This window comes from Novosphingobium guangzhouense, from assembly GCF_002896965.1.
Lineage (GTDB): Bacteria > Pseudomonadota > Alphaproteobacteria > Sphingomonadales > Sphingomonadaceae > Novosphingobium > Novosphingobium guangzhouense.
This window is the reverse complement of sequence record NZ_LYMM01000073.1, coordinates 1-218254: the sequence shown is the minus strand read 5'-3', so window position 1 is coordinate 218254 and position 218254 is coordinate 1. Positions and strand designations below refer to the sequence as shown.

The following is a 218254-nucleotide window of genomic DNA, read 5'->3' as shown; positions in this document are numbered from 1 at the left end:
TTGAACTTGGCGAATTGCTGCTGGATCTGCCCGAAACGCCGACGGCGATCTTTGCCTGCAATGACGACATGGCGCTTGGCGCCCTGATCACGGCCATGAAAAGGGGCGTTGCAGTGCCCGATGCCTTGTCCATCTGCGGGTTCGACGATGTGGCTTCGTCGCGCGCAGCCTGGCCGCAGATCACCACGATCCGTCAGCCGAACGCGGAAATGGCTGCCGCTGCGGTGGATATCCTTGTCGATCCGGCGTTCCGCAAGGACTGCGCAGATCCTGCATTCCGGCTCATGCTGGCGCACGCCATGATTTTGCGGGGCAGTACTGGCCCTGCTTGAGCGGATCGACGCCGAAGCGTTTCAGGGCGCGATCAGTTTACCCGACGACGATGCTTGCCGCCGTAGGTCTTGCCGCAATAGTCGTCCAGTTCGCGCATTTCGGTTGCTGCCGCTGCGGCAAGGGCCGCGGTGCAGGGCAGGTTCTTTTCGGTTGCGGCGATTCGGGCCTCCACGCGGTCGCGCAGTTCCTCGATGTCGGCGCGCGACAGCACATTCTTTTCACGCAGGTAGCAAATCAGGCTCTGAAGCAGGATCATCGCCTTTTCGCCGGAATCGACTTCACTGTTCTCGATCATCATCCAGTCCTCTCGAGCGGCCATTCGGCCGGCGTTGAAGGGCAGGATGATACAACCGTGAAACAATGTCCAGTGTGCCAAAAGAACAGTGTTCTCTTGTCGTAAACCTTTGTGCGGCGCAACAATTGCAAAGGTGTGATCTATGCCTCCAGTGCGATGACCTCCTGCCGCAGCAACTGGGCCAGGCGTGAATGAAGCGTCTCGTGATCACTGCCCGGAGACAGTTCGCGCAGCGCGACCATTCCCCAGGACATGGCGATGATGAAGTCCGCGACTGTGGAGTGGCGCTGCGCGGCGGCCGACGGCGCCAGCGAGCCAAGGGCTGCGCCAAGGCTTTCGCGCAGGCGGGAATCAACCTTCACATGCATCTGGTTGATCGCAGGATTGCGCCCCGCTTCCGCCAGCAGTTCGCACATCAGGCGACGATCCTCGCAGTCCGGCTCTTCAAGGCCGACGCGCTCGATCCAGGCCAGAATGGCGTCGCGGTCATTGGCGGCCACGGCAGCACCCAGCGTTTCCTCGTCCAGCCAGGCCGTGATTTCCGATTCGCAGATGGCCGCGATAATCGCTTCCTTGTTTGCGAAGTCGCGATAGATCTGGCCCACGGCGATCCCGGAGGCCGCAGCAATTTGCGCCATTCCGGTCTGATGGAACCCGCGCTCGACAAAAAGGTTACGCGCGGTGTCGAGAAGATGTTTTCGACGTGCTGCAGACTTCGCGGCCCGGGGGCGATCCAATGTATTCTCGTTTGTCATGTCCCTGTCCGGCTTGCATTTCATGCTGCGACGCAATAACAGACGCGCGAATCATGAGTGAACGCTCACTCACGCTTTAACCCTCTTGGCGGATTAACTCCATGAAAAAGATCGCTCCAGCCCTAGTGCTGATTCTCTCCGCCTGTGGAGGAGCACAGGAGCAGCCTCAGGCGGGACCGCCCCAGGTGGGCGTCGTCGCGGTGCGTGAGCAGTCGGTCACGCTCAGCAATGAGCTGCCGGGGCGCACCAGCGCATACGAAAGTTCGGACGTGCGCCCGCAGGTGAATGGTTTGATCGTGGCGCGTCTTTTCACAGAGGGCGATCAGGTTCGCGCTGGCCAGCCGCTTTATCGCACCGATCCTGCACCTTACGAGGCCGCAGTGGCGAATGCGCGCGCGGCCCTTGCCCGTTCGCGCGCGGCAATCGCATCAAGCGATGCGCTGGCGCGTCGTTACGGCGAACTCGTCAAGATCAACGCGATTTCGCGGCAGGATTACGAAAACGCGGTGACCAGCGCCCAGCAGGCGCGGGCGGACGTTTCCGCGCAGGAGGCGCTGCTGCGCACGGCCCAGATCGATCTTGCGCGCACGACCATCCGCGCGCCGATCTCCGGCCGGATCGGGCGTTCGACGTATACTACCGGCGCGCTCGTTTCCGCTTCGCAGACCGATGCGCTGACGACCATCCAGCGCCTTGACCCGATCTTCGTCGATATCCAGCAGTCCAGCGCCGACGTGCTGCGGCTGCGTCAGCAGCTGCTTGCGGGCGATGTCAGCGCCAGCGGAAACGTTGCGGTGAAGCTCAAGCTGGAGGACGGCAGCACTTATCCGCAGGAAGGCGTGCTCAAGTTCACCGACGTGACCGTCGATCCCACCACCGGCAGCCAGATCATCCGCGCCCAGTTCCCCAATCCGAGCGGCCTGCTGCTGCCCGGAATGTACGTGCGCGCCGAGTTCGCACAGGCGACCAAGGCCAACGGGCTGCTGGTCCCGCAGGCCGCCGTTTCGCGCGACGAAAAGGGCAATCCGACCGTCCTTGTCGTCGGGGCGCAGAACAAGCTTGAGATGCGTCCGATCACCGCCCCCCGCACGGTCGGTCAGGACTGGCTGGTGACCGGCGGGCTCAAGGCGGGCGACAAGGTCGTCGTCGACGGTGCGCAGATGCTGCGTCCCGGCATGCCGGTGAAGCCGGTTGCACCGCAGGGTCAAGCTCAGGCTCAGGGCCAGGCTCAGGGGGCCAAGCCCGCTGCCGGCGCTCCCGCGAACAAGGGTCAGTAATCGGCCATGTCACGCTATTTCATCGACCGGCCCATCTTTGCGTGGGTCATCGCCATCGTTCTGATGATGGCGGGCATTATCGCCATCCGCAGCCTGCCGATCGCCCAGTTCCCCGAGATTGCGCCGCCTACGGTGTCGATCGCGGCTACCTATCCGGGCGCGGACGCCGAAACGCTTGAGCGCACGACGACGCAGATCATCGAGCAGCAGCTCAAGGGCATCGACAACCTGCGCTACTTCTCGGCATCCTCCTCCTCGGCGGGCACGGTGACGATCACCCTGACCTTCGAGCAGGGCACCGACCCCGACATCGCGCAGGTTCAGGTCCAGAACAAGCTTCAGGCCGCAACCCCGCTGCTGCCGCAGGAAGTGCAGCGTCAGGGCGTGCAGGTACAGAAGTCGGCGGCAAGCTTCCTGCTTGTCACCGCGATCTATTCCGAGGACGGCAGCCACACCGCCAACGACCTTTCGGACTATATCGTCAGCCAGCTGCAGGATCCGGTCAGCCGTATCAACGGCGTGGGCGAACTGCAGATCTTCGGCACCCAGTATGCGATGCGTATCTGGGTCGATCCGCTGAAGCTGCGCAGCTACGACATGACGGTGGCCGACGTCACGACGGCGATCACCGCGCAGAACGCGCAGGTTTCCGCGGGCCAGATCGGCGCATTGCCGGCTCCCAAGGAGCAGATGCTCAACGCTACCGTATCGGTCCAGTCGCGCCTGCAGACGCCTGAGGAGTTCGGCAACATCCGCCTCCGTTCGACGCAGGGCGGCGCAGTGGTACGCCTGCGTGACGTCGCGCGCGTGGAACTTGGCGCCGAGACTTACGGCTTCGATACGCAGTTCAACGGCAAGCCGGCATCAGGCTTCGGCGTGCGGCTTGCGTCGGGCGCAAACGCGCTTGACACGGTTGATGCGGTGAAGGCCGAAGTTGAGAAGATTTCCAAGAACTTCCCGTCTGACGTCAAGGTTTCTTTCCCTTACGATTCCACGCCCTTTGTGCGCCTCTCGATCGAGCAGGTGGTCCACACGCTGGTCGAGGCTGTCGTGCTCGTCTTCCTCGTCATGTTCCTGTTCCTTCAGAACTGGCGCGCGACGCTGATCCCGACGATCGCTGTTCCCGTGGTGCTGCTGGGCACTTTCGGTGTGATGGCGGTGCTGGGCTATTCGATCAATACGCTGACGCTGTTCGGCATGGTGCTGGCCATCGGCTTGCTGGTCGATGATGCGATCGTCGTCGTCGAGAACGTCGAACGACTGATCCAGACCGAGCATCTGTCGCCCAAGCAGGCGGCGCGCAAGTCCATGGACGAAATCAGCGGCGCGCTGATCGGCATCGGCCTGGTGCTTTCGGCGGTGTTCCTGCCAATGGCGTTCTTCGGCGGCTCCACAGGCGTTATCTATCGCCAGTTCTCGATCACCATCGTCTCGTCGATGGCGCTCTCGGTGATGGTGGCGTTGATCCTCACGCCTGCGCTCTGTGCCACGATCCTCAAGCCGCACAAGGAAGGCGGCCCTGAAGGCAATGGTCTGTTGGCCCGCTTCTTCCGCTGGTTCAACGACAAGTTCGATCGCGGCACCGAGAAGTATCAGGGCGGCGTGCGCCGTACTGCCACCGGCTGGAAGCGTTCGGGGCTGGTCTATCTGCTGATCGTCGGTTCGATGGTGTTCCTCTTCACCCGCCTGCCCGGCGGCTTCCTGCCGGACGAGGATCAGGGTGTGGTCTTTGCGCTGGTGCAGGGGCCTTCGGGCGCAACCCTGCCGCGTACCCAGAAGGGCCTCGACGTGGTGCGCAAGCACTTCCTTGAGGATGAAAAGGCCAACGTCGATTCGATCTTCACGATCAACGGCTTCTCGTTCTCCGGCCAGGGCCAGAATGCGGGCATGGCGTTCATCCGTCTCAAGGACTGGGAAGAACGCAGCGGCGCAGACAATCGGGCACCGGCGATCATCGGGCGCGCGATGGGGGCATTCTCCCAGTATCGCGATGCCATGATCTTCGCACTGACCCCGCCTGCAGTGCAGGAACTGGGCAACGCGACGGGCTTCGACATGTGGCTGGTCGACGAGACCAACCAAGGGCATGAAAAGCTGCTTGCCGCGCGCAATCAGCTGATGGGCATGGCCGCGCAGGACAACCGCGTGGCGCAGGTCCGCCCGGTCAGCCTTGACGACGCGGCGCAGCTCGACGTCAAGATCGATCAGGACAAGGCCGCAGCGCTCGGCCTCGACCTGTCAGCCGTCAATTCGGAAATCAGCACGGCCTGGGGCGGTGCCTACGTCAACGACTTCCTCGACCGTGGCCGCACCAAGCGCGTCTACGTTCAGGCGGATCAGGCCTATCGTTCCTCGCCCGAGGCTCTTTCGGACCTCTATGTACGCGGCACGAGCGGCCAGATGGCGCCGTTCAGCGCATTCTCCGAACTGTCCTGGAAACAGGCGCCGGTGATCCTGACACGCTACAATGGGCGTCCCGCCATGCAGCTGCAGGGTGCGCCGGGTCAGGGTCTGAGCACCGGCGGCGCGATGCAGGCGATCGAGGAGATGCACCAGAAGCTGCCTGCGGGCACCGCCATCGAATGGACAGGTCTGTCCTACGAGGAACGCCTTTCGGGCGGTCAGGCGCCGATGCTCTATGCGTTGTCGCTGGCGGTCGTGTTCCTCTGTCTTGCCGCTCTGTATGAGAGCTGGTCGGTGCCGATCGCGGTTATGCTGGTGGTGCCGCTGGGTGTCGTTGGCGCGCTGTTTGCGGCGTGGCTCACGGGGCTTGGTAACGACATTTACCTGCAGGTCGGCCTGATCACCACGATCGGCGTCTCCGCCAAGAACGCGATCCTGATCGTCGAATTCGCGGAAGAGCGCGTGCAATCCGGCATGAATGCGTTCGATGCGGCGATGGAAGCGGCCAAGCTGCGTCTGCGTCCGATCCTGATGACCTCGCTCGCCTTCGTCTTCGGCGTGCTGCCGCTGGCGGTATCGACCGGCGCAGGTGCCGGAGGTCAGAACGCGATCGGTCGCGCGGTGGTGGGCGGCATGCTCTCCGCCACGGTCTTCGCGATCTTCTTCGTACCGATGTTCTTCGTGGTCGTGGCCCGCCTGTTCAAACATGGGCAGACCGACCGCCAGATGCCGCAATCCGATGAAGAGCCCCATGCTGACGGCGCCCACGGCGCGGCACCGCAGGAAAGCTGAACATGAAAAAGTCTATCTTCATCCTGCTCGTCGGAACCACTCTGCTGGGCGGGTGCAACCTTGCCCCCAAGTACGAGCGGCCGGCGGGAGCCGTCCCGGTGGCGCTGCCGCAGGGCGGCGTCTATCCGGCAGCGCCGACTGACGCAGTGGACGTATCGCGGATCGGCTGGCGCGATTTCTTCCTTGATGACCGGCTGCGGCAGGTCATCGAGACGGGCCTTGCCAACAACCGCGATCTTCGGATCGCGGCGGGCAACGTTCAGCAGGCTCGCGCCCAGTACCGGGTGCAGCGCGCCGATCGGCTGCCCACCGTCAATGCCACCGGCACTGCGACCTATACCAACAACGTGTTCGGTGCGCAGGGCGGGGCGGGCACCGGCCAGACCAGCTCTGACCTGGAAATCTACCAGGCGACCGTTGGCCTTTCCTCGTTCGAACTCGACCTGTTCGGCCGCGTCCGCAACCTGTCGCGCGCGGCGCAGGAGCAGTATTTCGCAAGCGAAGAGGCGCAGCGTGCAGCCCGCATCAGCCTGATCGCGGAGATCGCCAATGCCTGGCTGACGATGGCGTCGGATAACGAACAGCTGCGCATCTCGCGCGATACGGCCAAGGCGTTTGAGGAAACACTCAAACTGACGCAGGCTCAGTTCCGCATCGGCACCGGCTCCGAACTGGAAGTCCGTCAGGCCGAGACGAATTATCAGGGCGCGCTTAATGACATCGCCGCGCTGGAAACCAGTGTGGCGCGTGATCAGAATGCGCTCAACCTGCTGGCCGGCACCACCGTGCCCGCAGAGCAGTTGCCGACCGGCTTCGGCACAGAGCCGATGACCCGTAATGCGCTGCCAGGCGATGTATCCTCCGAAGTGCTGCTGCGCCGTCCCGACGTGCTGCAGGCAGAGCATCAACTGATCGCCGAGAATGCCAACATCGGCGCGGCCCGTGCGGCGTTCTTCCCGACGATTTCGCTGACGGGCACGCTGGGTACGCTGAGCACCGCACTTTCCGGGCTCTTCAAGGACGGCACCTACACCTACACCGGATCGCCCAGCGCATCGCTGCCGCTGTTCGATTTCGGGCGGCGTTCGGGCAATCTGGAATATGCCAAGGCGTCGCAGAAGGTGGCTGTGGCCACTTACGAGAAGGCAGTGCAGACGGCCTTTCGCGAAGTCTCCGATGCCCTGGCCCAGCGTGGCCGCATCGGCGATCAGATCCGTGCCCAGACTGCGCGGGCTGAAGCTGCGGGCGTGGCGGCCAAGCTTTCTGACGCGCGGTTCCGTTCGGGCGTGGATTCGTTCCTGACCACGCTTGACGCGCAACGCACAGCCTATGGCGCCGAGCAGACCCTCGTTACCACGCGGCTGACGCAGGCGAGCAACCTGGTGGAACTCTATCGCTCGCTTGGCGGGGGGCTGGAGGACACCACGCCGGTCGGCACGGAGCAGCCCCCGCGTTAAGCTTTACATCTCACCTTTGATCCCGGTGTGATCCGGGATCACGGACGGTCCCTGCGCATCCCCCACCGAGCCGGTGCGCAGGGACCGTTCGCGTCCGCTTCGCATGACGAAGTGTGTCGTTCGAGCCGATTTTGCGCCTTTGGCACTCGACAGGCGCGTCCGAACCGTGTTGGGGGAGCAGCGAGCCCCTATCGCCTCGACGATGGGGTCGCACCCTGACTTTGGCCACTGACCACGGGACGAACACATGGACGAGACGCTGCGCCGCGCCGCACTTGATTACCACCGCCTGCCTCGGCCCGGCAAGCTGACCATCGAACCGACCAAGCGCATGGTGAACCAGCGCGACCTCGCGCTGGCTTATTCGCCCGGCGTCGCCGTGCCCTGCGTAGAGATTGCGGCAGATCCCAAGAAGGCGCTGGATTATACCGCGCGCGGTAACCTCGTCGCAGTTATCTCCAATGGCACCGCCGTGCTCGGCCTTGGCGCGATCGGCGCGCTGGCCTCGAAGCCGGTGATGGAAGGCAAGGCCGTCCTGTTCAAGAAGTTTGCCGACATCGACGTCTTCGACATCGAGGTCGACACCATCGACCCGGACAAGTTCATCGAGGCGGTGGCACTGCTGGAGCCGACCTTCGGCGGCATCAACCTTGAAGACATCAAGGCGCCGGAATGCTTCTACATCGAGGCCGAACTGAAGAAGCGCATGAACATCCCGGTGTTCCATGACGACCAGCACGGCACCGCGATCGTGGTTGCCGCGGCGGTGCGTAATGCGCTGGTGCTACAGGGCCGCACGCTGGCTGACGCCAAGCTGGTTACCTCGGGCGCGGGCGCGGCGGCGCTGGCCTGCGTCGATCTGCTGGTGTCCATGGGCCTGCCGGTCGAGAACGTGACGCTGACGGACAAGGACGGCGTTATCCACTCGGGCCGCGAAGGCATGCTGCCCAACATGGCGCGCTATGCCCGCGACACCAACGCACGCGCACTGCCTGATGTGCTGCCGGGCGCGAACCTGTTCCTTGGTCTTTCGGCGCCGGGCGTGCTCAAGCCCGAGTGGCTGCCGCTGATGGCCGAAAATCCGCTGATCTTCGCGCTTGCCAACCCCGAGCCGGAAATCCGCCCGGAAGCTGCCCGCGAAGTACGCCCGGACGCGATCATCGCTACGGGCCGTTCGGACTATCCCAACCAGGTCAACAACGTCCTGTGCTTCCCCTATATCTTCCGCGGCGCGCTGGACGCGGGCGCGACGCAGATCAACGAGGCGATGAAGGCCGCCGCTGCCGAAGCCATCGCCGGTCTTGCCCGCATGCCCGCGCATGACAGCGTGGCGCAGGCCTATGGCGGCCGCAAGCTGGTGTTCGGCCCGGAATACATCATCCCGACCCCGTTCGATCCGCGCCTGATCGTGGAGATCGCCGGTGCCGTCGCTCAGGCAGCGATGGATTCGGGCGTTGCCACCAAGACGCTCGACATTGCCGAGTACAAGCGTTCGCTCGGCAATATGAATACCCGTTCGGGCCAGCTCATGCTGCCGGTCTATCAGGCCGCGCGCGGTGCGATGAAGCGTGTCGCCTATGGTGAGGGTGAGGATGAGCGCGTGCTGCGTGCCGTGCAGGATGCGCTGGACGAAGGCATGGTACGCCCGACGCTGGTGGGCCGCCGCCGCATTCTGGAACAGAAGCTGCCCGAACTGGGCCTGTCGTTCCGCCTCGACGAGCATGTCGACCTTGTCGACCCCGAGAACGACCATGATCTGATGAGCGAACTGGTCGCGGCCTATGGCGCGATTGCTGGTCGCAAGGGCGTGCCCACCGCCGAAGTCATTCGCCACACTTATCGTCGCCCCACCGTCACCGCCGCCATGCTGCTGCGCACTGGCAAGGTCGATGCGGCGCTGGTCGGCGGCAATTCGGAATACTGGGGGCAGATCGAACACGTACTGCGCATCATCGATCGCGCGCCTGACGTGAAGCGCGTCTATGCGCTGTCGGGGCTGATCCTCGATGCCGGTGTGCTGTTCCTGACCGATACGCACATGGTTCCTGATCCGACCCCGGAACAGATCGCGGAAATGACCGTGCTGGCAGCGGACGCGGTGCGTCGCTTCGGTCTTGACCCGAAGGTGGCGCTGCTCTCGCATTCCAACTTCGGTTCGTCGAACAGCCCGAGCGCGCGCAAGATGCGTTCCGCGGCCAAGCTGGTGCGCAAGGTTGCGCCGGAACTGAAGGTGGACGGTGAAATGCACGCCGATGCCGCACTCAGCCAGGCGCTGCGCGAAAAGCTGGTGCCTGATTCGGGCTTCGAGGGGGCGGCGAACCTGCTGGTGATGCCGAACCTCGATGCGGCGAACATCACGCTGACGGCGCTGTCTGCCTCGTCCAGCTCGCCCACGGTCGGGCCGATGCTGCTGGGCCTGTCGCAGCCGATCCACGTGCTGACGCCGGGCGTTACTGCACGCGGCATCCTGAACCTGACCAGCATTGCGGTGTGTGCTGCCGACGGGCATTGATTGAAGGGGGAGGGTGATGCCCTCCCTCGCCATCGCGGCTGAAACGAAACAACCCAGGGCGGCACGATGCTGCCCTGGGTTGTTTCGTTTTCGCCTGTGCGCGGGTATGGCTGAAGGGTCAGCCCCGAACGTCAGAGCACCAGCGGCGCATGGTTGATCTGCGGCAGGACATGCCGTGAGAAAAGGTCCGCCTCGGCCGCATGGGGGTAGCCTGACAAGATGAAGGCATCGATGCCCTCGGCCTGATAGGCCCGGATCTTCGCCAGCACCTGATCAGGATCGCCGACGATCGCCGCCCCGCAGCCCGAACGGGCGCGCCCTATGCCGGTCCACAGGTTGTCCTCGACGAAACCGTCACCGCCTGCGGCAGAGCGCAGTTCCGCCTGACGGGTCACCCCGACGCTGGCGGTGTCGAGAGACTTCTGGCGGATCGCTTCCCCGGCGGCATCATCCAGTTTGGACAGCAGGCGGTCGGCATAGACCCTTGCCTCGTCCTCCGTTTCGCGCACGATGACGTGGGCGCGGTAACCGAACTTGAGCGTGCGGCCGTACTTCGCCGCCCGCGCGGTCATGTCGGCGATCGTCTCGCGCACCTTGTCCATCGTGTCGGGCCACATCAGGTAGACATCGCAGCCCTGCGCCGCAGCCTCGCGCGCGTCTTCGGACAGACCGCCGAAGTAGAGGGGCGGGCACTTGCCCGAAACTGTCGTGATACGCGCCGGTGCAAGGTCGAGGTTGTAGAACTCGCCCTCGTATTTCAGGTGCTCGCCGTTCAGCATGATCTTGAGGATCTGCATCACTTCCAGCGTGCGCTGGTAGCGGGCGCGGCTGTCCAGCTTTTCGCCCGGCAGGTCGGACGAGATGATGTTCACCGTCAGTCGCCCGCCCAGGATGCGGTCAAGCGTGGCGATACGGCGTGCCAGCTGCGGCGGCCAGTCCTCGCCCATGCGCACGGCCATGAGCAGGCGGATCTTCTCCACGAGAGGCGCGATGGCCCCGGCGAAGATCGTCGTGTCCACGCCAAGGGCATAGCCGGAAGGCAGCAGGATGTTGTCGAACCCGCCTTTTTCCGCCTGCAGCACGATGTTGCGGCAATGCTCCCAGCTCGACGCCAGCGCCGGGTCGGGCTGGCCGAGAAACTCGTAGTCATCGTCGCACAGCGCCGAAAACCAGCTGACTTCGCAGGTCTTGTCTGTTGAACTCACGGCAGGGGCTCTCCTTTCGATGCGACCAGTACCGCGTACCAGCTGGCGCGGGTCCAGCGGACCTTGAGTGCGTCAGTGGCTTCCGCGATCCGGTCTGCCTTTTGTGATCCGACGATGGGGATGACGCGCGCGGGGTGCGCCATGATCCAGCTGTAGGCGGCTGCGGTGCGAGATACGCCGAACTCTTCCGCAGTCTGGTCCAGCAGCGCGGCGACTTCCTTCGTACGCGCGTCTTCAGGGTTGGCGATACGACCACCGCCCAGCGGCGACCATGCCAGCACGGCCATGTCCATGGCGATCGCCTGATCCAGCTCGCCGTTCTCGATCGTGTCGAGGCGCAAGGCAGAGATTTCGGGCTGGGTGGAGACGATCGGCACGTTCACGAACTGTTGTAGCGTGGCAATCTGGCTGACGGTGAAGTTGGAAACGCCGAAGCTGCGGATCTTGCCCGCCTTATGTGCCGCTTCGACGGCCTTTGCGATTTCCGAAGGGTGCGTAAGAATGTCGGGGCGGTGGATCTGCCACAACTCGACCGTGTCGGTGCCGAGGCGAGTGAGCGAGGCGTCGATGGCGCTGGTGAGGTATTCTGCGCTTGAATCGTAAGGAAGGGGGGGCATGATGCCGCCCTTGGTGGCGATCACCAGCTTTTCGCGCAGGCCCGGTTCGCTGGCGAGCGCCTTGCCCAGCAGCGCTTCCGCATCGCCGAAGCCGTCGGTGCCGTTGAAGCCGTAGATGTCGGCGGTGTCGACGAAGTCGATCCCGGCATCCAGCGCCGCATGCAGCAGCCGCACGGCGTCGGCGGCTTCGCCTTCCATGCGCCAGTTGCCCCACGCAAGGGCGGAAACTTCGATGCCGCTCTTGCCGAGCTGGCGGCGGGCGGCCGGGGAGGGGAGGTAGGTCATGGATGTTCCTGTCAGGGGAGAAGATCGGGATTGATGCGGGCGACCGAGGCGCGCTCGATCAGATCGTGAGGAAGGCGGCGGTGCGTGGCCTGCGCGCCCTCAAGCAGCAGTTGCGTGGCTGCCAACGCCAGTTCGCGCGTGGGCTGGCGGATGGTGGTAAGCTGCGGCCAGACCATGCGCGCGACCATGGTGTCGTCGAAGCCGACCACGGATAGGTCGTCCGGCACGGCCAGGCCCATGTCATGCGCCACGGAAAGGATGCCTGCTGCCATGTCGTCATTGCTGGCGAAGATCGCGGTGGGGCGTCGCTTGCCTTTTAGAAAGTGATGTGCTGCGGCCACGCCGCTGTCGAAATCGAACTCGCCCGCCGCGACCAGCGCCGGCTCGTAAGCCAGACCGGCGCGGTCGAGCGCACGGCGATAGCCGAACAGGCGTTCCTCCGAAGCCATGTGGTTGGAGTGCCCCTTCACGAAGCCGATGTGGCGATGGCCGTGCGCGATGAGGTAGCTGGTCATGTCGTCCGCTGCCTGGGCATCGTCCATGAAGACCGATGACGTCATGGCATGGTTGGTGCCCGGAGAGATACGCACGAAGGGAATGTCCATCCCCTCCAGCGCCTTGAGCACCGGCACGCAGTCGGTGACCGGGGAGGACAGGACGATGCCGTCCACGTGCGTCTCGGTGACAAGCCCGCGCACCTGCTCGCCCACCAATGGATCGGCCACGTCGACCGGCTGCGCGAGCAGGCGCGAGCCGTTCTGCTGGCAGGCTTCCCAGCAGCCCATCTGGATCTGGTTCATGTAATAGGGGCTGTGGTTATCGTAGATCAGCGCGATCTGGCCGGACTTGGTGCCCGCCAGAATGCGCGCGGCGACGCTTGGCCGGAAGCCGAGTTCCTGCATCGCCTTCTCGACGCGTTCCTTGGTGTCGGCGCTGACATAGCGATGGCCGTTCAGTACACGGCTGACCGTCTTGATGGACACGCCCGCGAGTGCGGAGACGTCCTTGATATTGGACCGTTCGCTCATTTGCTCTCCCTTATCGTCGCGAAGAGAGGGGCGAACTTGCTGTCGGGCAAGAAGAAAACGGGTGGCTCGCCATAAGGCGCGGCTATTGTGTGAGTGCCGGGGGCGAAGTCCTCGCCGGTCCAGAGGTGGCGCCATGGCGTATCGCCGGGCAGGATCACCTCGCGCTGCGTTGCATCGGCCTCGACGATTGGGGCCACCAGCATGTCAGCGCCGCAGAGATACTGGTCCTGTACGCAGAACAGCGCAGGATCGAAGTAGTGCAGGAACAGCGGGCGCTGTACCGGCAGGCCGGTTACGACGGCTTCATCACTGAGGTGGCGCACATAGGGCGCGAGCGCCTTGTGAACGCGCGACATTGAAGCGAATGCGTTGAGCAGTTCCGGGCTGGAATCAATCTGCAGGTTATCGTCCGGGCGGTTGCCTTCATGGCTGCGCATCACGGGCGAGAACGCGCCCAGTTCGCACCAGCGCATGATGAGGTCCGCAGTGCGCACGTTGCCGTGAAGGCTGGTGTACCCGCCCACGTCGCTGTGCGAATAGGCATTGCCGACCAGCCCCGCCGAAAGCGCGGCGGTGATGACGGTGTTGATCCCGTCATGCCTCGTGAAGTCCACCGACTGGTCGCCCGCCCACAGCAGCGGGCAGTGGGCCTGTACGCCCGAGAAGCCGGCGCGCATGAAGAACACCGCCTCGCCTGTCTTGCCGCGCGATGCGACGGCGCGTGCGTTCGCTTCGGCCCAGAGGACCGGCCAGCGGTTGTGCATCAGCATCGGGTCGCTGCCGTCGTGGAGGCGCAGATCGACGGGCAGGTATTCGCCGAAGTCCGCCATCCAGCCGGAAAGCCCGAAGTCCAGCATTTCTTTGCCGATGACCCGCTCTGCAAACCAGTCCATCGCGGCGGGATTGGTGAAGTCCACGACGCCGCAGTCGAACTCGCCGAAGTCGACAAGGTAGACCGCGTCCGAATCCTGCTGCAGCGCAAGATAGCCCAGCGCTTCCGCCTCGGCATACTGCTTGCCGTCATTGGCGAGATAGGGGTTTACATAGCCAAGGAAGCGTATGCCCTTTTCGGCCAGCGCGGCGATGCGTGCGGGCAGGTCGGGGTAGCGGGGCTCATTCCAGGACCAGTCCCAGAAGAGGCGACGGCCGAAGCTGGTCTGGCGGATACCGATCCAGTCCTCACACCACAGGCCGGACACTTGCGCGCCCGCCTCGATGATCTTTTCAAGGCGCGCGAAGCTGGCTTCGCCTTCCTTCAGGCCGACGATGGCTCCGCCGATCGCCCAGTCGGGCAGCGCGGGCTGGCGGCCGAAGCGGCTGGAAAGCGCGCCGACCAGTGTGGGAAGATCGTCGGCGGAGAAAAACTCCAGCGTGAATGCGCCTTCCCACACCTCGATCCGGTGGCGGGCGGCATCTGTGAAATCGAGCACCGAATAGGCGCTGGAGCCGAGATGGCAGGCCCATAGCGTGGATGTGAGGAAAGTAGGCTGCGGGTAGTTGGTCCACCAGTAGTCGCCGCCTGCCATGCCGTTCTGGTCCATCAGACGGGTCAGTTCGGTAGACTTGTCACGGCCGACGCCGGGCTCGCTGGTCCAGATCGGGAAGCGACGGCCGGACAGGTTGAGGTAGCTCATCTGCTCCCCACCACCCCAGATATGCTCGTCAGCATTGGCTGCCAGATCGACCCAGACGCGGTCGAAGCCGGGCGTAAGGGTGGTGACCGTCAGGGCATCATGCTGCAACGAAAGGCGCAGCATCGGTTCGCTGCCGTCGCTGGCGCTAAGCAGCAGATCTTCGCCTTCGGGGCGTGCGAAACCCAGCTCTACGCGGTCTGTAGGGGCGTCGCTAATGGCGAAGTTGCCGCGCACCATCTCCACGCTCGGCGCGCCGCGTGCGATCGCGAAAGCGGGGGCGTACGGCGCGCTGCGCAGCACTTCCCGCCCTGCGAGCACGCAGGCAAATCCATCTTCCCGAATGGTGAAGGTCAACGGCAAGGCCCGGCTCCCATGGTGTGCTTCTTATGCAGCACTGGCGTGGCCGCCGCGCTGTCCTGATGTGACAACGCTTGACAGAAATGATGGAGCCAATCAAGAGGGTCGCAACCGACAGGACGACCTGAGGCTCAAACACTCAGGCTCCGTATAATCAGGAGGGGAGACATATGATTTCCGCACAAGGTACGGCCGCGCGTGGCAAAGGCGCGTTTGTTCGCAGCGCACTGGTGCTGTCGGCATCGGCGGCTGCGCTCATCGCCGCGACGCCTGCCAGCGCGCAGGTCGATGAGATCATCGTGACCGCGCAGAAGGTCCAGCAGAACGTCCAGGATGTGCCGATCGCGATCAGCGCGGTTACCGGAGAGGCCATGGCCCGCGCTGGCGCCAAGAGCCTGGAAGATATCACCTCGATCGTGCCTTCGGTGACGTTCCGCAAGGGCACCACCAATGCCAACAGCGCCATCGTGATGCGCGGCGTTGGAACCATCAGCTTCTCGATCGCGGCAGAACCGAGTGTGTCCACCGTTGTCGACGGTATCGTCCTGAGCCGGTCGGGTCAGTCGTTCCTGGACCTCGTCGATTTCGAACGGCTTGAGGTGCTGCGCGGACCGCAGGGGACACTGTTCGGCAAGAACGCTTCGGCGGGCCTCGTCAACATCGTGTCGAAAGGCGGCACCGACCATTTCGAGGCAGAAGCCAACGTCTCCGGCACCACTGACGACGAATACCGCGCCAAGATGACGTTGTCCGGCCCGATTGCGGAGAACCTGACCGGCCGTCTTACCGGTTTCTACGGAACCTTCGATGGCAACATCAAGAACACTTACTATGACAAGACCGTCAACGGATACGAACATTACGGCGCGCGCGGCGTCATCGACTATGACGGCGGCGGCAGCCGCCTGCGCCTGATCGCGGACTACTTCAAGGCGGACGACGATTGCTGCGCCGAAGTGACCGGCGTGTCACGCGGCTCGGTGATCGACGCGGAACTGGGCATCACGCCGCAGGGCGAAGATACCCGCAAGGTCAACCAGAACCTCATCACCCGCTCGCTGGACCGCCAGTACAGCTTCACCATGAGCGCGGACATCGACACTTTCGCTGACCATACGTTCTCGATCGTCACCGGGTATCGCAACTGGAAGAACACCGAGATCCGCGACGGCGACTTCCTGCCGCGTGCGATCATCGATCCTTCTGGCAGTGCCCCGGTCAGCGTCGCGCAGCTGCATGATCGCGGCACCGTCGAGACCGATCAGGTTTCCGCCGAAGTGCGCCTTGCTTCGCCGCAGAACCAGCCCCTGACGTATCAGGTCGGCGGTTTTCTGTGGTATTCCAAGAACACGCAGGACTTCACCCGCAGCGACGTGACGTGCGCCACCTCCACTTCGCCGGTCGATCCGGTGACGGGGGCGCAGCCGTGCAACCTCTCGGACACCGTCAACACGCTGTTCCCCACCGCGACTTCGCGCAGCGACGTCTCGTTCCGCAACTGGGCGCTGTTCGGGCAGGCGACTTACGAGTTCACGCAAAGCCTGCGCCTGACGCTGGGCGGCCGTTTCACGCATGACGACGTTAGCTACACCCACACCCGCGCCCCTGCGGTCAACGCCACGACCGGTCTTCCGGCCACCGGCGCGGGGCTTTCGGGCGTCGGCGCGGGCGGCACCATCGCCACCGGCGGCAACGGCACCAACACCTCGCGCGGAAGCACCAGTGCCGACAACTTCTCCGGCAAGGCCGTGCTGCAGTACGACGTCATGGACGACGTGATGGTCTATGGCAGCTACACTCGTGGCTACAAGGGGCCGGCGTTCAACGTGTTCTTCAACCACGTTGCGCCGACGAACTCTTCTCCCATCGATCCGGAAAAGTCGGACAGCTTTGAAGTCGGTTTCAAGAGCCAGTTCCTCGATCGCATGGTGCAGCTGAATGCTGCAGCATTCCTGGTCGACTACAAGGGCTTCCAGGCCAACAACTTCGTGCTGCTGAATGGCGCGGTGGTGACGAACCTGACCAATGCAGGCACCGTTCGCTCCAAGGGCTTCGAGGCTGACCTTACCGTTGCGCCGACCGAAGGGCTGACGTTCCGCGCCAATGCCGCCTATGCCGATGCAAGGGTGCGCCGTTTCAACCCCAACCCGCTGACCAATGCGCCCGATGCCCGCGATGGCACCCGCCTGCCGCTGGCGCCCAAGTTCAGCTACACCATCGGCGCGGACTATGATGTGCCCGTCGGCCCGGTGAAGCTTTACCTGTCGAGCGACTGGCACCACGTGTCGAAGCAGTTCTCCGATCTTGGCGAGAGCGGCCCGATCGATGCTTATGGTATCTGGAACGCCAGCGTCGGCGTGTCTGATGCGGACGACAAGTATCGCCTGACCTTCATGGTGCGCAATATTCTGGACGACAGCTACGTGCTGCTCAACACCAGTGCGGGCCAGCGCCTGATGATTCCGCGCGATGCGGATCGTTATGCCGGTCTGAACCTGCGGGCGAAGTTTCAGTAAGGATGCTGTGGCAGGGGTAGGGCAAGCCTTACACCTGCACGCATGAAAAAAGCCCCGGCGGATTTCGGTCCGCTGGGGCTTCGTCATGTCAGGAGCTTAGAACGTGAAGCGCACGCCGGCGGCAATCTGCGATGCCTTGGTCTTGCCGAGGCGATACTCGACTTCGCCGTCACCGAACTGAAGCCTGCCTGCACTGGCCTGCCGGTAGGTGTAGTCCGCGGTAAGGGCCACTGCGGGCGAAAGCTGGAAAGCAACGCCGGCGCGCGCCTGCCAGGCGAAGCGGATCGACCCGTCATCTTCGCCAAGCGCCTTCACATGCGTCCCCACAGCACCCAGACCGACGCCGACGTAAGGGCGGATCGTGTCGCTGACGGGGATGTCGTAGGTAAGGTTCGCCATGACGCCGATCTGGCGCAACTTGGCGATGGAGCCGCTGGTGGAGCGGATGGTGGTGCCATCGATCTCGGCGCCTTCAAAATCCTCAGGATAGAGGATTTCGGCATCGATCAGGGTGTCGACGATATCCTCGACATCGTCAGCCGTGATTGCCGTGCCGTTCACGCTGCGCAGGTCAAGGCCGCGAACCTTGTTGCGCGAATAGGACAAGTCTACGCCGAAGCGGACCGGTCCGAAGTCGTAGCCGATTTCGCCCGCGATCAGCCATGCGGACTTGGTTTCAAGGCGGGTCTGCAACTCATCGCCGGATTCGGGATCGGTGACGGTGAAGTCCGGGTTGTTGAGGTCGGATATGCCGGTGCGCAGCGACACCGAAAAGCCCGATGTTTCCTCTGCCGAGGCCGGTGTGCTGAAAGCGGCGGCTGCAATAATAGTTGCTGAGATAACGTACTTCATAATTTCCCCCTGTTGGAAATTGGTGGCCTGATGCGACCCGTTATGTTTTCGGTCGCGCATCTGGCGGTCAGGGGGAGCCGCCGCATCCCACGATCATGGGATGCGGACGCATTTTCGATAATTTTTCTATACTCAATAAGGGTTTATACTGCTTCCACGATCCTGGGCTGCATCAGGTGGATGAAGGCCGTGGCGACGAGATAGGCCGAGCCGCAGATCACGAAGAGCGGGGCATAGCCAAGGCCCGAACTCAACGACCATCCCGCGAACTCAATGATGCCGGTGCCGGTCAGATTGCCAGCCACGGCACCCAGCGCGATCACGGTTGCCATGCGGCGGGCCGGGATGATCTCGGTCGCCATGCCGAAGATGCTTGTCGAAAAGCCCTGATGCGCGAACAGGCCAAGGCCGATGCAGACAGCCGCGATCCATGGATTGCTGGCGACGAGCGCCAGCGGCATGACCAGCACGACAAGTGCATAGGCCAGCATCGTGCCCTTGCGCGCGCGGTTCATCGAAACTCCGCGCAGCAGCAGGGTGGGATAGAGCGCGCCCGCGCTTACCGCGCCGAGCGCCGCCAGCACGAAGATCACGGCGATCGGCCAGCCCAGCTGGCCCTGGCTCAAGTTGAACTGGCGCGCGAAGAAGTCAGGGGTCCAGAACAGTACGAACCACCAGACGAGGTCGGTAAAGGCCTTGGCGCCGATCACCGTCCAGCTACGCCGGTCGGACAGGATCGCCCCCCATTCGACCTTTCCGCCCTTTTCCGCGCTGGCCGAGGTGGCTCCCGCCACCGGGGTCAGCTTTGCCGTGCACAGGCGCCAGGCCACAAGCCACACGAGGCCGAGCCCGCCCGTGACGACGAATGCGGCCTTCCAGCCGAACGCCATGGCGAACGGGGGAATGATCAGAGGCGTCAGGATCGCGCCGATGTTGGGAGCGGTGTTGATGATGCCGATGCCGACCGAGCGGCGCGCTGCCGGAAGGTAGATCGCTGCGGTCTTCATCGCTGCCGGGGTGTTGACCGATTCGGCAGTCGCCAGAACGGCGCGGGCGATCACAAATTGCTGCACGCTGGAGGCCAGTGCATGGGCCATCCCGGCCAGGCTCCATACCGCCACGGCAAGGCCATAGGCGAAGCGTACCCCGAAACGGTCGACGAACCAGCCCACGCCCAGCAGCGAGGCCGCCGCGGCCAGCTGGAAGATCGAACCCAGATGCGCGAACTGCTGATCGTTCCACTGGAACTGCGCTTCCAGCATGGGCTTGAGCAGGGCCAGCACCTGCCGGTCGACATAGTTCAGCGCCGTCGCAAAAAAGATCAGTGCGATCAACACGTTCTGCGCGCGAATAGCTGCGCGATCGTATGCCGCAGCGGGGGGAGTGGCCGCCGCCGTGGGCACGGCCGTCTGTTCGTGGATAGTCATTCTCGCTCTCCCCTATCCCGCCGTTGCGTCGGCGGCAATTAGTCTGACCCCTTGCGTAAAGCTCTTGCTCCATCGCGGGCATGGACATACAGACCGTATGACAACGTAGGACATACGGCAAGCATCTTCATTGAAAGAAGGATGCGGCGAAAGGACGGGGAAGAGTGAGCGCAGATCACGCAGGCGACCTTTATGGCGAGATGTTCCTTGCCCAGCTTGACGGCTCCGTCGCGAAACCGAGCCGTATCGAGATATGGAAGACGCTTTGGCCGGGTCTTGCCATCTGCGGCATTGCCAGCATAGCGGCCGCCTGGCTTTCCGAGCATTATGGCGCCCCGATCATCCTGATGGGGCTGCTGATCGGCCTGGCGCTCAACTTCGTGACGAGCGAGAAGCGCACGCATCCGGGGCTCGACTTTGCGTCCAAGGCCTGCCTGCGCTGGGGCATCGTGGTGTTGGGCACACAGGTAACGCTGGCCCAGATCGTTGCGCTTGGGCCGGTGCCTTTCCTGGCTCTGCTGATGGTCATGGCTGCCGCGATGGGCGCCGCACTGCTGGTGGCGCGGATGACGGGGGCATCTACCGCAATCGGCATCCTTGCTGGCGGCGCCACCGCGATTTGCGGCGCGTCGGCCGCGCTGGCGCTGTTCGGCGTGCTGGGCGCGAAGCGTATCAGCCAGGCGCAGTTCGCGTTGACGCTGGTGGTGATCTCGATGGCGAGCGCGCTGGCCATGTCGTTCTATCCACCGCTGGCCGGGCTGATGCATCTGGACGACCGACAGGCCGGGTTCCTGATCGGCGCCTCGATCCACGATGTCGCGCAGGCCATCGGCGGCGGCTATGCCTATTCCGACATCGCAGGCAGCTACGCCACGATCGTCAAGCTGAGCCGGGTGGCGCTGCTGGCGCCGATCGTGGCGGTCGTCTCGCTGATCTACACCGACGAGGACGCAGGCCAGCGGCACTGGATCCGGAAACTTGCGATGCCCTGGTTCATTACCCTGTTTCTGGCCGTGGTCGTTCTCAACTCGCTGGTGACCATCCCGGCCTTTGTGGTTCATCTGAACCTGACGCTGTCGAAGTCGCTGCTGTTGCTGGCAGTGACGGCCACCGCGATGCGCTCGCGCCTTGATCTGGTCATGCAGATGGGGTGGAAGGCGGCGATGCCGGTGGTTGCGGCAACCCTTGCTTCGCTGGTGGTCGCGCTGGCCTTCAGCATGATGATCTTGTGAGTACCTTCGTGATGAGTGACACCTACGATATCGCCATAATCGGCGGCGGCGTGAACGGCTGCGGCATCGCGCGCGATGCTGCCGGGCGCGGTGCGAAAGTGCTGGTGCTGGAGCAGGGCGATCTTGCGGGCGGCACATCGTCTGCATCCACCAAGCTGATCCACGGCGGGCTACGCTATCTGGAGCACTACGAATTCGCGCTGGTGCGAGAAGCGCTGACCGAGCGGGAGCGGCTGTGGAAGATCGCTCCGCACATCATCCATCCGATGCGTTTCGTGCTGCCGCATGTGAAGGGTCTGCGCCCGCGCTGGCTGCTGCGCCTTGGCCTGTTCCTCTACGACCATATCGGCGGCCGCAAGGCGCTGCCTGCGACAGAGAGCATCGACCTGCGCAAGCATCCTGCGGGCCGGCCGCTCAAGTCCGGTTTCGGCAGGGCCTTCGTCTATTCCGACGGCTGGGTGGACGATGCGCGGCTGGTGGTGCTCAACGCCCGCGATGCGGCGGATCGCGGGGCCACGATCCTGACGCGCACTCGTGTCGAGAAGCTGGAACGGGAAGGGGGCGTCTGGACCATCCAAACGTCTGGCGGCACCTTCCGTGCAAAGGCAGTGGTGAATGCAGCAGGGCCCTCCGTGCTCGACCTTGTCGGCCGCGCAGGGGAGCACACGAAACGCGCCATGCGGCTGGTACGCGGTTCCCATATAGTCGTGCCGCGCCTGTTCGATCACCCTTACGCGTACTTCTTCCAGATCTCGGACGGCCGCATCTTCTTCGCGATCCCCTATCAGCATGACTTCACGCTGATCGGCACGACCGACCGCGATCACAAGGGGCCACTGAACGAAGTGAAGGCGAGCGACGAGGAAATCGCCTATCTTTGCGATGCGGCCAATGCCTACTTCGAAAGGGCGATCACCCCCGCCGACGTAGTGTGGACCTATTCCGGCGTGCGCCCGCTGGTCGACGACGGTTCCGGCAAGCCCGAGGCGGCAACGCGTGGCTATGACTTCGACGTCGACTGCGATGCGAAGGGCGAAGCGCCGTTCCTCTCGGTCTTCGGCGGCAAGATTACGACTTATCGCCATCTCGCCAAGGATGCGGTGGAGAAGCTGCAGTCTTATGTGCCCGCGCTGGGCGGCGAGGACTGGACCGCCAGCGCGTCGCTTCCCGGCGGCGATTTCGCGATGGGCGCTATCGAGGGGCTGAAGGCCGATCTTGCGCGCGAATACCCGCGGCTTGATGCGGCGAGCGTGGACCGGGTGGCGCGGGCTTACGGTACGAAGGCACGGGTCTGGCTGACAGCCGATCCGGGCGAGGACTTCGGCCATGGCCTGACCGGTGCGGAAGTCGATTACCTTAAGGCAAACGAATGGGCACGCACGTCAGACGATGTGCTGTGGCGGCGCACCAAGCTGGGCCTGCGGCTGGATGGCGCGCAAGTCCAGCGCCTCAAGACATACATGGGTGAGTGAGCAAGTGAACGGCGAACACATTCTGGTCCTTGACGAAGGGACCACCTCGACCCGCGCGATCGTCTATGGTGCGGACGGCGCAGTCCTGCATGTCGCGCAGAAGGAGCTGACGCAGTATTATCCCGCACCCGGCCGCGTCGAGCATGATGCCGTCGAGATATGGGACAAGACACTAGCCTGCGCGCGCGAAGTGATCGGCAAGGTCGGCGGCGCCGACCGCATCGCCGCGCTTGGCATCACGAACCAGCGCGAGACGGTGGTGGCGTGGGACCGCGAGACAGGCGAGCCGATAACCCGCGCCATCGTCTGGCAGGATCGTCGCACCGCAGAGATGTGCGGTCGTTTGCGTGATGCCGGGCATGAGGCGATGCTGCAGGAACGGACCGGCCTTGTGGTCGATCCCTACTTCTCCGGCACCAAGATGCGCTGGGTGCTCGACAATGTGCCTGCCGCGCGCGAGCTGGGTGCCCAAAACGCCGGGCGCCTGGCGCTGGGCACCGTGGAAAGCTGGCTGGTCTGGAAGTTGACCGGTGGGCTACACGTAACGGACGCCAGCAATGCCAGCCGCACGCAGCTGATGGCGCTGGATGGGGCGGATTGGGACGACGACCTGCTCGGCCTGTTCGGAGTGCCGCGCGGGGCTTTGGGGCGGATTGTCGATACGGCCGGGACGGTGGGAACCTGCGATCCGCAGCTACTTGGCGCGGCGATCCCGATCAGCGGGCTCGCGGGCGATCAGCAGGCGGCGACCATCGGCCAGCATTGCCTTCAGACCGGGCAGACCAAGGCGACTTTCGGCACCGGTGCTTTCATCCTCACCAATATGGGGCAAGTGCTGCCCCGCTCTTCGCACCGCCTGCTTGGCACTGTGCTGTGTCAGCAGGACGGGCGGCGAACTTACGCGCTGGAGGGTTCGATCTTCGTTGCGGGCAGCCTGATCAAGTGGCTGCGCGATGAACTTGGCGTGATCCGCAACGCGGCGGAAAGTGAGACGCTCGCGCGGGCGGTGGCGGATAACGGCGGGGTACTGTTCCTGCCTGCGCTTGCGGGGCTGGGCGCGCCGTACTGGCAGCCGGATGCCAAGGGCGTCGTCACCGGGCTCACGCAGGGCACCAGCAGGGCGCATATCGTGCGCGCTGCGATGGAATCGATGGCGCACCAGTGCCACGATCTGCAAGCGGCCTTCGCGGCCGACGGTGCAGCATGGAAAAGCCTGCGGATCGACGGCGGAATGAGCGCCAATGACTGGATGGCGCAGGATTTGGCCAATGTGCTGGGGCTGCCGGTCGAACGCCCTGCGGATACCGAGACGACGGCTCTGGGCGCGGCGATGCTTGCAGGGGTCGGCGTAGGGCTGCACGCCTCGCTGGAAGATGCGATGGCCATGGGTAGCGCCTTGCAGCGCTTCGTCCCCGATATGGATGAGCCAGTGCGCGCGGGCCGCATCGCGATGTGGCAGTCGGGGCTGAAGCGGCATATCGACGGGGTCTGAGCCTTCGCCCCTATTCCATCCGCCAACGAAAAACGGGCGGGAATCTCGCGATTCCCGCCCGCCTCTCGTTATAGTCGTGGCGTCGTTCAGGCGGCCTGCGCAGCCTGGGCGATCTCTGCCGGTGCTTCGTTGCGGATCAGGTAGTCGAATGCCGAAAGGGCGGCCTTCGATCCTTCGCCCATGGCGATGATGATCTGCTTGTACGGCACCGTGGTGGCATCACCCGCCGCGAAGATGCCGGGGACATTGGTGGCGGCCTTATCATCGATCACGATCTCGCCACGACCTGACAGTTCGACGCCGCTGTCCTTGAGCCATTCGGTGTTGGGCACCAGTCCGATCTGGACGAATACGCCTTCCAGCTCGATCTTGTGCTCTTCGCCCGAATTGCGGTCCTTGTAGACCAGCGCGTTGACCTTTTCGCCGTCGCCTTCGACCTCGGTGGTCTGGGCGCTGGTGAAGATGTCCACGTTCTTCATCGACTTGAGCTTGTCGACCAGCACCTGGTCGGCGCGCAGCTTGGCGTCGAATTCGATCAGCGTCACATGGCCGACGATGTTGGCAAGGTCGATCGCCGCTTCGACGCCCGAGTTGCCGCCGCCGATCACCGCCACGCGCTTGCCCTTGAACAGCGGGCCGTCGCAGTGCGGGCAGTAGGCCACGCCCTTGTTCTTGTACTCGGCCTCACCGGGAACGCCCAGGTTCCGCCAGCGCGCGCCGGTGGTCAGCACCACCGAGCGGGCTTTCAGCGAGGCGCCGTTGGCGAACACGACTTCGTGATACCCGCCCACTTCGCTGGCCGGGATCAGCTTTTCCGCGCGCTGCAGGTTCATCACGTCGATGTCGTACTCGGCCACATGCGCCTCAAGAGCGGCGGCAAGCTTCGGCCCTTCGGTGTAGGGGACGGAGATGAAGTTCTCGATGCCCATGGTGTCCTGCACCTGACCACCGAAACGCTCCGCCGCGATGCCGGTGCTGAAACCCTTGCGCGCGGTGTAGACCGACGCGGCGGCACCGGCGGGACCACCACCGACGACGAGCACTTCGAAGGGCTTCTTCTCGGCCAGCTTCGCGGCGGCCTTGGCATCCGCGCCGCTATCGAGCTTGCCGAGGATTTCCTCGATGCTCATCTTGCCCGAACCCCACATCTGGCCGTTCAGGAAGACGGCCGGCACGGCCATCACGCCGCGCTCTTCGACCTCTGCCTGGAACGTGCCGCCTTCGATCAGGGTCACGTCGACATGCGGATTGTTGAGGGCGATAAGGGTCAGAGCCTGCACAACGTCAGGGCAGTTGTGGCACGAGAGCGAGAAGTACATCTCGAACTGTAGCGAGCCTTCGAGGGCCTTCGCCTGCTCAAGCACCTCGTCCGAGACCTTGGGCGGGTGGCCGCCGGTCCACAGGAGGGCGAGCACCAGCGAGGTGAATTCATGGCCGAGCGGCAGTCCTGCGAAGCGCACCCATGCGCTGGCGTCGCTGGCGCGGCGGATGATGAAGCTGGGGCGGCGCGCATCGTCGCCGTCGAAAGTGGCGGTGACCTTGTCCGAGAGCGACGCGATGGTTTCAAGCAGTTCGCGGGTCTCGGCAGACTTCTGCCCATCGCCAAGGGAGGCGACAAGCTCGATCGGCTCGCGCAGCATGCCGAGGTATTGCGAGAGCTGTTGCTTCAGGTTGGCGTCAAGCATGTCATTGGTCCTTTTGGATTTCGTTGTGAACGGGGCGGCCCGAGGTCCGGTTCCGTAAGGAGGGCGCAGGGCGCGGCTCCGGGGGAGGGAACCCCAGGGCCGCACACCGTCAGTACGCGACCCTAAGGTGTCGCGCGGGTCTTAGAGCTTGCCGACGAGGTCGAGCGAGGGAGCGAGGGTTTCGCTGCCTTCTTCCCACTTGGCCGGGCAGACCTGGCCGGGGTGCTCGCGCCAGTACTTGGCAGCCTTGATCTTGCGGACGAGTTCGACCGCGTTGCGGCCCACGCCTTCGGGGGTGATTTCGACCAGCTGGATCACGCCGTCGGGATCGACCACGAAGGTGGCGCGGTCAGCAAGGCCCACGCCTTCGCGCAGAACGCCAAAGTTGTTGGTCAGGGCGTGGTTCTGGTCACCCAGGAAAGCGTACTTGATCTTGCCGATCTTGTCCGAAGTGTCGTGCCATGCCTTGTGGCTGAAGTGCGTGTCGGTCGAAACGCCGAACACTTCGACGCCGAGGCCCTGCAGGGTCTCGTACTGTTCGCCAAGGTCTTCCAGCTCGGTCGGGCACACGAACGTGAAGTCCGCCGGGTAGAAGAAGAACACGGCCCACTTGCCTGCGATGTCCTTTTCGGTGACGTCGAAGAAGTCCTTGCCGGCCTGGAAGGCGGTGTTGGTGAACGGCTTGATGGTGCTGCCGACGATACCCATGGATGTAGCTCCCTCAGTTGGGTGGTTGAAACTGACGAGACGGAGATAGGCCGGGCGTGTGACGATTTGTAGCGCCTTCATCCGATTGGGCTCATCGGATGGATCGATCAATCGAGGATGGATTGTGCGGCTATGTCGATGAGATGCCATTAGGAACGGCTTGTCCCGGCTCAGCCACGGCAAGGCGAAGAATGCCGGTAAAGTGCTGCTTGGGGACTTACGCTCCATTTTATCGACTTAAACGTCATGACCGGAGAATTGCCGATGAGTTCGAAATTGATCGTCCTGCTTGCCGTGGTTTTCGTGCTGGCGATTGCGGCCAGCGTTGCCACCGGAAATCCGGGGGCATTCGTCGGCGCAGTCGTTGGCGCCGGGGTGGTGAGCGTGTTCGCCTACCTCAAGAAATCGGACCGTCGCGCCCGTCGATAAGCCGGCCTTCAGCCCCGTCGCGCCAGCTTTACCAGCATTTCATCCAGCGATGACAGGAATCGCGAGCGGTCCTGCTTCGAGAACGGTGGCGGTCCGCCCACTACATCGCCGTTTGCGCGCAGGTCCGCCATGATCGCGCGCGTCGCGATGGCGCCGCCGATCGAGCTGGTGGTGAAAGGCTTGCCGTTGGGCGCGACGACGCTGGCGCCCAGTTTCAGGCAGCGGTCGGCCAGAAGGATATCAGCGGTGATCACCACCGTCGATGCATCGGTATTCTCGACGATCCAGTCATCCGCCGCGTCGAATGCGTCGCTCACCAGCTTGCGAGAGATCAGCGCGCTTTGCGGGACGCGAATCGGACTGTTGCTGACGACGGTGACCGATACCTTGTGGCGCAAGGCGACCTTGTAGATCTCCTCCTTTACCGGGCAGGCGTCAGCGTCGATCAGGATGCGGGTCACCCGTGCGTCATCCGTCGAATCAGCCGCCCGATCAACCGCCCAATCAACCGCATTGCCCGCGATGGAGCAGCTTGTGGTCGGCGAGCACCAGAGCCATCATCGCTTCGACCACCGGCACGCCGCGAATGCCCACGCAGGGATCGTGGCGTCCCTTGGTGAACATTTCGGCCGCTTCGCCGTCGCGGGTGATGGTCTGCTGGGGGGTCAGGATCGAACTGGTCGGTTTGAACGCTACGCGACAGGTCACCGGCTGGCCGGTGGAGATGCCCCCGGCGATGCCGCCTGCATGGTTTGCCAGAAACTCCGGTGCACCGTCCGGCCCTTCGGCATTGGGGCGCATCGGGTCGGCGTTCTGTTCGCCTGAAAGGCGCGCGGCGGCGAACCCGTCGCCGATCTCCACGCCCTTGACCGCGTTGATGCCCATCATTGCCGCGGCAAGGTCTGCGTCGAGCTTGGCGTAGAGCGGGGCGCCCCAGCCTGCGGGCACGCCGCTGGCATAGCATTCCACCACCGCGCCGACCGACGAACCGCTCTTGCGCGCATCGTCGACGATCTTTTCCCAGCGCGCGGCGGCGGCGGCATCGGGGCAGAAGAAGGGGTTGTTGCCGATCTCTGCTTCGTCGAACTTGCCCGGATCGATCATGTCGCCGCCGATCTCGGAGACGTAGGCCAGGATCTTCACTTCGGGGATCACCAGCCGCGCCACCGCACCCGCAGCCACGCGGCTGGCGGTTTCACGCGCGGAAGAGCGTCCGCCTCCGCGATAATCGCGGAAACCGTACTTGGCGTCATAGGCATAGTCGGCATGGCCGGGGCGATAGGCCACCGCGACCTCGGAATAGTCCTTCGAACGCTGGTCGACATTCTCGATCATCAGGCTGATCGGGGTGCCGGTGGTGCGTTGTAAGCCGTCGGGGCCTTCGAACACGCCTGACAGGATGCGGACCTGATCCGGTTCCTGCCGCTGGGTGGTGAACTTCGACTGGCCGGGACGGCGCGCGTCGAGGAACGGCTGGATCACGCCTTCGTCGATGGCGAGGCCGGGCGGGCACCCGTCGACGACGGCGCCGATGGCGGGTCCGTGGCTTTCACCCCAGGTGGTGAAGCGGAAAAGGCGGCCGAAGCTGTTCATGCTCATGGTGTCTCGCGCCTTGGCGCGCAATCTTCGGATTGTCCAGCATGGGCTGCGAAGCGCATGCTTGCGCAATGATCCGCGAAGTTCCAAGAGCGCGGCCATGTTCCTGGTAGTCTTCCGAAATCGCAAGCGTGCCGACATTGACGCCGCCGCCTATTCTGCCGATGCAGAGGCCATGGATGCTCTCGCCCGTGAACAACCCGGCTTCCTTTCCTTCAAGAGCTACGCCAGCGACGATGGCGAGGTGATCGCGTTGTCCGAATGGAAAGACGAAGCCGCCGCGCTGGCATGGCGCCGGGTTTCCGCCCATGCCGCCGTGCAGGCCAAGGGACGGGAACATTACTATCAGAGCTACACTGCCTTCGCCTGCAACGAACCGCGCGTGCATCACTTCGAAAGGGAAACCGAATCGTGAGCCTTGAATTCTACGGCATCCCCAACTGCGACACCGTGAAGAAGGCGCGCGTCTGGCTGGACGCGAACGCGATTTCCTACACCTTCCACGATTACAAGAAGGAAGGGGTAGACCCTGACAAGCTGGCGGCATGGATCGACGCGGCCGGGCTCGACAAGGTGCTGAACCGCGCCGGAACCACGTTCCGCAAGCTGCCTGATGCCGACAAGGCCGACCTTGATGCTGCGAAGGCGATCGCGCTGATGGTCGCCAATCCCAGCATGATCAAGCGGCCGCTGGTGGAATATCCCGGCGGCGTCCTTGTCGGCTTCAAGGAGCCGGAATGGGCGGCGGCGTTCGTCTGATTGGGGGCCTGAGCCGGAAGCCGCATCAATGAACGCCGTCGAATGGATCGCGGCCGCGCTTGGCCTTGCCAACATTGCGTTGCTGGTGCGGCGCAGCGTGTGGAACTATCCGTTCGGTATGGCCATGGTGGCGCTTTACGTCATCGTGTTCTTCGAGGCGAAGCTTTACGGAGAAGCGGGGCTGCAGGTGTTCTTCTTCGTCGCGCAAGGGTGGAGCTGGCTGCTCTGGCTGCGGGCGGCGAAAGCTGGCGCAGAGGGCGACGATCGCGTGCCGGTGGGCCTGCTGAGCAATATGGGTCGCGCTGTCTGGCTGACCGCGACGGCGGCGCTTTCGCTGAACCTTGGCTGGGTGATGCATCGGTTTACCGACGCATCGCTGCCTTATGCCGATACGGCCATCGCCGGGGCAAGCATCGCGGCACAAATCCTGCTGGCGTTCCGCCGTATCGAGAACTGGGTGCTGTGGATCGCTGTCGATATCGCGTCGGTCGCGGTCTACGTCCATAAGGGCCTGTTCGCGACGGCCGGGCTCTACGTAGTATTTCTCCTGATGTCGGTGCTGGCCTTGCGGGAATGGATCGTCGCCTACAGAAAGCAGGCATGAAGACCGTTCCGAAGACAGTGTGCCTGCATGGTGCTGAGAGCACGGGGAAATCCGTGCTGTGCGAGCGGCTGCTCGTTACGCGCGGCTGGCCCTTCGTGCCGGAATATGGCCGTACGTATTGCGAGGAGAACGGCATTGACCTGACGATGACCGATCTTCTCGTCATTGCCGAAGGGCAGGCGCGGCACAATCGCCGCGCGCTTGCCGACGATGACGGCGCGCCGGTGCTGCTGTTCGACACCGACCAGCTGATGACCGCTGCCTGGGCGCAAATGCTGTTCGGCGAAGTGCCCGAGGCGCTGCTGGCTTATCCCAGGGCCGACCTTTACCTGCTGTTCGAACCGGACGTGCCCTGGCAGGAAGACGGCACCCGCTTCTTCGGCACCGACGATACCCGCGCCCGCTTTTCCATGCTGGCCGAAGAGATGCTGGTGCGCGCCGACGTGCCCTTCGTGCGCATCGCCGGAACCTGGGCCGAGCGTGAGGCCAAGGCGTTAGCGGCGATCGAAGGGCTGCTGGCGCAAGGCTGACAGGGCAGGGATGGAGCTTACTTCCTGCGCGCCGTCGCAATGAAGTTCAGCGCCAGATCGTCCGACAGGTGCAGGCCCTTGAGTGGTGACCAGGCGATTCCGCGCGGGGTGCCGAGGTCCAGCCCGGCGCCTGCGGCCAGATCATGCAGTTCCTCGGGCGTGACGAACTGGCTCCATTCGTGAGTGCCCCTGGGGACATGGCCAAGCCGCTCTGCCGCCTCGACCAGCAGCACGCGCGATCGGGCGGTGCGGTTGGGGCAGGAGAGGATCATCAGCCCGTCATCCGCCATGGCGGCGGAAAGGTGACCGATGAAGGCAGCCTTGTCGGTCACGTGCTCGATCACTTCCAGCGAGCAGACAAGGTCGAAACCACCGAGGCCCAGCGATCCCAGTTCACCGGCGCGGTAGTCGATGGAAAGCCCACCGGCTTCGGCATGGGCGCGGGCGGCGGCGGCATTTTCCGGCGCGGCGTCCACGCCCGTCACCGCCGCGCCCATGCGCGCCAGCGGTTCGCACAGCAACCCCGCGCCGCAACCGGCATCGAGCGCACGCTTGCCGGCAAGCGGCTTCAGGCCGCGCGAATCACTGCCGAAATGACCGTCGATCGCCTCGCGGATGAAGCCCAGGCGCACCGGGTTCAGCTTGTGCAGCATGGCCGAGCTGCCCTTCGGATCCCACCACTCCGCCGCAAGAGCGCCAAAGTGAGCGGCCTCCTTCGGATCGATTGTTGCGCGCGAAGGGGTTATCGAGGCAGTTGCATTGTTCATGATCCCCCCCTAACAGCGCCGCCGACTCTTATCCACACCGGTGCATGTCGCGCCGGTCTTTTACGCAGGGGAGCAACGGCGCCTTGGCACGTATCGTGATGAAATTCGGCGGCACCTCAATGGCCGGGTCCGAGCGAATCCGGCGCGTGGCGGGTATCGTCAAACGCCAGCAGGAAGCCGGGCACGAAGTGGCCGTGGTGGTTTCCGCGATGGCGGGCGAGACGGATCGGCTCGTCAACTTCTGCCGTGAAGCCAACGCGCTTTACGATCCGGCCGAATATGACGTGGTCGTCGCTTCGGGCGAACAGGTCACGTCTGGCCTGCTGGCGCTGACGCTGCAGTCGATGGGCTGCAAGGCGCGGTCGTGGCTTGGCTGGCAGGTGCCGATCAAGACCGACGATGCCCACGCCAAGGCCCGTATCGAGGATATCGATTCGGACGCCGTGATCGCATCAATGGCTGCGGGCGAGATCGCCGTGATCCCCGGTTTCCAGGGCGTTTCGCCGGACAACCGCGTGACCACGCTGGGCCGCGGCGGCTCGGACACTTCGGCAGTGGCGGTAGCAGCTGCGGTCAAGGCTGACCGCTGCGACATCTACACCGACGTTGACGGCGTCTACACCACCGATCCCCGTATCGTTGCCAAAGCGCGCAAGCTGCCGCTGGTGACGTATGAGGAAATGCTGGAACTGGCATCGGTTGGTTCGAAGGTGCTGCAGACCCGTTCCGTCTCCCTCGCCATGAAGGAGAACGTACGTGTTCAGGTGCTCTCCTCGTTCATCGACGAGAACGCGCCAGCGGCCGATACCATCCCCGGAACCCTGATCGTCAGCGACGAAGAACTTGCCAACTCTAATCTTGAAGGAAGCGATATGGAACGCCAGCTCATCACCGGCATCGCCGCCGACAAGAATGAAGCCAAGGTCACGCTGACCCGCATCGCCGATCGTCCGGGCGCAGTCGCCTCGATCTTCGCCCCGCTGGCCGAGGCGAACATCAACGTCGACATGATCATCCAGAATGTCGCCAAGGACAAAGGCGAGACGGACGTGACCTTCACGGTTCCGCAGGCCGATCTTGCCCGTGCACAGGCCCTGCTGGAAGAGCGCAAGGACGCCATCGGCTACTATCGCATGATCGCGGAAGGCAACGTCGCGAAGATCAGCGTCGTCGGCGTCGGCATGCGCAGCCACGCGGGCGTCGCGGCGACCATGTTCAAGACCCTGGCCGATCGCGGGATCAACATCATCGCCATCTCGACCAGCGAGATCAAGGTTTCGGTCCTGATCGATACTGACGAAACCGAACTGGCAGTGCGCGTGCTGCACACCGCCTACGGGCTTGACGCGGCGGCCTGATCCGGCGCTTTCCAGCGGCCTCTGATCGGGGGCATCGAAGAATTCGAAAAAGGCGGCGCGGCAAGCGTCGCCTTTTTTCGTTTCGGCTATCCGTGCATCGGATACAGCGCTGTCAAAGCGGCGCAACAGCGGTATGCATGTGCACAAGTATCCTGATCAGCATTCCGATGGAGTAATCGACCTTGCGCCTATCCCCACTGGTACTTGCCTTGGCACTGACGTCGTCGCTGGCTCCGTTGGGGGCTGGCCCGCTGGCCGCAAAGGAGACGAAAGTCATGACCGAGGCCGAAGCGCGCACGCAGGCCGAAGCGATGCTCAAGCGCATGACGCTGGAAGAGAAAGCGGGCCAGCTGGTCCAGTATTTCGACTTCGGCGGCGCCACGGTTGCAAACCCCAAGGCGGCGGCGGTCGATATCGACGCCTCAATCGCCAAGGGAGAAGTCGGCTCGATGCTGTTCGTCACCGATCCGGTGCGCATCAACAAGCTGCAGGAACTGGCAGTGAAAAAGACCCGCCTCGGCATCCCGCTGCTGATCGGGTATGACGTGATCCACGGGCTGCACACGATCATGCCTGTGCCGATTGCCATGGCGGCATCGTGGGATCCGGCGACGGCGGAGCGCGGACAGGCGGTTGCGGCATCGGAAGCCCGCGCAGTGGGCATCAACTGGACTTTCGCGCCGATGGTGGACATCACCATGGACCCGCGCTGGGGCCGTATGGTCGAAGGTGCGGGCGAGGATCCGGTGCTGGGTGCGGCAATGGCCGCGGCGCAAGTGCGGGGTTTCCAGGGCGGCGCGATCGGCACGCCGGGCCACGTGCTGTCCGGCCCGAAGCACTTCGTCGGTTACGGCGCGTCCTTCGGCGGGCGCGACTATGACGAAGTGGACCTGTCGGAAAACCAGCTGCGCAACATCTATCTGCCGCCGTTCAAGGCCGCTCTGGATGCGGGCGCGGGGAACATCATGAGTGCCTACATGGGCCTCAACGGCGTTCCGGCGGCGGCCAACAAGTGGCTGCTTACCGACGTTCTGCGCAAGGAGTGGGGCTTCAAGGGCTTCGTCGTCAGTGATGCCAACGGCGTCAACTCGCTGGAGAAGCAGGGCGCTGCGGGCAGCCCCAAGGATGCCGCCGTGCGCGCGCTGGATGCGGGCATGGACCTTGCCATGTCGGTGCCCAGCGTGGTGTCGCCGATGCTCTCGCTTGTCGATGCGGTGAAGGCCGGCGAAGTTCCCGAAAGCGCGCTCGACACCCCGGTGCTGCGCCTCCTCGAAGCCAAGTATCGGCTGGGGCTTTTCGAAAAGCCTTATGTCGATGCCAAGGCCGTGCCTCAGGTCTTCGACGATCCGGCCCACCGCGAAGTCGCGCGCATTGCGGCGGAGCGTTCGGCCGTACTGCTTGCCAATGCTGGCGGCCTGCTGCCGCTGGACCGTGCGAAGCTGAAGTCGGTAGCGGTGATCGGCCCGCTGGCGGATGAAGGGCACGACATGCTCGGCCCCTGGGTGTTTTCGTCCAATAAGCCGGTCGGCGTCAGCGTGCTTGCAGGGTTGCGGGCCAAGCTGGGGACGGGCGTGAACGTCGGATATGCGGCCGGAACGGCCTGGCCAACCCGCAAGAATCCCTCGTTCTTCGATGCGATGAACAAGCCCGGCGAACACCCGTCCGTGGACGAGAAAGCCGAACTGGCGAAGGCGGTCGATCTGGCGAAGGCGTCCGACGTTGCGGTGATGGTGCTGGGCGAGGCGCAGAACATGGCCGGCGAATTCGCCTCGCGCTCTGACCTGAAGCTGCCGGGGCATCAGCAGACGCTGCTTGACGCAGTGATCGCCACGGGTAAGCCCGTGGTCGTGGTGCTGGTCAACGGCCGCCCGCTCAGCCTTGGCGATGCAAGGCCCGGCGCGGTGCTGGAAGCTTGGTATCCGGGTTCGGAAGGCGGCAATGCCGTGGCCAACCTGTTGCTGGGCGATGCCAACCCCGGTGGCAAGCTGCCCTTCAGTTGGATCCGCAGCGCCGGGCAGGCGCCTTATACTTACGCCTACCTCCCGTCTCACCAGCCGGACAGCGCCGACAAGCGTTACTGGAACGAGGACAATTCGCCGACGTGGCCCTTCGGCCATGGCCTCAGCTACACTACGTTCTCCTACGGCAAGCTGGCCGTGGATCGCGCTTCGGTGAAGCCGGGTGAGCCGGTCACCGTTTCGTTCGACCTTACCAACACCGGCCAGCGTGCCGGTGACGAGGTGGCGCAGCTTTACATTCACCAGCGCGTCGGCACGTCATCGCGCCCGGTGCGCCAGCTCAAGAAGTTCGCCCGCGTGGCGCTGGCGCCCGGTGAGACGAAGCACATGCAGTTCACCCTGACGGCCGATGACCTGCGCTACTGGAGCGCGGTAACCAGGGGCTGGGTGCAGGACGAGAGCGCGTTCGACGTGTGGGTCGGCGGCGATTCGAAAGCCAGCATGGCGGCCACCTTCACCGTGGCGAAGTAAGCGCCAGACACGAAGAAGGCCCCGTGAGCGGGATCACCGCGCACGGGGCCTTTTTTCATTCAGCCGTCAGGCCAATCAGGCGTCAGATCAGTCCGCCAGTTCCGGCTGGGGTGACAGTTCCGCGCTGACGCTCATCCCCAGGGCTGCCGCCACGCCTGCGCCGTAGGCCGGATCGCAGCGGGTGCAGTTGTCGATGTGGCGCTGCTTGATGAAGTCCGGGGCATCGCCCATGGCGCGGGCGGTGTTGCCGAACAGGCGCTCCTTCTGCGCATCGTCCATCAGCTGGAACAGCGCGCGCGGCTGGCTGAAGTAGTCGTCATCGTCCTGGCGGAAATCCCAGAAATCCGCATCGCCCGACAGGCGCAGCGGCGGTTCGCGGAATTCCGGCTGGCCCTGCCACTGGTCGAACGAGTTCGGGTGGTAGTGCAGCAACGAGCCATAGTTGCCGTCGACCCGGCCCTGACCGTCGCGGTGGTTGTTGAACACGGGGCAGCGCGCCGCATTGACCGGGATCTGGTGGTGGTTGACGCCAAGGCGATAGCGCTGCGCGTCCGAATAGGCGAACAGGCGCGCCTGCAGCATCTTGTCAGGCGAAACGCCGATGCCGGGGATCAGGTTCGACGGGGCGAAGGCGCTTTGCTCCACGTCCGCAAAGAAGTTCTCCGGGTTGCGGTTCAGTTCCATCATGCCGACTTCGATCAGCGGATAAGTCTTCTGCGACCGGACCTTGGTGAGATCGAAGGGGTGGAAGCCGCACGTCTCCGCCTCGGCTTCGGGCATGATCTGGACCATGACCTTCCACTTCGGGAATTCGCCGCGTTCGATCGCGTCGTAGAGGTCGCGCTGGTGGCTTTCGCGGTCGCCGGCCACGACCTGAGCGGCTTCAGCGTCGGTCAAGTGCGCGTGACCCTGCTGGGTCTTGAAGTGCCACTTAACCCAGAACCGCTCGCCCGCCTCGTTGTAGAACGAGTAGGTGTGGCTGGAGAAGCCGTCCATGTGGCGATAGGACTTGGGGATGCCGCGATCGCCCATGACGTAGGTGACCTGGTGGAACGCTTCGGGCAGCAGGGTCCAGAAATCCCAGTTGTTGGTGGCGCTGCGCATGTTGGTGCGCGGATCGCGCTTCACCGCCTTGTTGAGATCGGCAAAGTGGCGCGGGTCGCGCACGAAGAAGACCGGCGTGTTATTGCCGACCATGTCCCAGTTGCCTTCCTCGGTGTAGAACTTCAGCGCGAAGCCGCGAATGTCGCGTTCTGCATCTGCGGCGCCGCGTTCACCGGCAACGGTGGTGAAGCGGGCGAACATCTCGGTCTGCTTGCCGGGTTCGGAAAGGAACTTGGCGCGGGTGTACTTCGACACGTCGCCGGTCACTGTGAAGGTGCCGAACGCGCCGGAGCCCTTGGCGTGCATACGCCGTTCGGGGATCACTTCGCGGTTCAGGTTAGCCAGCTTCTCGATCAGCCAGACGTCCTGCATCAGCAGCGGGCCGCGCGGACCGGCAGTGTAGGAGTTCGAATTGTCGACGACCGGCGCGCCGAACTGCGTGGTCAGCGGCGTGGCGCCGTGGCCGTAGGGGCACTTGCGCTCATCAGAGTTCGATCCGTGCATTGCGGGCTCTCCTTGGGTCATGGATGGCTTAGGCCGCCGTGTGCGGCTCTGCATTAGACCTAACGAAGCGCACAAAGGCGGAGAAGCTATACGAACGCGTAAGAGTAATCGGTAAAGTCGATGAAACCTGGCTTATTCTTCGGTTTTCAAGGGCCAAAGTGCCGCTCGCAACGCGACGAGCGTATCGATCACGTCGAGATGACATTCGCGAATCTTCGTAAGGTCGCCCGCGATGGTAGCGCTGCGCACTCCGTCTGCCAATTCCTGCAGACGCGCGGTGATCGCTTGCGGCAGTTCGTCGGCAAGCTTTTCGATATCCGTGGCGCGCGGCGCACCGATCCCTGCGGTCGCGGTCGTGCTCAGGCGAAGGGCACCTTCGAGTTCGAGAATGTCTTCGAAGAGGTGCTCGTCGATGACTGTACCAGCCGGCACAACTTGCGCGGCGACCGCTTCGAGGCCAGGCGTTGTCGCGGCAGCATCCAGCGGTTCGTCGTTCTGATGCATATCGGTAAAGTCCCTAAGTGTAGTCGCGTTGCTACTGTGCCTCACCCTAACGCCCATGTCCCGCCATGGTTCCGTCGCTCGCCGCTTGTCTGGGGCGGCTCGTCACCCTATGGCGCACGGCTGTACAAAAATCCGCGCTATGGAACCTTCATGACCGCCAATACCAAGACTTCCGCGCTGATGGCGCGCGGCTGCGAATTTCTCGGCACCGAAACTGCCATCCTGTGCGGCGCGATGTCGTGGGTGTCCGAGCGCAATCTCGTTTCCGCGATCAGCAATGCCGGCGGTTTCGGCGTGATCGCCTGTGGTGCGATGACCCCCGAACTGCTGGATGCCGAGATCGCCGCGACCAAGGCGCTGACGGCGAAGCCCTTTGGCGTCAACCTCATCACCATGCACCCGATGCTCTTCGATCTCATCGACGTCTGCGCGAAGCATGGCGTCACGCATGTGGTGCTGGCAGGCGGCATTCCGCCCAAGGGCAGTGTAGAGGCAATCAAGGAGAACGGCGCCAAGGTCATCTGCTTTGCTCCCACGCTGGCACTTGGCAAGAAGCTGCTGCGTTCGGGCGCGGACGCGCTGGTGATCGAAGGCTCTGAAGCGGGCGGCCATATTGGTCCCGTCTCGACGTCTGTGCTGGCGCAGGAAATCCTGCCGAGCCTTGCCGCGGACAATCTTGTCTTCGTTGCAGGCGGCATCGGCCGTGGTGAGGCGATCGCCGGATATCTCGAAATGGGCGCGGCGGGCGTACAGCTGGGCACCCGTTTTGCCTGCGCCAGCGAATCGATCGCGCACGAAGCCTTCAAGAAGGCGTTCTTCCGCGCATCGGCGCGCGATGCCGTGGCATCGGTGCAAGTCGATCCGCGCCTGCCGGTGATCCCGGTGCGCGCGCTCAAGAACAAGGGCACTGAGGAATTCACCGCCAAGCAGATCGAAGTCGCACGTCTCCTGGACGCCGGAGAGGTCGACATGGGTGAGGCCCAGCTCAAGATCGAGCATTTCTGGGCGGGCGCGCTGCGCCGCGCGGTGATCGACGGCGACGTCGAGAATGGTTCGATCATGGCGGGTCAGTCGGTCGGCATGGTCGGCAAGGAAGAGCCGGTAGCCGATATCATCGCCGCGCTCATGGCCGAAAGCGAATCCGCGCTTTCCAACCGCGTCGCAGCGTAAGGGCGCAGGACATGGCCGAACCGCTGACCAGCCCGCTCATTCTGGCGCTTTCGTGCGCCGACCGTCCCGGCATCGTCGCGCGGGTGACGGGCTACCTTGCACAGATGGGCGCGAACATCATCGAGGCGCAGCAGTTCGACGATCTCGAACAGGGCCGCTTCTTCATGCGCGTGGCCTTCGATCCGGGCGCGACCGATCGTGAGGATATCCGCGAAGGCTTTGGCCCGATCGCGCACGAATACGGCATGGCCTGGTCCATGCAGCGCCGCGATCGTCCGCGCCGGGTGCTGCTGATGGTCAGCAAGTTCGACCATTGCCTTGCCGATCTGCTCTATCGCCACCGGATCGGCGAAATCGCGATGGATATCGTCGGGGTCGTCTCCAACCACCCCCGCGATTCGATCAACACGCTGATGCTGGGCGACATTCCGTTCCATCACCTGCCGATGGCCAAGGGCGAAAAGGCCGCGCAGGAAGCGCAGGTCCGCGCCATCGTGGAAGAAACGCGGGCGGAACTGGTCGTGCTGGCGCGCTACATGCAGATCCTTTCGGACGAAATGGCCGCCTTCCTTTCGGGGCGGTGCATCAATATCCACCACTCGTTCCTGCCCGGCTTCAAGGGCGCCAAGCCCTATCATCAGGCCCATGCGCGGGGGGTGAAGATGATCGGCGCGACGGCGCACTACGTAACGGCCGACCTCGACGAAGGGCCGATCATCCATCAGGACGTAGAGCCGGTGACCCATGCCGATACGCCCGAGGACATGGTCCGCAAAGGCCGCGACATCGAACGCCGCGTGCTGGCCGAGGCGGTGCGTCTGCATCTGGAGGACCGGGTGCTGCTGAACGGTGCGCGCACGGTGGTGTTCCGGGGCTGAGGCGGGTGTGACGGTCCCGGCCTTCCTGCCGCTTGCGGGAGAGGGGCTGAGCGGGTACTTCCTGTTGCACAACGGGAGGGCACCATGCAGGTCAGCGGCATCGATCACGTCAATATCCTGACCGACGATCTGGAAGGGACCGCCACCTTCTACGAACGCGTGCTGGGCCTGATCCGCAGCGAAAACCCGTCTATCCGCGCGGGCACCGCGGGCTACTGGATGCGCGATGCGGCGGGGTTGCCGATCATCCATCTGGTCGACCGCACGACTGCGCCGGGGCGCTACGACGATTACCTGCCGGGCCGCTCGACCAACGGCTTTCACCATGTCGCCCTGCGCTGCAGCGGCTTTGCGGCGACGCGCGCGAAGCTGGACGAACTGGGCCTTGAGTACCGCTTCAATGATCTGACCCACATCGGCCTCAGGCAGCTGTTCCTGGCCGATCCCAATGCCGTGAACCTGGAACTCAACTTCAACGGCGATTGAGGTCGCGCGAAGCTCTGCTAGGCTTGGCGGGAAAGCAGCGAAAGGCCAGTTCATGTGTGACGATCTTACCGCCGACGATCTCAGCCGCCTGGACCGGCGCGCGTTCTCCGTGCTGGGCGCGGGTCTTGCGCTGGCCGGCTGCGGCGCAGTTGCGGCCGAGAGCGGGGGCGAACTGACCGAGCGCATGGTCTCCATCACCACGGTGGACGGGGTGTGCGATGCCTTCTTCGTCCATCCGGGCAAGGGCAGGTATCCGGCCATCATCATGTGGCCCGACATCGCAGGTCTGCGCGATGCCAAGAAGATCATGGCCCGCGGCCTTGCCGCGCAGGGCTTTGCCGTGCTGGTGGTGAATCCGTACTACCGCTCTGGCCCGGCTCCGGTGATGAAGAGCTTCGCCGAATATCGCACGCCCGAAGGGCAGGCGAAGGTCGGTCCGATGCGTGCGATGCTCACTCCCGATGCGATCACCCGCGATGCCACCGCCTATGTCGCGTTTCTTGACGGACAGGGCGCGGTGGACACCAGGCGCGGGGTCGGCAGCAACGGCTATTGCATGGGCGGCCCGTCCACCGTGCGCGCGGCGGCGGCGGTGCCGGGGCGCGTGAAGGCGGCAGTTTCGCTTCACGGGGCGGGCATGGTCACCGACGCGCCCGACAGTCCGCACCGTCTGCTGGCGAAGACCAAGGCCGGCTACATCTTCGCCATTGCCCGTAATGACGATGCCAAGCAGCCTGATGCCAAAACCGAACTGCGCAAGGCCGCCGATGCGGCGAAGCGCCCGGCCGAGGTAGAGGTATACGCCGCCGACCACGGCTGGTGCGTGCCCGATTCCCCGGCCTACGATCCGGGTGAGGCAGACCGCGCGTGGAAGGCGATGGTGGCGCTGTTCGCCAAGCTGTAGGCGCGCGGCGCAGTCAGTCCCCATCCTTCGGCGGACGCCCGCGCCTTGCGGGCTCTGCCGGTTTCACCTTGATCCCGCGCCGGGCGAGAGCCTCGCGCAGCAGCACTTCGACTTCAGCGTTCACCGAGCGCAAGTCGGCCGCAGCCGTCCGTTCCAGCGCCACATAAAGCGCCGGATCGAGACGGAGCGCGAAAGCCTTCTTGTCGGGAGACGCCATCGGTCGCCTTACGAGTAGAGCGAGCCGGTATTGACCACCGGCTGGGTATCCCGTTCGCCGCAGAGCACGACCATCAGGTTCGATACCATCGCCGCGCGGCGTTCGTCGTCCAGTTCGACCACGTTCTTCTCGGACAGCTGGGCCAGCGCCATTTCCACCATGGAAACCGCGCCTTCCACCAGCTTGCGCCGCGCGCCGATCACCGCTTCTGCCTGCTGGCGGCGCAGCATGGCCCCGGCGATCTCTGGCGCATAGGCAAGGTGGGTGAGGCCGCATTCGTCCACCGTGATGCCGGCCACCTGCAGGCGTGCGATCAGTTCGGTGCGCAGCTGTGCGTTCACTTCTTCGTGGCTGCCGCGCAAGGTGATTTCGGCATCCTCGACATCGTCATAGGCATAGCGCGACCCGATGGAGCGCACCGCAGCCTCGATCTGCACGTTCACGAAAGCCTTGTAATCGTCCACGTCGTAGAGCGCCTGCGCGGTGTCGGCGACGCGCCAGACGACATTGGTGGCGATCTCGATCGGGTTGCCGCGCAAGTCGTTCACCTTGAGCTTTTCCGACACGACGTTGTTCGCGCGCACCGAAATCTTGGTCTTGCCCATCCACGGCCAGACCCAGCGCAGCCCGGTGGCGCGGTCGGTGCCCTTGTAGCTGCCGAACAGCGTGATGGCGGCGGCCTGATTGGGCTGGATCATGTAGAAACCGCAAAGGATCAGCACATTCATGATCACGGCGGGCAGGATGAAGGCAAGGAAGCCCAGCACCGTTCCCGGCGTCGGATTGCCGCTGGCCAGCGTGACGATGCAGAACAGGATCGCCGCCAGCAACCCCAGGAAGACGACGAGCATCAGGTAGCCGCTCTGGGTGGAGGCGGTGCTCTCCCGGCTGGCGTTGATGGGCAGATGCGAATCGGACATCGGTGGCACCCCTCTAAAAGTGATATCACTTTAATATCGATTTTAGGGCAAGGGTCAATCGGTGCTCCGCGGACAAGCTTGCGAATGGGTTGAACGCGGAGCGATTCGGTCGTATTAAGCAGTCTGCGGGCCGGGCCCCTCTGGCGCGATGTGATCGGGATACAGTCCCATACATTGCGTGATGTCGGACCGCATCGGGTGATCCCGGTGCAGGTTCAGCATTGTGTCTCGGCAACGATTCCTTACGCAACTCAGGCACCGCTCATCCGATCGAACTGCAACCCGTTCGATAGGGATACAATAATGACCGAACGCATGTTCCGCCTGCTAGAGCTGCACCAGAAGCTTGATGCTGCGCTTCGCCGCATGAAGGCGACCCGAACCGCTGATCCGCTTGCGATCGCGCGCATGACGACACGGAAGCTGAGGCTGAAGGACGCGCTTGCGCGTCTTGTGGCGCCGGGTCAGCCCGTCACTCTTCCGTTTCCGGCATAAGGGCACGTCGTCATGGAATTTCTGTTCATGGACTGGCTGGGCACGCCTGCCTGGTTCTGGCTGGCCTTTGCCGCCGTGGTCCTGCTTCTTACCGCCTTCGACCTTGGCGTCCTGCACAAGGACGACAAGGAAATGGGCATCGCCGAATCGCTGAAGCTTTCGGTCTTCTACATCGGCATCGCCATGGCTTTCGGCGGGTGGATCTGGTGGGCGAAGGGCTCTGCGCCCGCGATCGACTATTACACCGGCTACTTCATCGAGAAGGCGCTTTCGATCGACAACGTCTTCGTCATCTCGATGATCTTCGGCTACTTCGCGGTGGCGCCCAAGTACCAGTACCGCGCGCTCCTGTGGGGTATCTTGGCGGTGATCGTCCTGCGTGGCCTGATGATCGCGGGCGGCGCGGCGCTGGTGGCCCATGCCTATTGGGTGATGTACCTGTTCGCCGGGTTCCTGATCTTCACCGGGATCAAGATGCTGTTCACCAGCGATCATGATCCGGACATCGGCAACAATGCGGCGATCCGCTGGATTTCGCGCCACATGCGCGTGACCAAGCAGCACCACGCCGAACATTTCTTCGTGAAGGAGCACAATTCCAACGGTCGTCTGGTCTGGGCGGCAACGCCGCTGTTCCTGGCGCTGGTGGTGATCAACCTTGCCGATCTGGTGTTTGCGATCGATTCGGTGCCGGCGATCTTCTCGATCACGACCGACACCTTCATCGTCTATACCTCGAACATCATGGCCATTCTGGGCCTGCGCGCTCTTTACTTTGCGCTGGCGGCGATGGTGCATCGCTTCCATTACCTGAAGTATGCGCTGGCGCTGGTTCTGGTATTCATCGGCGGCAAGATCCTGATCGCGGACTTCGTCCTGGGCGGGGCCAAGTTCCCGCCGCTGCTCAGCCTTGGCATCACCCTTGCCCTGATCGCGGGTGGCGTGGGCTGGTCACTGTGGAAGACGCGGGGAGAGCCCGCCCACCGATGAGACGTGCGTCATGCCGTGCCCTGCGCTAAGGGCACGGCATGAGCCGTCTCATCCTCCTCAACAAGCCGTTCGATGTCCTGCCGCAGTTCACCGATCTGAAATCACCAAGTCCGCGCGCAACGCTTTCGGATTTCGTGAAGGTGCCGGGGGTCTATCCCGCCGGACGGCTGGACCGTGACAGCGAAGGGTTGCTGCTGCTGACCGACGATGGGCGCCTGCAGGCCCGCATTTCCAACCCGCGCTACAAGGTCGCCAAGACCTATCTCGTGCAGGTCGAGGGTGAACCTGACGAGGCCGCGCTGGAGGCGCTGCGAAAGGGCGTGACGCTGAACGACGGCCCGACGCTGCCCGCCGACGCCCGCCGCATCGATGTGCCGGACCTGTGGCCGCGCACCCCGCCGGTGCGCTTTCGCAAGACCGTGCCCGATTGCTGGATCGAACTGACCTTGCGCGAGGGGCGCAACCGGCAGGTGCGCCGCATGACCGCCGCCGTCGGTCACCCAACCTTACGGCTGGTGCGTTGGCGCATCGGTGACTGGACGCTTGACGGCATCGCGCCGGGCGAATGGCGCGAACTGGCGGTTTAGCTTTTGGTTTGCCGCATTTTTCCGAGTTATCAGGGGATTCCACCTGATTGGAAAATGCTCTAGCGCGCCAATTCCGAAAGGGCGCGGTAGCCCGGCACCTCACCGTGGTTCATCACGCAGGCGGTGGGGACGGCGACGGCCAGCAGGATGCCGCCCCAGACCGCCCACTTGAACCAGACGGGCGGCTTCTTTCTCGCCCTCATGCTGATTTCGCGCCCGTAGGATTGGCGCCGGCAGGTTTCGCGCCTTGGGGCAACGCGGTGATCCGGCTGGCGCTGGCTCCGATCAGCTCCAGCATCTGGCGCGCTATCTCCCGTTCGCCCAGCACCACGCTGTCCGCCCCGTGCTGGACAAGGTGGTCGAACTGCGCATCGGAATGCGCGCGTGCGATCACCGAAAGGTCGGGGCGCAGCTTCTTGGCCGCATCGCAGATCGCACCCGCTTCAAAACCTTCGGGGATGGCGATGAGCATGCGGTGGGCGCGTTCGATGCCGGCTTCTTTCAGCACGTCCGGTTCCACGGCGTTGCCGGTGACCACCTCGTAACCGGCGGCGCGGGCTTCGCGGGCAAGGTCGCTCTGCGCCTCGATCAGCAGCACCGCGGTCGGCGTGGCGCGCAGACCCTGCGCCACCAGCTTGCCGACCCGGCCGTAACCGACGAGGATGACGTGCTCCTCGCGCTTTTTTTCATGCTCGATCTCGGTCTGTTCGGCCTGTTCCTCCAACTTCTGCTTCACCGATCCGCTGCTGCCGACAGCGAAGTTGAAGATGAAGGGGTTGAGGAAGATCGAGATGATCGCGCCCGCCAGGATCAGGTCGCGGCCCGCTTCGGGAAGCAGGCCAAGTCCCGCGCCAAGCCCGGCCAGAATGAACGAGAACTCGCCTATCTGCGCCAGGCTGGCGGCGATCGTCAGGGCCTTGTCGTTCTCGTACCCGAAGGCGCGCACGATGACCCAGGCCGCCACCGATTTGCCGATCACGATCGTCAGCACGGTGACCAGCAGCGGGATCGGCTGCTCGGTCAGCACCGAAGGGTCGAACAGCATGCCCACCGAAACGAAGAACAGTACCGCAAAGGCATCGCGCAGGGGCAGCGTCTCCTCTGCCGCGCGGCGGGAGAGCTGCGTTTCGCCCAGGATCATCCCGGCGAAGAAGGCGCCCAGCGCGAAGCTGACGTCGAAGACATAGGCCGCGCCGAACGCCACGCCCAGCGCCACGGCCAGCACGGCAAGGCGGAACAGTTCGCGCGATCCGGTGTGGACTACCCAGTGCAGCGCCCAGGGCAGCACCCGCCGCCCCACGATCAGCATCAGCGCCACGAAGCCCGCGACCTTGAGCAGCGTGGTCGAGATCACCCATGGAAGGCTCGCCGCGCCTTCTCCGCCCGACAGGCCCGATGCCAGCGCGGGCAGCAGGACCAGCGCCAGCACCATGACCAGATCCTCGACGATCAGCCAGCCGACCGCGATGCGCCCGCGCTCTGTCTCGACGAGGTTGCGGCTTTGCAGGGCGCGCAGCAGCACCACGGTACTGGCCACCGACAGGGCAAGGCCGAAGACGAAGCCGGCCGCAAGGTTCCAGCCCATCATGTGGCCGATGCCCATGCCCAGCAGCGTTGCGGCGGCGATCTGGACCAGCGCGCCGGGGATGGCGATGTTCTTCACCGCCAGCAGATCACGCAGCGAGAAGTGCAAGCCGACGCCGAACATGAGGAGGATCACGCCGATCTCGGCCAGTTCCTGCGCCAGCCCGGCGTCGGCGACGAAGCCGGGGGTGAAGGGGCCGACCATGACGCCGGCAAGAAGATAGCCCGCGATCGGAGAGACGCGCAGGCGGTGGGCAAGCGCCCCCATGAAGAAGGCGATCACCAGACCGGCGACGATGGTGCCGATCAGGGGAGTGTGATGAGGCATTGGATGTCCCGTGCTTCGCCGCCGGAGCGTGCGGGAATGCACGGCACCGGCCTTGCTGAAACTGTCGGACCGGCATTGCGATCCGGCGGCGTGTCAGGCGAAGGGCGGGGCTCTGGGTTGCGACAGCGCGCAGCGCCAGCCGGGCGGGGCAACAGCCGCGGGCGAGGCGGGGCAGGCGCGGGCGTCCTGCACGTCCTGCGAACGGGAAGATGCCGCCAGCAGCAGGCCACGCCCCAGCGGATCACGCTGCGGCGCCAGCTTGCGCACGGCGGCCACGCGCAGGGAGTGGCCGGTGGATACTTCCGCGGTAGAGGGGCTGAAGGCGGAGCCGGATGCGCGGGCCTCCACCGGGATCAGCGCGTGCGCGAAGACGGCGGCCAGCAGCAGCAGGCACCAGACCTTCAGTTTCCTCAGGATGAGGACGTCACGCAAGTTTCAGGGCTCCCCGGATCGGTTCACCGACAACATAGGAAGCGCGCAGAAGTTTCGCCAGTTCCTTCCGGCGACAGGCGCGGAGAGGGATTAAGCTCAACGCGCGCCCAGATCGCCCTTGCCCACGGTGCCGCTGGCCATTTCCAGCATGCGGTCGAGGCTCTTCTTCGCGGCAAGGCGCAGCGGTTCCTCGATCTCGACGCGCGGTGACAGGTCGCGCAGCGAAAGGTACAGCTTCTCGACGTTGTTGAGCGCCATGTACGGGCAGATGTTGCAGTTGCAGTTCCCGTCCGCACCCGGCGCGCCGATGAAGGTCTTGTCGGGGATCGCCAGCTGCATCTGGTGGATGATGTGCGGTTCCGTGGCCACGATCAGCGTGTCGCCGGGAATCGTCTTGGCATATTGCAGGATGCCGCTGGTGGAGCCCACGTAATCGGCATGATCGACGATGTGCGGCGGGCATTCCGGGTGCGCGGCGATCGGCGCGTTCGGATGCTGCGCGCGCAGCTTGAGCAGTTCGGTTTCGCTGAACGCTTCGTGCACGATGCACACGCCCGGCCAAAGCAGCATCTCGCGGTTGAACTTGCGCGCCAGATAGCCGCCGAGGTGGCGGTCGGGGCCGAAGATGATCTTCTGGTCCAGCGGAATCTGCTGCAGGATGGTTTCGGCGCTGGAACTGGTGACGATGACGTCCGACAGCGCCTTAACCTCGGTGGAGCAGTTGATGTAGGTCAGCGCGATGTGATCGGGATGCGCCTCGCGGAAAGCCTTGAACTTTTCCGGCGGGCACGAATCCTCAAGGCTGCACCCGGCGTTGAGATCGGGCAGCACCACGATCTTGTTCGGGGACAGGATCTTGGCGGTATCGGCCATGAACTTCACGCCGCAAAAGGCGATGACTTCGGCGTCGGTCTCGGCGGCCTTGCGGCTCAGTTCCAGACTGTCGCCCACGAAGTCGGCAAGATCCTGAAGTTCGGGCTTCTGGTAGTAATGGGCGAGGATGACGGCGTTGCGTTCCTTGCGCAGGCGCTCGATCTCGGCGCGCACGTCGATGCCTGAAAGGTCGGCGGGCATTACGGTCATGGTCGTCCCTGTACTTCCACGCCCGGTCCTTGCGCCGGGCGGGGCCTATCTAGGGACGCGAGGCCGATGACCCAAGCGGAATTTTCAGGCGGAGAAGGGGCGCGAGAAGCTGCGGGGCGTTTCATCAAAGCGGACTTTCTGGAAACGCCCCGTTGCGGACATGAGCATTCGTGCTCAAGATGGCGGCGTATGCGGGTTTTTTCAGCAGTGGCGTCTATTGGGCTTCTCATGGGATGTGGCAGCCCTTTGTCACCTCAAGCCAAATACATGGCGGCAATTGATGAAGCCGTAGTTCTTCCCCACGACGCTCACCCAATTGCTGACTATGCGAAATACTATAGTCAGGGTCCCGGCAATGACATCGTGGCTGTTTTCATTCTTCCTGACCTGCTCGACCAGAAGGATAAGCAGGTCTGCGAGAGGATGAAGGATGACCTCGCCGGTTCATCGCGCGTCCGCTGCGTTGGCGATGGAGTGCCGCTGATTAATGCCGGAGAGCGGTTTTGGGTGGAAGATTGGCACAAGCTGCCGTGGATTTTCGACCCTAAATGTGGCGACATTTCTGTGGTGTTCGATAGGGGTAATAGTCAGTTCAAAGAGGTTAGGTGCATCGGCAAGGACGCGCCCACGTAAGTCCGCAAACCACCCCAAATCCGCCCCTCAGCCCACGAACCCCTGAGCAAAAGCGATCCACGGCGGAGTGATCGCCAGCAGTTCCACAACGACATGGGCCAGCACCACCGCCAGCGCCACCGTCACGGTGGCGGGGTGGATGCGGGTTTCGGTGCGCCGGTCGTGGCGGGCGATCAGCGCAACCATGGCAAGCTGGATCGCCATAGACAGCCATTCTCCCCAGGGCATGATGAAGGGCATCGGCAGCAAGCGGCCAAGTGCGGGGTCCATGATGACGATGGTGGAACCCAGCATCAGCCGCTTGTGCCAGTCGGGCCGCCCACGCCGCGCCATTGCCATCCCGACAAGCGCGGCGAAGATCAGTACCGAGACATGGACGAGCGCAAGGAAGTAGCCCGGCGTGAAGAACGGCGGGAACATGCCGGTGCGCAGGGCCGCAAGGCAAGTCATGCTGGCCAGTATCACGATGGCAGGCAGCATCACCGCGCTTGCCCGGCCAAGGCGGCGGTGCAGTTCCAGCCCCGCGCCGCGGCCCAGCAGGGATTGGGTACTCGCCAGCGCCAGCCATGTCAGCATGGCGACGGCGTGAACATGAAAGATTATCGGCACTTGCGCGTAAGGTACGAAGCCGCGCAGGCCGAATTGCGCAAAGCCGAAGACGATGAACAGGCTCAGCCCGATCATCATCCTTGCCCAGAAAGACAGGCGTGAAGCCCGCGTGCCGGCTGCAGTTGCCATGGATTATCCTCCACCCGTTGCGGACGGGGATAATAATGGATTGACGGTTATTGGGCGAATACTTGTCGACGAATGCCTAGTTTGTGGCGATCAGCGTCCATTCGTCTTCCTGGCGCATTGTAATGCCACGCTTTTCAAGGTCGAGCAGGTGGGCCAGAACCGATCGTCCGGCGGCGGGCCAAAGCCTTTCGTCCACGCCCTTGTACATCAGAGGCACCATGGCGGCGATCGTGGTCACGCCCGATTCGATCTGGCGCAGGATTTGCCGTTCGCGCTGGCGGCGGTGGCCGATCATCCCGCGCACCAGCTGGCGCGGGCGTGTCACCTCGGGGCCGTGGGCGGGGTAGTAGACCGTGTCCTGTTCGCGCGCGTACAGGCGCGCCAGGCTCTCCATGTAGGCGGTCATGTCGCCGTCGGGCGGGGAGACGACGCTGGTGGACCAGCCCATCACGTGATCGCCGGTAAACAGCGCGCCGGTTTCTTCGCCATCGCGTTCAAGCGCGAAGCACAAGTGGTTGGACGTATGCCCCGGCGTCGCCACCGCGCGCAGGGTCCAGCCTTTGCCGCTCACCGCCTCGCCATCGGCCAGCACGCGGTCGGGCGCATAACCTGCATCGAACGATGCATCGGCGCGCGGGCCGTCGTCGCTCAGCACCAGCGGCGCGCAGCCGACGATCGGCGCTCCGGTCAGCGCGGCAAGCGGGGCGGCGGCGGGCGAATGGTCGCGGTGGGTGTGGGTGCAGCAGATCGCCACGACCTTGTCGTTGCCGATCGCGGCCATCAGCGCGTCGATATGCTCGGCCTCGTCAGGGCCGGGATCGATGACGGCCACTTCGCCCGCGCCTTCACCGGCTGCGCCGACGATATAGGTCTGGGTGCCGGTGTAAGTGAACGGTGAAGGGTTGCGCGCCAGCACCCGGCGCACCAGCGGGCCGATGGGTTCGGCCACGGTATAGGGGCGGTCTGTCTCGGCAAGGGCGTTCATGGGCGGGATATGGGGCGGCAAGGGGCTCGTGTCGACCTTGTGCAGCAGTTGGGGGGTGGTTGTGGTATCGTTAGGTGCCGTTGAGTACCGTCTCGGTGCGCGCTCATGTGCCGGTCGCCCGTTCGCTCTCGATCCGCTCGCGCAGGCCCTCGATGACGCCGAAAGCCGCGGGTTTCGTAAGGCGCCAAGACTGATCAAGGCGCAGCAGGCGATCGTAGAACCCGCGCGTCGACTCGACGAGCCGGGCGGCTTCAGGTTCAAGCAACGGCAGCAGGGCAGGGTCGGAACGGCGCATCGAAGGGGCCAGGCGGCCATGGCGGCTGAGGTCCAAGGCACTGATATCGCCTCGGAAATAGGCGCGGTGATTGCTCAGCCAGCTGATCGCATGCATCATCCGGGTGGTCGTCCGCAACCCCTCGGCATACAGGGCCACCCGCCCCGGATTCTCGTCGATCCTCCCCCGCTCCAGCCGCCGAGAAGGCGCAAAAGTAGCGCGCACTTCGTCGGAAAGGACAAGTGCGTCGCAGTAAAGCGCTTCTACGATGAAGGAACTGATGGTCGGCGGTTTCGGCATGCCCGCCATATTTATGAAGGGCGAATCGGCGGCAAGCCGGAAAGGCCGGAAATCCGGCGAAAAATGGCTCCTGTCCCTGAACGGTACGCTGCCTGATAGGCAGGCAGCGGCGCAATTCAGGCGATGATGTCGGGGATCAGATGGTCCTCGATCTGCGCAATCTGGTCCTTGAGCCTCAGCTTGCGCTTCTTGAGCCGTGCAACCTGCAGCATATCGCCCGCGCCCGCGTTCAACAGCGCGTCGATCGCGGCGTCGAGGTCGCGGTGTTCGACTTTCAGGATTTCGAGGCGCTTGCGCATTTCCTCTTCGGTCACGCCGGAATTCCTTAAGTTTCAAGCCCATGTGGCGGCGGGACCGAATCCTGCCTGACGTATGAATCACGCGATTCACCGATATGAAGCAAGAGGGGTCTTCGCAAGGTGCTCCGGATGTGGTTCCTTGTCTTTTGCGCCGGATCACCGATGTCGAGTCGTCCAATCAGGTCGCTCGACATGTCGCCTGCCCGCCAAGGCCCGCAGGCACCGTTCGCAGTCTGTTTTTAGACACAGGGTCCGGCCCCTATAAGGAGGAACGTCCAATGGATAATTCGCACGTCAGCGCTCTGCAGCTCAAGCATGCCGGTATCGAACGGCAGATCCACGAGGAATTGAGCCGCCCGATCCCTGATGCCGCAATTGTCCAGTCTCTCAAGAGGCGAAAGCTGCGCATCAAGGAGGAGATCGCGCGGTTCTGATCGTCGGCAGAGGGTCTGAATGAGCGGAGAATTCCACCGGACAACCGGGGCAATTCCCGATATCACCCGCATAAGCTGAATCGACGGCATCCGCTGCGTTCCCAAAGCGATGACTTTGCGTTACGCCTCCAGAATGACCAGTGGAGCCGTCGAAGCAGCCCGGACCATCCTCAAGAGCCTTCACGAAGTGATGGCCTCGCGCAGCAATGCGCAGGCGAAGCTCAACAACGTGGTGGAAGTGATCGGCGAAAGCCTCGATAGCGAGGTCTGTTCGATCTATCTGCTGCGAGAGGGGATGCTCGAACTTTTCGCCACGCGCGGCCTGGCGCAAGAGGCTGTGCACGTCACCCGCATGGCGGTGGGCGAAGGTCTGGTGGGTTCTATCGCTGACCGGATCGAAACGCTCAATCTTGCCGAAGCGGCCGCACATCCCGATTTCATGTACCGCCCCGAAACGGGCGAAGACAAGTTCCACTCCTTTGCCGGCGTACCCATCGTTCGCCGCGAGCGCGCGGTCGGGGCTTTGTGCGTCCAGCACGTGGAGCCGCGGCGCTACGAGGAAGTGGAGATCGAAGCGCTGCAGACGGTGGCGATGGTTCTGTCCGAACTTATCGTCAACGCCGACCTCATCGACGAGGAAGACGCCCGCGCCCTCAGTGCCGCCCAGACCGGGCCTGAACAACTGCGCGGCCTCACGCTGGTCAAGGGGCTGGCATCAGGCGTTGCCGTCTATCACCAGCCGCGCGTTCATATCGAGCACATCGTTGCCGAGGATACCGAGGCCGAGCGTCAGCGCGTCATCCTGGCGTTCGATCGCATGCGTGAGCAGATCGATCGGATGGCCAATCAGGCCGAATTCGGCGTCGGCGGCGAGCATGAGGAAGTGCTCGAAACCTATCGCATGTTCGCTTACGACGAAGGCTGGACCCGCCGCATCAACGAGGCGATCGACAGTGGTCTGACGGCGGAAGCAGCGATCGAGCGGGTGCAGCAGCGTACCCGCATGCGTATGCGCCAGATCGATGATCCGTTGCTGGCGGATCGCATGCACGACCTTGAGGATCTGGCCAACCGGCTGCTGCGGATCGTTTCCGGCCAGATCGGCACGGCGGCTTCGATGGGGCTCAGGAACGACGCGATCCTGATCGCGCGTAACCTTGGGCCTGCAGAACTTCTGGAATACGATAAGCGGCGTCTGAAGGGCGTGATCCTTGAGGAAGGATCGCTTACCAGCCATGTCGTGATCGTGGCGCGGGCCATGGGCATCCCGGTGCTGGGCCGGGTGCGGGGTTTGCGCGGTGTCGTGCGTGAAGGCGATCCGCTGCTCCTCGATGCCGATCAGGGCACGACCATGGTGCGCCCTTCGACTGGTGTGGTCGAAGCGTTCGAGGCGCGTTTCGCCCGCAATCGCGAGCGCCAGGCTGTCTATGCCGGTATGCGCGAGGTACAGCCGACCACGCTGGACGGTACGCGGATCAAGGTGATGATCAACGCGGGTCTGCGCGACGATGTGGCCAATCTCAATCTTACGGGCGCGGATGGAATCGGGTTGTTCCGTACCGAATTCCAGTTCCTTGTATCTGCCACTTTGCCGCAGCGTGAAAAGCAGACGCGGCTCTATCGCGACGTCATGGATGCGGCCGGAGATCGCCCCGTGGTCTTCCGCACCGTCGATATCGGCGGAGACAAGACGCTGCCCTATTTGCGTCACGACGACGGTGAGGGAGAGGAAAATCCCGCCATGGGCTGGCGCGCGCTGCGCGTGGCGCTGGAGCGTGACGCACTGCTCAAGGCGCAGGCCCGCGCGCTGTTGGAGGCGGCGGCAGGAAGACCGCTCAATGTCATGTTCCCGATGGTCGCGGAACCGTGGGAGTTCGATGCGGCCAAGGCCGTGTTCGACGCGCAGCTGGCTTATCTGCGGCGCCAGAAGAAGGTGCTGCCCGAGGCCATTCGGTATGGCGTCATGCTTGAAGTTCCGTCGCTGGCGGAGCAGCTGGACCTGCTGGCGCCCAAGATCCAGTTCCTGTCGATCGGCACGAACGACCTTACGCAGTTCCTGTTCGCAGCCGATCGGTCCAACCCCAAGCTGGCAGAGCGCTATGACTGGTTGAGCCCGGCGATCCTGCGCTTCCTTCGCCGTGTCGTGCGCACGCTGGAGGGCACGTCGGTAGATATCAGCGTTTGTGGCGAAATGGGCGGGCGGCGCCTTGAGGCATTGGCGCTGCTGGGGCTGGGCATCCGGCGCATGTCGATCACGCCCGCGGCGGTCGGCCCTATCAAGGAGCTTGTCGGCAAGGTTGATCTGCCTGCGATCACGGCGGCCATGGAGGGGTGGCTTGCGGCTCCGCCGGCCGACTTGCGAGGCGCGATGGCTGCCTGGGCGGCGCAGAGAGACATTTCGATCGACTGATTTGACACCCCGCCCCGGCATTGTCCGGAGCGGGGCGATGATTTTGCCATATAAATTTGATTTGAATGCCCGGCCCTGATTGACTTTAACCGGTCAGAGGGTTTGGTTAGGCCCGGTTCAGGTCGCACATACTACGCCAAACGGAGCGGAATTGGAAAACGTCGAAACCCAGGGGCTTGCACGCGGGCCGCAGAGTGTCGGAAGCCAGCTTCGTGCGGGCCGTGAGGCGCTGGGCAAGAGCCGGGCGGATATCGCATCGCAGACCAAGATCGCCGAACGCCATCTGATATCGCTGGAAGAAGACCGTCTCGGCGATCTTGCCGCGCGCACCTATGCGGTGGGTTTCGCGCGCACTTACGCACGCGCCGTGGGCCTCGACGAACGGATAATCGCGGCAAAGGTTCGCGAACAGCTTGACCATGACGCCGGCGATCGTGTCGAATATGTGCCCAGCTTCGAACCCGGCGACCCCGCTCGCGTGCCGACCCGCCGTCTTGCGTGGGTTGCCGCGGTCGGCGTCATCGTGGTGGTGGGGGCACTGCTCCTGTTCTGGAGCAATTTCCTTTCGCCTGAGGGGCAGCTGCCGGACCTTGTGGCGGAACAGACCGCCGCGCCTGTGGCACCGAAGCCGACCGCGCCTGCACCCGTTGCCGCACCGGCGAATGGCCCCGTAGTGTTGACTGCCACCGGGGATAAGGTGTGGGTCAAGGTTACCGATGCCAAGGGTGATCAAGTGTTGCAGAAGGAGCTCGCCATGGGTGAGGCCTGGACTGCACCTGCAGATGTGCAGGGGCTGCAGTTGCGCACCGGACGCCCGGATGCACTGCAGATTTCGGTCGGCGGCAAGGCGCTTCCCCCGCTTTCGACCGAGCCGCGCCTGGTAAGCGGCGTTTCGCTGGCCCCGGCTGACCTTATTGCGCGAGGGACCGGCAGCGTAGCGCCTTCGGCCGGCGTGCCTTCGGTGCCCGCCGCGGCCCCGGCGCCTGCCCGTTCGCCGGTTGCCGTGCCGACGCGCCGTCCGGCTCCGCGCGCTTTGGCAAGCCCGGCGGCATCCGAGCCTGTAGAGGCGCCGACGCCGGAATCGCTGCTGCCTCCCGCCGCGCAATAAGCATCGGGGAAAAGCGGCAGGCAAGCCCGACGGCCTACGCAGGCTTTCCACGACTTCCGACCGGCTGCGCCTCGACACGCGGGGCGGGCTGGGGCAACACCCTTAACCGGTCCATTGGTTAATCCCCGGTATCACCTGTGGCTGTCATGGCGCGCGGTGATGGTTCCGGCATGGAGATGATTTGGCGATGAAACGTACCCTCGGCGCATTCCGCGGAACCACCCGCGCGCAGTGGCTGGTGACGGTCGCGGCAGCTTCGATGCTGTTTGCAGGGGCTCCCGCGAACGCGCAGGACGCCAACACCAACTTGCGTCTCAACAAGGTTGAAGCTGAAGTGCGCGCATTGCAGCGCAAGGTATTTCCAGGCAGCGACGGCAAGTTTTTCGAGCCCCAGATCAGTGCCACTCCGGCCCCCGCACCGGTGCCCGGCGCACCTTCGACAACGCCCCTGTCCGATGTGCTGACGCGCATGGATTCGATCGAGGCGCAGATGGCGCAGCTGACCGCGCAGGTGGAACAGAACACCAACCGCATCGGTCAACTGGAGGCCAAGCTGGCAGCGGCCGCACCGGCGCCGCAGTCTGATTTCGTGCCCGGCCCGGCGGCGGCACCTGCTCCTGCAACGTCGAGCCCGGCACCGGCTGTCACTCCGACTCCGGTGGCAGCAACGCCGCGTCCTGCGCCTGCGCCGGTAGCAGCAAAGCCCGCCGCGCCGTCCAATTCGCGGATCGATGGGGTGAAGGCTATCGTCAAGCCGCAGAGCGCCGATCCGGGTGATGACGAATACAGCTATGGCTTCCGTCTTTGGGAAGCCAAATATTACCCAGAGGCGCAGCAACAGTTGAAACTGTTCCTTGAGAAGTACCCCAAACATGCCCGTGCCAGCTTTGGGCGGAACCTGCTGGGCCGCGCCTATCTTGACGATGGTAATCCGGGTGAGGCGGCGAAGTGGTTCCTTCAGAATTTCCAGGCCGACAAGCGCGGTGATCGGGCATCCGACAGCCTGCTGTATCTTGCCGTTTCGATGAAGCAGCTCAAGGATACCAAGCGGGCCTGCATCGCGTTGGCCGAGTTCAGCGAGACTTACGCAGCTGAGGCCGCTGGCCGTCTGGCAGGTCTCTATAACACTACGCGCAATGGGCTTGCCTGCAGCTGAGGTCGAGCGCTTCCGCGTCAGCGTCGCCGAGATCTGGCCTGATCGGGTAGATGATGACGCGGCGCGGCTGGGCGTGGCAGTGTCGGGTGGGCCGGACAGTCTGGGGCTGTTGCTGCTTGCCCATGCGGCTTTGCCGGGGCGGATAGAAGCAGCGACCGTCGATCACGGGCTTCGCGTCGAAAGCGCCCTCGAAGCGGCCGAAGTTGCGCGGGTTTGCGCAAGTATTGGGGTGCCTCACCAGACCCTGACAGTCAAGGTCGGGCCGGGCAACGTGCAGGCTGAAGCGCGTGCGGCGCGTTATGCTGCGATGGCGGAATGGGCGGCGGAGCGTGGTCTGGCCGCGCTGGCTACGGCGCATCACGCAGACGATCAGGCGGAAACCCTGCTTATGCGCCTCAATCGCGCGAGCGGGGTTGCAGGGTTGGCAGGAGCGCGTGAGCGGGGCAGCGTACCCGGAGCGAAGCTGGCCTTGCTGCGCCCGCTGCTCGACTGGCGGCGGGCTGAGCTGGACCTGGTCGTGCGCGCAGCGGGGCTTGTCGCCGCGCAGGACCCCAGCAACAGCAACGATCGTTTCGACAGGGTCCGCATCCGCAAGGCTTTGGCCGAGGCGGACTGGTTGGACGTTGCCGCCATTGCTCGCAGTGCATCCCACATAGCCGAAGCTGACGCCGCGCTGGAATGGATGGCGGCTCTGGAGTGGCGTTCATGTGTCACGAAGGAGGCGATGGGCCTCAAGTACCGCCCGCAGGCGCCGCGCGCGGTGTCACTGCGCGTTGTAGCCCGCATCGTGCGGGAACTTGACGGTGCCGAGGCGCGAGGCAGCGCGATTGCGCGGCTGGTAGACGGCCTCATGGACGGCCGGCCTGCCTCGATCGGCAACCTTGTGGCGCGTTCTAATGCCGGCGGGTGGAGCTTCACCAAGGCGCCGATGAGAGCGCCTAAACGCAATGGTTAGCCGCCGATCAGGCTATCACCCATTCCGATCTGCTTGCCCCGCGTGATGTAGACCTTGTCGCCGATCTTTGTGGTGTCGAACAGCTTGGCGGCAAAGGCATCGGGCATCCCCACGCAGCCGTGACTGGCATAGCCCAGCGCGACGTCCGATCCGTGCAGGGTGATGCCGTCATTCGTCAGGCGTTGCATGTAAGGCATCGGTGCGCCGGTGTAGATGTTGGAGACGTGATCCTTGTCCTTCTGGGTGATCGGGAAGATGCCCAGCGGGGTCGGCTTGTCCTCGGTGCCAAGCAGCACGGCGGCCGCGCCGATCTCGTACCCGCCCCGGAAAACCGAGATGACGCGTGCTTCCAGATCGACCGTCACGACGATCGGGCCGGCAGGAACATCCTTTTCATCCCAGTGCCATTCTCCGTACCTGATGGCGCCCTTGATCGGCAATATGCGCTTGATGACAAAAGGTTCGTCTTTTGCCTGCGCCGGCTTCGGAGGGATCGCAGCTGGCTGGGGTGCGTGACGAGTGGCCAGCGTGGCTTCGGCCAGAGAGGCGGGGGCCGGCTTGTCGGGTTTCGCTGCAACAATCAGTACGGCGGCGATGGTCGCAAGGGCCACGAAGCCTGAGGCAAGAAAGAAGCGCGCGTCCACTTGATGTTCCGGTCCTTTGACGAATCTGCTTCTGGCAGGTTCGTCTTAGCATCGCGTAAACACTGCCGGGGTGCCATAGTGTCGGTTAGCTAATTTCTCCGCGCAATGCCTTCGCGCAGGATCGAATTTGCCAGTTCGGCCACATCTTCTGCAGCGGTATCGTCCCACACGGCATAACGCAGCCCCAGAAACACGTTCATGCCCATGATCGCCCAGGCGTGTGCTTCGCCAAGGTTATCGCGCAAGTCACCCTTGCGCATGCCTTCGGTGAGGCGTTCGTGGATGCGGGTGGCCGTGGACTGATAGTGCTGCCGGAAACTGGCGGGATCCACGAATTCGCACTCGTCGATGATCCGGTAGATTTCCTTGTGTTCGGCGGCGAAGCGCAAGAAGCCGATCAGCGATGCGCGCTCCATCTCCAGCGAGGGAAGATCCTGCTGACGGGCATTGCGCGCGGCTTCGCGCACTTTGCCGGAGAGGTCATCCACGAGTGCGCGGAAGATTTCATCCTTAGAGTTGAAGTAAGTGTAGAAGCTGCCAAGCGCGGTGCCTGCCCGGCGGGTAATGGCGGTGATTGACGCTTCGTGGAACCCGTGCTCCCCAAATTCAGCCGCCGCAGCATCCAGCAATTTGCGCAAGGTCCTGCGCCCCCGTTCAGTGCGTGGGGCCTTGCCGGGATGAGTGCTGTCTGAGTGCTGTTCTGTGCTCACGATGACACAGTTAAACCGGACGGGAGGCCATGGCAAACATTCAAAGTTGAAAAGTGGTTCAACTATCAATATCGAGGAGCCAACGATAAGTGTGAATGGGAGTGTCTGTGATGCGAAAGGCTGGATTCCTGGCAATTTCGTCGAGTGTGCTTGGCCTGTCGGTGGGCTTTGCGCCACCAGCGATGGCTCAGGATGCCACACCGGCAGCAGGCGTGGCTGTTGAGGGCGGAGATATCATCGTCACCGCGCGTCGCCGCGAGGAACGCCTGGTAGATGTGCCGATCGCCGTTTCAAGCTTCAGCGGAGACCAGCTTGCCAAAGCTGGGGCGGTCGACATCACCGAGATCGCCAATGTCTCTCCCAATGTGACGCTTGAGCCTTCACGCGGCACCAATTCCACGCTTTCAGCCTTTATTCGCGGTGTCGGGCAGCAAGACCCGGTTTCCGGTTTCGAGCAGGGCGTGGGCATCTATCTTGACGATGTCTACCTCAACCGTCCGCAGGCCGCAGTGCTCGATATCTACGATGTGGAGCGTATCGAAGTGCTGCGCGGACCGCAGGGCACGCTTTACGGGCGCAACACCATCGGCGGTGCGGTCAAGTACGTGACGAAGCAATTGCCACAGGACTTCGCGTTCAAGGTCAAAGGCACTTACGGCAGCTACGATCAGGCCGACCTGATCGTGACCGCGTCGGCGCCGGTCAGCGACCTGGTGCGCGTTGGTGGATCGGTGGCTCGTCTGTCGCGCGGAGGCTTTGGCAAGAATCTGACAACCGGGCAGGACAACTACAACAAGGACATCTGGGCTGGCCGGGCCAGCATTGATATCGGTGGCTATGGTGAACCGGTGCTGATCCGCATCTCGGGTGACTATACCAAGGACAAGTCCAATGCCCGCGGCGGGCATCGTCTGCTGCCAGGCTATGTATCGGGCGCACCGGTGCTAAAGGATGTATTCGACACACGCGGCGGTCTGGATGATCCCCGGCAGGAAGTGGAAGCCTATGGATTGGCGATAAATGCCACCGCCGAACTGACTGACGCCCTGACGTTTCGCTCGATCAGTTCGTGGCGCAAGGACAATTCCGCATCGCCGATCGATTTCGATGCCTTGCCCGCCGTCGACGTGGACGTGCCGGCCTATTATCGCAATGAGCAACTGAGCCAGGAAATCCAGTTCCTGTGGGACGACGGCGGCATGGTGCAGGGCCTTTTGGGGGCCTATTACCTGACCGCGAAGGCTGACACCGACTTCGACGTGCGCCTGTTTACCGCGTTTGATGGCCTGACGGCTTTTACGCGCGCGAATGTCGATACCAACACTTTTGCGATCTTTGGCGACTTTACCTTCGACTTTACCGAACAGTTGAGTCTGGCAGTCGGCGGGCGCTATACCTGGGACGAGCGCAAGGCGCAGATCCTGCGGCAGAATTACCTTGGTGGTGGTTCGCCGGTGTTCGGCGGGGCAGGGGTGCCGTTTGGTGCACCGCAGACCAACTTTTCGGGCAAGGCGAAGTTCGACAAGTTCACGCCTCGTGCATCGCTCAGCTTCAAGCCGTCTCCGGATCATAACATCTACGCAAGCTACAGTCAGGGCTTCAAGGGTGGTGGGTTCGATCCGCGCGGAGTAGGCGTCAATGCCCCTCCCTCGACGCCCGGTTCCGCGCCAACCGATGCCGACATTGCCAACTATCTGAGCTTTCAGCCCGAGACGGTCGATAGCTACGAGGTCGGCTACAAGGGTAACCTGTTCGGTGGAGCGCTCTACATTGCGGCTGCAGGCTTCTACATGGATTACAAGGATGTGCAGATCCCCGGATCGGCGGGCTGTACCGTCGGCGGTGTCCAGACGTTCTGCGGCATCATCACGAATGCTGGGAAAGCGCGCTTCAAGGGCTTTGAACTGGAGGCTAACGCGCGGCTGGGCCGTGACCTGATGGCCGCTGGGGACCGGCTGAGCATTCTCGGCGCGCTTGGCTATATCGATGCCGAATACAAGGAATACATGGCCAACATTGTCGATCCGGATACCGGCCAGCCGGAACCGACCAATGTGGCTGCCAATCGCAAGGTGCAGAACACCCCCAAGTGGACTGCAAGCGCGACGCTTGCCTATTCAACCCCGGTTGGCGGAGGTGATCTCGATTTCAGCACGACCTATTCGTATCGGAGCAAAACGTACCAGTTCGAGATACCCAACCCTTATCTCGATCAGAAGGGCTTTGGGTTGGTGGACGCCAGCCTCGTTTATACGGCACCGGGCGGCCGCTGGAGCCTCGGCCTCCACGGCAAGAACCTGTTCGACAAGCGCTACAAGACGTCGGGCTACACCTTCCTCGCAGCCAATCCGGTGACGGGTGAACTGCTGACCACCCCGAGCGGCAATTTCGTGCCGTCGCTGGGTACGGAAGGCACGCTGACTGCCTATTACGGCAATCCCCGTCAGGTCTTCGCGACCGCGACGCTGGAGTTCTGACGACTGCCGGTGAGGTTGTTCTCCGGCGAAGAAAGGATCTTTCATGGACTATCGTGTCCATCATTACCGCAGCGCCGATGGACGGCTTGACCTTGTTGCGCGGGACTATCCCGCAGCGGCGGGCAAACCCGTGCTGCTGCTCATGCACGGCCTCACCCGCAACAGCGCGGACTTCGAGCCTCTGGTGAACAGGCTTGCGGGGACATACCGCATCCTTGTTCCAGACCAGCGGGGGAGGGGTATGTCGCAATGGGATCCCGATGCAACGCAGTACCGGCCGGACGTCTACGCGCTAGACATGCTGGCGTTGCTGGATGGACTGGGCATAGCGCGTGCAGCACTGGTAGGCACGTCCATGGGGGGGCTCATTGCCATGGTGATGCATGCGCTTCGCCCTGAACTAGTGCAGGCCGTGGTGTTCAATGACATCGGGCCGGTGCTGGATCCGGCAGGGCTCCGGCGCATACAGGGTTATGTCGGCCCCGCCGGTGCGATGACGGACTGGGCCGAAGCGGCCGCCCGAACCAGAGCCATCAACGCGCCGGCCTTTCCTGATTATGGGCAGGCGCAGTGGGATGCATTCGCCCGCCGGCTTGCGTGCGAGAACGCCGATGGCACGGTATCGTTCGCTTATGATCCTGCGATTTCGCAGAGCATCTCCGGCGACGATCCGCAGACCGTTCCGCCGGACTTATGGCCCTTGTGGGATCTGCTCGATGCCGTGCCGGTACTGGCGGTGCGCGGCGCCTTGTCCGACTTGCTGAGCGTACAGACGGTGCAGGACATGGCGCATCGTCATTCAGGCTTCTATGCCACGGCAGAAGTGCCGCGGGTCGGGCACGCGCCTCTGCTTGACGAGCCGGTAGCGCTGGCTGCGGTGAAAACTTTCCTGGAGGAGCATGTGCGCTGAGGCGCGATGATGCTGACCGGAGGGTAGAACGGGATGGAAATGCAGGCAAAGTCCACGACTGAAACACCGGCACCGGCTGGAGCATCGCGGCATCTTGTGCTGGGAATGCTGCTGCTCGTCTATGTGTTCAACTTCGTGGATAGGCAGATACTTTCGATCCTCGCCGCGCCGATTCAGGCGGACCTCGGGCTGGACGACGCGCAGATGGGCATGCTTGGGGGGCTTGCGTTCGCGATCCTCTATTCGACTTTGGGCGTGCCCTTGGCCTGGGTGGCCGATCGTACAAGCCGTTCCTGGGTGATCACGGGTTCGCTGGTGGTGTGGAGCGTGTTCACTTCCGCGTGTGCACTCGCGACCGGGTTCTGGCACATCTTCCTTGCCCGTCTCGGCGTTGGTGTGGGCGAGGCGGGCGGAGTTGCGCCGAGTTACGCGGTGATCGGAGATCATTTCCCCAGCAAGAGCCGCGCTTTTGCGCTTTCGGTCTATTCTCTGGGCATTCCGCTCGGTTCGGCTGCGGGCGTTCTGGCGGGTGGCTATGTGGCGCAAGCGGTGGATTGGCGCACGGCGTTTCTGGTCGTCGGCCTTTGTGGCATCCTGATCGCACCGGTGTTCAAGCTGGTCGTCAGCGATAAGCCGCGCTGTACGACCAGGCCGGCGGTCCGTTTTAGCGACGTTGCGAGGACATTGTCGCGCAAGCGCTCGTTCTGGTTCCTGAGCTTCGGCGCAGCGTCAAGTTCCATGCTCGGCTACGGCGTGGCATTCTGGCTTCCAAGCCTGCTCCAGCGTAGCTTCCATCTCAGCCTGGTCGAAACGTCCTGGTTCTTTGGCGCGGTGCTGCTTCTGGGCGGCACTACCGGTGTTTTGACCGGTGGCGCTTTGGCAGACCGGCTGGGGAAGGCCGACCGCGCGTGGTATGGCCGGGTGCCGGCTCTCGGCTTTGTTTGCGCGGTGCCGCTTTATGCCGGAGCTATCTGGACCTCCAGCGTACCGTTGGCATTCTTGCTGTTCCTTCTTCCGCAGGTTCTGGCTTACTTCTGGCTCGGGCCTGTAACCGGCGCTATTCAGCACCTCGTTGATCCGCCAGCTCGTGCGACAGCTTCGGCACTGTTCCTGTTGATCAATAATCTGATCGGCCTTGGTGGAGGCATCTATGCCCTTGGTGCATTGTCGAAGGCTCTGGCACCAGTCTGGGGCGGGGATTCCCTACGTTATTCGATGCTGTTTGCGCTGATACTGTATCTGCTGGCAGCGCTGTTGATGACCTTGGCGGGACCCGGACTGCGCAAGGAGTGGGTCGAGGAAAAATAGCATGCCAAGTTTTGATGCGGCATGAGGGCTGCGGTTAGCTGGCAGGCATGTCATGGTTCATGGGACAGTCCCCTTGTGTGCCGAAGGACTTCTCCGCGATGATCCGAGATTTTCCCTATGGACTTGTTGGATTTTCGATGAGAACATAACGGGAATTAACCGTCTTGCCGTCGCCCATCAGGCGTGGCGCTTTCATGCAACCGAGTGTGCATGCGTTTAGGCAGAGACGTAAATTTCCCGTCTTATGATCAGTAATCTGGCGCTTCGTTTCCCATCTTCTAAGTGAAGCGCACATTGAGCATTGGGACACAGGAAAGCAGGGGTTTTCCTGATCGACCCTAATGCTGGGCCTTCTGCTTTATTTTTCCCAAAGGGCACCGACGTCAGCTGAAGGAGAGGCGCGTTTTCTCCACGCAAGCGGTTCGGGCTGCAGCGATCGGGGGGCTGGCCGGTGTTGAAGGTGGCCGATGCGGCAGAAATTCGCCGAATTCATACTGATCATAGACACCCGGATTTCTCAAGGAGGTCTAAGAATGTCCGCAGAGAGTTATGAATACGTCAGCTGCCGCAGCCGTTACTGGCCGGCATCGGGTTGTACCGGGCAGTTGTTGCCATCCGATTCGTCATTGAAGGGAGAGCCGGGAATCCAAGGCGAGCAGGGCATCCAAGGCGAGCAGGGCATCCAAGGCATCCAAGGTCTCCAGGGCGAACAAGGCATTCAGGGAGAACAAGGCCCAAAGGGAGACGCCGGAGAGGTGAATCTCTTGCAGCTCCAAGCCGCCAAAGATGAGGTGCAGCGTCGTGAGACGCATACGGGCACTCAGCCTCTTGAGACCGTCGAGGGCCTCAACGATGAACTAATGGTCCGGGGCATCGCCTATGCGACCAAGGCTGCCGTAGAGGCGGTCACAGTCCCGATGGTGGCAACGGGTATTTCGCTTCGAGCCTTTGCGAGCGAAGCTGATGGAGGGGCGGCGGAATATGTGCGAGCCGCTCAGGAACCCGCGCACGCAGGCAAAGTGTGCGATGCTGCGGGGCAGTGGTTCGAACTAGCCTATACTGGCACAGCCTGTCCCGAGCAATTCGGTGCAAAAAGGGACGGTGTTTCGGATGACCTCCCGGCGCTTGCCGCTGTACGGGATTTCCTTCGCGCCAAGGGAGGGGGCACGGTGCGCCTTCGCGGTGGCACCTACTCCATCAACACGACCTTCCGCATCTACCCCAAGGTTTCTTTGATTGGAGAAGGGAAGGGCGTCACGACCCTCAAGGCAGGGGCCGACCTTTTCGATGTCATCGCACGGAACGACACCGGGGAGACCGGGGGCCGCGCCCACATCGCCAATCTGACGGTATGGGGCTACGGAGACCGCAACCCCACGTTGGGAGGCAACAAGCTCATCAATCTGGGGACAGGTTTTGACGACATTGTCCTCGATAACGTCGAAACCCTTTATGCCCGCAACATGGCGATCACGGGGGTCGCCCAGCGCGTCTCAGTTACCAACTGCGTCTGCCTGAAGACTCGCCGTGATGGTATTAACATGACCGGAAGCAAGCGGGTTTATATCTCCGGCAATGTGGTTGAAGAGTGCGGAGACGATGCCATTGCCGTCCACGTGCCGGGAAGTCCCGGCGTGTACGACCCGGAAATTCGGATTATCGGCAACGTCGTACGGAAGAGCTTCGGCATCAAGATTCTGGGCGCACGCAACGCCGTCGTGATCGGAAATACCCTCCGGTTCTTCTACGGCTACGGAGTTCACTTTGGCGTCGATGCCACTCCCGGCTACGACGAGGGTTATGGGGCTCGTTATAGTGTCGTCATCAGTGGGAACACGTTTACCGATGGGATAAATCCGACCGCCTGGGGCGGCGGATCGCAGGCATACGGGATTTACCTGAATGGCGACGAGGCTTTGGGCGCATCCGAGGGCAGTTGGTCCGTATATGAAGGGGAACTGGCGGGTCAGGTTATTCAGACAGACGCCCCGTACATCAATCAGTACGGCGCTGCCCTGCCTAAGCCCCCCAGCAGTGGCATCACCATCAACGGTAACGTCTTTCGACAAACGCTAACCCCGAACGGTAATTTCTCGGCGGCTGGATTCGGTGCGTTGTGGAACAATACGGGCGCAATCGACCCCTCGATTGTGACGCTCCTGCGCAATTTCCGGGGCGTGCGCGTTGTGGGAGACGTGCGAAATATGGACGTGACGGGGAATATTTTCGAAGGCGTTTCGTATGCCTTTGACGCGGCCCCCAAGCGCCGGTTGGAGCAAGTACGCTTTTCGGGAAATCAGGTCCGCAGGGTATTGGGTGGCGTGCATCTCTATATGGCCTCCCTGTTGACCGGGAGCGTCATCATACGGGACAACCTATTCGATATTGATCCCAATTGCGAAGATGCGGACCACTCGGCGGCGACCGGACAATGGGCGAGCACTGCGGCATCGGCTGTGACAGGAAGTGGCGTCCACGTGCGCAACTTCGTGGGGGCTGTGGTAGAGCAGAATGACTTCTTCAATTGCCGGAGGCCGGTGGCCGTAAACTCAGCATCGGGTGCCGTCTCCGCTGCAAAGGTGGAGCGTAATGGATATTGGTACGACTGGAGCGGCGGAACCCAAAAGGGTATCGGCAGCGTATCTTTCCCCGCTGGAAACGATCACTACTTCTATGGCTCGAATCCTAGCGATCCGACGACGTATAAGAGGGTTTCAGCGGTGCCCGACAGCGCCTTCTTGAAGGCATCCCAGACGATGCCGTCTGTGGGATTTTTCGCGGCAGGACAGTTCGTGGAAAGCGTAGGGAGTGGCCGGAACGTCCCGGACGCACTAGGGAACGTCACGGTCGGTTGGGAGCGCCTGACGAGCGGTGACGGGAATGTGGAGGGCACAGATTGGCGGCCCAGAACCTCCTTCGTACTCGGGTACATGGCGGGGGCCCTTACAACCTCTATCGGGACGTTGGCGGCCAACAGCGCGGTTTACTTGAATATTCCCGTCACGGGCTCGTCCATATCGGATTACCTCGAAGGCGCTTCGATCAGTGTTGATTTGGGGGACAGCATTGTCACGAGTGCAAGGCTTAACACGGCTGGGAATGTGAGGATGCGAATACAGAACGTCTCCTCGACAGATGCCACCTTGCCTAACGCGACCTACCGCGTCCTCGTCCGCAGGCGGACGTGAGGCGCATCCGCAATTGATCAGCTCGCCCGCTGGTTCCTTCTTCCTCGCAGGGGAGCTTACAGAGGCGCAGCGTGTCGTTGCGGAGGCCTTAATCAAGGTCGCGATGGCTACCGGATGTCGCCGCAACGAACTGCTGACGGCGGAGCCCAAGCAGATCAATGGTACCCGCCTGCACCTCTGGGAGACGAAGACGGACACTCCCCGGACGATTCCGATGTCTGAACAAACCTCCCCCCAGTCCCCACGGGTGCGGGAAGTGCCCCTTTTAGGGCCTCTAGGGTCCGATAAGCGCTCCTAAGGCTTCCTCCATATCGATGGATAAAGCAATGAAAAATAAGGGTAATGCGTATTCGACTGGTGCCGGCTACAGGATTCGAACCCGTGGCCCCCTGATTACAAATCAGGTGCTCTACCAACTGAGCTAAGCCGGCGCGCCATTGAAGGCCAGCGTTTCCGCGCAATTCGCCTATGTCGGGGCGGACCATCCGTCAAGCCCGAGCGGAACAAAGCGGCAAGGTTCGGCACATCAAGGCACAATCGTGTCACAATATCTGACACACTCAGCGGCCATCAAGAGCTGCGTCTATCATCGCCTCCCACGCGCTTCGCGGTGAGATGTCGAGACGCACCGGCCGCTCTACCCCAGTGCCTATTCCTGCATCGACCATGTCATCATTGGGTTCTCGGATCGCCAGCAACACCACCTGTGCTTCTGGCAGGTAGTCGCACCAAAGCGGCTTACCATTCATTGTGGCGTTGGGAGGATTGCCGTCATGCGTGCAGAGCGCGCGGGCGATGCGTTCCATCAGGGGCCGTTGCATGACAGAAAGATACCATGGGTCGAACGGCAATGGTAGCGGAGGAGAGTTCTGGCTTGGACCAGATCCAACCGTTCCATGAGAGAGCAGATGGCCCACGCTGTTTAACGTAGGCCAACCCCCATTCCTAAGATCAAACCGCCACGGGGGTAGCAGCCAGTTTAGCAAGCGACTGATCGAAAACTTGCTTGCTTGAAACGGGGCTCTTGAAAAGGATCGCCAGAAACTTGCCGGGAAAATCTTCTTCGAGAATTTCTACCATTGCGATGTGAACTTCTTGACAGCGGATCGCGACGTCCAAGCTTGGAAGGACTGCGCGAAAATCTTCAATCGGCTGATTTAAGACGGTTCCACCTATCCTCTGGAAGACCCCGGCGGCAAGAACTCGGTTGCCGTGGATCAGCACCCCCCAAGGAAAGCCGCTCCTCTTTCCGATGGTCGCGCGCGTTTTGTCTATCCACTTGTCGATTTCTCGAAGCACCAAGATCGCATTGAAGGTCCGAGCACCGCTCAAGGTCGCGTTGAAGACAGCTTTATACGGCGCCCTGCTCAAGTCATTGAAAAAGCGACCGATGCCGGTTTTTACTTGCACAGCCAAGGCGGCATCTCCCGACGCGCAAGCCAACGCCGTCGTTGCTTCCAGAAGTTCGCAAGCATGCGGTGATTTCACCACATCTTCACTTCTCGATATTTGATATTCGACGCCCTCTACCGACATCTCTTTTTGAAGCCGCATTTGTTCGGGATCTTGGGCGGCGAAGTCCCTGCCCTCAACCCTATTCTGCAGATTATTAGTACGCGTCACTTCAGTGCCAAAGCCTAAGGGCGCATCTTTCAGCAAGATGACGCGTATCGGGACACGGACCTTGCCGAGTTCTTCATCAGAGGGGACGCCGGCTAGGGTGCTCACAGTCTGCGCGCCATTCACGATCGATGCGCCTTTGAACTGGAAGTTGCCCGCGGCGCGAGATGCCGCAGCAGCGGGCGCACGGATCGCTTCGTCAGCGACCAACGTGATACCATTATTGAAATACCAGAAATTCTCGGGCTCAAACGTTGCTGTGGACGCAATTCCAGCGTTGACGTCAGTATCGCCGAGCGAATGACGGATATTCTTCGCGACTAATCGCTTGCCATGCCCAAGCCACCAAGTCTTGAGCTGGTAACCATCGATGACGCCGAAATATGCAGCGTAAGGGTGCGCAATGCGCGCCCAATCAGTGATGGTTGCATCTACCGTTATACGGCCTGAAATATTACTTGAAAGGAAGCTTGAATAAACCTCCTCAAGCCCAAGTACTTGCTTTGCCGCTAAGGGTTCTTGATCTGGAGCACCATTCAAATCCCTTAAAATCCGGTCCAACTTGACTGTAGCGTGCCTTGCTAGTTCACTTTTACCTGTTGAAACCAGAACAATTTCAATAGTGCAACCTGGGGTTAAAATCACATTTGCAGCGTCAACAAGCTTCGAGTGCAAACGGGCAGCGAAGTTCTCCGTGTTCTCCTCGATGATGTCACGCACACCGTCGGCGAACGTACCCACCTCGTCTGCGTCCGGTTCGCCGGTGCCTGCTTTTATGAATTTGGCTTGGACGATTATCAGGCGATCGTCGCTGTGATCAGCGAACACTGCATCGATGCCATTGTCGTCCGATCCATCCCAAACCGAACGAGCCGCCTCTTCGGGCGAACAGTCCGTCCGCATGAAGATCGCATGGGCGGCGAGACAACGTGAAAGGACCTTATCCATCCTTTGCGGGTCGCTCGGTTTGATATCCGATAGGTCCAAATGAGGCTCGTAGCGATCTGCCAGATGCTTCGTAAGCTGTTTTACCCGCAACTGTGTCATTCAAACCCCCGCCTTCTCGCTCCCCGAAGTTCATTCGGGAACAACACCTTGGTGTCTTAGCGCGTGAAAAAGGGAACGCTATATGTAATTCCGAGCCGGGCTTCGCGATTTGCAGAAAACTGCGGGCCTGTGACGTCTAACCTACCCGAAACACCCTACGCATTCCTGCGGCGTCCGATGGGCAATGTCTAACCGCTCGGCTCCGCTCCGAAGCTGCGGGGCGCCCCTCCGGACGGCAACGCCGGGCTGGTGTAACTCGACGACGATACCCCATCGGCCAGTTCGAGCGAGGGAAAGGCCGCCAAGAAGCGTTGCGCGTCTTCGAGAGTGCGAAAGTAGAAACCGGTGCTTTCCCGAATGCCTGGCGATCGGCCATGATATTGGCCGAAGTCGCCTCGTGGCAGGTTGTCCTGCAACCAGTATATCATGTCGTTGAGTAGGTTGCCGAACCCCCCGTACCCTTTGTTCGGCGCAAAGACCTTCACTCGGATCGGGAATGCAGCGTCGTCGATCCTCTGCTGTGGCGTTGAGCGCCGAACCATTTTGCGAAACTCCAGATGAGAACAAATCTGGAACATGCTATGCGCAGGGTTCACTGATTCGCGAAAGGCCCTATCGATGGCAGACGATCAACTGACACTCCCACTCAGCGACGAAGACCTGATGCGCATGGCGCGATACCGATATGACCAGTCGGGCAGGGTGGGCGCAGATTTTTCTGATTTCGTGCAACTGCGCGACATATTTCCGTCGCTACTGGATCGCATGGCAGAGTTGGTGGAGCGACAAAATAAGCGCGTGCGCGTCCCGTTCTTCGACCTTCGCGATCCGGATGACGTAAAGCGCATGCTTAAGCATGCGGGCGTCGAGCAATAGATGCGGCGCAAAAAGGCCCGAACCTCTGGAGAAGTCCGGGCCTTAGTGTTTGAAGGGCATCGCATGATGCTCATTCAGGGTCGCACGGGCAGCGTAGCGAAGAAGCACGGCGCTGGCCAGAGCGGCGATGTAAAATGCTGTCACGATGATTGTTCGTTTGCGATTGCCCGTTTATGACGTGGCCGCTGCGGCGGTGCTTAGGCCAATCCCCAGTCACTTTGTTCGAGGTGCCGTCGCAGCACCCTACTTCAATCTCCGCGCCTGAGCATCATGCTCCCGGATCGCATCCACCTTGGCCGCGCACTTGTTGAACGCCTTGATGTAGATGCCCCGGCTTTCGATCACCGACGCTACTGTCTCCTGCGGCACGTCCTGCACGGTGCAAGGCTCCATCAGCCCGGCCGGGATGCCCTGATAGGCCGGGAGTGGCGCCGAGGCGATCTCACTTCTGCTGTTCGAGCAGGCGGCGCAGGTCATCAGGCAGGCGGCGAGCCATGAGTTCGCGTACTTGCGCATTGCTGTTCTCCAGTTCCTTGAGTTGCGCGGCGGCGGCGACGTTCTGCCCCTCGATCAGCGCCAGCTTGTCCTGGAGCAGGAGCACGTTCTTCTGTTCGAGGTCGCGAAGCTGGTTCTGCTTGGCCGCGTAAGCAGACCAGCCCTTGTTCGCCTCGGACAGGTCGCCGATCTGGCGATCCTTCACTGCCAGCTGATCATTCTGGCGCTGGATGTGCAGATAGCCCGCGATCGTCGCGCCGACGCCGCATACGGCGAGCACGCCCACCATGGCGAACAGTTCGGATTTCCACGGGGTGATCAGGTTCACAAGCCATTTCATGGCCGTTCCTCCTCTTGCGCCTTGGCGGCCTCCACGCGCTGGGCGGTGTTTGTCCGCAAACTGATACCAAGACGCTCGTAGGCGACACGCTCCAGCAGGCGGATCGAGACGTTGGCGCCCAGCCATCCGAAGACCCCGGCGGCGAACCCCGTCCACAGCTGGTCCATCTTCATCGCTTCGCACAGCAGCGACACGAGCAGCCCGACAAACCCCGACGACGCCATGTTGAGCATGACGCGCCAGAAGACGATCCGGTTGCCCTTGTCGTTTTCACGCATGACGAAGCCCAGGCCGCCGCCGATTGCCGCAATGATCACCGGGAAGGCGTATTTCAGCCATTCGCCAATTTCGTGCAGGTCCATTTGCCCCTGACTTCCTCACGCGGCGGTGAGGAACTGATCGTTCACCCACGCGGTCTTGCCCTGATAGGTGATGCGCACCCAGTCGCCGGTATCTTCGAGCACGGTTACAGCCGTGCCGCGCGGCAACGATCCCAGCTTCGCGGCCGAGGTCGATGGGCCGCTGCGCACGTTCAGACCGGAACCGGCGTTGACCACGCGCACATCGGCCTTTGCGACTGGTAGCGGCTGCTTGACACACGATGGGGCCGCGCTCTTGTAGAGTGCCGCTTCGTCGGCGCGGCGGCTCTTGAGGCCGTTCATTGGCTTGCCGTCGTTGTAGATCCAGCGCGCGAACTGATCGGCGGCATCGTCGAAGCGGCCAGCCTTGTGCATCTGGCCAAGCGTCGAAGATGCAATCGCCCCGGTGTTGTAATGGAACGACACCAGCGCATCGAACTGGTTCTGTGTCGTGGGGGCAGCGCCAAGGAACGCGGCGACCTCATTGACGTACCGGACAATATCCACGTCGAAGCGCGCATCGCATTGCTCCTGCGTCCAGATGGTGCCGGGCTTCACGTCAGGCCCGGTCGAGCCCCATCCAATTGTCCAGGGCTTGCCATCCTTGCTGCCGGGATCGGGGTATGCGTCGAAGCGGCCATCGGCGCGCTTCTTCTCGCAGCCTTCCCACTTCTTGATCAGCGCTGCGCCGGCGGCGCCGAATTGGTGCGTCATGGTTGTTCTCCTCTTATAGGGTATCAGGCCGACACCAGCCCCGGCTTCCAGATGTCGAGCACCCGTCTCATGGATTGAGCCAGCGCGTTTTACTGGATTGGGGATGCAACTCGTCCGCAATCTCGAGGTACACCAGACCCCGCCGATCGGCATGGGCGCTTCCGGCCCCTTGTCGGATCGCATTCATGCCCTTCGACCTAAGGTGTTCCGCGACCACTTCGAGTGCGGCATCGGCGGCGAGCATACGGACATGATTATCCGGCAGCACCTCAGATTGATCACACTCGCCAAACCACTTGGCACCTAAGGCATTTGCTATAAGGCGCTTGACGTCGAACGTCTCCTTTCCCGCACTCATGCCGACACCAGCCCCGGCTTCCAGATGTCCAGCACCCGGTTCATGATGGTCTGGCGCAGGGAAGCATTGGCCGCCGCTGCCAAGTCGGCGAGAACCACGATGGGCTCACCCACGTCGCCGCAGAAGCCACCGGTCGGCCCGCTGCCGGGAAGGCCCGCTGCGCCCACGCGCAGACGCTTCGCCCCGACAGTCGCGTTGACCCGGACGAACGAACCGGCAGTCGCCGTTGCAACAAGCTGCCCGTCTACCCAGAGCGTGGGCTGACCGTTCTCGACGGGAATGGTGAGCATCGCGACATGCCACTGGCCATCGCGGTAATCGACGGTGCTGGAGATGCGCTTGGGATCGCCCTCATAGTAGGCGCTGAGGGCGCCGGCGGTCAGGTAAGTCTCGGTGCTGTCGTGGACGCGCAGGCCCCAGTACCGCGCGTTGGCGACGGTATCGCGGATCGTCGCCTGATTGAGCTGCGCGCCAAACAGGAAGCCGCCCGAGTTTGGCTGTGCGTTCGGGCCAGTCGGCAACGGGCAGCGAAACGGGACCGCGAGAGAGAACGGCGCGTTGCCGTTTGGGATGATCGGCGCGATGGGATTGAGTTCCAGCGCGCCATTGTCGGCCACGAAGGCAGCCGCAAGGGTCGCACCGGTCCCGCTGCCACTGGTGGCCGTCTGAGACAGCAGGCCGGTTGGCTGCGACGTGAAGGCGCCGGGATTCGTGATCGTGAAGTTGCCCTGACCCGATACACCGGAAAATGCTCCAGTCGATCCGGTGTAGGTCAGCACCACACCGTTCTGCAGCGTCACCGTGTCACCGGCGGCATAGCCTGAGCCGGTGGCACGCGTGGTGACGCTGGCAAGCGTGTTCGTCACGCGCTCCAGCGTCTCCCCGGCATGGTTGGTGCCGTAGCCGAACCGCAGGAACTCGCGATCGAGGGCGTCATCGTGGAGCATGGCCGGGGCCTTCTTGCCCGCGGCAGGTGCGAAAGCCTGAAGGTCGAGGCTCGATTTCCACATGAACGGCAGCACCGAGCCATCGGCGACACCTTCCATTGCGCCGCGGCTTCCCGGCCACCAGCCCGAGATGATGCCGCTCTTGAGCAGGGCGACCTCGACCGGATCGATGACGGCGCGCGGCACCTTTTCGTTGCTGGATTCGGAGGCGTTGAAGAAGACGGTAGCAGCGGCCATGAGAACGCTTCCTTTCAGTGAATAATGGAGCCGAGCGCGACGAGGCGCTGTTGCAGGAGGGCGATGGGCATGTCCTCGGCACGGCGGCCGGGGTTATCGACGAGCCATGCAGCGATCTCGCCAGCGGCTTCACCGCACACGCCGTAGGCCATTTCGAGGCGGCCGGGCGCCCATGCGCCGTGCGTCATCGAGGCGCAGACCGGGACGACCAGGTTGGCGATCTTGAACTGCTCGTGCGGCAAGATCATCTCGACCGGGATTTCATAGGCCGCCGTGTGGTCGGTGACGTTGGCAGGCGTACCTTCCTCGCGCAGACGATCGGTGTAGAGCACCCCGGCGCCGACATTCAGCTTGCGGGTCAGCTGAATCGCGTGAACGTCCCAGGTGTAGGCCCATTTGCCGATGCTGGTCGCCTTGGTGGGCGTGCCGCCAAGGTTTGCGTCAAGCTGGTCGAAGTACGTGACGGTGACCTTGCCGATCATGCGGCGTGTCTCGCGAACGTAGCACCATTCCGGCCAGCCCGCGCCGAACTGCGAATACTGGAATTCGTCTGCGGGAAGGCCGAGCGGTCCCATCGCCCCGGTATTGTCGGGAGTGGTGGTGTCGTTCCAGTCGGCCTGCATGTAGCCGAGGCCGTAGTTCAGGGCCTCCGGGTCGTTCGCGATCCCCCACATCGCACTCTGCTGATAAAGCACGTGCTGTTCGACGATCTCGCGACGGCGCTTCCAACTGGCTTCGGAATAGTCGGCGCTGAAATTGAGCGCGTCCATTGCGTTCCAGTTGACCTTCTTGCCCGCCGTGAACTCCTGGTATCCGTAGGAGCCGCCGCCCCTGCAAATCTTCCAGCTCTGGTGCGTGCTGGGACGGCCCTGCCGGTCATTCGCCAGCTTCTGCGCCAGTGTCGCCCAGAACCGGATATCGTAACCGTAAGGCTTGATCAGCGGCATGTAGTTTGCCGGATCGCGGGTGAGCGAGAGGCGGAAGTTGTAGGCCTGCACGAGCTTGTCGCCCTGGCCGGTCGTCTGCAGCGGATCGGGCACGATGATCGGAAGCGGCAGCGCCTGCACTTCATCGAGCGTAGGAACGCCGATGGTGCCGGTGTACTGCTGGAAGCCGACGCCCCCACCCTGGTCGGGACCGTAGTTGGCGGGGATGCCCTGCGGCTGCACGCCAGCATTGGGCTCACCCGTCTCGGCGAAGGATTCACGGCCGTAGCGGTAGCCGTTCCTTCCCATCACCGCAGCGGCAAGGTCCATCTCATAGCTGGCGTCGATGAAAGAGCGGCCGGTGATATAACCGACGGCGGTGAACACGCCGACGATGTTTCGCCAGCCATCGGCGCGCGTGCTCGCCATGAAGCACATCGGGCCTTCAAGCTGGATGTTCGTCACCGACATTGCCGCATATCGGTCGAGCAGCTCCTGCGTCACGCGCGATGCCGTCTTGGCCTGAGGGCGGTGGCGGTTCTCGAAGCCGTCGATCTCGCCGATGCGGGCGAAGTAGAGGCTGCTGGTGACGCCGCCCACTACGGTTTCGGGAGTGACGCCGCCTGACGGCTTGTCGACGCCGCACAGGCCGTTGGCGGTCATGCCGCCAAAGATGCGATAGGGCTCAAGAACGCAGACGCGCTTACCGCGAAGCGAGGCACGAATGAGCGAGGTCAGGCCCGCGAGACACGAGCCGTAGATCACGACATCGAAATCCAGCGGCCCTTCGGAAATCGACTGCCACCGGCCGTTGCGATCGACGCCGTAAGCCCTGCCGCTCTGGCCGGAAATCGACGCCGGGCGTTGATCGGCCATCAGCGTGGTCACAACCGCGTTCTCCGGCAGGCCGGGAACCCAGATGCCGTCAGGATAGGTGTTATCCTTGTCGGTCAGCACCCGCGCCAGCGAGGCGTTGCGATAGGTGTACTGGATGTTCCGGTTGTCGGTCATCGTCTCGATGCGCTGATCGGCAAACACCGTGATGCTGCTGACCGTCAGATCGGGCTGGCCCGGCACCCATACGCCCGCGCTGGCGATGAACATCCGGCTGCGGATATCGGCAGCAGCAGCGTCGGCGTCCAAGGCGTACTGGCGCGAATCCTGACTGTCGAGGTTGCCCACCCGCAGCATCACGCCGCCGACATTGAGATAAGCGCCCGCGTTCGGGATCATCTCGCCTACAGTAGCCGCAGTGCCGTCAAGGCGCACTTCGCCCGCTACTGCTGCATGGGTGCCGGTGTCATCAGCCTTGACCACAGTGCGATCGCCGTCGCTGGTCTGCGGGGTGAAGGTGATCAGGTCGGCGCGGGTTTCGAAGCCGGCGCGCAGCGTAGTTGCCAGCTTGGCATCCTCGATCGTTGCCAGGTCGCTGCCGGTCAGGCCCGGCCCGCGCAGGCCCGCGACAACGAAGGTCATCTGGGTCGTAAGACGGCTCATGTGGCGTCAACTCCGGCATAGAGGACAAATTCGCCGCTCAGCAGGCTGTCCTGCATGGCGTCGGCGTAGGTGATCTTGATCTCCTGGGCGAAGGTCTGCGCATCGCCCGGATCGGGCTGGTTCTGACCCGGCATTGCCGCGAGCGCGGCCTTTTCGATCACGGGGAAAACGGTCAGCCTGCGCCAGTCCGCATATTCCGGCTCGGATGCGCGGGGGTGAGCCGCATCTTCAAACTCGATGGCAGCATCGGCCACTAGCGGATCGCCTGCCGCGCCGGGGTACAGGCGCACCTGCATGGAGATCGTGGCGCCATCGAGCGGCAGGGCCTCGCCACGATAGTCAAAGTTCAGGGTCGGCGCGAAATCGATGTTTCGCGCCGCGTAGAGCGTCTGGATCGGCATGGATCGTCCTCAGGCGATGGCGGTTATGATGCCGCCTACGGTCGTGATGGTGATGCCGCCCACGGTATGATCGCCGTCCGCGATCGGCGTGGCCGCAGCGATGGCGGTCAGGTTGGGGGCGGACGCCTGCTTGCCGGCGATCTCGTCGCCCAGATCTTCCGTCGCGCCATACAGCTCGGTGAAGTTGGCGTTGATCTTGCTGCCCGCCGTGCGCAGATCATCGCCGGTGCCGTCGTTTGCCGAGGCACCGATGTCGATATCCTGTCTGGCCATTTACGCCTCGTCGAAGGTGAAGGTGGTGGTGTCGAAGGTGACGACGCTGCTGTCGAAGGTTTCGCCGCCCGCCCATGCATCGCCATCGGCCTCTCCGGGCGGGATCAGCGTCGGCGGAGGCGGCGCGGTGCCGGTCATGGCCAGCGCCAGCGCATGCTTGGCGGTCGTCTCGCTCTCGAAAGTCAGCGTGACGGTGGCGGTGGCGATATCCTTGCTGATCGCGGCAACCACCAACAGATGATCAAGGCCGGTTTCGGGGTCCGTCAGGTGGTAGGCCTCGCCAAGCCGGGCATACCAGAGCCGCGGCTTGAGCGGGTAGGACACGCCGGTCAGTTCGCGTCGGGCGAACAACTCGTATCCGCCCAGCTGCGCGGCCTGGTCCTTGTCGGTCACCAGCTCGCACAGCAGCTCCTCTTCCTTCTCCTCGCCCGCGTCGATGTCTACATAGGACTGGATTCGGATGGCTTTAGACTGGACGTATTCCCATTTGTTGGCCTCGGATCGATACTTCGGCACGATCGTGTTGATGCGGTCCTTGTAGGTCCGGGTGCCGGGCGCCACGCGCTCACCATCCGCGAAGTCCTCGACCGTGATCGTGTCCAGCGCCACCTTGGGCGACTGGAACCGCACCGACAGCAATCCGCCGGAAATCACCGGTACTGCCGCGCCTGCGGCGCAGATCCGCTTCAGGTTGTCCCAGGTGCTGATGCCGGGGCCATCGTACACATGGCCGTCGCAGTTCCATCCATTCGCTTCGCAGGTATTGGCAAATGCCACCCACTGCGGCCAGTCGAAGTCATCGAACGGAAAGCCGCAGCCGTTCACGCGCATCGTCTGTGCGCCCGTGGCCGGATCGATCGCGAAGCGTCCGCGCGCGTAAGTGATGGCGTTCAGCGCAACATTGCGGTCGAAGGTGAACGTGTCCTCATCGTCAAACCGGTGCGTACCTTCCCCGCCTGGATACGTGCTGTCGCTGCGCGGATCGTATACCCGGGCGAAGCGGCCAATGATGCCGAATGCCGGGATGCCGTTGGCCCATACCTTGTTCTTCCGGTCGAACCGGAAGCTGATCATGCTCGCAGCCATGCCGGACAGTTTATAGGCCGCGCCCCAGTCCGGCATCGCGCCCCATGGGCCAGTCAGGGCCACAGGCTCGGGCCGCTGCCCCAGCTGGTGATGGGCATAGAGCCAGCTGTTGTAGTACCCCAGCGCCGAAGTGCCGCTGAAGGGGACCGTCTGCCAGTCCATCTGGAAGCTTTCGATCCCGTCGATCGGTCCGCCGCCGCTCCACACAAAGGCTTTCGACAGATACGGGTTGCGCGTCTTGCCGACCTTGCCGCCATATCCCACGTCGTGCAGCTGGCTCCCGGCGTAGAAGCATCGGCCCATGCCGTAGGGGATTGGCTGGTTCGCCCCGATAGACACCTGGTTCACGCTGCCCTGCATTCCCGGCTTCTTGACCAGCAGCTGCGATCCGACAGATGCGGCTGCAGAAACTGCCGTCGCCACGGCCGTGACGGTGGATGCCGTGGAGGCGGAAACGCCCACAGCGGTGCCCACGCCCGGCAGGGCGAACGTCAAAGCAACCACACCCGCGATCATGCCGACAGTGCGAAGGGCTTTCGACATCAGGCCCTCCACGCCGCCTTGATGTCGAACGGCACGAAATTTATCATTTCGTCACTCCCTTCGGCCCAGCCAATGAGCTTGTGGCCGACGCAGATCATTCCGCACTCAAGACTATCGGTCCCGTCCAGTATGGCGATGTCGCCCGGCAGCATGCGGGCGTAGGGGATTCTCGGCAGGAAGGTATCCAGTACGGCGCTGATGCCGCCGGTCTGGATCATCGCTCGGCGCGCACCGATCGCGGATCGGTAGCGCGGCAGCGCCGGTGGCTTGTGCCCCATTTGCAGAAGATGAAAACGGATCATGCGCGCGCAGTCGGCGGTGACGTAATCCAGCGTACGCCCGCGATACTTCGCAAGCGTCGTTTCCAGCGCCACGCGGCGCGCTTCAAGGTCGATCATGAATTTGGCGTCGCCGCGCCCCAAGCGGTCGAACGGGGCATACCCGTGGCGTTCGACATGCCAAGTTCTCCGGGGTAGCAGGATTGATGGAAACGGTCGCTCAGCGCATTGCCGCGAAGCACCATGAACAGCCGCTTGGCGGCGCTTTCAAACTCGATATCGACCGCGCGCGAACCCTTGGATGCCTTTACCGTCACGGTGTCGATCGAAAGGTCGGCCGTCAGATCGGGGGTGCCGGTCACCCGCCCCGTCATCGGGTCGTACTCGCCCAGCCAGAAACGCAGGCGCGAACCCTGATACGCCGGGTTCGCCAGCGCTGCTCCTGCCGATGCCGATGGCGGCAGGAACGTCAGCTTGCCGCCGGGGGCCTCATCGCCGGTCTTCTCCTCGAATGTCTCGGCCTGACCGATGGTGCCGAAGATTTCGTCGAAGCACTCGTAGAGATCGTCACCCCAGTACAGGAACCCGCCGTCGCACATGCGCACGTCGCGGTCCGGCAACTCGATTTTCATCAACGCTACGATGTGCAGAATTCGTCCGGTGAATGCCACGTCAGCGGCTTTCGCGAATCTCGAACGACACCGTCGTGTTGCGTTCCAAAGCAAGCTCCCAGCTGACTGGGTTCCCCATAATGAAGCCCTCGATCATAGGCTTTGCAACGTGCAACACCGCACCATCCGGGGCCGGTTTACGCAACATCTGGGTGAGCCGAATAGTGACTTTGCCTGCGGCATCAGCGATGGCGGTCTCGGCTACAAAGTCGAAGTAATGTTGACCGGCGATCTCAAGGCTGATCGGCTGCCCTTCACAGAAGGCATAGTTCGGTTGCAGGTTCCTGATTGCGAGCAGCTTGCCAGCCTGGCCCGCACCATCCACCTCTACCGCAGATCCGTCCGCTCGGTTCGGCGTGCCCGGGTAGAAGTCGAGGAGCGGATACGGCATCCGCCCGCCCTCCTGCAGAGCTTTGAGCAGGCGATTGACCCAAATACGGCCATCCCTGTCGTTCTTGAGTTTCGGAAGCGTGAAGGAAACGGCGTAGCGATTGCCCAGCTGGTTGATCCGTTGCGTTTCCGCACCAGCAGCTCCCTCCTGAAACCCGCCGAAATCTAGGACGCGCGGGGTCGCTCCATTCGGTGCCGGATGTTCAGGAAGCAGGATCATGGGATGGACCTGCTCTGCTTACGCGAAAGGGCGACCTGGGCGCCGGTTGATCCCGCAACTGCGGCGCGCGATGCCATGGGCGCCGCTACACCAAATGCCCGCCCATCGACAGCGTCCCAGAATTCGTCGGAGGGTAGCGTGTAGTAGTTGTTCACCTGCCGCATTCCACCGCCCAAGCTCGCAAGGTCATCATTGGCGACGACCTGCCCTGAGCGATCTGGCCACATGACCTCCGGGCCTTCTTCACCAACAAGGTATGGCAGGCCGGCCCGAACCGGACCGCCGTTTGCGCGCGCGCCAGCAAGCGATATGCCGCCGATCGCACTGAAATCGTAGGAGCCTGCTCCACTTATCGCGGTGCTGTTGAGGGTAGATCCAGCAAGTCCCAGAACGCTTCCGAACAGGCTACCGACTCCGCCCATAAGACTTTTCTGAAGCTGCAGTCTGATGAGATCCGCAAGCATCTGCTTCAACACGTTCTGCGCTACGTCACCAAGGCTCTCGAAGTTGACGATGGCGTCGGCCAGCTGATCGTTAAAGGCGGTCAGGCCGTTGACCTCGATATCCTCGATTGCGTCGTTGATGTTCGCCGCAGACGCCCGAAGGTTGTACTGGTACCGCTGCATCGGCGACATGTTCTGCAAGGAGTTCTGACGGCGCTGCGCTTCCTGTTGGCTTGCGAGCTCGGCGCGCGCCTTATCCGCATCAGCTATGTCGCCGTTGGCAATCGCTTGATCGAGGAGGTTGCGCTGGATCTGCTGCTGAAGCTCAAGCGCCCGCGCTTCCAGTTTCGCCCTCTCACGAGAATTTGGTTCAATGTCAGCCCACGCGCGAAGCGTCTCCGCCTGGCGGGACAGCATGTCGTTGGCGATACGTCCCTCCTCCTCCGCCAGCTTCTGGTTGAGCGCCGTGCCATAAAGCGAGGGGGTCACCTCGATGCTTCCATCAGCATTGACCTTCCGCGAGCCGTACAGACGTTCGATATAGTCTTTCTGGGCAGTTTTCTGGGCTGCGGTAAAATCCTTGTTCGCATCGATCTCGCGAATGCGGCTTTCCTTCTCCGCCGCCAGCAGGTCGTAGGACAAAGAGGCGCGATCCTCAGCACTCTTTGCCAGATCCAGCTTGGCGCGCAGCTCTTCCACATTAAGCCGGTCGATCTCTTGCGCTTGTTGCGCAGCGATCTCAGCATCCGTCTTACCGGCCTTCTTCCTGGGCTTCTTCGCCTTGGCATCCTCGCGCAGAGAGGGATCGAGCACGCCATCTTTCAGTGATTTCTCGATCTTCGACGCGACCTCCTGCTTACCCGGATATGAAACGCCATCGGCGATCGCTTGCAGGAACTCCTGCTTGGTCACGGCCAAGCCGTTGAAGTCGAGGCCCTCCGCCTTGCGGGCGGCCGTCAGGCTATCGATCTTACCGCCCTGGAATTCTGCCAGCAGCTTACGCGCAGCGCTATTACGCTCCATCGCGCCGGACACATCGAAACCGAGCGCGCCAACAACCTTCTGACCCGTGGAGAGACCGAGGTTGCCCATCTGGAAATTACGGAAGGTTGATTCGGAGCTCGCCTTCTCCGCATCCGCTTGCGCCCGCAGGTTGATCGCCATCAGCTGTGCGTTCAGTCGCAGCATCTCGTTCTGGTTTTTCAACTTGCCGGTGGTCAGGTCGAACATCTCGCCCAGGACGGACTGGGCATCGGCAAGCCCGTTGGATGCCAGCTCGACATCCTTCATCGCGTCCTCTGTCTCCATCAGCTTGGGGAGAAGAGCTGCCAGCACGATCGCACCAGACGTGATGGCCAGGCCCCACGGCCCGGCCATGAAGGCGCCAAACCTGCCGGCGCCAGTGGACATGAGCGAGATTGCCTGAGTGACCTGCCCGGCCTGCGATGTGAAAATCTGCATAGGCTTCGCGCCCATGGCCCACATGGTGACAATATCATTCAGCTGGAACTGCAGCTGCTGCATACCGGCCTGCACTTGGCCATTCGTTTCGCGTACACCGCTGCCCGCTGACCGATAGGCGGCAACGGCGCCCTTCATACCGGTGATGAACTGCGCTTGGCTTATCGCGCCCAGCTTGTAGGATTCCTGCAGGATCTTCACCTGCTGCCGGTAACCAGCCAGCGCCGTGCCCGTAGGGTCCAGCGAAGCACGCAGGGTGCTCACCTGCCTGGCAAACTCGCTCGTGCTAAGCCCCGCGCTTTTCGCAGCAGTCTTGATCTCATTGAAGTTGGCCTTGAACCCACTGGTTGCGGACGCGAGCCTTTTCTGCGAATCAGCGAGCCCACTGACGAAGCGCGCGGAATTGATTGTCAGGTCCGCATTAAGCGAACCAACCTTGGCGTTCATAGCTTCTTCGCTTTCCGCTTAGCCGCCCGTTCGGCCGCGCGCGAGACGACCGACCAGACATTGTCGATGACGTAGTCGAGGGCGCCACGCGCTTTCGCTTCGAAGGCAGGACGAAAGAACGGGAACGCGCGCGCGCGCAGCGACCCAAACTCCAGCGGCACGGCTTTTCGGTTGGCCGTGCCCAGATACACGCGAACGCCACCCTTGGGTTCTTCAGCCATCGCGCGACGCGCGGTCGACGTTAGGTTGGTGCCGATGACAATTGACTCGCGCAACGCACCTTCGTCGTAAGGAGCCAGCTCCTTCGCCATTTGCTGCATCGGCTCCAAAGCATCGACTGCTATCTGTCGCAGGACGCGCCGCTCCGTGCTCAGGGACAATTCGGCGAGCACCTCGTCGATGTTACCGGTGAGCTCGAACTCGAAGACCTCCGTCATTGGGGCGCTCCAACAGGTACTCGACTCGTAAGCTCCGCGTATTTAGATCTGCGGCCTGCAGGGAGGAGACTTTGGATTTGATGATCGCTTTTGGATTGATCACGACGCTTTTTGCGGTCGTGGGCATGGCTATCGCCAGGGAGCGTGGCGTCGATATGCTTTCCGGATTCTGCCTTGGGCTCCTTTTGGGCCCATTCGGCCTGGTAGGCACCTATATGCTTGGTAGCACGGATGACCGGGACGAAGTCATGCTGAAGAAAGGGCAACGCGTCAGGTGCAACCAGTGCGCGGAACTTGCCCGTCCTGAGGCGGTGGTCTGCCCTTCTTGCCATCACGCGCTTGCACCTGCTGTGGAGTGACCGACCCGCCGCAGCGTCATCGGCACGCCTGCTGCGGCCATGCGGCGGAAAGCTTCATGCATATCGGCTCCGGACATTTTTTTAGGTTCGCGGGACAAATAATGGTCGACCGGCTTCAGGCCGCCCTTGCTCTGCGTTAGAGCATGGAAGACCGCAGTCATGTGGGCCTCGCGGATCCGTGTATCAGCTTCGCGCTGAAGCCGTTTCCGGACGCCGCGCATTGCCAACTGATAATGCCGCGGCGTTTGTCTCCAGAAGGCATCTGGCTGAAAACCCGCATCGCACCAAAGTACGAACAGATCTTCGATATTTAGGCGGCGTTCTGGCTCTCCGACGGTGCCTTCACCCCCTTTCCCTCCGTACTCGCGTCTGCCTGCGCGCCGAAATCGGTGACCAGCTCGATGACCTTGGAAATGATGGCCAGAGGCTTGATCTTGGCGACGATCGACAGCGCCTCGTCGGTTGTCATCGTAGGGTGGTCGGTGGTCGCAAGCGATTTGACCACCAAGGCGATCTTTGTGACCTTTCGGGGGACGCCATCTTCGGAGAAAAGATCGACACCAAGGTGCTCGCACATCGCGAGCCCGGCAAAGTCCAACCGTAGCGTGATTGGTTCGCCCTCTATGTCGAGGACCAGCTTCGCATCGATGGGCGCGACCATCAGGGGTTCGTCACTTCAGCGGGCGAGGCCTTCGTGGTCGGCTTCATGGTGATGTTGAAGCGGCGTTTGCTGTCGCCAGGGGTAAGGAACCGCAGGTCATAGAACAACGCCGAGCCGGCGACTTCGAACGTGTCGGCGCCCTGCTTCATGACGATGCGGTAAGGGACGGCGACTTCGGACGCGTCGGCGGCCTCCAGCTGCTCCGCCGAATTCGACCCAAGGACGTAATTGCCCGCGATTGTGAAGGTGGCGCCATCTTTCAGGGGCTGCTTCTTCCATTCCCGCACATCGACCGTGTCGAAGCTGCTGGTGTCATACAGCGCGGTGGTCAGGCTGGGCAACTCCGGGAGATCGTCGATTTCCGCGACACGTTCGAGGGTGCCCGCGACATTGAGGAAAAGCTGAGTGCCAAAGGCGGTGGTTACGTCGGACATTTCCGGTTACTCCGTTGTTCCGTGCCAGAAATTCAGGTCGATAAGCTGGCGATGTGTGTACTTGCCGGTGCCGTCATCGCCCCGGTCGGCAATCAGATTGATGTGGGCGCGGTCGAAACGGTGGCCGCTCATCTCGACTGCGGGCACAACGGCACCAATCACCGCCTCGCGTAGCTGAGCTGCCTGCAAACGGCTTGCTGCGTAGCAGTCGGTCTGGACACGGGTTTCCCAGAGCGAGTTGAACCCATCCAGGTGCTGATCGCGCATGTCGGCCAATATGGTGACAACGATGCAGGGCAGTTCGCCATCGGCAGGACGGATACCCCAATGGATTCGCTGAGCCACAAGCTCGTGCACACCGCTATCGCCTTCAAGGCGCTCGGTTAGGGCTTCCTCGAACAGCATCAGTGAGTTGCGCCGATAGCTGTGAATTCAAGCTCACCGCGGTTCACCGGTACGCCCGGCGCCACGATGTCCCAGTTGATGTCATTCCAGACAATGCGGTCTTTTGCGCTCAAGCTGCGGGTGCGCTCGTTGCTCAGGAACTGGAATGTTGCGGTTTGCTGAGACTGCATGGCGGCGCTTTCGCGCCGCTCAGAGCCGCGGCCCCAGATGACACGGCCCCATTCTTCGCCAAGCGGCTCCCAAAAGACCACATCCTCATTCAGCGAATTCTGCGTTGAAGTGTAGCGCTGGACCTTCACCAGCTTGTCGCGCTGTCCTGCCGGGCGCATCAGATCAGCACCCGGCGGAACGGTGAACACAGATGACGCACGCCGAACGGGACTTCGCCCATGGAGCCGCTGTCGACCACCGCTTCGCGATGCATCCACAGGTGCCCCAGGAACATCTTCGCGGCCATCAGCAGCGATTTCGGCGCGGCGCCGGCAGGATATCCTGCGCTGAACTCGATCGCCAGCGATCCGCCCACTCCACTCGGCCATCGGCCAGCGATGGCGGGCAGCACATCGCCGGAGGCGGCAACGCGATAGTCCCCCGGCACGCCCGTCACTTCCTGCCCGGCACCATCGCGCCACGTCATCGACGTGATCGCGGTGACGGGGGAGACGCTCAGCATCAGCGGGATGCTGGGGGCGCACGGAAATCCCCGGGCTTGCCACCGCAGGCCAGTCATGGGCCCGAGCCGCACGGCGCAATACCGTTCGATGAATTCGATCGCCGCGTCGCGCAGCACTTCGATCAGCTCGTCTTCATCGGAGCTGGTCACCCGCAGATGCTTCTTGCACTCCGCCAGCGGCAGCAGGGCCTCGCCGTATCCGTCCGGAAACGGCGTATGCAGCAGCTCGAAGATCATCTGCGGGTCCTACGGTCGCTCAGGCCTTGCCCTGATCAGCGAGGATCTTCTCGACCGCCTCCCGACCGCTGAGGGTCGGGTCATTGAAGTCGATGCGGTTCTGCACTTCGGTGGTGCCGCCGCGAGGATCGGCATCCACGGCGGGGTGCGACATATCCACGTCAGGGACGATCTGCTGCGGCGCCCCGCTGGTATCAATCGTTTCGGCCGCCGGGATGTTAGCTGCGACGGCTCCCGCGTCGGAAGCGAGGTTCGCGTGGGTCAGCGCGCCAGCGACGGTGCCGCCTGCCCGCTTTGCATCCGCCGCCGCGAGGGCAGCGTCGATAGCTTCCAGCGCGCCCTTACGGTTCTTGCCATCCTGCTCGGCCGCCTTCAGCTTCAGAAGGTCGTCGTGGCTCTTGCCGGGAAGTCCGGCCTTCACGTCGTCGATGCTGCCGTCGAGCAGCTTGATCAGGTCTTCCATGGTACTCTCCTTGGCTCTTCGAAGCGTCGGAGGACGGCGCTTCGAAGAGCCGGGCGAGCGCGAGGCCCGCCCGGTCAGGTGTTTCGGATTAGGCGCCGGTGCCGATCTTGATGATCTTCATCGAGTCCGGGTTCTTGACGCCGCCGCCGACACGCTTGGTGCAGTAGAAGCAGATGAACGGCTTGTTGGTGTAGGGATCGCGCAGGACGCGGAAGCCGATGCGGTCGATCACGAGGTACGTTTCGCGCATGTCGCCGAAAGCCAGCGCGAGGGCGTCCGCTGCGATGTTCGGCATGTCCGGCATGTCAACGACCGGATAGCCAGCAAGGGTCGACGGCTGGCCTGCGACGAACGTCGGCTGCCACAGGTAATTGCCCTGACCATCCTTGAGCTTGCGGACAGAGCCGAGCGAGGTACGGTTCGTGAAGAACTTCGCGTTGGGCGTGTAGATGGCCGGCAGCTTGTAGACGGTATCGATCACGGCGTCAGAAGCGATCGACGTGGCGCCCCCGCTGTTGAGCACCTCGATCGCACCCCAGGGGTGACGCGCAGCGGCCGTGCCGCCGGTGGCGTAATTCAGGAAACCGTGGGGCTTGTTGGTCCCGTCGCCCGCGACGAAGGCGATACCCTCCTGACGCGAGAACTCGGTATCGATCTCGCTGACCAGCCACTGGTCGAGATTGATCTCGGCATCGTCCAGCACATCCTGCGATGCCGCAGCATTCGCGTAGAGCTGACCAAGGCCGAAGGCCAGAGCGCTGAACTGCGGCGTGGCCGTGGCGGGACGCGATGCGGTCTCGCCGACCCACCCGCTACCGACCGCGCGGTCGGTGAACAGCTTGGTGAAGCCCGATTTGGAGATGTTGATGACGGTCGATTCGGCGCGCATCGGAGTGATGAGCTTGAGCCGTCCCGAGATCGTCCGATCCCATTCGACCGGGGTGAGCAGTCCGCCGTCTGCCGGGACGCCTTCGGACATGGCCGCGCGAGGACCCTGCTTCTGCTGTGCCGTCAGCTTCGCCTCATCGTCGCGACCGCCATTGCGCATGAACGATGCGAAGGTGTTGCTGTATTCCGGATCGACGGGCTGTGCAGACGGGCCGCCGTTGATGTTGGAGGCGGCGAGACGGGCGGCGTGGTCGTTCAGCGCAGTTTCGAGAGTGTTCAGCGTGCCGTTGATGGCGTCGAGCTTCGCCTGCACTTCCGCGCCATCGGCCTTGGCGCCAAGGTTTGCCTCGATCGTCTGCTTGAACTCGTTGTGCGCTCCCTGCAGCGCAGCGATCATAGCCTTCGGATCGCCGGAGACGTCAGCGCGGATGGTTGCGCCGACGAGAGCGCGCGGCATCGATGCCACGATCTCCGCGACCGTGGGCGAGGTGTCCAGCTCGCCGAACTGGCCAAGATCGGCAAGTACGTCGACGGGTCCGCGAGGGGCGAGCGTCGGAGCGGTAAGAGTGAGCACCGGCTTGGTCTGACCGAGCAGGGCACGGAACGGATGGGCGAGCACCGTCGCCACCGCCGCGAGGGCGGTTTTCGTACGATAATTCATGATGGCCTCTTGGTTTTAGCTGCGGAAGTCGTCGAGCAGAGCCTGCATGGCAGTCATCAGCTCGGGGTCGTTGCCGTCAGCGCCAGGCGTGTCGGCGGGATCAGGGGCAGCGCCAGGCGTGCCCTTGAGGCTTTTGATGCGGGCGCGCGCCTGGGCACGCGTCATTCCGCTGTTGACGAGGGTGAGCTCCATCGCCCGAACTTCGTTCGCTGCGACGTCGGCCGCCTTTGCGTTCTCGTCGACCTTCATCTGGTCAGCCGGCAGCAATTCGTCAGCGAAGCCGCGTTCGATCGCGAGGGAGCCCGAAAGCCACGTTTCGCTCGCCATCCACTTGGCACAATCAGCGACGTCCTGCCCGCTGCGGGCGGCGTAGACATCTGCCATGGCCTGGTCGAAGGGCGTCAGGAATTCAGCGACCTCGCGGAAGTCGTTTTGGTTTCCCGCTGCGACTACCCAGCAATTGTGGATCATTAGGAAGGATGCCGCGCCGATCTGGACGGTATCGCCGGCCATCGCGATCACCGACGCGGCCGATGCCGCCATGCCCATGATCTTCATCGTGATGGGGTGCGGGTGCTCGCGCAGGACGTTGTAGATCGCGAGACCTTCGAACATATCGCCGCCGCCGGAGTTGATCTGAACTTCCACGGGCCGATCGCCTATGGCGCGCAGCTGGGCGGAAACCCGCTTTGCGGTGATGCCACCGCCCGACCACCAATCTTCGCCGATGACGTCGAACATGGTGATCACGTTGTCACCCTGCTCAAGGGCAGCAGGTCGGAGCCCGGCGGCGTCTTCACCCCAGCGCTCCATGACGGGCAGGGGCGAGAAGGCCGAGACGCGGCGATCAGCAGGCACCGGCAGCGCGTTCGGCCGCTGGCGTGCCTGAATACCGCCAATGATCGAGCGGGGACGGCCAGCTGCCGGGGCGCCGGGAGGGGTGCCGGGAACAGGGCGCCCGTTGATCGTCTGAACGGAAGCGGGGCGAGAAGCCGGCACCGGCTTCGAAGGCTGGTCATTCATCGGCAGTTCCTTGCATCCATGCGGGTGTGTTGCCCCATGCCTCGGGGTTCATGTCCATCTTCTCGCGGGCCTCGTTGGCGACCATGAAGCCACCGGCGCCGGGGCCGCCGAGCGCCTTGGCGAAGAACTCGGCCTGATCCTTCAGAGAGCCGCGTAGAAGGGCCGCCTCATTGAATTTGGCGTACAGCGAAAGCCGCTCGCTTTCCGTCAGGAGCGAGTCCGCGATGGTCTCTTCCCAGGCATTGAACCACGGCAGCAGGCAATATGTGACGAGGAACAGACCCAGCTGTTCTATTCCGGTGCCCCAGCTGGTCTCGTCGAACATCAGCAAAGGCCGGGGCACGCCGGTATAGCGGCTGACCTCTTCGGCCTGGTGCTTGCGCTGCGAAAGGCCTTCCGCATCCTTGCCGGTTGCGCCGAATGGCTTAACCTGCATGCCTTCTTCGGCGACGACCCAGCGCCCTGCATTCTCGGTGCCGACGTACCGCTCTTCGAACTGCGCGCGCAGATTTAGCACCGCCTCTGGCGAGAGCGACTTGGGGTGCTCCAACACCCCTCCGACATACGCACCGTTGCGCAGCAGGCGTGCCGCCGCCTCATCGGTGACCTGAGCAAGGCCTAGTGCCTCGGCCGCCACCTTGAGCAGACCATCCCCGCAGATGCCATCGCTCGACCACGGTGCTCGCAGGTGGAAGATATCTTCCGCCTTGAAGATCCGCTGCGCGCCGTTCTTCGGCTGATACTCGTAGGCAAGCGTAAAGTCCGTATCGTCCAACACGGGCCGTATCCGTGCCGGATCAAGTGGCGCCAATGCCTGCGGCCCACGAACTCCGGGCACCTTGTAGGCGTAAGCATTTCCGCGAAGCAGAGCCCGGCCCTGCATGTAGCTTTTGAACTGGTAGGGCGTCTGCCACCTGTTCGGCTTTACGCGCAGCAGCCGCCAGATTGGATGGCTGTCGGCCTTTTCGATCTTGTCGCCAACCCGACGGTGCAGGTTCAACGGCAGCATGCCGATCGTCGAAGCGATCAGGTTGACGGCACGAAAGAACGTCGCATTCGAGAGCGCCGACTTTTCAGTGACGGTACGGCCTGCCGCGTTGGCGTATCCGCCGCGCATGAAATCCGGCAAGCCTTCTGCTTGCAGATCGAGCACCGAATATGCCTGCGGCGCCGGGGCAGCGGATCGTGAAGTCGCAGCGGACGACGAAACGCCGGTTGGGTTCCACTTCCTTTCCCGAGCGGCAGCCTCAGCCGACAGTCGGTAGCCGCCGACTATGCTCACAGGACAACCAGCCCCCGGCTTTCATAGACCGACGTCGAGTTGTCGTTCGCCGCGATCGGATTGAGCTCGAGCAGCTTGGTCGCGTTCAGACCAGCCATGAACGGGTCGATCTTGCCCGTCCCCTGGGTGTTCTTCACGATCATCACCGTTTGCCGTCCTAGCTCTTCCTTGGCGTTGCTGACGCACCACGCCATCATGGCCGACCCGTCGTGCAACGCGCCGGAGAATTTCAGTTTTCGGGCAAGGCCCACGATCGCCGACATCAGGCGGTAGCCTTGGCCCACGGAAACGACAGCCGGAGCCTCGAGTCCGATCTCCGCCAAGGCATCGACCAGATCGCTGACGCCCTGAGGGTCCAATCCAATCGCGCTCGTCTCGGGCAACAGGCCGCTTTCCTTCACCCGCTTGATGGTCTCCACGATTTCGCGGATGTCCTGCGGGCGTTCGTAATCCGCATCGTCCTCGCCCATCCCGTCATCCGGAATGGCTTCGTCACAGATGACCAGATCGCCTGCCTTCTGATAGTCGAGCAGCTGCGCGACGATTTCCTTGCGGCGCGCCAACACATCAGGCCAGCACCAGGCCTTGAACCAGTACAACCAGCGGCCAGTCCCGCGCTCGCGACCGGCAACGCATAGCCCGTAAAGATCGTCGAGGCCGCCGCCATCTACGCCCACCACGACAACCTCGCAGCGGGCAAGGAGGGTTTCCAGCGTCAACGTGGTGTCCGCGCGCATCTCCCAATAATCGGCCCCGCGCCAGCGGTCGCGCCGCAGTCGCATGCCGATCTCGACATTGAGGTGCTTGGCCAGGAAGATCTGCAGGCCTTCGCCTTCGCCGATCTGCTCCTTTGCCAACTCAGCCTTGAGCCATTCGACTGTTACCGACCGTTCAATATGAGGGTTGGTGACGTAGAAGAATGCCGGGTCCAGATACGTTTCCGCGTCCAGCAGCTCCAGCGGCCATTCGTAGAGCATCGCCATGGTGGCGGGATCGTCGATTACCCCGTCGCGCACGTCGCGGAAGTACGCCAGCTTGGACTTGAACACGCCAGATGGCGGCTCGTCTGAGTGCGTCGTGATGTAGAGCGTGAATGCTTCTGGCCGCGCGGAACCTCCGCCCAGCGCCTCGCGCAACATAGCCGCTGCCTTGGGCTTTTTGCCGAACAGCCACAGCTCCTCGATCAGCGTGATCGACGCCTTGCCGCCGGCGACCGTGTCGCTGTCCGCTGCGATAACCTTCAGCACGGCACCAGTGTCCAGATGCTTGATCTGGCGCTGATGCTCGACAACCTTCAGCACCACGGCCAAGTCTGGGTCAGCGCGCACCATGCCCATCGCAGGTTCGAAGCTGTTGTTGGCCACTTCCAGCGTCGGCGCCAGAATCTGCAGGATCGCATTCGGCCGCCAATTCACGATCAGCGCCGTCACCATGATGCCCGCCGCGATCATGGACTTGCCGTTTTTCTTGCTGATCAGGAGCATGAACTCCTTGATTAGCCGTTTGCCCGTCGCCGGATCTTCCGCGCCGAAGATCGCAGCGACCAGGTCGAACACGAACTGGTCGCAGACCTCGCCCAGCGTGGGGTGACGGTCACTTTCATTCTTCGGCAGATCAACGACCTGCAGCGACTTGAAGACGCCTAGCGCATCCTCGGCCTTGGTCGGGAATAAGGGCTCGCAGGGCACGAGACTTTCTCGCGCGACGATCCGTTCCCGCCAGTCCGTGCAGGCGGTGGACCATTTCAGCGCGGCGGCCATGGCGTCAATTCAACAGCATCGGCGGGGGCGTGCGCGCGGCGAACTTGCCGCTGGCGCTGGCCGCCGCTTCCTTGGCAGCTTCCTTTTTGCCCAGGCGCTGAGCCGGCGGCGCATCGGATTTGCCGCGCTCTTTGATCTTCTCGCCCATGGTGCGGACCTGCTCTGCCTGGATCATTCCAGCCAGCGCCTTCTCCGCCGGGACGCTCCCCGCCTCGGCAGCGTTGTTCAGCCGCTCCAACTGGCGAGCCCGCATCATGAGCGGCGCGTGGCCCGCGCGGGTGATCTCGTTAAAATAATGCTTGTAGAACGTGGGCTTAGTGATCCCGAGCACCTTGGCAATATCGACCGCCTTGTGTCCGCAGGCGAATAACAGGCTGACTTTATTGGAATTTTCGGCGGTCCACACATGCGCAGGCCTACCGCGTCCCTTTTCGGGCAACAGCGGCAAGCCGAACATGTCGGTCTGACCCTGCGAAATTCCGTCGTCCGACAAAAAAAATCTCCGAATGAGAGGGGCGGCGGTGATGGGGCTGTCGACCCCTCCGAACTTTCGACCACCCCCCCGTTCAGCCTCGCGGCACCGGGCCTGAACGCCCGCGCCGCCGGTGCCCGGTCATCGACCGCCGCGCGCCCGCCGCGCCCGTGCCTCGGCCGTCTTCGCGTTGTGGTGCGCGGTGCAGTACCAATCCATCTTGTCGAAGGCTGGCAGGTCGGCACCGCCGTCCTTGCGCTCCTCGCGGTGGTCGAGGATCAGCCGGTGCGTCGAGCCGCAGACGCAGCACCACACGCCGCCTTGCCGGGCCTTCGTCCACTGGCGATGCTGGTCGCGGTATGCGCGCCACTCTGGCGACTGGTAGAACCGGTCAGCCACCTTCGGCATCGCCTTCACCCGAGAGGGCAGCGCACCAAGGCGCGAGGGCATGGACTTGAGCCTACCCATGATGACGATCCAGAAACGGCAAAGGCGGCCCAGACCGAAGCCCGAGCCGCCCTTGCAAGGTGGGAAAGAGATGCCGCCGAGCGCATCACCGCCAGCGTGCCCACTGGCTACCCCATATTCTTGTCCAAACGGACACCCTTTATTTCTCTGTCCAAAATCTTAGGGGCTTGACCGATTGGACAAAGGATTTCTGCGGGTTTGCGGGCCTAGACCTTGTCCAAACCGGGCGAGGATGCGCGCGCCGCCCGCTCCAGAGCCAGCGCGAGCCGCCCGATTGCCCGCTCGTAGGCCTTGCGCATCCCGTCGCTGGTGGTCGCCAGTACGCACCCGCGAGCAAGGTTGTGCAGTTCGCCGCCCATCACCCGATAGACGCGGTCCCATCCGAACCCGTCAGGTCCGGGCCAGCGCTTCATCACGATCACGCGGCCGACGAGATGCCGGTGCCCTTCCGGGATGGCGTTGGCCAGCGGCCTGTCGCCGGTCAGCATCCGTTCCACGAGGTTGGCGCAGCGCCGCGTCAGGCGGGGCGAGGGCACGTACTCATCGGCATAGTCGGCCTGCGCATCCTTCACGATGGCGGGCCATCCCGTGCGCTGCCCTGCGGCCAGCCATGCGCGCTCCTGATCGGGCATCGCGCCCAGGTACTCGACCGCCGCCGTCAGCGTGTCTTCCGCGTCCTGCCACGTGACGACCTCGGCCGAGAGCGAAGAGGAAGGATTTCCCATATTTAGTATCTCTCTCTATAAACAGACAGACAGACAGTTAACGCGGGGTAACGCACATGCGCGCCCGCACGCACATGGAGTTAACTCCGCAGAAACTGTCTGTCTGTCTGCCAACTGTCTGTAACCCGCAGAAATCCGCGCCGAAAATCGACAGACAGTTACAGACGAACAGACGGTTTCGCCGCCCGGATGAGGCTCCCGCATTGCCCCGGTGCCTCCACCTTTGTCTCCCAGGCATCGGTTTTCGCGCCGCCGCGCCGGTAATTCGACAGACAGTTTCGAAACTGTCTGTAACTGTCTGTTCCCACATCTTGTGGGTCATCACCACGCCCCGCCAAGGTCTTCGACCGCCGCCACGGCAGCGTCGCGGGCCAGCTCACTATCGGTGCGCAGGCGGCAACCGCGCCGCAGCACCTTCCCATCGGCCCCCTTCATCTTCGACAGCTGCTTGTCACCCAGCGCGCGACCGAAGGCCGTGCTGGTCATGATTTCGCGGTCGCTGACGGCGTTCTCCTCGCAGAACGCTTTGTAGCTGGCATAGAGGTCGGCCGCCTTCTCTCGATGATCCGGATCGCCCAGGTCAACCCGTTCGGAGAACCACTCCCCAAAAGGGTTGGACGATTTTCGATATTCGTCGATCGCCTCCTGCACGCTCTGAGGCGGCTGTAGGCCCTCGCGCAGCCAGATCAGCGTACCTTCGACCAGCCAGCGCAGGACACCCGGCCCCTCGGCCAGCAGGCGACGCCCGATCGTCTTGTCGGCCGCGCCCTTGAACTGATGGGGGAACTGGATGACGATGATGCGCCGCCATATGCCGTCGTCGTCGCCGCTGATGCGCGGCTTGCGGTTGCACTCCGCGATCAGGGCGAAGCGGGGGCGGAATTCGAATGGGGCACCGTGCAATTCTCGCGCCTGCATGGGCTGGCCGCCGGTCACCTGCTTGATCCGCCCTTCGTCCAGCGCCGCCCCGATTCGCGGCTCGCTGATACAGCAGATGCGCACGTCGCCCGCCAGGCGCGCCATGTCTGGGCTGGCCTCCGCGCCGGATCGCGCCGCGCCGTGCAGGAAGCTCTCCACCGCCGCAGTCGCGCCGTACTCGCCGATCACCTCGCGGATCACGTCAATGGTAGTCGACTTTCCGTCGCCGCCCTTGCCCTGCAGCAGGAAGATGCACTGCTCGGTGATCTCGCCCGTGATCGCATAGCCCATGCACGCCTGGAAGAAGCGCCGAACTCCGGGATCGGGCAGGACCGTCGAGATGTGTTTTTCCCACCCTGGACATCGTGCCTCGGCAGCCTCCGGATCATCCACCCAATCCACGGCAGCCAGACGGCTGATGCGGTCGGCCAGATCATGCGGATCAAGCCGAACGGACCAGTCCCCGTCCTTCTCGACGAACCGCAGCGTCCCGTTGCCCACGTTGACCGCTAGCGTCTCCAGGTCGAAATCGTCGCGCGTGATCGGCACTTCGCTCTGCAGCTGGCCCAGCGCTGCCGTCGTCTTGTTCAGGTTCCCGGACGTGACGGCATGCTTGTACAGCGCAACCTGCCGCTCCTCGATCGCCGGTACGTCCGCGCCTGGCTTTTCCTTCGCCGCGTCTAGCGCATCGGCCTCGATCGGGATGTGCCGCGCCATGTCGTGCGCCAGCTGCTTGGCGATGCGCGCGCCATCCTTGCCCGACCATCGCTTGCCGTCATAGGCGCGCCAGTGGTCGTCGCACCACAGCAACCGTCCCAGCGCCAGATCGAAGATGCGACGCGCATTGCCGATATCGTTCAACTCGTACCACGCCATCGCCTCTGCGCTGACGACGGGAATTTCGATGGATGCTCTCATGGCGGCTTACAATTCCCCCCGCAGAGCCCGGCGCGCGGCCTCTGCCGCAGCACGATGCGCGGTCAGGGTTTTTACGCGTTTGGGCGGTGCTTTTGTCGGTTTCGGCGCGAACAGCCGCGCCAGTGTTTCGTCCTGTGTCGGCTCGACCTGTTCCGGCCGGCCATCAACGGTAGATCGGTAAAGGTGGAAGGTAGCTTCGCCCGCCCGCATGGCATCCTCGCCATGCTTCGCGACCTTCTCGTACCATCGCACGGTAAGACCTAGCTGCTTGGCGTCGAAGCCTTGGCTGGACGCCTCTTTCTTTCGCGCAGATTCCTCCGTCCGCATGGCGCGGATTTCCTCGCGCAGGTCCAGCAGCCACATTACATGGCCGATCAGGATTTTCGCCTGGTCCGGGTCCTCGATCCCGGCGATCTGGTCGGCCAGCATGGCGATGGCCAGCGCCTGTGCCCGCTCATCGACCGTTCGCACCTCTGGCTCGATCAGCCCGCCCAGTGCGGCCTCATACGTCTCCAGCAACATGTCGCCTTCAGCCCGGTCCTCTGCCTTCATGCCGCGCCGCGCGATCAGCTTGCGAATGGTGGCCGCATCGTATCCTACCGCCTTCGCCTCGTTATAGACGTCGGTGATGTCCTGCGTGATGCCCTTGCGCTCTTCCAGCAGCCGTTCGATGCGCTCGACATACAGTCGAAGTCGGTCGTCGCTCATATCTGCGCCTCGTCATTGAAATCGTGCCCAGCGCGCGGCCGAAGCACACGTACGCGGGTGGCACCGGCCCGCCGCCATGCCGCCGCCGCCAGCTGGCCGCACAACATGGTGCGCTCTTCGCCGGTCAGATCGCGGCGTACCGGGCGCGTACGCGGGCGATCCTGCACCCGGCGATTGGTCAGCGCCTTCATGTCGGCATCCACGCCGATCGCCACGGCGCCGGGGCTGGACACGGTGAACACGGAACTGTCCGGATCGCTCTGAACGTTCCACAACTGAAGAGATGGCGCGCCATCGATGCGCGGCCCGGCCTCAAGGTAATTGCCCTGCAGATTGCCGATGGACAGCGTGGCCAGCGCGCCGCGCATCGCACGTTCGCGGGCCTCACGCTCCAGCAGCGAATGGGTCGATTCGATCCCTTCGCCTATCACCAGCTCGCCCGGGGCGCCCAGCCACTCGGCATCGCGCCAATCCGCCCACATCACGGGCGGGATGGGAACGCAGCCCATGCCAGCTTCGCCCCAGATCTTTCTGCTGTCCCGCTTTCGCGTCTTGCCGTCGCGATCGATCCAGACCGGAAAGATCGCCTTTCCGCGCCCGTCGGGGGCAAGGAAGGTGATGTGCACACCCTGTTGCACGAACTCTCGCCCGCCCGGATTGCCCGCCACATGGCAGATCGGCGCCAGCATTGCCGGTGCCGTCATCCGGGGCGATCCCCCGCGCCGCCACAAAGAGGCCGGGCACCGGGGCAGAAAGCGCACCACGTCGATCAACCCGCTGACCCTTGGGTCGATGCCCCGATGCCGCAGGTAGACTTCAACGATCGTCCCGCGCGCAGCCCTTGCCGTGCGCCACACGGTAACCCCGGCCTCGATCGATGATACGATGTCGGCCTCGGGTCGGCTTTCGCGCACCGATGCCCGCTGTTCTATCGGGCGCGCGGCGGCCTGCACAGTCTCGCCATCAAGCGCTGCCAGCGCGTCCATGAAGGGAAGGCCCTGCGCCTCCTGCAGGAATCGCAAGGCGTCGCCATGCGCACCGCAACCGAAACAGTGCCAGAACCCCTTTTCCGGGACGACTGTGAAGCTGCCCGTCGTCTCCTGATGAAACGGGCACAGACCCACATACTCGCGGCCCGCCCGGCGCAGCTTCACCATGCGGCCGACGATCCCGACCAGGTCGGCACGACGCAAGGCATCGTCGATTCGCCGCCGCAGTTCGGGTGCGATCCCGCTCATAGGAAGTCGGCCAGCATGCCGCGCGCCTCTTCCAGCTTGGCCAGTGCACGTCGAACGTCCCCGCCCGGCCCGGTGGACGCCAGCTCGCGCGCCAGATGCGCCAGACGCTCGACGTCATAGGCTACCTGATAGACGCGTATGCGCGGGGGCATCGACGGCCCCAGATCGGATTGGACTGACATTGTCGCTTCCAGCGTCAGGAAATGTGGATGAGAGAGGCCAGCGCCCACGCCAGACCAAGCGCGGCGCCGCCAAGCACCAGCGCCAGCGCACCGGCGTACAGCGCCCACATCGACCCGGTCGGGTTCTCGTCTTCGGTCACAGGCTGTCTCCCGTTTTCAGGATTTCGACGAAGCGGTTCACGCCCTCACGCCTGATCTTGATGAAGCCGCCCTGCACCAGCAGGCGAAGGCGGTAATCGGCGGCCTGCCGGTGCGGCAACCGCGCCCGCTCGGCCAACAGGTCAAGGCTGGGCAGGGGGCCGGCAACGCGGGCCAGCACCGCCAGCAGTTGCTCTTCGGGGCGACCGGCAATGGAACAGCCCTGCGATGGGGCGATGGCGGAAACAGCGGCGTTGGGACGCTTCTCGATGAAATACTGCCAGCCCGCGCCGCCCGGATCGCGCCGCCGCGCAAGGTGGCACAGCCCCTGCGCTTGCCAACGCCGCGCCAGTGCGGCGGCAGGGACACCGGACGTCACGCCGGGGCCGATGGCATAGACGATCCGCTCGCCAGACCCGGCCTTGCGAAACTTGCGCTCAAGCTCGGCGGCATCGGCATAGGTCGTCAGCGGCCCGATGCGATAATGAACGTCTTCTCTGGCGATGCCCCCACGCATGGCTCTATTCCCCGCTCGGCAGGATGTTGACCACCACGCGCAGGCGCACCAGCGATTGTATCGCCTCGTCGATTTGCTTCGTGATGCGGGTGCTGTCGGTCGCGCAAACCTTGCCATCAGAGAGGCCCGCGCGGATCGCGTCGGAAATGTCGCCGAATTCGGCGCAGGCGTCGATCAGGGCCGTGCTCAAATCGCTGGTGACTGCCTGAACGTCCGGCAGCTTGTACAGAGCATGGCCCAGTTCGGCGGCCAGCGCGGAAAGGATCGGCGTGCCATCCCCTCGCGTAACCGCCACTTCGTCCAGCGCCAGCGCGCAGTCCAGCGGCGGGAAGGCACTGTGGTTCAGGTTGTTCCAGTCGCCTGCGACCGACCGGCTGCGACCGGCCGTCATGCCCGCACCGTCCACGCCACCACAAGCGCCGATGGCCTCGCGCACGGCGCGTTTGATACGGCCGAGAGCGGCAATCATGCCGCTTGCTCCGCACCGGACAAGTCGGAAGACTGTCCGGTGGACGGGGCTTGCTGCGGCGCGGCATTACCGCTGGCATGTCGAAGTTCATTGAGATCATCGGGAAGGGGCTTGCCTTCGGCCCGCGCGGCGAGGCGCAAGTGCGCCATGCGTGAGTGCGGTATCCCGTTCTTCCGCCAGCTATGGACGGTCGACTTCGACGCTTCGATCATCTTGGCAACCGCAGTGCTGCCGCCAAGATGATCAATCACGATGTTCGCGAGAAGGTTCATTCCCTTGAAATGCGATATTCGCACTTTAAGGTCAAGAGGGGCGAGTGCGATTTAAGCCGTTGCGATAATTGTAGCCCAATTCACGTAGGGAGCATGCGCCCACAGGACATTAGAGCAGAGCTTGACGCTCGTAACATGTCGATTGTCGACCTTGCCGAGGCGATCGGGATGAACAGCAATTACCTTGGCAAAGCGCTGCGAGGAGGCAGGAAGCTTACCGCCGATGAGTTGGTTGCGATCCAGGAAGTCCTAGCGCCGGAAGACCTTGCTCATCGCATTCGAACCATTCCTTTGCTCGGGTCCGTCCCGGCAGGAAAGTTTCAGGCCGCCGAGCAGATCGGCGGACGGCGCATTGCGGTCTCTGACCCCGAAACTCCACCTAACGCCTACGCCCTGACCGTAGAGGGCAATTCAATGGATTTGGTCGTGCCGAGTGGCACGACTCTCACGATTGACCCGGATGATAAGGCGCTGTGGCCTGGGAAAAGGTACGTTATTCAGACCGAAGACGGCCGGACAACGTATAAGGAATTTCAGGCAGACCCTGCGCGCCTTGTCCCTCTATCGACTGACGATTCGCATCAGGAAATGCTGCTCGGGAGCGAGCCTATCGTCGTCGTCGGTCGCGTCTATTCCTACACGATGCGCGACGTCGATTTGCCTAGGCGGACTCGCTAACAAAGCGCTCGTGCAGTTCCTCGATCTCTCCGGGGACGGACACGAAGAACTTTCCCCATTCGTCAAATGACCCAAGGCCCAGCTCAAGCGCGTCTTGTTGGGCCTGCTTTTTCACGCGCCGCCAAGGCGCCCTGGGCTTCCCGAACACTCGCACTCGATACAGCAACATCGTCACCTCCAGCCTTGATTCGACCTCAACGTTCGGTCGCATCATAAGAACATAAAATGAACAAATTGAAGCCCTGAACTTGTGAAATGCGATATTCGCACTTTTAATGCTTGACGCAAGAAGTGCGATTATCGCATGTATCGCCCCAACAGGCACCCCGCCTGCTGGAGATCGCAATGCTGAACGTCAGCGCCCCGTACCCGCACGCCGGGTCCACCGCCTACATCGACGACATCGACTGTCTGGATAAGCCGGTCGTCCGCAAGGTGCGGATCATCTCGCATAAGCCCGAGGACCTGGTGCTGATCGCCATCCGCGATCGCCTCGCCCCGCGCGAGGCCGCCAGCGGCAACCGCACCGTCCCGCTGTCCGCCCTCCGCGAAACCGAACAGCCCGAACTTCACGCCCCCGCGGGGACCCCGCGCAAGCCCTCGGGTCGCACCAAGGGTAGCCGCCGGTGAGCGCCGTCCGCTCGATCGACAGCGCCGCCGGCGGCGCAACCGCCTTTCAGGTATCGCAGCTGGCCACGCTGGCCGATTCCGTGAAGATCGCGCAGAGCACCTATCAGTCCGCTTTGGCCGATCTGCATCGCGCTCAGGACAGGGTGCGCGAAGCCGCAGAGACGCTGGCGGCAGCACAGACCCGCTTTCAGGATGCGTGCCCCGTGGCGTTCGGTCTGGCCCCCGCGAACATTGGCGGCAACCCGGTCGACGACTGGCTTTCGGCCCGCTGCACCGCAACGGATCGCCTGGCGAAGTCGCGCGCGTCCAACCTCTACCGCGATTTCATCGAATGGTGCGCCGCCTCCGGGCATGCCGAACCGCATACCGGCCGCTGGCACCAGACCCGCTTCGGGCGCGAACTGACCGAACGCGGCTTTTTCTCACGCAAGGACAGCGAAGGCTTCACCGTCCGCGTCGGCCTTCGCTTGGCAGAGCGGGAGCGCGGCAATGGGTGATTTTGTGCGTATTAAGCACCTGACAGGTGGACAGCCTGTGACCACCCGCGAATTGTCAGCCGATTTCGCGGGAAATTGCCCCAAGTGCGGCAGCGATCTCGGCCACATTCGTTGCATTGATCTCGATTGCGATGGGTGCACCGTCCAGGTTGAGAACGAGACGTGCCGCCACATCTTCGTCCACTTCCTCAGCAATTTCTATTCCGATCGTGGATCTGACCGGTTGGATCAGCCCACCGCTCTGCCGCGCACCTTCGGCGAGCAACGCGAAGCCGGTGTCGATGGCGGCACCCGCGCTCATCAGGATGCCTCCGGGGTCGGCTTCATCACCGTCCCACACGGCAACCATCCCGTTTCGCTCTTCGACCAGAGGGGCTTTGTCGGGGAGCATCTGGGAAACGGTCAATTCGCTGATCCTTCGGGCGATTCGGAAGCTCAGAGCGTAGACGCAGAAGACGTCTCTGCAACCGCACCGCAGCGCAAAGGCCGGGAAAATGGCTGACGCTCTCGTCACCATCGCCACCCGCGAATGGCGCCGCCGCGACGCGCTTCTGCGCGCCATGGTCGCCCGCAAGCAATGGCCGCTCGAACGGGCGCAGGCCGCATGGTGGCGCTGGCTCTCCATCGCCCTGCGCACTGACGTGGAAATCAGCGCGCTGCCTTCCGACGTGGCGGTGCAGCTGAATACCATGTTCGCTCTGGTCGGGAGGCTGACCGATGCCGACCGCCGCTCGATGTTGGCCGACGATTACGCCGACCGGCACGAATGGGAACCCGAACTGGGCACGGCTACCAACCGCGCGGTCGAACGCCAAACGCAGGAGCCCGGCGAAACCACCCTTCAGCAGGCTCGCGATCTGATCGCCCTGTCCCGCGCGCTTGACGTCGCGGTGCCATGGCGCGCGGCCGAGCCTGCAGCCCAGCCCGAAAGGAAAGCCGCGTGACCAGGCATCCCCTCGATCCCATGATCTACAGCCCCGCGCGCGGCGGCATGGTCCCGGCCGCCGACCTCCGCGCCAGCATCGGCGATCCGGTCGAGCTTGACCGGTTCGACACCTGGTTCGCCCGCTCGCCCTACAGCTGTTTCGCGCTGACGGTCCTGCTGATGATCGTTCTGCCCAGCGCCATCTGCTTCGGCCTGATCCACCTCTTCACCTGACTTCTTCCCCCGCAGGCTCGGGCCTCTGTCCCAACCCACCCCGGCCTGCACGAGGATCGCCGCCGCCAAGAATTGCCCCTCCGGGCGGCGGCGATCCTCACACAATCCACCGGAGCACCAGCGATGACGGAACACACGATGTTCGTCCTGCCGCCCCACCCGGACAAGTGCCAGGTGTGCGCCAGCGACCACGAGCCGGAACTGCCGCACAACGCGCAGAGCATCTATTACCAGATGACCTTCAACATGGAGCACGGTCGCGGCCCCACGTGGCTGGATGCCATGGAGCACTGCACCGAAGAGATGCGCGCGCTCTGGCGCGATGCCCTGATGGAACGTGGCGTCGATGTAGATGGCGGCGGCATCAACCCGCCTCGTGGGCGCCGCCGTCATGGCTGACACCCTGCCTGACACCCTCATCACGCCCGGCCACCAGCGTTACGCGCTGATCGCCGGTGAACTCGCCATCAGCGGCGCGTCCGAGCTGCTGCGCTTCCATCGTGAAGGCGCGGATGGCTTCTCGCCCTTCGGCGACCCGGAGCCCGTTGCCGTGCTGGCCGAGGCGCTGTTGCGCACTGCGCGGATCGAGGCCGACAGCTACCCGCAGACCGACCAGCTGAACGCGGAATACGTCAGCGCAGTCGGTCGTCTCGCTGCGGCCTGCGACCACTTCCTGCAGGACCAGTGCAGCCTGACCGTCCTCGATATCGACGGGCACATTCCGGCGGAGGATTCCGCCAATGGCTGACCGCACCGCCATCGAATGGACCGACGCGACGTGGACGCCGGTCAAGGGCTGCACCCGCGCGAGCGAGGGTTGCCGGAACTGCTATGCGGAGATCATGGCCGCGCGGTTTTCCGACCCCGGCCAGTGGGGCGAGGGGCTGGCGACGATTGTCAGCACACCGCAGGGCAAGGATCATCGCTGGACCGGCGTCGTCCGGTTCGTCGACGCCGAGCTGCTGAAGCCGCTGTCGTGGCGCAAGCCGCGCCTCATCTTCGTGTGCTCCACCTCCGACCTGTTCCACGAGTCCGTCCCGGACGAATGGATAGACCAGGTGTTCGCCGTCATGGCCCTGTGCCCGCAGCACACCTTTCAGGTGCTGACGAAGCGCGCGGACCGAATGAGGGGTTATCTGTCGGCGAAGGGCTTGGTCCGACGCATATGCGTGGCCGCGCACGCCATCTGGCAGGCCCGCCCGACGTCCGATGACGGACCTGAGTTCTCTCGCGCCAACTCTCGCCGCTTCAATGCGAAGATGAAGGAATGGTGGCGCCACGTTGGGGCGCTGACCGCTTGGACGGTCGATGGCGGCTGCGCCCATGTTTGCTGGCGCAGGGACGAGCCGGATGCGGAATATCCCTCTCGGATTGCATGGCCGCTGCCGAACGTGTGGCTGGGCGTGTCGGTCGAGGATCAGCAGCGCGCCGAGGAGCGCATTCCCGATCTGCTCGCCACGCCTGCCGCTGTCCGCTGGCTCTCGTGCGAACCACTTCTAGGCCCGGTCGATCTGACCGACATCACCCTGCGCACGCGCCCGGGCGAGGCGGCCGATGGCCTCGCGGGCGTCGATGCTCTGACCGGCCTTCATTGGGATGCCGAAGAGACGATTACCGGTATCTACGGCGACCCCGACCCGCATATCGACTGGGTCGTCGTCGGCGGTGAAAGCGGTCACGGCGCCCGACCGATGCATCCCCAGTGGGCATGGAACCTGCGCGACCAGTGCGCGGAGGCCGGGGTGCCGTTCTTCTTCAAGCAGTGGGGCGAATGGGCTCCCGTCTGCGCGATGCCCGACACCGACGAGATGGACGAATTCCTTTATCAGCAGCCGAAGTATTTCGAAGGCCCTCGCCGCTGCAAGGTCGAGCAATGCATCTTGTGGGGCACTGGTCGGCGGTTCGATCTGGACTGCTGGTCGCGGGCGCACGGCGAAGATCCGGCTAACGGCATCTTCGCCAGCGGCCATCGCAATTCCATGCAGATGATGAAGATCGGCAAGAAGCGCGCCGGTCGCTTACTGGATCGCGACGGCACCGAACACAACGGCATGCCGTCGTGACCCACTTCCGCGTCATCCCGCTCGACGAGGGCGCCTACAACGGCCGGGGCCATTGCCTGCGCGACGACGCGAACAGGCCGCACAGCGGACGGTGGGACGCGGAACAGCAGTTGTTCACCTACTCGGACGGCACGCCGATCCGGGAGACGATCGTTGCCTACAACGCCCGCGTGCCGGGCAATCCCCCTGAAATCGAAAGGACGGCCCGGTATGCCGATTAAGAGCGCCCGCGCGTTCCAGCGCTCCCGCCAGTGGCAGCGCAGGCACCGCATCACCCAAGCGTACCTCGGCGGAGCATCCTTGGATCAGGTCGCCCGCCGGTTCGGCATCGCCCGCAATTCGCTCGCGGTGAACCTCGCGCGCTGGGGCGTGAAGCTTCCGACCGAGGAACGCCGTGCACGCCAGGCCGCCAACGCCGTGGCCATGGCGACGCGCAGCCGGGGACGCCCGCCGATCTGGCCCGACTGCCCCGAGCACCTTCAGGAGGATTACGCGCTGCTGCGCACCTGCATGTCGGCCGGAGAGGCCCGTGCGACGCTGGAGGCGCGCGTCTGATGTACAAGCACGCTTCCCGGTCCCAGCAGCGCTACCACAAGGTCCACGAGATCGACGGGCAGCCGGTCGCCCGCCGCGTGCAGGACGATCTGCTGCCCGATCTGGCCAACATGACGCTGCCCCAGTGCGAGGCGGAACGCCGCCGCCTGCTGCACGAGAAGTGCCGCGCCGAACAGGAACTGGTAGCCGCCAAGCGCCAGCGCGACACGAACGGCATTTCCGTCCTCGGCCTGCGCATCCAGGGCTTCAGCAACCGCCTCGGCCTGATCAACCGACACATGAAGACGGTGCGCCACGACATCGAGTTCGACGCGCTGAAGGCCGCCGTCATCGAACTGCTCGACGAAGACACTTGGCAGCGCATCATCGCGCGCAAGGTCGAACTCCGGCAGGCCATGCTGGCGGGAGGCGTCGCATGATGGCTGCCGCATCCGCCGTGCTCTCCCCGCTGGGCGCGGCCACCGCAGCGCTGGGCATATGGGTCGATGGCTTTGCCGGCGGCGGCGGGGCCAGCACCGGTATCGCCGCCGCGATTGGCCGCGACGTGGACATCGCGATCAACCACGATCCGCGCGCAATCGCCATCCACCGGGCAAACCACGCGACGACCGAGCACCACTGTCAGGATATCAAGATCACCTGGCCGTTGGCGGCAACGCGGTTCCGGCCTGTGTGGGGCGCGTGGTTCTCGCCGGACTGCAAGGAGCACAGCAAGGCTAAGGGCGGCCCGGTCAAGAACCGGAACATTCGCCAGCTGCCTGACGAAATCCTCCCGTGGCTGCGCGATACCCGCCCCAAGATGTGCTTCGTCGAGAACGTCGAGGAAATGCAGCAGTGGGGGCCGCTCGACGAAGGCGGTCGGATCATTCCCGAACTGAAGGGCAAGGAATTCCAGCGCTGGATTCGCGCGATCCGCGTCCTCGGCTACCGAGTTCAGTGGCGCGAGCTGCGCGCCTGCGACTACGGCACACCCACCTCGCGCAAGCGGCTCTATATCGTGATGCGCAGCGACGGAAAGCCGATCGTGTGGCCGAAGCCGACCCATGCGCCGGCGAACGACAACCGCGTCATCAAGAGCAAGCTGCTGCCCTACCGCACAGCGGCCGAGTGCATCGACTGGAGCATTCCGTGCCCGTCGATCTTCGACCGCGACCGGGGTCTGGCGGAGAATACGAACCGCCGCGTCGCCCATGGAGTCATGCGCCACGTGGTAGAGGCGGCCGATCCCTTCATCGTGCCGGTCACCAACAGCAAGTGGAACCCGTCCCGCACGTGGACCACGCGCGAGCCACTGAGGACCATCACCACGGCCAAGGGCGGGGAATACGCACTCGTGGATGCCGCTGCGATCAGCCTTGAGAAGTTCGCGGAAAACAGCCGGGGCAAGTCGGTTGCGGAACCGCTGGATGCTGTCATGGCCGGTGCTCCACGCCACGCGCAGGTCGCCGCGTTCCTTACCCATTTCAGGGGGAGTAACAGGACTGCCAGCGGCGGTGATATCCGAATGCCGGCGAAGACAGTCACGTCCGGCGGACAGCACCAGGCGATTGTCTGCGCGCATATCGAGCAGGCGAACGGCGGCCCAAGAAACGTCAACAGCACCGGCCGATCGGCAGCCCGTCCGCTCAGCACGATCACTACCAGAGGAACCCAGCAGCGGGTCGTCGAGACGACGCTGATCGAGGAAGGCGACTTGCCGCCCGCCATGATGGAGCGCGCGGTAAAGGTCGCTGCCTTCCTCGTGAAATACTACGGCTCCGCCACCAGCCAGTCGGTAGAGAAGCCTTTCGACACCATCACGACGCTGCCGCGCTATGCCGTGGTGACGGTGACGATCGATGCGGTCACCTATGTGATCGTCGATATCGGTCTGCGCATGCTCACCCCGCGCGAGCTGGCCCGCGCTCAAGGCTTCCCGGACAGCTATGTCCTTGATCCCATCGTGCGCCAGTTCATTCGCGGCAAGTGGATCGAGCAGCGCCTCTCCAAGGCTGCGCAGATCCGCATGATCGGCAACAGCGTCTGCCCGCCCGTAGCCGAGGCGCTCATCCGCGCGAACATGGCCAGCGATCTGGCCCAGTACCCGGGGGTATTGGCGGCATGACCTGCTACGTCGACGACGTCCGCCACCGCTTCGGTAACATGGTGATGTGTCACCTGTGGGCCGACACGCTGGAAGAACTGCTCGCCATGGTCGATTCCATCGGCGTCCAACGCAAATGGATACAGGGCCACCCGTCGCTGTCGTTCGGAAAGCACCGCCATGCATCGTGGGTGCACTTCGACATCAGCCTGAGCAAGAAGGCGGCTGCGCTCAAACACGGCGCGGTTCTGACTGACAGGTACGGCCCGGTGGAGCACACATCGCGCCTCGCCCTTCAGTCGGACAACCCGCATCGCCGCGCCCGTGCAGAGCACCAGCTCGCTGCCATCGCCGAAATCCGATCGAGGAACGGCGGATGACCGGCCAGAACACGAGCAGCGCGGTCATGCAGCAGCGCGCCGAACCACACGACAGCCTCGACGACTTCCCCACCCCGCCGTGGGCCACGCGCGCCATCTGCGAATTCGTCACCGGCCTTGGCTTCGACCTCGCCATGTCGGATTGCCGGGAACCCTGCGCGAATCGCGGCCACATGGTGAAGCCGCTGCGGGAGGTGTTCGGCTACGTTATGGCCAGCGACGTGCACGACTATGGGCACGGCTTCCCTGTGAAGGACTACCTGTTCGGCCCCGACAGTCATTGGGACCATACGGATTGGACCTTCATCAATCCGCCATTCCGCCTCGCCCGAGAGTTCATCGAGCGCGCCCAGCGCCTCAGCCGCGTAGGCGTGTCGGTGATTGCCCGCACGTCGTTCTCCGAAGGGCAGACCCGCGCTGCGGAAATGTTCATCCCGCATCCGCCCAGCTTCGAGCTTCAGTTCAGCGAGCGCGTGGTGATGCTCAAGGGCCGTCTTGTCCGCGCCGGCGCGATCGACCCGGCCGCCGCCAAGCCGGGCACGAAGGCGAGCACGGCAACCAGCTACTCCGCCTTCATTTGGCTCAAGCGCGATGCCGCTCCGGCCGACACCCGCAAGCGCTGGATCGCCCCATGCCGCCTGCGACTGGAGCGGGAAGGGGACTATCCGAAATGACCCAGCCCAACTGCACCCGCTGCAATGACACAGGCACCCTGGGCGTCTCCTACGTCAGCATAGACCCCTGCGACTGCACAGCGGCTATCCCGTTAGCACCGCCGCGCCCCGCGCCTCACTGCCTGCTGTGCGACGACACCGGCTTCAAGGATCACGGCGGTGACCGCCTCGATCCGTGCGACCATATGCAGCTGCCGCCGCTGCCCGAATTGAAGCCGTGCCCGAACCCGGCCTGCCGCAGCACGCGCGTGCACTACAAGGCCGACCAGCGCGGTGCCCAGTCCATCGCGTGCCGCGACTGCGGCCTGTCCACCTCCATGGGCGGGCAGGACCACCAGTACGCCATGTGGAACGGCCTTCTGCGCGCCGATCCCGGCCCTCCGAAGGCGTGGCTCTACGCCAATAAGCACGGCGATGCCGAGCTGATCTTCAACCGCAACACCGATTACGCGGTGCGCCTGCGCGAGCAAGGGTACTCCGAAGACCCGCTCTACGTCGGCGTGCCGGTGACCGCCAGGGAGGCCGAGAATGGCTGACATCGACCCCGAAGCGCTGCGGAAGGCAGCGTGCGCAATCTGGGCAATCCAGCGCCAAGACTTGGACAAGTGCGACATGGAGCTGGATGACGTTGGCGACCATTACGCCACGTTCAAGATGGCAAAGGCTGCGCTTGCCTGCCAACCCGGTCCGACCCCGGCGGCAGGCGAACCGGTGGCGTGGCGATACGTTCATCACGATTACATGGGCCGGAGGGTTAGCAGGTATGGCGTCGCGCCGGAGCGGTGGAACGGCCATGATCCGGTAGAAACACATCCGCTCTACGCCCACCCAACCTCCTCCGATCAAGAGACGCTGGACGCAGCACGTTACCGATGGCTCCGGGATCATAGCTGCCCGCCCCACAATTTTTATATCGGCGTACCGGACGAGTTCTCGGGAGTTCGCTACGGGCCTAGCGAAGTAGACGCTTACATTGATGACGCCCGCGCCCGCCAGAACGGGGGTGAAGGGTGAACGCAGAGCGCGTCCATATGCCACCTCCGCTCATGACCGAGGGCGAGGCCGCCAAATGGCTGGCCATATGCAGCCGAACCCTACGCGCCTTGCGGCAAGAGGGAAAAATTACGTACGTCCAGATGAAGTCGGGAATCAGGTATACGCTCGACGATCTTCAAGCCTTTGTCGAAAGCCAGCGCACATGCCGATCTACCGCCGCAAAGGCTCCCCGCACTTCTGGATGTCGATCTCGATCCCCGGCCGTCCTCGATTTCGAGGCAGTACGGGCGAAACGAACGAGAGGAAAGCGCGGCTAGTCGAGGCCGAAACCGAGCAGAAAATGCGCGCCGGGCTGAGCCGCCCGGCCGCATGGCGCATTCGCGAGTGCTTTGCCGCCTACTGGGAAGACCATGGCCAGCACCAGGCGACCGAGGACGATATCTTCCGATCGCTCGAAATCCTGAGCGCGCACTTCGGTGCCGACACCGAGATCATTGGCATCACCAACTCGCTCGTGATGGACTTCCGTTCGCTTCGGCGCGGCGGGATGATCAAGGTTGGCGACCGGGAGTTCGGCACCGTCAGCCCCTCCACCGTAAACCGGGACCTCGCCTACCTGAAAGCGGCGCTAACCTGGGCAAACGAAATGCACGGCCAGCAAATCCCGGCGCTGGCATGGAAGCGCCTGCGCATGGCCGAGCCCGAGCACCGCGTGCGATTCGCGGGCGAGGACGAGTACACCCGGTTGCTACAGGGTGCGCACGCCAGCGTTCAGGCTATCATCGTCGCGGCTGTGACCACCGGGCTGCGCAAGGACAACATCCTCGGCCTCGAATGGCATCAGATCGATCTCGGCCGCAGGACGATCACTATCCCGCGAACGAAGGGGCGCAAGCCGCTGGCGGTGCGCATCTCCCCGCCGCTCGCCGCCGTCCTTGGACGCACGGCGCCAAAGGATCGCATCGGCAAGGTGTTCGATGCCACCAATTTCAGGAAGCGCTTTGCAGCGGCCGTCAAGGCGGCCGGGCTGGTCGATTTCCACTTCCACGATCTGCGCCATACGTTCGCCAGCTGGGCGCGCATGAGTGGCGCTGATCTTGCGGACATCTGCGATGCCCTCGGTCACAGCACCGTCGCTGTGACCATGCGCTATGCCCACATCAAACCGGATGCAAAGGACACCGCGTTCGATCGGGTAGGAGCCATGCTTCAGCCGCGTAAAACGCGCCGCGTGTCACATTCTAAGGCACAGTGATGTAGGAAAGTGGCAGAATTCCGCCATTTGTTCGGCGCTTACAAATCAGGTGCTCTACCAACTGAGCTAAGCCGGCGCGCCATTGAAGGCCAGCGTTTCCGCGCAATTCGCCTATGTCGGGGCGGACCATCCGTCAAGTCGGTTCGACTCATCCCGACATTCCCGTGGGTTCGGTCAACTTGCAGGCTGGGGATAACCATGAGTTTAATCGCGCAAGGCTGTCTTGCAACTGGGATCAGCCTTTCAAAATCAGTTTAAACTACCTGAAGTATGTGCTGCAAGTTGCCTCGAAAAAAGTAACGCAGTAGAATGCCGGAGCCATTTGCGTTCTGATGGCTTACACGATCGTCAATAATTGACGACCCTTACGAGGGAAGATGCTAACATCAAGAAGGGACATGCGATGGTCAAGAATGTGCTTACTGCACTCACTGCTGCCGCAATGGTTGTAGCGCCTGTCGCTGCGAATGCCGGGACGACAGCAGGCGCATCGGCAGGCAAGATTTCAAATCTTTCCGGCCTCGGTGAGCGAGCCTCAACTCGCGTAGCCGCGAAGAACAAGGCCGAGCCGGGGCCGTGGTTGCTCCTCGCACTTGGAGGCGCGATCGCCGGGACCATCATCCTGGTCGACGACAACGACAGCAAGTCGAACGGTTCGTAATTACATTATGGCTTTGTGCTTGGGCTGAACAGCCTGATCACAAAGCCTGACAGTCGGGAAAGACCGGCACCCCCTGTCGGAACTTACTTATACAAAGAGCCAGCTGGCTGTGGCCAGCTGGCTCTTTGTATAAGTAAGTTCCGGAAAATGGAGATCAGTGCGAAATTGGTCAAAGCGCTCCGAACGTCCAGCCTTCAGTGCGCGCCAGTTCGGGCGAGAGTTCGGCTGGCTGCCACAGTTCCGTGCGGGAAGCGGCTATGCGCAGCCATGCCGCGGTCAGGAGGGCGTCTGCGCTGTGGTCGTCGATGGGGCCTTGATTCATGACTGGGGCGGAGCCTAGCCCGGCGAGCGCTGCATTAAGGGCGCCATAGTCCGTCATCTTGGTGCGGCCGGAGGGGCGCCCGGCCTCTACAGCAGCGAGCGCGGTGTAGATTTCCGTCAGAACCGAGCCGGTCTTTGGGAGAGGATCTATTGGCCAGACGGGCAGGCGCCCTTGCAGCCGGTGTAGCAGCCGCATCCCGGTGAGGCTGGACTTGCCGACTTGCGCCGCACCTACCAGGTTGAAGTTGGAGTAGGGGCGACATCCGGCACGCGCCTGAGCCTCCTCGGTGATGCGCATCCGACCGCGTTTGTGGAGCGCACCGGGCAGGTGGAAGTTCGCACCTTCGCGGCCGCCATGGCGGCGGAAGTAAGTGCTGAGCGTGGCGTGATCAACAAAGCTGCCGGCCGACAAATGCGGGTCATCGGCGCAAATATCGTCTATCAGGGCCCAAAGCATGCGCGCATCGGCAGGGCTGCCCTCCCAACCGGGAAAGAATGCGCCGGCATCGGCGAAGGGCAGCGAGATGCCCAGATCGATGCCGATCAAGGTTTGTGGCGGCAAGTCGTTGAGCAGAAGATCAAGCACGTCCTCTCGTGACCAGTAACCACGAGTGGCGGGTTTCAGCAGGTGCGGAGGGTCATCACCGGGTGAGCACTGGGCAACCGCAATGCCCTTCTGCCGCTGGCCTTGCGCGCCGGACCAGTCGATGGCCATGAAATTACGGAAGCGCATTTTATCCGCCTCGGCGCTCGACCCGTTTTTTCTCCCACCATTCCAGACGTTTGCGCACTTCGCGCTCGAAACCTCGCTCCACGGGCTCGTAGAATGTCTGCGGTCCCATTTCTTCGGGCCAGTAGTCATCGCCCGAGAACGCGTCCGGAGCGTCGTGGTCGTAGGCGTAATCCTTCCCATAGCCGATGTCCTTCATCAGCTTGGTCGGGGCGTTGAGGATGTTAGCCGGAGGGCTGAGTGATCCGGTTTCCCGCGCCGCCTTGAACGAGGATTTGAACGCCATATAGGCGGCGTTCGATTTTGGCGCGGTCGCCACGTAAAGGCAGGCCTGCACGATTGCCAGTTCGCCCTCCGGTGAGCCCAGAAACTCGTATGCCTGCTTGGCGGCCAAGCATTGCAATAGCGCCTGCGGGTCGGCGAGTCCGATGTCTTCGCTGGCCATGCGAACCAACCGGCGCAGCACGAACAGCGGTTCCTCGCCCGCAGTGAGCATGCGGGCCATATAATAAAGAGCGGCTTGCGGGTCCGACCCTCTTATCGATTTGTGCAGCGCACTTATGAGATTGTAGTGGCCGTCACGATCCTTGTCGTAGACGGCCACTCGCCGTTGCAGGAACTGCCCGAGACCGGCCGGGTCGAGCGGTTCTGGTATCTTTGCAGCATAGAGTGTTTCGGCTTGATTGAGCAGGAAGCGGCCATCGCCGTCAGCGGAGGCGATCAATGCCTCGCGTGCTTCTGGGGTCACGGGTAGCGGGCCTTCCAGAGCTTCGCCCTTGTCGACCAGCGCCTCAAGCGCTTCGGGGCCGAGGCGGTGGAGAATCAGCACCTGCGCACGACTGAGCAATGCTGCGTTGAGGGCGAAGCTGGGATTCTCGGTCGTGGCGCCGACGAGTGTGACGGTGCCGCGCTCTACAAAGGGTAGGAAGCCGTCCTGCTGGGCACGGTTGAAGCGGTGGATTTCATCCACGAAAAGCAGGGTGCGCTGGCCCGCCTTTGCGGCGACGTCGGCTTCGGCAAAGGCCTTCTTCAAATCGGCAACGCCCGAGAATACGGCAGAAACGGCTGCAAAGCGCATGCCGACCGCATCGGCCAGAAGGCGCGCTATACTTGTTTTGCCCGTGCCCGGTGGTCCCCACAGGATCATCGAGGACAGGCGACCGGCTGCCACCATTCTGCCGATTGCGCCTTCCGGGCCGGTCAGGTGTTCCTGCCCGACGATTTCTGTCAGGTCGCGGGGGCGCAGGCGGTCGGCAAGAGGGGCATCCTCACGCATGTCGTCAGGGGCGGGCAGGTCATCGGCGAAAAGGTCGGCCATGAAGGCTACTTAGCCACTTGTGAGACGAATTGCATCGGGCTCGTGAGCCGACTATTCTTCGCCTTTCCGAAAATTTGGCAAGAAGGCGGCAATGGCGGGCGGACAAGGAAAGGCGCAGGGCCGGGCCTACTGGCTGATCGCCGTCGCGGCGGTGTTGTGGAATGGTTTCGGATGCCTGGACTTCACGATGACTGCGTCGCGCAATCCGGCGTATCTGGCCCAAATGCCGGTTGAGGTCATCGATTGGCTTGATTCCGCGCCGACGTGGACGTTGTTGCCCTGGGCCCTTGGGGTCGGGGGCGGGCTTTTGGGCTCACTTCTACTGCTTGTCAGGTCGCGTTGGGCGACAAGCGCCTTTGCGGGTTCGATCCTGGGGCTGGCGGTTTCGCAGGCCTGGCAATTTACCGTTGGACTTCCGCCGAGCATGACTACGCCGGAAATGCTGGCGATGTCCGTGCTCATTTGGGCGATTGCTCTGGGTCTTTTGTGGTTCGCCTGGGACAAGCAGCGGGCTGGCGTGCTGCGCTGACGGCAGATCCATGCCGGAATATCGTTTCGTGCATGTCGCCCACGCGGTATGTCGGCCACGACGGGAGAGGGAATCGCGACCATGCCGCATCCACTGGGTATCGAACTGCTAACTGTGCTGGGGCTCGGCCCGGTTGAACACGTGATACTTGCCGCCGATCTGGGCTGCAAAGCGGTGTCGATGGGCCTTTCCCAATTGCCTGACCGGTTCAATCCGCACGGCTATCCCGCATGGTCCCTGCGCGACGATCCGGTGCTGCGGCGAGAGGTTAAGGCGGTTCTGGCCGACCGGGGAATCGCTATCAGCATCGCTGAGGGGCTTGGTGTTTCGGCGCAACTCGACGCGGCCGAGCGGGCTGGCGACATGGACATCTTCGCTGATCTTGGTGCGCTGCGCATAAACGCGGTCGATATGGGAGTGGAACGCCCCCGCGCCTTCGACCAAATGGCAGCGCTGGCCGGGATGGCGGGCGAGCGCGGCATGGAATTCTCGATTGAGTTTACCCCGGTCTTCACGATCCGGTCCTTGGCAGAAGCACTGGAGGCGGTCGATTATATCGGCGCGGGCAAAGCCACTGTGTTGATCGACACCATGCACTTTTTCCGTTCGGGCGGGACGGTGCGAGAGGTGGCTGAGCTTGACCCTGCGCTGATCGGGCATGTCCAGCTTTGCGACGTGCCGCGCAAAGGTGACGACAACTATATGGCCGAGGCCATGAGCGGACGGATGATTCCGGGGCAGGGCGAACTGCCCTTGCGCGAATTCGTCGAGGCTCTGCCCCGCGGCCGGGTTCTCGGGCTGGAAGTACCCCTGATGGCCGCTGCCGCCAGCGGCCGCGATCCCCGCGACTATGTGGGTGAGATCGTTAACCGCACGCGCGAATTTCTGGCCTGAGGGGTCAGGTCCTTTCCAGTAGCATCTCGGCGCCCTTTTCAGCGATCATCATCGTCGGTGCATTGGTGTTGCCCGAGGTGATCGTCGGCATGATCGAGGCATCGATCACGCGCAGGCTGTCCAACCCGTGTACGCGAAGCCTTGCGTCCACCACGCTGCCCATCGCCGCCGTGCCGACGGGATGGAAGATGGTAGTGCCGATGTCCCCCGCGGCGCGTTGCAGGTCATCCTCGGTTTCGAAAGCAAGGCCGGGGCGTACCTCTTCGGGGTGATAGCGGGCCAGTGCTGGCTGCGAGACCATGGCGCGGGTGATGCGGATCGCTTCGGCGGCGACGCGCCGGTCTTCTTCGGTGGAAAGGTAGTTGGGCTGGATCGAGGGCGCTGCAGCGGGATCGGCAGCTCTGATACGGGTCGTACCCCTGCTTTCGGGCCGGAGGTTGCAGACGCTGGCGGTGAAGGCGGGGAAGGGGTCGAGGGCGCCTCCGAACGCAGCGAGGCTCAGCGGCTGGACGTGATATTCCAGGTTGGGCGTGGCATAGCGCGCGTGGCTGCGGGTGAAGACGCCCAACTGGCTTGGTGCCATCGCCATCGGCCCGGTTCGCCGCAGCGCATATTCCAGCCCGATCAGCGCCTTGCCCAATAGGTTGCCCGCGCGCGCATTGAGCGTGGCTACGCCTGATACGCGGTACGCGCAGCGCAATTGCAGATGATCCTGAAGATTCGCGCCGACTTCCGGGCGGTTCAGCACCGGAGCAATGCCGATGTCTGCCAGACGCTGTGCATCACCGATCCCGCTGCGTTCGAGGATCGCTGGCGAGCCGATCGCACCTGCCGCCAGTACCACTTCCCCGCGCGTCAGCGCCGTATGGCGCTCATTACCGATGGAATAGATGACGCCCGATGCGCGCCCCGCTTCGACGATGACGCGATCGACCGCGGCGCCTGTCACTACCTTGAGGTTGCTGCGCGATCGCACCGGCTTGAGAAAGGCGTCCGCCGCGCTCCAGCGCCAGCCGCTGCGCTGGGTTACCTGGAAGAAGCCCGCGCCTTCGTTGTCGCCGGTGTTGAAATCCCGAGAATGCGGAATGCCGTTCTGCTCGCAGGCATCGCGGAATGCCTCAAGGATATCCCAGCGCAGGCGCTGCTTTTCCACCCGGATTTCTCCGCCGCCGCCGTGGAAGCTGCTGGCGCCCTCGTAGTGATCCTCTGCCCGCGTGAAATAGGGCAGCACATCTTCCCAGCCCCAGCCGAGATTTCCCGCCTGACGCCACCCGTCGTAGTCGGCAGCCTGCCCGCGCATGTAGATCATGCCATTGATGGAAGAACAGCCGCCCAGCACCCGCCCGCGCGGATACTTCAGGGCGCGCCCGCCAAGCCTTTCCTCTGCCTCGGTCGAAAGGCACCAGTCGGTGCGTGGGTTGCCGATGCAGTAGAGATATCCCACCGGCACACGAATCCAGATGTAGTCATCCTTGCCGCCTGCCTCCAGCAGCAGCACGCGGGTATCCGGAGCGGCGCTCAGCCGGTTGGCAAGGACGCAGCCGGCGCTGCCTCCGCCGACGATGATATAATCGAATTCTCCCATCAGGCAGGGCTATGCCGCGCGTCGGACCTGATCAAGCGAGCCCTTTGGACAGGTGCGGGGCATGGACCATTGGCCGCCCCGGCGATGCCCCGCGCCAAGGCAGGGCGAATCCTTGCCGCAGCACAAGCACGTCCGCATCCTCGGCGACGGAGAAGAGGAGGGCGGCATGACAGGACCTGCTATCGGCAAGCTGGGGCTATGGTCGATGGAAATGCGCTTTGGAGACAAGGCACAGTCGAGCGCCGCTGCAGCGGAACTGGACCGCCTGGGCTATGGTGCGTTGTGGATTCCCGGCGGGATCGACGATGGTGCCCCGGCTGATGTGGAAAGGCTGCTTGCCGCGACTTCGCGCATGACCATCGCCACCGGCATTCTCAACATCTGGAAGCACGATCCGCAGGAACTGGCGGCATGGTTTCTGGCGCTGCCGCATGAATGGCGCACGCGCACGCTGCTGGGCCTTGGCATCAGTCACGGCCCACTTATCGGGGAGGCATGGAACAAGCCGCTGGAAATGACTCGGAACTTTCTGGACCGTCTCGACGCAGCCGGAATGCCGCGTGAAAACCTGTGTCTTGCCGCGCTTGGTCCGAAGATGGTCGCATTGGCGGCAGAGCGGACACGGGGCGCACATCCTTATCTGGTCATGCCCGCCCATACTCGGCAGGCCCGGCATATCCTTGGGGCCGCCGCTCTGCTGGCCCCGGAACAGGGTGTTGTGCTGGAAGCCGACCCTGACGCGGCGCGCGCACTGGCAGCAGGAGCACTGGAGCATTACCGATTGCTGCCCAACTATCGTAACAACTGGCTGCGACTGGGGTTCACCGAAGCTGAGATCGAAGGGCTGGACGATCGCCTGCTAGATGCCTTGTTCGTGATCGGCGGTGTGGGCGCGGCGGCGCAGCGGGTTGCGGAACATCTGGCCGCAGGCGCGGATCATGTGTGTCTTCAGGTCATTGCCGGGCCGCGCGGCGGTAACTTCGATGATCTGTTGCCGCAATGGCGCGCCCTCGCGGCCGTAATGGTTTGAATCGGCATCAGGGTAAGCGCCGCGTTAACGAGTTGGCAAGAGATTGCGCCTAGTGCCGTTCCTACAGGAGACGGTGGTTTCGGCCACCGGATTGACAGGAGCCGCCGGCGAAACCGGATGGATCGGACGTCGAGGACGAACGGTTCTGACGCGGTGCGAAGGACGCAGCCTTCGGGCGTGGCTGATCATCGCATTCGACGACGGCTCCTGGCATTTCTCGCACTTTCCCGCCGTTATGTCAGTTTCCCAGCGCGTGCTGCTCCGCCGTCACGGGTGTGTGATTGGGCTTGTCCGACAAGGCGCGGGCAATCCAGATCGTCGACATGGCCAGTATTGCCAGGATAAGGCTGGTAATCAGCACATACCGCACGATATGTGGCGTAGCGCCGCCGCGCGCTTCATCATCGTCAAGATGAACCTCGTCACCGGAACGATACATGACTGTTCTCCCGTCAGCCCGACGGCGGCCTTCATGGCCGCGTTTTTTTCGGGCCGTCACCCGGAACGACGGAAAGGCTGCAAAAGTTCCCCGAAGGTCGAAGGGCTTGGGTCGGACACATTGAGCAGTTCCAGCGTCCGCCGGTCGCGCCGCCCCTGGCAGAAGGCCTCCAGTGCATGGCCGAACAGCGATACAATGTCGTCACCTAGCGCAGCGATTTCGAAAAGCGTCATGGAACTGCCGAACTTCATCGCGTCGACGGGCCCCAGCATCGCCGCTGCGCTGCGCCGGCCGGCCCAGCCTAGCGCGAGACGGGTGGCCTCCTCCAACCTTGGCCGAAGGATGGGGTGGGCAAGGTACGCCCGTGCTTCGTCCAGATCCGCAATCGCATAGCGGCGCGCCATCGGGCTTGATCCAAGGCCAATGACCTGCGGAAAAACAAACCACATCCAGTGGGTGCGCTTCTGGCCGTGGGACAATTCGGCTCGAACCTGAGGAAAGATCGGCTCTTGCGCCGCGACGAAGCGCGCAAGGTCCATCATGCGCGCTCCAGTTCCGATGCGCGCTTCAGCACTTTGCCGCCATCGGATTGTTCGACAATGTAAGCAGGATTCTCGGGCGTTCCCTTGCGGACGATCCGCTTGCCGGCGATCGTGCGGCTGACGCGGCGCTCAAAGCGTTCGGCAATGCGGCCTGACGCTTTGCCGGTGCCCCAGTTCCAGCAGACATGCATACCCTTGCGCAAGGCGAGGGTCACTGCGCCTGGTCTTGCTGTTCGGCGACCGCCTTTTGCGTGTCGGCGTGGCCCCCGGTCTCGGGCGTGGTCAATGCGCCGGTGAGCCAGATCGCGGATAGCGCGATGATCACAAGGGCAAGGCTGATGAGCAGGACATAGCGCACCACGCCGGGGGTGGCGCCGCTGCGGGCTTCCTGCTTGTCGAGATGGACTTCCTGTCCACGGGTTTCCATGGCGTGTCTCTCCGATTGCGGGTGGCGCAGGGCCACACCCTTTCAATCGACAACACGCCGGGACAGGCCGAAGTTCCGCCGCCTGTCCCGCATTTGCAGGGCTTAATCCCGCAGGAGTTCGTTGATGCCGGTCTTCGAGCGGGTCTGCGCGTCCACCGTCTTGACGATGACGGCGCAGTAGAGTGACGGGCCGGGGGTGCCGTCGGGCAACGGCTTGCCGGGCATCGCGCCGGGGACGACCACCGCATAGGGCGGGACGCGGCCGATGTGGACTTCGCCGGTCGCACGGTCGACGATCTTGGTCGATGCGCCGATGAACACGCCCATCGACAGCACCGCGCCTTCGCCCACGATCACGCCCTCGGCCACTTCCGAACGCGCGCCGATGAATGCGCCGTCCTCGATGATGACGGGGCCTGCCTGCAACGGCTCAAGCACGCCGCCGATGCCGGCACCGCCCGAGATGTGGACATTCTTGCCGATCTGTGCGCACGAACCGACCGTCGCCCAGGTGTCCACCATGGTGCCTTCTCCGACGTAGGCGCCAAGGTTGACGAACGAGGGCATGAGTACCACGCCCTTGGCGATGTGGGCGCTGCGGCGCACCACGGCGCCCGGCACAACGCGCACGCCGGCAGCCTTGAAGCGGGCATCGTCCCAGCCTGCGAACTTGAGCGGCACCTTGTCGTAGGCAGGCGCGCCTGCAGCGCCATATTCGACCACGGCGTTGTCGTTCAGGCGGAAGCTGAGCAGCACCGCCTTCTTGAGCCACTGGTTGACGACCCATTCGCCGTCCACCTTCTCCGCGACGCGGGCCTTGCCCGAATCAAGCAGTTCCAGCGCCTCGTCGACGATCTTGCGCACGTCCGCGCTGGCGGGAGTGACGGTGTCGCGCGCGTCGAACGCGGCTTCGATCTGGGCGGCGAGATCTGCCATGAGTGTAGTCTCCGAAGGGATGAATCTTTCGCTCGGCGGCCTAGAGGCAGATCGGGGCGGGGACAAGAGAAGTCTGCGGCGCAACTTCCGCGCGCCTGCGCAATCTTTGCCGCTGCCGCCGGCAGCCTCAGTCGTCCGGCTGCATCAGTTCACGCACGAAGCCGATTAGCCCGGTCTGACGCGCGCGGCGCAGGCGCTCTGCGTGGAGGATCTTCTTCACTTCTTCGTAGCAGCTGGCGATATCGTCGTTGACCACGACATAGTCGTAGCCGTCCCAGTGGCTGATTTCCGAGCGCGCACGCTCCATGCGGGCGTGGATCACCTCGGCGCTGTCGGTTCCGCGTCCGGTCAGGCGGCGGCGCAGCTCCTCGATGCTGGGCGGCAGCAGGAACACGCGCACCACGTCACGCTCCAGCTTCTGGTAAAGCTGCTGCGTGCCCTGCCAGTCGATGTCGAACATGTAGTCAACACCGTCCTTGAGGCCGGCCTTAACCTGCGCCTTTGGCGTGCCGTAGCTCTGCCCGAAGACGGTTGCCCATTCGAGGAACTCGCCAGCTTCGACCATGGCATCGAACTGTTCGTGCGTGATGAAGTGATAATGTTCTCCATCCACTTCGCCGGGGCGGGGTTGGCGGGTGGTGCAGGACACCGAGTTGCGCAATTGCGGATCGTGTTCGAGCAGCATGCGCGCGATCGTGGTCTTGCCGGCGCCCGAGGGCGAGGACAGGATGAACATCAGGCCGCGCCGTGCGAGCGTGCCGGTGGTTTCTGGGGAAGAGGACTGGACCATGGCCCCCGATGCCGATGGTTGGCGCGGGAATCAAGGATTCGTCTGCGTCAGTCCCGTTGTCGCGCCCAGATCAGGCCCATTCAGGCCTCGTCCGCGCCATCCTCTGCCATGTCCCGCAGCTGCTCCGCGCCTTCCGCGCGGGCCTGCCGGGCGCGGCTGCGGTCGTAGAGGGTCTTGGCCACCAGCGCCCCGCCGACGACGAGCGCGCCCGGCACCGATCCCAGCGCGACTCGGGCAAGCGCGCCGTGCAACAGCGTTTCGCCCACGGTCCGCCCCTTCAGGATCGACTTGGCCTTTTTCGGGGTGTAGCTGGCTCCCAGCACACCGCGTTCCACACTGCGCCGCATCACTGTAGTTGCCGTGCGCAGGACGATATCGGCGATGATCAGGTTGGTGGCGGGGTTGGGGCTTGGCCCGTGCAGTTCCCCGCCATTGTCGGCCAGCGTCTTGAGGCCCTTTGCGGGCGCGGTCACGACGCTGGCGGCTTTTTTCGCGCTGTCTTTCAGAACCGTTGCCATGATCGCCCTATCTCCGGGCGCGCCCGGTCACTTCTTCTTGCCGAAATCTACCGAGACGACGTTTGAGCCGTCTTCACTGGGAGTAATGCGCGAGGCAACATCGCGTTCCGCGTCGTTCTCGGCCGGGTTGAGCTCGTCTGCCTCGTCGTCGGCCATGGCCTGGAACTGCAGGCCGAAGTCCACTGCCGGGTCCACGAAAGCAGTGATGGCAGAGAAGGGGATGTCCAGCTTCGCCGGCATCTGGTTGAACGAAAGGCTGACCGTGAAGCCGTTTTCAGAGACGCCGAGATCCCAGAACTTGTTCTGGAGCACGATTGTCATCTCGTCCGGGAAACGGGCACGAAGGTCGGCAGGAATGCTGACTCCGGGCGCTCCGGTCTTGAAGGTGATGTAGAAGTGGTGTCCACCGGGGAGAACCCCGCCGGAGCTTTCCACCTGGCCGAGCACACGGCCAACGACGGCGCGCAGGGCCTCCTGCACGATCTCGTCGTAAGGGATCAGGCTGTCTGTGGTATCGTTCATCGCGCCCTACGTGCTCATGGTTCCTTGGCCGGTCAAGCGTGTTCGCGCGTAAAATAACATGTCCGGCCGGGTTTTCCCTAACTCGGAACATCCACGAGCACGATGCGACCGAAGATTGCTTGTAAAACGCATGGCGCGCATTCTTGTGCCCCAAAGCTTCGCCACAGAATTGATTCCGGCGCGTACAGGTATATAGGCACGGCCATGCGTACCGCCTCGATCATCCGCAAGACCCATGAGACCGACATCGCCGTTGAGGTTAACCTCGACGGCACGGGCGCCTATGACGTGTCCACCGGGATCGGTTTTCTTGATCACATGATCGAACAGTTCAGCCGCCATTCGCTGATCGACATCAAGTGCCACATCAAGGGCGACCTTCATGTGGACCAGCACCACACGACCGAGGATAGCGCGATCGCCATCGGGCAGGCCATCACTCAGGCGCTGGGCGACAAGGCTGGCATCGGCCGCTACGGCGACGTGAATTCGCCCATGGACGAGGCGCTGAGCCGGGTTTCGCTCGACATTTCCGGCCGCCCCTACCTCGTCTGGAAGGCCGCCTTCACGCAGGACAAGCTGGGCGAATTCGATACCGAGATGGTGGAGCACTGGTTCCATTCGATCGCGCAGGCCGTGGGCATCACGCTGCATATCGAACTGCTTTACGGCACCAACAACCACCACATCTGCGAAGGCATCTTCAAGGGCTTTGCCCGCGCCATGCGCACGGCGGTGGAACTGGACCCGCGCAAGGGGGGGGCAATCCCGTCGACCAAAGGCATTCTCGGGCAGGCGAGCCTGTGATGGCGATCTTCATCCTCAACCTCACTTACGTCACCAGCGATATCGCTAATGTCGATGCGCTGCTGGCCGATCACCTCGCATGGCTGGAGGCCGGACGCGGGGAGGGGCACTTCCTGGCCTGGGGCCGCAAGGTTCCGCGCGAAGGCGGTGCGATCATCGCGAAAGGCGAAAGCCGCGCGGCGGTAGAGGCGCTGGCGGCCACCGACCCGTTCATCGCGGGCGGCGTCGCGAAAGTGGACGTGATCGAATGGGTGCCGACTTTCCTTGCCGAAGGGCTGGAGGCTCTGGCCCAATGACCCTGGCGCTGATCGACTACGGCGCGGGCAACCTGCACTCGGTCGCCAACGCATTGCGGGCAGCCGGGGCGAGCGACGTGGCGATCACCGCAAACCCCGATGTTGTGCGCGCGGCGGATCGCATCGTGCTGCCAGGCGTCGGCTCGTTCAAGGCCTGCGCCGAAGGGCTCTGGGGGATCCACGGCATGGTTGAGGCGATGACCGAGCGAGTCCATGTGGGCGGGGCGCCGTTTCTCGGTATTTGCGTAGGCATGCAACTGCTCGCCACGCAGGGGCTGGAGCACGGGGTAACGCGCGGGCTCGACTGGATCGAGGGCGAAGTGCGCCTGATCGAGCGCACCGATCCCGAGATCAAGATCCCGCACATGGGCTGGAACGACGTTTCGCCTGGCCGCAAGGATCCGGCGCAGGGCCTGATTGACCCGGGCGAGGCCTATTTCCTGCACTCCTACCATTTCCAGCCCGTCGATGGCGCGACTGTCGCCGCGATGACCGACCACGGTGGCGGCCTTGTCGCTGCGGTTGCGAAGGACAATGTCGTCGGCGTGCAGTTCCACCCGGAAAAGAGCCAGCAATACGGCCTTTCGCTGCTTTCCCGTTTCCTCGAATGGAAGCCCTGAGATCATGATCGTCTTCCCCGCCATCGACCTCAAGCAAGGGCAGGTCGTGCGCCTTGCCGAAGGCGACATGGACCGCGCCACTGTCTACGGCGACAACCCTGCCGCGCAGGCCATGATGTTTGCAGAGGCCGGGTCGCAGTTCCTCCACGTCGTCGATCTTGACGGTTCGTTCGCAGGTCGCGCGGAAAACCGCGAGGCGGTGGAGGCGATCCTCGAAGTGTTCCCCGGTCATGTCCAACTGGGCGGTGGCATCCGCACGCCAGAGGCCGTGGCGGGCTGGTTCGACCTTGGCGTGTCGCGCGTGGTCATGGGCACCGCGGCGCTCAAGGATCCGCAGTTCGTCAAGGACATGGCCCGCGAATATCCGGGCGGCATCGTCGTGGCGGTGGACGCGCGCGACGGCATGGTCGCGACCGAGGGCTGGGCCGAAGTCTCCGATGTATCGATCGTCGACATGGCGCGGCGGTTCGAGGACGCGGGCGTGGCCAGCCTGCTGTTCACCGACATCGGGCGCGATGGTCTGCTCAAGGGCGTGAACATCGATGCCACCGTCGATCTCGCTCGCCGGACCGATCTGCCGGTCATCGCATCGGGCGGTGTGAAGGGCCTTGATGACATCCGCCTGCTGGCGCTTCACGCCAAGGACGGGATCGAGGGCGTCATTACCGGCCGTGCGCTCTACGACGGCCGCCTCGACCTTGCCGCCGCGATCCAGTTCGCGGAACGTGAAGGGTGAACGAGAATCGCCTGATGGCGGTGCTGGCGCTGGCGATCTTCGTGCCGGGCGCGCTGTTCGCTTTCCGCGACTTTCGTGAGGGGCGCGCAAGGCTGATGCTGTTCAGCCGCGCACGTAACCCGATTATCGCCACCAAGGCCGCCGATCCGCGGAAGTTTACGCTCTACACGGCGTTTAATGGCGCGTTGTGTGCCGTTGTGGCGCTCTTTGCGGTACTGCTGTTTTTCAAGCCGGAGTAAGCCGAATGACCGTGCGAATCCGCGTAATTCCGTGCCTCGACGTTCGCGACGGACGGGTGGTGAAGGGCGTCAACTTCGTCGACCTCAAGGACGCCGGAGACCCTGTCGAACAGGCCCGCGCCTATGATGCGGCGGGGGCTGACGAACTGTGTTTCCTTGATATTTCCGCCAGCCACGAAGGCCGCGGCACCCTCCTCGACGTCGTCCAGCGCACCGCCGAAGTCTGCTTCATGCCCCTTACCGTAGGCGGTGGCGTCCGCACCGCAGAGGACGCTCGCGCACTTCTTCTGGCGGGTGCGGACAAGGTCGCGGTGAATTCTGCGGCGGTCTCTCGGCCCGAAGTGGTGGCCGATATCGCCGAGAAATTCGGCTCGCAATGCATCGTCGCCTCGGTCGATGCGCGCCGCGTCGCGCCTGGAAAATGGGAGATATTCACCCACGGCGGTCGTAGGGCAACCGGCATTGATGCGCTTGAACATGCCATCAGGCTGGCCGACTATGGCGCGGGCGAACTGCTGGTCACCTCGATGGACGGCGACGGCACGCAGAACGGCTACGACCTGGCGCTGACCCGCGCGATTGCGGAGGCCGTGTCGGTCCCCGTTGTCGCAAGCGGCGGCGTCGGCAACCTCGACCACCTTGTGGCCGGCGTGACCGAAGGCAAGGCCAGCGCAGTTCTGGCCGCGTCGATCTTTCACTTTGGCAAACACACCATCGCAGACGCGCATGCGGCCCTGCGAGCGGCGGGAATTCCTGCGCGCGGGTGAACGCGCGGGCAGGTTAACGGCTGGTTGTTAGCCTAATGCGACTAACGGAGTGAACCACATCGGGACAACCCATGATCGGGGCTTGCTGCATAGCAGCGCGTGGCCGATGGCGCTGCATAGCAGCGCGTGGCCGATGGCAATTTGCAGGCCATTCGGATCAACAGGAGGATTCGCGGTGCCCGTTCTGAAATATCTCCCGGCATTCGCAGCAACCCTCGTTGCGCCGGCTCCCGCTTATGCCGCAGGTGGCATCCCGCTGCCTGAACCAAGCAGCATGTTGCTGCTGGGCCTTGGTGTGATCGGCGTTGCTGTCGGGCGCAAGCTCTCGTCCAGGCGCAGGGACGACTGACCCGCTCTTGACCATGCGCGGACAAGCCCGCATGGCTCGTTTCATGAGCAGCCTCGATACTCTCGCCCGCCTCGAAGCCACGATCGCCGAGCGTCGTTCTGCCGATCCCGATTCCAGCTATGTCGCGAAGCTCAATGCCAAAGGCCTGCGCAAGATCGCGCAGAAGCTGGGCGAGGAGGCAACCGAAACCGTGATCGCCGCGCTGACAGAGGACCACAAGGCTCTGGTTGGAGAGGCTGCGGACCTCATTTTCCATCTCATGCTCCTGCTTGGTGCGAAAGACGTGCCACTTGCAGATGTGCTTGCCGAACTGGATCGTCGTGAAGGGGTCTCGGGGATCGCCGAGAAGGCGGCGCGCACCAAGGCCTGATCGAAATCGAACCCCGGAGAGAAGCATGCCCATCGACCCGAAGCTCGCTTACGACGACAACAACATCTTCGCGAAGATCCTGCGCGGCGAATTGCCGTGCTCGAAGGTCTACGAGGATGAGCACGCGCTGGCCTTCAACGATATTCGGCCGCAGGCGCCGGTGCATGTGCTGGTTATCCCTAAGGGCGCATACGTTTCGTGGGATGATTTCACCGCGAAGGCCGATGATGCCGAGATTGCCGGGTTCATGCGGGCAGTAGGCAACGTCACGCGCCAACTGGAACTGGACGGTCCGGGTTATCGGCTGATGGTGAACATGGGCACCAACGGTCATCAGGAAGTGCCGCATCTGCACGTTCATATCTTTGGCGGGCGGCAGTTCTTCCAGATGATCGCTGACGCCTGACTGCTGTCCACCGAAAATTTACCTCATAATACAGCCTTCGGGGCGGGTTCCTGTGGCCGCGGGGTTGAAGTCGGACGCCCTCGCGTTACACAACCGCCCGACATGACGGACACACCATCCACACCCCTTTCGCCCCAGTCCGGCGTGATCGAAGGCGATGTTCATCGTTACGCCCTGCGCGTGTTCTATGAGGACACCGACGCGGGCGGAGTGGTGTATCATGCCAACTATCTGCGCTGGTTCGAGCGTGCCCGGTCTGACCTTCTGGACGTGCTGGGCATCGACCAGCGTGCTTCGCTGGAAGCGGGCGCCGGGCTCTATACCGTAGCCGAGGCGAACCTGCGCTACCTTTCCCCGGCACGGTTGGGCGACAGCATCCTCATAGAGACTTGGGCCGAAAGCACGGGGCGCGTCGCCAGCGTGCTTCGTCAGGTCGCTTTGCGTGACGGTGTCAGGCTTTGTGAGGCGGCCGTAAAGGTCGCGTTCATCAGCCCTGAAGGACGACCGCGCCGACAGCCCGAAGCCTGGCAACAGGCCTTTACAACACTTGTACCCATCGCCGCTCCGGCCCCGGAAGGACCAGAATGACGCTCGACCTGTTTGCCTCCACCGTCAGCTTCGCCGGTGACGACAACCATCTCAACCCGGTGAAACTGTTCCTCGATGCCGACATCGTGGTGCAGGCGATCATGGCCGGGCTGGTGCTGGCCAGTGTGTGGGTGTGGATGATCATCGTCACCTTCATGGTGCGCATGGGTGCGGTGTCGAGACGCTGCAACGAATATGAGGAAGGTTTCTGGGAAGCTCAGAACTTCGACACCTACCAGAAGGAGCGCAAGCGCGGTGACGTGCCGATGGGCAAGGTTGCGGGCGCCGGTCTTGGGGAGTTCAAGCGGAACGTGGGCGCCGGCATCGATGCCGAAGGCGCGCGCCAGCGGATCGCCACGATCCTGAATTCTGCCGTGGGCGAGGAAGCGGATAAGTTGTCCGACCGCCTGAACTTCCTTGCGACGGTCGGCTCGGTGGCGCCGTTCGTAGGCCTGTTCGGCACCGTGTGGGGTATCATGAAGAGCTTCTTCGATATCGGCCAGCAGCAGAATTCCTCACTCGCGGTGGTCGCGCCCGGCATTTCGGAGGCGCTGTTCGCAACGGCAATCGGCCTTTTCGCTGCGATTCCGGCGGTCATCGCTTACAACCGCTTTTCGCATCGGGTTAACGGCTTCGAGGCGCGCCTGCAGCGTTTCGCCGACCATCTTCATGCCGCACTGACCCGTCAGCTGGAGCAGCGCTGATGGGCATGGGCCTGTCAGGCGGCGCAGGCCGCAGGCGGGGGCGAGGCTCTCGCGGGCCGATGGCCGAGATCAACGTGACGCCGCTTGTCGACGTGATGCTGGTGCTGCTGATCATCTTCATGGTGACCGCTCCGCTGCTCAAGGCCGCAGTGCCGATCGAACTGCCCGACAGCCGCGCGAAGGCGATGAGCGAGGAGCAGGGACAGCTGCAGATCACGCTGCGCCGTGACGGCGCGGTTTTCTACGAGACGGACGAACTTGCTCCAGGCGAACTGGCGGAGCGCCTTGCCGCGACCCCGGCCGGTCCTGACGGCAAGCCGCCGCTGGTGACGCTGCGTGCCGACAAGGCGCTGGATTACGGGCGTGTCATGGAAGTCATGGGCGAACTCAACCGTGCCGGTTTCACCTCGATCTCGCTGGTTACCAATGTCAGCGGTGGTTAAGGGGCGGAGGCTAAGGTTCGCCTGATGGCAATTCTCGGTGTGCGCAAGGAAGAGCGGGCGGGCTTCGTCGTCGCTGTGCTTTTGCACGGGGCGGTTCTGGCTGCGATCCTGTACAGTCCGCGTGCAAATAACGTCGTTAAGCCGCCAGAGCGGATCGAAGTGACGATCAGCGACGACGTCGCGATGACGTCGACCGCACCCAATCCCGGCGAAGCGTCTCCAGACAAGAGCCCTGAGGTGGGGCAGCCTGCACCGGAGGCGGCACCGTCGCCGCCTGAGCCGGCACCTGCGCCTGAACCCGAACCCGCGCCAGCGCCCGAACCGGCGCCACGCGTCGTCGAAAAGCCAAAGCCGCAGCCCAAGCCTGAGCCGAAACCCGTGCCGAAGCCAAAGCCGAAGCCGGTGGAAAAACCGAAGCCTGCTCCGCCGAAGCCGGCGCCCCCGAAACCCGCACCGCCGAAGCCTGCCGCGAAACCTGCTCCAAAGGCACCGCCGCGCAAGTCGAGCGCCATCGACGATATTGTGCGCAAGCCTTCACCCAAGCCTGCGCCGGCAGGGAAGACCTCTGGTTCCAGCAATTCGGCGACGCCGCCGAAGAAGGCCGGCTCCAGCGCCTTCGACGACGCCTTCAAGAGCGGCACTCCCGGTGCGACTTCCAGTGCACCCAAGCAGACTGGCACGCCTGCTGCCGCGATCGGCGCATCGGCGCGGTCGGCGCTGGGCGCGGCCATCAACCGACAACTCAAGCCGCATTGGCAGGCGCCGCAGGGTGCAGACGTGGAACTGCTCGTTACCAAGGTCCGTTTCCGCCTCAATCGCGACGGCAGCCTTGCCGGTGCGCCTGAAGTGATCGGCACCAGTGGCGTCCAGGCTTCGAACCGCGCCCAGGTGGAGCGCCATCAGGAGCAGGCAGTGCGTGCCGTCAGGCTTGCCGCGCCATTTGAATTGCCCGACGACCTCTATGACGGCTGGAAGGTCGTCACGACCACGTTTGACAGAAGGCTATCGCAATGAAGATAACCCGCGTTCTCGCCTTGGGATTGATGCTGACGGTTTCGGGAACGGCCTTCGCACAGGGGGCTCCGGCGCCTGTGGTCACGCCGCCTGCACCGCAGGACGGCGGCCTTGAAGTCACCGTTTCCGACGACAGTGCATGGAACGACCTTGGCATCGCGATCACTTCGTTTGCCACCGATCAGGATGTGCCGACCCGAACCAACGCCGGGACTACTGCGCAGCTTGGTCGTGCGCTGGCTCAGGTCGTGGCGGGTGACCTCAAAAACAACGGCCTGTTCAAGCCGTCCGGCCCTGACGGCCTGCCGCAGCCTGCCTATGGCCAGATCCAGGCACCCGACTACGTGACTTGGGCGTCGCGCAGCGCGGACATGCTGGTGCAGGGCTTCGTTCGTGCAGGGGGCGATGGCAACCTGACGATCGGTTGCTACCTTTACGATGTGCAACTGAAGCAGCAGCTTGTGAAGGGCGGCTGGCAGGTTCCGCCTTCGGATTGGCGTCGTGCCGCGCACAAGTGCGCAGACATGGTCTATTCGCGCCTGTCGGGCGAAAGCCCTTTCTTTGATTCCAAGATTGCATACATCGCAGAAACCGGGCCCAAAAATCACCGGATGAAGCGCCTCGCGATCATGGACTCGGACGGTGCCAATCACCGCTTCCTTACCAGCGGGCAGTCCATGGCGCTGACCCCGCGTTATTCGCCGGATTACAGCAAGATCCTCTACCTGTCCTATCTCAATGGGCAGCCAAGCATCTATTCGTATGACCTTGCGACCGACCGGCAGACCCTGATCGCGCGTACCGGCGCGCCTACGCTTGCGCCGCGGTGGTCGCCGGACGGCAAGTGGGTGCTTTATTCGATGGCCAAGGGCGGGACGACGGACATCTACCGCATCTCCTCGGCGGGCGGCGGTACGCCGCAGCGCCTGACCAACGGGCCGGGCATCAACATCGGCGGCAGCTATTCACCCAACGGTTCGCAGATCGTGTTCGAGAGCGATCGCTCGGGCTCGCAGCAGATTTACGTGATGAACTCCGATGGCTCCAACCAGCGCCGCATCAGCTTCTTCGGTGGCCGCGCAGCCACACCGGAATGGAGCCCGCGCGGGGACCAGATTGCCTTCACGCATATCGCAGGCAACTTGCGTGTCGCAGTGATGAACCCGAACGGTGGCGGCATGCGTCACCTGACGGATTCGTGGCAGGACGAGGCACCCACATGGTCGCCGAACGGCCGCATCGTGCAGTTCTTCCGCACGACCAAGAGCACAGGCGTCGCCTCGATCTGGCAGGTCGATCTTACCGGCCGGAACGAGCGCAAGCTGCCGACTCCGGTGGGTGCCTCGGATCCGGCCTGGGGCCCGATCCGCCCCTGATTCGGAAAGGTGATGCAGGTGATTGGCAGCCCCGCGGAGATCCGGGGCGGCTGGCCTGCATCAAGGTTGCCCGACGTTCATCTTGACTGTGTAGAGAATTGAACGGAACCATCACACCACGCCGCCCATTCTACCGGCCAGTCGTATCACGGCGGCGACATAGGAGATTGCCGATGCCTTCTTCCCTCTCATCCTTGCGGATCACCCGCGTCGGCGCGACTGCGCTGGTCGTCGCGGGCGCTCTTGCCATTTCGGCCTGCGGCAAGAAGGCTCCCGCGCAGTTGCCGCCCGATCCCGGCCCGGCGACGAGCACGGAAACCGGCCAGACTGGCTCTTATGGCCCGGTTGCGGGCAGCCAGGCAGACTTCGTGGCCAAGATGATGGGGGCCGACACGATCTACTTCGCGCTCGACGATTCGGCGGTGGATGCGGAAGATCAGACGGCACTTGCCAAGCAGGCGCAGTGGCTGCAGCAGTATCCGAACAAGCGCGCCACGATTGAAGGGCACTGCGATGAACGCGGCACTCGCGAATACAACATCGCGCTGGGCGAACGCCGGGCCAACGCTGCCAAGAATTATCTGGCAAGCCTGGGCATCGACCCTTCGCGCATCACCACGGTCAGCTATGGCAAGGAACGCCCGATAGCGCTCGGCTCGGACGAGGCATCTTGGGCGCAGAACCGTCGGGCGGTGACGGTCACCATCGACTGACAATGAACCGGCGCGCGAGGATGGCCTTGCGCGCCGGAAGATTTTTGCGCGCCGAAAGGGTTGCATCGCTGTCGAGTCGCGGCGTATCGCCGATCTGATGAGCCGCGCACGCAGATCTACAGATTGGGGTTTCCCGCGCTGGCGCGGTTATGGCAGCAGCCGCGAAGCTGCGCAGGTGCGCCTGTGCGATCGGCACGGTTGCAACGAGCCGGGCAACTGCCCCGCACCTAAAAGCCCAAACAGCCCGGATCGCTGGATGTTCTGCCAGAAGCACGCGGCGGAATACAATTCGGGTTGGGACTACTTCGCAGGCCTTGACGCAGAAGAAGCTGCTGCCCGGGAGGCGAGCGAGCAGGCCGAAACGTCCGGGTACAAGGAATCCGCGCATTACGGCTGGGCCGGTTCGGGGGATGGTTCGCGCAGCCGGGACGAGCTGCGGGCGCTAGAGGCGCTAGGTCTTGATCCCGATGCAGATTTCGATGCCGTCCGCAAAGCGTGGCGCACGAAGGCGAAGGAAGTGCACCCGGATGTGAAGCCCAACGATCCGGAAGCCGCCAAGGCGTTCCAGACGTACCAGTTGGCTTATGAGGTCCTGCGCGCGGCGGAAGATCGACGCGAGTGGAAGGGCTGAGCTACGGCTGAATTTCGCAGGCGAATTTATATCCAAGGGCTCCCAACGACAAAGGGCGCGGCCATCGGCCACGCCCTTCGTTTTTCCATCGAGACGGACGGCGATCGCTTTTACTTAGGCGAGAGCACCATCAGCATCTGACGGCCTTCCATGCGCGGATAGGCTTCGATCTTGGCGATCTCTTCCACGTCCTGCTGCACGCGGCGCAGAAGGTCCATGCCAAGCTGCTGGTGCGAAAGTTCGCGGCCACGGAAGCGCAGCGTCACCTTGACCTTGTCCCCGTCCTCGATGAAGCGCACGACATTGCGCATCTTCGTGTCGTAGTCATGGTCGTCAATGTTCGGACGCATCTTGATCTCCTTGATCTCCTGCGTCTTCTGCGTCTTGCGAGCGGCGTTTGCCTTCTTCTGCGCCTCGTACCGGTACTTGCCCACATCGAGGAACTTGCACACCGGCGGATCGGCGTTCGGGGACACTTCAACGAGATCGAGGCCTACATCCATGGCCTGTTCGATCGCCTGGCGCGTGTACATGACACCGAGGTTCTCGCCCTCGTGATCGATGACGCGGACCTTGTCCGACTGGATCATGTTGTTGTAGCGCGGTCCACTCTTGACCGGTGGCGTCATCATGCGCCGGGGTGGGGGTGCTATATGCGTTCTCCTGAGTCGTTACTGTCGACGTGGCGGGATTCGGCGGTCATTAATGCGATTCGTCCTCCCGCGAAAGCCGGGATTTTACGACAAGGCATCAGGATCGCCCCGGCCGGAAACCGACCTTGCGGGCCATATAGGTGTTCAGGCCGCTTTTCGCCAGAGCGGATAGCGTACAAGCTTGTCGCGTGCAGGCAGCAGAGCCTCGATTGTTTCGGCCGGTTGCAACGCGGACAGGATCGCCGGATCGGCGGCGTTCATCCCGCCCGTCAATGCACCGAATGCCGGCAGGATGAGGCGCTTTTCGCTCAGGACTGCGCAGGGACGCGTGATCCGGCGCCCGCGCGCCTCCACCATCAGCCGTGGGTGAAAATGGCCTGAGATTTCCGCTTCTTGGGTTCCGGGAATCGCCTGATGCCTTAGCGTCATCCCCGCAACCACGAGTTCTTCCGCCCGAGTGCCGCCGGCTTCGTCGCCCAGATGCGGATCGTGATTGCCCGTGATCCATACCCAATCCAGCGCCCGGGTGAGGGCGGCCAGCATTCCTGCGGCATGCGGTTCCAGCCGATCAGGGCCGCGACTGTCATGGAAATTGTCGCCCAGAGCAAACACGCGACGCGCCCCGGTGGTTCGCACTGCCGAGGCCAGGCGCTCCAGTGTCTCGCGGCTATCGTAGGGAGGGAGCATTTGCCCGGTCCGTGCGAAAAAGCTCGCCTTTTCGAGATGCAGGTCCGCGACGAGGAGCGCCTGTTCGCGCGGCCAGTAGAGCGCGCTTGCTCCGCGCAGGGCGCCGTCGAGCAGCATCATCTCCTGACGGCAGAACGAAAAGGGAACCATGGCTTTCCCTTGCCGCAGCCTGTCCGATTTGGCAAGCGCCCTGCAAAGCGATGAGTGCCATAAGTGCGGCAACCTGCCATGAGGACACGATGATGGACTGGACCCCCTACACGACGCGCGCCAGCGACTGGTTTCGCATCTTGCGCGACCGCATCTGCGGCGAGTTCGAGGCGATCGAACGTGAGGCTGGTTCTGATGCCGTGTTTGGATACACGCCCTGGCAGCGTGCTGCCGTGGAAGGCGAGGGCGGCGAGACTGGCGGGGGCACGCGCGGGCTGATGAAGGGGCGTGTGTTCGAGAAGGTCGGGGTGAACATCTCGACCGTTTCCGGCGGGCTGGCCAAGGACTTCGCCGCGACGATCAATGGTGCGTCTGCCGAAAACAACGGGTTCACTGCCACCGGCATCAGCCTTGTCGCGCACATGGCAAACCCGCATGTTCCGGCGGTCCACATGAATACCCGCTTCCTTACGACGACGAAGGCATGGTTCGGCGGGGGGGCGGATCTCAATCCACCGCTGCCCTATGCGGAAGATACCGAGGATTTCCACGCTGCCTTCAAGGCTGCCTGCGATAGCCATGGCGCCGGTTATTACGACCGCTTCAAAGCATGGGCGGACGAGTATTTCTACATCCCGCACCGCAAGGTGCACCGCGGCGTGGGCGGCATATTCTACGATCACCTCGAATGTCCTGACCAAGCCGCGTGGGAAGCCAACTTCGCCTTCACGCAAGCGGTGGGAGAAGCCTTTCTGGCGGTGTTTCCCAAGCTGGTCCGTCGCCGCTTGGGGATGGACTTTACCCCCGCCGACAAGGTGCAGCAGTTGGAATGGCGCGGCCGCTATGCCGAATTCAATCTTGTCTATGATAGAGGCACCCTGTTCGGTCTGAAGACCGGCGGAAACATCGACGCGATCCTGATGAGTCTGCCGCCCGAAGCCACCTGGAACTGACGAGGGCGCGGCAAGACGCCCCATTTTCTGCAACGCCGTGTCCCGTTTTCTCGGTTGGACACGGCTTGCGCCTGTCCTGATGATCGACTCTTCTCTCAGGGGTGGGCTTTCATCATGAACATGGATCGACGTTTTCTGATCGGCGGAGCGCTGTGCGCCGCAGCGATGCCATTGATGCCAATGCATGCGCTCGCCGCGCAGCAGGACATGGCGGCATTCATCGCCGCCATGCCCAAGGCCGAGTACCATGTGCATCTCGAAGGTACGCTGGAAGCCGAGATGAAATTCGCGCTTGCTGAACGCAACGGGGTCAAGCTGCCTTACGCCGATGTCGCCGCGATGAAGCGCAGCTATGTGTTCCACGACCTGCCCACGTTCCTGAAGGTCTACTACGAGGGCATGAACGTCCTGCTAACTGAGCGGGACTTCTACGATCTGTGCTACGCCTATCTGGCCAAGGCCCATTCCCAGAACGTGCTGTATGCCGAGATGTTCTTCGACCCCCAGCAGCATATCGACCGAGGTGTGCCGATCGCGGCGGTAATTGGGGGTATCACCCGCGCGAGGGCGGATGCGGAGGCAAAGCTGGGCATCGGCTCGCAACTGATCCTGTGCTTCATGCGTGACCTCACGGCGGATAACGCGATGGCTGCGCTCGATGCCGCTCTGCCCTACAAGGACAAGCTTGTTGGGGTGGGCCTCGATTCGGACGAGAAAGACAATCCGCCCACCAAGTTCGCCGCCCACTTCGCCAAGGCCCGCGCCGCCGGCCTGAAAGTGACAGCCCATTGCGACGTGAACCAGAAGGACACGCTGGAGCATTTGCGTGAGGCGCTGGTCGATATCGCCGTCGATCGCATCGACCACGGCGGCAACATCCTGCAGTCGCCCGAACTGATCGGCATCGCCAAGACGAAGGATATGGCCTTTACCGTCTGCCCTTCGTTCTCAGGTAAAGTCGTGGTGGATGGGCAACCGGTTGAGGTGGTGCGCGGAATGCTTGATCAGGGACTGAAAGTCTCGATCAACTCGGACGACCCCGCCTACATGGGCAGCAGCTACATCACCGAAGCTATGATCGAGGCGCAGGTGCGATCAAGGCTGACGAAGGCGGAATTGGTACGAATTTCGCACAATGCGCTCGACACTGCATGGCTCACGCCGGAGCGCAAGGCAGGTTATCTGGGTAAGCTGGCGGCCTTTGCGAAGGCGCAGGGCGTGGCGGTGTGAAAAGCCGCCACGGGTGAGATTTTTCGACCCTACTTCCCGAACTTCCGCTGCGTCTTCCCGTATCGCATCTTGCGCGTGCCCGGCTTGCCCTCGTTGCTGCGCCCGACTCTTGGGGCCTTATGCTCGCCCTCGGGCAGGCCAAGTTCGCTCTGCTCAAGCCGTCTGATCTCGTCGCGCAGGCGTCCCGCTTCCTCGAATTCCAGGTCTGCGGCTGCTGCGCGCATGCGCTTTTCCAGATCTTCGATGTAGGCGCGCAGGTTGTGGCCGACGAGGTTGTTGGTGGTGTCGTCCTCAAGGTCCACCACCACGCCGTCGCGGCTGGCCGTATCCGCCACGATGTCGGCAATGCGGCGCTTGATCGTCTGCGGGGTGATGCCGTGTTCGACGTTGTATTCTTCCTGCTTGGCGCGACGGCGATCGGTTTCGGCCATCGCGCGTTCCATCGATCCGGTGATCCGGTCGGCGTAGAGAATGACCCGGCCATCCACGTTGCGCGCGGCGCGGCCGATGGTCTGGATCAGCGAGGTTTCACTGCGCAGGAAGCCTTCCTTGTCGGCATCGAGAATGCACACGAGGCCGCATTCAGGAATGTCGAGGCCCTCGCGCAGCAGGTTGATGCCGATCAGCACGTCATACACGCCCATGCGCAAGTCGCGGATCAGTTCGATGCGCTCAAGCGTCTCCACGTCGGAGTGCATGTAGCGCACGCGCACGCCCTGCTCATGCATGAACTCGGTCAAATCCTCGGCCATGCGCTTGGTGAGGGTGGTGACGAGGGTGCGGTAGCCCTTGGCCGCCGTTTCCTTGCATTCGTTGATGCAGTCTTGCACCTGGTCTTCGACCGGGCGGATGGTGACGGGCGGGTCGATCAGGCCGGTTGGGCGGATGACCTGTTCGGCGAAAACGCCCCCGGTCTGGTCCATCTCCCAGTGTCCCGGCGTGGCGGACACCGCGAAAGTCTGCGGGCGCATCGCGTCCCACTCGTTGAAGCGCAGCGGACGATTGTCGATACAGGAGGGCAGGCGGAAGCCATATTCGGCCAGCGTTATCTTTCGCCGGTGATCGCCCCGCGCCATCGCGCCGATCTGCGGCACCGTCTGGTGACTTTCGTCGATGAAGAGCAGGGCGTTGTCGGGCAGGTATTCGAACAGCGTCGGCGGCGGTTCTCCAGGGAGACGGCCGGTCAGAAAGCGGCTGTAGTTCTCGATTCCGTTGCACGATCCGGTGGCGGCGATCATCTCAAGGTCGAAGTTGGTGCGCTGTTCGAGGCGTTGGGCCTCCAGCAGCTTGCCCTCGATCTCAAGTTCCTTGAGGCGCTCGGTCAGTTCGAAGCGGATGGCCTCGCTTGCCTGCCGCATCGTCGGGCCGGGGGTTACATAGTGCGAATTCGCATAAACGCGCACCTTGTCCAGCACCGCGCCCTTCTTGCCGGTGAGCGGATCGAACTCCGCAATTTCCTCGATCTCGTCACCGAAGAAGCTGATGCGCCATGCCACGTCTTCGAGGTGGCTGGGGAACAGCTCCAGATTATCGCCCCGCACACGGAAGTTGCCGCGCGCGAAGGCGACGTCGTTGCGCTTGTACTGGAGGGCGACGAGCTTGCGGATGATTTCGGTCTGGTCCTGCGCCTTGCCGCTGATAAGGTCGAAGATCATCGCGGAGTACGTCTCGACCGAGCCGATGCCGTAAAGGCAGGACACAGAGGCGACGATGATCACGTCGTCCCGCTCCAGCAGTGCGCGGGTGGCCGAGTGGCGCATCCGGTCGATCGCCTCGTTCACCGAGCTTTCCTTCTCGATGTAGGTGTCCGACCGGGGGACATAGGCTTCGGGTTGGTAATAATCGTAGTACGAGACGAAATATTCCACCGCGTTCTCGGGGAAAAAGTCCTTCATCTCGGCATAGAGTTGGGCAGCCAGGATCTTGTTGGGAGCAAGGATCAAGGCCGGACGCTGCAGGTGTTCGATCACCTTGGCCATGGTGAAGGTCTTGCCTGATCCCGTCACACCCAGCAGCACCTGCGTTTTTTCGCCTTCCTCGGCGCTGGCGACGAGATCTGCGATAGCGGTTGGCTGGTCGCCTGCGGGGGAATAGTCCGACACGATTCTGAACGGCTTGCCCGGCATTGATTTGTCAGGCCGCTGCGGCTTGTGGGGGACGAAGTTGCCCGAAGTATCAGGTTCTTCAAGGCCGCGACGGATGATGAGCTCTGCCATAGCGGAACATATGGGGTATATGCGGTGCCACGGCAACAGGGCGCTTTCCCGCGAGTTGGCTTATGCGTTGGCAAGGCAGGTCGGAGAGCCTACCTTCGCCGGATCAACTATATGGTCAGCAGCGATGATCCAGCAGCGTGATCGCGACGACCCGGTCAAGGTGGCAGAACGCAGGCGATGGACGCGCCGGACGAGGAACAGGAACGCATTGCAGGCTCCCTGCGTGCGGCGATTGCGCGCCGCGCAGCTTTTGTGCGCGAACAGCATCCCGAAGGTGTACGCAAGCCGCCGGTAGAACTCATGTGGGCGGAGTTGCGCTCTCTGTACCGGGGCGGGCACAAGGTGCGGTTCACGGGAAGGCGGGTGCAACCTGCAGCAAGCCCGATGCCGGTCATGCTGTTACCCGGCTTCGGCGCCCATCCCAAGCGGATGAAGCCGATGGCAGACGCGCTTTCGGCCGCGGGACATCACGTCCACCAGTGGGGCCTGGGCCTCAACCTTGGTCCGAACGAGCGAAACTTCTCCTACCTCATGCGCCGTGTGGCCGTGATCGCGCGGGAGAACTGGCATCCCGTGGCACTGGTCGGCTGGAGTCTTGGCGGCCTATTCGCGCGTGAAATCGCTCGGCGTGAACCGCATCTGGTGGCCAAGGTCATCACCATGGGCACACCGTTTTCGGGTGATCCTCGCGCTAATAACGCGTGGAAGGCCTATCAGGTGGTGACCGGCCATTCGGTTGACCGGCCGCCGATCGACTGCGATTTTTCGGCCAAGCCCGATGTGCCCACAGTGGCGCTGTGGAGCCCGCGTGACGGTATCATCCAGCCGCGCGCCGCCGCCGGCTGGCCGCATGAGAGAGATCGTGCGGTCGCGATCCGGTGCAGTCACCTCGACTTTTCCAGTTCGCCCAAGGTCGTAGCAGAAGTGTTGCGTCAGCTCGATATCAAGGAATGAAGTCAGGCGCGGGGAGGTCGGCGCCGATAGCTGAGGGCTTCGGCGACATGCGCGCGTCCGATCTCCGCTGATCCCGCAAGGTCGGCGATGGTGCGTGCGACGCGCAGGATGCGCGTGTAGCCACGGGCGGACAGCCGCATCGCTTCGGCTGCTTGCAGTAGCAGCTTCCGGCCGGCTTCGTCCGGTGTGGCGTGCCTTTCAAGCAAGTCTCCGTCGAGTTCGGCATTGGTCCTGGCCTTGCAGTCGACAAGCCGCTCCGTCTGGACGTGCCTTGCCCGGGCGACGCGGGCGGCAACTTCGGCGCTGCCTTCAAGCGGCGGGGGCAGGGCAAGGTCGGCGGCGCGGACCGGATCGACCTCGACATGAAGGTCGATCCGGTCAAGCAGCGGCCCGGATACCTTGCTCTGGTAGTCCGCCGCACAGCGTGGGGCGCGGCTGCAGGCCAGCGCGGGATCGCCCAGATGGCCGCAGCGGCAGGGGTTCATGGCCGCGATCAGTTGCACTCTGGCAGGATAGGTCAGATGCGCATTGGCCCGCGCCACGGTAACCTCTCCGCTTTCCAGCGGCTGGCGCAGCGAATCGAGCGCCTGGCGCTGGAATTCCGGAAGCTCGTCGAGGAACAGGACGCCGAGATGGGCGAGAGATACCTCGCCCGGCCGCACCTTGATACCCCCGCCTGTCAGAGCTGCGATCGAGGCCGAGTGATGCGGCGCTCGATAGGGACGGGAACGACTGATGCGGCCGCCCTCCAGCGTTCCGGCGACCGAGGCGACCATGGACACTTCCAGCGCTTCGGGCGGGGTGAGCTCGGGTAGTACCCCCGGCAGGCATGAAGCGAGTAGAGACTTGCCCGCGCCCGGCGGCCCCACCATCAGCAGGTTGTGTGCGCCTGCGGCCGCGATTTCCAGCGCCCGGCGGGCGGTTTCCTGCCCTTTCACCTGCCGGAGATCGGGGGCGCGCGAGGGCGCTTCCACTTCGCCCAGCGGAGGTGTCTGCAGCACTTGAAGGCCGCGCAGGTGGTTGAGCAGGCTGATCAGGTTCGGCGCGGCGACGACCGGGACGCCGCTGGCCCATCGCGCTTCGGATCCTTGCGGGGCAGGGCAGATAAGGCCCTTTTCGTGTTCACTGGCGTGGATTGCGGCCAGCAGCACTCCGGGGGAGGGGATGATCCGCCCGTCGAGGGCCAGTTCACCAACTGCGACGAAATCGCCGAGTTGCTCGGCATCAATTACCCCCATCGCTGCAAGCAGCGAAAGCGCCACGGGCAGGTCGAAGTGCGAGCCTTCCTTGGGCAGATCGGCGGGGGACAGGTTCACGATGATTCGCTTGGGCGGCAGGGCCAGCCCCATGCCCGTCAGTGCGGCACTGACGCGCTGAGTGCTTTCGCGCACCGCCTTGTCCGGCAGGCCGACAAGCGTAAAGCCCGGCATTCCCGGTGCCACCTGACATTGTACTTCGACGGCGCGAGCCTCAAGTCCAAGGTACGCGACGGTCGAAACTATGGCGACCAAGAGTGCCCCCTCACAAGTAATCGCAGGAGGATCATTCTAGTAACGCCGCATCGGCTTGGCGCTACGTTCAAAAAGATGCCTTACAGCACTTTAACCGGACCCGTGAGGGAGAGGGTAAGGGTGCGCGCAGTATAGACTGTCAATGCGCTCGCTTTCTGCAAGTCTCGCACTGTTCGCCTTGTGTGCCGTGTCCCCCCTGTCGGCGCAGGTGATCGTATATGAGACCGTCATCGGGGAAGCCGATCCCGTGGTGACCGGGGGCGAGCGCACCCTTTTTTCCATTCCCGCCGAAACACCCGCGATTCAAGGGCCTGCCTATGGCCCGTTCCGGGTGCTTGATGAAGGGCGCGCTGCGCTGGTGGACGTGACCGATGGGCGAACTCCGGAGCAATTCACCGCGATGCTGCGCGATCATCCGGGCATCGCCACGATCGAGATGATAGATTGTCCCGGCACCGAGGACGATCTGGCCAACCTTCAGGTCGGCCAGATGATTCGCCGCAAGGGCATCGTCACTCATGTCCCGGCAGGCGGTTCGGTGCGGTCGGGCGGGGTCGAGTTGTTCCTGGCAGGCGTTCGACGCTATGCCGATCCGGGGGCGCAGTTCGCGGTGCATTCCTGGCAGGACGATACCGGGCTTGAGCCTTCTGACTATGCAGCCAATGCGCCAGAGAACCGCCGTTACATCGACTATTACCGCGCGATGGGAATGGATGCGGCAGAGGCGCAGGCGTTTTACGCCATGACCAATTCGGTACCGTTCGCTTCAGCACGCTGGCTCGATGCGGGAGAGATGAGTGCATGGGTGCAACTGGACGAGGTGAAAGTGGATGTCGCGCCTCGCTTTCGCTTCACCCAGATCGCGGCTCTTGTTGACTCATTGCCCTCGTTCCAGTAACGGCGGCCAACGATTTCCATGGTCGTCCGGTTTGGGCGGCCCTTTTTGTTAGATTTTCGAGGACTGACATGAAGCGCACTTTCCAGCCGAGCAACCTTGTTCGCGCCCGTCGTCACGGTTTCCGTGCCCGCACCGCGACCGTTGGTGGTCGCAAGGTTCTGCGCGCTCGTCGCGCTCGCGGCCGCGCCAAGCTTTCGGCCTGATCCGCCGGGATCGGCAGGGGCTGATGCTCCTGCCATAAGCGGCGCCAGCCCACGCTTTCGCCTTATGCGAGAGCATGGGCTGGCGCCGTTTTGCTTTGGCGAGAATCGCCTATCCCGACGCTGCCCCCCGTCATGAAGCAGGCTGACGCCTACACGATTCTAAGCCGTCGCGCGGACTTTCTGGCCGCGAATCGCGGCTTGCGAGTTGCGCGTCCAGGTTTCGTGCTACTGGCCAATCGCAATGAGGGGTTGGGGCGCCGCGCCGGGATTACGGTGACGAAGAAGATCGGCAATGCTGTGGTGCGCAATCGCATGAAGCGGCGCTTCCGCGCTTTGCTGCGCGAATTGTTGCCAGAACATGGCCTTGCCGACACGGACCACGTGCTGATCGGACGCGAAGGCGGGGTCGAGCGCGATTTCGACAAACTGCGCATCGAACTTGTCGCTGCGCTTGGCCGTGCGCGGGACGGCAAAGGGGATGCGCCCCGCCCTCATAACCGCAAGCGCGGCCCTCGCAAGTGAAGCGAATCATCGCCTTCCTCGTCTCGCTTCCGGGGCTGGCGATCATCGGAGTTGCCCGGCTGTGGCAACTTGGCCCATCGGCGATCATGCCGCCCACCTGCCGCTATTCCCCATCGTGTTCGCAGTACGCGATCGAGGCTGTGCGACGCCATGGTGCGATCAAGGGTGGATTGCTGGCGCTGTGGCGTCTATTGCGCTGCAATCCGTGGGGTGGGCACGGGCACGATCCCGTGCCGGACTGAACCTTAGACTAGCGAATTGAAGCCGGTGGCCCCACATGGCCGCCGCCGACCGGAATACGAGCAGGAAACAGGCCTTCGTGGAAAAGCAGCGTAACATCATCCTCGCGGTCGTGCTGACCGCGCTCGTGCTCTTCGGCTGGGAGGCCGGGGTCGGCTACTTCTATCCGCAGGCAAAGACCCCGACCCAGACCGTCGCGGCAGGCGGCGCTGAAAACGCGACCAAGCCGACCAAGCCCACTCGCGAAGGCGGGTTGATGGATGCGGCGGATCGCACGCTGGAAGCGAAGGATCTGGCGACCGAACTGGGCGCGCAGGGCCGCGTGAAAATCAAGGCGCCGGGGCTTTCGGGCTCGATCAACCTCAACGGCGCGATCGTCGATGATCTTGTGATCAACCACCACCGCGAGACGGTGGAGAAGGATTCGGGGCCGGTCCGTATCTTTTCGCCTTACGGCACGCCCGCGCAGCAGTTCACGCAGCTGGGCTGGGTCGGCCAGGGAATCGAGACGCCGGATACCAACAACCCGCGCACCTGGATTGCGCCTGCAAACGCCGTGCTGACGCCGAGCACGCCGGTTACCCTGACCTGGACCAACCCGACCGGCCAGCGTTTCGGCATCACTTATTCGATCGACCAGAACTACATGATCACCGCGAAGCAGACCGTGGCCAACACGGGCGGCAACGCGGTTTCGGTCAAGCCTTTTGCGATCGTCAATCGGACCGAAAAGACCGCCAGCCTCGATACCTGGAACGTCCATTCGGGCCCGATCGGCGCCTTTGACGGTTCGGTCAGCTTCTCGACCAACTACAAGGACGTGGCCGAGGCGAGCACGATCAATGAATCGGGCAATACCGACTGGATTGGCTTCACCGACGTTTACTGGATGTCGGCTCTGATCCCCTCGGGCGCGAAGGCGACGAGCACCTTCCGCTCGATGGGCAACCAGATATTCCGCGCCGATGTCGTCTACGAGCAGTCGGTTATCCAGCCGCGTACCGCGCAGAGCGTGACGACCAAGATTTTCGCGGGTGCCAAGGAGCACAAGGTTCTCGACGCCTATGAGGCGCAGGGCATCGCCAACTTCGGCCTTGCGATCGACTGGGGCTGGTTCCGCTGGTTCGAGAAGCCGATCTTCTGGCTGCTCACCAAGCTGTTCAGTCTGACGCATAACTTCGGTGTAGCGATCATCCTGCTCACCGTGATCGTGCGTGGCATCATGTTCCCGATCGCCCAGCGCCAGTTCGCCTCGATGGCTGCCATGCGCGCCATCCAGCCGAAGATGAAGGCGATCCAGGAACGCTACAAGGACGACAAGCAGAAGCAGCAGCAGGAGATCATGGCCCTCTACAAGCAGGAGAAGGTCAATCCCCTGGCAGGCTGTCTGCCGATGTTCCTGCAGATTCCGGTGTTCTTCGCGCTCTACAAGACGCTGATCCTGGCGATCGAGATGCGCCACCAGCCTTTCGTGCTGTGGATCAAGGACTTGTCCGCGCCCGATCCGCTGCACATTCTGAATCTGTTCGGCCTGCTGCCGTTCGATCCGCCCAGCTTCCTGGCGATCGGTCTGCTGGCCCTGCTGCTCGGCGCGACGATGTACCTGCAGTTCCAGCTCAACCCGGCCCAGATGGACCCGGCGCAGCAGCAGGTCTTCAAGTTGATGCCGTGGTTCATGATGTTCGTGATGGCGCCGTTCGCCTCGGGCCTTCTGGTCTACTGGATCACGTCGAACATCCTGACGATCGCGCAACAGAAGTTCCTCTACAGCCGTCATCCGCAGCTCAAGGCGCAAGCCGAGAAGGACGCGGCTGACAAGGCACGCACGGCGGCCCGCAGCAAGTGAGCGAGGAACTGGAAGAGCTGCAGGAGCGCGCGCGCAAGCTGTTCTCGGGACCGGTGACGTTCCTGAAATCGGCGCCTGCGCTCAAGTTCCTGCCCGATCCGGACGCACCGGAGATCGCCTTCGCCGGCCGCTCCAACGTGGGCAAGTCGTCGCTGGTGAATGCGCTGGTCGGCCGCAAGGCGATCGCGCGCGCCTCGGTGACGCCGGGGCGCACGCAGGAGCTGAACTTCTTCGACGTGGGCGATCCGCTGCGCTTTCGCCTGGTCGACATGCCGGGATATGGCTTTGCCAAGGCTCCGCCCAAGGTGGTGGAAACCTGGCGCCGCCTGGTGCGCGATTATCTGCGCGGCCGCGTGGAACTGAAGCGTACGCTGGTACTGATCGATTCGCGTCATGGTGTGAAGCAGGTCGACCTCGACATGATGGAAATGCTCGATCAGGCGGCGGTCGGCTATCGTCTGGTTCTGACCAAGGCGGACAAGATCAAGGCCAGCGAACTGGATGCCGTCCACGCTGCCACCGTGGCTGAGGCGCGCAAGCATCCGGCGGCTTTCCCGGTGGTGCACGTCACCAGTTCGGAAAAGGGCATGGGGATCGAGGAACTGCGCGCTGCGGTTCTGAGCGATTCGGAGCTTTGACTTTGTGTTCCTCCCCGAGCGTTTCTCGGGGAGGAATTAACCCCCTTACTGCGCCGGACACCGCAGTTTCACATTCGCGCTGTACCTTTGTGCAGCGATTCTCGTTTATGACGATTGCGTGACGGTTCCGGCTCGCCTATGGGCCGCCGCTTCACGCGTGAAAGGGATGAAAAGGAGATCTCGCCCGTGCGCCAGATTGCCGTTCTTCCCTATCGCACCGTTGGCCCCGCCATCGACGCACCCATCCAGATACTGCTCATCACGTCGCGCCAGACGCGCCGCTGGGTTATCCCCAAGGGCGGGCTGATGAAGGGCCTGCAGCCGCACGCAGCCGCTTCCAAGGAAGCGGAAGAGGAGGCGGGGGTGCTCGGCGCCACGTGCCCGGTGCCGCTGGGTTCCTATCGCTACCGCAAGCAGCGCAATTCAGGCGCCTGGGTTTGGGCCGACGTTGACGTCTATCCTTTCGCGGTTACCGACGAACTTTCCACATGGGACGAACAGCACCAACGCGAACGGCGCTGGTTCTCGCTGGAGGAAGCGGCTAGGGCGGTCGATGAAGAGGATCTTCGGGCCCTCATACGTTCCTTCGGCGCAAGAGAGTTCCGCGCCGCCGCCAGTCCCGCGCGCTTCCTGGGCGCGGCCGTGGACACGGTGGCCAGCAAGACAGGGGTCAATGCCATGTTCGCCTGGTTCCAGAAGCTCCTGCCGGAGCAGGGCAACTTCTTCGACCTGTTCGAGCGTCAGGCCGCCACGCTGGTGGCTGGCGCCGACGCGCTTGCCCGTCTGGCGCAGGGCGGGCCCGGTCGCGCGCAGCACATCCGCGAAATCGCCGAGCGCGAGCACGACGCCGACGACATCACCCGCGAGGTGCTGCAGACGGTGCGCCGCAGCTTCCTCACGCCGTTCGACCGCTCCGCCATCACCAGCCTGATCAACACGATGGACGATGCCATCGACGAGATGCAGCAGACGGCCGGGGCCTGCGATCTTTACGAAGTGACCGAGTTCGAGCCGGAGATGATCGACATGACTGCGATCATCGTCGACGCCGCGCGCCTGACCGCCGAAGCGATCCCGCTGCTGCGCAAGATTGGCGACAACGGCCACCGCTTGCACGAACTGACCGAGCGCCTTGTGCGCATGGAAGGGCATGCTGACGAAATCCACGCGGCCGGCCTGAAGCGTCTGTTCAAGGCGGACCTCAAGGAGCCGATGCACTTCTTCGTGCGCCAGGAAATGTTCAAGCGCCTTGAGCGCGTGGTCGACCGTTTCGAAGACCTCGCGAACGAGATCGACGGACTGGTCATCGACCACTCGTAAGCGGCCGCCAAGATGGACCACAGCCTTGCCCTGCCGCTGCTGATCGGCCTCGTCGCGCTTGCGCTGGCGTTCGATTTCCTCAACGGTCTGCATGACGCCGCCAACGCAATTGCGACGGTTGTGGCTACGCGGTTGCTTTCCCCGGTACTGGCGGTGCTGTTCGCGGCGGCCGGCAACTTCCTGGCCTATTTCTTCGTCGGGCTGCACGTGGCCGAGACGGTGGGCAAGGGCATCATCAACGTCGATGCGGTGACCCCGGCGGTTGTATTCGGGGCTCTGGTCGGGGCGATGTTCTGGAACGTGCTGACCTGGGTGAAGGGCATCCCCTCAAGCTCCAGTCACGCGCTGATCGGCGGCCTTCTGGGCGCCGGCATGGCGCATGGCGGCTTCGGCGTCGTCGAAAGTTCGGGCACGGTGAAGACGATCGCCGCGATCTTCATCTCGCCAGTGCTGGGCTTTGCCATCGCAATGTTGCTGATGCTGCTGACCAGCTGGCTGTTCAAGGGTACGTCCCCGCGCCAGTCGAACGGCATCTTCAAGAGCCTGCACCTGCTTTCCAGCGCCGCCTATTCGATCAGTCACGGCGGCAACGATGCGCAGAAGACGATGGGTATCATCGCGGTGCTGCTCTATTCCACCGGGCACATGTCCGGCGGGTTCCACGTGCCGCACTGGGTAGTGCTGTCGTGCTATCTGGCGATTTCGCTGGGTACGCTGTCGGGCGGATGGAAGATCATCAAGACGATGGGCTCCAAGCTGACCAAGCTGAACCACCATTCCGGCTTCTGTGCCTCCACCGCCGGGTCGATCGTGGTGTTCGGCGCATCGGCGCTGGGCATTCCGGTTTCGACTACTCATGCGATCACCGGCTCCATCGTCGGCACGGGCGCTGCGCGCCGGTCAAGCGCGGTGCGCTGGTCGGTGGCGAGCCGGGTGATCGTGGCATGGTTCGTGACGATCCCTGCAAGCGCTGCGGTTGGCGCGGTGTTCTACCTGATCACGCGGGCATTCTGATACCGGGCTGCGATACCCCGGTTGAACCTCGACACATCGCCCCCCAGCCTCTAGGCCCGGTGTTCAGCCACTTTCGGAGGAACGCCGCCCCGTGAAGCTTATCATCGGCAACAAGAACTATTCCAGCTGGTCGCTGCGCGGCTGGCTTGCCTGCAAGCAGTCGGGCCTGCATTTCGACGAGATCACCGTGCCCCTGTTCGGCGAGGAATGGGAAGCCTTCAAGAAGTCCTCGGACGACCTTGCCCCCAGCCAGGGAAAAGTGCCGATCCTGTGGGACGGAGAGGCAGTGGCATGGGATTCGCTCGCCATCGTTGATTATCTGGCCGACAAGGTGGGACGCGACCGTTTCTGGCCCAAGGATGATGCCGCGCGCGCCATGGCGCGGTCGATGGTGGCGGAAATGCACTCCAGCTACCTTGCCCTGCGCCGCAATTGCCCGATGAACATCCGTTCGCGCGTGACGCTGCCCGGCCTCGACGACGAGACGCGCGGCGACATCGTGCGCATTCTCACGCTTTGGGCAGAGGCACGGGCGCGGTTCGGCAAGGGCGGGCCGTTCCTGTTCGGCACGTTCGGCGCGGCCGACGTGTTCTACGCACCTGTGGTCAGCCGCTTCCTGACTTACGGCATCGGCGTGCCCGGCTTCGCGCAGGCCTATATGCAGGCGGTGTGGGAACACGAATGGATGCAGGCCTGGATCGCTGCCGCAGAGGCGGAAGACTGGGTCATCGAACAATACGACCAGCCGGTAGCCTGATCATGCGCAAGCTTTTCCTTCTCTTCGCCGCGCTGGCGACTATCGTTTCCAGTCCGGCTTTCGCTTGGGGTGCGATGGGGCATCGCACGGTGGCTGGCATCGCCATGGTCAATGTGAAGCCGGCAACCCGCGTCGCCATCCGCAAGCTGCTCGCCCATGAACGCGAGATGGACACGCCCAAATGTTCGATGCGCACGATCGAGGATGCCGCGACCTGGCCCGACTGCATCAAGGGCGAGCGCTGGCGCTGGGCGTACCAGAATTCCTGGCACTACCACGACCAGCCGGTCTGCGGGACGTTCGACCTCAAGCAGCTGTGCCGCGACGGCATGTGCGCCACCGCGCAGATCGAGCGGGACGAAAAGCTGCTGGCCAACCGCAAGCTGGCGCCCGTGCTGCGGCTTGAGGCGCTGGCCTTCCTTGTCCACTTCGTAGGCGACATCCACCAGCCTCTCCATGTCGGTGAGAACGAGGACATGGGCGGCAACGCGGTGAAGGCCGACTACGGCGATGCGCCGGGTCGAAACCTGCATTCGATATGGGACACGACGCTGGCCGAACGCGCGATCACGTCGGCTCGTCCGCCGCTGGTGCGCGTCTATAGCGCGGCGGAGAAGGCGCGACTGGCCACCGGCACGCTGGAAGACTGGACCCGCGAAAGTTACGAGATCAGCCGCGACGTGCTTTATCCGCTGGCTTTCGGTGGCAAGCTGCCCTGCGGTGTGAAGGAGCCGCAGAAGATCGTCTGGACCAACGCCGCCATTGAACAGGCGATTCCCATCGTTGACGAGCGGATCGAGCGCGCCGGGCTGCGGCTTGCGCAGATGCTCGACAAGGCGCTGGGCTGACGGACGCGTCCGGCGGCTGATTGGTGGCGACCAGCGGAGCAATCATGCCGAAATCCACTTCGCATTTGCGCGCTTTCCTTCTGCTCGGCCTTGTGATGCTGTTCTGGGCGGGAAATTCGATCACCGGGCGGGCAGTGCGCGATGACATCCCGCCGTTCACGCTGGCGTTCGGGCGCTGGCTGATCGCGGTTCTGCTGTTGCTGCCCTTTGCAGCGCGGCAGGCGTGGGCGGAGCGCGCGGCGCTGGCGGCTGGGTGGCGCTGGATCGCGGCGCTGGGGTTCCTGGGCATCGTATGCTTCAATTCGTTCGTCTATTCCGGGCTCCATTACACCAGCGCGGCCAATGCGCTGTTGCTGCAGGCATCGATCCCGGCACTTGTGCTGGTGCTGGACCGCGCGATCTTCGGCACGCGGGCAGGGACGCTGCACAAGGCCGGTGTCGCACTGTCCACCGTCGGCGTCGTCGCCATCGTGTTCCGGGGAGACATTGCCGCGCTGGCGACCTTGCGGCTTGGCGTGGGCGATGCGCTGGTGCTGGGCGGCGTTGTGGTGTGGGCGCTTTACACCGTGCTGCTGCGCAAGCGGCCGCCGGTCGCCTCGGCCAGTTTCCTGCTGCTGGTGTTCCTGATCGGCGCGGTGGTGATGGCGCCGCTGGCCGCGATGGAGGCGGCGCAGGGGCTGAAGGTCGTCTGGAGCGCCAAGGTGCTGGCTGCCTTCGTCTATGTCGGGGTGTTTCCCTCGGTCCTGGCCTATTTCATCTATAACGCCGCGACCGCGGACCTTGGTGCCGCGCGGTCGGGGCAGGCGATCACGCTGATGCCGTTGTTCGGGGCGCTGCTTTCAGCCCTGCTGCTGGGCGAGAGGCTGGAGGGCTACCACGTACTTGGCATGGTGCTGATCCTTGCGGGGATCGTGCTGTCGGCCGCCGAGCTGGCGCGGCGGCGCGGCTAGGCCGCCGTCTCAGGCGACCGTCAGGAACAGGCCCGCCAGCGCCGCGCTCATCAGGTTGGACAGGCTGCCTGCCGCCAGCGCGCGGATGCCCAGCTTGGCAATGATCGGGCGCTGGTTGGGCGCAAGGCCGCCGGTCACCGCCATCTGGATCGCGATCGACGAGAAGTTGGCGAAGCCGCACAGCGCGAACGTCACCACCGCGACGGTGCGGGGCGAAAGCGCGCCGTCCTTGCCCAGTTCGATGAACGAGACGAATTCGTTGAGCACGATCTTGGTGCCGAACAGGCCGCCGGCATGCAGCGCCTCGGTCCAGTCGGGCGTGGCGAGGAGGTAGAAGATCGGTGCGAAGATGTAGCCCAGCAGCGACTGGAACGTCACGCCCTGGAAGCCGAACAGCCCCGCTGCCCAGCCGACGAAGCCGTTGGCCAGCGCGATCAATGCCACGAAGGCCAGGACCATTGCGCCCACGGCGACCGCCAGCTTCACGCCGGTCTGCGCGCCCTGCGACGCGGCCATGATGATGTTGGCGGGCTTTTCCTCGTCATGTTCGACCGCTTCGGGTTCGTCGACATGGACGCCGGGGAGGTGGGTGACGTCGGCGCGGTTCATCGCGGCGGCGGCGGCACCTGCGGGGGGCAGGGTGCCTTCGTGGACCTCGACGGCGTCACCGGCCACCGTCGGGCGCGGGTCGGGCATGATCATCTTGGCCATGAAGATGCCGCCCGGCGCCGACATGAAGGCAGCGGCGACAAGATAGTCGATGCGGATGCCCATCGAGGCGTAGGCGGCCAGGATCGTGCCGGCCACGCCCGCCAGGCCCACCGTCATCACGCAGAACAGCTGCGACGGGTTGAGCGAGGCAAGGTAGGGGCGGATCACCAGCGGCGCTTCGCTTTGCCCCACGAAGATGTTGGAGGCAGCGCACAGGCTTTCGACCTTGCTGATCCCGGTCACCTTCTCCAGCGCGCCGCCCAGCCAGCGCACCACCAGCGGCATGATGCGCAGGTAATACAGGATCGAGATCAGCGAGGCGAAGAAGATGATCACCGGCAGCGCCGCGATGGCGAAGCTGGTGCCGCCGATTTCCGGCGAGGCGAGCGGGCCGAACAGGAACGTCACGCCTTCGTGGGCGTAGCTCAGCAGCCCTTCGACGCCCGAGGCGGCGCCGCGCAGCATGCGGTTGCCGAACGGCACGTAGAGCACCAGCGCGGCCAGGCCCGCCTGCAGCGCGAAGGCTGCGCAGACCACGCGCGGGCGGATGGCCTTGCGGTCGGTCGAGAGCAGGAAGGCTGCCGCCATGATGAGAACGATGCCGATCAGGCTATAGGCGACATGCATCGAGGCACTTGGCTCCGGGAGAAGGAAAGGGGGGAAACAGCCGCCGACCCTAGAGGGGCAAGCCGCGCAGGGCTAGAGGGTTTCGCGGCGGAGCCCCGCTCAACTTGACAGGTTTACACAGGTGACACGGTCCAGGGGGAAAAGGTGTCACCTTGCGGGGGAAAGTGTCACCTTGGGGCCTGAAAGTGTCACCTTGCGCCGGAAATGTGTCACCTTGGAGCAGCGATGTGTCACCTTGCGGGATGTGGGGTGTCACCTTGCAGGGCGCAGGGTGTAACCTTGCAGAGGAAAGGGGGAGCGTTCTGGCGAGGCGTGATGGTGGCAAACTATCACCCCGGCGCGGCTGTAGGAAAGCTATCCCGCCTGCCGCTTCATTTCGAGATAGGCCGCTTCCCGCGCCTCGCCGTCAAGCGACAGCAGGTAGCGGCTGGCCTCCTTGTAGGTAAGGAAAGGCTTGTCGTCGGCGACGATGGGCTCCGTCCGGCCATTGTAGAGGCGGCGCAGCAGGCGGCGCTGGGGGCGGGTGAGCGCGGTATCTTCGTCTTCGGTCATTTCGCGCGCCTAGCATGGAGCGGCATGGATTGCGCGGGGTTACATTGCGTGGGGGAGAGGCGGCTTGCGCCCCTTTGCAGACGCCTAAATGCAGGAATAGGGTAGCAGCAATGAAAAGGGGGCGATCAGATGAGCTATGATCTAATGGTTTTTGAACCTGCGGCTGCGCCCGCTTCAAAAGCCGAATTCCTCATATGGTACGAACAGCAAACCGAATGGACGGAGGGCCACGGCTATGATGATCCGGCTGTCACCACACCAAAGCTGCGGCAGTGGTATGAGGCAATGGCAGCGTATTTCCCGCCAATGAATGGTCCCGACGCGTCAGAAGACCTCGATGATCCGAAAGTGTCCGACTATTCGGTTGGTCAGTCAGTTATTTACGTCGCATTTGCGTGGTCGCAGGCTGAGGCGGCCTACAGGGCTGTCAGGGCCGCCGCAGAGGCTGCCGGAGTCGGCTTCTTCGACGCGAGTGGCAGTGACGCTGAGATATGGTTGCCCGGCCAAGTCGCCCCTGCGGTAAGGCCAAGTTTCTGGCGTAGGCTCCTAGGTCTATCCTGATCATTTCGTCCGCTTCCCACCCAAAGCCGCCCCCATACCGCTCAGCCTGAGCTTGTCGAAGGCCCCGAGGCGGGGCGCTGTGCTCCCATGCTTCGACAGGCTCAGCATGAGCGGTGTGGGGGCGGCAACGGCAATTCCCATCCAGATCCGCCGTCACCCTGAAACAAGTTCAGCGTGACGACGCGGTGAAAAAGAACTTGCACCAATTCACCCAAATCAGACCTCTCGAACCCGCTCCGGCTGAGCCTGTCGAAGCCCCTCAGGCCGGGCGCCGGGATGCCCGCATTTCTGCAGGCCGGGCATTCGGCGCAAACGCCCTAGTCCAAAGGCGCATTGCCCGTTACAGGGGGGCGATGGATCGACCCGTCACTGCGCCTGCGCCCATCATCACCCGATCGCTTTTCGTTTTCTCGCTGCTCTACGGCGGCCTCGTCGTGCTGGCGGGGGTGCTGGGAACCAAGCTGGCATCGCTTGGCCACTGGCCGGTGCTGGGGGATCTGGCGGTCGAATCGGGGATCTTTGCCTTCCTGCTGCTGGTGGTGCTGTCCAGCGCGATCGCGGAACTGCATGGGCCGGACACTGCCAACAGGCTGGTGCGTTTCGGCTTCATCCCGCTGATCGTATCGATGGTGCTGCTGACTTTCGTGATCCATGTGGTGCCGCCCGCCGCGTTCTGGGGCGATCAGGAAGCCTATGCGCGGCTGCTGGGGCAGGGCGCGCGGATGCAGTTCGCCGGGCTGATCTCCTACGGCGTGTCGCAGACGCTGAACGTGCTGATCTTTTCCAGGCTGTCGCAGGCTGGCGGCAAGCTGCTGCTGGTGCGCGCGTGGATCGCCTCGATGCTGTCGCAGGTGATCGACACCGTGCTGTTCATCACCATTTCCTTCGCCGGAACGGGTCTGCCGATCGTGCAGATCATGGAAGGCCAGATCATTTCCAAGCTGGTGCTTTCGACGATCATGGTGCCGCCGTTCATCTGGTTCTTCGTGAAGCTGGGCAGGAAACTGGATTCCTGAGCCGATAAACGGCACGATTACGCCGAAAAAATCACGTTAAGCGGGTTCAAAATTGCGCGCGGGGGGGTATTAGCCCCCTCATGTCGAATCCGCACCATCCCGCCCTGCTGGCCAAGGCCGAAACCCTCGTCGATGCGCTGCCCTACATGCAGCGATATGCGGGGCGCACTTTCGTGGTCAAATACGGCGGCCACGCGATGGGCGATCCCGAAAAGGCGGTGGACTTCGCAGAGGACGTGGTGCTGCTGAAAGCGGTGGGCATCAACGTCGTCGTCGTGCACGGCGGCGGGCCGCAGATCGGCGCCATGCTCAAGAAGGTCGGCGTCGAAAGCCAGTTCATCGACGGCCTGCGCGTAACCGACAAGGCGACCGCCGAAGTGGCCGAGATGGTCCTGTCGGGCGCGATCAACAAGGAAATCGTCGGCTGGATCGCCAAGGCGGGCGGCAGGGCGATGGGTGTCTCCGGCAAGGACGGCGGCATGGTCACCGCGCGCAAGGTGCAGCGCACCAAGAAGGACCCGGACAGCCTGATCGAACAGGTCGTCGACCTTGGCTTCGTGGGCGAACCCGAACATATCGACACCAAGGTGATCGAGACGATTTCGGGCGCCGGGATGATCCCGGTAATCGCGCCGATCGCGGCCGGACCGGACGGCGGCACCTACAACGTCAACGCCGATACGATGGCGGGCGCCATCGCCGCAGCGCTGGGTGCATCGCGCCTGTTCCTGCTGACCGACGTGCCCGGCGTGCTCGACAAGCAGGGCAAGCTGATGACTGACCTTACCCCCGCCGCGATCGCGGGCCTGAAGGAAGACGGCACGATTTCGGGCGGGATGATCCCCAAGCTGGAAACCTGCATTCATGCGGTGGAGGCCGGGTGCGAAGCGGCGGTCGTCCTTGACGGACGGGTTTCGCATGCCATGTTGCTGGAAATATTCACGCAGGAAGGCGCAGGAACACTCATCCGCGCCGGATAGGCCGCTGAAGCCGGGACAATTTGGCGTTGGGACAATTTGGCGTGGGGGGAACCACGAAAAGAAAGGTAATGCCGACCACATGCGCACCAAAGCTGTCCTGACCGTTCTGCTTTCCGGCCTGCTCTCGGGTTCGCTGCTGGCGCTTGCCGCCTGCGGCAAGGCAGGCGAGGACCCGGCCGTGCTCGACAGTGCGAGCGCAGAGGTGGATGCGACCGATGCGGTGGTCGATGCAGGTCCGGTGGACAGCGCAACCTCCGCCCCCGCTCCTGCCGCTGCTTCACTGGACACCGGCGCGCTGAACGAGCGCCGCGATCCCGAACGGCTGCTGCGCTACTACGTCAGCGCCGTGCGCGTCGGGGACTGGGACGCAGGCGCTCAGGCATGGAGCCTTGACGCGCAGATGACCGCGCAGAAGCTGCAGGCCGAATTCGACGGCGCCAACCCGCGTCTTGCAGTCGGCAAGGGCGACATGGAACGGGCGGCGGGCTCGCTCTATTACGAAGCGCCGATCGTGGTCGATTTCGGCGATGGCCGCCCGTCCAAGCGCGGCACCATCGTGCTGCACCGCGTAAACGATGTGCCGGGGGCCAGCGACCTGCAGCTCAACTGGCGGATCGAGCGGACGTCCACCCTCACGCAGTAAAAGGGGGGGCACAAACCTCCCGGCTCCGCTCGGGCTTGGCCTGTAAAACCCCCCGCTGTCCGCTCGCCGGTCGATCTGCGATCAACGCCTGCAGACGCGCCCTTGCCCACCGGCCACCCGCTCGGCTATCAGCGCGCGCATGAACCTGCTGCGGGTGCGAACACTTGCGGTCCCGAACGTCTGTTTGCCTTTCAAGGAGCCGGCTTTGCTGTTCCTCACCATTTTCCAGATCGTCAGCTACCTGATCGACATCATCGTCTTCGTGGTGATCGTGCAGTTCGTGCTCGGCCTGCTGATCGCGTTCAACGTGGTCAACATGCACAACCAGTTCGTCTCGGCGCTCTATACCGCGCTGAATGCGATCCTTGACCCGATGCTGCGGCCGATCCGCAAGATCATGCCCAATACCGGCGCGATCGACTTTTCGCCGATGGTACTGATCATCGGCCTCAAGATCCTGCAGATCATCTTCGGCAACCTTGCCATGGCAGGCTACTGATGAGCGCCGCTATCATCGACGGAAAGGCCTTCGCCGAAGGGCTGCGCGCACGTGTCGGCACCGCTGCGGTGGGCTTCGAGGCGAAGACCGGCCGCAAGGCGGGGCTGGCCGTGGTGCTGGTGGGCGAAGACCCCGCAAGCCAGGTCTACGTGCGCAACAAGGGCAAGCAGACCCTGGCCGCGGGGATGAACAGCTTCGAACACAAGCTGCCCGCCGACACGTCCGAGGCGGACCTGCTGGCCGTGGTGGAGCAGCTCAACAACGACCCGGCGGTGGACGGCATCCTTGTCCAGCTACCGCTGCCCGCGCACATCAACGAGCAGAAGGTCATCGCCACGATCAACCCGGACAAGGACGTCGACGGTTTCCACGTCGTCAATGTCGGGCGTCTGGCAACCGGCCTGCCGGGCTTCGTGCCCTGCACGCCGCTGGGCTGCGTGATGCTGCTGAAGGACAGGCTGGGCTCGCTTTCGGGCCTCGACGCGGTGGTGATCGGGCGCTCGAACATCGTCGGCAAGCCGATGGCGCAGCTGCTGATCGCACAAAGCTGCACGGTCACCGTGGCCCACAGCCGCACGAAGGACCTGGCCGAAGTGGTGCGCCGGGCCGATATCGTGGTGGCGGCGGTCGGCCGTCCCGAAATGGTCAAGGGTGATTGGCTCAAGCCCGGCGCGACCGTGATCGATGTGGGCATCAACCGCGTATCCGGCGCGGAAGAGGGCAAGACGAAGCTGGTGGGCGACGTCGATTTCGCCTCTGCCGCCAATGTCGCGGGGGCAATCACGCCGGTTCCGGGCGGGGTGGGGCCGATGACGATCGCGGTGCTGCTGCGCAACACCATCGTCGCTGCCCACCGCAACGCGGGCCTTCCCTTCGACGAGAACGCGCTTTGAAGCGCCTCGCGCTCGGTCTGGTGCTGGTGGCTGCCCTGACGGCCTCGGTCCAGACCGACGCGAGGCCCAAGCGCCGCCTGCCGCCGGGCGCCGGCACCGCCAACCCCAGCGCCCTCGTTGCAGAGGAGATCGCCTTCGCCCGGCTTGCGCGGGACAAGGGGCAGTGGAAGGCGTTCCGCGAATTTGCGGACGATACCGCGCTCATGTTCGTGCCGCAGGAAGTGCAGGCGCAGGACTGGCTCAAGATGCAGAAGGAGCCTGCCGCGCCCGTGCAGTGGGATCCCCATCAGGTCTGGATGAGCTGCGACGGCACGCTGGGCGTCACCAAGGGTGCGTGGCAGCGGCCGGACGGTTCGGTCGGCTGGTACACCACCATCTGGAAACGCCAGAAGAAGGGCGAATATCGCTGGGTTCTGGACCACGGCGACACGCTGCCCGCTGCGCTGCCCGAACCCGAGATGCTGACCGCGCGGGTTGCGAAATGCGGCCGTCATCCCGATGCACCGCCGTCCGTCACCCCGCCTGAGGACGCACGCACGTTCACCGGCGGTAACTCGCTTGACGGCACCTTGCGCTGGAACGTCACGGTGCTTTCAAGCAACGATGCGCGCACCGTCAGCGTACAACTGTGGAATGGTGCACAGTTCGAGACGATCCTGCAGGACAAGGTGACGCCGCAAGGTTAGGATAGGCCGGATGTACGAGCTTTTCCTCAGCGCCTTCGTCACGCTTTTCGTCGTTATCGACCCGCCCGGCTGCGCGCCCATCTATGCCGGGCTGTCCGCCGGGGCGAGCCGTTCGCAGGCGATCGCCATGGCCGCGCGCGCCTGCCTGATCGCGGCGATCATCCTTGTCGTCTTCGCGCTGTTCGGCAAGACGCTGCTGAACGCCCTGCATATCGAACTGGACGCCTTCCGCATCGCCGGGGGCATCATGCTGTTCATGATCGCCATCGACATGGTCTTTGAAAAGCGCACCCAGCGGCGTGAGGAGCGGGCGGAGAAGATCATCGCCCACAACGCCGTCACGCCCGAGGTTGAAGACGTGTCGGTCTTCCCGATGGCGATGCCGATGCTGGCAGGGCCGGGCTCCATCGCCACGATGATGCTGCTGACCAGCCGTGCGCACGGCACCGAACAGACGCTGACGATCCTTGGCGCGATGGTTGCCGTCATGATGCTGGCCTTCGCGGCGCTGGCTGCCGCGGGTCCGCTGATGAAGGTTCTGGGCGACAAGGTGGAGGCGGTCATCACCCGCCTGCTGGGCGTCCTGCTGGCCGCTCTGGCTGCGCAGTACGTGATCGACGGGGTCAAGGCGACGCTGCAACTGGGCTGAGAATTCATCGCCGCCCGATATCGCCCCCGCGCCTTGCCGCCGCCTTGCCGCCGGGGCGACCGCCTCTAATCTTGCGCCGACACCATAAAACGGCGGAGAAGGCTGCATGACCGGCAGGCTGGAATTCAGCTACCTCTACGATTTCCGCAATCCGGCAGCGTGGCACCGCCCGCCCGAAGCGCTCTATGCCGATATCCTTGACGTGGTTGCGGAAACCGAAGCGCTGGGTTTCGATGGGGCCTTCGTGCCCGAACACCATCTGGCGCAAGATGGCTACATGTCCTCGCCGCTCGTCGCGCTGGCGGCGATGGCTGCGCGGACCCGGCGGATGCGGCTGGGTACGGGCATCGCGCTTGGCCCCCTGTATGAGCCGCTGCGGTTCGCGCAGGACTGCGCGGTGCTGGACAGTCTTTCGGGCGGGCGGCTGCAACTGGGCCTGGCGATCGGCTACCGTGCCCGCGAATATGCCGCGCACGGACTTGATTTCACCAAGCGCGGCGCGCGGTTCGACGAATTTCTGGAGATCGTGCGCCGCCTTTGGGCCGGTGAGACGGTGGACTTCGCGGGGCGCTTCTTTACCCTTCACGGCGCCGGCGCCGCGCCGCTTTCCAGTCGCGGTCACATCCCGCTCTACATCGGCGGCTTCGCGCCAAAGGCGCTGGAGCGGGTGGCGCGCCATGGCGACGGCTACTTCGGCAATCCCGAAATCTGGCCGCTCTATCGCGACAAGCTGATGGCGGCAGGCAAGGACCCGGCACAGGCGCGGATCTGGCTGCAGGGGCTGATGCTGGTGGTGGCACAGGACAAGGAGGCCGCGCTGGAAGAACTGGCGCCCCACTTCCATCACGTCAACAACAGCTACGGCGCCTGGATGAACGAGGACAAGGCCATCGGGCTGGACGGTCCCGCGATTCAACCGATGACCCTTGACGCGTTCAAGGCCAGCGGCATCCTGCAAATCCTGACCCCGGCAGAGGCCGTCGCCCATTTCCGGTCATTGCGCGAACAGGCGCCGGTTACGCAATTCACGATGATGATGCCGCCCGGCCTTCCGGCAGAGCGCTTCCTCGCTTATGCGGGGCTCTTCGCGCGGGAGGTTATCCCGCATTTCCAGTGAGGGCGGCGTAATGGACGATGCGGAGAAGGACGGCGAGCGCCGCAGCGGATCGCCGCAATCGGTCACCCGTGTCATCCGCCTGCTCGAAGCGCTTTGCATCAGCAGCGATCCGGTGTCGCTGGCCGACCTCAGCCGCCGCCTGAAAACCCCCAAGAGCAGTCTTGCGGCGCTGCTGCGCGGGCTGGCGGATGAAGATCTGGTGGTCGCCACCGAAGGGGCCTGGCGGCTTGGCCCGGGCGCTTTCGGTCTTGGCAGCGCGCTGACCGAAGCGCGGCGGCGGCTGCAAAGCTCTGATCTGGTGCGCGAAGGAATGCGTCGGCTGTGTGCGCGCAGCGGAGAGACGGTACTGCTGGCGGTGGGCGATCATGGAGCCGGTGATAGCGGTGACATGGTCACTTATGTGGACATGGTCGAAAGCAGCAACGTTGTGCGCTATTCGGTTTCGGTCGGCGACCGGCGGCCGTTCTATGCGACGTCAGCGGGCAGGGCGCTGCTGTCCACCTGTTCGCCCGCCGCGGTCGATGCCTATCTGGCGCGCGTGGCGTTGCGACCGCTGGCGCCGGGCACCGAGGTCGATCAGGCTGCGCTGGCTCGGGCAGTCGATCTGGTCCGTGTGCAAGGCCATGCGCAGACCGTGGATCAGGCGGCGGAAGGGGTCACGGGTACGGCCGCAGTGGTGCGCGATGCGGCGGGCGGTGTGGTCGGCGCGCTGGTGATCGCGGCCCCCAGCGCGCGTGCGGCCGCGCGGCTGGACGAACTTGCGGCTCTGGTGCGCGATGAGGCCGCAGCGATCTCGCGCAGCCTGGGATTCCGTTAGGCCGCAGACCGCATCGCGCGATCGGCGTTTTCCAGAGCGCCTTCGATCGCGGCAAGGAACTGGTCGGTGGCGCGTTCCCACGAATAGAGGGCGCCCAGCGCGGCGGCGTCTGTCCGCTCCACCGTCAGCGCGGCTTCCACGGCGCGGGCCAGCGATGCATCGACCGCCCCGGCCGGCCAGCCGACCCGGTGGTCCACGCCGCGCCCGTCAGCGCCCAGGATGTCGACCGGGCCTGTGACCGGGAAGGCGGCCACGGGGGTGCCACAGGCGAGCGCCTCGATCACGACAAGCCCGAAGGTGTCGGTCAGGCTGGGAAACACGAAGCAGTCCGCGCTGCGGTACGCCGATGCCAGCGCTTCTCCCGACAGCGCACCAAGGAACAGCACATGCGGATAGCGGCGGCGCAGGCTGTCGAGCGCAGGGCCGTCTCCAACGACGACCTTGCTGCCCGCGACGTCGAGATCAAGGAACGCCTCAAGGTTCTTTTCCGGCGCAACACGGCCGACATTGAGCAGGATCGGGCCGGGGCGGGACGCCCTGAGCGCGGCCATCTCGGCCAGTTGCGGACCGTCCGGGCGGAACAGGGCGTGGTCGATACCCCGGCTCCAGGCGCGGGTGGGGCCGATGCCGCGTCCTTCAAGCTCGATGGCCAGACTGCGGGTGGAAACCATGACCGCCCGGCTCTGCGCGTGAAAGCGTTGCAGGATCGGCCAGAAATACTCTGCCGAAAGCCCGGTGCGCACGGCGCAGTATTCGGGGAAGCGGGTATGGAAGGCGGATGTGAAGGGCACCCCGCGCGAAAGGCACCAGCCGCGCGCGGCCCAGCCGATCGGGCCTTCGGTGGCGATGTGGACGATATCGGGCGCGGCCTTGTCCAGTATCCGGCGCACGCCGAAGCGCGGTGCCATGGCCAGCCGGATCGACGAATAGCCCGGCATCGGCATGGTCAGGAACCGGTCGGGCGAGATGGTCTCCACCTCATGCCCGCGCGCGGTGAGGTGATCGACGGTGGCAGTGAGCGAGCGGACTACGCCGTTGACCTGCGGCAACCAGGCGTCGGTTGCCAGGGCCAGCTTCACGATACGGCCTCCGGGGCGGCTTCGCTGGTGGTGGCAGGGCCATCCCTTTCAGCCTGATCTTCCGCCGGTTCATCCTTGACGGTGTGGCCGCCGGTTTCCTTTACCCAGTCGATCAGCGCCATGTGGCCGGTGAAGTCTTCGGCCAGCGCGGTGCAGCTTTCGACCCAGTCACCGTCGTTATAATAGGTGATGCCGCCGAATTCGCGGATCTCGGCGCAGTGGATATGGCCGCAGACCACCCCGTCGAACCCGCGTGAGGTGGCTTCGGTGGCCACGGCCTCCTCATAGCTGCCGATGAACTGGACGGCGTTCTTGACCTTCTTCTTCATGTAGGCCGAAAGCGACCAGTACGGCATGTGCAGGCGGCGGCGCACCGCGTTGAACACGATGTTGGCGCGCAGCAGCATGGAGTAAGCCTGGTCCCCCAGGAACGCGAGCCACTTGTGGTAGAGCACCACCCCGTCGAACGCATCGCCATGCGTCACCAGCAGGCGGCGACCGTCGACGGTGGTGTGGACATGTTCCAGCGCCAGTTCCACCCCGCCGAAGCTGAGGCCCGCGTAATCGCGCAGCATCTCGTCATGGTTGCCGGCGATGAAGATCACGCGGGTGCCGCGATGCGCCATCTTGAGGATGCGGCGGACCACTTCGTTGTGCGCATCGGGCCAGTACCAGCCCTTGCGCAGCCGCCACCCGTCCACGATGTCGCCGACAAGGTAGAGCGTTTCACACTCGTGCGCGCGCAGGAAGTCCACCAGCATTGCGGCATTGCAGCCGCGGGTGCCAAGGTGGATGTCCGAGATCCAGATCGTGCGATACTTGCGTTTCGGGCGGAAGCCCTTGGGATCGGGAAGGTCGAGCCAGGCGGGGATGCCGCCCTCGTTCCTTTTAGGGCCGTTGCCACGTCCGATGAAGTCTTCGATCTGCTCGCGCATGGTCGTTCGTCCCCAAATGCCCAGCGATTGCGCGGCCTATGACAGCGGGCCGTTGCGGCGCCGTGACGGTTGCGGGTCATTTTCGTGACAGGGGACAAGGCTCTTGTTGATAACCGTTATTTCCCGATTGTTGCCGCCGCTGCGGGCGGTTTTGCGATTTCACCGCCATGTCACCGATATGTCACCGGGTCGTCACACAGGGGAGGCAAAAGCCCGCCGTACCAAGGGGCAGACTATCTCGAAAAGGCGGACAACGGGGCGATGCGGCGGATCGACATTTTGCTGGCGAGCGAACTTTCGGGGGGGCTCGCGCCGTTTCGGCATGACCAGTTCGACGTGGTCCTGCATCGCTGGACGGACTTTGCGGAACTGCCGCTGATCGAGGGCGCCCTGTGGGTGTTCATCGACTGGGTACTGCCGGAAATGTCGGGGCTTGAACTGTGCCGCCGTCTGCGGGCCGACAGCCTGACCGCTCATGCCCACGTGACGATGGTGCTGGAAGAGGACAATCAGGAAGACCGCAAGCGTGCGCTGCGCATGGGGGCGGACGACTATATGGTCGGGCCGCTGACGCGCACCGGCCTGCTCGACCGCGTGCTGGGTGCCAATATCGGCGAACAGGACAGCGCGGGCATCCGCGTCGTCACGCAGGGCGAACTGATGGTGGACGTGGCCGCGTTCCAGGCGCGCTTTCAGGGCAAGCCGATATCGCTGATGCCTAACGAACTGCGCCTGCTGCGTTACTTCATCGAACACCCCGGCCGCGTGTTCAGCCGCACCCAGTTGATCTCGGCGCTGGGTAAACAGGAACCGCCGGTGGACGAGCGCACGGTGGACGTGTGGATCGGCCGCCTGCGTCGCGCGCTCAAGGGCGTGGGAGCGGGCAACCCGCTGCGCACGGTACGCTCGCTGGGGTACGTCTTCGACGCGGCCTGAGCCGTCAGCGGGAGGGGCGGAGAAGGGCCGCCCGCCTTATTGCAGGGTGGCCCCGTCCTCTTCACCGTCCCCGGCGCGGCCGAAGAACTGCATCAGCTGCACCAGCAGTTCGCACCTTGCGGACAGCCCGGTCGCTTCCAGCAGCGCCTGCTTGGCGGCGGGATCGAACGGGGCGATCTGCGAGACGCCGTTGATCAGCGACATGTCGTCCAGCCGCCCAACCTGATCCCAGTCGACCACGTATCCCTGCGCCTGTGCGAAGCGCTTTGCCTCGCGTTCGAAGCTGGCGCGTTCGATCGGGGCCAGCACTTCATCAGGTTCTTCCAGCAATTCTGCCTCGACCTGCCGGAACGGGGTGGTCACATCGAGTTCGCGCAGGATGCGGAAGCGCTGTTCGCCTTCAAGGATGATGTTGAAGCGGCCATCTTCCAGCGCCTCAACATCGCCGATGCGCCCCACGCATCCCACCGCGAAGAGGGGGGCGCCCTCCATCGCCTTCTGCGGCTGGATCATGCCGATCCGCCGATCGCGGGCGAGGGCGTCGCTCACCATCGCGCGGTAGCGCGGCTCGAAGATGTGGAGCGGCAGTTGCAGCCCCGGATAGAGCACCGCGCCGGTCAGCGGGAAGATGGTGATCCGCGCCAATGCCTCAGCCGAACAGCACGGTGGAGAGCTTGCGGCGGGTGGTCGAGACCCACGGGTCTTCCAGGCCGATCGCCTCGAAGATCTGCAGCAGCTTGGTACGCGCGGCGCCCTCGTTCCATTCGCGATCGGACGTGATCATGCGCAGGAGGGTATCGGCGGCGGCATCGCGCTCTCCGGCGGCGAAGGCGGCGCCGGCGAAGGCGAACTGCGCTTCCATGTCGGCGGGACGTTCTGCCGCGGCGGCGCGCAGGGCGGCAAGTTCGCTGTCTTCCGGCTTGTCCTTGGCCAGTGCAAGCATACCGCGCGCGCGTTCGACGTGGGGGTCGGTGGAGAGCGGTTCGCCCAGCGAATCGAGCACCTGTTCCGCCTCTTCGATCCGCCCGGCAGCCACGAAGGCGCGGACGAGGCCGCCCAGCACTTCGCCATTATCCGGCGCGACTTCGAGGATCTGCATGAAGATGCTGGCGGCGCGTTCGCCGTCGCCTTCGGCCAGCGCTTCGTCGCCCATGGCGATCAGGGGGACGAGATCGACCTGCGGCTCTGCGCCTTCGGGCTGTACGGGCAGCTTGGCCAGCAGCTGGTCCAGCATGCCCTTGAGCTGCGATTCGGTGCGCGCATTGGTCAGGTCCGCCACCGGCTGGCCCTGGAAGATCGCGTAGACCGTGGGGATCGACTGCACGCGGAACTGCGCGGCGATGAACTGTTCCTCATCGACGTTGACCTTGGCGAGCAGGACGCCCTTGTCGGCATATTCGGCGGCCACCTTTTCCAGCACCGGGGTCAGCGCCTTGCAGGGGCCGCACCATTCGGCCCAGAAGTCGAGGATCACCAGCTGGGTCATCGAAGGTTCGGCAACGGCCTTGCGGAACCGGTCCACTGCCTTCTGTTCGTCGAGGTTGAGACCCATGCTGGCCAAGATTCGTGCTCCGCTTGCGAAAAATCAGGCCCCTAGATTGGCCTTTCGCGCGCATTTGTGAAGGGATAATGCGCCAATTCGGCCCGTTTCCGAGGCGGTGGCAAAAAGTTTGCTTTTTGTGCTTGCCGCCCCGCCGAACCACTGCTAGTGCGCCGCCTCCACCCCGGACGGGCCGCTTTCGCAGCCTTTTCCGAAGCGCCAGAGCGGGCGTAGCTCAGGGGTAGAGCACAACCTTGCCAAGGTTGGGGTCGAGGGTTCGAATCCCTTCGCCCGCTCCAGTTTTCCCACATCGCGAAAACTTTTCCCTGCGGGGGCGGCGGTCATGTGGCGCGTGTTGCGGCGATCAGGTTTGATTTGAACTTGCTGCGTTGCACCACGATAGTGTCGCCATGCAAAACCTCTTTCGAATCCTGTTCTGGCTGGCGCTTGTCTTCGCAGTGACGATGGCCGTGCTGCCTCACCCGCCGCAACTTCCCGGCGGGCCGAGCGACAAGTTTCAGCACATGATGGCCTTTGCCACGCTGGCCGTGCTGGCGGCGCTGGGATACCCGCGCGTGCCCAGGATGGCCGTCGCGGCGGGACTGGTGCTGGTCGGTGCGGGGATCGAGGTGGTGCAGATGATTCCTTCTCTCAATCGCGACGCGGAGGTCATGGACCTTGTCGCCGATACTTTCGCCGTCCTCGTCGTGCTGGGCGCGGTCAGCCTGGCTTTGCGGCTTCGCCGTAATCGGCGAAGCGGCGGCCGGTAAAACGGGGCGGGTAAAACGGGCCGGGTAAAACGGGCCGGGTAAAAATTGTGTCATGAGGGCCTTGCAGACCTCGCGAACCGCTGCTAGTGGCCCCTCCACCCGGACGGAAGCGGCCACGCCGCACTGTCCCTTAAACGCCAGAGCGGGCGTAGCTCAGGGGTAGAGCACAACCTTGCCAAGGTTGGGGTCGAGGGTTCGAATCCCTTCGCCCGCTCCAGTTTGCGAACAGCACTCTCTACATATCCGGTCTTGTGTTCTGCGCGGTGACGATCCACGCGGCGCCGTCTATCATCACCGATCGTTCGCCGGGGCGTGACGCAAAGGCCATTCGCACCGCGTCGGCGGCGCGTGCCCGCAAGTGTTCCGGCTGGCCTTCCAGCACGCGCGACAGGGGGCCGACCTCGAAAGCCATGGCCAATGCATCTTCCACGGCTTCGGCCCGGTTCGCACCGGCACCGAAGGGAATGTCGTGGTCGAACGGGGTCAGGACGATGTCTGCAAAGCCCGCCTGCGTCAGTATAGCGCGGACGCGTTCGGGATCGCCGAAGGAAAACGGCCCCGGCGTTCCGGGAGCGGGCTGGGGAAGCGGCGGCACGATATCGCGCACTGCGCCCAGCGGCAGGCGAACCCAGTCGTTTTCCGCTGCCGCGCGCCAGCACACGAAGGCTACGCGTCCGCCAGGTTTCAGCGCCCGGCGCATCGTGGCGAAAGCGGCGGCGGGATCATCGAAGAACATCACCCCGAAGCGCGAGAACAGCAGGTCGTAGCCGGTTTCGGCAGGATCATGTTCGGCCGCATCACGCACCGTAAAGCGCAGGGGAGCACCTTGCGGCGTCAGGCTGCGGGCGCGGTCCACCAGCGCTTCGGAGATGTCCAGGCCCAGCACTTCGCCCGCGGCGCCGACGCGCCGTGCCAGTGCAAGGCTGCTGGCGCCCGCACCGCAGCCGATATCGAGCACCCGTTCGCCGGGGCTGGGCGCGGCAGCGGCCACGGCCGCTTCGCCGAAGACCGCCAGCATGGCGTCGAGCCGCTGCTGGTTGGCCACCCAGCGCGCGCCGCTATCGCCGTTCCAGTCCTTGACCTGATAGGCGTTGTGCTTGGACATGAGACCTCATTGTTGCGAATCAATCTCAACAATGAGGTCTTGGTAGCGCGAACTCAATCCCCGGCGATGGTCATTCCATCGATGCGCAGGGTCGGCACGTTGATCGCACGGTGCCATTCAAGGTCGTTGGCCGCCGTCAGGTGCGCGAACATAGACAGCAGGTTGCCCGCCACGGTGAACTCCGCCACCGGGCCGGCCAGTTGGCCATCGACGATGCGGAAGCCCGCCGCGCCGCGGCTGTAATCGCCGGTGACGCCGTTGACGCCCTGGCCGATCAGTTCGGTCACGTAGACCCCGTCCTTCACGTCCGCCATCAGTTCTGCGGGGGAAAGCGTTCCTGCCGCAAGGTGGACGTTGCCGGTCGAGACGCCGGGCGCGCCGCCGCCGTTGCGGGCGGCATGGCCGGTGGGCGCAAGGTTCAGTTGGCGGGCCGAGGCCGAATCGAGCAGCCAGCCGGTCAGGCGGCCGTCTTCCACGATGTTGCGGGCCGAAGTGGCCAGCCCTTCGCCGTCGAACGGGCGCGATCTCAGGCCGCGCGGGGTGTGCGGATCGTCGGCGATGACGATGCCGGGCGCGAAGATCTGCTCGCCCAGCTTTTCCAGCAGGAAGCTGGAGCGGCGGGCGATGGCGCTGCCGGTGATTGCGCCCAGCAGGTGGCCTACCAGCGAACTGGACACGCGCGGGTCGAAGATTACCGGCATGGCGCCGCTCTTCATCTTGCCCGAGCCGAGCTTGGCGACGGTGCGTGTCCCCGCAAGGCGGCCGATTTCGGCGGGCGAGGGCAGGTCGGCGTGGTGGTGGGCGCTGCGCCAGGCGTTGTCGCGCTGCTTGTCAGATCCTTCGCCGCCGACGACCGAGGCGCTCAGCGAATGGCTGGTCGATCCATAGGCGCCGGAAAAGCCGTGGCTGGTGGCAAGCGCGAAGACGCCTTGCCCGAAGCTGGCGGTTCCGCCGTCCGAATTGGTGATGCCCGAGATGGCGCGCGCCGCGTCCTCTGCCTCCAGCGCGGCGGCGCGCAGGGCTTCGGGGCTGGGTTCGTGCGCATCGATCAGGTCAAGTTCGGGCCAGGGGCCGCGCGTCAGCAGTTCTTGGGGGGCAAGGCCGGCATAGGCGTCTTCCGGCGCGGCGCGGGCCATGTCGATGGCGCGGGCTGCCAGTTCGTCCAGCGCGGCGGGGGTAAGGTCGGACGATCCGATGCTGGCCGAACGCCTGCCCACGAACACGCGCAGGGCGATATGCTCGCTCTCGGACCGCTCCACGTCCTCCAGCTTGCCGAGGCGGACCTGGATGCCTTCGGAAGAACTGGCGCCATAGACCGCATCTGCGGTTTCGGCCCCGGCGCGTCGGGCGCGCTCCACAAGGTCAAGCGCGCGGTCCCTTGCCTGATCCGGACTGAGCATGGCCTGTAAAACTCCCGATAAAAAGCCGATATTGCGGCCATGCCCTAGTCGCGGCGGTGGCGAAGGGCAAACGGGAGTTTCGTTCAGGCGAAGAGCAGGGCCAGCCCCTTGAACAGCGCGGTGAGGGCAAAGGGCAGGCCGATCGCCAGCAGCCACAGCGCCAGACGGTCCCGCCGGTAATAGGGGGCAAGCGCGGGGTCGTGCGCCTGTTCGTCAGTCAGCCGGTTCCAGCGCGATTCGAAACGGCGGCAGGCGGGGATGATGGCGACGACGAGGATCACCAGCGCGAAATAGGGCAGCAGAGAGCCGCCATGCGCCTTGAGCGCGCCGATCGTCACGAAGATCTGCAGTGCGGTGTAGACGAGCAGCGCGTAGGCGATGTGATCGCTCATCTTGCGGCGCCAGTCGCTGGCGGCCGACGTCGATGCCGACACCGGCGCAGCGTAGGATCCCGAGTGCGACGGCTCGGGCTGGGAACTGGAACCTCGCACCGGCTGGTGCGCTGCATGGTCCGTCATCCTGTCCATCAGGGCGATTCTCCTCGTCCTCTTTATCCACTGACTACATCACTGAAAGACGTTCATGGCAAGTTCAGTTCCATTTTCCGCAAGTGCGAAGGGCGGGGTATCCCGATTTTCTGCGAGTCATGCACGAAACCTGCCAAGTGGGTCGCCTAAGCGGAAATGCCGTCTTGCGGGGGTGTGCCTGCCTGCGGTAAGTGCCCGGCAATGACGGCAGAACTTCAGCAGGATCACGGCCCCGCAGCCACCGACTCCGAACTTCTGGCGGAGCGTGGCGGCCTTGAGGTCATCTCCATCGCCAAAAGCTACGACAAGCGCGCGGTGCTTACCGATATCTCGCTTTCGGTGGCCAAGGGCGAAGTGCTGGGCCTGCTTGGCCCGAACGGCGCGGGCAAGACGACGTGCTTCTATTCGATCATGGGGCTGGTCCGGCCGGATTCGGGGCGCATCCTGATGGACGGCGTCGACGTTACCCGCCTGCCGATGTACCGCCGCGCGATCCTTGGCCTTGGCTATCTGCCGCAGGAAACCTCGATCTTCCGGGGCCTGACGGTGGAACAGAACATCGGCGCCGTGCTTGAACTGAATGAGCCGGACCGCGATCTGCGGCAGGCGGAACTGGATCGGCTGCTTGACGAATTCGGCCTTACGCGGCTGCGCTCCAGCCCGGCGATGGCGCTTTCGGGCGGCGAACGCCGGCGTTGTGAAATTGCCCGCGCGCTGGCGGCCAAGCCTTCGATCATGCTGCTGGACGAACCGTTCGCGGGCATCGATCCGCTGTCGATCTCGGACATCCGCCATCTGGTCAAAGACCTGAAAACGCGCGGGATCGGGGTGCTGATCACCGACCATAACGTGCGTGAAACGCTGGATATCGTCGACCGCGCCTGCATCATCTACGGCGGGCAGGTGCTCTTCGCAGGCAGCCCCGAAGCACTGGTGGCGGACGAGAACGTGCGGCGTCTCTACCTGGGTGAAGGCTTCACGCTGTGAGGCAGCCCTTCTCGGGGCGCTGATCCATGGCTCTGGGGCCACGCCTGGATCTCAGGCAGAGCCAGTCGCTGGTGATGACGCCGCAGCTTCAGCAGGCGATCAAGCTGCTGGCGCTGTCCAATCTTGAGATCGAAACCTTCATCGGCGAAGCGCTCGACGGCAATCCGCTGCTCGATGTAGGCGCTCAGGGCCCCGCCCCGGCGACAGAGGCTGTAGAGGCACCTGCGCAAGCGCGCTCCACGGCTCTGGAAAGTTCCGGCGTCGACCGCCTGATCGGAGAGGGGCGCGGGGCGGACGATCGGCCGCTGGATATCGATGCCTCCTCGCTCGATCGCGATCGCGATACCGGCGACGGCGCCGTGCGCGACGATGGATGGGGCGCGGACTTGCGGCTGGCCGCTGCGGGCGGGGGCGAGGACGGCCCCGGCATCGATGATCGCCCCGCGCTGGACGGCACCTTGTCCGAACATCTGGAGGCGCAGGTCGGTGCGGCATCGCGCGATCCGTTTACCGAGGGCGTGGCGCGCTACATCATCGGCCAGCTGGACGAGGCGGGATACCTGCCCGTGCCGCTTGCCGAACTGGCGGGCGATCTGGGCGTGGGCCCCGGCGAGATGGAAGAGGCGCTGGCGCTCGTCCAGTCGCTCGACCCGACGGGCGTGGGCGCGCGATCGTTGTCGGAATGCATCGCCCTGCAGGCGCGCGAGGCGGATCGCTATGACCCGCTGATGGCGAAGTTGATCGACAACCTCGATCTGCTGGCGCGCGGCGACCTTGCCCGCCTCAAGCGCATCTGCGGGGTGGATGACGAGGATTTCGCCGATATGCTGGCCGAACTGCGCGGCTACGATCCCAAGCCCGGCCTGCGTTTCGGCGGGGAGCCGAGCGGCGCGGTGACGCCCGATATCCTTGTAACGCCCGGCGCCGACGGCGGCTGGTCCATCGCGCTCAATCAGGCGACGCTGCCGCGCCTGATCGTCAATCGCGGCTACTACGTCGAACTCAAGGGCGAGTGCGACGACAAGGCATCGCGCGCGTGGCTGTCTGACAAGCTGGCCGACGCGAACTGGCTGATCAAGGCGCTGGACCAGCGCCAGAAGACGATCCTGAAGGTTGCCGCAGAACTTGTGAAGCAGCAGGACGGGTTCTTCCGCCACGGCGTTGCGCACCTTCGCCCGCTGACGCTGCGGGCGGTGGCGGAAGCGATCGGCATGCACGAATCGACCGTCAGCCGCGTCACCTCGAACAAGTTCCTCAACTGCCCGCGCGGCACTTACGAACTGAAATACTTCTTCAGCTCCGGCGTCGCCTCCGCCGATGGAGAGGGCGGGGCTTCGGCCGAAGCGGTCAAGGCGGCGATCCGGCAACTGATCGATGCCGAAGATCCCAAGGCGATCCTTTCCGACGATGCGCTGGTGGATCTGCTGAAGGGCAAGGGCTTCGAACTCGCCCGGCGCACCGTGGCCAAGTACCGCGAGGCGATCGGGCTGGGCAGTTCGGTGCAGCGCCGCCGGCAGAAAGCAATTTCGGCGGGAAGATAAGGCGCAAGGCTGGAACTTGCGGCCGCATTGCACGTTTCAGGTGTGTGTCCCCGGTCAAGGGCGGCTCCCCCGCGGGAGCCGCCCTTCCATTTTTACTCCTTACAGCAGCGACAACTGGCCATCCTTTGCGGGGCGGGCGTGCTCCTCGCGCTGCTCCAGCGCCGAAAGCGTCAGGCCCATCAGGCGGATCGGCTGGGGCAGGGGCAGGTGGTCTTCCAGAAGCGCGTGGCCGATCACGGCGAATTCGGCCTTGTCCGCCACGAAATGGTGGAGCGAGCGGGCGCGGGTAAGGGTCTGGAAATCGGCATAGCGCAGCTTCATCGTCACCGTGCGCCCGCGCGCGCCGGACCGTTCGATGCGTTCCCATACCACGTCGACGATGTGGTCCATCGTTTCGCGCAAGGTCACCGGATCGTCGATGTTCTCGAAGAAGGTGCGTTCGCCGCCCACCGACTTGCGCGGCCGGTCGGCGCGGACCTGGCGCAAGTCCACGCCGCGTGCGGCACGGAACAGGTATTCGGCGAAACTGCCGAAGTTGGCGCGCAGAAAGGCCAGATCCTTGCGCGCAAGATCGGCGCCCGTCTCTATGCCAAGGCGCGCCATCTTCTCCGCCCCGCGCGGGCCGACGCCGTGAAAGCGCCGCACCGGCAGCCCCGCCACGAACTGCGCCCCCTCGCCGGGGCGGATGACGCACAGGCCGTCCGGCTTGTTCTGGTCGCTGGCCAGCTTGGCGAGGAACTTGTTGTAGGACACCCCGGCGCTGGCGGTCAGCTGCGTGTCGGCCTTGATCCGGCGGCGGATTTCCTGCGCAATGCGGGTGGCAGAGCCGATGCCTTTGAGGTCTGCGGTAACGTCAAGGTACGCCTCGTCGAGCGACAGCGGTTCGACGTGGGGCGTATAGTCGAGGAAGATCGCGCGGATCTGCTGGCTGACTTCGCGGTACACCTCGAAGCGGGGCTTGCGGAACACCAGATCGGGGCACAGCCGCACCGCACGGGAGGACGGCATGGCCGAGCGGACACCGAACTTGCGCGCTTCATAACTCGCCGCCGCCACCACGCCGCGCCCTGAAGATCCGCCCACCGCAACGGGCAGCCCGCGGATCGAGGGATCGTCGCGCTGTTCGACGCTGGCATAGAAGGCATCCATGTCGACGTGGATGATCTTGCGCAGGCCGTCGGCCTCGTCCTCCCGCGATCCGGGGTGCTGATCGTCCTGCGAAAACATGAAACATCATATAGGCCGGATGCGGCGGAATGCGCCATGGCCAGCTGATTTTCGCTGGCCAACCCCGTGCAACTGCGCCATGCGCAAGCGCATGACTTCCCCCGCACCCCGTCCCGACAAGTTCCCTATGGGGGAGCTTGAATTCGTCGTCATGATGGCATCGTTCCAGGCGCTTCAGGCGCTGGCGATCGACGTCATGCTGCCTGCGCTGGGTGCGATCAGCACGGACCTGCGGCTGACCGACCCCAACCAGCGGCAGCTGATTGTCGGCGTGTTCCTGATCTGCTCGGGACTGGGATCGCTGTTTCCGGGGGCGCTGGCGGACCGTTTCGGGCGTCGTCCGGTGGTGCTGACGGCGATCACGTCCTACGTGCTGCTGTCCATGGTCTGTGCGGTTTCGGCCAGTTTCGAACTGCTGCTGATCGCGCGCGGGGTGATGGGCTTCGTCACTTCCGCGATGATCGTCATGCCGATGACGATCCTGCGCGACCGGTTCGAAGGCGATCGCATGGCGCGCAGCCAGTCGCTGATCGCGATGACTTTCATGGTCGTGCCGATGATCGCGCCGATGCTGGGGCAGACGGTGCTGCTGTTTGCAGGGTGGCGCTGGATCTTCGGGATCATGGGCGGGCTGGCGGCCTGCGTGTTCATCTGGGCCTGGGTACGCCTGCCCGAAACGCTGCACCCCGATTTCCGCCAGCCGGTGCGCCTAGGCGTGATCGCGGGGAACATGGGGCTGGCGCTGAAGGAGCGCGCGTCCTTCGGCTACTTCCTGGGCGCGGCTTTCGTGCAGGGCGCGCTGTTCGGCTACATCAACAGCGCGCAGCAGCTCGTGGGCGAACATTTCGGGGCGGGCACGATGTTCCCGGTGATCTTCGGCTGCATGGCGCTGGTGATGGCCTGCACCAACTTCGCCAATGCCCGCATCGTCGAGCGGTTCGGCGCGCGGCGCGTGTCGCATGCAGCGCTGCTGGGCTACATCGCGCTGGGCGCGATCCATCTGGCGCTGGCGATGCGGGGAGAGGGGCTGTGGACCTTCCTGCCGCTGATGACGCTGTCGATGTGCATGCTCAGCTTCATCGGTTCGAACTTCCAGGCGATTTCGCTGCAGCCCTTCGCGCGGATCGCGGGGGCAGCGGCGTCGGTGATGGCGTTCGTGCGGATGGTGCTGGGGGCGACGCTGGGTTCGCTGATCGGGCAGGCCTACGACGGCACCGCGCGGCCGATCATGGCAGCCATGGTAATGTGCGGCGGCATCGCGCTGGTGCTGGTGCTCTATTCCGAGCGGGGACGGCTGTTCCGCCGTCTGAACCCGCCCGAATTCTACCGCAATGCGCCCCCGCCCGTCAGTCATTGAGATTCAGGCACTGAGTTTCAGGCACTGATGACGGCGGGAGCGACGCGGCCGGGGTTAAACTAGGCTCTGCGGCCGCGGAACAGCTGCACGAGGCCGACGACGATGGCGATCACCAGCAGCAGGTGGATCAGCGCGCCCGAAACCTTGAAGACCACCAGCCCGAGCAGCCAGAGCACGACGAGAATGGCGGCGATGGTGAATAGCATGGATGTTGCTCCCGAAAGATGTGTGCGGGAGTAACGCCGGGCTCTGCGGATTTGTTTCCGGGATATTGCTTAGAGGCGCGCTGCCAGTTCGCGGCGGGAGCGTTCAGGCACCGGCGCAGGAGCGGGATCGCGCCGGGCCTCGAAGAAGGCACAGGCGATCAGGCGCAGCTTTTGCGGCATGCTCACCCGCGCGCGGTGGTCCCAGGCATGGGCGCCAAGCCGCTCCACTTCGCGCGCGATGCCGCCGTATATGCCGGCCGCCGAAAGCACCGCCCAGCGCTGGCGGAAGGCCAGCCGCGCCGCGCCGACGCGGGCTGAGGCTTCGTACTGGCGGGCCAGGGCGCAGGCACGGGCGACCTGGGGGACAAGGGCACGGCGATAGTGGGGCTTGGTGATTTCGCCGGGGGGGATGTCGGCCTCCACCAGCCATTCGACCGGCAGATAGCAGCGCCCGTTGGCGTCATCTTCCCAAACGTCGCGCACGATGTTGGCAAGCTGGAAGGCGATGCCAAGGTCGCAGGCGCGGTCGAGCGTGTCTTCGTCGTCGGCGGGAACCCCCATCACGGCGGCCATCATCACCCCCACCGCGCCTGCCACGTGGTAGCAGTAGCGCAGCATGTCCGCTTCTGTGCGCGGCCGCCATTCGGCGGCGTCGAGCGCGAAACCGGCCAGCACGTCCTCCACCATGGCGGGGGTGACGGGCGTTTCGCGCATCAGCTGGCCCAGCGCATCGAAAGCGGGCGACCCGGTTGCCTCCCCGGCCATCGCCAGTTCGGTCAGGGTGCGGATCGTGGCAAGGCGCGATTCGGGATCGAGCTTGCCGGGCGTGGAAATGCCTCCATGGTCCTGCTCGTCCGCGATATCGTCGCAGGCGCGGCACCACGCGTAGAGCAGCCACACGCGTTCGCGGGTTTCGCGATCGAACAGGCGGCTGGCGGCGGCGAAGCTTTTCGACCCGCGCCGGATGGACTCATGCGCCTCGGCGACGAGGGCGGATCGCCGTGCGCGATCACCCTCGCGCACGACGGTCTCCAGAAGGTTCTCAGTCGCCAACTGTGAAGCTCACAGCGTATTCGGGTCCATGTTGACGATCGGCACGATCGGCTGGTGCGCGTGCATCCGGTCGAGCAGCGGGGCCAGTTCGGTGTCGGCCAGCAGGATGCCCTGATGTGCCGGGCGCACGAAGCCGACTTCGGCCATGTGGCGGTTGAAGGCCAGCAGCCCATCGTAGAACCCGAAGGCGTTGAGCACGCCGACCGGCTTGTTGTGATAGCCCAGCTGCGCCCAGCTTACCGCCTCCCACAGTTCGTCCATGGTGCCCACGCCGCCGGGCAGGACCAGGAAGCCGTCGGACAGTTCGGTGAAGGCTGCCTTGCGTTCGTGCATGGTCTTCACGATCGTCAGTTCGCAATCGTAGTTGGCGACTTCTCCGCCCTTGCCGTCCTTGCCGGTCAGCGCTTCGGGGATGACGCCGATGCATTCGCCGCCCGCCGCCAGTGCGGCACCGGCGACGGCACCCATCAGGCCAAGGCGACCGCCGCCATAGACGACGCCGATGCCCTGCGTGGCCAGCGCGGTGCCGACGTCTGCGGCCAGCTGGACGTAGCGGGGATCGGCGGGAGTGGCGGAGCCGCAGTAGACGGCGAGACGCTTCATGTCAGTCAACTACCTTGATGTTTACCAGCGCGCCTTCGGGAAGATCGCGCGTCTGGCGGGCGAGATCACCCGTGATTTGGATGAGGCGGACGAAATCGATCCGCACCAGATTTTCGTGAGCATAATCCCCGGCGACGAGCGCCTGCGGGGTGAGGCTGTAGACCTCGCCCAATGCGGGTGCCCCTAGCCGCTTTGCCGCCGCATCGACAAGGGCATCGGCGCGCCAGATCGCCTGCGTTTCGTCGCGCGCCAGATAAGCCTTGGCCTCCGCTTCGGTGCCAAGGCGGGTGACTTCGCCCAGATCGGGATCGACGTAGTGGAACGCGCCCGTATCGTCGGTGACCAGCATGTGGCCCATCAGGCTGTGCGCGACCATTTCGGCAAACCGCACCCCGGCCCAGCCCCATGCGGCGTTGAGGGCGTGGATTTCCCTGCCTTTGCCGGCCCGGCTCACTTGAGATCTTCCAGCATCAGCTTTGCAGTGGCCTTGGCGCTGCCGACGACGCCGGGAATCCCCGCGCCCGGATGGGTGCCTGCACCGACGAGGTACAGGTTCTTCAGCTTGTCGTCGCGGTTGTGGCCGCGGAAGAACGCGCTCTGCGTCAGGATCGGTTCAAGGCTGAAGGCATTGCCCTTCCACGCGCCAAGGTCCGTCTCGAAATCGGGCGGGGCATAGTGGAAGCGGGTGACGATGCGGTCCTCGATGTCGGGGATCAGGCGGCGGCCGACTTCGGCGATGACCCGCTGCTCCAGAACCGGGCCGACTTCTGCCCAGTCGATCGGCAGCTTGCCCATGTTGGCGACGGGGACGAGCGCGTAGAACGTGCTCTTGCCCGGCGGCGCCATCGACGGATCGGTGACGGTGGGATGGTGGAGGTAGATCGAGAAATCGCGCGGCAGCACGCCATGCTCGAAGATATCTTCAAGCAGGCCCTTGTAGCGCGGTCCGAACAGGATCGAATGGTGCGGGATGCCGGGCCATGTGCCCTCCAGCCCGAAATGGACCACGAACAGGCTGGGCGAGAAGCGCTTTTTCGCAAGGCTTTTGGCCATGTCGCTGCCGCGGGGGGTATCGCCCAGCAGGGTGGCGTATGTATGCATGAGATCACCGTTGGAGGCGACCGCATCGAAGCGTTCGCGCCAGCCGCTTTCGCATTCCACTTCGGTCACCCGGTCACCGATGGTGTGGACCTGCCGCACCTTGTCGCCCACCCGCAGCGTGCCGCCAAGGCGTTCGAACAGGTTCGCCATGCCCTGCGCCAGCTTGTTGGTCCCGCCCCTGGTCCACCATACGCCACCGTCCTTTTCCAGCTTGTGGATCAGGGCGTAGATCGCGCTGGTGGTCATCGGATTGCCGCCCACCAGCAGGGTGTGGAACGAGAGCGCCTGGCGCAGATGCTCGTCCTTAACGTAGTGCGAAACCATCGAATAGACCGAACGCCACGCCTGATAACGGGCCAGCGCCGGGGCGGCCTTGATCATGCTGGAAAAGTCGAGAAACGCTTCGTGCCCCAGCTTGACGTAGCCTTCCTGCCAGACCCCGGCGGCGTAGCGCTCGAATTCCTCGTACCCGGCAAGGTCGCCCGGCGCGACGCGGGCGATTTCGCGGCGCAGCAGGCCCTCGTCGTTCGAATAGTCGAACGTCACGCCGTCGGTCCAGTTGAGGCGGTAGAACGGCATGACCGGCATCAGCGTCACGTCATCGGCGATGTCGTGGCCTGAAAGCTTCCACAGCTCGCGCAGGCATTCCGGGTCGGTGACCACGGTGGGGCCGGCGTCGAACGTGAAACCGTCGCGCGTCCACGAATAGGCGCGGCCGCCCACCTTGTCGCGCGCTTCGACCAGCGTGGTGGCGATGCCCGCGCTTTGCAGGCGAACCGCAAGGGCAAGGCCGCCGAATCCGGCGCCGATGACGCAGGCCCGCTTCATGATACGGCTCCAAGGTCAGCCGCTCCGAGGTCAGGCGCCCCAAGGTCAGCCAGGACACGCCCGCGCCCGGTCAGGCTGGCCAGCGCGGCAGCCACCGGCACCGGCGGCTTTCCGGCCAGCACCCGCGCCATGTCGAGCGGCGTCGACTGGCCTGCGTAGAAGCGTTCGACCAGTGCTTCGGGCAGGGTGTAGAAGCGCGCAAGCATGCGCCAGCGCTCCGGCCCGGCGGCCGCGCCGAAGAGCATACGGCTCAACATTCGATAGAAGCGCCCCTGGCGCCAGTGCTGTGCGGCCCTGTCATGACTTGTCCTCAATAGGGCGGAGCCTGAGAGATTGTCGAGGCTGCTCAGGTAAAGTGCAAATCTTACCGCATCGGGAATCGAGTAGGATGTCAGCGGGTGGCACAGCGCGGCGCGGGTTCCGGCGCGCGGCAGGGCGCCGCCTTCGCGCCAGAACGCCTCGAAATCCCCTTCCGCGATGACCGGCAGTACGCCGGTTTCCTCGTAGGCGACGTTGTCCACCTGCCAGCCCTGCGACCGCGCATAGTCCACGATGCGGGCGCGCAGGGCGGCAAGGTCCAGCGCGGGGCCGTCCGAATAATACGTGTCCTCGACGAAGACCTCGGTGGCGGAGAAGGGCAGGCAGTAGACGAAGCGGTAGCCGTCGATCTGCTCCACGGCGGCGTCCATCACCACCGGGCGCGTCAGTCCATGGGGTACGGCAAGGCGCAGCGACTGGCCGACGAACTTCTGCCAGCCGCCTGCCATGTGCGGCATCCCCCGGCTGCCCCTTGCGTCGATCACGGCCCCGGCGGTGAAGCGGCGACCGTCCTTCAGGGTGAGGCTGGTGGCTTCGGCGTGCTCCACTTCGGCGCCGGTGAAGATGTGCCGAGCGGGCAGGGCGGCGCGCACCGCCTCGTCAAGCCTGGCGCCCGTTGCGCTGCGGTAGGGCGTCTTCAGGTGCCGTTGTGCGCCGGGAAAGCGCACGTCGTAGCCGCTGTCCCAGCGGGCGGCGATAATCGGGTCCAGCAGAGCCTCTGCGCCGTCGGGCAGGTCGCTGGCGAAGAAGGACCACACGTGATTGCCGCCAAGGTGTTGGCCGCGCTCGAATATAGCGACGCGCAAGTCCGGTCGTCGAGCCGCGAAGGCAAGCGCAATCAGTCCTCCGGCAAGCCCCCCACCGAGTATCGAGAGGTTGAAATGGGGCGGATCGGCGGATTTTTGCTGCATCGCGGCGCTGTTTAGGCATTGCGAACGATTGCTGCAACTTGGCAGGCCGCTCTCTTTACTGCATGCTCGTGACGATGACAGGGCAATTGACCGTTTGCGACGCCGCACCGGGGGATGCGGCCGCAATAGCCGAAATTTACGCGCATTACGTGCTGGAAAGCACGGCGACGTTCGAAACCGACCCACCGGATGCGGCGGAATCGGAGCGGAGGATGCGCGAGCTTATCAAGGGTGGCTATCCTTTCCTTGTCACGCGCGACGATGACGGCCGCGTGCTGGCCTTCGGTTTCGCGCAGCGGTATGGCCCGCGCGCGGGCTATCTGTACAGTGTCGAGACGACGATCTACGTCTGTCAGGGCAGCCTGAACCGGGGGATCGGCAGCGCTCTGCTGCAGGCGCTGCTGGGGGAATGCGAGAAGCGCGGCTTCCGGCAGGCTTTCGCCGTCATTGCCGCGTCTGAGCCGGCATCGGTCGTCCTGCATGCCCGCGCGGGGTTCCTGCCGGTCGGCACGCTGACGGCGGCGGGCTGGAAACACGGTCAGTGGATCGATGTTTTCCTGATGCAGCGCCGCCTTGGGGACGGTAACGAAACCCTGCCCGCATCCTGAAGTCATATCGATCTGGCAACCCTGCCTGATGAAATGCGTTGGTCCTCAAAGCATTCTTGAGGGCTTCTATGTATTTACGCGCAGTTTTCCAGGTTTCGGCCGCAGGCGCCGTGCTGCTTTCCACCCCGGTTTTCGCGCAGGAAGCCCCATCCTCGCAGCCGACGGAGAACGTTCTGGACGGCGATTATCTGACGGTCGGCGTTGGTGGGGTCTATGTGCCCAGCTATCGCGGTTCGGACGATTATGTGCTCTCTCCGGTGCCGCTTGTGAAAGGGCATTTCAAGGGCGTGGACATAAACCCGCGCGTTGCAGGCGTGGCGCTGGATTTCATCCCGGATAGCAGGAATTCGGGCCTGGGCTTTTCGCTCGGCCCTGTTGCGACCGTATCGTTCAACCGCAATCGGCGCATCAAGGACGATGTCGTTCGCGCGGCGGGCAAGCTTGATCCGGCGATCGAGGTCGGCGTCACTGCGGGCGTGACCAAGTACAAGGTGCTCCACGATTTCGATTCGCTGACGCTGTCCTCCGACGTGAAGTGGGATGTGAACGGGGCGCACAAGGGCATGACCTGGTCCCCCGCGATCAGTTACACCACGCCGCTCAGCCCGGCGCTGATAACCGTGGTTGCGGTCAGTGCCCGTCATGTTGATGACGATTTCGCGCGCTATTATTACTCGGTGAACCCGGCGCAGAGCACGGCAAGCGGCTTGCCGCGCTTCGATGCCAAGGGCGGCTGGGACAGCGTGAATACCTCGCTGCTGATGGCCTATGACCTTTCTGGCGATGTGCGGGACGGGGGCCTTTCGGTGTTCGGCGTGGCCAACTATTCGCGCATGTTGAACGACGGCAAGCGCACGCCGTTCACCGCATTGCGCGGCGATGCCAACCAGTGGGTCGTAGGGGCAGGCGTGGCCTACACGTTCTAGGCGATTGCCTCCGACACCCGGCGGCGCAGGTCTGGCAGCACTTCCGCTTCAAACCACGGGTGCTTCGCCATCCATAGCCGACTGCGCCAGGCCGGGTGCGGCAGGGGAAACAGACCATTCGGCGCTTCCCGCCATTGCCTTACCGTTTCGGTAAGGTTGGGCGCGAAGCGGCGCGGCAGATAGCGCTTCTGCGCATATTGCCCGACCAGCAGCGTCAGCCGCACGTTGGGCAGCAGGGCCAGCAGCGGGGCGTGCCAGCGCGGGGCGCATTCGGGGCGGGGTGGCTTGTCGCCGCCCTCCGCCTTGCCCGGATAGCAGAAGCCCGAAGGCATCTGCGCGACCCTTGCGGTGTCGTAGAATGCCGCCTTGCCGAGCCCCAGCCAGCCGCGCAGACGATCGCCGCTGTCGTCGTCCCAGCCGATGCCGCTGGCGTGGACCTTGCTGCCCGGCGCCTGCCCGATGATCAGCAGGCGGGCCGATGGGCTGGCCGCAACGAAAGGGCGAGGTTCGAAACCAAGCCCCTTTTCACAAATGCGGCAGGCGCGAATCTCATCCAGCAGCGTGTCGAGCGACCCGGCCATCGGCTCAGCGCATGTCCAGCAGCGATGAGGAATAAGGCTGGACAAGCGCTTTCGCCCGGTCCCACCCGCCGCGCAGCCATATGTCCTGCACCGCCGGATCGGGCGGCAGGATCACCGGCATCGTTTCACGCCCCTCAGCCTTGAGCGCGGCGTTCGCGGCGCAGGCGAGAAGCGCGAACGAGGGGATCTCGCTGTCCTTCCAGACCGCCGCCATGGCGAAGACCGGCTGGTCGGCGCAGGAGAACCAGCACTGGCGGCGCTTGCCGTCGGCGGGCGAAGGACGGCCCCATTCCATGAAGGCGGTGGCCGGGATCAGGCAGCGGAATTCGCTGTTGCGCAAGTTGCCGATCCAGAACGGGCTTTCCAGATTGCGCACGCTCAGGATGCCGCGCTGTTCATGGACCGAGGGAGGCGGCGGTACACCCCACAGGCGCGGGATCATCCGGCGCGGGGTGCGATATTGCGGGCGCGGGCCGGCGATCGCTTCTCTGCCGGCGGTGATGACCGGCGCGAACTGCCCCGGCGCGACGTGGCCGCCGGCCCACGGATCGTTGCCCGCTTCCGCTCCGAAATGGCGGGCAACCGCAAGCGCTGCGGCGTCGAGGCGATAGAGCATCGGCATGGTCGCAAGCCTCTAGACCCAGCCAAACCCCGCGTCTATCGTGGCGCCGTCCCCGGGGAGCCAGCAAGTGGCTGAGAGTTGTGGGTATGCTCCACAAGACCCGTCGAACCTGAACCCGTTAGCACGGGCGGAGGAAGTGGAGCGTCGGGTTTGAATGCAAATCAAAGCCCGCAGTCCGTCTCTTTTTCCGTCCCATGGAAAGAAGAGAGGCAATCCATGGCAGACATCAACTCCAAGCTGGAAATAGGCGTAACCACCGGACCCATTCGCGGGTCGAGGAAGATCCATGTCGGTCCCCTCGGGGTCGCCATGCGTGAAATTCACCTTGAACCCGGCAGCGGCGAAGCTCCGGTGCGGGTCTATGACACGTCCGGCCCCTACACCGATCCGGATGTCACCATTGACATCGCCGCCGGTCTGGCCGCCAAGCGCCGCGAATGGATCATGGCGCGCGGCGACGTTGAAGAATACGCCGCGCGCGAGGTTAAGCCGGAGGACAATGGCCAGCTTGGCCCCGATCGCTCTGGTGGCGTCCCGGCCTTCCCCAACGTGGTAAAGCGGCCGCTGCGTGCACGGGCGGGCGCGAACGTCAGCCAGATGCATTATGCCCGCCGGGGCATCATCACGCCGGAGATGGAATACGTCGCGACACGCGAGAACCTTGGGCGCGCTATGCTGAAGGAATATGCGCGCGACGGGCAAGACTGGGGCGCGGCGATCCCCGACTACGTAACGCCCGAATTCGTGCGCGAGGAAGTGGCGCGCGGCCGGGCGATCATCCCCTCCAACATCAACCACCCCGAAAGCGAGCCGATGGCGATCGGCCGCAACTTCCTGGTCAAGATCAACGCCAATATCGGCAACTCCGCCGTCGCCTCGGACGTGGCGAGCGAGGTCGACAAGATGGTCTGGTCGATCCGCTGGGGCGCGGACACGGTGATGGACCTGTCCACCGGCCGCAACATCCACGACACCCGCGAATGGATCATCCGCAACAGCCCCGTCCCCATCGGAACCGTGCCGATCTATCAGGCGCTGGAAAAGGTCGGCGGCATTGCGGAAGACCTGACCTGGGAAGTCTTCCGCGACACGCTGATCGAACAGGCCGAGCAGGGCGTGGACTATTTCACGATCCACGCCGGCGTCCGGCTGCCCTTCGTGCCGCTGGCGGCGAAGCGCGTGACCGGCATCGTCAGCCGCGGCGGCTCGATCATGGCCAAGTGGTGCCTTGCCCATCACAAGGAATCGTTCCTCTACGAACGCTTCGACGAGATCACCGAGATCATGAAGGCCTACGACGTCGCCTACTCGCTGGGCGATGGTCTGCGCCCCGGCTCGATCGCGGACGCCAATGACGAAGCGCAGTTCGCCGAACTCTATACCCTTGGCGAATTGACCAAACGCGCCTGGGAGCAGGACGTTCAGGTGATGATCGAGGGGCCAGGCCATGTGCCGATGCACAAGGTCAAGGAGAACATGGACAAGCAGCTTGAGGCCTGCGGCGAAGCGCCGTTCTACACCCTCGGGCCGCTCGTCACCGACATCGCGCCGGGTTACGATCACATCACCAGTGGCATCGGCGCGGCCATGATCGGCTGGTACGGCACGGCGATGCTCTGCTACGTCACGCCCAAGGAGCACCTTGGCCTGCCGGACCGCGATGACGTGAAGGTCGGCGTCGTCACCTACAAGCTGGCCGCCCACGCCGCCGATCTGGCCAAGGGCCACCCGGCCGCCAAGGTGCGCGACGATGCGCTTTCCCGCGCCCGTTTCGAATTCCGCTGGCGCGACCAGTTCAACCTGTCGCTCGATCCCGATACGGCCGAACAGTACCACGACCAGACGCTGCCCGCCGAAGGCGCCAAGTCCGCCCATTTCTGTTCGATGTGTGGCCCCAAGTTCTGCTCGATGAAGATCAGCCAGGAAGTGCGCGACTTTGCCGCAAAGCAGAACCAGCCGATGGAAACCTTCGTCGCCGCAGAGGAAGCCGAGGCAGGCATGGCCGAGATGAGCAAGGTGTTCCGCGAATCCGGCAGCGAACTCTACATGGGCGCGGGCGGCCGCGAGCACGACTGACGAAAGGTGAAGCGGCCCTTGCGCAACGCAGCGCTTCGTTGCGTGCCCGGCCGATGCTAGGCTGGCGCTTCCCGAGGAGGCGCCAGCCATGCGTAATCCGACTGAGAACTGGATGAAACTTGCCCATGACAGCTACTGGCTCTGGGCCGAATCGCTCATGGTCATGGGGATGCGTACCGCAGACATGATGACGGGCCGGGGCAGCGACCGTGAAAACGCGCTGATGGTTTCGGAAAAGGTCAGCGCCGCAGCAGCGGTGGGCATGATGCTTGCCACTGGCGGTGCTTCGCCCGGAACTGCCCGAAAAGCGGTGCGCCATTACCGCCGCAAGGTTTCCGCCAACCGCAAGCGGCTCAGCCGGAAAGCACGATGAGCGTTCATATCGGCATCGGCGGCTGGACTTATGAGCCCTGGCGCGGGCTGTTCTATCCCAAGGGCCTGCCCCAATCGCGCGAACTGGCTTACGTGGGACAGCATCTTTCCGGCACGGAGATCAACGCAACCTTCTATCGCGGGCAAAGCGCGGCCAGCTTTGCCAAGTGGCGCGATGCGGTGCCCGCGCATTTCCGCTTTGCCCTGAAAGGCAATCGCTACTGTACGAACCGCAAGGACTTGTCCGAGGCGGGGGAAAGCATCGAACGGTTCATGGCGCAGGGGCTTGTCGAACTGGGCGAGCGGCTGGGGCCGATCAACTGGCAACTGGCGGCCACCAAGAAGTTCGACGCGGACGAGATTTCCGCGTTTCTGGCCCTGCTTCCTGCCAGCTACGAAGGGCTTGCCCTGCGCCATGCCGTGGAAGCCAGGCACGAAAGTTTCGACGATCCGCAATTCCATGCGCTGTGCCGCAAGGCGGGAGTGGCGGTGGTGCTTGCCGATTCGCCCAAGTACGCGATGCTGGATGCCTCTGACTGCGCCCCTTTCGTTTATGTCCGGCTTCAGAATGCCGATGCGGAACTGGAACAGGGCTATCCGGGGGATGCGCTCGATCGATGGGCTGAGCGGGTAAGCGAATGGACTTCTGCCGGGCGCGATGTGTTCCTGTTCTTCATCAACGGGGCAAAGGAACGCGCACCCGCTGCAGCAAAGGCGCTGATCGACAAGGTCGGCGCATAGCAGGTGCGCGCTTGCGGCAGGCTATGCGGGCAACCCTGACGGGCCGGGGCCGTTATACGCATCATGAAACGGATAGCTGCCTTTACCGCTCTTGCCCTGCTGCCGCTCGCTGCCTGCTCGTCAGGTCAGGAGGAGCCCGGCGCCACCGCGTCCGCCACTCAGGAGGCTGTGGCCGGCGAAGCCCCATCGTCGCAGGCTCCGCCAGCCGATACCGCCACGCAAGACGCGCAAGTTCTGGGCCTTGAGGGCCTGGGCGATCTGAAAATCGGCCAGCCGCTGCCGAAGGGCAGTTCATGGGCGGTGCGCGGCGCGCAGGAAAGCGACAGTTGCACCACTGTCAGTTCACCGGATTATCCGGGGGCCTATGCCATCGTTACCCAAGGCAAGGTGCGCCGCATCACGCTGGGCGCCAACTCCACGGTGAAGCTGGCGGAAGGCATCGGTGTCGGCGCCAGCGAAGCCGATGTGAAGCGCTGGTTCGCAGGCTTTCGCGAAGAGCCGCACAAATATGAAGCTGCTCCGGCGAAATATCTGACCGCCCCCAACGCGCGTCCCGGCGAGTCGGCATTGCGGTTCGAGATCGGCTCGGACGGCAAGGTCGGCATGATCCATGTGGGTGAGATGCCGGTGCTGGCCTATGTGGAAGGCTGTGCCTGAGGTCTTTTCCGGGGGCGTGATGCCGGGCATGGTCGGGCGATGAACCATTATCTGCTGACCTACCACATCGCCCCGGACTATCTTGAGCGCCGGGGCGAGTTTCGTGCCGAACATCTGCAACTTGCCTGGCAGGCGGTCGGGCGCGGGGAGCTTGTTCTGGGCGGCGCGGTCGAGGATCCGCTCGATACCGCCATGCTGCTGTTCGCCGGCGAAGGGCCGGACGTTGCCGAAGCCTTCGCCAATGCCGACCCCTATGTCACCAATGGTCTGGTAGAGCGCTGGACCGTGCGTCGCTGGGTCACCGTTGTGGGCGAGGGCGCCTCGATGCCGGTCAGGCCATGAGCGAACTGGATATCCGCGCACGCCGCGCCGCGTTCAACCGCGCGATCGCGGAAGGCGATGCGGCGGCGATCGGACCGCTGCTGGCACGAGATTGCGTCATGATTACCGGGACCGACAGCGCCGTGATCGCGGGACGCATGGCGCAAGTGAAAGTGTGGCGCCGGGAATTCGGGCATGAAGGGCGGTTGATCTACGTGCGCACCGCCGAGAGCGTCACTGTGTCGGATGTCGAGCCGATCGCCATGGAGCACGGGCGCTGGCACGGCACGCCGGGCGGAAGAAGTGCAGGGGGCGGCGCGGACGAAGTGCAGGCTGCGGGAACATACGCGGCCAAGTGGCGCAAGTCCGCCGGTGAATGGGTGGTCGAGGCAGAAATCTTCGTGACGTTTTCGTGACGCAGGCGTGAAGCCCGGCGTGAAATCGTTTCCTACCCTGCGTGAGTTCGACTATGGAGCGCACCGCAACCCGGCGCGCCGGTCGAGCGCGCGGGTGATTTCCCGAGGATGTTCGATGTCTGGCTGCCGGCTCGCCGGAGCGCGCGCAATCCTTGCGCGTGGGCGGGATGTGAGGACGTGTCGATGAAGCGGGATATTGCCGGAGAAGCCCTACTGCGCGACACCGGCAAGCTGTGGGTCGAAGCCGGATCGGTTATCGCGCTGCGCACCGCCCGCATCGGCCTGGGCGATCCGGAAGCGGGCGACGAGATGGTCCGCATGGTCACTGAAAAGGTCTGGGCGGGCTGGGAAGTCGGCATGGCGCTGGCGACCGGACAGTTCGGGCATGACCCTGAAACGGTATGCCGTCGTACCGTGAATCACTATCGCCGCGCCGTGCGCAAGAACCTTCGTCGCCTTTCCGCCAACGATTAAGGCGCGCTTTCGGCTGAAATCACGTCCTGCGCGGCGTCGGCCGCGCGCGCTGCGGCATCATCTGCCGCATCGGCGCGAGGCAGGGCCGGGAGCGGCTGCGAATCAGCGGCGCTGGCGGAGGATGCATAGTCCTCGCTCTGGTACGGGGCGTGGTTGCCGTACTGCCGCTGCTCCCACGCATCGTCATCGTAATCGTCCGGTGGGCCGTAGCCGTAAGGTGCATAATCCTGCGGCGGTTCAGGCGGCGGTACCTCTTCGTGAGCGCCGCGTCCGAAAGGCCATGCAGGCGAATTGAGGGCAGAGAGCCCTTCGTCCAGCCACGAACGCTGGGCAGGCGGGGCTTCGTACACCACGCTGCGATTCGCGGCGGGATCAGCGAATTTGGGAAGCGCGCCGGTCGTCAGTGCCGCAAAGGCCGCACCGGCAATACCGCCGATCACAAGCAACAGGGCTAACTTGGCTCCATTCATCGGTGCGGGCCATGGCTGTCTAGCATGGGTTGGTGATACCTTGCCGCAACTGTCGGCCTGCTGAACGCAAAGAAAAAGGCGCCGTCCCGCGCTGTGGGGGACGGCGCCTGGTTCGGCGCTCAGCGGCTATCCGGGCGTTGGGAGAGGAGGATGCCCGGGGAAGCGCGAGCGCGCGATCAGTATGCCCGATCGGTAGCGCCGATTACTCGCCGAGGTGCAGCTTGGCGGCTTCGGCGGTGGTGAACGACACGTAGCGGCTGTTATAGGTGCCGGTCACGCGGCCGCCCTTGACGTAGAGGCGGAAGGGAACGCCGGCCGAAGTCGCGCCGTCGATCACGGTAACCTTGCCCTTCTGGGCCGTGGTGTAGGAGTAGTTGACGCCCTCGTGCGAGAATTCGCGGCTGTCGTCGGCCTGAGCGACGGCGGGCACGGCAAGGAGAGCAACGGCGGCAGAGGCGAGAACAGTCTTGAACATGGCAAAATCCTTAGATTCTGACGAGGCTGGATCGCCTCGGGCGACATTTATCTTGTGCGATGCAGCAAAAGCGGATGTTGAACGGGAGTGCAATTTCAATAGGCGAACCACCTGTTGCAAGTTACGCAACCGTCGATGAATGTGCCTGATTTTTAAGCAAATGGACGATCGGCGTTGGCGGAGGAAAATATGCATGACTGCAAATTAATCCCGTTTTCGTCAGGAAAACGGCCGAATCAGACCCCTCGGAGAGAATCGATGACGCTTGAGAAGTCCTGCGATCGCGCGACGCGTAACGCGCAACTGCGAGTCGGAGGGAAGTCCTCCGGCATCTGCGCAGCTCTTATATATTTCGCAGTTGCAGCATGCCATTCCGCCTCGGACGGCTTGCCGGGCGATCCCGCAGACCATCGCCCGTGGGACGGGATAGACGCGTCCGAAAGCGTGCACTTCGTTGGAACAGAGCCGTTCTGGGGAGGGCAGGTGGCCGATGGGCGCCTGACATATACTACCCCTGACAATCCGCAGGGGGAAACCGTGCCGGTCAGCCGCTTTGCCGGGCGCGGCGGGGTTTCTTTCAGCGGCGAGTTGTCCGCCGGTTCGGCGACGCTTGCGGTAACGCCTGCGGCCTGCAGCGATGGCATGTCTGATGCCCGCTACCCGTTCACGGTCACGCTGAAGATGGGGGAACAGGCGCGCAAAGGTTGCGGCTGGACAGACCGCAACCCTCGCACGGGAGGAGGCGGTTAGTCGCCGAGCGACTTTTCCAGCGTGATTTCGCAGTTGAGCAGCTTGGAGATCGGGCAGCCGGCCTTCGCTTCATCGGCGATGGCAGCGAAATCCTCGGGCGTGATGCCGGGGATCGAGGCGGTGAGGGTCAGCGCTGACTTCGTAACGGAAAAGCCGTCACCGTCCTTGTCGAGCGTCACGGTGCATTGCGTGTCGAGCGTGCCTTCCGCGTGGCCGGCACGGGCCAGCGCAAAGCTGGTCGCCATGGTAAAGCAGGCCGCATGGGCAGCGGCGATCAGTTCTTCGGGATTGGTGCCGGGCTGCCCTTCAAACCGGGTGCCGAAACCGTAGGGCTGCTCGGACAGTACGCCCGAACGGGTGGTGATGGATCCCTTGCCGTCCTTGCCGAGACCGACATAGCGGGCGGAAGCGGTATTGGTGGTCATGTGAGTTTCCCTGGCTGGCAGCGCCCGAAGGTGGCGCAGGCAGCAACGCCGACCTCGCGCGATGGTTCCGATGCCCGTGCTTTGTAATTCGCCGGGGCGATGCTGCGCCGGGAAATGCCGCGCGGGCGGGGCAGGGCCGTCTTGCTGGCGGACGCCGCCCCGGCATTGTGCACCGCAAAAGCGCAGTAATCCTAAGCTAATTGAGGATTGTTCGTTTTGTGGAAGCGATCGTGCATGATACGCCTTGTGCATACGAGATGACGGTCCGCGAAGACGGTGCCGCACCGATAGAGGATGCCAAGGAGCAGTTTCGTCATGAAGCGATTCCTCACAGCTCTGCAGGCAGGGTTTGTTCTGTCGGCAGCACTAACGGCTATGGCGCTGGCCGATACGGGCCATGCCGCCGAAACGTCGGTGGAAGCCGGCGCCATGACCGGTGCGTACTACATGCGCGACACTCTGGTTCCCCGAGCGGACGATCTCGCCCTAATCCAGCGCAAGCCGGCGCTCTACCTTGCCAGTTTCAACGACGGCATGGCGACGGTGGCCTATTCGCTGGAGAACGGGCGGATCGTCTATCGGGTCGTGAGTGGAGAGATCGGGGACGATGCCCGTGCCGAGATCGACCGGGCGCTGGTCCGTTTGCAGCGCAAGATCGCATGACGGAATAAAAAGAGAAGACACAGGGAGAACGAGCGCAAGGGTCGGCTGGCCCCTTGCGCAGAGCCGAGGAAGGGGAGAAGCGCAAGGCGCGGCGGGGGACACCGCCGCGCCTTGTTCTTTCGTCTACTCAGGCGCGCGCTTTCTGGCGGATGAGGCGCACGTATGTATCGGCGACCGCCTGATTGATCCGGTCCCAGCTGAATTCGGCGGCGCGGGCGACCCCGGCCTGGCCATGGGCGCGGCGCAGGTCGGCATCCTCGGCGTAGCTCTTCAGAGCCTCTGCGAACTGGTGAACGGCGCCGGGCGGGATCAGACGGCCGGACACGCGCTCGTCGACAAGGCTTTGGCTGCCGGTTGCCGCCGCAGCGACAACGGGCAGTCCGCAAGCCATCGCCTCAAGCGTGACATTGCCGAAGGTCTCGGTCACGGACGGGTTGAACAGCACGTCCATCGAGGCCACGGCGCGGCCAAGGTCGGCGCCACCCTGGAAGCCGACGAAAGCAGCGCCCGGCAGGCGTTCTTCAAACCATTCGCGCGCTGGCCCATGACCGACGACCATCACCTTGTGGGCCACGCCCTTGCGGCGCAGCTCATCGACAGTGTCGGAGAACACATCGAGGCCTTTTTCCATGACGAGCCGGCCCAGAAAGCCGATTGCCACTTCATCGTCCGCGATACCGTGGCTGCGACGCCATTCAAGGTCGCGGCGGCCCGGATTGAACATCTCGTGATCCACCCCGCGCGACCAGATCGAGACGTCGTAGTTCATCCGCTGTTCGCGAAGCAGCTGCGCCATGCTTTCCGAAGGCGCGACAAGCGCGTTGCAGCGGCGGTAGAACCGGCGCAGGATCGCTTCGATGACCGGCTCGCCCCAGGCCATGTTGTAGTAGCGCAGGTACGTTTCGAACCGTGTGTGCACTGAAGCCAGCACCGGAAGGCTACGGCTGCGCGCCCAGGTTACGGCCTGATGGCCCACCGGATCGGGCGACGATACATGCACGACATTGGGTTTGAATTCAGCAAGATCGCGCCGCGCCTTACCCGAAATGGAGAACGGGAAGCGATATTCCGGGCGACCGGGAATAGCGAAGGAACGAACCCCGATGAGGTCGCCGGTAGGCTCGAATGCCGGCTTCGCCACGGTGGGCGCATAGACCCGCACTTGCGCGCCCTGCCGCAAAAGATAGCCAACAAGACGGTTCAGGGCCTGATTGGCACCGTCGCGGACGTAGTTATAGTTGCCCGAGAACAGGGCGATGCGCAGGTCTGCGGTGTCCATGATGGAGGGCCCCATAGCCGTACCGACTGCGCTTGGCGAGGGGTGGATCCGCTTGCATCCCCGATGGGCTTCAAACCGGCGTCGGACAGGCCGGCAAAAGCAAGATCGGCGAGCGTTTTGAAACGCCCGCCGATCTTCCTGTTTTGTCCGTGAAAGCCCTCAGCGGCGCCAGTCGCGGCGGTCGCGCCGATCATGACGGTCCCAGCGGCGGTCGTCGCGGCGATCCCAACGGCGGTCACGGCGGTCGTAATAGCGATTATCGCGCCAGTCCCGTCCACGGTCCCAGCGATTGCCGCGATCACGCCAGCGGTCCCGATGCCAGGGCTGATAGTATCGGTCGTAATACCGATCGCGGTAATAGCGGTTAGGCGAGCCGGCATAGTAATAATAATAGCCGGGGCGATCGCGCACGGTGACATAGCGGCGCGATCCCCAGTACCCGCGATCGTAATAGCGCCGGTCATCGCGGTCTGCGATTGCAGCGCCAAGCGCCAGGCCGATCACGCCCGCACCGATGGCGATGGCGGCGGTATCGTCACCGCGACCGTAATAGCGATCACGCGCCTGGGCGGGCGATGTGGTCGCCAGCACGGATGCGGCAAGCGCAGCCCCCAGTGCCAGCTTTTTCCCGAATGACTTCAACTTGGTATTCATGACTTGGCGTCTCCCTTTCCGGGCCAACCGAGTAACGGCGGTTGCGGTGGGCACGTTGATCACGTGATGGCGGGAGCGGACTGAACCGGGTCTGAACTTGTCGCGAGATGTATCAGGCATGCGGCGAACCGTTTGGCTGACGCATAAGAAAGACGCCCGGCCAAGGGGGAGGGCCGGGCGTCTCGCGGGGGGCGGACGGAGGAGGTATCCGACCCCGTCGGTGGCTGGTCTAATCCGTGATCAGTAACCGCGGCGCCAGTCGCTACGGTCGCCGTAGTAGCCCCTGCGCTGGTCGTCGCGGTGGTCGCGGTTGTAGCGTTCGTACTCCGAGCGAGAGAAGCGGCGGCCGTCGCGGTTCCAGTAGTAGCCATCGCGGTAGGACCAGCTCGAACCGTAGTAGCTGCCGTCGTAACGTCCGTCGTGGTAATAACGGTCGTTGTCGCGGCTGGACGATGCTGCGATCGCGCCCACGGCAAGGCCCAGAATGCCCGCGCCGATGGCGATGGCGGCGGTGTTGTCGTTGCCACGGTTCCAGTCGCGCGCCATTGCGGGCGTGGTGGTGGCAAGAGCCGTTGCGGCAAGGCCGGCTGCAAGAGCGGTCTTCTTGAATATGGTCATGGCTTCAACTCCTTGTTCGGGGTGGCGGATCAAGGAAGCCGTTGTCCCCGTGTGAAGTTTGGTATAGCCATCACCTTCTGAACCGGATCGAAGCAGGTCTGGCAGAATCCATTCACGTTTGTGCGCAATTGTATGAACGAGCATCGCCTGAGGTGAAGCTTGAATGGGAAATGTTTCGTCACGCCGCGGCCCGGAGCGCGAAACACATTCCTCCCAATCTGGTGTCAACGTATTACCAGATTGGACAAACCCTATGATTTCCGCCGCTCTTATCGCTCTCGTTTCCTTATCCGCACCTGTATCGTCGCCGCTTGCCTATGCCGGAGATAGCGTCGCTGCATCCAAGGGCCATCCGGCGGTCGCCGTGCGTGGACAGGGCAAGGCATCGGCTCCCACGGTCTGCCACCCCGATCCCACCAAGGGGCGGGCATGCCGTCACGCCATCGTTCAGGCAGAGCAGGCGGAACGTCCTGTGCTGGCCGTGGCCGATGCGCCGGTGGCCAAGGCGGTAGCCAAGGACTGATCGCGCCCGTCACATGCTTACGGCCCCGGTTTTCGGGGCGAAGGATGGTGACAGGACATTTTGCGACCGGCGCGGTTTGCGTGACCGCGCCGGTCGCCTATAGACAGCAGAGACAATCACCACGATGACGGTCGCCCCCCGCTACAGACTGCCGCAAGAGACGATGACAACTCCTCCCACCATTCTTCTCGTCGAGGACGACGGCGCACTGCGCACCCTGACCGCGCGGGCCTTGCGCCAGAGCGGCTTCAACGTGCTCACCGCCGCCACTGGTGCGGAAATGTGGGTGACCCTGCGCGAAGCGACGGTGAACCTTGTCGTGCTGGACATCATGCTTCCGGGCACCAGCGGTTTCGACCTGTTCCGCCGTCTGCGCCGCGAAAGCGATGTGCCGATCATCTTCGTCAGTGCGCGCGGCAGCGAAGAGGACCGCGTGCTGGGTCTTGAACTGGGTGCGGACGATTATCTCGCCAAGCCGTTCAGCACCCGCGAACTGGCGGCCCGCGTCAGCGCGGTCCTGCGGCGCGGCGGCGGCCTCGATTCGACGAGCGAGCCGGTTCCCGAGATGCGCGCCGCCGATTCGATCCGCTTCGATGGCTGGGAAGTGTCGATGGCGCGCCGCGAACTGCGTTCGCCCAGCGGCGCGATCGTGGACCTGACCGGCGCCGAATTCGATCTGCTGTCCACGTTCCTGGGTTACCCGCAGCGCGTCCTTGGTCGTGAACGCCTGATGGAATTGTCCCGTTCGCGGATCGGGGACAGTTCGGACCGTTCGATCGACGTGCTGGTCAGCCGCCTGCGCCGCAAGCTTCAGGCCGAAGGCGCCGATTCGCCGATCGTCACCGTTCGCGGCGTCGGCTACATGTTCAAGGCTGAAGTGATCCGCAGCTGATGGCAGGCAGGCTCGTCGCCCTGTTCAGGCGGATGGGCCTGCCCGAACGGCTGCTTGCCGTTTTGCTCGTGGTCGTGGTCATCGACTTCGTAGCGAACTCCTTCCTGTTCGAACGCGTCGATTCCTTCATGCTGCGGCGTGACGATGCCGAACGGATCGCGGAAAACCTGGTGCTGGCGCGCCGCACGCTCGAACACGCCGGCGCGGATGAGCGTGACCAGATCGCGCATGTCCTCAGCACCGACCGTTTCCAGTTGCACTGGTACGCGCCGGGTGCTCGGCGGCGGGGCTCTCTGGGCCTGACCAACTTGCGTGAGCAGGTCGTCGCCCTCCAGCCCGAACTGGCCATGGCCGACCTTGAGCTTCATCTTCAGCAGATGCCGGGCAAGGGCAATATCGGCGGTTCCATCCGGCTTTCAGACAACAGCCTTGTCCGTTTCCACACTCACGCCAATGCCGCCTGGAAGCTGACGCTGGGGCGTATCGCCGGGCTGGTCTTGCCTACGCTGCTGCTTTTCGCACTGGCCTGGGTCCTGGTGCGCACCACGCTCAAGCCGTTGCGCACGCTGATCGGGGCGACCCGCCATCTCGGCTCCGGTCCGCCGCGTCCGGTGCCTGAACGCGGGCCGGACGAACTGCGCGAACTCATCCGCGCCCTCAATGAAATGCAGGAGCGGATCCATCAGTCGCTGGTCGATCGTACCCAAACGATGCTGGCGATCGGTCATGATCTGAAGACGCCGCTGGCCCGGATGCGCCTGCGGCTGGACGACGAAAGCGTCGATCCCGAAGTGCGCGACGGCCTGAATCACGACATCGACGAGATGCGCATGCTGCTCGATTCGATTCAGGCTTATGTCGACAGTGACGGGCGATCGATCCCGGCGGAGCGTATCGACATTGCGGTCATGGCCGAAACGCTTGTCGACACTGCGGCCGATCATGGCGCCAACGCCACTTATTCCGGTGTCGCCAACCTTGAAGTGAAGGTGCGTCCGGTCGCGATCCGGCGCGCGCTTTCCAACCTGATCGAAAATGCACTCCATTACGGGGGCAATGCCCGTGTCAGCGTGCGGCGTGATGGCGGCGGGGTAGAGATTATCGTCGATGACGATGGGCCGGGCATCCCGGACGATCGCATCACCGATGCACTCCAGCCTTTCGTCCGCCTCGACACGGCGCGGGCGCGCGATACTGCGGGAATGGGCCTTGGTCTGCCGATCGTGCGCAAGGCGGTGCGCATGGAAAACGGCACGCTGGATTTGCGCAATCGGCCCGAAGGCGGCCTGCGCGCAACCATCCGCCTGCCTCTGGGGATGGACTGAAAACGGCGTCGGATGTGCTGCGGGGCAGCAAACTTTCGTAACGCAGGCGCACACAGAGCGACAACGACGACACCTAATTTTTCCAATGTGAGCCGCAGTGCGAGCACTGACGGCCGAGGAAAAACAGAAAGGTGTTCACATGAACGAACTCATCGGTCGCGTCTTCAACTTCGAGAAGACCCTTTTCCCCGCCGCCAGCGAGCTTTTCGGCAAGCTGACCACGCATGGTCAGTCGCCCAAGGCGCTGATGATCTCGTGCGCCGATTCGCGCATCGTTCCCGAACAGATCATGCAGGCAGAGCCCGGCGACCTGTTCGTCTGCCGTAACGCCGGCAACATCGTGCCTCCCTATGCAACGCAGAACGGCGGCGTCACCTCCACCGTCGAATACGCCGTGATGGCGCTGGGCGTGCGTGACATCATCGTTTGCGGCCATTCGGACTGCGGCGCGATGAAGGCGCTGTCGGACCCCACCGGCCTTGAAACGATGCCGAACGTCGCCGCCTGGCTCAAGCACGGCGCCGCGGCCGAGAACATCGTCAGCAGCTGCCATTCGGACCTCGACGGCAAGGAGCGCGTCCGCGCGATCACGCTGGAGAACATCATCGCGCAGATCAGCCACCTGCGCACGCACCCCTCCGTCGCGGCGGCGATCGCCAAGGGTGAGATGACGCTGCACGGCTGGATGGTCGACATTCACGCCGGTCAGGTGCTGGGCCTTGATGGCGACAGCGGCGAATTCGTGCCCCTGCGTGAAGATCGTGACCTCCCGGTCGCTCTGGCAGCGCGCAAGCGCTTCGCCACCGAATTCGCAGAAGCGGCAGAATGATCCCCCCGCCCGCCAGCACGGGAGAGGGCCGCTCCGGCCTGTTCTCCCACTTCGGTCGGGATTTCACGGCGTCGATCGTCGTGTTCCTGGTTGCCATGCCGCTGTGCATGGGCATCGCCATCGCGTCCGGCGTGCCCCCTGAGAAGGGGCTCGTCACCGGCATAATCGGTGGCGTGGTCGTCGGTCTGCTGGCGGGCTCCCCCCTTCAGGTCAGTGGTCCGGCGGCGGGCCTTGCCGTCATCGTCTTCGAGTTCGTTCGCGAGAACGGGCTCGAAGCGCTTGGTCCGGTGCTGCTGCTTGCCGGCGTGCTGCAGCTGATCGCCGGTGCGCTGAGGCTTGGCGGTCTGTTCCGGGCGATCAGCCCGGCCGTCGTCCATGGCATGCTTGCCGGGATCGGCGCGCTGATCGTTATCGGTCAGTTCCACATCCTGTTCGATGCCAAGCCCTTGTCCAGCGGGTTGCAGAACCTTGCGGCGATGCCCGCGCGCGTCTTCGGCCTCGACTTCTCGAACGCTGCCGCGACCGAGATGGCGCTGCTGGTCGGGGTGCTGACGATCACCGTGATGCTTGCCTGGGAAAAGCTGCGCCCCAAGTCGATGGGCCTGGTTCCGGGCGCGTTGCTCGGCGTGGTTTCGGCGACGCTGGTGGCGTGGGGCCTTGGTCTTGATGTTGCCCGCATCGAGGTTCCTGCCTCGATCTCCGCAGCTTTCAGCCTGCCCACCAGTGCCGAATGGTTTGCCCCGCTGGGCCGTCCCGCGCTGATCGTGGCCGCGATTGCGATAGCCTTCATCGCCAGCGCGGAAACGCTGCTGTCGGCTGCGGCGGTCGATCGCATGCACGACGGCGTGCGCACCCATTACGACAAGGAACTGCGCGCGCAGGGCATCGGCAACTTCCTGTGCGGCGTCTTCGGCGCGCTGCCGATGACGGGCGTGATCGTGCGTTCGTCGGCCAACGTGCAGGCAGGCGCACGGACCCGGTTGTCGACCATCCTGCACGGCGTATGGATCCTTGGCTTCGTCGCCCTGCTGCCCTGGCTGCTGCGCGAAGTGCCGATGGCGGCGCTGGGCGGTGTCCTGGTGGTCACCGGCTGGAAGCTCGTCAGCCTCAAGCACGTGACGCACCTGTTCAAGGCGCATGGTCCGCTGCCCGCTGCGATCTGGGCGGCAACGTTCGTCCTGGTGGTTACCACCGACCTCCTGACCGGCGTTCTTGTCGGCCTGGCGCTTTCGGTCGTGGAACTGCTGCCGCACTACAAGCACCTGTGGCTCAAGGTGGCCGAGCATGACGAAGGTGAGGCCACGCGCGTGGAACTGCATGGCGCGGCGACATTCGTTCGCCTGACGCGCCTCAATGCCGTTCTTGAAAAGCAGCCTGCCGATCGTCCTGTCCACCTCGATCTCGGTCGGGTGCGCGCGATGGATCACACGACTGCGGAGACGCTGTCCGAATGGATCAGTCGCCGCCGCAAGGGCGGACAGCTTGACCGGATCACCGGCCCCGCTGCGATCCTGCGGCCTTTGCCGCTGCCGGTCTGACATCGGGCGAGACATAAATACACCTGGCGGGCCGGGACCCTCACACCCGGCCCAGCAAACCTTCCGGGCGGAGCGCACGCGCTTCCGCCCGGCTTTCTTTTGCGGATACGAGGGCCATTTGGCCGCAGAGCGAACGTCGGGCGATTAAAACTCGATAATATCGTGCCGGCGTGCTTGTGTGTCTATCCAATCACACCCGTTGCGCGATCGCTTCTGGCAACAGTTCGTTACGATATGGAAACGATGAAGACGCGGCTTCTTCATATTCCTTAGCAGCCGGCATGAAACGGGCTCGCCACGCAGCGGAGCCCGGCTTGCAGGCCGCAGGACGGAACATGCTACAACAGTAACATGAGGGTGTTCCGACTATGAAGTTTCGTCTCTTTGCCGGCGTCGCCGGCCTCGCAGCTGCATTCGCTGCGACTCCCGCGATGGCGCAGGAGGAAGCCCCCAGCGAATTCACCGTCGCAGGCAGCGTCGCGCTCGTCACCGATTACCGCTTCCGTGGCGTTTCCCAGTCCGACAAGGAACTGGCCGTGCAGGGCGGCGTGTCGGTCACCCATGCCAGTGGACTTTATGTGGGCACCTGGGGTTCGAACCTTTCCGGTTGGGGCACCTTCGGCGGTTCGAACACCGAACTCGACATCTATGGCGGTTTCGCGGCTGAAGTGACGCCGGGCCTGAAGGTCGACGTGGGCGTGACCTGGTACATGTATCCGGGCGGCGCTTCGGAGACGGATTTCGCGGAGCCCTACGTCAAGGTTTCGGGCACGGTCGGCCCGGCCAGCCTGCTGGTCGGTGCGGCTTATGCGCCCAAGCAGCAGGCCCTTGGTCGCTGGTACTACGACGCTGACGCCTATGCGGACGGCGTGCCGGATGCCCCCGGTGCCAAGTCGGACAACTTCTACCTCTGGACCGATGCCAGCGCAGGGATTCCCAACACGCCGGTGACCCTCAAGGCGCACCTTGGCTATTCCGACGGTAACGCGGGCCTTGGCCCCAATGGCACCAGCGTTGCGCCGACCGGCAGCTATGTCGACTGGATGCTGGGCGCCGATCTTGCCGTAGGGCCCGTGGTGCTGGGCGTGGCCTATGTCGATACCGACATCTCGAAGTCGGAATCGGCTTATCTGCAGCCGAACTTCTCTTCGACCAAGAACGGCTCGACCATCGCCGGATCGACCGTCGTGTTCTCGCTGTCCGCAGCGTTCTGATCACAGCCGTATAACGGGAAAGGGCGCGGCTGCCTGCGGCCGCGCCCTTTTCGTGTCAGTAGCCGGTATAACGGCCCGGCCGGTGCCATGCCCACAGGATGCCTGCGGTGGCCGCCACGCCCAGCAGCGACCAGCCCATCCGTACCGCATCAAGGCGCGAAGCGGCGAACAGCAGCACGGACCCGTCGATGATCAGCTGCGTGCGCCCGGCATTCCACCCGCGCGTGCGATAGAGCCAGAGCACCAGCGCACCCGATCCGCCGGTGGCCGCGCCGTGCCGCGCCAGCGCAAGGGCTCCCAAGCCGATCACGCTGCCGCCCACGATTGCGGCCACCGGGTCGCTTACCCAGGCGATTTCGATGCCCAGGGGTGCGAACGCGGTCATCGCGAACAGGCCCAGCGTTACCACCGAGGTCTTGATCAGGAACATCCAGCTCATCGAGCGAAGGGTGATCGCCATCAGCGGCGCCGATATGGCTGCATAAAGCAGGCCCACGGGCCACCCGGTCGCGTAGCTCAGCACCAGCGCCACCCCCGCGACGCCGCCTGTCGCAAGCCCGGCCGCCCGCAGCAGCACCAGACCTACCGCAAGATGGATGGTCCCGATGAAGAGCGCGTAGATATCCTCTCCATGCCCGTGCGGTGTCGGCCCGTTGGGGCCAGTGTGCTTGGAGCCAGTGTCCTTGGGAGCAGCGGCCTTGGGCGCGCCGGAAGGTATGCGGGAAGTCGTCATTGCAGCCGTGCCCCTGCTTCAAAATGCGAAAGGCCGGAGCGCCTGAGGCGCCCCGACCTTTCATTCAACCGTTGATGCATCCTCTTCGCGATCGCTCTTTTAAAGCCCTACCGCGAAGGGGAGGGCAATCAGGTGTTTTCCTTCTTGCGGCTTGCCTTCTTGCGCTCGTTCGGATCGAGGATCGCCTTGCGCAGACGGATCGACTGCGGGGTGACTTCGACCATTTCGTCGTCGTCGATGTAGGCGATCGCCTGTTCCAGCGTCATGACCTTGGGCGGGGTGAGGCGGATGGCGTCGTCCTTGCCGGTCGAACGGAAGTTCGTCAGCTGCTTCGACTTCATCGGGTTCACTTCCAGATCGTCGGGCTTGGCGTTTTCGCCGATGATCATGCCTTCGTAGATCTTTTCCTGGGGCTTCACGAACAGGATGCCGCGATCTTCAAGGCTGTTCAGCGCGTAGCCGACCGCTTCGCCGGTGCCGTTCGAGATCAGCACGCCGTTGAGGCGGCCTTCGATTGCGCCCTTGTGGCTGTCGTACTTCTCGAACAGGCGGTTCATGATGCCGGTGCCGCGGGTGTCCGAAAGGAATTCGCCGTGGTAGCCGATCAGGCCGCGCGAAGGAGCCGAGAAGGTGATGCGGGTCTTGCCCGAACCCGACGGACGCATGTCGGTCAGTTCGGCCTTGCGGCGCTGCATCTTCTCGACGACCGTGCCCGAGAATTCGTCGTCCACGTCGATCACGACGGTTTCGTAAGGTTCGGTGCGGCCGCCGTTCTCGTCGGTGCCGAACAGCACGCGAGGACGGCTGATGCCCAGTTCGAAGCCTTCGCGCCGCATGGTTTCGATCACGACGCCCAGCTGAAGTTCGCCGCGGCCGGCAACTTCGAAGCTGTCCTTGTCGGCCGATTCGGTGACGCGGATGGCGACGTTGGTTTCCGCTTCGCGCATCAGGCGGTCGCGGATCATGCGGCTGGTGACCTTGTCGCCTTCACGGCCCGCGAGCGGCGAATCGTTGACGGCGAATCGCATCGCCAGGGTCGGCGGATCGATCGGCTGGGCCTTGATCGGCACGGTCACTTCGGGCGAAGCGATGGTGTTGGCGACGGTGGCCTTTTCGAGGCCGGCCAGCGCGATGATGTCACCGGCGCGGGCTTCGTCCACGGGCACGCGGTCAAGGCCGCGGAAGGTCAGCACCTTGGAGGCGCGGCCCACTTCGATCACCTTGCCGTCGGCGTCGATGGCGCGGATCGGGTCGTTGACCTTGAGCTTGCCCGACTGGACGCGGCCGGTGAGGACGCGGCCCATGAAGTTGTCGCGGTCCAGCAGCGTGGCAAGGAACGAGAACGGTGCGTCGACATCGAGGTTCGGCGCGGGGACGTGCTCGACGATCTTTTCGAACAGCGGGGTCAGTGTGCCTTCGCGCGCGTCCGGATCGTAGCTGGCGTAGCCGTTACGGCCCGAAGCGTAGAGAGTCGGGAAGTCGAGCTGTTCGTCGTTCGCGTCGAGGCTGACGAAGAGGTCGAACACTTCGTCCAGCACTTCGGCGTGGCGGCCGTCGGGACGGTCGATCTTGTTGACGACGACGATCGGCTTCAGGCCCAGGCCCAGCGCCTTGCCGGTGACGAACTTGGTCTGCGGCATCGCGCCTTCCGAGCTGTCGACCAGCAGGATCACGCCGTCGACCATCGAGAGGATGCGCTCAACTTCGGCGCCGAAGTCGGCGTGGCCGGGCGTGTCGACGATGTTGATGCGGTGACCGTTCCACTCGATCGAAGTCGGCTTCGCCAGAATGGTGATGCCGCGTTCCTTTTCGAGATCGTTGCTGTCCATAGCGCGCTCTTCGATGCGCTGGTTCTCGCGGAAAGTACCGGACTGACGGAACAGCTGGTCGACGAGGGTGGTCTTGCCATGGTCGACGTGCGCAATGATCGCGATATTGCGCAAGGGAAGCGGGGCGGACATTGTTGTTCTCTCTGTACGAGGGCCGGGGCGGCCAGCCATCGTGTGCTGCACCGCAAAATTGGCGCGCCCTTAGCGGATCGAGGGCATTTCGGCAAGCGTAGTGAGACAGGGCGGGGCGGCAGCGATCAATCGCGGCATACACAGTTTGTCACAAGATGTGTCGATAGTACAACAATGATGCAGATTGTCCGCAGGTATGCACTGGTCCCGATTGTGAGCGGGCGCGGAAGAGCATAGTCTGCCTCTCTTACCAATTGCGGCCAGCTTCGCGCACCAAGACGCAGGCAGCCGTGCAGGAAGGGACAGGGGATCCGATGAAGGGTGTTTTGGCGGGCATCTGCGCGCGGGAATCGCGCATCTTCAACGAACGCGGGGTTGTGGCAGCCAAAGCGGCATTGCTTGCAACCGTATCCGCAGCCTTGTGGGCGCCGGGTGCTCTTGCCCAGGACGCGGCGGCTCAGCCCGATCAGGAACAGTACACCGATACCATCATCGTCACCGCGACCAAGCGGGAGCAGACGTTGCAGGACGTGCCCGTCGCGGTGTCGGTGACGAGCGGGGCCACGCTGGAACGGGCGCAGATGCGCGATCTGAAGGACTTGCAGACGCTGGTGCCTTCGCTGCGCGTCAACCAGCTGCAGTCCAGCGCCAACACCAATTTCTACATCCGCGGCTTCGGCAACGGTGCGAACAACGCAGGGATCGAACCTTCGGTCGGCCTGTTCATCGACGGGGTTTACCGTTCGCGCTCGGCCTCGATGATCGCTGACTTCCCGGACGTGGAGCGGATCGAGGTGCTGCGCGGCCCCCAGTCCACGCTGTTCGGCAAGAACGCGTCGGCGGGCGTGATCTCTATCGTCACCAGGAAACCGCAGTTCCAGTTCGGTGGCAATGTGGAGGCGAGCTACGGCAACTATGATGCCATGGTTCTCAAGGGTATGGTCACCGGGCCACTGAGCGAGAACATCGCCTTCAGCCTTGCGGGAGGGCTGAACAAGCGCGACGGCATCGTCAAAGACCTTGCCACCGGTAACCGCACGAACGAGCGCGATCGCTGGTTCGGGCGCGGGCAACTGCTGTTCGACAATCACGACGGCCTCGAACTTCGGCTGATCGGTGATTACGGCAAGATCGACGAGAACTGCTGCGCCGTCGTCAACTTGCGGCAGGCCAGCCCGACGGCTGCGATATTCGCGCTTGGCGGCGCGGTGAACCAGCCCGGCGAGAAGTACGACGATATCGTCTACAACAACTTCGAATCGTCCAACAAGATTGAGAACTGGGGCATTTCGGGAGAGATCGACTACGATCTGGGCGGCACCAAGCTGACGTCCATCACGTCCTACCGCCGCACCAATGCGCTGACCAATCAGGATTCGGATTTCTCCAGCGCCGATCTGCTGGGCCGCAACTGGCAGGACCTGCGCATCAAGACCTTCACTCAGGAACTGCGCGCCAATTTCGAACTGGGAGACAGGATCAGCGGTCTTGTCGGCGGCTATTACTTCAACGAGAAGATTGACCAGAACAACGAGGTCTTCTGGGGCGACGACGCGCGGCCTTACGCCAACCTGCTGGTCCAGAGCCTTTCGGGCGGGGCGCTTAGTGTGCCCGCGCTGGAAACCGCGTTCGGTGCCTACGAGGGTAACCCGGCCAAGTATACCGGGCAGTTCTTCCGTTCAGGCACGGGCCTTACCGAAGCCTACAAGCTCAAGAACGAGGCGTGGTCGATCTTCGGGCAGCTGGATTTCGAAGTGGCGCCGGGGCTGACGGTGACCGGCGGCCTCAATTACACCCACGACAAGAAGCGGTTCTCCACCGGGACGACGTCTGACGATGTGTTCTCGGGGATCGACTTTAATGCGGCGGCTTATGCGCCGTTCCGGCAGCAGCTGCTCTATCAGGGGGCGCTGTCGCAGACGATCGGCAACGCGCTTTCGCTTGGCCGGGGCGCCACGGCCGCCGAGATCGGCGCATTTGCGGCGGCCAACCCGGCGGCATTCGGGGCGATCAACACCGGGGCCACGGCTTATGCGTCGGCCAATGCCAGCAACCCGGCGGTGAACCCGCTCAACCCGCTGCGGGCGCTGCAGTATTTCCCGCCCTTCATGAACGTGCCCAACGCGGTCGAGGCCGGCCGGGTAAGCGACGGCGATTTCAGCTATACCGCCCGCGTGGCCTGGGACGTGACGCCGACGGTCAACTTCTACGCAGCCTATGCGACCGGGTACAAGGCGGCCTCAATCAACCTTTCGCGCGATAGCCGACCGACGCCGGCGGACCTTGTGGAACTGCGCGCGCAGGGACTGGCGGTGACCAACCTTACCGCGGGCAGCCGCTTCGCCAATGCCGAAAATTCGACCGTCTACGAAGCGGGTATCAAGGGCAACTGGGGGATCGTGTCCGCAAACGTCGCGGTGTTCAAGCAGGAGATCCGGAACTTCCAGTCGAACATCTTCACCGGATCGGGCTTCTTCCTGGCGAACGCAGGCAAACAGTCCGCCTTCGGCATCGAGTTCGAGGGATCGGCCAAACCGATCGACCAGCTGACGCTGACGATGGCGTGGACTTATCTCGATCCCAAGTACGATACGTTCCAGCTTTCGGCATTCGGTGACTTGTCTGGCACCACCCCGGCGGGCGTCTCGCCCTTGTCGGCGACGTTCTCTGCCGAATTCGTGCAGCCGGTGGGATCACGCGGCGATCGCATCATCCTGCGTGGCGACTATCACTACGAAGCGCCGTTCCGGCTGGTGGAGGGGTTGCCCGGTCTTGTCGTCCGGGACAGCGCGGGCAATGTCACGGACGTTTCCGCCGCACTCGCGGCCGCGCGGGAATTCAAACAGGACATCAACGACATGAACGCCTCGCTCACTTATGCGATGGCGAACGGGCTGGAACTGACGGTCTGGGGCCGCAACCTGCTGGACGACCGCACCATCCTGCAGATTTTCGACAGTCCGGCGCAGCCCGGATCGATCTCGGGCTATCCGAACCAGCCGCGCACTTATGGCGTGGCGGCGCGCTACCGGTTCTAAGCCGGAGCGCGTAAAGCGCGTACCCGCCGTGTCGTCTCTGGGAGGAGGTACGGCAAGAGAAGCGGGGCGCGGACTTGAAAAGGGGCGCGAAAAGGCGTGGCCTTTCGCGCCCCTCTTTCTGTGCAGTTTCGGGTTCGGGAGCAGAAAGTCTTTGTAATTTCCCGATTTCGATGTGAAATTGCGTCGCATTGTCAGGCTGGGCAGGCCGTGAAGGAAGGGGAAATTCATGATTCCGTATGGTGGTTTCTGGTGGCGCGTGCTCGCCTACATTCTGGACGCGATCATCCTGCAGATTGCGACTTCGATCATCGGCGGCATTTTCGGCGTCGGTCTTGCGCTGCCGCTGACCGGTATGGGCGCGGGTGAAAATGCGGCGTTCGGGATGATGATGTTCGGCATGATCGGCGCGTCTCTGGTGATCAACTGGCTCTACTTCGCGATCATGGAAAGCTCCAAGCTGCAGGCGACCGTCGGCAAGCTGGCGGTTGGCGTCGTCGTCACCGATCTTCGTGGCGAGCGGCTGACTTTCGCGCGGGCGACCGGGCGTTACTTTGGCAAGATCCTGTCAAGCCTGGTGCTCTGCATCGGCTACATCATGGTCGCCTTCACCGAGCGCAAGCAGGGCCTGCACGACATGGTCGCGGGAACGCTCGTCTACAAGACGCGCGATCCCAGCGTGCTCTACGACAACCGCGAGGTCTTCGCCTGACCTTGTCTGCCGCATTTTCCGAAGCATCAGGCGATGCCGCCTGATTGGAAAATGCTCTAAAGTTCGCGCAGCGCGCTTGCCGGTTTTGCCCGCAACAGCGGCAATGTACCGGCAAGCGCGAAGCCGAGGATCAGCACAAGCCCGGCGCCAAGCACCATCAGCACGCGGGTCCAGTCGGGCAGCCAGGCGAATTCGAACAGCTTGACGATGACCGCCCAGGCCATCGCGCTTCCTGTGCCAAGCGCCACAAGGGCAAGCACCAGCGCAAGCAGGCCGTATTCCGCCATCTGCGCGGCCAGTAGCTGGCCACGACTGGCGCCCAGCACGCGCAGGATCACCGTATCATACGTCCGGCTGGCCCGAGCCGCCGCGATCGCGCCGAGCAGGACCGCGAGCCCCGCCAGCACCGCGACGGAGGAAGCCGCCAGGATCGCGGCCGACATCTGGTCCAGCAGCGCGCGGGCATCGCGCAGCAGGCTTCCGGTCTCGATCACCGAGGTTGAAGGGAGTGCGCGCACCAGCCGGGGCAGCAGGCCGGCCGTGGATGCACCTTTGGGCACCTCTATCGTTGCGGCAAGGTTGTGCGGGGCGTCGGCCAGCGCATTGGGCGAAAACACCAGCACGTAATTAAAGCCAAGGCTGTCCCAGTCGATCCGGCGCAGCGAGGCGATGCGGGCGGTCTTCTCCACGCCGAGCACGCCCACGGTAACGTAATCGCCCACTTTCAGGCCGGTCGCCTCGGCCAGCCTTTCGTCCACCGAGACAAGCGGCTCACCCCGGTAGAACTGGGTCCACCACCGGCCCGATGTAACCGTGCTGCCTTCAGGCACGCCGACCGAGTACGTCAGCCCGCGTTCCCCGCGCAGCGCCCAGGCACCCTCGGGCAGATCCTTGCCGAGACTGGCCACGCGGGTCATGTGCCCCTGCGGCCCATAAGCGAGGATCCGGCCACGCAAGTTGGGAACCAGCTTGAGCGTGGAGCCGGGGATCGTCCGCTTCACCGCGTCGGCAAAGGCGGGCGCCTTGTCCTTGGGAATGTCGAGCACGAAAAAGTCCGGCGCGCGGGCAGGGACGGTGCGGCGGATATTGGCATCGAGACTGGTCTGCACCGCCGCGATCAGCACGAAGGCGGAAAGCCCGAAGCCAAGCGCGGTTACCAGCGCACCGGTCTGCGCGCCCGGTCGGTGCAGGTTGGCAAGCCCCGCGCGCAGCATCGGGCCGCGCGGCCTTGGCAGGTGGGCAGCAAGCTTGCGGATGGCAAGGCCGACCAGCGCCAGCAGCCCGAGCATGGCGGCGGATGCGGCAAGGAAGCCCAGCGTGACCAGCGGCTGCGCGGCGTTGAGCAGCGCCAGTGCGACGATCGCGGCAAGGCCAAGGCCCACCGGCAGGGCCAGCGCCCTGCGGCTCGCCACCAGTGGCGCCACACGGGCGCGCATCAGGGCCATGGCGGGCCAGCTGCGCGCCCGGACAAGCGGCGGGGCGGAGAAGATGAGCGCGACCAGCAGGCCGTAAGCCGCCGCCGTCGCCAGCGCGGCCGGAGAGACGGTAAAGCCCGGCTCCACCGGCAGCAGGCTCTGCAGTGCCGATGCCAGCAAAGGCGTGACCAGCACGCCCGCCGCAAGGCCGGCCGCGCTGCCGATCACGGCTGCGGCGCCGACTTGCAGCAGGTAGATCCGCGCGATGTCGGAACTGGTTGCGCCCAGCACCTTGAGCGTTGCGATCGAACTGCGCCGTGCCTCCAGATAGGACGACACGCCGCCGCCGATACCGATCCCGGCGATGACCAGCGCGGCAAGGCCCACCAGCACCAGAAATTCGCCCATGCGGGTAACGAAGCGCTCCGTCGAGGGCGATGCGGCGAGGCGGGTGCGGGTGTCGAAATCGTCCCCCAGCCGCATTTTGAGCGCATCGATCACCGCTTCGGGATCACGTGCGGGATCGGTGAAGCGCACCCGCGCGACGCTGCGATACATGGCGCCCGGTGCGATAAGCCCTGCATCTGCGGGCAGGGCGAGCGGCACCACGGTCGTGTCGCCCAGCGCGAAGCCTTCGCTCATCTGTTCGGGGTCCGTCGCGATCACGCCGGCTACCGTCACCGGCACTGCGCCGATGGCGATGCGCTGGCCTTGCTTTACGCCAAGGCGCGCGGCGGTGCCCTTGGCGATCCATGCCGTGCCCGGCGCGGGCGCGCCGACGCGGCGGCCGTCAGTCAGTTCAAGGCGACCGTAAAGTGGCCAGCCCCCGTCCACGGCCTTGAGCGCGACGGGCGCGGTGGCATCCCCTCTGGTGGCGATGGCCTGCATCCGCAACCCGTGCGACACGTGGCCAAGGCGGGCCAGCGCGGCATCCTCATCCTTGCTGAACGCGCGCTGCCAGACCCGCAGTTCGACGTCTCCGCCAAGGATTTCCCGCCCGCGCGTGCCCAGTTCGCGCTCGATCGATCCGGTCAGCGTGCCGATTGCGGCGATCGCGCCGACGCCAAGGAACAGGCATACGAGCAACAGCCGCAGCCCCTTGAAGCGGGCCGAAAGGTCGCGGCGCGCCAGCGTCCAGGCGGTGCGCCAGGGAAGGGCGTCAGCCAAGGTGCGTTTCCGCAAGCGTGTCGCTTGGGAGGTCTGATGCAAGCGTGTCGCTTGGGAGGTCTGATGCAAGCGTGTCGCTTGGGAGGTCTGATGCAAGCGTGTCGCTTGCGATCCGGCCGTCGCCGATGGTGACTACGCGTTCGCAGCGGTGGGCAAGGCTTTCGTCGTGAGTGATGATCAGCAGGGTCGCGCCGGTCTCGGCGCGGCGGGCGAAGAGCAGGTCGACGATCGCCGCGCCGGTCGCTGCGTCGAGGTTGCCGGTCGGCTCGTCGGCGAAGACCAGCGCCGGGCGGGGCGCAAGGGCGCGGGCGATGGCGACACGCTGTTGCTCTCCGCCGGAAAGCTGCGCCGGATAATGCGCCAGACGGTGGCCGAGCCCCACGGCGGCAAGTTCTGCTGCTGCCCGCGCGTGGGCATCGGGCATCCCGGCCAGTTCGAGCGGTGCCGCAACGTTTTCCAGCGCGGTCATCGTCGGCAGCAGGTGGAACGCCTGAAGCACCACGCCGATGCGGCCGCGCCGGGCCTTGGCCAGCGCGTCCTCGTCCATGCCGGCAAAGTCCTGTCCGGCAACTTCCAGCGAGCCTGAACTGGCGCGCTCCAGCCCGCAGAGTACGGCCATCAGCGATGACTTGCCCGATCCCGAGGGGCCAAGCAGGGCCAGCGTCTGGCCTCTGGGCACGGCAAGGTCGACGCCCTTGAGGATGTCGACCGCGCTGTCGCCGGAACCCAGCGTCAGCCGCAGGTCGCGGGCAAGGATCGTGGTTTCAGGACCGGCGGATGGAGCGATGGGGGCTTGGGCAGGGCTTGTCACGATCCCCATATGGGATAGCACCAGTGCATCCGACAAGTCGGTCCCTTCAGGAGAATGCCTTGCGCCTCGTTTCCCTTGCGCTTCTTGCCGCTTCAACCCTGGCGCTTGCCGCCTGCGACAAGGCCGCGCCGCCGCCCCCGCAGCAGAGTGAAGCCGCGGCCGATGCGCCGCCGCAGATCCCGGTGATGGGGCCGGAGCGGCCGATCCTTGCCTTCGGGGATTCGCTGCTGGCGGGCTATGGGCTTGAGGACGGCGAAAGCTACCCTGACCGGCTCGAACAGGCACTGCGCGCGCGCGGCGTGAATGCGCGGATCGCCAACGCCGGGGTTTCCGGAGACACCACGGCGGCGGGGCTGCAGCGGCTTGACTTCACGCTCAAGAACCAGCCGGTAAAGCCGGAACTGGCGATCATCAGCCTTGGCGGCAACGACATGCTGCGCTCGCTCCCCCCGGCGGAAACGCGCGCGAACCTGGAGAAGATGTTGCAGCGGTTGCAGCAGGAAAAGATCCGCGTCGTTCTGCTCGGCATGCTGGCGGCGCCTAATCTCGGCAAGGATTATGCGGCCAATTTCAATCCGATCTATCCGCAGCTGGCGGAAAAGTATGGCGCGGTGCTGGTGCCGTTCTTCCTCCAGCCGGTGATCGACAAGCCCGATCTGATGCAGGGCGATCACGTTCACCCCACTGCCATCGGCATCGACGCGATCGTTGCGGCGACGGTCGACGATGTGGAGGATGCGCTGCCCAGGAGGCCGCAGTAGCGCAAGGCCCCTTAGCGGCTGCCCGCGGTCTTCAGACCCTGCGCACCGATCCCGCGCTCACTTCCCATACCGCAGCTTCGCCTGCGATCGCCTCGAACGGGGCGATTTCGGTGCCGGTCAGCCAGACTTGTGCCGAACCCGCGCGCAGGCGATCGAACAGGGCCTCGCGCCGCACGGGGTCGAGATGCGCGGCGACTTCGTCCAGTAACAGCAGGCGGGGGCGGTTTTCTCCATCGCTTTCCAGCAACTGCGAATGGGCAAGGGTGATGGCGATGAGCATCGCTTTCTGCTCTCCGGTCGAGCACTCGGCAGCGGGCTGGCCCTTATCTCCCTGACCTTTCCCGGCCATCGTCACGGCCAGTTCATCGCGGTGCGGGCCGATGAGGGTGCGCTGGGCTGCCCTTTCGCGCGGCCGCCCGTCTCGCAGGGCAATGGCCAGTGCGCCGGCTTCTGTCGGGCCGCCGGGCTGATAGGCGAGGGAGGGGCGCGCGAAGGGCGCATCGGGAAGCTGGGCCAGCGCCGCCTCCAGCCGCGCGACAAGCCGTGCGCGCGCCGTCGCGACCAGCGCTCCGGCCTCCGCGATCTGCACTTCGATCGCATCTAGCCAGTGGGGATCGGGGGGACGGTGATCCGACAGCAGGCGGTTGCGTTCGCGCAGAGCTGTCTCCAACCGCGCGGCGTGGCCTGCGTGGGCGGGCTCGATCGCCAGCACCAGCCGGTCAAGGAAGCGCCGCCGTGCGCCCGCGCTCTCCACGAAGAGGCGATCCATCGCCGGGGTCAGCCAGCCGATCGACAGCCACTCGGCCAGACTGAGGGCGGAACTTTGCGCGCCGTTCACCTGCACCAGCCGCCGTCCCGGCCGCTCCGCCGCAACGCCGGTGCCAAGTCGGACCGGTTCGCCTGTCGGCATCAAGAGCGCGGCGTTCACCGCGAAACCGCCGTCGCCGTCCTGCGCGGGCACGTCGGCCAGTTGCGCACGACGCAGCCCGCGTCCGGGCGCCAGCAGGCTGATGGCCTCCAGCACATTGGTCTTGCCCGCGCCGTTCTCGCCCACCAGCAGGTTGAACTGCGCGGTGCCTTCCACGGCAGTCTCGCGGTGATTGCGGAAACGGGAAAGGAGAATGCGGTCGAGCATGGTCGCGGGCGACCTAGCGGTTTGGCGTCCTGCTCACAACGTTCAGACCGATTTTGCCTTGGCGAAAGGCGAAAAGTCGAGGTTGTCGTCGAACACCTCCACGCCCTCGCGAGACTTGAGCCAGTTGACGACCACGTAGGTCACCGGGGTGAGCACCGCCTCCCACAAGACCTTCATGCCCCAGTTGGTGACCATGACGGTCAGCACCTGTTCGTGCGTCCATGTGCCAAGGAACGCGATGGGATAGAACAGCGCGCTGTCCGCCGCCTGCCCCACCACGGTCGAGCCGATGGTGCGCAGCCACAAGTGCTTGCCGCCGGTCATCAGCTTCATCTTGGCAAGCACGAAGGAATTGACGAACTCGCCCGCCCAGAACGCGGTGAGCGAGGCCAGGACGATGCGCCAGGTCGATCCGAACACGGCCTCGTAGGCGGCCTGTCCGGTCCAGCCGCTGTCAGGCGGCATGGCGACGACGACGAAGCTCATGAACGCCATGAAGATCATCGCGAAGAACCCCGCCCATACGCAGCGCCGGGCATTGGCGTATCCGTAGACCTCGGTGAGCACGTCGCCGATAACGTAGCTTACGGGGAAGAACAGGATCCCTGCGCCGAACGTCACCCCGCCAAGGTTCGCCAGCTTGGACGCGCCGATCAGGTTCGATAGCAGCAGGATCGCCACGAAGGCTGCCATGACGTAGTCGAAATAGCGGAAGTGCCGGCGCGCGCCGGTAAGGCCGTCGATGCGCGAAAGATGCGGCGAACTGTCGGTGGCAGCTGTCATTGCCTGTGCGTAACGTGGCTTTGCTGCAGCGCAAAGCACAAGTTTGCGCGCGCCGTGGTTTGCGTGCGCGCGTAACCACGCTATGGGAAATCCGCGCGCGCCCGTAGCTCAGCTGGATAGAGCACGAGCCTTCTAAGCTTGGGGTCACAGGTTCGAACCCTGTCGGGCGCGCCAATTCCAAAGGAACTGGTCGCCCTGAATCCAAAAGATGGTTCGAACCTTGTTCGAACAGGCGCCAAATCTCGTTTAAGTGATCGTAAACTGATCCGCTTTATCTTTGTACGCATGACCCGCACCGTTCTTCCCCGGCGATCGCAGCGACGTTCCGTCTCGCTGGCCGTCCAGTGCCGCACGCAGAGCGGTCTGCGCGACGACGGCGAGATTTCCGACATATCGGTCGAAGGATGCTGTCTGCGCATGCGCGGCATCTACTTTCGCGTCGGTGCCCGGCTGATGGTCAGGCCCAATGGGCTTGAGGGCATGTCGGGCGTGGTGCGCTGGGTCAGCAGCGACCTGGCGGGTGTGGAGTTCGACCGTCCGCTCTACGGGCCGGTGCTGGATCATATCGCGGCCACTCACGCCTCGCCGCTGCCGGGATCGCCCGCCCGCCGCTGATGCGCAACGTCGCTCCAGCGAATTCTCGTTCAGATTGCCGGAAAGTTCTGGCCAAGCCGATCCGGCGCCCCGCACACTCTGCCCGATAGACCGGCACGCAATCGCCGGCACGTTCAGGCATCGGGAGAGAGCGCTTGGCATCACCTGTCGGACCGGGGAACGAGGCCCCCAACCACCCGCTTGCGGTACGCATGGGCGTGATCGCGGGGGTTTCGCATAACGTCGTCATCGGCACCATCATGGGTTCGTTCGGGCTGATGCTGGCCTCGGTCGAGCAGCGGCTGGGCGTCAGCGCAGAGCAGGCGGCGGCGGGAATCCCGCTCGTGCTGGTGGGCTCTTCGGTGCTGGCGCCATTCGTGGGCGTGCTGATCGCGAAAGTGTCCCTGCGCCTGCTGCTGCTGATCGGCGCGCTGCTGACGGTCGCGGGCTACCTTACACTCGCCTGGACGCAGAGCTACGCGCTTTATCTGGTGGCTTACGGGCTGTTCTTTGGGCCGGCGCTGAGCCTGGCCGGATCGATCGGCCCGGCGACGCTGGTGGCGCGCTGGTTCAGCCGCAATCGCGGGCTGGCGCTGGGCATCGTCCATCTTCCCGTGGTCATTGCGATCGTGCCATGGACGCTGGAGCGGGCGCTCTCGGTCGTTTCGCCGGGCGCGATCTATCTGTCGACCGGGGTGATCGCGGCGGCGCTGCTGTTTCCGCTGGGCCTGCTGGCGATCGATCATCCGCCCGGCCATGCCGAGACACTTGCCCCCGAACCCGACGCCCAGCGCACGGCGGACGGATCGTTCAGCGTGGCGCAACTGCTTGCGCGGCCCCGCTTCTGGGCGATATCGCTGGCTGCGGTGGCGAGCATGACAAGTTCGGTGCTGCTGGGCTCGCTGCTGGTGCCGATGGGGCTGTCATGGGGCTTCACCCGGCCAGAGGCGGCACTGTTGCAGTCGATCATGGCGCTGGTCGGGATCGCCGGATCGGTGCTGTTCGGCTGGATCGCCGACCGGATCGGCGGCGCAAGGGCGCTGGCGCTGATCGGGTTCGATTGCGCGGTGCTCTGGGCGATCCTGCTGCAGCACCCGCCGTTCTGGATGGCGGCGCTCGTGATCGGGCTTATCGGGATGCACGGTGCAGGCGCGATCCCCACGCTGGGCAAGGGGCTGACCGATGCGTTCGGTCAGGCCAGCTACAGCCGGGGATTCGGGCTCAACACGCTGATCGGCCTACCGTTCATCGCGGTGGCCGTGATCGGATCGGCGCGTGTTCATTCGGTGACGGGCAGCTATGACGGCGCGATCGTGGCAATCAGCGCGTTCTTCGTGGCGGCGATTGTGCTTGGCCTTTACGCCGCCACAGGGGTGAGGGCGCAGGAGCCGGTTGCCGCGCCAGCCTGATTTATCCCGCCTGGCCTACCCCCGCCTGGCAGTCGCCTTGAGCTGTCCCAGCACCGGGTAGCCAAGCCCGGCGGGGATAACCAGCCATTCGCCATCCTCGCGCAGTTCGACCTCCGGGTGAATGCGGACGACCGGGTGGGCGGCAATGTCGGCCAGCGCCTCGGCGTGGTCTGCGTATTGCGCCAGCCGGTCGAGATTGCGCCGGGTCGGGAAGATGACCGAGATTTCGCCGCGATCGGCCATGGCCAGTGCGTCGGCCGCGCTCGTCCAGAACAGGCGCGAGTTTTCGGTGGCATCGACGGTCACATCCACCGCGCCGGTGCCGATGTCGGCGACGAAGAAGCGCGTGTCGAACGCCTTGTCCCACAAGGGGCACCAGTGCGCGAAGAAGGTCAGCGCGTTCAGGTCCAGCTGCCAGCCGAAGTGGTCGAGCACGGTGTCGAGACGGCCGACTTCCAGCAGCATGGCACGCGCGTCCGCGGCCTGGCGCGCGGAGATGGGGCTGCGGGTTGCGATCATCAGCCCGGCTTCTTCCAGCGTTTCGCGGATCGCGGCGATGCGGGCGGACACGATCTCCTCTGGCTCATTCGGGACAAGGCGGTGGGCGAGTTCGCGGTCCGCAGGATCGACGCGGCCGCCGGGAAACACTGCCGCGCCGCCCGCGAAGCGCATGCCGTCCGAGCGCTGGAGCATCAGCAATTCGGGCGGCCCGCCATCGGCGGCATGACGGAATACGACAACGGTGGCGGCAGGAACCACGGCGGGGCCGTCCGCAGGCATCGGCTGGTCGGAAGGGGCGGTTTGCAACATTGCTGCCGATCTTGCGCCTTGGAAGGGCGGCTGCAAGTGAAAAGCGCTGGCGACTCAGCGGGGGAAGTGTCGGCCCAGTTTACAATCAATGACGCGCGGGCTGACAAAGAGCGCAACGAAATGGCTGAATTTCGGGGAAAATCAGAACTGGCACAGGGCGTGCTTATGAAGTATCGTATCCCGAGAGAAGCAGTCTCGATAGAGGCGGGGCCGGACAGTCTCCCGGCCCCGCCTCCCCGGGCTTCCCCAACATCGCTGTTCCGCCGGATTGGCTGCAAAAAAGGCCCGGGAAGCATATTCCCGAGCCTTCGTGCTATCTTGTGCCTTGGCGATCAGCCCTGCGCGGCGATGCCGCTGTCGGCCATCAGCTGGTGCAGTTCGCCAGCCTCGTACATTTCCATCATGATGTCGCTGCCGCCAAGGAATTCGCCCTTGACGTAAAGCTGCGGGATCGTCGGCCAGTCGGAATAGGCCTTGATGCCCTGACGGATTTCCATGTCCTGCAGTACATCGACGGTTTCGTAGGAAACGCCGAGGTGGTCGAGGATGGCGATCGCCCGGCTTGAGAAGCCGCACTGGGGAAACAGCGGGGTGCCCTTCATGAAGAGGACCACGTCGTTGCTCTTTACGATATCGCCGATACGGGCGTTGACGTCGGACATGTTAGTAGAACCCTTGAGTGTATGCAGCGCGTGTATGCGACGTCAGTTGGGGACGGCGGTGGTGAGTTGCAAGGCGTGAAGAACACCGCCCATGCGGCCGCCGAGGGCTTCGTAGACCATCTTGTGCTGCGCGACGCGCGGCCGTCCGGCAAAGGCCGCCGAAACGACGTGCGCGGCGTAATGGTCGTTGTCCCCGGCAAGGTCAGTGATCGTGACGTCTGCATCCGGCAATGCGGCGCGGATCATCGTCTCGATTTCAGTAGCGGTCATGCCCATCGGATCGTCCTTAGCCCAGGAAAGCGCGGCGCGCTTCGACCTGCTTGGCCTCAAGCGCGGCGCGCACTTCAGCCTCGGTGGTGTCCACGCCGGCAGCGGTAAGATCGCCCAGCAGCTTGCGGATGACGTCTTCGTCGCCGGCTTCCTCGAAATCGGCCTGGACGACGGCCTTGGCGTAGGCGTCGGTTTCGGCCTGCGAGAGCTTCATGCGTTCAGCTGCCCATTCGCCGACAAGCCGGTTACGGCGGGCCTGAATGCGGAACAGCGTGTCGGCGTCGTGCGCGAACTTGGCTTCTTCGGCGCGCTCGCGGTCCTGGAAACTCGTCATCAGACAACCTCGGTGTGGAATTTCATCCATGCCGATAGGGAAGGGTGCGATCCGGGGCAATCCCGATTCGCAATAGTTGTGCCGATCATCGAGGGGACGGGTTCATCCCTCCCTGTCGTGCCGGACGACAGGGAGGTGAGGAAATCAGGCTGCCAGCACCGGACTGGCCAGGAAGGGCAGCGTTTCGCGCGCCTTGCCTTCGTAGCCGGAAATGGTGTCGCCCTGCGCCATGGTCAGGCCCACTTCGTCGAGGCCGTTCAGCAGGCAGTGCTTGCGGAACGGGTCGATCTCGAAGGTGAAGCGGTCTTGGAACGGGGTGGTCACCGACTGCGTGTCGAGGTCGACGTCGATGGTCTCATCCTGCGCCACTTCCATCAGGCGGTCGATCGCCTCCTGCGGCAGTGCAACGGTCAGGATGCCGTTCTTGAAGGCGTTGCCCGAGAAGATGTCCGAGAAGCTGGGCGCGATCACGCAGGTCACGCCCATGTCGAGCAGCGCCCAGGCAGCGTGTTCACGGCTGGAGCCGCAACCGAAGTTGTCGCCCGCGATGAGGATCGGGGCCCCGGCCCAGCGTTCGTCGGTGAAGACGTTGCCCTCTTCCAGCTTGACCGCCTCGAACGCACCCTTGCCCAGACCTTCGCGGGTGATGGTCTTGAGCCAGTGCGCCGGGATGATGACGTCGGTGTCGACGTTCTTGCGGCCAAAGGGAATCGCCTTGCCGGCGACGTGGTTGATCGCTTCCATCAGTCGGTTTCCGAAGGGAAGTGCGGGGCGGTGCCGGTCTTGGGCGGCTGCGCATCCTGCGTCTTCTTGTCCTTGCGGCGCTTTACGAAGAGCAGGGCAGCGGCGATTGCGGCCGAACCGATGGCGGCACCGGCTGCAAGAGCGGCGCGACCTGCTAGCGAGTTGTCGGAATCGTTGGACATGGGGGAACTCCTGTCAGCTTGCGGGCGCGAGGTCGCGCACGTCGGTCAGCTTGCCGGTAACGGCGGCGGCGGCGGCCATGGCGGGGCTCATGAGGTGGGTGCGCGCACCCGGACCCTGTCGGCCGGTGAAGTTGCGGTTGCTGGTGGAGGCGCAGCGTTCGCCTGCCGGAACCTTGTCGGGGTTCATGGCAAGGCAGGCCGAGCAGCCCGGTTCGCGCCATTCGAGGCCCGCATCGATGATGATCTTGTCCAGCCCTTCGGCTTCGGCCTGCGCCTTGACCAGACCCGATCCGGGAACGACGATCGCCCACTTCACGTTGTCGGCCTTGTGGCGGCCCTTGAGCACTTCGGCGGCGGCGCGGATATCCTCGATGCGGCTGTTGGTGCAGCTGCCGATGAAGACGTTCTGCACTTCCACGTCGGTCAGCTTCGTGCCGGGCGTCAGGCCCATGTAGTCGAGGCTGTGCTTGACCGCGTCGCGCTTGGAGGCGTCGGCGAAGTCTTCGGGCGCGGGGACCACGCCGCCGATGCCGGACGTGTCCTCGGGGCTGGTGCCCCAGGTGACGGTCGGCTGGATATCTTCGGCGCGGATGAACACGGACTTGTCGTAAGTCGCGCCTTCGTCGGTCGCCAGGCTCTTCCACCAGGCGACGGCCTTGTCCCAGTCGGCGCCCTTGGGCGCGTAGGGGCGGCCCTTCACGTAATCGAAGGTGATCTCGTCGGGGGCGACGAGCCCTGCGCGCGCACCGCCTTCGATCGACATGTTGGACACGGTCAGGCGGCCTTCGACCGACATTTCGCGGAAGACGTTGCCGGTGTATTCGATGACATAGCCGGTGCCGCCGGCCGTGCCGATCACGCCGATGACGTGCAGGATCACGTCCTTCGGGGTCACGCCCGCGCCGAGCTTGCCCTCTACGCGGATCTCGAAGGTCTTCGACTGCTTGAGCAGCAGCGTCTGCGTGGCCAGCACGTGTTCGACCTCTGACGTGCCGATGCCGAAGGCCAGCGCGCCCAGACCGCCGTTGCAGGCCGTGTGACTGTCACCGCAGACGATCGTGGCGCCGGGCAGCGAAAAGCCCTGTTCCGGGCCGACGACGTGGACGATGCCCTGTTCCGGATCGGCATCGCCGATATAGCGTATGCCGAAGGCGGGGGCGTTCTTTTCCAGCATTTCCAGCTGCTGGGCACTTTGCGGGTCGGCGATCGGCACGCGGTTGCCATTGGCATCGCGGCGCGCGGTGGTGGGCAGGTTGTGATCGGGCACCGCAAGCGTAAGGTCGGGACGACGCACCGGGCGGCCGGCGGCACGAAGGCTTTCGAAAGCCTGCGGGCTCGTCACTTCATGGACGATGTGCCGGTCGATGTAGATGAGGCAGGTGCCGTCGTCGCGTCTGTCGACGACGTGGGCGTCCCAGATCTTCTGGTACAGGGTGCGGGGTGCGTTTGTCATGATTCTGCGCGAATAGGCGCGCCGGCCCCGCAATTCAAGCGGTGTCGGCGCGCCGTTTCAGGTAATTTTGTTATCAGCCGCGGCGGCGGTCGTAGTCGTGACGTTCCATCCGCAGCTTGGCGTAGACGGTGTTGACGCGGGCGCCGAGCACGCGGGTCTCCTGCGCGGAGAGGCCGCCGCGAGCGTACTGGCTGTACGTGCGCTGGATGTTCACGACGTCGCGGCGCAGGCTGCTCGCTTCACGCTGAGAGATCGTCCGGCGGGCGGCGGCGCGATCGATGTTGGCGCGCAGGCCGTTGATGTCGGTGCGAATGTCATAGTGGCGGGCGGCCTGATGGCGGGGCGCGGCCTCGGCGACACCGGGGGCGACGGCCGAGAAGCCCAGAGCTGCGACGAGGGCCGGGGCGATGAACTTGGTGAACTGGCGCATGGTTCGCACTCCTTGTTGAAATTTCGTATCCGGAAGGGCGCTTCCGATGCATTCATGTCTAGGCTTCTCAAAATGAACGCCAGATAGATGACCCGTCGCAAGGTTGTGTGCGATTGTAAGAGAGTGTCGCAGGCGCCTATAAGCCGGTGCATGTCCGCCCTTGCCGCCGTCCTGATCGTCCTTGCCTCTGCCGCCGCGATGGAGTTCGTGGCGTGGAGCAGCCACAAGTACATCATGCATGGCTTCGGCTGGGCCTGGCACCGCGACCACCACGAGCCGCACGACAAAGTGCTGGAAAAGAACGACCTTTACGCCGTGTTCGGTGCAGCCATCAGCATCTCGATGTTCGCGCTGGGATCGCCGCTGGTGATGGGGGCAAAAGCGTGGTGGCCGGGGACGTGGATCGGTCTGGGGGTGCTGCTCTACGGCGTGATCTACACGCTGATCCATGACGGGCTTGTCCACCAGCGCTACTTCCGGTGGGTGCCCAAGCGCGGCTACGCCAAGCGGCTGGTCCAGGCGCACAAGCTGCACCACGCAACGATCGGCAAGGAAGGCGGGGTCAGCTTCGGCTTCGTCGTCGCCCGCGATCCCGCCGTGCTCAAGCGCGAATTGCGGGCCCAGCGCGAACAGGGCATCGCGGTGCTGCGCGAGGCGGTGGAGTAACCTACTCCGCCCGCGTCCAGATCCAGGTGCCGATCGTCGCCAGCACGGCCAGCGGGATCAGCGCCCACATCTCTCCGGCGGTGAACCATACGATCGCCACGCTCAGCGCCATGGTGGAGATCGCGGCGATCTTGCCCTTGCGGCTGATCGCACGCCGGTCGCGCCATGCGCGCAAGTGGGGGCCGTACCGGGGGTGCTGGTACAGCCGCTCTGCCCATTCCGGGTGGCTCTTGGAAAAGCACCCGGCGGCAAGGATCCAGAAGATCGTCGTCGGCAGCAGCGGCAGGAAGATGCCCAGCGTGCCGATGCCGACGAGAATGAGCCCCGCCGTGATCCAGAGGTATTTTTCGGCCCGGCTCATTCAGCCCGGCTCATTCAGCCCTGCACATACCGCGCGGCGGTTTCCCGGATCAGCGCGATCATGTTGGGAATGCCCTGCGTGCGGTTGGACGAGAGCTGGTTGCGCAAATCGAACGGTTCGAGCGCGGCGGCAATGTCGGTCGCGGCGACGGTGGCGGCGGGGCGGTCCTGCACGGCGGCGATGACCAGCGAGACGATGCCCTTGGTGATCGCTGCGTTGCTGTCGGCAAGGAAATGCAGCGTGCCGTCTTCGCGCGCCATCGGATAGACCCAGACGCTGGCCGAACAGCCGCGCACCCTGGTGGCATCGGTCTTGAGCGCGTCGGGCATGGCGTCAAGTTCGCGGCCCAGTTCGATCAGCAGCCGATACCGTTCGTCGCCATCGAGGAATTCGTACTCTTCGCGGATATCGTCCAGGTCACGCATGTCCCCGGCATTTAGAGGGCACAGCGGCAAGGGCAAGAGGTTATTGAGAACATTTCTCATGTGCCCCGACGTTGCAAGCGCGGGGGGATGCTGTCAGGGAAATGCGTGATGACCGATAGCACTCACCCGTTCTATGCGATGCACGAGCACGGCTTCGTGCGCGTCGCCACCTCCACCCCGCATGTGAAGACCGCCGACGTCGCGGCCAATCGCGATGCGATCCTTGCCGAAGCGCGCCGGGCGCACGCGGCGCATGTGGATCTGCTGGTGTTCCCGGAGCTAAGCCTGTCGTCCTATGCCATCGACGATCTGCACCTGCAGGGCACGATGATCGAGGCGGTGGAGGCGACCATCGCGGATATCGTCAGGGCCAGCGCGGACCTGTCGCCGGTGCTGCTGGTCGGCGCGGCGCTGGAGCGCAAGGGGCGGCTGTTCAACTGCGCCGTCGTGATCGCGGGCGGGCGCCTGCTGGGCGTGGTGCCCAAGTCCTACCTGCCCAACTACCGCGAATTCTACGAAAAGCGCTGGTTCGCCAGCGGCAAGGCGATGCGCGATGCGACGATCACCGTGAACGGGCAGGACGTGCCTTTCGGCGTCGACCTTGTCTTCGCTTCGCAGTTGCTGAGGAACTTCCGCTTCTTCGTCGAGATCTGCGAGGACGTCTGGGCGCCGAGCCCCCCTTCGACGTTGGGGGCGATGGCGGGGGCGACGATCCTTGCCAACCTTTCGGCCTCCAACATCGTCATCGGCAAGTCGGACGAGCGCCACATGCTGTGCCGCGCCCAGTCGGCCCGCGCGATGGCGGCCTATGTCTATTGCGCGGCGGGGCATGGGGAAAGCACCACCGATCTGGCGTGGGACGGGCAGGGCATCGTCTACGAACTGGGCGACCTGCTGGCGGAATCGGAACGCTTCTCGCTGGAGCCGGAACTGTGCGTGGCCGACGTCGATTGCGACCGCATTGTCATGGATCGCCTGCGCAGTCCCACCTTCAACGATGCGGCCGATGTTGGATGCAGGCCCGAAGAGACGTTCCGCACCGTGCCGTTCCGCCATGCGCCTGCGGGCGGGGATATCGGGCTGGTCCGCCCGGTCAGCCGCTTCCCCTTCGTCCCCTCGCGCGCGGACAAGCTGGATGCGGACTGTTACGAGGCGTTCAACATCCAGGTCGACGGGCTGATGCGGCGAATCGAATCGACCCGCGCGAAGTCGCTGGTGATCGGTATCTCGGGCGGGCTCGATTCCACTCACGCGCTGATCGTGGCGGCGCGTGCCTGCGACCGGCTGGGCCTGCCGCGCGATTTCATCCGGGGCTATACGATGCCCGGCTTCGGCACCAGCGACGGGACCAAATCCAACGCGTGGAAGCTGATGGACGCGGTGGGCATCGCCGCGCAGGAGATCGATATACGTCCCGCCGCAACCACGATGCTGCAGGATATCGGCCATGCCTTTGCCGATGGAGAGCCGGTTTACGACGTGACGTTCGAGAACGTGCAGGCGGGTCTGCGCACCGATTACCTGTTCCGCCTTGCCAGCCAGCATAACGGCTTCGTGGTGGGGACCGGGGACTTGTCGGAACTGGCGCTGGGCTGGTGCACGTATGGCGTCGGTGACCAGATGAGCCACTATGCCGTAAACGCGGGCGTGCCCAAGACGCTGATCCAGTACCTGATCCGCTGGTGTGCCACCACCGACCAGTTCAGCGCTTCCACCGAGGAAATCCTGCTGGCGATCCTGGCGACGGAAATCTCGCCCGAACTGGTGCCCGCCGGGGCTGACGGCGCGATCCAGAGCACCGAGGCCAAGATCGGGCCTTACGAACTCAACGACTTCTTCCTGCACCACGTCATGCGGTTCGGGCAAAAGCCGTCGAAGGTGGCGTTCCTGGCCTGGCATGCCTGGCGCGATGCATCGGCCGGAACGTGGCCTGCGGGTTTCCCTGAGGAGAAGAAGAACGCCTATGAACTGGCGGTGATCCGGTCCTGGCTGGAGAAGTTCGTGGGGCGCTTCTTCGCGTTCAGCCAGTTCAAGCGCTCGGCCATTCCGAACGGGCCGAAGGTTTCGACCGCCGGGGCGCTCAGCCCTCGCGGCGACTGGCGCGCGCCTTCGGACGCCAGCGCGGCGGTCTGGCTGGCGGAGCTGGAGCAGCGGGTGCCGTAACGCAAAAAACCTCCCCGAGACCAACTCGGGGAGGTTTTTTGCAGCGCATACGCCATTGCCCGCTGGCGAGTGCGGGCCATTACGCCGGGGGAAGGCAACGCGAAGGACCGAAGGTAAAATCGGGTCGGCGTCGGGAGCGTCCACGCAGGGACGCGGGGGGTTGTGTTCCGCAGGCTCAGGCGAGTGGCCGGGTAGCAGCGGGCAGCCCGGCTCGACCAGCATTCCATCGAACTCG

At 64.0% G+C, this 218254-nt stretch carries 247 protein-coding genes, 4 tRNA genes and 1 pseudogene (1 of these 252 cut by a window edge); 130 read left to right on the top strand and 122 right to left on the bottom strand.

Going from position 1 to position 218254, the window contains the following annotated elements; translation table 11 throughout:
• Positions 1-332 carry the 3' portion of a LacI family DNA-binding transcriptional regulator gene (locus A8V01_RS23975; protein ID WP_103098757.1) on the top strand. Its footprint begins 685 nt before the window's first position, so the window shows 332 of its 1017 coding nt (coding positions 686-1017); the start codon falls outside the window, past its left edge; the stop codon is at positions 330-332.
• 32 nt (positions 333-364) lie between these two features.
• Here A8V01_RS23975 and A8V01_RS23970 read toward each other — a convergent pair whose 3' ends face one another.
• Both A8V01_RS23970 and A8V01_RS23965 read right to left on the bottom strand, forming a co-directional pair.
• Positions 365-652 (bottom strand): hypothetical protein, encoded by a 288-nt coding sequence (locus A8V01_RS23970; RefSeq protein WP_245892796.1) that lies wholly within the window; start codon positions 650-652, stop codon positions 365-367.
• Positions 653-768: 116 nt separating this feature from the next.
• Positions 769-1383, bottom strand: coding sequence for a TetR/AcrR family transcriptional regulator (locus A8V01_RS23965; protein WP_103098756.1), 615 nt, complete (start codon positions 1381-1383; stop codon positions 769-771).
• A gap of 101 nt (positions 1384-1484) precedes the next feature.
• On the opposite strand from A8V01_RS23965, the gene A8V01_RS23960 reads away from it, so the two are divergent.
• From A8V01_RS23960 to A8V01_RS23945, 4 genes are all read left to right on the top strand, one after another.
• Positions 1485-2660 (top strand): efflux RND transporter periplasmic adaptor subunit, encoded by a 1176-nt coding sequence (locus tag A8V01_RS23960; RefSeq protein ID WP_103098755.1) that lies wholly within the window; start codon positions 1485-1487, stop codon positions 2658-2660.
• A gap of 6 nt (positions 2661-2666) precedes the next feature.
• Positions 2667-5855 (top strand): efflux RND transporter permease subunit, encoded by a 3189-nt coding sequence (locus tag A8V01_RS23955; RefSeq protein ID WP_103098754.1) that lies wholly within the window; start codon positions 2667-2669, stop codon positions 5853-5855.
• A 2-nt stretch (positions 5856-5857) separates the two neighbouring features.
• On the top strand, positions 5858-7312 hold the full coding sequence (locus A8V01_RS23950) for an efflux transporter outer membrane subunit (RefSeq protein ID WP_211295134.1): 1455 nt from the start codon (positions 5858-5860) through the stop codon (positions 7310-7312).
• A 247-nt stretch (positions 7313-7559) separates the two neighbouring features.
• Positions 7560-9824, top strand: coding sequence for an NADP-dependent malic enzyme (locus A8V01_RS23945; RefSeq protein ID WP_103098752.1), 2265 nt, complete (start codon positions 7560-7562; stop codon positions 9822-9824).
• Positions 9825-9955: 131 nt separating this feature from the next.
• Here A8V01_RS23945 and A8V01_RS23940 read toward each other — a convergent pair whose 3' ends face one another.
• Genes A8V01_RS23940 through A8V01_RS23925 form a run of 4 tightly spaced genes read right to left on the bottom strand, consistent with a single transcriptional unit; the run spans position 9956 to position 14953 of the window.
• The gene (locus A8V01_RS23940; protein WP_103098751.1) at positions 9956-11029 is read right to left on the bottom strand and encodes an LLM class flavin-dependent oxidoreductase; all 1074 of its coding nucleotides are present in this window, start codon (positions 11027-11029) and stop codon (positions 9956-9958) included.
• On the bottom strand, positions 11026-11931 hold the full coding sequence (locus A8V01_RS23935) for an aldo/keto reductase (RefSeq protein ID WP_103098750.1): 906 nt from the start codon (positions 11929-11931) through the stop codon (positions 11026-11028). The genes A8V01_RS23940 and A8V01_RS23935 overlap by 4 nt, the downstream gene beginning before the upstream one ends.
• An 11-nt stretch (positions 11932-11942) precedes the next feature.
• Entirely contained in the window at positions 11943-12959 is a 1017-nt protein-coding gene (locus tag A8V01_RS23930) for a LacI family DNA-binding transcriptional regulator (protein WP_103098749.1), read from the bottom strand.
• Positions 12956-14953 carry an alpha-glucosidase gene (locus A8V01_RS23925; RefSeq protein WP_211295132.1) on the bottom strand — a complete coding sequence of 666 codons (1998 nt, stop codon included), beginning with the start codon at positions 14951-14953 and terminating at the stop codon, positions 12956-12958. The genes A8V01_RS23930 and A8V01_RS23925 overlap by 4 nt, the downstream gene beginning before the upstream one ends.
• 167 nt (positions 14954-15120) lie before the next feature.
• Here A8V01_RS23925 and A8V01_RS23920 point away from each other — a divergent pair, with 167 nt between their 5' ends.
• Positions 15121-17466 (top strand): TonB-dependent receptor, encoded by a 2346-nt coding sequence (locus A8V01_RS23920; RefSeq protein WP_103098747.1) that lies wholly within the window; start codon positions 15121-15123, stop codon positions 17464-17466.
• 96 nt (positions 17467-17562) lie between these two features.
• Here A8V01_RS23920 and A8V01_RS23915 read toward each other — a convergent pair whose 3' ends face one another.
• Together A8V01_RS23915 and A8V01_RS23910 are read right to left on the bottom strand one after the other, a co-directional pair.
• The gene (locus tag A8V01_RS23915) at positions 17563-18318 is read right to left on the bottom strand and encodes a porin family protein (RefSeq protein ID WP_103098746.1); all 756 of its coding nucleotides are present in this window, start codon (positions 18316-18318) and stop codon (positions 17563-17565) included.
• A 143-nt stretch (positions 18319-18461) separates the two neighbouring features.
• Entirely contained in the window at positions 18462-19745 is a 1284-nt protein-coding gene (locus A8V01_RS23910; RefSeq protein ID WP_103098745.1) for an MFS transporter, read from the bottom strand.
• A 164-nt stretch (positions 19746-19909) separates the two neighbouring features.
• On the opposite strand from A8V01_RS23910, the gene A8V01_RS23905 reads away from it, so the two are divergent.
• Genes A8V01_RS23905 through A8V01_RS23895 form a run of 3 tightly spaced genes read left to right on the top strand, consistent with a single transcriptional unit; the run spans position 19910 to position 23941 of the window.
• The gene (locus tag A8V01_RS23905) at positions 19910-20977 is read left to right on the top strand and encodes a YeiH family protein (protein ID WP_103098744.1); all 1068 of its coding nucleotides are present in this window, start codon (positions 19910-19912) and stop codon (positions 20975-20977) included.
• 11 nt (positions 20978-20988) lie between these two features.
• Complete coding sequence (locus tag A8V01_RS23900) at positions 20989-22449, top strand: glycerol-3-phosphate dehydrogenase (protein WP_103098743.1); 1461 nt, start codon at positions 20989-20991, stop codon at positions 22447-22449.
• A gap of 4 nt (positions 22450-22453) precedes the next feature.
• Complete coding sequence (locus A8V01_RS23895) at positions 22454-23941, top strand: FGGY family carbohydrate kinase (RefSeq protein WP_103098794.1); 1488 nt, start codon at positions 22454-22456, stop codon at positions 23939-23941.
• Positions 23942-24027: 86 nt separating this feature from the next.
• Here A8V01_RS23895 and ahpF read toward each other — a convergent pair whose 3' ends face one another.
• Both ahpF and ahpC read right to left on the bottom strand, forming a co-directional pair.
• On the bottom strand, positions 24028-25626 hold the full coding sequence (gene ahpF, locus A8V01_RS23890) for an alkyl hydroperoxide reductase subunit F (protein ID WP_103098742.1): 1599 nt from the start codon (positions 25624-25626) through the stop codon (positions 24028-24030).
• Positions 25627-25767: 141 nt separating this feature from the next.
• Entirely contained in the window at positions 25768-26334 is a 567-nt protein-coding gene (gene ahpC / locus A8V01_RS23885) for an alkyl hydroperoxide reductase subunit C (protein WP_103098741.1), read from the bottom strand.
• A gap of 264 nt (positions 26335-26598) precedes the next feature.
• Between ahpC and A8V01_RS28805 the strand changes: the two genes are divergently transcribed.
• Complete coding sequence (locus A8V01_RS28805; RefSeq protein WP_170066041.1) at positions 26599-26763, top strand: hypothetical protein; 165 nt, start codon at positions 26599-26601, stop codon at positions 26761-26763.
• 8 nt (positions 26764-26771) lie between these two features.
• On the opposite strand, the gene A8V01_RS23880 is transcribed toward A8V01_RS28805, so the two are convergent.
• Both A8V01_RS23880 and aroC read right to left on the bottom strand, forming a co-directional pair.
• Positions 26772-27224 carry a YaiI/YqxD family protein gene (locus tag A8V01_RS23880; protein WP_103098740.1) on the bottom strand — a complete coding sequence of 151 codons (453 nt, stop codon included), beginning with the start codon at positions 27222-27224 and terminating at the stop codon, positions 26772-26774.
• Between the two features lie 43 nt (positions 27225-27267).
• Positions 27268-28362, bottom strand: a complete 1095-nt coding sequence (gene aroC / locus A8V01_RS23875; protein ID WP_103098739.1) for a chorismate synthase — start codon at positions 28360-28362, stop codon at positions 27268-27270.
• Between the two features lie 97 nt (positions 28363-28459).
• On the opposite strand from aroC, the gene A8V01_RS23870 reads away from it, so the two are divergent.
• Genes A8V01_RS23870 through A8V01_RS23855 form a run of 4 tightly spaced genes read left to right on the top strand, consistent with a single transcriptional unit; the run spans position 28460 to position 30252 of the window.
• Positions 28460-28774, top strand: a complete 315-nt coding sequence (locus A8V01_RS23870) for an antibiotic biosynthesis monooxygenase family protein (protein WP_103098793.1) — start codon at positions 28460-28462, stop codon at positions 28772-28774.
• A complete protein-coding gene (locus A8V01_RS23865) occupies positions 28771-29118 on the top strand; it encodes an arsenate reductase (RefSeq protein ID WP_103098738.1) in 348 nt (115 codons plus the stop codon). Before A8V01_RS23870 ends, A8V01_RS23865 begins: the two co-directional genes overlap by 4 nt.
• A gap of 28 nt (positions 29119-29146) precedes the next feature.
• The gene (gene pnuC, locus A8V01_RS23860; protein ID WP_103098737.1) at positions 29147-29722 is read left to right on the top strand and encodes a nicotinamide riboside transporter PnuC; all 576 of its coding nucleotides are present in this window, start codon (positions 29147-29149) and stop codon (positions 29720-29722) included.
• Positions 29719-30252 carry an AAA family ATPase gene (locus A8V01_RS23855; RefSeq protein WP_103098736.1) on the top strand — a complete coding sequence of 178 codons (534 nt, stop codon included), beginning with the start codon at positions 29719-29721 and terminating at the stop codon, positions 30250-30252. The genes pnuC and A8V01_RS23855 overlap by 4 nt, the downstream gene beginning before the upstream one ends.
• Positions 30253-30269: 17 nt before the next feature.
• Here the strand turns inward: A8V01_RS23855 and ubiG are convergent, their stop codons facing one another.
• A complete protein-coding gene (ubiG, locus tag A8V01_RS23850) occupies positions 30270-31019 on the bottom strand; it encodes a bifunctional 2-polyprenyl-6-hydroxyphenol methylase/3-demethylubiquinol 3-O-methyltransferase UbiG (protein ID WP_103098735.1) in 750 nt (249 codons plus the stop codon).
• A gap of 83 nt (positions 31020-31102) precedes the next feature.
• Between ubiG and A8V01_RS23845 the strand changes: the two genes are divergently transcribed.
• On the top strand, positions 31103-32377 hold the full coding sequence (locus A8V01_RS23845; RefSeq protein ID WP_103098734.1) for an aspartate kinase: 1275 nt from the start codon (positions 31103-31105) through the stop codon (positions 32375-32377).
• A 275-nt stretch (positions 32378-32652) separates the two neighbouring features.
• Positions 32653-34866 carry a glycoside hydrolase family 3 N-terminal domain-containing protein gene (locus A8V01_RS23840; RefSeq protein WP_103098733.1) on the top strand — a complete coding sequence of 738 codons (2214 nt, stop codon included), beginning with the start codon at positions 32653-32655 and terminating at the stop codon, positions 34864-34866.
• Between the two features lie 87 nt (positions 34867-34953).
• On the opposite strand, the gene A8V01_RS23835 is transcribed toward A8V01_RS23840, so the two are convergent.
• A complete protein-coding gene (locus tag A8V01_RS23835) occupies positions 34954-36474 on the bottom strand; it encodes a catalase (protein WP_103098732.1) in 1521 nt (506 codons plus the stop codon).
• A 132-nt stretch (positions 36475-36606) separates the two neighbouring features.
• Positions 36607-36978, bottom strand: a complete 372-nt coding sequence (locus A8V01_RS23830) for a hypothetical protein (RefSeq protein ID WP_103098731.1) — start codon at positions 36976-36978, stop codon at positions 36607-36609.
• A 150-nt stretch (positions 36979-37128) separates the two neighbouring features.
• Here A8V01_RS23830 and A8V01_RS23825 point away from each other — a divergent pair, with 150 nt between their 5' ends.
• From A8V01_RS23825 to A8V01_RS23810, 4 genes are all read left to right on the top strand, one after another.
• Positions 37129-38148: an NAD(P)H-dependent flavin oxidoreductase gene (locus tag A8V01_RS23825; protein ID WP_103098730.1), complete on the top strand. Its 1020-nt coding sequence runs from the start codon at positions 37129-37131 to the stop codon at positions 38146-38148.
• A gap of 23 nt (positions 38149-38171) precedes the next feature.
• Positions 38172-39026: a formyltetrahydrofolate deformylase gene (purU, locus tag A8V01_RS23820; protein WP_103098792.1), complete on the top strand. Its 855-nt coding sequence runs from the start codon at positions 38172-38174 to the stop codon at positions 39024-39026.
• A gap of 84 nt (positions 39027-39110) precedes the next feature.
• Positions 39111-39512: a VOC family protein gene (locus A8V01_RS23815; RefSeq protein ID WP_103098729.1), complete on the top strand. Its 402-nt coding sequence runs from the start codon at positions 39111-39113 to the stop codon at positions 39510-39512.
• Positions 39513-39564: 52 nt separating this feature from the next.
• Complete coding sequence (locus A8V01_RS23810; protein WP_103098728.1) at positions 39565-40416, top strand: dienelactone hydrolase family protein; 852 nt, start codon at positions 39565-39567, stop codon at positions 40414-40416.
• Between the two features lie 13 nt (positions 40417-40429).
• Here A8V01_RS23810 and A8V01_RS23805 read toward each other — a convergent pair whose 3' ends face one another.
• Both A8V01_RS23805 and A8V01_RS23800 read right to left on the bottom strand, forming a co-directional pair.
• A complete protein-coding gene (locus A8V01_RS23805) occupies positions 40430-40633 on the bottom strand; it encodes a type II toxin-antitoxin system antitoxin (protein ID WP_103098727.1) in 204 nt (67 codons plus the stop codon).
• Positions 40634-40641: 8 nt separating this feature from the next.
• Complete coding sequence (locus tag A8V01_RS23800; RefSeq protein ID WP_103098726.1) at positions 40642-41553, bottom strand: SPFH domain-containing protein; 912 nt, start codon at positions 41551-41553, stop codon at positions 40642-40644.
• Positions 41554-41856: 303 nt separating this feature from the next.
• Here A8V01_RS23800 and A8V01_RS23795 point away from each other — a divergent pair, with 303 nt between their 5' ends.
• The 3 genes from A8V01_RS23795 to A8V01_RS23785 are packed head-to-tail and all read left to right on the top strand — an operon-like array spanning position 41857 to position 43625.
• Complete coding sequence (locus A8V01_RS23795) at positions 41857-42048, top strand: HP1242/YdcH family protein (protein ID WP_103098725.1); 192 nt, start codon at positions 41857-41859, stop codon at positions 42046-42048.
• 12 nt (positions 42049-42060) lie between these two features.
• Positions 42061-43038, top strand: coding sequence for a TerC family protein (locus tag A8V01_RS23790; RefSeq protein ID WP_103098724.1), 978 nt, complete (start codon positions 42061-42063; stop codon positions 43036-43038).
• A gap of 38 nt (positions 43039-43076) precedes the next feature.
• The gene (locus tag A8V01_RS23785; protein WP_103098723.1) at positions 43077-43625 is read left to right on the top strand and encodes a pseudouridine synthase; all 549 of its coding nucleotides are present in this window, start codon (positions 43077-43079) and stop codon (positions 43623-43625) included.
• A 59-nt stretch (positions 43626-43684) separates the two neighbouring features.
• On the opposite strand, the gene A8V01_RS28800 is transcribed toward A8V01_RS23785, so the two are convergent.
• From A8V01_RS28800 to nadA, 4 genes are all read right to left on the bottom strand, one after another.
• Positions 43685-43828, bottom strand: coding sequence for a hypothetical protein (locus A8V01_RS28800; protein ID WP_170066040.1), 144 nt, complete (start codon positions 43826-43828; stop codon positions 43685-43687).
• Positions 43825-45537 (bottom strand): YbaL family putative K(+) efflux transporter, encoded by a 1713-nt coding sequence (ybaL, locus tag A8V01_RS23780; RefSeq protein WP_103098722.1) that lies wholly within the window; start codon positions 45535-45537, stop codon positions 43825-43827. Before ybaL ends, A8V01_RS28800 begins: the two co-directional genes overlap by 4 nt.
• A 93-nt stretch (positions 45538-45630) precedes the next feature.
• A complete protein-coding gene (locus A8V01_RS23775; protein ID WP_103098721.1) occupies positions 45631-45969 on the bottom strand; it encodes a hypothetical protein in 339 nt (112 codons plus the stop codon).
• Between the two features lie 96 nt (positions 45970-46065).
• Entirely contained in the window at positions 46066-47052 is a 987-nt protein-coding gene (gene nadA / locus A8V01_RS23770; protein WP_103098720.1) for a quinolinate synthase NadA, read from the bottom strand.
• Between the two features lie 66 nt (positions 47053-47118).
• Here nadA and A8V01_RS28375 point away from each other — a divergent pair, with 66 nt between their 5' ends.
• Positions 47119-47685: a hypothetical protein gene (locus A8V01_RS28375; RefSeq protein ID WP_146037369.1), complete on the top strand. Its 567-nt coding sequence runs from the start codon at positions 47119-47121 to the stop codon at positions 47683-47685.
• A 27-nt stretch (positions 47686-47712) separates the two neighbouring features.
• Here the strand turns inward: A8V01_RS28375 and A8V01_RS23760 are convergent, their stop codons facing one another.
• The 4 genes from A8V01_RS23760 to A8V01_RS23745 form a co-directional block, all read right to left on the bottom strand.
• Complete coding sequence (locus A8V01_RS23760) at positions 47713-48423, bottom strand: hypothetical protein (protein ID WP_103098718.1); 711 nt, start codon at positions 48421-48423, stop codon at positions 47713-47715.
• A gap of 76 nt (positions 48424-48499) precedes the next feature.
• Positions 48500-49408, bottom strand: a complete 909-nt coding sequence (locus tag A8V01_RS23755) for an MBL fold metallo-hydrolase (protein WP_103098717.1) — start codon at positions 49406-49408, stop codon at positions 48500-48502.
• 103 nt (positions 49409-49511) lie between these two features.
• Positions 49512-49982, bottom strand: a complete 471-nt coding sequence (locus A8V01_RS23750; protein ID WP_103098791.1) for a DUF1465 family protein — start codon at positions 49980-49982, stop codon at positions 49512-49514.
• Between the two features lie 116 nt (positions 49983-50098).
• On the bottom strand, positions 50099-50296 hold the full coding sequence (locus A8V01_RS23745) for a YdcH family protein (RefSeq protein ID WP_103098716.1): 198 nt from the start codon (positions 50294-50296) through the stop codon (positions 50099-50101).
• 263 nt (positions 50297-50559) lie between these two features.
• On the opposite strand from A8V01_RS23745, the gene A8V01_RS23740 reads away from it, so the two are divergent.
• From A8V01_RS23740 to tilS, 5 genes are all read left to right on the top strand, one after another.
• Positions 50560-50715: a YdcH family protein gene (locus A8V01_RS23740; protein ID WP_103098715.1), complete on the top strand. Its 156-nt coding sequence runs from the start codon at positions 50560-50562 to the stop codon at positions 50713-50715.
• Between the two features lie 133 nt (positions 50716-50848).
• Positions 50849-53125, top strand: a complete 2277-nt coding sequence (gene ptsP / locus A8V01_RS23735; protein WP_103098714.1) for a phosphoenolpyruvate--protein phosphotransferase — start codon at positions 50849-50851, stop codon at positions 53123-53125.
• Positions 53126-53276: 151 nt separating this feature from the next.
• Entirely contained in the window at positions 53277-54233 is a 957-nt protein-coding gene (locus tag A8V01_RS23730) for a helix-turn-helix domain-containing protein (RefSeq protein WP_103098713.1), read from the top strand.
• A gap of 187 nt (positions 54234-54420) precedes the next feature.
• A complete protein-coding gene (locus A8V01_RS23725; RefSeq protein WP_103098712.1) occupies positions 54421-55389 on the top strand; it encodes a tetratricopeptide repeat protein in 969 nt (322 codons plus the stop codon).
• Positions 55370-56344 carry a tRNA lysidine(34) synthetase TilS gene (tilS, locus tag A8V01_RS23720; RefSeq protein ID WP_103098711.1) on the top strand — a complete coding sequence of 325 codons (975 nt, stop codon included), beginning with the start codon at positions 55370-55372 and terminating at the stop codon, positions 56342-56344. The genes A8V01_RS23725 and tilS overlap by 20 nt, the downstream gene beginning before the upstream one ends.
• On the opposite strand, the gene A8V01_RS23715 is transcribed toward tilS, so the two are convergent.
• Together A8V01_RS23715 and A8V01_RS23710 are read right to left on the bottom strand one after the other, a co-directional pair.
• Positions 56341-56988 carry a L,D-transpeptidase family protein gene (locus tag A8V01_RS23715; RefSeq protein ID WP_103098710.1) on the bottom strand — a complete coding sequence of 216 codons (648 nt, stop codon included), beginning with the start codon at positions 56986-56988 and terminating at the stop codon, positions 56341-56343. The genes tilS and A8V01_RS23715 overlap by 4 nt on opposite strands.
• An 89-nt stretch (positions 56989-57077) precedes the next feature.
• The gene (locus tag A8V01_RS23710) at positions 57078-57698 is read right to left on the bottom strand and encodes a TetR/AcrR family transcriptional regulator (protein ID WP_103098709.1); all 621 of its coding nucleotides are present in this window, start codon (positions 57696-57698) and stop codon (positions 57078-57080) included.
• Between the two features lie 110 nt (positions 57699-57808).
• Between A8V01_RS23710 and A8V01_RS23705 the strand changes: the two genes are divergently transcribed.
• The 4 genes from A8V01_RS23705 (at position 57809) to A8V01_RS23690 (ending at position 65581) form a co-directional block, all read left to right on the top strand.
• The gene (locus A8V01_RS23705) at positions 57809-60175 is read left to right on the top strand and encodes a TonB-dependent receptor (RefSeq protein WP_103098790.1); all 2367 of its coding nucleotides are present in this window, start codon (positions 57809-57811) and stop codon (positions 60173-60175) included.
• Between the two features lie 43 nt (positions 60176-60218).
• Positions 60219-61085 (top strand): alpha/beta fold hydrolase, encoded by an 867-nt coding sequence (locus A8V01_RS23700; RefSeq protein WP_103098708.1) that lies wholly within the window; start codon positions 60219-60221, stop codon positions 61083-61085.
• Positions 61086-61190: 105 nt separating this feature from the next.
• Positions 61191-62393 (top strand): spinster family MFS transporter, encoded by a 1203-nt coding sequence (locus tag A8V01_RS23695; RefSeq protein ID WP_342747410.1) that lies wholly within the window; start codon positions 61191-61193, stop codon positions 62391-62393.
• A gap of 533 nt (positions 62394-62926) precedes the next feature.
• Positions 62927-65581, top strand: a complete 2655-nt coding sequence (locus A8V01_RS23690) for a right-handed parallel beta-helix repeat-containing protein (RefSeq protein ID WP_146037368.1) — start codon at positions 62927-62929, stop codon at positions 65579-65581.
• Between the two features lie 355 nt (positions 65582-65936).
• On the opposite strand, the gene A8V01_RS23680 is transcribed toward A8V01_RS23690, so the two are convergent.
• The 3 genes from A8V01_RS23680 to A8V01_RS23670 all read right to left on the bottom strand — a co-directional run bounded on the left by A8V01_RS23680 (position 65937) and on the right by A8V01_RS23670 (position 68248).
• Positions 65937-66012, bottom strand: a tRNA-Thr gene (locus A8V01_RS23680).
• A gap of 129 nt (positions 66013-66141) precedes the next feature.
• On the bottom strand, positions 66142-66387 hold the full coding sequence (locus A8V01_RS23675) for a hypothetical protein (RefSeq protein ID WP_146037367.1): 246 nt from the start codon (positions 66385-66387) through the stop codon (positions 66142-66144).
• 145 nt (positions 66388-66532) lie between these two features.
• Entirely contained in the window at positions 66533-68248 is a 1716-nt protein-coding gene (locus A8V01_RS23670) for an AIPR family protein (RefSeq protein ID WP_103098704.1), read from the bottom strand.
• A gap of 618 nt (positions 68249-68866) precedes the next feature.
• On the opposite strand from A8V01_RS23670, the gene A8V01_RS23660 reads away from it, so the two are divergent.
• Complete coding sequence (locus tag A8V01_RS23660) at positions 68867-69124, top strand: hypothetical protein (protein WP_146037366.1); 258 nt, start codon at positions 68867-68869, stop codon at positions 69122-69124.
• Between the two features lie 243 nt (positions 69125-69367).
• On the opposite strand, the gene lysC is transcribed toward A8V01_RS23660, so the two are convergent.
• The 15 genes from lysC to A8V01_RS23590 all read right to left on the bottom strand — a co-directional run bounded on the left by lysC (position 69368) and on the right by A8V01_RS23590 (position 81647).
• On the bottom strand, positions 69368-69601 hold the full coding sequence (lysC, locus tag A8V01_RS29830) for an Rz1-like lysis system protein LysC (protein ID WP_425437355.1): 234 nt from the start codon (positions 69599-69601) through the stop codon (positions 69368-69370).
• Positions 69567-69959, bottom strand: a complete 393-nt coding sequence (locus tag A8V01_RS23655; protein ID WP_103098701.1) for a hypothetical protein — start codon at positions 69957-69959, stop codon at positions 69567-69569. The genes lysC and A8V01_RS23655 overlap by 35 nt, the downstream gene beginning before the upstream one ends.
• Positions 69956-70321, bottom strand: a complete 366-nt coding sequence (locus A8V01_RS23650) for a phage holin family protein (RefSeq protein ID WP_103098700.1) — start codon at positions 70319-70321, stop codon at positions 69956-69958. The genes A8V01_RS23655 and A8V01_RS23650 overlap by 4 nt, the downstream gene beginning before the upstream one ends.
• Positions 70322-70336: 15 nt before the next feature.
• Positions 70337-71032 carry a glycoside hydrolase family protein gene (locus A8V01_RS23645; protein WP_170066038.1) on the bottom strand — a complete coding sequence of 232 codons (696 nt, stop codon included), beginning with the start codon at positions 71030-71032 and terminating at the stop codon, positions 70337-70339.
• 67 nt (positions 71033-71099) lie between these two features.
• Complete coding sequence (locus A8V01_RS28370; RefSeq protein ID WP_146037365.1) at positions 71100-71390, bottom strand: hypothetical protein; 291 nt, start codon at positions 71388-71390, stop codon at positions 71100-71102.
• Positions 71387-72574 carry a LamG domain-containing protein gene (locus A8V01_RS23635; protein ID WP_103098698.1) on the bottom strand — a complete coding sequence of 396 codons (1188 nt, stop codon included), beginning with the start codon at positions 72572-72574 and terminating at the stop codon, positions 71387-71389. The genes A8V01_RS28370 and A8V01_RS23635 overlap by 4 nt, the downstream gene beginning before the upstream one ends.
• Positions 72575-72588: 14 nt before the next feature.
• The gene (locus A8V01_RS23630) at positions 72589-74997 is read right to left on the bottom strand and encodes an FAD-dependent oxidoreductase (RefSeq protein WP_103098697.1); all 2409 of its coding nucleotides are present in this window, start codon (positions 74995-74997) and stop codon (positions 72589-72591) included.
• Positions 74994-75398: a hypothetical protein gene (locus A8V01_RS23625; protein WP_103098696.1), complete on the bottom strand. Its 405-nt coding sequence runs from the start codon at positions 75396-75398 to the stop codon at positions 74994-74996. Before A8V01_RS23625 ends, A8V01_RS23630 begins: the two co-directional genes overlap by 4 nt.
• A gap of 9 nt (positions 75399-75407) precedes the next feature.
• On the bottom strand, positions 75408-75671 hold the full coding sequence (locus tag A8V01_RS23620) for a hypothetical protein (protein WP_103098695.1): 264 nt from the start codon (positions 75669-75671) through the stop codon (positions 75408-75410).
• Positions 75672-77300: a phage tail protein gene (locus A8V01_RS23615; RefSeq protein WP_146037364.1), complete on the bottom strand. Its 1629-nt coding sequence runs from the start codon at positions 77298-77300 to the stop codon at positions 75672-75674.
• Positions 77300-77698 carry a DUF6950 family protein gene (locus tag A8V01_RS23610; RefSeq protein ID WP_146037363.1) on the bottom strand — a complete coding sequence of 133 codons (399 nt, stop codon included), beginning with the start codon at positions 77696-77698 and terminating at the stop codon, positions 77300-77302. Before A8V01_RS23610 ends, A8V01_RS23615 begins: the two co-directional genes overlap by 1 nt.
• Complete coding sequence (locus A8V01_RS23605) at positions 77695-78210, bottom strand: hypothetical protein (protein WP_103098692.1); 516 nt, start codon at positions 78208-78210, stop codon at positions 77695-77697. Before A8V01_RS23605 ends, A8V01_RS23610 begins: the two co-directional genes overlap by 4 nt.
• 40 nt (positions 78211-78250) lie before the next feature.
• Positions 78251-78859 carry a hypothetical protein gene (locus tag A8V01_RS23600; RefSeq protein WP_103098691.1) on the bottom strand — a complete coding sequence of 203 codons (609 nt, stop codon included), beginning with the start codon at positions 78857-78859 and terminating at the stop codon, positions 78251-78253.
• Positions 78856-81210 carry a phage tail length tape measure family protein gene (locus A8V01_RS23595; protein WP_103098690.1) on the bottom strand — a complete coding sequence of 785 codons (2355 nt, stop codon included), beginning with the start codon at positions 81208-81210 and terminating at the stop codon, positions 78856-78858. Before A8V01_RS23595 ends, A8V01_RS23600 begins: the two co-directional genes overlap by 4 nt.
• Positions 81207-81647: an HK97-gp10 family putative phage morphogenesis protein gene (locus A8V01_RS23590; protein WP_103098689.1), complete on the bottom strand. Its 441-nt coding sequence runs from the start codon at positions 81645-81647 to the stop codon at positions 81207-81209. The genes A8V01_RS23595 and A8V01_RS23590 overlap by 4 nt, the downstream gene beginning before the upstream one ends.
• Positions 81648-81718: 71 nt before the next feature.
• On the opposite strand from A8V01_RS23590, the gene A8V01_RS23585 reads away from it, so the two are divergent.
• The gene (locus A8V01_RS23585; RefSeq protein WP_146037362.1) at positions 81719-82006 is read left to right on the top strand and encodes a hypothetical protein; all 288 of its coding nucleotides are present in this window, start codon (positions 81719-81721) and stop codon (positions 82004-82006) included.
• A gap of 143 nt (positions 82007-82149) precedes the next feature.
• Complete coding sequence (locus tag A8V01_RS28790; protein ID WP_170066037.1) at positions 82150-82320, top strand: hypothetical protein; 171 nt, start codon at positions 82150-82152, stop codon at positions 82318-82320.
• Here A8V01_RS28790 and A8V01_RS23580 read toward each other — a convergent pair.
• From A8V01_RS23580 to A8V01_RS23480, 21 genes and pseudogenes are all read right to left on the bottom strand, one after another.
• A complete protein-coding gene (locus tag A8V01_RS23580) occupies positions 82317-82667 on the bottom strand; it encodes a hypothetical protein (protein ID WP_103098687.1) in 351 nt (116 codons plus the stop codon). The two genes, A8V01_RS28790 and A8V01_RS23580, sit on opposite strands and share 4 nt — an antisense overlap.
• Entirely contained in the window at positions 82667-83101 is a 435-nt protein-coding gene (locus tag A8V01_RS23575) for a hypothetical protein (protein ID WP_103098686.1), read from the bottom strand. The genes A8V01_RS23580 and A8V01_RS23575 overlap by 1 nt, the downstream gene beginning before the upstream one ends.
• Positions 83102-83107: 6 nt before the next feature.
• Positions 83108-83506: a tail completion protein gp17 gene (gene gp17, locus A8V01_RS23570; protein ID WP_103098685.1), complete on the bottom strand. Its 399-nt coding sequence runs from the start codon at positions 83504-83506 to the stop codon at positions 83108-83110.
• A complete protein-coding gene (locus A8V01_RS23565; protein WP_146037361.1) occupies positions 83506-83865 on the bottom strand; it encodes a phage head completion protein in 360 nt (119 codons plus the stop codon). The genes gp17 and A8V01_RS23565 overlap by 1 nt, the downstream gene beginning before the upstream one ends.
• Positions 83835-84416, bottom strand: coding sequence for a head-tail connector protein (locus tag A8V01_RS23560; RefSeq protein ID WP_103098683.1), 582 nt, complete (start codon positions 84414-84416; stop codon positions 83835-83837). The genes A8V01_RS23565 and A8V01_RS23560 overlap by 31 nt, the downstream gene beginning before the upstream one ends.
• 19 nt (positions 84417-84435) lie before the next feature.
• Complete coding sequence (locus tag A8V01_RS29040) at positions 84436-84879, bottom strand: hypothetical protein (protein ID WP_211295130.1); 444 nt, start codon at positions 84877-84879, stop codon at positions 84436-84438.
• A gap of 88 nt (positions 84880-84967) precedes the next feature.
• Complete coding sequence (locus A8V01_RS23550; protein WP_103098682.1) at positions 84968-86428, bottom strand: phage major capsid protein; 1461 nt, start codon at positions 86426-86428, stop codon at positions 84968-84970.
• A gap of 15 nt (positions 86429-86443) precedes the next feature.
• Entirely contained in the window at positions 86444-87451 is a 1008-nt protein-coding gene (locus A8V01_RS23545) for a head maturation protease, ClpP-related (protein ID WP_103098681.1), read from the bottom strand.
• Positions 87444-88604 (bottom strand): phage portal protein, encoded by a 1161-nt coding sequence (locus A8V01_RS23540; protein WP_103098680.1) that lies wholly within the window; start codon positions 88602-88604, stop codon positions 87444-87446. Before A8V01_RS23540 ends, A8V01_RS23545 begins: the two co-directional genes overlap by 8 nt.
• A gap of 125 nt (positions 88605-88729) precedes the next feature.
• The gene (locus A8V01_RS23535) at positions 88730-90493 is read right to left on the bottom strand and encodes a terminase large subunit domain-containing protein (protein WP_103098679.1); all 1764 of its coding nucleotides are present in this window, start codon (positions 90491-90493) and stop codon (positions 88730-88732) included.
• Positions 90494-90497: 4 nt separating this feature from the next.
• The gene (locus A8V01_RS23530; protein WP_103098678.1) at positions 90498-90986 is read right to left on the bottom strand and encodes a hypothetical protein; all 489 of its coding nucleotides are present in this window, start codon (positions 90984-90986) and stop codon (positions 90498-90500) included.
• Positions 90987-91106: 120 nt separating this feature from the next.
• Positions 91107-91433 carry an HNH endonuclease gene (locus A8V01_RS23525; protein WP_146037360.1) on the bottom strand — a complete coding sequence of 109 codons (327 nt, stop codon included), beginning with the start codon at positions 91431-91433 and terminating at the stop codon, positions 91107-91109.
• Between the two features lie 206 nt (positions 91434-91639).
• Positions 91640-92158: a hypothetical protein gene (locus A8V01_RS23520; RefSeq protein ID WP_103098676.1), complete on the bottom strand. Its 519-nt coding sequence runs from the start codon at positions 92156-92158 to the stop codon at positions 91640-91642.
• A gap of 321 nt (positions 92159-92479) precedes the next feature.
• Positions 92480-93994 (bottom strand): DNA primase family protein, encoded by a 1515-nt coding sequence (locus tag A8V01_RS23515; protein ID WP_103098675.1) that lies wholly within the window; start codon positions 93992-93994, stop codon positions 92480-92482.
• Positions 93995-94483: 489 nt separating this feature from the next.
• Positions 94484-94702 (bottom strand): annotated as a pseudogene (locus A8V01_RS29425) (DUF2312 domain-containing protein); the annotation flags it as partial.
• Positions 94699-95940, bottom strand: coding sequence for a CHC2 zinc finger domain-containing protein (locus A8V01_RS23505; protein WP_103098673.1), 1242 nt, complete (start codon positions 95938-95940; stop codon positions 94699-94701). The gene A8V01_RS23505 and the pseudogene A8V01_RS29425, both read right to left, overlap by 4 nt.
• Positions 95937-96122 carry a hypothetical protein gene (locus A8V01_RS23500; RefSeq protein WP_103098672.1) on the bottom strand — a complete coding sequence of 62 codons (186 nt, stop codon included), beginning with the start codon at positions 96120-96122 and terminating at the stop codon, positions 95937-95939. The genes A8V01_RS23505 and A8V01_RS23500 overlap by 4 nt, the downstream gene beginning before the upstream one ends.
• Before the next feature lie 14 nt (positions 96123-96136).
• Positions 96137-96262: a hypothetical protein gene (locus tag A8V01_RS29585; RefSeq protein WP_281256528.1), complete on the bottom strand. Its 126-nt coding sequence runs from the start codon at positions 96260-96262 to the stop codon at positions 96137-96139.
• The gene (locus A8V01_RS23495; RefSeq protein WP_103098671.1) at positions 96259-96777 is read right to left on the bottom strand and encodes a hypothetical protein; all 519 of its coding nucleotides are present in this window, start codon (positions 96775-96777) and stop codon (positions 96259-96261) included. The genes A8V01_RS29585 and A8V01_RS23495 overlap by 4 nt, the downstream gene beginning before the upstream one ends.
• 4 nt (positions 96778-96781) lie before the next feature.
• The gene (locus A8V01_RS28785; protein ID WP_170066036.1) at positions 96782-97246 is read right to left on the bottom strand and encodes a phage regulatory CII family protein; all 465 of its coding nucleotides are present in this window, start codon (positions 97244-97246) and stop codon (positions 96782-96784) included.
• Positions 97243-97518 carry a carph-isopro domain-containing protein gene (locus A8V01_RS23480; protein WP_103098669.1) on the bottom strand — a complete coding sequence of 92 codons (276 nt, stop codon included), beginning with the start codon at positions 97516-97518 and terminating at the stop codon, positions 97243-97245. The genes A8V01_RS28785 and A8V01_RS23480 overlap by 4 nt, the downstream gene beginning before the upstream one ends.
• On the opposite strand from A8V01_RS23480, the gene A8V01_RS23475 reads away from it, so the two are divergent.
• From A8V01_RS23475 to A8V01_RS23460, 3 genes are all read left to right on the top strand, one after another.
• Complete coding sequence (locus A8V01_RS23475) at positions 97486-98196, top strand: LexA family transcriptional regulator (RefSeq protein ID WP_342747409.1); 711 nt, start codon at positions 97486-97488, stop codon at positions 98194-98196. The two genes, A8V01_RS23480 and A8V01_RS23475, sit on opposite strands and share 33 nt — an antisense overlap.
• 345 nt (positions 98197-98541) lie before the next feature.
• Entirely contained in the window at positions 98542-98826 is a 285-nt protein-coding gene (locus A8V01_RS23465; RefSeq protein ID WP_103098667.1) for a hypothetical protein, read from the top strand.
• Positions 98823-99323 carry a hypothetical protein gene (locus A8V01_RS23460; RefSeq protein ID WP_103098666.1) on the top strand — a complete coding sequence of 167 codons (501 nt, stop codon included), beginning with the start codon at positions 98823-98825 and terminating at the stop codon, positions 99321-99323. The genes A8V01_RS23465 and A8V01_RS23460 overlap by 4 nt, the downstream gene beginning before the upstream one ends.
• A gap of 55 nt (positions 99324-99378) precedes the next feature.
• On the opposite strand, the gene A8V01_RS23455 is transcribed toward A8V01_RS23460, so the two are convergent.
• A complete protein-coding gene (locus tag A8V01_RS23455) occupies positions 99379-99729 on the bottom strand; it encodes a hypothetical protein (protein ID WP_146037358.1) in 351 nt (116 codons plus the stop codon).
• An 88-nt stretch (positions 99730-99817) separates the two neighbouring features.
• Here A8V01_RS23455 and A8V01_RS23450 point away from each other — a divergent pair, with 88 nt between their 5' ends.
• From A8V01_RS23450 to A8V01_RS23375, 16 genes are all read left to right on the top strand, one after another.
• Complete coding sequence (locus tag A8V01_RS23450; protein ID WP_103098664.1) at positions 99818-100267, top strand: hypothetical protein; 450 nt, start codon at positions 99818-99820, stop codon at positions 100265-100267.
• Positions 100264-100482, top strand: a complete 219-nt coding sequence (locus tag A8V01_RS23445; RefSeq protein WP_146037357.1) for a hypothetical protein — start codon at positions 100264-100266, stop codon at positions 100480-100482. The genes A8V01_RS23450 and A8V01_RS23445 overlap by 4 nt, the downstream gene beginning before the upstream one ends.
• 123 nt (positions 100483-100605) lie before the next feature.
• Positions 100606-100881 (top strand): hypothetical protein, encoded by a 276-nt coding sequence (locus A8V01_RS23440; RefSeq protein ID WP_103098662.1) that lies wholly within the window; start codon positions 100606-100608, stop codon positions 100879-100881.
• Complete coding sequence (locus A8V01_RS23435) at positions 100874-101230, top strand: hypothetical protein (RefSeq protein WP_146037356.1); 357 nt, start codon at positions 100874-100876, stop codon at positions 101228-101230. Before A8V01_RS23440 ends, A8V01_RS23435 begins: the two co-directional genes overlap by 8 nt.
• Complete coding sequence (locus A8V01_RS23430) at positions 101223-102545, top strand: DUF5131 family protein (protein WP_103098660.1); 1323 nt, start codon at positions 101223-101225, stop codon at positions 102543-102545. The genes A8V01_RS23435 and A8V01_RS23430 overlap by 8 nt, the downstream gene beginning before the upstream one ends.
• Positions 102542-102766: a hypothetical protein gene (locus A8V01_RS23425; RefSeq protein ID WP_103098659.1), complete on the top strand. Its 225-nt coding sequence runs from the start codon at positions 102542-102544 to the stop codon at positions 102764-102766. Before A8V01_RS23430 ends, A8V01_RS23425 begins: the two co-directional genes overlap by 4 nt.
• Entirely contained in the window at positions 102756-103100 is a 345-nt protein-coding gene (locus tag A8V01_RS23420; protein ID WP_146037355.1) for a hypothetical protein, read from the top strand. Before A8V01_RS23425 ends, A8V01_RS23420 begins: the two co-directional genes overlap by 11 nt.
• Complete coding sequence (locus A8V01_RS23415) at positions 103100-103519, top strand: hypothetical protein (protein WP_103098657.1); 420 nt, start codon at positions 103100-103102, stop codon at positions 103517-103519. Before A8V01_RS23420 ends, A8V01_RS23415 begins: the two co-directional genes overlap by 1 nt.
• Positions 103516-105204, top strand: a complete 1689-nt coding sequence (locus tag A8V01_RS23410) for a DNA cytosine methyltransferase (protein WP_245892793.1) — start codon at positions 103516-103518, stop codon at positions 105202-105204. The genes A8V01_RS23415 and A8V01_RS23410 overlap by 4 nt, the downstream gene beginning before the upstream one ends.
• Positions 105201-105563: a DUF4031 domain-containing protein gene (locus tag A8V01_RS23405; protein ID WP_103098656.1), complete on the top strand. Its 363-nt coding sequence runs from the start codon at positions 105201-105203 to the stop codon at positions 105561-105563. The genes A8V01_RS23410 and A8V01_RS23405 overlap by 4 nt, the downstream gene beginning before the upstream one ends.
• Positions 105560-106237, top strand: coding sequence for a methyltransferase (locus A8V01_RS23400; RefSeq protein ID WP_103098655.1), 678 nt, complete (start codon positions 105560-105562; stop codon positions 106235-106237). The genes A8V01_RS23405 and A8V01_RS23400 overlap by 4 nt, the downstream gene beginning before the upstream one ends.
• On the top strand, positions 106234-106773 hold the full coding sequence (locus A8V01_RS23395) for a hypothetical protein (protein WP_103098654.1): 540 nt from the start codon (positions 106234-106236) through the stop codon (positions 106771-106773). The genes A8V01_RS23400 and A8V01_RS23395 overlap by 4 nt, the downstream gene beginning before the upstream one ends.
• Positions 106766-107251, top strand: a complete 486-nt coding sequence (locus A8V01_RS23390) for a hypothetical protein (protein ID WP_103098653.1) — start codon at positions 106766-106768, stop codon at positions 107249-107251. The genes A8V01_RS23395 and A8V01_RS23390 overlap by 8 nt, the downstream gene beginning before the upstream one ends.
• Positions 107252-107268: 17 nt before the next feature.
• Complete coding sequence (locus A8V01_RS29825; RefSeq protein ID WP_425437356.1) at positions 107269-107550, top strand: helix-turn-helix domain-containing protein; 282 nt, start codon at positions 107269-107271, stop codon at positions 107548-107550.
• Positions 107436-108488, top strand: a complete 1053-nt coding sequence (locus tag A8V01_RS23380) for a tyrosine-type recombinase/integrase (protein ID WP_103098651.1) — start codon at positions 107436-107438, stop codon at positions 108486-108488. Before A8V01_RS29825 ends, A8V01_RS23380 begins: the two co-directional genes overlap by 115 nt.
• A 403-nt stretch (positions 108489-108891) precedes the next feature.
• The gene (locus A8V01_RS23375; RefSeq protein ID WP_103098785.1) at positions 108892-109149 is read left to right on the top strand and encodes a hypothetical protein; all 258 of its coding nucleotides are present in this window, start codon (positions 108892-108894) and stop codon (positions 109147-109149) included.
• Between the two features lie 169 nt (positions 109150-109318).
• Here A8V01_RS23375 and A8V01_RS23370 read toward each other — a convergent pair whose 3' ends face one another.
• Together A8V01_RS23370 and A8V01_RS23365 are read right to left on the bottom strand one after the other, a co-directional pair.
• Positions 109319-110203 (bottom strand): hypothetical protein, encoded by an 885-nt coding sequence (locus A8V01_RS23370; protein WP_103098650.1) that lies wholly within the window; start codon positions 110201-110203, stop codon positions 109319-109321.
• A 1-nt stretch (position 110204) separates the two neighbouring features.
• Positions 110205-111518, bottom strand: coding sequence for a replication-associated recombination protein A (locus tag A8V01_RS23365; protein WP_103098649.1), 1314 nt, complete (start codon positions 111516-111518; stop codon positions 110205-110207).
• Positions 111519-111609: 91 nt separating this feature from the next.
• On the opposite strand from A8V01_RS23365, the gene A8V01_RS23360 reads away from it, so the two are divergent.
• Both A8V01_RS23360 and A8V01_RS23355 read left to right on the top strand, forming a co-directional pair.
• On the top strand, positions 111610-112047 hold the full coding sequence (locus A8V01_RS23360) for a hypothetical protein (RefSeq protein ID WP_103098648.1): 438 nt from the start codon (positions 111610-111612) through the stop codon (positions 112045-112047).
• An 81-nt stretch (positions 112048-112128) separates the two neighbouring features.
• Positions 112129-112941: a sugar phosphate isomerase/epimerase family protein gene (locus A8V01_RS23355; RefSeq protein WP_103098784.1), complete on the top strand. Its 813-nt coding sequence runs from the start codon at positions 112129-112131 to the stop codon at positions 112939-112941.
• Between the two features lie 4 nt (positions 112942-112945).
• On the opposite strand, the gene A8V01_RS23350 is transcribed toward A8V01_RS23355, so the two are convergent.
• Positions 112946-114526, bottom strand: coding sequence for a GMC family oxidoreductase (locus A8V01_RS23350; protein WP_103098647.1), 1581 nt, complete (start codon positions 114524-114526; stop codon positions 112946-112948).
• Between the two features lie 166 nt (positions 114527-114692).
• Here A8V01_RS23350 and A8V01_RS23345 point away from each other — a divergent pair, with 166 nt between their 5' ends.
• Positions 114693-115556, top strand: coding sequence for a TIGR03620 family F420-dependent LLM class oxidoreductase (locus A8V01_RS23345; protein ID WP_103098783.1), 864 nt, complete (start codon positions 114693-114695; stop codon positions 115554-115556).
• Positions 115557-115794: 238 nt separating this feature from the next.
• Here the strand turns inward: A8V01_RS23345 and A8V01_RS23340 are convergent, their stop codons facing one another.
• From A8V01_RS23340 to A8V01_RS23305, 8 genes are all read right to left on the bottom strand, one after another.
• Positions 115795-115995: a hypothetical protein gene (locus tag A8V01_RS23340; RefSeq protein ID WP_103098646.1), complete on the bottom strand. Its 201-nt coding sequence runs from the start codon at positions 115993-115995 to the stop codon at positions 115795-115797.
• A 56-nt stretch (positions 115996-116051) separates the two neighbouring features.
• Entirely contained in the window at positions 116052-116537 is a 486-nt protein-coding gene (locus A8V01_RS23335; protein ID WP_103098645.1) for a DUF1810 domain-containing protein, read from the bottom strand.
• Positions 116534-116752: a hypervirulence associated TUDOR domain-containing protein gene (locus tag A8V01_RS23330; RefSeq protein ID WP_245892792.1), complete on the bottom strand. Its 219-nt coding sequence runs from the start codon at positions 116750-116752 to the stop codon at positions 116534-116536. Before A8V01_RS23330 ends, A8V01_RS23335 begins: the two co-directional genes overlap by 4 nt.
• A complete protein-coding gene (locus A8V01_RS23325) occupies positions 116749-116964 on the bottom strand; it encodes a hypothetical protein (protein ID WP_103098643.1) in 216 nt (71 codons plus the stop codon). Before A8V01_RS23325 ends, A8V01_RS23330 begins: the two co-directional genes overlap by 4 nt.
• A gap of 102 nt (positions 116965-117066) precedes the next feature.
• Positions 117067-117900 carry a 2,3,4,5-tetrahydropyridine-2,6-dicarboxylate N-succinyltransferase gene (gene dapD, locus A8V01_RS23320; protein ID WP_103098642.1) on the bottom strand — a complete coding sequence of 278 codons (834 nt, stop codon included), beginning with the start codon at positions 117898-117900 and terminating at the stop codon, positions 117067-117069.
• Between the two features lie 127 nt (positions 117901-118027).
• On the bottom strand, positions 118028-118690 hold the full coding sequence (gmk, locus tag A8V01_RS23315) for a guanylate kinase (protein ID WP_103098641.1): 663 nt from the start codon (positions 118688-118690) through the stop codon (positions 118028-118030).
• Between the two features lie 80 nt (positions 118691-118770).
• Complete coding sequence (locus A8V01_RS23310; protein WP_103098640.1) at positions 118771-119208, bottom strand: hypothetical protein; 438 nt, start codon at positions 119206-119208, stop codon at positions 118771-118773.
• A 27-nt stretch (positions 119209-119235) separates the two neighbouring features.
• Complete coding sequence (locus A8V01_RS23305; RefSeq protein WP_103098639.1) at positions 119236-119730, bottom strand: SspB family protein; 495 nt, start codon at positions 119728-119730, stop codon at positions 119236-119238.
• Between the two features lie 204 nt (positions 119731-119934).
• Here A8V01_RS23305 and hisB point away from each other — a divergent pair, with 204 nt between their 5' ends.
• The 16 genes from hisB to A8V01_RS23225 all read left to right on the top strand — a co-directional run bounded on the left by hisB (position 119935) and on the right by A8V01_RS23225 (position 129789).
• A complete protein-coding gene (gene hisB, locus A8V01_RS23300; RefSeq protein ID WP_103098638.1) occupies positions 119935-120537 on the top strand; it encodes an imidazoleglycerol-phosphate dehydratase HisB in 603 nt (200 codons plus the stop codon).
• Positions 120537-120833 (top strand): YciI family protein, encoded by a 297-nt coding sequence (locus tag A8V01_RS23295; RefSeq protein ID WP_211295128.1) that lies wholly within the window; start codon positions 120537-120539, stop codon positions 120831-120833. Before hisB ends, A8V01_RS23295 begins: the two co-directional genes overlap by 1 nt.
• Positions 120830-121453: an imidazole glycerol phosphate synthase subunit HisH gene (hisH, locus tag A8V01_RS23290; protein WP_103098637.1), complete on the top strand. Its 624-nt coding sequence runs from the start codon at positions 120830-120832 to the stop codon at positions 121451-121453. The genes A8V01_RS23295 and hisH overlap by 4 nt, the downstream gene beginning before the upstream one ends.
• A gap of 4 nt (positions 121454-121457) precedes the next feature.
• A complete protein-coding gene (hisA, locus tag A8V01_RS23285) occupies positions 121458-122189 on the top strand; it encodes a 1-(5-phosphoribosyl)-5-[(5-phosphoribosylamino)methylideneamino]imidazole-4-carboxamide isomerase (protein ID WP_103098636.1) in 732 nt (243 codons plus the stop codon).
• On the top strand, positions 122186-122428 hold the full coding sequence (locus A8V01_RS23280) for a hypothetical protein (protein ID WP_103098635.1): 243 nt from the start codon (positions 122186-122188) through the stop codon (positions 122426-122428). Before hisA ends, A8V01_RS23280 begins: the two co-directional genes overlap by 4 nt.
• A gap of 5 nt (positions 122429-122433) precedes the next feature.
• Positions 122434-123195 carry an imidazole glycerol phosphate synthase subunit HisF gene (gene hisF, locus A8V01_RS23275; RefSeq protein WP_103098634.1) on the top strand — a complete coding sequence of 254 codons (762 nt, stop codon included), beginning with the start codon at positions 122434-122436 and terminating at the stop codon, positions 123193-123195.
• A gap of 175 nt (positions 123196-123370) precedes the next feature.
• Complete coding sequence (locus A8V01_RS23270; RefSeq protein WP_245892791.1) at positions 123371-123544, top strand: PEP-CTERM sorting domain-containing protein; 174 nt, start codon at positions 123371-123373, stop codon at positions 123542-123544.
• Between the two features lie 43 nt (positions 123545-123587).
• Complete coding sequence (locus A8V01_RS23265) at positions 123588-123914, top strand: phosphoribosyl-ATP diphosphatase (protein ID WP_103098633.1); 327 nt, start codon at positions 123588-123590, stop codon at positions 123912-123914.
• Between the two features lie 25 nt (positions 123915-123939).
• Positions 123940-124320, top strand: a complete 381-nt coding sequence (locus A8V01_RS23260) for a histidine triad nucleotide-binding protein (RefSeq protein WP_103098632.1) — start codon at positions 123940-123942, stop codon at positions 124318-124320.
• A gap of 102 nt (positions 124321-124422) precedes the next feature.
• Positions 124423-124908, top strand: coding sequence for a YbgC/FadM family acyl-CoA thioesterase (locus A8V01_RS23255; protein ID WP_103098631.1), 486 nt, complete (start codon positions 124423-124425; stop codon positions 124906-124908).
• A complete protein-coding gene (tolQ, locus tag A8V01_RS23250; RefSeq protein WP_103098630.1) occupies positions 124905-125612 on the top strand; it encodes a protein TolQ in 708 nt (235 codons plus the stop codon). The genes A8V01_RS23255 and tolQ overlap by 4 nt, the downstream gene beginning before the upstream one ends.
• Positions 125612-126055: an ExbD/TolR family protein gene (locus tag A8V01_RS23245; protein ID WP_103098629.1), complete on the top strand. Its 444-nt coding sequence runs from the start codon at positions 125612-125614 to the stop codon at positions 126053-126055. The genes tolQ and A8V01_RS23245 overlap by 1 nt, the downstream gene beginning before the upstream one ends.
• A gap of 24 nt (positions 126056-126079) precedes the next feature.
• Positions 126080-127069 (top strand): hypothetical protein, encoded by a 990-nt coding sequence (locus tag A8V01_RS23240; RefSeq protein WP_103098628.1) that lies wholly within the window; start codon positions 126080-126082, stop codon positions 127067-127069.
• On the top strand, positions 127066-128445 hold the full coding sequence (tolB, locus tag A8V01_RS23235) for a Tol-Pal system beta propeller repeat protein TolB (protein WP_103098627.1): 1380 nt from the start codon (positions 127066-127068) through the stop codon (positions 128443-128445). Before A8V01_RS23240 ends, tolB begins: the two co-directional genes overlap by 4 nt.
• A gap of 173 nt (positions 128446-128618) precedes the next feature.
• Positions 128619-129158 carry a peptidoglycan-associated lipoprotein Pal gene (gene pal, locus A8V01_RS23230; RefSeq protein WP_211295126.1) on the top strand — a complete coding sequence of 180 codons (540 nt, stop codon included), beginning with the start codon at positions 128619-128621 and terminating at the stop codon, positions 129156-129158.
• A 97-nt stretch (positions 129159-129255) separates the two neighbouring features.
• Positions 129256-129789: a J domain-containing protein gene (locus A8V01_RS23225; RefSeq protein ID WP_103098626.1), complete on the top strand. Its 534-nt coding sequence runs from the start codon at positions 129256-129258 to the stop codon at positions 129787-129789.
• 110 nt (positions 129790-129899) lie between these two features.
• Here A8V01_RS23225 and infC read toward each other — a convergent pair whose 3' ends face one another.
• Together infC and pdeM are read right to left on the bottom strand one after the other, a co-directional pair.
• Positions 129900-130421, bottom strand: coding sequence for a translation initiation factor IF-3 (infC, locus tag A8V01_RS23220; RefSeq protein WP_103098625.1), 522 nt, complete (start codon positions 130419-130421; stop codon positions 129900-129902).
• A gap of 165 nt (positions 130422-130586) precedes the next feature.
• Positions 130587-131279: a ligase-associated DNA damage response endonuclease PdeM gene (gene pdeM, locus A8V01_RS23215; RefSeq protein WP_103098624.1), complete on the bottom strand. Its 693-nt coding sequence runs from the start codon at positions 131277-131279 to the stop codon at positions 130587-130589.
• An 89-nt stretch (positions 131280-131368) separates the two neighbouring features.
• Here pdeM and hemF point away from each other — a divergent pair, with 89 nt between their 5' ends.
• Both hemF and add read left to right on the top strand, forming a co-directional pair.
• The gene (gene hemF / locus A8V01_RS23210; RefSeq protein ID WP_103098779.1) at positions 131369-132232 is read left to right on the top strand and encodes an oxygen-dependent coproporphyrinogen oxidase; all 864 of its coding nucleotides are present in this window, start codon (positions 131369-131371) and stop codon (positions 132230-132232) included.
• Positions 132233-132346: 114 nt separating this feature from the next.
• Entirely contained in the window at positions 132347-133462 is a 1116-nt protein-coding gene (add, locus tag A8V01_RS23205; RefSeq protein WP_245892790.1) for an adenosine deaminase, read from the top strand.
• Between the two features lie 29 nt (positions 133463-133491).
• Here add and uvrB read toward each other — a convergent pair whose 3' ends face one another.
• Positions 133492-135678, bottom strand: a complete 2187-nt coding sequence (uvrB, locus tag A8V01_RS23200; protein ID WP_103098623.1) for an excinuclease ABC subunit UvrB — start codon at positions 135676-135678, stop codon at positions 133492-133494.
• 177 nt (positions 135679-135855) lie between these two features.
• Here uvrB and A8V01_RS23195 point away from each other — a divergent pair, with 177 nt between their 5' ends.
• Positions 135856-136632 carry an esterase/lipase family protein gene (locus A8V01_RS23195; protein ID WP_103098622.1) on the top strand — a complete coding sequence of 259 codons (777 nt, stop codon included), beginning with the start codon at positions 135856-135858 and terminating at the stop codon, positions 136630-136632.
• A gap of 2 nt (positions 136633-136634) precedes the next feature.
• On the opposite strand, the gene A8V01_RS23190 is transcribed toward A8V01_RS23195, so the two are convergent.
• Complete coding sequence (locus tag A8V01_RS23190; RefSeq protein WP_103098621.1) at positions 136635-138143, bottom strand: YifB family Mg chelatase-like AAA ATPase; 1509 nt, start codon at positions 138141-138143, stop codon at positions 136635-136637.
• A 142-nt stretch (positions 138144-138285) separates the two neighbouring features.
• On the opposite strand from A8V01_RS23190, the gene A8V01_RS23185 reads away from it, so the two are divergent.
• From A8V01_RS23185 to A8V01_RS23135, 11 genes are all read left to right on the top strand, one after another.
• A complete protein-coding gene (locus A8V01_RS23185; RefSeq protein WP_103098620.1) occupies positions 138286-139041 on the top strand; it encodes an alpha/beta hydrolase in 756 nt (251 codons plus the stop codon).
• Positions 139042-139109: 68 nt separating this feature from the next.
• On the top strand, positions 139110-139244 hold the full coding sequence (gene rpmH, locus A8V01_RS23180) for a 50S ribosomal protein L34 (protein ID WP_008831762.1): 135 nt from the start codon (positions 139110-139112) through the stop codon (positions 139242-139244).
• 132 nt (positions 139245-139376) lie between these two features.
• The gene (gene rnpA / locus A8V01_RS23175; RefSeq protein ID WP_103098619.1) at positions 139377-139766 is read left to right on the top strand and encodes a ribonuclease P protein component; all 390 of its coding nucleotides are present in this window, start codon (positions 139377-139379) and stop codon (positions 139764-139766) included.
• Positions 139763-140008 (top strand): membrane protein insertion efficiency factor YidD, encoded by a 246-nt coding sequence (gene yidD / locus A8V01_RS23170; protein ID WP_103098618.1) that lies wholly within the window; start codon positions 139763-139765, stop codon positions 140006-140008. The genes rnpA and yidD overlap by 4 nt, the downstream gene beginning before the upstream one ends.
• Positions 140009-140085: 77 nt before the next feature.
• Complete coding sequence (yidC, locus tag A8V01_RS23165) at positions 140086-141852, top strand: membrane protein insertase YidC (RefSeq protein ID WP_103098777.1); 1767 nt, start codon at positions 140086-140088, stop codon at positions 141850-141852.
• Positions 141849-142490, top strand: a complete 642-nt coding sequence (gene yihA / locus A8V01_RS23160; protein WP_103098617.1) for a ribosome biogenesis GTP-binding protein YihA/YsxC — start codon at positions 141849-141851, stop codon at positions 142488-142490. Before yidC ends, yihA begins: the two co-directional genes overlap by 4 nt.
• A 186-nt stretch (positions 142491-142676) precedes the next feature.
• Positions 142677-143810 (top strand): DUF47 family protein, encoded by a 1134-nt coding sequence (locus A8V01_RS23155; RefSeq protein WP_103098776.1) that lies wholly within the window; start codon positions 142677-142679, stop codon positions 143808-143810.
• 12 nt (positions 143811-143822) lie between these two features.
• Complete coding sequence (locus tag A8V01_RS23150; protein ID WP_103098616.1) at positions 143823-144824, top strand: inorganic phosphate transporter; 1002 nt, start codon at positions 143823-143825, stop codon at positions 144822-144824.
• A 91-nt stretch (positions 144825-144915) separates the two neighbouring features.
• Positions 144916-145581: a glutathione S-transferase family protein gene (locus tag A8V01_RS23145; protein WP_103098615.1), complete on the top strand. Its 666-nt coding sequence runs from the start codon at positions 144916-144918 to the stop codon at positions 145579-145581.
• A gap of 2 nt (positions 145582-145583) precedes the next feature.
• The gene (locus tag A8V01_RS23140) at positions 145584-146429 is read left to right on the top strand and encodes a S1/P1 nuclease (protein WP_103098614.1); all 846 of its coding nucleotides are present in this window, start codon (positions 145584-145586) and stop codon (positions 146427-146429) included.
• Between the two features lie 44 nt (positions 146430-146473).
• Positions 146474-147379, top strand: coding sequence for a DMT family transporter (locus A8V01_RS23135; protein WP_103098613.1), 906 nt, complete (start codon positions 146474-146476; stop codon positions 147377-147379).
• Positions 147380-147388: 9 nt separating this feature from the next.
• On the opposite strand, the gene A8V01_RS23130 is transcribed toward A8V01_RS23135, so the two are convergent.
• A complete protein-coding gene (locus A8V01_RS23130) occupies positions 147389-148717 on the bottom strand; it encodes a NupC/NupG family nucleoside CNT transporter (RefSeq protein WP_103098612.1) in 1329 nt (442 codons plus the stop codon).
• 354 nt (positions 148718-149071) lie between these two features.
• Positions 149072-149269 (bottom strand): hypothetical protein, encoded by a 198-nt coding sequence (locus A8V01_RS23125; protein ID WP_103098611.1) that lies wholly within the window; start codon positions 149267-149269, stop codon positions 149072-149074.
• Between the two features lie 129 nt (positions 149270-149398).
• On the opposite strand from A8V01_RS23125, the gene A8V01_RS23120 reads away from it, so the two are divergent.
• The 10 genes from A8V01_RS23120 (at position 149399) to A8V01_RS23075 (ending at position 157130) form a co-directional block, all read left to right on the top strand.
• Positions 149399-149830: a hypothetical protein gene (locus A8V01_RS23120; RefSeq protein ID WP_103098610.1), complete on the top strand. Its 432-nt coding sequence runs from the start codon at positions 149399-149401 to the stop codon at positions 149828-149830.
• A 353-nt stretch (positions 149831-150183) separates the two neighbouring features.
• On the top strand, positions 150184-150846 hold the full coding sequence (locus A8V01_RS23115) for a queuosine precursor transporter (RefSeq protein ID WP_103098609.1): 663 nt from the start codon (positions 150184-150186) through the stop codon (positions 150844-150846).
• Between the two features lie 80 nt (positions 150847-150926).
• Positions 150927-151826 carry an acetylglutamate kinase gene (gene argB / locus A8V01_RS23110; protein ID WP_103098608.1) on the top strand — a complete coding sequence of 300 codons (900 nt, stop codon included), beginning with the start codon at positions 150927-150929 and terminating at the stop codon, positions 151824-151826.
• A gap of 79 nt (positions 151827-151905) precedes the next feature.
• Positions 151906-152469: a hypothetical protein gene (locus A8V01_RS23105; protein ID WP_103098607.1), complete on the top strand. Its 564-nt coding sequence runs from the start codon at positions 151906-151908 to the stop codon at positions 152467-152469.
• A 205-nt stretch (positions 152470-152674) separates the two neighbouring features.
• On the top strand, positions 152675-152968 hold the full coding sequence (locus A8V01_RS23100) for a YggT family protein (RefSeq protein ID WP_103098775.1): 294 nt from the start codon (positions 152675-152677) through the stop codon (positions 152966-152968).
• Positions 152968-153861 carry a bifunctional methylenetetrahydrofolate dehydrogenase/methenyltetrahydrofolate cyclohydrolase FolD gene (gene folD / locus A8V01_RS23095; protein WP_211295124.1) on the top strand — a complete coding sequence of 298 codons (894 nt, stop codon included), beginning with the start codon at positions 152968-152970 and terminating at the stop codon, positions 153859-153861. The genes A8V01_RS23100 and folD overlap by 1 nt, the downstream gene beginning before the upstream one ends.
• Positions 153858-154547, top strand: coding sequence for a hypothetical protein (locus A8V01_RS23090; protein ID WP_103098605.1), 690 nt, complete (start codon positions 153858-153860; stop codon positions 154545-154547). Before folD ends, A8V01_RS23090 begins: the two co-directional genes overlap by 4 nt.
• A 10-nt stretch (positions 154548-154557) precedes the next feature.
• A complete protein-coding gene (locus A8V01_RS23085; RefSeq protein WP_103098604.1) occupies positions 154558-155196 on the top strand; it encodes a MarC family protein in 639 nt (212 codons plus the stop codon).
• A 106-nt stretch (positions 155197-155302) separates the two neighbouring features.
• Entirely contained in the window at positions 155303-156313 is a 1011-nt protein-coding gene (locus A8V01_RS23080) for an LLM class flavin-dependent oxidoreductase (RefSeq protein WP_103098603.1), read from the top strand.
• Between the two features lie 10 nt (positions 156314-156323).
• Entirely contained in the window at positions 156324-157130 is an 807-nt protein-coding gene (locus A8V01_RS23075) for an IclR family transcriptional regulator (RefSeq protein WP_245892789.1), read from the top strand.
• Here the strand turns inward: A8V01_RS23075 and A8V01_RS23070 are convergent.
• Positions 157127-158209 carry a glycosyltransferase family 4 protein gene (locus tag A8V01_RS23070; protein WP_103098601.1) on the bottom strand — a complete coding sequence of 361 codons (1083 nt, stop codon included), beginning with the start codon at positions 158207-158209 and terminating at the stop codon, positions 157127-157129. The two genes, A8V01_RS23075 and A8V01_RS23070, sit on opposite strands and share 4 nt — an antisense overlap.
• Positions 158206-159144, bottom strand: a complete 939-nt coding sequence (locus A8V01_RS23065) for a UDP-2,3-diacylglucosamine diphosphatase (RefSeq protein ID WP_245892788.1) — start codon at positions 159142-159144, stop codon at positions 158206-158208. Before A8V01_RS23065 ends, A8V01_RS23070 begins: the two co-directional genes overlap by 4 nt.
• A 261-nt stretch (positions 159145-159405) precedes the next feature.
• Here A8V01_RS23065 and A8V01_RS23060 point away from each other — a divergent pair, with 261 nt between their 5' ends.
• Positions 159406-160080: a response regulator transcription factor gene (locus tag A8V01_RS23060; RefSeq protein ID WP_103098600.1), complete on the top strand. Its 675-nt coding sequence runs from the start codon at positions 159406-159408 to the stop codon at positions 160078-160080.
• 36 nt (positions 160081-160116) lie between these two features.
• On the opposite strand, the gene A8V01_RS23055 is transcribed toward A8V01_RS23060, so the two are convergent.
• Both A8V01_RS23055 and A8V01_RS23050 read right to left on the bottom strand, forming a co-directional pair.
• Complete coding sequence (locus tag A8V01_RS23055; RefSeq protein ID WP_103098599.1) at positions 160117-160725, bottom strand: LON peptidase substrate-binding domain-containing protein; 609 nt, start codon at positions 160723-160725, stop codon at positions 160117-160119.
• Between the two features lie 4 nt (positions 160726-160729).
• Positions 160730-161632, bottom strand: a complete 903-nt coding sequence (locus A8V01_RS23050) for a tetratricopeptide repeat protein (RefSeq protein WP_103098598.1) — start codon at positions 161630-161632, stop codon at positions 160730-160732.
• A gap of 212 nt (positions 161633-161844) precedes the next feature.
• On the opposite strand from A8V01_RS23050, the gene A8V01_RS23045 reads away from it, so the two are divergent.
• The 3 genes from A8V01_RS23045 to A8V01_RS23035 all read left to right on the top strand — a co-directional run bounded on the left by A8V01_RS23045 (position 161845) and on the right by A8V01_RS23035 (position 162607).
• A tRNA-Gly gene (locus tag A8V01_RS23045) sits at positions 161845-161919 on the top strand.
• A 111-nt stretch (positions 161920-162030) separates the two neighbouring features.
• Positions 162031-162390, top strand: a complete 360-nt coding sequence (locus A8V01_RS23040) for a VanZ family protein (RefSeq protein WP_103098597.1) — start codon at positions 162031-162033, stop codon at positions 162388-162390.
• 142 nt (positions 162391-162532) lie between these two features.
• Positions 162533-162607 (top strand) — tRNA-Gly (locus tag A8V01_RS23035).
• Between the two features lie 18 nt (positions 162608-162625).
• Here A8V01_RS23035 and A8V01_RS23030 read toward each other — a convergent pair.
• The 3 genes from A8V01_RS23030 to A8V01_RS23020 form a co-directional block, all read right to left on the bottom strand.
• Positions 162626-163495, bottom strand: coding sequence for a class I SAM-dependent methyltransferase (locus A8V01_RS23030; RefSeq protein WP_103098596.1), 870 nt, complete (start codon positions 163493-163495; stop codon positions 162626-162628).
• 53 nt (positions 163496-163548) lie between these two features.
• Entirely contained in the window at positions 163549-164895 is a 1347-nt protein-coding gene (locus tag A8V01_RS23025) for a TldD/PmbA family protein (protein ID WP_103098595.1), read from the bottom strand.
• Between the two features lie 83 nt (positions 164896-164978).
• Complete coding sequence (locus A8V01_RS23020; protein ID WP_103098594.1) at positions 164979-165422, bottom strand: hypothetical protein; 444 nt, start codon at positions 165420-165422, stop codon at positions 164979-164981.
• A gap of 201 nt (positions 165423-165623) precedes the next feature.
• Between A8V01_RS23020 and lptB the strand changes: the two genes are divergently transcribed.
• Positions 165624-166409, top strand: coding sequence for an LPS export ABC transporter ATP-binding protein (lptB, locus tag A8V01_RS23015; protein WP_103098593.1), 786 nt, complete (start codon positions 165624-165626; stop codon positions 166407-166409).
• Between the two features lie 26 nt (positions 166410-166435).
• Positions 166436-167950 (top strand): RNA polymerase factor sigma-54, encoded by a 1515-nt coding sequence (gene rpoN, locus A8V01_RS23010; protein ID WP_103098592.1) that lies wholly within the window; start codon positions 166436-166438, stop codon positions 167948-167950.
• A 99-nt stretch (positions 167951-168049) separates the two neighbouring features.
• On the opposite strand, the gene dinB is transcribed toward rpoN, so the two are convergent.
• Complete coding sequence (gene dinB / locus A8V01_RS23005) at positions 168050-169177, bottom strand: DNA polymerase IV (protein WP_103098591.1); 1128 nt, start codon at positions 169175-169177, stop codon at positions 168050-168052.
• A gap of 91 nt (positions 169178-169268) precedes the next feature.
• On the opposite strand from dinB, the gene A8V01_RS23000 reads away from it, so the two are divergent.
• On the top strand, positions 169269-170534 hold the full coding sequence (locus A8V01_RS23000) for a multidrug effflux MFS transporter (RefSeq protein WP_245892787.1): 1266 nt from the start codon (positions 169269-169271) through the stop codon (positions 170532-170534).
• A 59-nt stretch (positions 170535-170593) separates the two neighbouring features.
• On the opposite strand, the gene A8V01_RS22995 is transcribed toward A8V01_RS23000, so the two are convergent.
• From A8V01_RS22995 to crtY, 6 genes are all read right to left on the bottom strand, one after another.
• On the bottom strand, positions 170594-170740 hold the full coding sequence (locus A8V01_RS22995) for a lmo0937 family membrane protein (RefSeq protein WP_103098589.1): 147 nt from the start codon (positions 170738-170740) through the stop codon (positions 170594-170596).
• A gap of 69 nt (positions 170741-170809) precedes the next feature.
• Positions 170810-171793, bottom strand: coding sequence for a phytoene/squalene synthase family protein (locus A8V01_RS22990; RefSeq protein WP_245892786.1), 984 nt, complete (start codon positions 171791-171793; stop codon positions 170810-170812).
• Positions 171794-171802: 9 nt separating this feature from the next.
• Positions 171803-172396 (bottom strand): LOG family protein, encoded by a 594-nt coding sequence (locus A8V01_RS22985; RefSeq protein WP_103098588.1) that lies wholly within the window; start codon positions 172394-172396, stop codon positions 171803-171805.
• Position 172397: 1 nt separating this feature from the next.
• Positions 172398-172850 carry a hypothetical protein gene (locus A8V01_RS22980; RefSeq protein WP_103098587.1) on the bottom strand — a complete coding sequence of 151 codons (453 nt, stop codon included), beginning with the start codon at positions 172848-172850 and terminating at the stop codon, positions 172398-172400.
• Positions 172847-174325 carry a phytoene desaturase gene (locus tag A8V01_RS22975; protein ID WP_103098586.1) on the bottom strand — a complete coding sequence of 493 codons (1479 nt, stop codon included), beginning with the start codon at positions 174323-174325 and terminating at the stop codon, positions 172847-172849. Before A8V01_RS22975 ends, A8V01_RS22980 begins: the two co-directional genes overlap by 4 nt.
• Entirely contained in the window at positions 174322-175554 is a 1233-nt protein-coding gene (crtY, locus tag A8V01_RS22970) for a lycopene beta-cyclase CrtY (RefSeq protein WP_103098585.1), read from the bottom strand. The genes A8V01_RS22975 and crtY overlap by 4 nt, the downstream gene beginning before the upstream one ends.
• A 74-nt stretch (positions 175555-175628) precedes the next feature.
• On the opposite strand from crtY, the gene A8V01_RS22965 reads away from it, so the two are divergent.
• Both A8V01_RS22965 and A8V01_RS22960 read left to right on the top strand, forming a co-directional pair.
• Positions 175629-176162 carry a GNAT family N-acetyltransferase gene (locus A8V01_RS22965; RefSeq protein WP_103098773.1) on the top strand — a complete coding sequence of 178 codons (534 nt, stop codon included), beginning with the start codon at positions 175629-175631 and terminating at the stop codon, positions 176160-176162.
• 68 nt (positions 176163-176230) lie between these two features.
• Entirely contained in the window at positions 176231-177088 is an 858-nt protein-coding gene (locus A8V01_RS22960; protein WP_103098584.1) for a MipA/OmpV family protein, read from the top strand.
• Here A8V01_RS22960 and A8V01_RS22955 read toward each other — a convergent pair.
• The gene (locus tag A8V01_RS22955; protein WP_103098583.1) at positions 177085-177669 is read right to left on the bottom strand and encodes a uracil-DNA glycosylase family protein; all 585 of its coding nucleotides are present in this window, start codon (positions 177667-177669) and stop codon (positions 177085-177087) included. The genes A8V01_RS22960 and A8V01_RS22955 overlap by 4 nt on opposite strands.
• A 4-nt stretch (positions 177670-177673) precedes the next feature.
• The gene (locus A8V01_RS22950) at positions 177674-178291 is read right to left on the bottom strand and encodes an SOS response-associated peptidase family protein (protein WP_103098582.1); all 618 of its coding nucleotides are present in this window, start codon (positions 178289-178291) and stop codon (positions 177674-177676) included.
• Between the two features lie 216 nt (positions 178292-178507).
• Here A8V01_RS22950 and thiC point away from each other — a divergent pair, with 216 nt between their 5' ends.
• The 7 genes from thiC (at position 178508) to A8V01_RS22915 (ending at position 183348) form a co-directional block, all read left to right on the top strand.
• Positions 178508-180367 carry a phosphomethylpyrimidine synthase ThiC gene (gene thiC, locus A8V01_RS22945; RefSeq protein WP_103098581.1) on the top strand — a complete coding sequence of 620 codons (1860 nt, stop codon included), beginning with the start codon at positions 178508-178510 and terminating at the stop codon, positions 180365-180367.
• An 88-nt stretch (positions 180368-180455) separates the two neighbouring features.
• Entirely contained in the window at positions 180456-180740 is a 285-nt protein-coding gene (locus A8V01_RS22940; RefSeq protein ID WP_103098580.1) for a hypothetical protein, read from the top strand.
• A complete protein-coding gene (locus A8V01_RS22935) occupies positions 180737-181480 on the top strand; it encodes a DUF72 domain-containing protein (protein WP_103098579.1) in 744 nt (247 codons plus the stop codon). Before A8V01_RS22940 ends, A8V01_RS22935 begins: the two co-directional genes overlap by 4 nt.
• Before the next feature lie 63 nt (positions 181481-181543).
• Complete coding sequence (locus A8V01_RS22930; protein ID WP_103098578.1) at positions 181544-182137, top strand: hypothetical protein; 594 nt, start codon at positions 181544-181546, stop codon at positions 182135-182137.
• Positions 182138-182176: 39 nt separating this feature from the next.
• Positions 182177-182479, top strand: coding sequence for a YciI-like protein (locus A8V01_RS22925; RefSeq protein ID WP_103098577.1), 303 nt, complete (start codon positions 182177-182179; stop codon positions 182477-182479).
• Positions 182476-182874, top strand: coding sequence for a DUF4440 domain-containing protein (locus A8V01_RS22920; RefSeq protein ID WP_103098576.1), 399 nt, complete (start codon positions 182476-182478; stop codon positions 182872-182874). Before A8V01_RS22925 ends, A8V01_RS22920 begins: the two co-directional genes overlap by 4 nt.
• Positions 182875-183057: 183 nt before the next feature.
• Positions 183058-183348, top strand: a complete 291-nt coding sequence (locus tag A8V01_RS22915) for a hypothetical protein (protein WP_103098772.1) — start codon at positions 183058-183060, stop codon at positions 183346-183348.
• Here A8V01_RS22915 and A8V01_RS22910 read toward each other — a convergent pair.
• Positions 183345-183818 (bottom strand): hypothetical protein, encoded by a 474-nt coding sequence (locus A8V01_RS22910; protein WP_146037353.1) that lies wholly within the window; start codon positions 183816-183818, stop codon positions 183345-183347. The genes A8V01_RS22915 and A8V01_RS22910 overlap by 4 nt on opposite strands.
• 202 nt (positions 183819-184020) lie before the next feature.
• Entirely contained in the window at positions 184021-184293 is a 273-nt protein-coding gene (locus A8V01_RS22905) for a hypothetical protein (RefSeq protein WP_103098574.1), read from the bottom strand.
• A gap of 258 nt (positions 184294-184551) precedes the next feature.
• On the opposite strand from A8V01_RS22905, the gene A8V01_RS22900 reads away from it, so the two are divergent.
• The gene (locus A8V01_RS22900; RefSeq protein ID WP_245892785.1) at positions 184552-185043 is read left to right on the top strand and encodes a COG3650 family protein; all 492 of its coding nucleotides are present in this window, start codon (positions 184552-184554) and stop codon (positions 185041-185043) included.
• Here the strand turns inward: A8V01_RS22900 and A8V01_RS22895 are convergent.
• Positions 185040-185468, bottom strand: a complete 429-nt coding sequence (locus A8V01_RS22895) for an OsmC family protein (protein ID WP_103098573.1) — start codon at positions 185466-185468, stop codon at positions 185040-185042. The genes A8V01_RS22900 and A8V01_RS22895 overlap by 4 nt on opposite strands.
• Positions 185469-185783: 315 nt before the next feature.
• Between A8V01_RS22895 and A8V01_RS22890 the strand changes: the two genes are divergently transcribed.
• Positions 185784-186131 carry a hypothetical protein gene (locus A8V01_RS22890; protein ID WP_103098572.1) on the top strand — a complete coding sequence of 116 codons (348 nt, stop codon included), beginning with the start codon at positions 185784-185786 and terminating at the stop codon, positions 186129-186131.
• A gap of 127 nt (positions 186132-186258) precedes the next feature.
• Here the strand turns inward: A8V01_RS22890 and A8V01_RS22885 are convergent, their stop codons facing one another.
• The 3 genes from A8V01_RS22885 to A8V01_RS22875 form a co-directional block, all read right to left on the bottom strand.
• Positions 186259-187410: a glycosyltransferase family 4 protein gene (locus tag A8V01_RS22885; RefSeq protein WP_103098770.1), complete on the bottom strand. Its 1152-nt coding sequence runs from the start codon at positions 187408-187410 to the stop codon at positions 186259-186261.
• Between the two features lie 159 nt (positions 187411-187569).
• Entirely contained in the window at positions 187570-188064 is a 495-nt protein-coding gene (locus A8V01_RS22880) for a hypothetical protein (RefSeq protein WP_103098571.1), read from the bottom strand.
• 240 nt (positions 188065-188304) lie between these two features.
• Positions 188305-188682, bottom strand: a complete 378-nt coding sequence (locus tag A8V01_RS22875; protein WP_103098769.1) for a hypothetical protein — start codon at positions 188680-188682, stop codon at positions 188305-188307.
• Between the two features lie 253 nt (positions 188683-188935).
• On the opposite strand from A8V01_RS22875, the gene A8V01_RS22870 reads away from it, so the two are divergent.
• The 6 genes from A8V01_RS22870 (at position 188936) to A8V01_RS22845 (ending at position 195003) form a co-directional block, all read left to right on the top strand.
• The gene (locus tag A8V01_RS22870) at positions 188936-189205 is read left to right on the top strand and encodes a hypothetical protein (protein WP_103098570.1); all 270 of its coding nucleotides are present in this window, start codon (positions 188936-188938) and stop codon (positions 189203-189205) included.
• A gap of 163 nt (positions 189206-189368) precedes the next feature.
• Positions 189369-190097 carry a response regulator transcription factor gene (locus A8V01_RS22865; protein ID WP_103098569.1) on the top strand — a complete coding sequence of 243 codons (729 nt, stop codon included), beginning with the start codon at positions 189369-189371 and terminating at the stop codon, positions 190095-190097.
• Positions 190097-191422: an ATP-binding protein gene (locus tag A8V01_RS22860; protein ID WP_103098568.1), complete on the top strand. Its 1326-nt coding sequence runs from the start codon at positions 190097-190099 to the stop codon at positions 191420-191422. The genes A8V01_RS22865 and A8V01_RS22860 overlap by 1 nt, the downstream gene beginning before the upstream one ends.
• A 139-nt stretch (positions 191423-191561) precedes the next feature.
• Positions 191562-192251: a carbonic anhydrase gene (locus A8V01_RS22855; RefSeq protein WP_103098567.1), complete on the top strand. Its 690-nt coding sequence runs from the start codon at positions 191562-191564 to the stop codon at positions 192249-192251.
• Entirely contained in the window at positions 192248-193789 is a 1542-nt protein-coding gene (locus tag A8V01_RS22850) for a SulP family inorganic anion transporter (protein WP_103098566.1), read from the top strand. Before A8V01_RS22855 ends, A8V01_RS22850 begins: the two co-directional genes overlap by 4 nt.
• A 368-nt stretch (positions 193790-194157) precedes the next feature.
• Positions 194158-195003: a TorF family putative porin gene (locus A8V01_RS22845; protein WP_103098565.1), complete on the top strand. Its 846-nt coding sequence runs from the start codon at positions 194158-194160 to the stop codon at positions 195001-195003.
• 55 nt (positions 195004-195058) lie between these two features.
• Here A8V01_RS22845 and A8V01_RS22840 read toward each other — a convergent pair whose 3' ends face one another.
• Positions 195059-195736 carry a YitT family protein gene (locus A8V01_RS22840; RefSeq protein ID WP_103098564.1) on the bottom strand — a complete coding sequence of 226 codons (678 nt, stop codon included), beginning with the start codon at positions 195734-195736 and terminating at the stop codon, positions 195059-195061.
• A gap of 128 nt (positions 195737-195864) precedes the next feature.
• Entirely contained in the window at positions 195865-197697 is a 1833-nt protein-coding gene (typA, locus tag A8V01_RS22835; RefSeq protein WP_103098563.1) for a translational GTPase TypA, read from the bottom strand.
• A 314-nt stretch (positions 197698-198011) separates the two neighbouring features.
• On the opposite strand from typA, the gene A8V01_RS22830 reads away from it, so the two are divergent.
• Positions 198012-200735 (top strand): TonB-dependent receptor, encoded by a 2724-nt coding sequence (locus tag A8V01_RS22830; RefSeq protein WP_103098768.1) that lies wholly within the window; start codon positions 198012-198014, stop codon positions 200733-200735.
• Between the two features lie 226 nt (positions 200736-200961).
• On the top strand, positions 200962-201444 hold the full coding sequence (locus A8V01_RS22825; protein ID WP_103098562.1) for an RDD family protein: 483 nt from the start codon (positions 200962-200964) through the stop codon (positions 201442-201444).
• A gap of 56 nt (positions 201445-201500) precedes the next feature.
• Here A8V01_RS22825 and A8V01_RS22820 read toward each other — a convergent pair whose 3' ends face one another.
• Positions 201501-204026 carry an ABC transporter permease gene (locus tag A8V01_RS22820; protein WP_103098561.1) on the bottom strand — a complete coding sequence of 842 codons (2526 nt, stop codon included), beginning with the start codon at positions 204024-204026 and terminating at the stop codon, positions 201501-201503.
• The gene (locus A8V01_RS22815; protein ID WP_245892798.1) at positions 204019-204846 is read right to left on the bottom strand and encodes an ABC transporter ATP-binding protein; all 828 of its coding nucleotides are present in this window, start codon (positions 204844-204846) and stop codon (positions 204019-204021) included. Before A8V01_RS22815 ends, A8V01_RS22820 begins: the two co-directional genes overlap by 8 nt.
• 50 nt (positions 204847-204896) lie before the next feature.
• Between A8V01_RS22815 and A8V01_RS22810 the strand changes: the two genes are divergently transcribed.
• Positions 204897-205598, top strand: a complete 702-nt coding sequence (locus tag A8V01_RS22810; protein WP_103098560.1) for an arylesterase — start codon at positions 204897-204899, stop codon at positions 205596-205598.
• 31 nt (positions 205599-205629) lie between these two features.
• Here A8V01_RS22810 and recF read toward each other — a convergent pair whose 3' ends face one another.
• Both recF and A8V01_RS22800 read right to left on the bottom strand, forming a co-directional pair.
• Complete coding sequence (recF, locus tag A8V01_RS22805) at positions 205630-206733, bottom strand: DNA replication/repair protein RecF (RefSeq protein ID WP_103098559.1); 1104 nt, start codon at positions 206731-206733, stop codon at positions 205630-205632.
• 42 nt (positions 206734-206775) lie between these two features.
• On the bottom strand, positions 206776-207516 hold the full coding sequence (locus A8V01_RS22800) for a queuosine precursor transporter (RefSeq protein WP_211295122.1): 741 nt from the start codon (positions 207514-207516) through the stop codon (positions 206776-206778).
• A gap of 97 nt (positions 207517-207613) precedes the next feature.
• Between A8V01_RS22800 and A8V01_RS22795 the strand changes: the two genes are divergently transcribed.
• The 3 genes from A8V01_RS22795 to A8V01_RS22785 all read left to right on the top strand — a co-directional run bounded on the left by A8V01_RS22795 (position 207614) and on the right by A8V01_RS22785 (position 209519).
• Positions 207614-207690: transfer RNA gene (locus A8V01_RS22795), tRNA-Arg, on the top strand.
• Between the two features lie 111 nt (positions 207691-207801).
• Positions 207802-208131 carry a PilZ domain-containing protein gene (locus tag A8V01_RS22790; RefSeq protein ID WP_103098558.1) on the top strand — a complete coding sequence of 110 codons (330 nt, stop codon included), beginning with the start codon at positions 207802-207804 and terminating at the stop codon, positions 208129-208131.
• Positions 208132-208265: 134 nt separating this feature from the next.
• Complete coding sequence (locus A8V01_RS22785) at positions 208266-209519, top strand: MFS transporter (RefSeq protein WP_103098557.1); 1254 nt, start codon at positions 208266-208268, stop codon at positions 209517-209519.
• Between the two features lie 15 nt (positions 209520-209534).
• On the opposite strand, the gene A8V01_RS22780 is transcribed toward A8V01_RS22785, so the two are convergent.
• The 8 genes from A8V01_RS22780 to A8V01_RS22745 all read right to left on the bottom strand — a co-directional run bounded on the left by A8V01_RS22780 (position 209535) and on the right by A8V01_RS22745 (position 214404).
• On the bottom strand, positions 209535-210329 hold the full coding sequence (locus tag A8V01_RS22780) for an NUDIX hydrolase (RefSeq protein WP_103098556.1): 795 nt from the start codon (positions 210327-210329) through the stop codon (positions 209535-209537).
• Between the two features lie 332 nt (positions 210330-210661).
• The gene (gene grxD, locus A8V01_RS22775; RefSeq protein ID WP_103098555.1) at positions 210662-210991 is read right to left on the bottom strand and encodes a Grx4 family monothiol glutaredoxin; all 330 of its coding nucleotides are present in this window, start codon (positions 210989-210991) and stop codon (positions 210662-210664) included.
• A gap of 42 nt (positions 210992-211033) precedes the next feature.
• The gene (locus A8V01_RS22770) at positions 211034-211267 is read right to left on the bottom strand and encodes a BolA/IbaG family iron-sulfur metabolism protein (protein WP_103098554.1); all 234 of its coding nucleotides are present in this window, start codon (positions 211265-211267) and stop codon (positions 211034-211036) included.
• 10 nt (positions 211268-211277) lie between these two features.
• Positions 211278-211595 (bottom strand): DUF1476 domain-containing protein, encoded by a 318-nt coding sequence (locus tag A8V01_RS22765; RefSeq protein ID WP_103098553.1) that lies wholly within the window; start codon positions 211593-211595, stop codon positions 211278-211280.
• A gap of 144 nt (positions 211596-211739) precedes the next feature.
• Positions 211740-212339, bottom strand: a complete 600-nt coding sequence (gene leuD, locus A8V01_RS22760; protein WP_103098552.1) for a 3-isopropylmalate dehydratase small subunit — start codon at positions 212337-212339, stop codon at positions 211740-211742.
• Entirely contained in the window at positions 212339-212521 is a 183-nt protein-coding gene (locus A8V01_RS22755; RefSeq protein WP_103098551.1) for a hypothetical protein, read from the bottom strand. The genes leuD and A8V01_RS22755 overlap by 1 nt, the downstream gene beginning before the upstream one ends.
• A 13-nt stretch (positions 212522-212534) precedes the next feature.
• On the bottom strand, positions 212535-213974 hold the full coding sequence (gene leuC / locus A8V01_RS22750) for a 3-isopropylmalate dehydratase large subunit (RefSeq protein ID WP_103098550.1): 1440 nt from the start codon (positions 213972-213974) through the stop codon (positions 212535-212537).
• Between the two features lie 73 nt (positions 213975-214047).
• Complete coding sequence (locus tag A8V01_RS22745) at positions 214048-214404, bottom strand: hypothetical protein (RefSeq protein ID WP_103098549.1); 357 nt, start codon at positions 214402-214404, stop codon at positions 214048-214050.
• A gap of 150 nt (positions 214405-214554) precedes the next feature.
• Between A8V01_RS22745 and A8V01_RS22740 the strand changes: the two genes are divergently transcribed.
• Positions 214555-215070: a sterol desaturase family protein gene (locus tag A8V01_RS22740; RefSeq protein ID WP_103098548.1), complete on the top strand. Its 516-nt coding sequence runs from the start codon at positions 214555-214557 to the stop codon at positions 215068-215070.
• Position 215071: 1 nt separating this feature from the next.
• On the opposite strand, the gene A8V01_RS22735 is transcribed toward A8V01_RS22740, so the two are convergent.
• Positions 215072-215431, bottom strand: coding sequence for a YbaN family protein (locus A8V01_RS22735; protein WP_103098547.1), 360 nt, complete (start codon positions 215429-215431; stop codon positions 215072-215074).
• Positions 215432-215445: 14 nt separating this feature from the next.
• Positions 215446-215856 carry a SufE family protein gene (locus A8V01_RS22730; protein WP_103098546.1) on the bottom strand — a complete coding sequence of 137 codons (411 nt, stop codon included), beginning with the start codon at positions 215854-215856 and terminating at the stop codon, positions 215446-215448.
• 108 nt (positions 215857-215964) lie between these two features.
• On the opposite strand from A8V01_RS22730, the gene A8V01_RS22725 reads away from it, so the two are divergent.
• The gene (locus A8V01_RS22725; RefSeq protein ID WP_103098766.1) at positions 215965-218019 is read left to right on the top strand and encodes an NAD(+) synthase; all 2055 of its coding nucleotides are present in this window, start codon (positions 215965-215967) and stop codon (positions 218017-218019) included.
• Positions 218020-218254: the final 235 nt, after the last annotated feature.

What these genes read in the sequence shown, in the direction of transcription:
- A8V01_RS23910 (WP_103098745.1), bottom strand. Translation starts at nt 19,745, where the DNA reads ATGACTATCCACGAACAGACGGCCGTGCCCACGGCGGCGGCCACTCCC.
- A8V01_RS23065 (WP_245892788.1), bottom strand. Translation starts at nt 159,144, where the DNA reads ATGCGCGAGCAGATCGAAGACTTCATCGGACGTGGCAACGGCCCTAAA.
- A8V01_RS29040 (WP_211295130.1), bottom strand. Translation starts at nt 84,879, where the DNA reads ATGGAAGACCTGATCAAGCTGCTCGACGGCAGCATCGACGACGTGAAG.
- A8V01_RS23920 (WP_103098747.1), top strand. Translation starts at nt 15,121, where the DNA reads ATGATTTCCGCACAAGGTACGGCCGCGCGTGGCAAAGGCGCGTTTGTT.
- A8V01_RS22880 (WP_103098571.1), bottom strand. Translation starts at nt 188,064, where the DNA reads ATGAATACCAAGTTGAAGTCATTCGGGAAAAAGCTGGCACTGGGGGCT.
- A8V01_RS23120 (WP_103098610.1), top strand. Translation starts at nt 149,399, where the DNA reads ATGAGCTATGATCTAATGGTTTTTGAACCTGCGGCTGCGCCCGCTTCA.
- A8V01_RS22855 (WP_103098567.1), top strand. Translation starts at nt 191,562, where the DNA reads ATGAACGAACTCATCGGTCGCGTCTTCAACTTCGAGAAGACCCTTTTC.
- A8V01_RS23610 (WP_146037363.1), bottom strand. Translation starts at nt 77,698, where the DNA reads ATGATCGACCTTGAAGCGCGCCGCGTGGCGCTGGAAACGACGCTTGCG.
- A8V01_RS23140 (WP_103098614.1), top strand. Translation starts at nt 145,584, where the DNA reads ATGCGCAAGCTTTTCCTTCTCTTCGCCGCGCTGGCGACTATCGTTTCC.
- A8V01_RS22890 (WP_103098572.1), top strand. Translation starts at nt 185,784, where the DNA reads ATGAAGCGATTCCTCACAGCTCTGCAGGCAGGGTTTGTTCTGTCGGCA.
- A8V01_RS23150 (WP_103098616.1), top strand. Translation starts at nt 143,823, where the DNA reads ATGGACCACAGCCTTGCCCTGCCGCTGCTGATCGGCCTCGTCGCGCTT.
- A8V01_RS23400 (WP_103098655.1), top strand. Translation starts at nt 105,560, where the DNA reads ATGACCGGCCAGAACACGAGCAGCGCGGTCATGCAGCAGCGCGCCGAA.
- hemF (WP_103098779.1), top strand. Translation starts at nt 131,369, where the DNA reads ATGATGGACTGGACCCCCTACACGACGCGCGCCAGCGACTGGTTTCGC.
- gp17 (WP_103098685.1), bottom strand. Translation starts at nt 83,506, where the DNA reads ATGCTGTTCGAGGAAGCCCTAACCGAGCGCCTTGAAGGCGATAGCGGT.
- gmk (WP_103098641.1), bottom strand. Translation starts at nt 118,690, where the DNA reads ATGGTCCAGTCCTCTTCCCCAGAAACCACCGGCACGCTCGCACGGCGC.
- A8V01_RS23080 (WP_103098603.1), top strand. Translation starts at nt 155,303, where the DNA reads ATGACCGGCAGGCTGGAATTCAGCTACCTCTACGATTTCCGCAATCCG.
- A8V01_RS22955 (WP_103098583.1), bottom strand. Translation starts at nt 177,669, where the DNA reads ATGGCCGGGTCGCTCGACACGCTGCTGGATGAGATTCGCGCCTGCCGC.
- A8V01_RS23310 (WP_103098640.1), bottom strand. Translation starts at nt 119,208, where the DNA reads ATGGCAACGGTTCTGAAAGACAGCGCGAAAAAAGCCGCCAGCGTCGTG.
- A8V01_RS22745 (WP_103098549.1), bottom strand. Translation starts at nt 214,404, where the DNA reads ATGCGCCAGTTCACCAAGTTCATCGCCCCGGCCCTCGTCGCAGCTCTG.
- A8V01_RS23960 (WP_103098755.1), top strand. Translation starts at nt 1,485, where the DNA reads ATGAAAAAGATCGCTCCAGCCCTAGTGCTGATTCTCTCCGCCTGTGGA.
- lptB (WP_103098593.1), top strand. Translation starts at nt 165,624, where the DNA reads ATGACGGCAGAACTTCAGCAGGATCACGGCCCCGCAGCCACCGACTCC.
- A8V01_RS23625 (WP_103098696.1), bottom strand. Translation starts at nt 75,398, where the DNA reads ATGCCGATCCAGACGCTCTACGCGGCGCGAAACATCGATTTCGCGCCG.
- A8V01_RS28800 (WP_170066040.1), bottom strand. Translation starts at nt 43,828, where the DNA reads ATGAGGGCGAGAAAGAAGCCGCCCGTCTGGTTCAAGTGGGCGGTCTGG.
- A8V01_RS23915 (WP_103098746.1), bottom strand. Translation starts at nt 18,318, where the DNA reads ATGAAGTACGTTATCTCAGCAACTATTATTGCAGCCGCCGCTTTCAGC.
- A8V01_RS23245 (WP_103098629.1), top strand. Translation starts at nt 125,612, where the DNA reads ATGGGCATGGGCCTGTCAGGCGGCGCAGGCCGCAGGCGGGGGCGAGGC.
- A8V01_RS23390 (WP_103098653.1), top strand. Translation starts at nt 106,766, where the DNA reads ATGGCTGACATCGACCCCGAAGCGCTGCGGAAGGCAGCGTGCGCAATC.
- hisB (WP_103098638.1), top strand. Translation starts at nt 119,935, where the DNA reads ATGCGTACCGCCTCGATCATCCGCAAGACCCATGAGACCGACATCGCC.
- A8V01_RS23590 (WP_103098689.1), bottom strand. Translation starts at nt 81,647, where the DNA reads ATGACGGAGGTCTTCGAGTTCGAGCTCACCGGTAACATCGACGAGGTG.
- pdeM (WP_103098624.1), bottom strand. Translation starts at nt 131,279, where the DNA reads ATGGTTCCCTTTTCGTTCTGCCGTCAGGAGATGATGCTGCTCGACGGC.
- A8V01_RS23340 (WP_103098646.1), bottom strand. Translation starts at nt 115,995, where the DNA reads ATGTATCGTTCCGGTGACGAGGTTCATCTTGACGATGATGAAGCGCGC.
- A8V01_RS22860 (WP_103098568.1), top strand. Translation starts at nt 190,097, where the DNA reads ATGGCAGGCAGGCTCGTCGCCCTGTTCAGGCGGATGGGCCTGCCCGAA.
- A8V01_RS23750 (WP_103098791.1), bottom strand. Translation starts at nt 49,982, where the DNA reads ATGCCGAAACCGCCGACCATCAGTTCCTTCATCGTAGAAGCGCTTTAC.
- thiC (WP_103098581.1), top strand. Translation starts at nt 178,508, where the DNA reads ATGGCAGACATCAACTCCAAGCTGGAAATAGGCGTAACCACCGGACCC.
- A8V01_RS22885 (WP_103098770.1), bottom strand. Translation starts at nt 187,410, where the DNA reads ATGGACACCGCAGACCTGCGCATCGCCCTGTTCTCGGGCAACTATAAC.
- A8V01_RS23630 (WP_103098697.1), bottom strand. Translation starts at nt 74,997, where the DNA reads ATGAGCCGTCTTACGACCCAGATGACCTTCGTTGTCGCGGGCCTGCGC.
- A8V01_RS22965 (WP_103098773.1), top strand. Translation starts at nt 175,629, where the DNA reads ATGACAGGGCAATTGACCGTTTGCGACGCCGCACCGGGGGATGCGGCC.
- A8V01_RS22790 (WP_103098558.1), top strand. Translation starts at nt 207,802, where the DNA reads ATGACCCGCACCGTTCTTCCCCGGCGATCGCAGCGACGTTCCGTCTCG.
- A8V01_RS22910 (WP_146037353.1), bottom strand. Translation starts at nt 183,818, where the DNA reads ATGAATGGAGCCAAGTTAGCCCTGTTGCTTGTGATCGGCGGTATTGCC.
- A8V01_RS23815 (WP_103098729.1), top strand. Translation starts at nt 39,111, where the DNA reads ATGCAGGTCAGCGGCATCGATCACGTCAATATCCTGACCGACGATCTG.
- A8V01_RS23615 (WP_146037364.1), bottom strand. Translation starts at nt 77,300, where the DNA reads ATGTCGAAAGCCCTTCGCACTGTCGGCATGATCGCGGGTGTGGTTGCT.
- A8V01_RS22935 (WP_103098579.1), top strand. Translation starts at nt 180,737, where the DNA reads ATGAGCGTTCATATCGGCATCGGCGGCTGGACTTATGAGCCCTGGCGC.
- A8V01_RS23705 (WP_103098790.1), top strand. Translation starts at nt 57,809, where the DNA reads ATGCGAAAGGCTGGATTCCTGGCAATTTCGTCGAGTGTGCTTGGCCTG.
- A8V01_RS23375 (WP_103098785.1), top strand. Translation starts at nt 108,892, where the DNA reads ATGGTCAAGAATGTGCTTACTGCACTCACTGCTGCCGCAATGGTTGTA.
- A8V01_RS22845 (WP_103098565.1), top strand. Translation starts at nt 194,158, where the DNA reads ATGAAGTTTCGTCTCTTTGCCGGCGTCGCCGGCCTCGCAGCTGCATTC.
- A8V01_RS23135 (WP_103098613.1), top strand. Translation starts at nt 146,474, where the DNA reads ATGCCGAAATCCACTTCGCATTTGCGCGCTTTCCTTCTGCTCGGCCTT.
- A8V01_RS23435 (WP_146037356.1), top strand. Translation starts at nt 100,874, where the DNA reads ATGGCTGACACCCTGCCTGACACCCTCATCACGCCCGGCCACCAGCGT.
- A8V01_RS23185 (WP_103098620.1), top strand. Translation starts at nt 138,286, where the DNA reads ATGCGCTCGCTTTCTGCAAGTCTCGCACTGTTCGCCTTGTGTGCCGTG.
- A8V01_RS22985 (WP_103098588.1), bottom strand. Translation starts at nt 172,396, where the DNA reads ATGAAGCGTCTCGCCGTCTACTGCGGCTCCGCCACTCCCGCCGATCCC.
- A8V01_RS23520 (WP_103098676.1), bottom strand. Translation starts at nt 92,158, where the DNA reads ATGGGAAATCCTTCCTCTTCGCTCTCGGCCGAGGTCGTCACGTGGCAG.
- A8V01_RS23440 (WP_103098662.1), top strand. Translation starts at nt 100,606, where the DNA reads ATGACGGAACACACGATGTTCGTCCTGCCGCCCCACCCGGACAAGTGC.
- A8V01_RS23410 (WP_245892793.1), top strand. Translation starts at nt 103,516, where the DNA reads ATGATGGCTGCCGCATCCGCCGTGCTCTCCCCGCTGGGCGCGGCCACC.
- A8V01_RS22770 (WP_103098554.1), bottom strand. Translation starts at nt 211,267, where the DNA reads ATGGGCATGACCGCTACTGAAATCGAGACGATGATCCGCGCCGCATTG.
- A8V01_RS23500 (WP_103098672.1), bottom strand. Translation starts at nt 96,122, where the DNA reads ATGTCAGTCCAATCCGATCTGGGGCCGTCGATGCCCCCGCGCATACGC.
- A8V01_RS23030 (WP_103098596.1), bottom strand. Translation starts at nt 163,495, where the DNA reads ATGTCCAAGCACAACGCCTATCAGGTCAAGGACTGGAACGGCGATAGC.
- argB (WP_103098608.1), top strand. Translation starts at nt 150,927, where the DNA reads ATGTCGAATCCGCACCATCCCGCCCTGCTGGCCAAGGCCGAAACCCTC.
- A8V01_RS23020 (WP_103098594.1), bottom strand. Translation starts at nt 165,422, where the DNA reads ATGGACAGGATGACGGACCATGCAGCGCACCAGCCGGTGCGAGGTTCC.
- A8V01_RS22870 (WP_103098570.1), top strand. Translation starts at nt 188,936, where the DNA reads ATGATTTCCGCCGCTCTTATCGCTCTCGTTTCCTTATCCGCACCTGTA.
- A8V01_RS23575 (WP_103098686.1), bottom strand. Translation starts at nt 83,101, where the DNA reads ATGTCCGACGTAACCACCGCCTTTGGCACTCAGCTTTTCCTCAATGTC.
- A8V01_RS23825 (WP_103098730.1), top strand. Translation starts at nt 37,129, where the DNA reads ATGACCGCCAATACCAAGACTTCCGCGCTGATGGCGCGCGGCTGCGAA.
- A8V01_RS23050 (WP_103098598.1), bottom strand. Translation starts at nt 161,632, where the DNA reads ATGGGTCTCAACCTCGACGAACAGAAGGCAGTGGACCGGTTCCGCAAG.
- A8V01_RS23465 (WP_103098667.1), top strand. Translation starts at nt 98,542, where the DNA reads ATGCTGAACGTCAGCGCCCCGTACCCGCACGCCGGGTCCACCGCCTAC.
- A8V01_RS23525 (WP_146037360.1), bottom strand. Translation starts at nt 91,433, where the DNA reads ATGGGTAGGCTCAAGTCCATGCCCTCGCGCCTTGGTGCGCTGCCCTCT.
- A8V01_RS23405 (WP_103098656.1), top strand. Translation starts at nt 105,201, where the DNA reads ATGACCTGCTACGTCGACGACGTCCGCCACCGCTTCGGTAACATGGTG.
- A8V01_RS23240 (WP_103098628.1), top strand. Translation starts at nt 126,080, where the DNA reads ATGGCAATTCTCGGTGTGCGCAAGGAAGAGCGGGCGGGCTTCGTCGTC.
- A8V01_RS22755 (WP_103098551.1), bottom strand. Translation starts at nt 212,521, where the DNA reads ATGTCCAACGATTCCGACAACTCGCTAGCAGGTCGCGCCGCTCTTGCA.
- A8V01_RS23305 (WP_103098639.1), bottom strand. Translation starts at nt 119,730, where the DNA reads ATGAACGATACCACAGACAGCCTGATCCCTTACGACGAGATCGTGCAG.
- A8V01_RS23265 (WP_103098633.1), top strand. Translation starts at nt 123,588, where the DNA reads ATGAGCAGCCTCGATACTCTCGCCCGCCTCGAAGCCACGATCGCCGAG.
- A8V01_RS23635 (WP_103098698.1), bottom strand. Translation starts at nt 72,574, where the DNA reads ATGGCCGCTGCTACCGTCTTCTTCAACGCCTCCGAATCCAGCAACGAA.
- A8V01_RS23325 (WP_103098643.1), bottom strand. Translation starts at nt 116,964, where the DNA reads ATGGAAACCCGTGGACAGGAAGTCCATCTCGACAAGCAGGAAGCCCGC.
- nadA (WP_103098720.1), bottom strand. Translation starts at nt 47,052, where the DNA reads ATGACCGTAATGCCCGCCGACCTTTCAGGCATCGACGTGCGCGCCGAG.
- A8V01_RS23760 (WP_103098718.1), bottom strand. Translation starts at nt 48,423, where the DNA reads ATGGCAACTGCAGCCGGCACGCGGGCTTCACGCCTGTCTTTCTGGGCA.
- ubiG (WP_103098735.1), bottom strand. Translation starts at nt 31,019, where the DNA reads ATGAACAATGCAACTGCCTCGATAACCCCTTCGCGCGCAACAATCGAT.
- A8V01_RS22800 (WP_211295122.1), bottom strand. Translation starts at nt 207,516, where the DNA reads ATGACAGCTGCCACCGACAGTTCGCCGCATCTTTCGCGCATCGACGGC.
- A8V01_RS23380 (WP_103098651.1), top strand. Translation starts at nt 107,436, where the DNA reads ATGCCGATCTACCGCCGCAAAGGCTCCCCGCACTTCTGGATGTCGATC.
- ybaL (WP_103098722.1), bottom strand. Translation starts at nt 45,537, where the DNA reads ATGCCTCATCACACTCCCCTGATCGGCACCATCGTCGCCGGTCTGGTG.
- A8V01_RS22905 (WP_103098574.1), bottom strand. Translation starts at nt 184,293, where the DNA reads ATGTTCAAGACTGTTCTCGCCTCTGCCGCCGTTGCTCTCCTTGCCGTG.
- A8V01_RS23660 (WP_146037366.1), top strand. Translation starts at nt 68,867, where the DNA reads ATGGCAGACGATCAACTGACACTCCCACTCAGCGACGAAGACCTGATG.
- A8V01_RS22735 (WP_103098547.1), bottom strand. Translation starts at nt 215,431, where the DNA reads ATGAGCCGGGCCGAAAAATACCTCTGGATCACGGCGGGGCTCATTCTC.
- A8V01_RS23600 (WP_103098691.1), bottom strand. Translation starts at nt 78,859, where the DNA reads ATGATCCTGCTTCCTGAACATCCGGCACCGAATGGAGCGACCCCGCGC.
- tilS (WP_103098711.1), top strand. Translation starts at nt 55,370, where the DNA reads ATGGGCTTGCCTGCAGCTGAGGTCGAGCGCTTCCGCGTCAGCGTCGCC.
- A8V01_RS22930 (WP_103098578.1), top strand. Translation starts at nt 181,544, where the DNA reads ATGAAACGGATAGCTGCCTTTACCGCTCTTGCCCTGCTGCCGCTCGCT.
- A8V01_RS23295 (WP_211295128.1), top strand. Translation starts at nt 120,537, where the DNA reads ATGGCGATCTTCATCCTCAACCTCACTTACGTCACCAGCGATATCGCT.
- hisF (WP_103098634.1), top strand. Translation starts at nt 122,434, where the DNA reads ATGACCGTGCGAATCCGCGTAATTCCGTGCCTCGACGTTCGCGACGGA.
- A8V01_RS23000 (WP_245892787.1), top strand. Translation starts at nt 169,269, where the DNA reads ATGACTTCCCCCGCACCCCGTCCCGACAAGTTCCCTATGGGGGAGCTT.
- A8V01_RS22815 (WP_245892798.1), bottom strand. Translation starts at nt 204,846, where the DNA reads ATGGGGATCGTGACAAGCCCTGCCCAAGCCCCCATCGCTCCATCCGCC.
- A8V01_RS23930 (WP_103098749.1), bottom strand. Translation starts at nt 12,959, where the DNA reads ATGAGCGAACGGTCCAATATCAAGGACGTCTCCGCACTCGCGGGCGTG.
- hisA (WP_103098636.1), top strand. Translation starts at nt 121,458, where the DNA reads ATGATCGTCTTCCCCGCCATCGACCTCAAGCAAGGGCAGGTCGTGCGC.
- A8V01_RS23695 (WP_342747410.1), top strand. Translation starts at nt 61,191, where the DNA reads ATGCTGCTGCTCGTCTATGTGTTCAACTTCGTGGATAGGCAGATACTT.
- typA (WP_103098563.1), bottom strand. Translation starts at nt 197,697, where the DNA reads ATGTCCGCCCCGCTTCCCTTGCGCAATATCGCGATCATTGCGCACGTC.
- A8V01_RS23085 (WP_103098604.1), top strand. Translation starts at nt 154,558, where the DNA reads ATGTACGAGCTTTTCCTCAGCGCCTTCGTCACGCTTTTCGTCGTTATC.
- A8V01_RS23355 (WP_103098784.1), top strand. Translation starts at nt 112,129, where the DNA reads ATGCCGCATCCACTGGGTATCGAACTGCTAACTGTGCTGGGGCTCGGC.
- leuD (WP_103098552.1), bottom strand. Translation starts at nt 212,339, where the DNA reads ATGGAAGCGATCAACCACGTCGCCGGCAAGGCGATTCCCTTTGGCCGC.
- rpoN (WP_103098592.1), top strand. Translation starts at nt 166,436, where the DNA reads ATGGCTCTGGGGCCACGCCTGGATCTCAGGCAGAGCCAGTCGCTGGTG.
- A8V01_RS23105 (WP_103098607.1), top strand. Translation starts at nt 151,906, where the DNA reads ATGCGCACCAAAGCTGTCCTGACCGTTCTGCTTTCCGGCCTGCTCTCG.
- A8V01_RS23690 (WP_146037368.1), top strand. Translation starts at nt 62,927, where the DNA reads ATGTCCGCAGAGAGTTATGAATACGTCAGCTGCCGCAGCCGTTACTGG.
- A8V01_RS23955 (WP_103098754.1), top strand. Translation starts at nt 2,667, where the DNA reads ATGTCACGCTATTTCATCGACCGGCCCATCTTTGCGTGGGTCATCGCC.
- A8V01_RS23515 (WP_103098675.1), bottom strand. Translation starts at nt 93,994, where the DNA reads ATGAGAGCATCCATCGAAATTCCCGTCGTCAGCGCAGAGGCGATGGCG.
- A8V01_RS23620 (WP_103098695.1), bottom strand. Translation starts at nt 75,671, where the DNA reads ATGGCCAGACAGGATATCGACATCGGTGCCTCGGCAAACGACGGCACC.
- A8V01_RS22740 (WP_103098548.1), top strand. Translation starts at nt 214,555, where the DNA reads ATGTCCGCCCTTGCCGCCGTCCTGATCGTCCTTGCCTCTGCCGCCGCG.
- A8V01_RS23605 (WP_103098692.1), bottom strand. Translation starts at nt 78,210, where the DNA reads ATGAAAATCGAGTTGCCGGACCGCGACGTGCGCATGTGCGACGGCGGG.
- A8V01_RS23225 (WP_103098626.1), top strand. Translation starts at nt 129,256, where the DNA reads ATGAGCCGCGCACGCAGATCTACAGATTGGGGTTTCCCGCGCTGGCGC.
- A8V01_RS23430 (WP_103098660.1), top strand. Translation starts at nt 101,223, where the DNA reads ATGGCTGACCGCACCGCCATCGAATGGACCGACGCGACGTGGACGCCG.
- A8V01_RS23130 (WP_103098612.1), bottom strand. Translation starts at nt 148,717, where the DNA reads ATGCATGTCGCCTATAGCCTGATCGGCATCGTTCTCATCATGGCGGCA.
- A8V01_RS22915 (WP_103098772.1), top strand. Translation starts at nt 183,058, where the DNA reads ATGAAGCGGGATATTGCCGGAGAAGCCCTACTGCGCGACACCGGCAAG.
- dapD (WP_103098642.1), bottom strand. Translation starts at nt 117,900, where the DNA reads ATGGCAGATCTCGCCGCCCAGATCGAAGCCGCGTTCGACGCGCGCGAC.
- A8V01_RS23675 (WP_146037367.1), bottom strand. Translation starts at nt 66,387, where the DNA reads ATGGAACGCATCGCCCGCGCGCTCTGCACGCATGACGGCAATCCTCCC.
- A8V01_RS28790 (WP_170066037.1), top strand. Translation starts at nt 82,150, where the DNA reads ATGGAAGACCGCAGTCATGTGGGCCTCGCGGATCCGTGTATCAGCTTC.
- A8V01_RS23360 (WP_103098648.1), top strand. Translation starts at nt 111,610, where the DNA reads ATGGCGGGCGGACAAGGAAAGGCGCAGGGCCGGGCCTACTGGCTGATC.
- A8V01_RS22840 (WP_103098564.1), bottom strand. Translation starts at nt 195,736, where the DNA reads ATGACGACTTCCCGCATACCTTCCGGCGCGCCCAAGGCCGCTGCTCCC.
- A8V01_RS23550 (WP_103098682.1), bottom strand. Translation starts at nt 86,428, where the DNA reads ATGAATTATCGTACGAAAACCGCCCTCGCGGCGGTGGCGACGGTGCTC.
- recF (WP_103098559.1), bottom strand. Translation starts at nt 206,733, where the DNA reads ATGCTCGACCGCATTCTCCTTTCCCGTTTCCGCAATCACCGCGAGACT.
- A8V01_RS22730 (WP_103098546.1), bottom strand. Translation starts at nt 215,856, where the DNA reads ATGCGTGACCTGGACGATATCCGCGAAGAGTACGAATTCCTCGATGGC.
- A8V01_RS23935 (WP_103098750.1), bottom strand. Translation starts at nt 11,931, where the DNA reads ATGACCTACCTCCCCTCCCCGGCCGCCCGCCGCCAGCTCGGCAAGAGC.
- A8V01_RS23495 (WP_103098671.1), bottom strand. Translation starts at nt 96,777, where the DNA reads ATGCGTGGGGGCATCGCCAGAGAAGACGTTCATTATCGCATCGGGCCG.
- rnpA (WP_103098619.1), top strand. Translation starts at nt 139,377, where the DNA reads ATGAAGCAGGCTGACGCCTACACGATTCTAAGCCGTCGCGCGGACTTT.
- ptsP (WP_103098714.1), top strand. Translation starts at nt 50,849, where the DNA reads ATGACCAGTGGAGCCGTCGAAGCAGCCCGGACCATCCTCAAGAGCCTT.
- leuC (WP_103098550.1), bottom strand. Translation starts at nt 213,974, where the DNA reads ATGACAAACGCACCCCGCACCCTGTACCAGAAGATCTGGGACGCCCAC.
- A8V01_RS22925 (WP_103098577.1), top strand. Translation starts at nt 182,177, where the DNA reads ATGAACCATTATCTGCTGACCTACCACATCGCCCCGGACTATCTTGAG.
- A8V01_RS23650 (WP_103098700.1), bottom strand. Translation starts at nt 70,321, where the DNA reads ATGGACCTGCACGAAATTGGCGAATGGCTGAAATACGCCTTCCCGGTG.
- A8V01_RS23560 (WP_103098683.1), bottom strand. Translation starts at nt 84,416, where the DNA reads ATGATCTTCGAGCTGCTGCATACGCCGTTTCCGGACGGATACGGCGAG.
- A8V01_RS22975 (WP_103098586.1), bottom strand. Translation starts at nt 174,325, where the DNA reads ATGAAGCGGGCCTGCGTCATCGGCGCCGGATTCGGCGGCCTTGCCCTT.
- A8V01_RS23255 (WP_103098631.1), top strand. Translation starts at nt 124,423, where the DNA reads ATGACGGACACACCATCCACACCCCTTTCGCCCCAGTCCGGCGTGATC.
- A8V01_RS23075 (WP_245892789.1), top strand. Translation starts at nt 156,324, where the DNA reads ATGGACGATGCGGAGAAGGACGGCGAGCGCCGCAGCGGATCGCCGCAA.
- A8V01_RS22850 (WP_103098566.1), top strand. Translation starts at nt 192,248, where the DNA reads ATGATCCCCCCGCCCGCCAGCACGGGAGAGGGCCGCTCCGGCCTGTTC.
- A8V01_RS28805 (WP_170066041.1), top strand. Translation starts at nt 26,599, where the DNA reads ATGAGTTCGAAATTGATCGTCCTGCTTGCCGTGGTTTTCGTGCTGGCG.
- A8V01_RS23870 (WP_103098793.1), top strand. Translation starts at nt 28,460, where the DNA reads ATGTTCCTGGTAGTCTTCCGAAATCGCAAGCGTGCCGACATTGACGCC.
- ahpF (WP_103098742.1), bottom strand. Translation starts at nt 25,626, where the DNA reads ATGCTTGACGCCAACCTGAAGCAACAGCTCTCGCAATACCTCGGCATG.
- A8V01_RS22765 (WP_103098553.1), bottom strand. Translation starts at nt 211,595, where the DNA reads ATGACGAGTTTCCAGGACCGCGAGCGCGCCGAAGAAGCCAAGTTCGCG.
- pal (WP_211295126.1), top strand. Translation starts at nt 128,619, where the DNA reads ATGCCTTCTTCCCTCTCATCCTTGCGGATCACCCGCGTCGGCGCGACT.
- A8V01_RS23855 (WP_103098736.1), top strand. Translation starts at nt 29,719, where the DNA reads ATGAAGACCGTTCCGAAGACAGTGTGCCTGCATGGTGCTGAGAGCACG.
- A8V01_RS23350 (WP_103098647.1), bottom strand. Translation starts at nt 114,526, where the DNA reads ATGGGAGAATTCGATTATATCATCGTCGGCGGAGGCAGCGCCGGCTGC.
- A8V01_RS23840 (WP_103098733.1), top strand. Translation starts at nt 32,653, where the DNA reads ATGACCGAGGCCGAAGCGCGCACGCAGGCCGAAGCGATGCTCAAGCGC.
- dinB (WP_103098591.1), bottom strand. Translation starts at nt 169,177, where the DNA reads ATGTTTTCGCAGGACGATCAGCACCCCGGATCGCGGGAGGACGAGGCC.
- A8V01_RS23800 (WP_103098726.1), bottom strand. Translation starts at nt 41,553, where the DNA reads ATGTCCGATTCGCATCTGCCCATCAACGCCAGCCGGGAGAGCACCGCC.
- A8V01_RS22940 (WP_103098580.1), top strand. Translation starts at nt 180,456, where the DNA reads ATGCGTAATCCGACTGAGAACTGGATGAAACTTGCCCATGACAGCTAC.
- A8V01_RS23740 (WP_103098715.1), top strand. Translation starts at nt 50,560, where the DNA reads ATGGATAATTCGCACGTCAGCGCTCTGCAGCTCAAGCATGCCGGTATC.
- pnuC (WP_103098737.1), top strand. Translation starts at nt 29,147, where the DNA reads ATGAACGCCGTCGAATGGATCGCGGCCGCGCTTGGCCTTGCCAACATT.
- A8V01_RS23795 (WP_103098725.1), top strand. Translation starts at nt 41,857, where the DNA reads ATGACCGAACGCATGTTCCGCCTGCTAGAGCTGCACCAGAAGCTTGAT.
- A8V01_RS22950 (WP_103098582.1), bottom strand. Translation starts at nt 178,291, where the DNA reads ATGCCGATGCTCTATCGCCTCGACGCCGCAGCGCTTGCGGTTGCCCGC.
- A8V01_RS23125 (WP_103098611.1), bottom strand. Translation starts at nt 149,269, where the DNA reads ATGACCGAAGACGAAGATACCGCGCTCACCCGCCCCCAGCGCCGCCTG.
- A8V01_RS23655 (WP_103098701.1), bottom strand. Translation starts at nt 69,959, where the DNA reads ATGAAATGGCTTGTGAACCTGATCACCCCGTGGAAATCCGAACTGTTC.
- A8V01_RS23580 (WP_103098687.1), bottom strand. Translation starts at nt 82,667, where the DNA reads ATGGTCGCGCCCATCGATGCGAAGCTGGTCCTCGACATAGAGGGCGAA.
- A8V01_RS23595 (WP_103098690.1), bottom strand. Translation starts at nt 81,210, where the DNA reads ATGAACGCCAAGGTTGGTTCGCTTAATGCGGACCTGACAATCAATTCC.
- A8V01_RS23545 (WP_103098681.1), bottom strand. Translation starts at nt 87,451, where the DNA reads ATGAATGACCAGCCTTCGAAGCCGGTGCCGGCTTCTCGCCCCGCTTCC.
- A8V01_RS22875 (WP_103098769.1), bottom strand. Translation starts at nt 188,682, where the DNA reads ATGACCATATTCAAGAAGACCGCTCTTGCAGCCGGCCTTGCCGCAACG.
- A8V01_RS23450 (WP_103098664.1), top strand. Translation starts at nt 99,818, where the DNA reads ATGGCTGACGCTCTCGTCACCATCGCCACCCGCGAATGGCGCCGCCGC.
- A8V01_RS23505 (WP_103098673.1), bottom strand. Translation starts at nt 95,940, where the DNA reads ATGAGCGGGATCGCACCCGAACTGCGGCGGCGAATCGACGATGCCTTG.
- A8V01_RS23480 (WP_103098669.1), bottom strand. Translation starts at nt 97,518, where the DNA reads ATGAACCTTCTCGCGAACATCGTGATTGATCATCTTGGCGGCAGCACT.
- A8V01_RS29825 (WP_425437356.1), top strand. Translation starts at nt 107,269, where the DNA reads ATGCCACCTCCGCTCATGACCGAGGGCGAGGCCGCCAAATGGCTGGCC.
- A8V01_RS23900 (WP_103098743.1), top strand. Translation starts at nt 20,989, where the DNA reads ATGAGTGACACCTACGATATCGCCATAATCGGCGGCGGCGTGAACGGC.
- A8V01_RS23835 (WP_103098732.1), bottom strand. Translation starts at nt 36,474, where the DNA reads ATGCACGGATCGAACTCTGATGAGCGCAAGTGCCCCTACGGCCACGGC.
- A8V01_RS23260 (WP_103098632.1), top strand. Translation starts at nt 123,940, where the DNA reads ATGCCCATCGACCCGAAGCTCGCTTACGACGACAACAACATCTTCGCG.
- rpmH (WP_008831762.1), top strand. Translation starts at nt 139,110, where the DNA reads ATGAAGCGCACTTTCCAGCCGAGCAACCTTGTTCGCGCCCGTCGTCAC.
- A8V01_RS23785 (WP_103098723.1), top strand. Translation starts at nt 43,077, where the DNA reads ATGAGCCGTCTCATCCTCCTCAACAAGCCGTTCGATGTCCTGCCGCAG.
- A8V01_RS22865 (WP_103098569.1), top strand. Translation starts at nt 189,369, where the DNA reads ATGACAACTCCTCCCACCATTCTTCTCGTCGAGGACGACGGCGCACTG.
- A8V01_RS23335 (WP_103098645.1), bottom strand. Translation starts at nt 116,537, where the DNA reads ATGATGGACCTTGCGCGCTTCGTCGCGGCGCAAGAGCCGATCTTTCCT.
- A8V01_RS22825 (WP_103098562.1), top strand. Translation starts at nt 200,962, where the DNA reads ATGATTCCGTATGGTGGTTTCTGGTGGCGCGTGCTCGCCTACATTCTG.
- ahpC (WP_103098741.1), bottom strand. Translation starts at nt 26,334, where the DNA reads ATGGGTATCGTCGGCAGCACCATCAAGCCGTTCACCAACACCGCCTTC.
- uvrB (WP_103098623.1), bottom strand. Translation starts at nt 135,678, where the DNA reads ATGGCAGAGCTCATCATCCGTCGCGGCCTTGAAGAACCTGATACTTCG.
- A8V01_RS22995 (WP_103098589.1), bottom strand. Translation starts at nt 170,740, where the DNA reads ATGCTATTCACCATCGCCGCCATTCTCGTCGTGCTCTGGCTGCTCGGG.
- A8V01_RS23670 (WP_103098704.1), bottom strand. Translation starts at nt 68,248, where the DNA reads ATGACACAGTTGCGGGTAAAACAGCTTACGAAGCATCTGGCAGATCGC.
- A8V01_RS23755 (WP_103098717.1), bottom strand. Translation starts at nt 49,408, where the DNA reads ATGAACGCCCTTGCCGAGACAGACCGCCCCTATACCGTGGCCGAACCC.
- tolB (WP_103098627.1), top strand. Translation starts at nt 127,066, where the DNA reads ATGAAGATAACCCGCGTTCTCGCCTTGGGATTGATGCTGACGGTTTCG.
- add (WP_245892790.1), top strand. Translation starts at nt 132,347, where the DNA reads ATGAACATGGATCGACGTTTTCTGATCGGCGGAGCGCTGTGCGCCGCA.
- aroC (WP_103098739.1), bottom strand. Translation starts at nt 28,362, where the DNA reads ATGAGCATGAACAGCTTCGGCCGCCTTTTCCGCTTCACCACCTGGGGT.
- A8V01_RS28785 (WP_170066036.1), bottom strand. Translation starts at nt 97,246, where the DNA reads ATGATTGCCGCTCTCGGCCGTATCAAACGCGCCGTGCGCGAGGCCATC.
- A8V01_RS22900 (WP_245892785.1), top strand. Translation starts at nt 184,552, where the DNA reads ATGACGCTTGAGAAGTCCTGCGATCGCGCGACGCGTAACGCGCAACTG.
- A8V01_RS23195 (WP_103098622.1), top strand. Translation starts at nt 135,856, where the DNA reads ATGGACGCGCCGGACGAGGAACAGGAACGCATTGCAGGCTCCCTGCGT.
- A8V01_RS23645 (WP_170066038.1), bottom strand. Translation starts at nt 71,032, where the DNA reads ATGACGCACCAATTCGGCGCCGCCGGCGCAGCGCTGATCAAGAAGTGG.
- A8V01_RS23725 (WP_103098712.1), top strand. Translation starts at nt 54,421, where the DNA reads ATGAAACGTACCCTCGGCGCATTCCGCGGAACCACCCGCGCGCAGTGG.
- A8V01_RS23365 (WP_103098649.1), bottom strand. Translation starts at nt 111,518, where the DNA reads ATGGCCGACCTTTTCGCCGATGACCTGCCCGCCCCTGACGACATGCGT.
- A8V01_RS23040 (WP_103098597.1), top strand. Translation starts at nt 162,031, where the DNA reads ATGCAAAACCTCTTTCGAATCCTGTTCTGGCTGGCGCTTGTCTTCGCA.
- A8V01_RS22830 (WP_103098768.1), top strand. Translation starts at nt 198,012, where the DNA reads ATGAAGGGTGTTTTGGCGGGCATCTGCGCGCGGGAATCGCGCATCTTC.
- A8V01_RS23475 (WP_342747409.1), top strand. Translation starts at nt 97,486, where the DNA reads ATGATCAATCACGATGTTCGCGAGAAGGTTCATTCCCTTGAAATGCGA.
- A8V01_RS23945 (WP_103098752.1), top strand. Translation starts at nt 7,560, where the DNA reads ATGGACGAGACGCTGCGCCGCGCCGCACTTGATTACCACCGCCTGCCT.
- A8V01_RS23420 (WP_146037355.1), top strand. Translation starts at nt 102,756, where the DNA reads ATGCCGATTAAGAGCGCCCGCGCGTTCCAGCGCTCCCGCCAGTGGCAG.
- A8V01_RS23415 (WP_103098657.1), top strand. Translation starts at nt 103,100, where the DNA reads ATGTACAAGCACGCTTCCCGGTCCCAGCAGCGCTACCACAAGGTCCAC.
- A8V01_RS23965 (WP_103098756.1), bottom strand. Translation starts at nt 1,383, where the DNA reads ATGACAAACGAGAATACATTGGATCGCCCCCGGGCCGCGAAGTCTGCA.
- A8V01_RS22920 (WP_103098576.1), top strand. Translation starts at nt 182,476, where the DNA reads ATGAGCGAACTGGATATCCGCGCACGCCGCGCCGCGTTCAACCGCGCG.
- A8V01_RS23805 (WP_103098727.1), bottom strand. Translation starts at nt 40,633, where the DNA reads ATGGCGTCTCCCGACAAGAAGGCTTTCGCGCTCCGTCTCGATCCGGCG.
- lysC (WP_425437355.1), bottom strand. Translation starts at nt 69,601, where the DNA reads ATGACCTGCGCCGCCTGCTCGAACAGCAGAAGTGAGATCGCCTCGGCG.
- A8V01_RS23790 (WP_103098724.1), top strand. Translation starts at nt 42,061, where the DNA reads ATGGAATTTCTGTTCATGGACTGGCTGGGCACGCCTGCCTGGTTCTGG.
- A8V01_RS23370 (WP_103098650.1), bottom strand. Translation starts at nt 110,203, where the DNA reads ATGCGCTTCCGTAATTTCATGGCCATCGACTGGTCCGGCGCGCAAGGC.
- A8V01_RS23535 (WP_103098679.1), bottom strand. Translation starts at nt 90,493, where the DNA reads ATGGCCGCCGCGCTGAAATGGTCCACCGCCTGCACGGACTGGCGGGAA.
- A8V01_RS23115 (WP_103098609.1), top strand. Translation starts at nt 150,184, where the DNA reads ATGGATCGACCCGTCACTGCGCCTGCGCCCATCATCACCCGATCGCTT.
- A8V01_RS23060 (WP_103098600.1), top strand. Translation starts at nt 159,406, where the DNA reads ATGCGGCGGATCGACATTTTGCTGGCGAGCGAACTTTCGGGGGGGCTC.
- A8V01_RS22725 (WP_103098766.1), top strand. Translation starts at nt 215,965, where the DNA reads ATGACCGATAGCACTCACCCGTTCTATGCGATGCACGAGCACGGCTTC.
- grxD (WP_103098555.1), bottom strand. Translation starts at nt 210,991, where the DNA reads ATGTCCGACGTCAACGCCCGTATCGGCGATATCGTAAAGAGCAACGAC.
- A8V01_RS23830 (WP_103098731.1), bottom strand. Translation starts at nt 36,978, where the DNA reads ATGCATCAGAACGACGAACCGCTGGATGCTGCCGCGACAACGCCTGGC.
- folD (WP_211295124.1), top strand. Translation starts at nt 152,968, where the DNA reads ATGAGCGCCGCTATCATCGACGGAAAGGCCTTCGCCGAAGGGCTGCGC.
- A8V01_RS28370 (WP_146037365.1), bottom strand. Translation starts at nt 71,390, where the DNA reads ATGAGTGCGGGAAAGGAGACGTTCGACGTCAAGCGCCTTATAGCAAAT.
- A8V01_RS23970 (WP_245892796.1), bottom strand. Translation starts at nt 652, where the DNA reads ATGGCCGCTCGAGAGGACTGGATGATGATCGAGAACAGTGAAGTCGAT.
- hisH (WP_103098637.1), top strand. Translation starts at nt 120,830, where the DNA reads ATGACCCTGGCGCTGATCGACTACGGCGCGGGCAACCTGCACTCGGTC.
- A8V01_RS22780 (WP_103098556.1), bottom strand. Translation starts at nt 210,329, where the DNA reads ATGTTGCAAACCGCCCCTTCCGACCAGCCGATGCCTGCGGACGGCCCC.
- tolQ (WP_103098630.1), top strand. Translation starts at nt 124,905, where the DNA reads ATGACGCTCGACCTGTTTGCCTCCACCGTCAGCTTCGCCGGTGACGAC.
- crtY (WP_103098585.1), bottom strand. Translation starts at nt 175,554, where the DNA reads ATGCAGCAAAAATCCGCCGATCCGCCCCATTTCAACCTCTCGATACTC.
- A8V01_RS28375 (WP_146037369.1), top strand. Translation starts at nt 47,119, where the DNA reads ATGACCCAAGCGGAATTTTCAGGCGGAGAAGGGGCGCGAGAAGCTGCG.
- A8V01_RS23700 (WP_103098708.1), top strand. Translation starts at nt 60,219, where the DNA reads ATGGACTATCGTGTCCATCATTACCGCAGCGCCGATGGACGGCTTGAC.
- A8V01_RS22895 (WP_103098573.1), bottom strand. Translation starts at nt 185,468, where the DNA reads ATGACCACCAATACCGCTTCCGCCCGCTATGTCGGTCTCGGCAAGGAC.
- A8V01_RS23810 (WP_103098728.1), top strand. Translation starts at nt 39,565, where the DNA reads ATGTGTGACGATCTTACCGCCGACGATCTCAGCCGCCTGGACCGGCGC.
- A8V01_RS23950 (WP_211295134.1), top strand. Translation starts at nt 5,858, where the DNA reads ATGAAAAAGTCTATCTTCATCCTGCTCGTCGGAACCACTCTGCTGGGC.
- A8V01_RS23345 (WP_103098783.1), top strand. Translation starts at nt 114,693, where the DNA reads ATGACAGGACCTGCTATCGGCAAGCTGGGGCTATGGTCGATGGAAATG.
- infC (WP_103098625.1), bottom strand. Translation starts at nt 130,421, where the DNA reads ATGATGACGCCACCGGTCAAGAGTGGACCGCGCTACAACAACATGATC.
- A8V01_RS23395 (WP_103098654.1), top strand. Translation starts at nt 106,234, where the DNA reads ATGACCCAGCCCAACTGCACCCGCTGCAATGACACAGGCACCCTGGGC.
- A8V01_RS23025 (WP_103098595.1), bottom strand. Translation starts at nt 164,895, where the DNA reads ATGCTCAGTCCGGATCAGGCAAGGGACCGCGCGCTTGACCTTGTGGAG.
- A8V01_RS22960 (WP_103098584.1), top strand. Translation starts at nt 176,231, where the DNA reads ATGTATTTACGCGCAGTTTTCCAGGTTTCGGCCGCAGGCGCCGTGCTG.